The sequence below is a fragment of the Myxococcus guangdongensis genome, assembly GCF_024198255.1.
In the GTDB taxonomy this organism is placed as follows: domain Bacteria; phylum Myxococcota; class Myxococcia; order Myxococcales; family Myxococcaceae; genus Myxococcus; species Myxococcus guangdongensis.
Window position 1 is genome coordinate 114,980 of the sequence record NZ_JAJVKW010000003.1, and the last position, 226,274, is coordinate 341,253.

Here is a 226,274-nt window from a genome sequence, read left to right on the forward strand (position 1 = left end):
TGTCCAGGAAGGCCCCCGCCTGCGTGGCCGGCATGCCCCAGTCGAGGGCCGTGTCCTTCGTGAGCCCGGGTGACAGCACATTCACCCGGAGCCCCCGGGGCGCCAGCTCCACCGCGAGCGAGCGCCCCATGGCGTTGATGCCCCCACACAGCCCCGCCCCGCCCGCGTAGTTCGCCAGCGCCGCGTGCCCGGCGATGCCCGAACACAACAGGATGGCGCCGCCCTCGCGCATCTTCGGCACCGCGTGACGCACCGCGGAGAGCTGCCCGAAGAAGCGGTCCTTGAACAGCGCCTCCCAGGCGCTCATCGGCACCGTCTCCACCGGACCGAACACCGCGCTGCCCGCGCACGTCACCAGCAGGTCCACCCGAGGCACCGAGTCCATCAGCCGCACCACCTGGGCCTCGTCTCCCACGTCCGTCACCACGCCGCGCGCGCCATGGCCAATCCGGCCCACCGCCTCGTCCAGGCGCCCCTGACGCCGGCTGGCGATGACGACCTCGGCGCCCTCGCTCGCGAAGCGCTCGGCGATGGCCAGCCCGATGCCCGTGGCACCACCCGTGATGACCGCGATTCGTCCATCCAATGCACCCATGGTCCGCCTCCTCGTGTCTGGGGTTCCAACCGCTGACGGCATACGGCGCGACGGCGCGAGGCTGGCGCTCACAATCCCATGCGCCACCTGGCGTCCACGTGTGTCCTGGAGTCGAACTAGACAGTCCAGACAGCCGTGGGGCAAGGTCGAGTTCCCCTCCGAGGGTGGGCCCACCCTCCTTGCGCCGGAGTACACACCATGCGTCGCTTTGTCGTGTTGGTTTCGCTGCTGGGGCTGTCCGCGTGCGGTGGGGCTGTCGAAGCACAGCCGCCCGAGTCCCCCGCACAGGCGGAGCAGGGCCTCTGCTCGGGGGATGCCTGGGCATGCTTCTGTGCGCAGTACACGGACGTGTACACCTGCAATGACGCCGTGTCGTCCAATGGCTGGCGTTGTTATTGGGAGCCGTCCACGGCCATCGCCAAGACGCGGTGTCTGCCGACCTACGAGTGAGCGGACGTCAGGGGTTGTCCCTGAGGGGCGGCCCGGCGCGAGGCAGGTGGACGATGAAGGTGGTGCCCTCGCCCGGGTGGCTCTCCAGGAAGATGCGCCCCCCGTGGGCCTCCACGAGCTGGCGGGTGATGAACAACCCCAATCCCAGCCCGCCATAGTGACGGCTGGACACCGCGCGCTCGAAGCGGTCGAAGACGCGCGCGGCGTCCTCGGGGGCGATGCCGATGCCCCTGTCCCGCACCTCCACGCGCGCCAGCTCCACGTCGCCCAGCACGCGCACGTCCACCGGCGCGCCGTGCCCGTACTTGAGCGCGTTGGACATCAGGTTGGTGAGGACCTGCTCCAACCGCAGCCGGTCCCACCGGCCCGTCATCGGCTCGGGCGCGTCCACCTCCAGCCGCACGCCCGCGGACTGGGCCTCCATCTCGAAGCGGCGCGCGAGCTCCCGCACCAGCTCCCCCAGCTCCACGTCTTCCAGTTGCAGCTCCATCCGCCCGCTCGACAGGCGCGCCACGTCCAGCAGGCTGTCCACCAGCTTGGTGAGCCGGGTGGTCTGCCGCTCGCACGTCTCCACCCCGCGCTCCAGCCGCTCCGTGTCCAGCGGCCCCGGCTGCCTCAGCTGACGGAAGAGCAGCTGCAGCTGGAGCTTGAGCGAGGTGATGGGCGTGCGCAGCTCATGCGCGGCCACGCTGAGGAACTCGTCGCGCACGCGCACCGCGGCCTGGGCTTCATCGGCCAGACGGCGGTGCTCGGCGCTGGCCTGCTCCGCGTGCGCCCGCGCGTTCACCTGTGAGCGGGTGACGAGAAAGAGCAGCAGCGACATCAGCAGGCCGCCGCCCGCCACGGTGGTGGGGTGGCTGGAGCGCGTGCCCGTCATGAAGGCCTCGCGGGTGTTGAACACCAGCGTCCACGGCACCCCGGCCACCTGCACGGTGAGCCGCTGTTGCAGTCCGCCCGCGTCGGGCGCGCCGGGCAGCGAGCTGTAGAGCCTGGCCGGCTCGCTCACGGTGGCGCCGTCGTAGAGGGTCAGGTCGATGGTGGACTGGAAGCCCGGGAAGCGCAGGCCCTCCACGAAGTCCTTCATGCGGAAGGCGCCGAAGACGAAGCCCTCGAGCCGCTCGCCGCGGGCCTGGGGCGTGGTGGGCTCCACCATCCCCGCGTAGAGCGGGACGTAGATGACGAAGCCCTCCTGTCCCGCCTGGCCCGCGGGCTCGGAGACCAGCTGCACCTTGCCCGTGGCCGTGGGCAGGCCGCTTCGCATCGCGCGCTCCAGCGCCACCCTGCGCGCGGGCTCGGACAGGACGTCGAACCCGAGCACCCGGATGTTGTTTACGTCGAACGGCTCCACCAGGTCGACGACGGCGTGATGGGCGCGGGCTTGCTCGGGCCACACCCGGTACGCGGAGAAGCCCTCCGCGCGCATCCGGGCCTCATGCCGTGGCAGCTCGTCCTGGCGCAGCCACCGCGCCAGGCCGATGGCCTGGATGCCGGGGTAGCGCTGGCGCACCTCCAGGCTCTCCGTGTACGCGCGGAACTCGCGCCGCTCCACCGCCTCGCTGCCGGTGAAGACGCCGCGCGTGCCCAGGAGCATGGCCTGGTAGACATCCAGACGCTGCTGGAGGGCCACGGAGCCATCCTGGGTGGCGTCCTCGAAGAGCTGCTCCCGGCGCAGGTCCACCCCTCGCTGGATGTACGTCGTCGCCCCCGCCGTGATGAGCAGGCCCATCAGCAGGGCGAGGAGGGCGGCCGCGTTGCGGCGCACGTGGGAGGCGAGGGAGGTCGACACGAGTGTCCTCCAGGAGAAACGCCCGGGCCCGAAACACAATCCCCGTCCAGCCGTCCGCGTGAGCGACACTGCAACGGCTGCTCGCTCGGGGCATTCTAGGAGCCATGGTGCGTCACGTCATCGTCGTGGGAGCAGGACCGGGCGGGCTGTCCGCCGCCATCAACCTGGCCGGGCAGGGCTTTCGCGTCACCGTGGTGGAGAAGGACCCGGTGCCCGGAGGCCGGATGAAGGGGCTCACGCTTGGAGACCAAGGTGAGTACACGGTCGACACGGGACCCTCCATCCTCCAGCTCCCTGGGGTGCTGGAGCGAATCTTCGAGCGCTCCGGACGTCGGCTGTCGGACTACGTGAAGCTCATCCCGCTGGACGTCAACACGCGGCTGCACTTCTGGGATGGCTCCCAGCTGGACACCTGCCGGGACGCCGCTCGGATGGAGGCGGAGGTGGCGCGCTTCGGTCCCCAGACGGTGGAGGGCCTGAGGCGCTGGCTCGCCGAGGGGAAGGAGAAGTACGCCATCGCGTACGAGAAGTTCATCTGCACGCACGCGGGCAGCCTCGCGTACTACGCGCCCTGGCGGCTGGCCTCCACGCTGCGCTTCAAGCCCTGGCAGACGCTCTACAAGCACCTGGACTCGTTCTTCCACGACGACCGGCTGACGTACGCGCTGGCGTACCCGTCGAAGTACCTGGGCCTGCACCCGACGACGTGCTCGTCGGTGTTCAGCGTGATTCCCTTCATCGAGCTGGCGTTCGGCGTGTGGCACGTGGACGGGGGCTTCCGGGAGCTGGCGCGCGGGATGATGCGGTGCGCGCAGGACCTGGGGGCCACGTTCCGGATGGGCGCGCCCGTCAAGCGCGTGCGCGTGGAGGCGGGGCGCGTGGCGGGCGTGGAGCTGGAGGGCGGCGAGGTGCTGGAGGCGGACGCGGTGGTGCTGAACGCGGATTTGCCCTACGCGGCGACGAAGCTGTTGTCGGCCGAGGCGCGCGAGGGCTCGCGGCTGACGGACGCGGCGCTGGAGAAGGCGAAGTATTCGTGCAGCACGTTCATGGCGTACTACGGCTTGGACAAGCGCTACGACGCGCTGCCGCACCACCTCATCTATCTCTCGGAGTCGGCGCGGCGCACGGACCGCGACGCGCTGGAGGACCGGGAGCTGGACGTGGATGACCCGCCCTTCTACGTGTGCAACGCGTCGGTGACGGACCCGAAGGGCGCGCCGGAGGGGCACTCGACGCTCTATGTGTTGGTGCCCACGCCGAACACGGCGCGGCCGGTGGATTGGGCGAAGACGGAGGCGACGCTGCGCGAGCGAATCCCCGCGATGCTGGAGAAGGTGGGGCTGAAGGGCGTGCGTGAGCACATCCGCGCGGAGCGCTACTTCACGGCGGAGACGTGGCGGGACGAGTTCAACGTGTTCCGGGGCGCGGTCTTCAATCTCTCGCACACGTGGATGCAGTTGGGGCCGCTGCGGCCGAGGGTGAAGAGCCCGGACGTGGAGGGGCTGTACTGGGTGGGCGGAGGCACGCACCCGGGCAGCGGACTGCTCACCATCATGGAGAGCGCGAACATCGCGGCGGACTACCTGACGCGCGAGGCGGGCAAGGGGCCGCTGCCGGGCTGGCCGTACGTGCCCCCGCTGGAGGATGAGGCCCAGGCCGTGCCCCAGGCGCGCGCGGGCTGACGCGGTGGGGTTGGGGCCGGAGGCTGCGCACACGCGAGGCGGGCCTCGGTGTCGCCGATGTCGCGTGGATGCGCGCGTCGCGCTCGAAGCACCGAGGCCCACCTGTCGAACACGAGGCACGGCCGTAGGCCCGTTGCCGATGGGCACTGCGATGCGTCACTCCGATGCCGCGCGGGTTGTGCCTCCTCCCCAGCCATGCAGGCCGAGCGGCCCCGCTCGCAACGAAGCCTCACGGATGCGAAGCTGTCACCCATGCCGTTCTTCATCCCATTCGCGGTGGGAGGCCTGGTGCTGACGGCGCTGGGGCTCGGTGCGAAGAAGATCTGGGACCAGGGCCGCCTCGTCGAGTCCCCCGCGCTCGCCCAGGCCCGTGAGCGACACGCCGCCGCGCTCGGCGCGCTCAAGTCCGCCCGGCTGCGCGTGCGCGCGGGCCTCACCGCCTACGGCGAGCGTCAGGCCCGGGCCCGCGCGGAGGTCGTCGAGCCCCTGCGCGGGCTGCTCGCGCGGCTGGAGCGCTGGGAGCACGCGAAGCGGGAGGACGTGCTCCCGCCCGAGGCCATCGCGGCCCTCGCGGCGCTGCCCTCCGAGCCCGTCTCCCGCGCCGCGCGCCGCGCGTGGCCCCTGTTGGGCGCGGGTGCACCCATGGCACCCGGTTGGGAGCCCGTGCTCTCGTGGATGGAGCGAGGCTGGCTGCAGGAGGACGCGGCCCCGGTGGTGCTCGATGGTGTCTGCCTGTTCGAGGCCGCGGCGCCGTGGGCCACGAGCACCCCCGAGGACACCGACGAGGCCCGCGTGCGCCAGCTGGACACCTGCGCCGCGACGCTCCGCCAGGCCACGGACTTCCTCGACGCCCTGCTCGCGCGGCTCACCACCCTGGAGGCCCGCGTGGGCGCGCTCCAGTCGAGGGCCGAGGTCCAGCTGGCGTACCTGGACGCGGCGAGCTTCGAGCAGGACGGCCCCGAGCCCCGTGAGCGGCTGGGCCGCCTGGGCCTGCTCGTGGGTCGGCTGGTGGTGCTGCTGCGCGCCCCGGTGCTGGGACCCGACGGGCGACTCGAACCCGAGCCGCCCGTGTCTCCCGAGGAAGCCGCGCTCGCTCAGACGTAGCGCTGCGCCAGCTGTGACACCTGTCCCGTGGCGTGGGTGACGGCGACGGCCGCCTGCTGCGTGGTGTCCAGGTGGCGCAGCGTGTCCGTGGTCAGCTCATCCAGCTCGCGCACGGCGGCGAACAGCTGGTCCACACCCTGGTGCTGCTGGGCCACGGCCTCGGCGATCTGCCGCACCGCGGACGCGGACTCGCGCGACAGCGTGGCCAGCTCGCGCAGCCGCTCGCCGCTGGTGCGCAGGGGCGCCAGCGCCGTCTCCACGCCCGCCGCGCTCCGGTCCGTCATCTCCGTGGCCTGGGTGGCCGCCGAGGCCATCGTCTCCAACAGCCCGCGCACCTGGTTCGTCGCCTGGACGGACTGGTCCGCCAGCTCGCGCATCTGCCGCGCCACCACGCCGAAGCCCTTGCCGTGCTCACCCGCGCGCGTGGCCTCGATGGCCGCGTTGATGGCCAGCATGTGCGACTGGTCCGCCAGCGCCTTCACCACCTCCGACACGCGGCCGACCTCCCGCGCGCGCTGCTCCAGGTCCTGCATCTGCCCGTGCAGCCCGTCGGCGATGTCGCGGATGGAGGCGAGGCCCTTCTCGGTGCCCTGCAGCGACTCCTCGCCCAGCCGGCCCACCGCGGCGGCGCGCTCGGCCACCTGGAGGATGCTGGTGGCGCGCGAGGCCGCCACGTGTGACGCCTGCTGAATCTCCTGCGCCGTGGCGCGCGCCTGGTGCAGCGCCGCCGCCTGTCGCGACAGCGTCTGGTTCTGCTGGTTGCTCGCCTCCGACAGCCGCGTGCCCGCCTGCGCCAGGTCCCCCGCCGACGTGCGCAGCGAGCGCGGCAGCTCCTGCAGCCGCTGGTAGAGCTGCCACGTGGTCGCGGCCAGGTCGCCCAGCTCGTCCGTGGACACCCACCGCGGCGGCGCCGCGCGGCCCTCCACCAGCGCCTCCAGCGACGCGCCCACCGCGCGCGAGCCCTTCGCCAGTCGCCGCGCCGCCCACGCCGCGGTGAGGATGGAGCCCAGCGCCGCGTAGCCACCGAACATGATGACCGGCAGCACCAGGTCCCGCTGCAGCGGCGCCACCGTGGCGCGCACCTGCTCCACCGACGCGGCCTGCCCCTTCGACTCGATGCTCTTCGCCAGCGCCCCCAGCTCCCGCTCGATGCGCAGGTTCAGCGTGACGACGCTCGTCAGACACGTCACGAGCAGCGCGGACACGACGGTGGCGGGCAGCAGCCACAATTGCCGGGGCGCGAACCCCTCTCCCGCGGGCCGAGCGCTGGGCGCCTTGCGGTAGGCCTCCAGCACCGTGGGCATCAGCACCTGCTCATAGAGCATGTACAAAAGCGGGCTGCTGAACAGCCCCGCGCTCATCGACACCGCCACGCCCACCGGCACCACCGACATCGGCCGGTCCAACAGGAACGCCACGCCTCCGTTGAACAGCACCCCGCCGATGAACCACGACACCATCGACTCGCCGAACGCCAGCTGCGACGGGATGCGGATCAACCGCTCCACCCGCAGGCGCCCCTCGGTCGCCATGGCCCGCTTCAACAGCCACGGAATCACAACCACCGGCTGCACCACCGCGCACAGCCCCAGCACCAGCGGCGTGATGACTCCCAGGAGGATGCGCGTCGCCTTCGGCCCCTCCAGTGACAGCAATTGCATGTCCACGTACAGGGCCGGGCAGAAGGCCACCGTCGTGATGAGGGACCGCAACAGGTACATCCGCCGGAACAGCGCGCCAGGGGTCGGAAGCGGAGGAGTGGACATCGGGAAGCAGTGACTCCGGGGTGGCAGTGACCTCAGCGTGCGGGGAGGCGCGCCTTGCGTCAATGTCCCGTTTCAGCAGGGGGGAAGGATTCCAACCAGAGAGCGTCTTGGGCTCCCCCATTCCACTGGCCCCAAGGCACCTCCGCAAGTCCGGGAATGCGCTTCCCTCGCCTGAATGTTTGGGTATTTTCCTTGAATTGCGGGGCTGCTTCTGGAAGGGGCCGACCCTCGCCACCCGAGCAGGCGGGCGGCCTGGCCCTCCTGCATGACTCCAGGGCCATGCCCACACTCACTCCACAACGGCTCTCAAGAGCTCACAGCCACAGGAGAGTGACATGGGTGAGTTGATCGACAAGGCCAAGGGCAAGATCAAGGAGACCGTGGGCGCGGCCACCGGCGACCGTTCGCTGGAGGCCGAGGGCAAGGTCGACACGGCCAAGGGCCACGCGAAGGAGAAGCTCGAGGACGCCAAGCGCGCCGTTCGGGACGCGGTGGACGACAACAAGCCGCGCCGCGACGAGCCCTGATTCCCGCGGATACAGGCACCAGCACACGGCCGGGTCGCGGGGCGCACTCCTCGCGGCCCGTCGCCGTGGCTAGCGCTTCACCTCGGGCGGACACGCCACCTCGAGGAACGTCGTGGTCTTCCCGCTGAGCATCACCCACAAGCAGCGCAGCACACAGCCCGCGCCGAACTCTCGGTAGATGAGACCCAGATTGGTGACCACCTCTCTTCCGGTGATGACGCCGCGCATTGGTCCTCCCCCTTCTTCAGCTTCCCGTCCGTCCCGCCACCACCCACCGCGCTGTCGTCGGAGCCCTTCTGCAAAGCGCTGGCCGCTCCCCTCGCGGCCCGCTGGAGACGCTCTGTTGCTCCGCGAACGTGCCAAGCGCGCCAATCTCCGTGCAGGAATGCCCGCGCGAAACTCCCGTGTGGAATACGGACGTGGCGCGTCTGGAGTTTTTTCAGGGGGACACCCCACGGTGTGATGAGGCCGTCCGCCCCCACTCCGCCCGGCCCCGCGGGACAGGAGTCGTGCTCCACCCTCACCCAAGGCCGAGCCGTGTGGCGCTGGCCGTCACGCGCGAAGCCGAGCCGTGTGGCGCTGGCCGTCACGCGCGAAGCCGAGCCGTGTGGCGCTGGCCGTCACGCGCGAGGTCGAGTCGTGGTGATGTCCGTCACGCGCCAGGTCGAGCCCGTGTGGCGCTGGCCCTGACGCGCGAGACCGAGTCGTGGCGCTGTCCGTCACCCGTGAGGCCGAGCCCGTGTGGCGCTGTCCGTCACGCACGAGGCCGAGCCGTGTGGCGCTGTCCGTCACGCGTGGTGCGCCACGGCTCGGGCCGCCGGACGCGGCATTCGTGAGTCAGGGCGCGCGAGGACGGGAGGGCTTCCTCGCACGCTCGTGCACGCGGCGTCCCCGGGGCGAGGGTGGCATCCCGGCGCCGTGGTCTGAATCTTCCAGGTGAGGGCCTCACGGGGCCTGGCCGCGAGGAGCGGCGGACCGGCGGGCAATGGCTCGCACAGGTCCGTGTCGGACGCATGGGATGGCGTGTCACGTCCCCACGGCGTCGGGCGCTGAAGCAGCAAGGCCATTGAAAGGAGGGTCTCGTGATGAGGCAGCATGTGCTGACCCGTTTGGATATTCCGTTGCTGCAGCCGGGGACCTTCCGGGGCCCCAGGGGGCTGACGCGCCTGGTGGTGGCGACGGACTTCTCGCTGCGCTCCGAGCTGGCCCTGGCCCGGGCGCTGCGACTGCCGTTGGGTCAGGGCGCCACCTTCACGCTGCTGCACGCGGGGCCGGTGGTGGAGGGCTCGCCCGGAGGCGCGGTGCTCGGCGGCAGCTGTCTGCGCAAGGCCGTGCACGCGGCGTGTCGCAGGCTGCGCCACCGGCCGGACGTGACGGTGCGCGAGGAGCTGCGCCAGGGCGACACGCTGGACGCGGTGGCGACGGTGGCGCGCGAGCAGGGCGCCCAGCTGGTGGTGCTGGGCGGCGAGCGGGTGTTGACGCCGGGACGGTCGCTGGGGGAGGGCTCGGTGGTGCGGCGCACGCTGCGTCGGCTGGACACGTCGATGCTGGCGGTGCTGCCCCACCCGGCCAGGCCCTACGAAAACCCCCTGGTCGCGGTGGACTTCACGCGTGAGTCCCGGCGGGCGCTGGAGCTGACGATGCGGCTGTGTCCCCTGACGCCGGTGTCGGTGCTGCACGTGGTGGACACGCGCGAGGAGGAGGCGGCGCTGCGGGCCGGGGGCGCGCCGCCGGAGCGCCTGTTGATGCTCCTCCACGAGCGTGAGGTCGCCGCGCGCCTGGAGCTCGCCCGCTTCCTGGCGCCCTATCGGGAGACGGGGTGTGAGCTGGAGGCCCGGCTGCGCTCCGGGGAGCCGGGCGAGGCGCTCCTGGCGCACGCGACCGAGCTGGGCTCGGACCTGCTGGTGGTGGCGGGCACGAAGGTGGGCGAGGGGGAGGTGTCGTTGGCGGAGCGGGTGCTGGCGCAATCCTCGTGCGACGTGCTGGTGTCCCGGCACGAGCAGCCCGTGATGGGGTGAGGCGCGGCTCTTTCGAGCGGATGTCGGGTGAGCACGTTATGAACGGGGGGCGTGTCTGCCCGTCCACTCGAGTCCACCCTCCCCGCGAAGAGCTCCCTCAAGGAGCGGCTGAAGAGCGCCGGAAGCCTGTTCCGTCAGCTCCCCGGGACGTTCCGCATCTTCTGGCAGGCCAGCCCCCAGGGCGCCATCGTGCTCGGGGTGTTGACGCTGGTGGCGGCGGTGTTGCCGGCGGCCATCGCCTGGGTGGGCAAGCTGATTGTGGACGCGGTGGTGGCGGCGGCGCAGGGCTCCGCCGATGAGCACTCGCGCGTCTACGGATTGGTGGGGCTGGAGTTCGCGTTGATGCTGGGCTCCGGGGTGGTGGAGCGCGGGCTGACGCTGACGCGGGAGCTGTTGCGCGCGAACCTGGGCAACCTGCTCAACGAGCGCATCCTCCGGAAGGCGCTGGAGCTGGAGCTGCGGCACTTCGAGGACTCGGAGACATACGACAAGATGCAGAACGCCCGGCGCGAGGCGAGCAGTCGCCCGCTGTCGCTGGTGATGCAGGCGTTCTCCATCGTCCGCAACGCGATAACGCTCTCCACGTTCGCGGCGCTGCTGATTGCGCTGTCGCCGTGGAGCGTGGTGGTGCTGGTGGCGGCGTCGATTCCGGCGTTCATCGCGGAGGCGCGGCTGGCGATGGCGGGCTTCCGGCTGTACTCGTGGCGCGCGCCGGAGGGGCGCAAGCTCAACTACCTGGAGTGGATCCTCACGCGGGACAGCCACGTGAAGGAGGTGAAGCTCTTCGGGTTGGGGGATTTGGTGTTGGGGCGCTACCGGGACCTGTTCCGCAAGTTCTTCGCGGAGGACCGGGCGCTGGCCTTCAGGCGGATGGGGTGGGGGTTGGGGTTGGGGTTGTTGTCGCTGGCGGCGTTCTACGGCTGCTACCTGTTCGTCGCGGGGCGCGCGGCGGACGGGGCCATCAGCGTGGGTGACATGGTGTTGTACCTGGGGGTGTTCCGTCAGGGGCAGGCGGCGTTCCAGGGCATCCTGACGAGCGTGGGCTCCATGTACGAGGACGCGCTCTTCATGAGCAACCTCTTCATGTACCTGGAGATACCGACGGGCAGCGAGGTGGCGCGGGTGTCGCCGCCGGAGTCACCGCCTCGGGGACGCACCAACGACATCGAGCTGCGCGACGTGTCCTTCCGCTATCCGGGGAAGGACGCGTGGGCGTTGAGGCACGTGTCGTTGACGTTGCGGCCGGGGGAGAAGCTGGCGTTGGTGGGGGAGAACGGGGCGGGGAAGAGCACGTTGGTGAAGCTGATGCTCCGGCTGTACGAGCCGACGGAGGGGGCGATTCTGTACGGGGGCGTGGACATCCGGGACATGGACGTGGGGGATTTGCGCTCGCGCTTCGGGGCGGTGTTCCAGGACTTCGTGCGCTACCAGTTCAACGTGGCGGAGAACATCGGGTTGGGGCACGTGCCGGCGCTGGAGGACCGGGGGCGCATCGTGAAGGCGGCGGAACTGGGTGGGGCCAGCGGGGTCATCGAGGCGTTGCCGGGCCAGTACGACACGATGTTGGGTGGGTGGTTCGAGAAGGGGCAGGAGCTGTCGGCGGGGCAGTGGCAGAAGCTGGCGGTGGCGCGGGCGTTCATGCGGGACGACGCGGAGGTGCTGATTCTGGACGAGCCGACGGCGAGCATCGACGCGGAGGCGGAGCACGCGTTGTTCGAGCGGTTCCAGGCGTTGGCGGCGGACCGCATCGCCATCGTGATTTCGCACCGGTTCTCCACGGTGCGGATGGCGGACCAGATTGCGGTGCTGCACAACGGCGGCGTGGACGAGCTGGGCAGCCACGACGAGCTGATGGCGAAGGACGGGCGATACGCGCACCTGTTCCGCCTGCAGGCGCGAGGCTACCAGGACTGAGATACGGGGGCTGCGGCGCGAGGGCTGCTCGCGATTCCCGCGCAACCGCTCCAGCTCCGCGAGCGCCTCGGCGAGCCGTCGCTCGAGGTCCTCGCGACGCTGGGTTTCTTCTGCGAGGAGGCGAGACTCCTCTTCACGAAGCTGTGTTGCCTCTTCGCGCCGAAGCGTTTCCTCGTGCAGGCGCTTTCCCTCGGCAAGTCGCCTGTACTTCAGCTCGAGGAGGGTGGCCTTTGAGGGAAGGCTGTCGACGATTCGCGCCTGCTCCTCGGGCGTCAGTTGGTCCCAGACCTCCTGCGATGGAGCACGTGGGTCATTCGGGTCGACGTGGTAGGGGGGCCATGGCGCTATTCGGAGAGTAGACCAGGGGGCAAGGGCCAAGGGCCGTCGGGGCGCTTCGTCGACTGCGTGGAGGACGGGCTTTACGCACCTTCCCCCACGAACGTGTCGTCTAGCGACCGGGCCTTCCCCGTGAATCGCGGCGCATCATCAACTGGCCCAGTGCGTAGAGCACCACGCACGAGACGAAGGGCAGGGCGACCGCTCCGCCCACGAAGCCGCTGAGTCCCCGCATGACGCCGCCGAGGACTCCGTCGACGCCCCACCAGGGTTCGGCGCGGACGCCCAGGATGGCGCCCGTGAGGCCGCCCAGGGCTCCGGTGGCGAGCAGGAAGGGCTCCAGAACCGTCATGGCGGAGGGCCTTCAGGTGGCCTGGTGCTCGCGCGCGAAGAACGCGCGGAGTTCCTGGACGGTCCTGCCGGAATGGGGATGCAGGGCGCCGAGCACCTCGGTGGCGAACGTCGTGGGCGCGGCGCCGGAGGCGGTGATGATGTTCCCGTCCCTCACCGCCTGGGGCACGTCGCGGTAGTGGGCGACGCCCTGGTAGCCCGGGGCATGCTTCTGGAGGAACTCCAGGTCGTTGCTCGTGTGCGCGCGCCCGTCGAGCAGTCCCGCGCGAGCCAGCGCCAGCGTCGCGCCGCAGATGCCCGCGACCACCCGCCCCACCTCCGCCGAGTGTCGCAGCAGGGACGTGAGGTCCGGACTCTCCGGCGTCATCCAGGTGCCCGAGCCAATCAGCACCAGCGCGTCCATCTTGTCCGGGGACAGGTCCTCCACCGCGCCATCCACTTGCACCGTCAGTCCCCCGATGGACGGCACGGGGCGTCCTCCCGGAGACCACCAGGAGACCTCGTCACGGAAGTCCTCGCGCGCGCTCGCGGCCAGCAGCCCCGGCTCCCAGTCCGCGAAAGGGGGAATCACCACGAACGCGATATGTGCCAACAGCGTGCTCCCGGGTTGGAAGGAGCACGCGAGATTAGGCAAAGCGGACGCGAAGCTGAAGCCTCCCGCCACGGAAAGCCCGTGGCGGGACACGGTGCTGGTCTTGATAGACGATGACGGAAGCCAGCGGATGCGCTTGGGGCCTCTGGATGCGGCACAGGTGTGACAGGCCAACGGCGTGCAATCAGCCCGTCCCGAGAGGCCTCGTCCGTCAGCGCGGCCTGGCCTGACTACTCACCCGAGGTCGACGTGGCGTCCTCGTCGTCCGTCAGCCCCTTGGAGCGGGAGCTGGGGATGATGCGCTCGGAATACTGGTCCAGATAGAGGGGCGCGAGCACCGCGCGCCAGCGGGCGTGGTTCCCCTCCCAGAGCTCGTCGGTGATGGTGAAGACCCCCGTGGCGCCTTCGTAACGATTGAGGTCCATCCCCATGCCGGGCCGGTACGCCTTGGCGCCCAATCGCACGAACACCCGCATGTTCCGCAGGGTGTTCTTGTAGACGAGCAGCCCCGGCACGGCGTTGGGCGGGTCCGCCGCCAGGCGCAGTCCGGCGTCATACGTGCGCTCGACGATGTTCCCCATCACCGTCACGCCCTTCGCCTTGACGATGCGGATGCCCTGGCCGTTGTTGCGGTTCGCATAGTCATAGATGTCGTGGACCTGGTTGCCTTCGATTTGAACGTTCACAGGCATGTCGACGACGTTGTTGCCGCCGATGGAGATGCCTCGGCCCGCGTTCCAGATTTCGTTGTAGAGGATTTGCACGTTCGTCGCGTCCTCGTGCACCAGCACGCCCTCCGCGGCCGAGGTGTTCGCCTGCCAGGGGTACTTCGCGACGTTGGGGAAGTTGTAGATCTTGTTCTCGTGCAGCAGCAGGTCGTCGCACGCCTTGACGTCGACCCCGTTCTCCCCCGTGTCGTGCAAGCGGTTGCGCTCGACGAGGATGATGGCCGGGCGGCCGCCATTGGGCTGACACTGCACCGCGTCCCCGGAGACGTCGTGGATGTCGTTCTCCACGATGAACACGTTCCGCGTCACGCCGCGAATCGCCACGCCGTGTGAGTCCGTGCCCTGCTTGGAGAAGTCGTAGATTTCATTGTTGTCGATGAGGACGAAGTCCGCGTAGCTGGTGACGACGCCGCCACCCGCGCGGCCGCCGTGCAGCTTGGAGTCGAGGACCTGGGAGCACTTGGTGGTGGTCTCGAAGAGCACGGCGAACGAGGGACGCTCGCGCACGTCCACCTCGAAGAACTGGACGACCCAGTAGGGCTGACTCACCTGGACCAGGCTGCCCACGTTGGTGGCGGTGGGGAGGATGCGCGGGCGGCCTGTCTGCTCACCGCGAAGGACGATGGGCGCGGTGGCGGTGCCGGCACGCGCTCCCTTCGGCGCGGTGATGGCGACCTGCTCGTCGTAGTCGCCCTGGCGCACCAGGATGATGTTGCCCGGGCGGGCCGCCTTCACCGCGGCCATGATGGTGCTGTAGGGATTCAAGTCCGAGCCGAGCGGCTTGGACGGGTCCCTCGGGCCACTCTTCGACACGTAGAGCGTGGGGCCCTGCGCGGCCGACGCGGCCGGACAGTTGTCGTAGAAGAGGTCCTCCGTGAAGGCCGGAGACTGGCTCGCGGTCCGGGTCTCCAATTCGTCCACCGGCGCGGCTGCTTCCGGCGCCTCCATGTGTCCCTCTCCGCAGGCCATGGCTCCCGCCCACAGCGACAGCAGACAAGCGATATGCGTGAGCCTTTGCCCCAGTCGATGCTTCGTCATTTCGGACTGCCCCCTCTGATTGGACCGCCAACCGCAAGGCTCCATGTTTGTAACGGGCCCGCGTCGCATCAACCACGCTGCCCCGGAGGGTGGGAACCTCACGCGCTCCACCTTCGCTGGCACGGGCCCACGTCGTGGATGACGTGGACCCGAGTCCGGGTGAAGCACGGCGAGACGTCAGGCCGTCCCGTTGTCGGTGGAGGCGTTCGGGAGGTGGCGGCGCCTCGTACGGCGAGACGGTGCGTCAGGTCGAGACGCGGCCACGTTGGAGCACGGGGATACGGTCTGGGTACTCCCGTGACTCGATCTGGGCAATCGCGTCGAGCGCCTCTTCGCTGACGTACCACCAGCCGGGATTCACCCGCTCATCCTCCTGGGCCACCTTGCGCAGCGCGGGGAGGGCGGGGCGGTAGCGGAAGGCGCCGAGCGCGAAGCAGGCCCAGAAGCGCAGCTCCGCGGCGGGATGTTCCAGGAGGCCGACGAGGATGCCCAGCACGCGCTCACGCAGCGCCGGCACCATCTCGCGCTGGGAGCCCAGGGCCTCGATGGCCTGGCCTCGCACGTCCATGCTCTCGGAGGTGTCCTCGACGGACTGGAGCAGCGCGTCGATGATGGAGGGCTTGCCATCGCCGAGGCTGCACAACAGCCACGCGGAGACCTCGCGCGCCCGGACGTCGGCGGCGGTGCGCAGCAGTCGGGCCACGTGTTCGGCCGCGGCGGCGTCGCCGACCTTCATCAACGTCATGGAGGCCTCCCAGCGTGCATCGGCGTCCCCTGTCTCGAGTCGTCCGAGCAGCTCCGCCAGCTCCGCGGAGGGAGGCGGGAGCGGGTGGGCCTGGGGCGCGTGACGAGGCTTCTTGGGCGTCTTCTTCTTCATGGCGCCACCCTATGCGATTCCCCTGGGGGGCACCGCGAAAGGGTGGGACGCGTCACGCGGTGGGCAGGTGCTCGCGGATGACGCCCAGCCAGTAGGCCTTCCCGTAGTACTGGCTCATCTTCCCGATGAGCTTCCCGTCGCGGAACAGGAGGAACGTGGGGATGCCGTAGAGCCCGAAGCGGTGGGCCAGGGACTCGTGCTGATAGGCGTTCACCTTCACCACGCGCATCCGCGCGCCGTCCAGCTCCGAGAGGAGCTCGGGCTCGGCGGCCGCGTAGATTTCACAGTTCGGGCAGCCGTCGCCCCAGAAGTCCACGACGACGAGCTCGCCCTGGGGGTGCATGACGAGCTGGTCGAAGTTCTCCGCCGTTCCCTCATAGCTGACCGGATGTGCCATGCCCCATGGGTAACGGTCCGCCCGTCGGCCTTCAAGCCGGGTGGGGCCCCAAGGGGCTGGCCTCCCGGGGGAGGGCGGGCGTCCCAGGGGTGGATCAGCGGGAGCACCGGTGAGGCGAGGGTTCCGGGCTGCTGGAGGGGCCTGCTTGCGAGGGAGTGGAAGGAGGCAGCCCGGGTTGGCGGTTGTCGTGATAGGTCCCGGGTTGGGCTCGCCGGGCGTCGTCTGGGGGGCTGGAGCATTCGTGTGCGGGGCGTCAAAAGCTTCAGGTGCGCACTGCGCTGAGGGGCACAGCCGCCGTAAGGTGGCGGCATCGGACGTGTCGTGGAGGGGTCATGCACGAGTGGTTGGAGGCACTGCGGAAGTCAGCGAAGGCCGCGTCATCGGGTGTGTCCGCGGATGATGTCCGGAGGGCGGAGACGGAGTGTGGCGTCCCCTTTCCCGAGGACCTCGGCCAGCTGTACCTGACCTTCGACGGAGGCGAGCTCCACGGCGAGGTGAGCCTCTTCCCGCTGCATGGGCCCGAGGGCTCCGTGAGCGTGTTGGAGAAGACGCGGCTGAAGTTGGTGGGGCTGCCGGCCGCGGGCGTGTGGCGCATCGGGACGAAGGGGGCGCACCGGCACCTGTTCTCCGCGCGCAAGTCGGCGATGGTGGAGCAGGGGGACGGGGGCGGGCCGCTGCCGGGCTGGGTGGACGCGCTGGGCGACGAGGATTGGCTCTACGGCACGTGGGACAGCGAGAAGCGGGAGATGCGGCTGTACCGCTCGCTCAAGGACATGCTCGACGTGCTGGTGCCTCCCGCGGAGGTCGAGAGCTTCGGTGAGCGCACGTTCGCGCGGGCGATGAATGCGGTGTTGCAGGAGGCGCTCTCGGGCATGTCGGGTGAGGAGGACTCCGAGGAGGAGGAGTCCACCGAGGTCGAGGAGGAGGAAGAGGACACGGGAGCGCAGCGCGAGCTCGCGTACGAGTACGACGACGATATGTCGCGGGGGCGCAGGGGTGGGGGAGACGAGTCGGGGGGCTTCGGCCGTTTCGGGGCGAAGTCCGGAGGTGGGAAGAAGCCGGTGTCGCGGGAGGGCAAATCCTCGGTGACTCAGGTCGAGTTGTTCGTGCGGCCGACGATGCAGGAGGCGCTGCGCAAGGAGTTGGGGCCTGAGACGGCCAAGAAGACCGCCGCGAAGTCCAAGGCCAGCAAGTCCGTGGCGACGATTGCCGAGACGGTGAAGGACGCGGTCTCGAAGCCCGTGGCGCAGGTCGCCGAGGCGGTGAAGGAGGCGGTCTCGAAGCCGGTGGCGAAGGCCGCCAAGGCGGCGAAGGCCGCTGTCACGAAGCCTGTCGAGGCCGTGAAGGCGGCGGTCACGAAGCCGGTGGAGAAGGCCGCGGAGGCCGTGAAGGATGCGGTCTCGATGCCGGTCGAGAGGACTGCCAAGGCGACGAAGACCGCTGCCTCGAAGCTCGTCGACACCGCCGCCGCTGCTGCGACGAAGACCGTTGCGAAGGCCGTGGAGGTGACGCAGCCCAAGGCGAAGCCCGCGGCCCAGCCCGTGACGGAGATGTCCGCCGCGAAGTCCGCGACGGCGAAGTCCGCGACCAAGCAGCCCGTAGTGAAGACGCCTGCGACAGCAAAGTCCGCTGCACCGAAGCCTGCGGTGAAGGCCGCGACGCCTGCGACTGCGAAGTCTGCCGGGACAAAGCCTGCGACGGCGAAGTCCGCGAAGCCTGCGACTACGAAGTCTGCCGGGACAAAGCCTGCGACGGCGAAGTCCGCGAAGCCTGCGACTACGAAGTCTGCCGCGACAAAGCCTGCGACGGCGAAGGCCGCGACGAAGAAGTCCGTTACGAAGAGTCCTGCGACGACAGCGAAGTCCACCACGAAGCAGGCTGCTGTGAAGAAGTCCGCCACGAAGCCCGTGGCCAAGAAGTCCGCGGGGAAGAGCGCGAGCAAGAAGGTCGCGGCCCCGAAGCCCGCGAAGAAGTCCGCCGGGGCGAAGCCCATGAAGAAGTCCGCCGCGAAGAAGTCTTCGGGAGCGAAGCCCGCGGCCGCGAAGAAGTCAGCCGGGAAGAAGTCGGCATCCTCGAAGGCTCCCGCCAAGAAGTCCCCGGCGAAGAGCGCCCTCAAGACGCCGAAGTCGAAGCGCTGACCCTGCTCGCATCAACGCGGTCCCATCCCTCGAGATGGGACCGCGTCTGAGCACGGACGCATCCGTGCATCCATTGTCGGGACCGCGTCTGGGCATGGACCCATCCGCACCTCCATCGGCCGGGACGCGTCTGAGCACGGACGCATCCGTGCATCGATTGTCGATACCGCGCCTCGCGCAGCAGGCGCGCACCCGACCTCGAGAAGCGGGCGCTGCCGTGCCGAGACCGCGCACGTGCGCCCCTCTTCTGCTGCAGGCCCCTGCGCGTCGGAGCCACGCCCCGCGCGGGAGCGAACCTAGCCCTCCGGAAGCTGGTCCCTGCGCGCCGGGCGCAGTCGCTCCTCGGGCTGCGCCGTCAGCTCCACTTCCTCCGTCTCCTCGTCACCGCGCCGGAACTCGTGAATCTGGTCCGGCAGGATGTCGCGGAAGTCAGGCTCCTCCTCCAGCGGTGGCGTCGCCGCCAGGTCCTGGTCGGAGATGTTGATCTCCTCCTCACCGGTGTCCTGGTTCACATGACGCAGCGAGGTGGATTCGCCCACGTCCTCCGAGCCGAGCTTCTTGAATCGCATGGTGTCTCCTCGCGAAAGCGGGGTGGGCCGGCCGCCGTGTCTCAACAATGAGAACCCACGCGCCCCACCGCAATTCGCGCCGGCCGGCCGCCTGCCGGGCTCGTCCGCCTAGCCCTTGGGGACCGCCGCGCGGCCCGAGGGGTAGACGGGCTCCACCTCCAGCAACACCATCCCCAGCGCCAGCACCCGCGACAGCGTCTCGCGCACCGTGTAGCGCCAGGGCGTCGAGCGCCCCTCGTCCGCCGGGACTCCCCACGCGTCGATGCCCACCGAGTTCGCGATGAACAGCGCCCGGGGCAGGTGGAAGCGCTGCGTGACGAGCAGCGCCTGCTTCGCGCCGAACACGCCCCGCGCCCTCAGGCAGCTGTCGTACGTGGACAGCCCCGCCTCGTCCCCCAGCACCAGCTCCGCCGGCATCCCGCGCTCCAGCAGGTACCGACGCATGGCCCGCGTCTCGTGGTGGAACGGCTTCACCTCGTCCCCACTCACCAGCACCGAGCCCACCTTGCCCTCGCGCCACAGCGCCATCGCCATGTCCAACCGCTGGGCGAGCACCGGAGAGGGCACCGCCCCCGGCGCCAGCCCCGCGCCGAACACCAGCGCCACGGGCGCGTCGGGCGCGTCCGCCAGGCTCACGATGCGCTCCTCGTAGCTCACCCGCACCCAGTGCGAGAGGACGAGCAGGCCCACCGCGCCCACGAGCAGGAGGAAGAGGGCCCTGCGCGCCCAGACACCGCTCGCTCGGGTTGGCTTCATGGACCCAGGGGTGACACCGCACCCGGCGCCATTGTGTTACGGCCCGCCGCCCTCGAAAAGCCCCGTGTGGGCCCGGCGCGTCACGCGGGCGCGTCCGCCTGGGCACCAGCCTGCCCCGGCAACAACCGCCGGAGCGTCTCCAGCAACCGCCGGGGGTCCACCGGCTTCGACAGGATGGCGGAAACCCCCTGGCTGGCCGCGTAAGCCGCCCGGTCCCGGGGGCTCATCTCCGCCGTCTCCGCCGACAGGATGACCACCGGCACCTTCGCCAGCGACGCGTCGCTCCTGCGGGCCGTCAGCACCCGGTGCCCGTCCATCACCGGCAGCCCCATGTCCAACAGGATGAGCGAGGGCCGGGGTGTCCCCGCGAGGCGCGCCAGCGCCTCCCTCCCGTGGTCCGCCACGAGCACCCGGTACCCCTGGAGCTCCAGATACCCCTGGAGCGCCTCACGGATGTCCAGGTCGTCCTCGACGATGAGCAGCGGTCCGGTGTCGGCAGGCCCCATGAGAGGAAGGTAGGGCCTGGGGCCACACCCGCGAGCCCTCGGGGGCACAGGTCGCCCGGTCGCCCCTCGGGGGAGGCCCCTGGGAGGCCCTGGCTCCCGTGTCGGGAAAGCCCCGGGAGGACTGCCGTTGACCGGCTCCCGCCCCGCTTATATAGGGGGCCCCGCCGTCAGACTGCCCTGCTCCCACCCCGGCGCACCCGGCAGAACGACCCACAGGAGTTTCCCGTCCCATGGCGTCCCTTCGCGACATCCGCAAGCGCATCCGCTCGGTGAAGAACACGCGGCAGATCACCAAGGCCATGAAGATGGTCTCCGCCGCGAAGCTGCGCAAGGCGCAGGACGCCATCCTCGCCGCGCGCCCGTACGCGTCGATGCTGGACCAGATCATCTCCGACCTGGCCGCGCGCTCCGGGGACAACGACCTCAGCCACCCGCTGCTGGCCTCCCGGCCCGTCAAGCGCGTGGAGCTGCTGACGCTGACGTCGGACCGCGGCCTCGCCGGCGGCTTCAACTCCAACGTCACCCGCCGCGCCAACCGGTTCCTCTACGAGAACTCGGGCCTGGAGCGCATCCAGGTCTCCACGGTGGGCCGCAAGGGCAACGACTTCTTCCGCAACCGCAACCAGACCATCCGCAAGGACTTCGGTGGCCTGTACCAGCGGCTGAACTACCGCGCCGCCGCGGACGTGGCCGAGGAGCTGGTCGCCAGCTTCCTCAACGGCGAAGTGGACGCGGTGCACATCGTCTACAACGAGTTCATCAGCGCCATTAACCAGAAGGTCGTCGTCACCCAGCTCCTGCCCCTGCAGACGCTCGGCGCCGGCGCCGCGCCCTCCGAGGGCGCCGCGGCCATGGTGGACTTCAAGTACGAGCCGGACCGTCAGGCCGTCCTGGACCGCCTGGTGCCCCAGGCCGTCAACATCAAGCTCTACCGCGCCCTCCTGGAGAGCGTGGCCAGCGAGCACGGCGCCCGCATGAGCGCCATGGAGAACGCCACCTCCAACGCCTCCGACATGATTTCCAGCCTGACGCTCACCTACAACCGCACCCGTCAGGCGGTCATCACCAAGGAGCTCATGGAGATCGTCTCCGGCGCCGAGGCGCTCAAGTAGTCCCGAGCGCCACCTCGTCGCACCCCGGGCCCGCCCCCACTTTTGGGAGCGGGCCCTTCGCGTTTAAGGGCCTCCTCGGGCCCGTCCAGGGCCCACGAGAGGGGTACCTGCGTGAAGCGACTGTGGGTGGTGCTGGGAGCGGTGTTGCTGGGCGGCTGTGGCTTCGACACGGTGGCCAGCGGCTACGGGGGCATCGGCTTCGACTCGTTCGGCAGCGGCACCCAGCGCGAGCCTTACGGAGAAGGCCTGCACGTGATGCGGCCGGGCAAGTCGCTCATCACCTACGACCTGCGCGTCCAGGAGATGAAGGACGAGCTCAACGTGCTGTCCAACAACGGCCTGGACCTGAAGGTGGACTCCAGCGTGCGCTACCGGGTGGACCCGCTGAAGCTGTTCGAACTGCACACGCAGACGGGCCCCCGCTACGCGGAAATCCTCATCGCCCCCATCGTCCGCTCGGAGGCGCGCAAGGTGTTCGGCCGGTACGCGCCGGAGGAAATCTATTCGACCAAGCGCGAGCAGATCGAAAAGGAGATCTACGACGAGGTGACCCGGGCCCTCACGGGCAAGCACGTCGTCGTGGAGGCCATCCTGGTGCGCGATGTCTCCCTGCCCGCGTCCATCCGCGAGGCCATCGCCGACAAGCTGGCCGAGGAGCAGCGCAGCCAGAAGATGCGCTTCACCCTGGACAAGGAGCGCCAGGAGGCCGAGCGCCGGCAGATCGAAGCCGAGGGCATCGCCAAGTACCAGACCATCGTCCGCCAGGGCCTCACCGAGGAGTACCTGCGCTTCAAGGGGATTGAAGCCACCGAGAAGCTGGCCCAGAGCCCCAACGCCAAGGTCGTCGTGGTGGGCGGCGGCTCGAGGGGCAACCTGCCGCTGGTCTACCAGGTGGACGGGAAATAGCCCGGTTGGCGTCCGGGGTGTGGATCCGCTAAGCGGGACTTACCGGTCAGGACCCCGGGAGGCTTGATTCTGCGGGAGGCCCCCGGTAAAGGGGCACCGCCCTCATATCCGGGCGGAATTTTGATGACGGGCACGGCGCCGGTCGCCCCCCGCACGAGGCAGACGACACCCATGAGCGCTCAAGTTCCTACGGCAGGCAAAATCATCCAGGTTCTCGGCCCCGTGGTCGACGTCGAGTTCCCGCCCGGCGGCCTCCCGGAAGTCTACGTCGCCCTGAAGGTGACGAACGCGAACCTCAGCAACGAGGCGGACAACCTGGTCCTCGAGGTCGCCCAGCACCTCGGTGAGAACACCGTCCGCACCATCGCCATGGATTCCACCGAGGGTCTGGCCCGCGGCACCCCCGTGAAGAACACGGGCGCCCCCATCCAGGTGCCGGTCGGCAAGGCCACCCTGGGCCGCATCCTGAACGTCACCGGCGAGCCGGTGGACGAGATGGGCCCCGTGAAGTCCCAGGAGTACTGGCCCATCCACCGCGCGCCCCCTCCGTTCACGGAGCAGGACGTGCGCGTGCAGATGTTCGAGACCGGCATCAAGGTCATCGACCTGCTCGCCCCCTACACCCGCGGCGGCAAGATTGGCCTGTTCGGCGGCGCCGGCGTCGGCAAGACGGTGCTCCTGCAGGAGCTCATCCGCAACGTGGCCATCGAGCGCGGCGGCTTCTCCGTGTTCGCCGGCGTCGGTGAACGCACCCGCGAGGGCAACGACCTGTACCACGAGATGCAGGACACGGGCGTCATCAAGACGGACAACCTGGAGTCCAGCCAGGCCGTCCTCGTGTACGGCCAGATGAACGAGCCGCCTGGTGCCCGCGCCCGCGTCGCGCTCTCCGCGCTGACCATGGCCGAGTACTTCCGCGACGTGGAGGGCCGTGACGTGCTCCTCTTCGTGGACAACATCTTCCGCTTCACCCAGGCCGGCTCGGAAGTGTCCGCCCTCCTGGGCCGCATCCCCAGCGCCGTGGGTTACCAGCCCACCCTCGCCACGGAGATGGGCGGCCTGCAGGAGCGCATCACCTCCACCACCAAGGGCTCCATCACGTCCGTGCAGGCCATCTACGTGCCCGCCGACGACCTCACGGACCCGGCCCCCGCCACCGCGTTCGCCCACCTGGACGCGACCACGGTGCTCAACCGCTCCATCGCCGAGCTCGCCATCTTCCCCGCCGTGGACCCGCTCGACTCCACCAGCCGCATCCTGGACCCGGGCATCATCGGCCAGGAGCACTACGCGGTGGCCCGCAAGGTCCAGGGCATCCTGCAGCGTTACAAGGAGCTCCAGGACATCATCGCCATCCTCGGCATGGACGAGCTCTCCGAGGACGACAAGCTGGTCGTGGCGCGCGCCCGGAAGATCCAGAAGTTCCTGTCGCAGCCCTTCTTCGTGGCCCAGGTCTTCACCGGCAAGGAAGGCCGCTACGTGAAGCTCCAGGACACCATCCAGGGCTTCAAGGAGATCGCCGAGGGCAAGCACGACGACATCCCGGAGGGCGCCTTCTACATGGCGGGCACCATCAGCGAGGTCGCCGAGAACGCCCGGAAGATGGTGGCGTAGACTCGCTGTCCCACCCTCCACCGAGGTGACCATGCGTCACGCGGCGCTCGCCCTGTTCCTCTGTGTCCTGTCGCTCCCCGCCATGGCGGAGGAGCGCAAGGGACGCGCCCGGGTGAGCGCCAACGGGCTGTACAGCGTGCGCATGGTGGACGGGGGGCCGGGCAAGTGCCGGCTGGAGGTGACGAAGGAGAGCGGCCCCGTCTGGCAGCTGGACCAGTGCCTGGGGACGGTGGACGACTTCTACTTCGTCTCCAACGACGGCGAGCGGGTCTGGGTGTTGTGGCCCCTGGTGGAGAAGGGGAAGGCGAAGCCGGCCCCGAAGACGAAGAAGAAGGGCAAGAAGCCCAAGGGGCCGCCGGACTGGGCCACGGAGGTGCTGGTGGCGGGGCAGTATGGCCGCGACGGACAGCGCATCCTGGAGCGGCGCCTGACGGACCTGGTCCCCGCGAAGCAGCTCTCCGAGGTGCGGCACATGACGCACCACCTGAAGTGGCTGGAGGGCACGCTCGGCATCCCCGGCAAGGGGCCTCGGCTGACGGACGCCGGGGTGGTCGAGTTCGAGCCGGTGGGCGGGACCACCCGGCAGCTCAATTTCTGAAGTGGGTAGTGCGAGGAGCCTCATGGCCAAGCTGACTGTGGAGATTGTCACCCCCGAGAAGCGCATCCTGTCGGTGCAGGCCGACGAGGCCATCGTGCCCGGAGGCAAGGGCCTGTTTGGCGTGCGGCCGGGGCACACCCCCTTCCTGTCGCTGATGGAGCCGGGCGCGCTGACGCTGGTGGATGGCGGCAAGCGTGACGCGTACTTCGTCGCGGGCGGCTTCGTGGAGGTCGCCAACGACAAGGTGCTCGTGCTGGCCGACGCCGCGGAGCACGTGTCCGGCATCGACGTGGAGGGCGCGCGCAAGCGCCTGGGCGAGGCGCAGGACCGCCTGAAGGGCCTGTCCTCCGAGGACGCCCGCTACGAGCTGGAGCAGGCCACGGTGCGCCGTGAGGCGGCCCGTATCGGCGCCGCGGGCGCTCGCGCCTGAGTCGCTGTCCTGGCCGCTTCAGGGCCAGGACAACCCCAGCTCCCGGTCGAATCCCCGCCGGCCCTCGACGGTGAGCCGCACTCCGCGGCCCTCGGGCCGGCGCGCAATCCAGCGCCGCGCGAACAGCTGCTCCGCCAGCGCGGCGCCCAGCGCTCCGCCGATGTGAGCGCGTCGCTCGCTCCAATCCAGACAGCGTCGCGCGAAGGCGCGCCTGCCCTGTGACAGCGCGTCCACGTCCACGCCCCACTTCGTGATGAAGCGCGCGCCCTCGGGTGTCAGCGCGTAGCTGTCGTCGCCGGTCTCCAGGAGGCCGCGTCGCTCCAGCCCGTCCGCCAGCGCGACGCCGAGCGTGCCCGCCAGGTGGTCGTAGCAGGTCCGCGCGAAGCGCAGCGGCTCGGGGACTCGCACGGTGCTCTGCCGCGTGGGGACGAGCAGGCTGAGCGCCTCGAGTGCTCGGGCGACGTCGGGGCTGGCGAGTCGGTAGTAGCGGTGGCGGCCCTGGACCTCGACGCGGACGAGGCCGCCTTCGAGCAGCTTCGCCAGGTGGCCGCTCGCTGTCTGGGGAGAGACGCGGGCCTCGCGCGCGAGCTCTCCGGCGGTGCGCGCGGGACCTTCGAGCAGGCGCGACAACATGCCCGCGCGGGCCGGGTCTCCGATGAGCGAGGCGGTGAGGGCGAGGTCGAGCGGGTGGGGCATGGCGGGAGTCTGTGCTGTGCGGTCGCGAGGACGCTTCGGTGCGCGCCGAAGTATCGCAGTCGGCGCATGCATGGAGAAGCGAAGGCGAGGTTGCTCGTTCGGCGGGTCCCCTGCTCATGAGGAGGAGCGCCGCCTCGGGGCGAGGGTGGCTTGTTGCGAGGAATCGCCGAGCGCACGAACACGATGTGCCGGCTCGATGACGCCGAAGAGGTGTGCCTCGCGACGTGGCGAGCACAGCGGCTCAGCGGGCAGTTCCTCACGCGCCCAGGGGCGCGCCGCATTGCCTCGCGGTGGAGGGGAAGGGCGCAATCAAGAGGCATCGATGCGGATGGAGCCACGAGCGTGAAGGCGTTGCCAGTGGGGCGCCGATGCGGGTGTGAACCTTCGCGAGGGTGAGGGCTGCACTCCGCGTGGTGGCGCATGTGCCTCGGACCGAGACGTTGCTCACGGTTCGGCGCGCACCGAAGCATCGGCATGTCTGTGCGCACTACTCACGCGGTCATGACCGACACGCCTCGACACCGTGTGATTACGCCCCGAGTCCTCTACTTCGGCACGCCCGTGGCCCTCTTGAGCACGCTCAATGAGGACGGCTCGCCGAACCTGACGCCGCTGTCCTCCGCATGGGCCCTCGACGACAGGCTGGTGCTCGGCCTGGGGTTGATGGGCCAGGGCCTGGAGAACCTGCGGCGCACGCGTGAGGCGGTGGTGAACCTGCCCTCGGCCTCGCTGTGGCCCCAGGTGGAGAAGCTCGCGCCCACCACGGGCCGCTTCCCCGTGCCCGACCCCAAGCGCGCGATGGGCTACCAACACGAGCCTCGCAAGTTCGAGCGCGCGGGCCTCACGCCGCTGCCCTCGGACACCGTCTCACCCCCGCGCGTGGCCCAGTGCCCGCTGCAGCTGGAGGCCGTCTTGTTGGCAGCACACATGGCAACCCCGACGCCGGAGGTCCCCTCCGACTTCGTCATCGCGGAGCTGCGCGTCACCCGCGTGCACGCGCACGAGCACGTCACCGTGCCCGACACCCACCACATCGATGTCACCCAGTGGCAACCGCTGCTCTATGTCTTCCGTCACTACGTCGGCACCGGGCCCGGCCTCGGGCGCAATTTCCGCGCGGAGACGTGACGCTCGCGCAAACGTTGCGCCGGGGCGCCGGCGGATTCACGCGATTCGCTTGTCTTGTCTTTCCGAATTGACGTCGGGCTCGAATCGATGCATTTGAAATGCATCTTTAAGCCCGAGCCGGGCGGAAGGAGCGGACACGGATGAGCACGGCGGCGCAGGAGAAGAGCGTTTACGAGCAGATTGGCGGAGAGCCCGCGATGGCGGCGGCGGTGGACGTGTTCTACCGGAAGGTGCTGGCGGACGACCGCATCAGCCACTTCTTCGAGGACGTGGACATGGAGCGCCAGTCGGCCAAGCAGAAGGCCTTCCTGACGATGGTGACGGGCGGTCCGTCGAACTACTCGGGCAAGGACATGCGCGCGGGCCACGCGCACCTGGTGAAGCGCGGGCTGAACGACGTGCACTTCGACGCGGTGGTGGACCACCTGAGCGCGACGCTCCGGGAGCTGGGCGTGCCCGAGCCGCTCATCGCACGGGTGATGGACATCGCGGGCGGTGCTCGCGCCGACGTGCTCAACCGCTGATGGGAACCAGAGGCTCGCCATGGCCACGGTGAAGCACGCGTCGCGGTGGTACCCGCTGGAGCCCGAGGAGAGCGTGCTGGACGGGCTCCTGCGACAGGGCGTCGCCGTGCCCCATGCGTGCCGGGCCGGCGCCTGTCAGTCCTGCCTCATGCGCGCGACGTCAGGCGACGTCCCGGAGGCCGCGCGCGTGAGCCTGAAGGACACGCTGCGCGCGCAGGGCTACTTCCTCGCGTGCATGTGCCGCCCCTCGGCGGACGCCGTGTTGGAGGTCTCCGGCGCGGACGCGCTGCGAGTCCCCGCGCGCATCGCTTCATTGGACCTCTTGTCCCCTAGCGTCCTGCGCGTGCGGCTGTCCACCGACGCGCCGCTGGACTACCGGGCGGGCCAGTACGTGTCGCTGCTGCGGGCGGATGGCCTGGCCCGCAGCTACTCGCTGGCGAGCCTCCCTCGCGAAGGCCTGCTGGAATTGCACGTGCGGCTGGTGGCGGGCGGTGAGATGAGCGGGTGGCTCGCCCGCGAGGCCCGCGTGGGTGACGCCGTGTCCGTGCAGGGGCCCGCGGGCAGTTGCTTCTACGTCGAGGGCCGCCCCGAGCAGTCGCTGATTCTCGCCGGCGCGGGGACGGGGCTCGCGCCGCTGTACGGCATCGCGCGCGACGCGCTGGAGGCGGGGCACCAGGGCCCCCTCTGGCTCTTCCACGGCGCGCGCACGCCCGAGGGCCTCTACCTGACGCGGGAGCTGCGCGAGCTGGCCGAGCAATACGCGGGTTTCCACTATCGACCGAGCGTGCTGACGGGCGGTTCCCGGGACGTGTCCGAGGGCGCGCTCGACGCCGTCATCCGCGCCGAGTGCCCCAAGCCCGTGGGCTTCCGCGCGTGGCTCTGCGGCGACGCCGATTTGGTGTTATCCCTGCGCAAGAAGCTCTTCCTCTCCGGGCTCTCGCTCAAGGACCTCCACGCGGACGTCTTCCTGCCGAGCACGCCCAGGGTGGAGGCCGTCGGAGCCCGCTGACCGTGCACCTCACCCTCCACGCCGACTACTCGCTGCGCGTCCTGCTCTACCTGGCCGCCCGTCCCGGAAGACTCGCCTCCACGCAGGAACTGGCGGACGCGTACGGCATCTCCAAGCACCACCTGGTGCGCGTGGTGCAGACGCTCGCGGGCGAGGGCTTCGTGGACGTCAAGGCGGGGCGCTCGGGCGGCGTGGCGTTGGCGAAGGCGACGAAGGACATCAGCGTGGGCCGCGTGCTGCGAGCGGCCGAGCCGGACTTCGAACTGGTGGAGTGCTTCAACCGCGAGCGCAACACCTGCCCCATCGCCCCCGCCTGCGGCCTCAAGGGCGTGCTCGCGGAGGCACGTGAGGCCTTCCTCGCGGTGCTGGACCGGTACACACTGGCGGACCTGGTGGGCCGCTCCCGCGGGGACCTGGCCGACCTGTTCCTCCCGGTGATGGCGCCATGACCTCCGCTCCCCTCGAGTTGTTCCACCGCATCGCCGACCCGCCCTCCGCCGTGGCGCGCCGCTACATCGTCGACCACGCGCTGGAGGACCGCGTCATCTTCCGCAACCTCGTGTACGCCGAGGCGGAGCTGGACTGGACGCTGCACGGCGGCCACGCCACGCCCGCGCTCTGGGACGGCAAGCACCTGCACCAGGGCGCCGAGGCCGTGGTGGCCCGGCTCCAGGCCGTCGTCAACCTGGGCCGCGACGACGCGTGACGCGTGACGGCGCGTGTGCCGACTTGCGCGCGCCGCTGCCACCTCCCCACTCCTCGTGCGCCATGCGCTCCGTGCGAGTCCACGCTCTCAAGCTTCGGGAGTTGGACACGTGTACAGGTGTGCCTGGGGGCAGGGGTGCTCGGACTTGCCGCGCGCGTGCTGGTTGCGGTAGTCAGCCCACCCCGCGCACGCGTCGGCGGATCGGCTCGAACCAGGAAGGGTGGACGGTGATGATGGCGTGCGGCCTGGAGTCTGGCGGCGGAATCGCTCGTGTGGCGAACGCGAGTGGGCTCCTCCCTCGCGAGTCAAGCCCCCACGCACGCCAATCCACCACGAGCTTCGCGCGTTTCGCGCGCTTCTCGCTGTCCGTCCAGCCCTGAGCCTCGGTTAATCTCCTCGACTCCATGCCGCTGACTCCCTCCGAGCGCCAGGACAGGTTCCATGCGGCGTTCGTGGGGCTCGCCATCGGAGATGCGCTCGGCTTCCCGCTGCGCGGCATCCCGCCCGCGAGCCTCGCGCGGCTGCCCGGGCTGGCGGAGGACTTCGCGCCCAGGCCTCGCGGCAAGTTCGCCAAGGGCCAGTTCAGCGACGACACGCAGCTCTTGCTCGCCGCCGCGGAGAGCGTCATCCGCGAGGGCCGCGTCGACGGCCGCAGCTCGGCGGCGCACCTGGCGTGGCTGTGGCAGGAGGGCATCATCCTCCAGCCGCCGCGCAGCCTGGCCGAGTCGCTCCAGCGGCTCTCCAGCGGCGTGCCGTGGATGAGCGCGGGCGCGCCCCTGGGCACGCTGTGCCCGTCGGTGCTCAGCCGCGCGCTGGTGGTGGGGCTCTTCGAGAGCGGCCAGCGCGCGAAGCTGCCGCATGACGCCGGCGTGCTCACCGTCATCACCCACAAGGACCCCGTCTGTGCCGCCGCCGCCGCCGCCTTCGCGCAGGCCGCCGCGCTGGGCATGGAGGAGGAGCCGCTGACGCCCGCCGCCTTCTGCGAGCAGCTGTCGCTGGCGGCGGCCGTGCACGACAAGGGCCTGGCGGAGGAGGTGCGGCACCTGCCTCGTCTGCTCACGTGGGACACCGCGCGCGCCCTGTCGCAGCTGCGCAAGGTGGGCGTGCCCCCCAGCGAGCTCAAGGGCGTGGACGGGCTGCCCGCGCACGTGGTGCCGGTGTTGCTGACGGCGCTGTACGCCGCGCTGCGGGTGCCCCACGACTTCCGCGAGGCGGTGGCGCTGGTGCTGCGCTGCGGCGGCGAGGCGGACGTGGCGGCGGCGCTGACGGGCGCGCTGGTGGGCGCCCACCTGGGCACGCGCGCCATCCCCGCGCGCCTGCGCAAGGCGGTGCTGTACGTGGACAACCTGGTGGACACCGCGGACCGACTGTTCCGTGCCCATCAGGTGCGCGAGACGCTGGCCACGGCGCTGGCCCACCAGCGTCGGCGCTGAGGGCTCCTCCCAAGGCGGGCGGGCAGGCGGGCTTCGCTTCACACTTCCAGACGGGCTTCTTTCGCTCGTTCGCCCTGCCCACCTTGTCCGGAGGAGTGGGGTCAGGTGCGGCCGGGCAGACGAGCGAGCACCCGGGAGTCCCCCTCCGCGAGCGCGGGAGAAGGACGTCGTGGACCTCGAATCCGAACGCCTGGAGCGCAGCCAGCTGGAGTCCCTCTCCACGGCCGAGCTCATCCGGCACGCTCTGGCGGAGACGCGCCTGCTGGTGCGCGCCGAGGTGCTGCACGCCAAGAAGGAGCTGCGCGACGAGCTGAAGGCCGCGCGCACCGCGGGCATCTTGATAGGCGCGGGCGCCGTGCTGGCGCTCACGTCGCTGGCGGTGCTCTTCGTGGCGCTGGGACTGGCGCTGCCCCTGGGCGCCGCGCTGGGCGTGCTGCTGGTGGGCGTGGTGCTGCTCGCCGTCGCTGGCGGGATGCTCTTCATGGGCACCAAGCGCCTGCCGAAGAAGCCGCTGGCGCACACCCAGGAGCGCTTGAAGCTCGACTACCAGCTCACGCGGGAGACGCTGCAATGAAGGACAACGGCCCAGGCGGCAGCGAGCTGGCGGAGCGTCAGCAGCACGTCGACCATCGCATCACCCGTGGGATGGATGACCGCAAGCAGGTGGAGCAGACGGCGGACCGCATCCGCGACGAGCTCCTGCTGACGCTCGAGGAGTTGGACCGGCGCCGGGGGCGGATGCTCGACGTGCGCTACCAGGTGCAGCAGCACTCCGGCGCGCTGGTGGCCGCGGGCGCCGTCGCCATGGTGCTGGTGGGCTCGGGCGTGGGCCTGGCCATCTACCGCGCGCGCCGCCGCGATGAGATTCTGCGCAAGAAGCGCCGCAAGGCCCTCCAACGCGCCTGGGAGAACCCGGACCAGGTCGCCTCCAGCGCGAAGGAGCGCCCCATCGGCGCGGAGCTGGGGCGCAAGCTGGTCCTCATCTTCGCCACCGCGCTGGCCACCGCCGTCGCCAAGAACTCCGTGCAGACGCTCGTGCCCGCCCGCCAGGTCCCGAGCCCCGCTTCGCTGCCTGAGTAGAATCTCTAAATGCGCCAGAAATGCGTATAACGCATTCTGATGCACATGACGGACCTGCTCTATGCGCGGGCGCAGATGGGGCTGTCGCTCGGGTTCCACATCGTCTTCGCGGCGGCGGGCGTGGCGTTGCCCGTGCTCATGGTGTTGAGCGACTGGAAGGCGCGGCGCACCGGTGACGCGGACTACGTGAAGCTGAGCCAGAAGCTGGCGAAGGGGACGGCCATCCTCTTCGCGGTGGGCGCGGTGAGCGGGACGATGTTGTCCTTCGAATTGGGCCTGTTGTGGCCGGAGTTCATGGGCCGCTACGGCGAGGTGATTGGGCTGCCCTTCAGTCTGGAGGGCGTGGCCTTCTTCACCGAGGCCATCTTCCTGGGCATCTACCTGTACGGCCGCGAGCGGGTGTCGCCGAACCTCCACCTGTTCTCCGGCGTCATGGTGGCGCTGAGCGGCGCGGCGAGCGCGTTCTTCGTCACGCTGGTCAACGTCTTCATGAACGACCCGTCGGGCTTCGTGGCGACAGCCGAGGGGCCGACGAACATCGAGCCGCTGGTGGCGATGTTCAGCCCGGGCTGGCCGTATCAGACGGCGCACGTGCTGCTGTCCTGCTATCAGGCGAGCGCGTTCGCCATGGCGGGCATCCACGCCTTCGTGCTGCTGCGACACCCAGGCGCGGCGTTCCACCGCAAGGCGCTGTCGGTGGCGCTGCCGCTCGCGTGTGTCACCGCGCTGCTCCAGCCGCTCGTGGGCGACGTGTCCGCGAAGCACGTGGCGAAGGCGCAGCCGGTGAAGCTCGCGGCGATGGAGGGGCACTTCGAGACGGCGCGCGGCGCGCCGCTGCGCCTGGGCGGCGTGGAGGTCCCCAAGGCCCTGTCCATCCTGGCCTTTGGAGACCCGGACGCGGAGGTGAAGGGGCTCAACGAGTTCCCGCGCGACACGTGGCCGCCGGTGGCCAAGGTGCACGTGGCCTTCCAGGTGATGGTGGGCACCGGCTCGCTGATGGCGTTGCTCGCGCTGGTGACGCTCGTCTACCGGTGGAGGAAGAAGGCGTGGCCGTCGGGTCGGAAGATGATGCGCGCGTGGCTCGTGTCGGGGCCGCTGGGGTGGGTGGCGCTGGAGGCGGGGTGGCTCGTCACCGAGTGGGGACGGCAGCCGTGGATTGTCCGAGGGGTGATGCGCACCGCGGAGGCGGTGACCCCCGTGCCGCATCTGGCGGCGCCGTTCTGGACCTTCACCGCCGTGTACCTGTTCCTCGGCGCGGTGGTGGTGTCGCTGCTCTTGAGCCAGGTGGCGGGCACGCTGCCGGGACGCGAGGAGAAGCACGTCGAGGGAGGCGAGGCCCATGCCCACTGACATCCTCCTCGGCTTCCTGCTCGCGGGGACCTTCGTCCTCTACGCGCTCTTCGGGGGCGCGGACTTCGGCGGAGGCGTCTGGGACCTGCTGGCCTTCGGGCCGCGCAAGGCGGAGCAGCGCGCGTTGATCGCCCGGGCGATGGGCCCGGTGTGGGAGGTGAACCACGTCTGGCTCATCGTCGGCCTGGTGCTGCTGTTCGCGGGCTTCCCGCGTGCCTTCGCCGCGCTGAGCGTGGCGCTGCATGTCCCGCTCACCTTGCTCCTGCTCGGCATCGTGTTCCGGGGCGCGGCGTTCACCTTCCGCACCTATGACACGCGAGGGGACGCGGCCCAGCGCCGGTGGGGCCTCGTCTTCAGCGCGGCGAGCGTCGTGGCGCCGCTGCTGCTGGGCATGTGCGTGGGCGCGGTGGTGAGCGGGTCCATCCGCGTGGAGGGGCGCGTGGTGGTGAGCGGCTTCTTCGCCTCGTGGCTGTCGCCCTTCGCGTGGGCGGTGGGGGTGCTCGCCCTGTCCCTCTTCGCCTTCCTGGCGGCGGTGTACCTGACGCACGAGTCCTCCACGCCAGGGCTTCGCGAGGACTTCCGTGCGCGCGCGCTCGGCGCGGGGGTGGCCGTCTTCGTGGCGGCGGCGCTCGTGCTGGTGCTGGCGCGCGAGGGTGCGCCTCGGGTGTGGGACGGGCTGTCGCGCTCGCCCTTCGCGCTGGCGCTGCACGCGGCCACGGGCGTGTCGGCGGTGACGGCCTTCGCGCTGTTGTGGACGCGGCGCTTCGCGTGGGCGCGGCTGGCGGCGGCGCTCCAGGCGGGGCTCATCGTCCTGGGCTGGGCCGCGTCCCAGTACCCCTACCTGGTGGTCCCGGACATCACCCTGCGGGCCGCGGCGGCGAGCCCCGGCACCTTGAAGCTGCTGCTCATCGCCATCGGCGCGGGGGCGCTCATCGTCATCCCCTCCGTCGTCCTCCTCTTCCGCGTCTTCCGCCCCCGACCGCAGGGCATGTCCGCGCCGCACCTCCCAGGGTGAGACAGAAAAATCCCGTCTCGCTGGAGCGCCGAGTGGGAGGTCGGCGCCGGGTGTCTGTCTTTGCTCGGCGTGAATGACGCCCCGCATCCTTTTCCAGGCCGCTCGAATCTTTGGCTCCCGAGGTGAAACATCTCGTGAGGGCGGATGTGGTTTTTGTGTTTTCTCACGCAAGGAGTTGCAACCGCGGCGTTGATGAATGCATGACAGAAAGAAGCACCGCTTCTTCCTGACGTGGAGGTCGCCGATATGGGTGTCGTTCGACGCGCGCTCGTGCTGCTGTGCTTCGTTGCCCTCCTGCTCCCGGGGATGTCTCACGCGAGTGAGTCGTTCGTGAATTGGGAGACCCCCCATGTGCACCCGCTGGATTTGACTCCTGACGGTAGATTGCTGTTGGCGGTGAACACGGCGGACAACCGGCTGCTGGTGTTCGACACCACGTCGCGCAAGGGATTGGAGCTGGTGGCGTCCATCCCCGTGGGGTTGGACCCGGTGTCCGTGCGGGCCAGGAGCAACACCGAGGCCTGGGTGGTGAACCACGTCTCGGACAGCATCAGCATCGTCGACCTGCGCCGCGCCACCGTGACGGCCACCGTGCACACCGATGACGAGCCCGCCGACGTCGTCTTCGCCGGCCGCCCCGAGCGCGCCTTCATCACCTGCTCCCAGGTGAACCGCGTGCTGGTGGTGGACCCGCGCCGTCCCGACGCGACGCCCCACCGCCTCACCCTGAAGGGCGAGGATCCGCGCGCCCTCGCGGTGAGCCCCGATGGCCGCTCCGTGTATGCCGCCATCTTCGAGTCCGGCAACGGCACCACCATCCTCGGCGGCGGCTCGCTGATTCCGGACGCGTACCCGCCCAACGCGGTGAGCGACTCGCGAGGTCCCTACGGCGGCCTGAACCCGCCGCCCAACGCGGGCGACACGTTCTTCCCCGCGCGAAACCCCGCCAACCCTCCGCCTCCGCCCGTGGGCCTCATCGTGCGCAAGAACGCGCGCGGCCAGTGGTTCGACGACAACCGGGGTGACTGGACCGACCTGGTGAGCGGCGTGAATGCCTCCGCGTCCGGTCGGCTCAAGGGCTGGGACTTGCCGGACCGCGACCTGGCCATCATCGACACGGCGTCGCTCGACGTCACCTACGCCACGCGGCTGATGAACCTGAACATGGCGCTGGCGGTGCACCCGTCCGGCACCGTCACCGTGGTGGGCACGGACGCGCGCAACGAGGTGCGCTTCGAGCCCAACGCCAACGGCCGCTTCCTGCGCGTGCTGATGGCCACGGTGGACCCGCGCCGGCCGTCCTCCTCCACGGTGAAGGACCTCAATCCCCACCTCGACTACGCCACCCCCACGGTGCCGCAGTCGGTGCGCAACCTCTCCCTCGGTGACCCTCGCGGCGTGGTGTGGAACGCGCGCGGCACGCGGGCCTTCGTGACGGGGCTGGGCTCCAACAACGTGGTGGCGGTGGGGCCGGGGGGCGCGCGGCTGGGGCAGGTGGATGTTGGCGAGGGGCCCACGGGCATCGTCCTCGACGCGGGTCGTGAGCGGCTCTACGTGCTCAACCACTTCGGCGCGAGCATCTCCGTGCTGAACGCGGACCGGCTCGAGGAGCTGTCGCGCGTCGCCTTCTTCGACCCGTCTCCACAGGCCATCAAGGCGGGCCGCAAGCACCTCTACGACACGCACAAGACGTCGGGCCTGGGGCACGTGTCCTGCGCGTCGTGCCACGTGGACGGGCGCATGGACCGGCTCGCGTGGGATTTGGGTGACCCGAGCGGGACGGTGAAGGCGCTGGACGGACAGAACCTGGGCATGGGCCTGCCGCTGCCGCCCTTCGAGGCGTGGCACCCGATGAAGGGTCCCATGACGACGCAGACGCTCCAGGACATCATCGGCAAGGAGCCGCTGCACTGGCGTGGAGACCGCGCGAGCCTGGAGGAGTTCAACCCCGCCTTCGAGGGCCTGCAGGGCGACGACACCCAGCTCACCCCGCGCGAGATGAGCGAGCTGCGCTCCTTCCTCGCCACGCTCACCTTCCCGCCCAACCCGTTCCGCAACCTGGACAACTCGCTGCCCAAGGACCTGCCGCTGCCGGGCCACTACACGACGGGCCGCTTCGCGCCCGTGGGCAAGCCGCTGCCCAACGGAGACGCGACGCGGGGGCTCGCGCTGTTCCGTCCGCCGCGCCTGCTGGCCCAGGGCCTCTTCGCGTGCAACACCTGCCACACCTTCCCGTCCGGGCTCGCGGTGAACGCGCAGTGGAACGGCGCCATGTGGATGCCGCTGCCGAAGGGGGCGATGGGCGAGTCCCACCACGCGCTCGTGTCCACCGACGGCAGCACCAACGTCACGCTCAAGGTGCCGCAGCTGCGCAACCTCTATGAGAAGGTCGGCATGGAGCTGACGCAGAAGGAGAGCCTCGCCGGCTTCGCCTTCATCCACGACGGCAGCGTGGACTCGCTGTCGCGCTTCATCACCGAGCCGACCTTCAACCCGGAGAGCGACCAGGAGGTGGCGGACCTCACCGCGCTCCTGTTGTCCTTCGCGGGCTCGGAGCTGCCGCGCGGCTCGGCCACGGACATGTTCCTGCCGCCGGGGCCCGACTCCAAGGACTCGCACGCGGCGGTGGGGCAGCAGGTGACGCTCTCTTCGGCGACGCCCGCCCAGTTCGTGCGCGTGCTCCAGTTCATGTCCCTGGCCGAGCAGGGCAAGGTGGGGCTGGTGGCCAAGGGCGTGCGTCAGGGTGAGTCGCGCGGCTTCACCTACGTGGGCAACGGCGTCTTCCAGTCGGACCGCTCCTCCGAGAAGGTGGGCGCGTATCTGCTGCTGGCGGGAATCCGCCCCGGCGCGGAGCTGACCTACACCGTGGTGCCCGCGGGCTCCGAGCGGCGCATCGGCGTGGACCAGGACGAGGACGGGATGCTGGACCGGGATGAGCTGGACCGGGGGCGCAGGCCGGACCGGCCCTACGACGGACGGCACCTCGTGGAGACCGAGGGGGCGGGTCAGGTTGGCCCGGTTGCGACCGCGGATTTGTAACCCGTATCGTCGCGCGCGGGGGGCTGCGAGTCAGCCCATGTGCTCCTTGGAGGCGTGTGCATGAAGCTGAAAGTCGCGTACTGGGTCGTCACCGGGCTGGTGTCTCTGTCGGCCTCGGTCTCCGCCTTCCTGTACCTCTCCGAGGCGCCCGCGATGGTGCTGGCCTTCGAGCACCTGGGCTACCCGGCCTACTTCCGCACCATGCTCGGCATCGGCAAGCTGCTGGGCGTGGTGGCGCTGTGGGCGCCTCTGCCGCGCACGTTGCGTGAGTGGGCCTACGCCGGCTTCGCCATCGACTTCGTGGCGGCGGTGGTGTCTCACACGGCCATGGGAGACCCGGTGGCTCAGTCCGCCGCGCCCGTCCTCATGTTCGTGCTGCTCATCGCCTCGCACCAGCTCTGGCACCGCGTGTCGTCGGGTGCCAGCGCGGAGTCGGTGTCCCAGGCGCGCGTGGCCGGGGCCTGAGGTCGCTCAGGGTGTCTGGGGCCAGGCGACGCGGGGCTGCTCGTCGCCCTTGGCCACCAGCACGCTGACGTCGTCCGCGAGGTCCTCCGAGTCGAGGGCCTCCAGCACGGTGTACACGCCGGCCTTCTCGTCCATCACCAGGCAGTACACGCGCAGCTGTCCGTCGCGCAGCTCGCCGCCCTCCACCTCGCCGTTGCCCGTCCACCCGAGCGCGTCGGTGAGCAGCTCCTCCACGGCGACGCGCTTCTCCACGTCGTGGCCGGTGCCCTTGCCCTCGATGGGGTACTGGACGATGAGCGTGGACAGACTGTCGGGCTCCACCTCGTCGTAGCCCTCCTCGATGAGCGGGCCGGCCACGTCGGCGATGGCGAACTCGGGGTCCTCTTCCGGAGGGAGCGGCGCTTCCTTCTGCTCGCCCACCTCGCCGACGAAGCCCCAGTGCGTGGTGAGCACGCCCTCATGGACCCACGCCTCCCAGTAACGGAGGCGGTCGCCTTCCTTCTTGTAAAGCTTCAGCAATGTAAGACCCCAGGGGAGGGCCCTGCATAGCATGACGCTGGGGGTCCGCCGCGTTCAGAAGGCGCGGCCCTGTCCACCGTCCACCGGAAGCGTGGCGCCCGTCACCCAGCGGGCGCGCTCCGAGCAGAGGAAGACGACCACGTCCGCCACCTCCTCGGGGGTGCCGAAGCGGCCCCAGGGCAGCTCGTTGCGCACCATCCGTGCGACCTTCTCCGGGTCCGCCTTCTGGCGTTTGTCCCAGCTGCCCCCGGGGAAGAGGATGGAGCCGGGGGCCACGCCGTTGACGCGGATGTGGTGGCGCGCCAGGTCCACGGCCATCTCCTTCGTGAGCGCCGTCAGGCCCGCCTTGGCCGTGGTGTAGGGGGCGCTGGTGGCGTACTCGCGGCCGTAGATGGAGTTGATGTGGATGATGCAGCCGCCGCTGTTGGCGCGCATCACGTCCACCGCGGCCTGGCTGCACCACACCGCGGACAGGAGGTTGACGTGGAGCACGGTGGACCACTGCTCGGCGGTGGCCATGTCGAACGCGCCCGCGCCGCCGCTGCCGCCCACGTTGTTGACCAGGATGTCCAGCGAACCGAACGCCTGCACCGCCGCGTCCACCGCCGCCTTCGCGCCCTCCTTCGTGGCCACGTCCGCGACGACGGTGGTGATGCTCGCGCCCGAGGAGCGCAGCTCCTTCGCGGTGGCCTCCAGGGCCTCCGCGCCGCGAGCGCTCAGGCACACCCGAGCGCCCTCCTTGGCGAGCGTCGCCGCGATGGCTCGACCGATTCCCCGGCTGCTCCCCGTCACGAGGGCCGCCTTGCCTTTGAGCTCCAGGTTCATGGGCCCGCGTTCTACTTCAGGGCACATGGGGTGGATGGGACGGAGTGTGGGGGATGCACGACATTCGACGGCCTTGTCCGGTTACCGGGGGTTCACCGGCCGGGTCGTGAGGGCCTGGATGGCGAGCCACTCCACGGCCTCCTCCCAGAGAGAGGCGCGGGAGCCTTCGCGGAAGAAGCCGAAGTGGCCGATGGGGTGGCCGGCCTGCTTGGGCGTCACCCGACGGTGGTCGACGAGCGCGTCCGCGTAGAAGCCCAACAGGTGCTCCACGGCGGCCTTCGAGGCGATGGGGTCGTCGGAGAAGCTGTAGGCCCGCACGGGCAGGTAGAGCGACGCGTAGGACTCGCGGCGAGGCTCGCCACCCTCGCTGAGGAGGTACTGGGGGTCCAGGCACCAGCGGGCCCACTGACGGGCCACGCCCGCGGGCAGGTCCTCCACGGTGCCGGCCCAGCCGGGCAGCATGCCGAAGGCGCGGGTGAGGGTGGGCGTCAGCACGCGCCAGTTGAGGGCCATGCGCAGCCGCTGGGGGAACAGCTTGTAGTAGCCGGAGCCGGCGGCGACGGTGAGCAGCGCGGAGACCTCGCGCGCGTTCTCGGCGAGGCCGAGGAGCTGGCCGCCCACGCTGTGGCCGACGAGCAGGAGTCGGCGGCCGGGGAAGCGCTCACGCACGGCGGCGATGGCGCCCGCGAGGTCCTGGCGTCCCCAGTCCTCCAGGGTGGCCTCGAAGCCCTCGAGCTTCTCGGGGCGGGAGCCGCCGATGCCGCGGTAGTCGAAGGTGATGGTGGGGAAGCCGCGTCGGGCGAGGAAGGCGGCGAAGCGCGCGTAGTACCGCTGGCGTGCCCCGGTCGCGCTGCTGATGAGGACCACGGCGCCCACCTCCGCGCCCTCGTGGGGGAAGAGGGTGGCGGACAGCGGGTAGCCGTCCAGGGCCTGGAGGCGGAAGGGGACGCCGGCGCTCGGGTGGGTGTCCGCCACCGTCAGTCGCTCCTCCTGGGGGAGGGGGCGCACTGTGGGGCCCGCGTCCTGTTCCAGCACCGGCGCATGAGCCATGGACATGGTGTTCTCCTGTGTTTCACGCGGCGCCTGCCTGGGCGTCCGCTGCTGCGTCCTCGGTCGAGATAGCGCTGGAAGTGCTGCGGGAATGCAGGGCTTTACTGCACCATTGCAGGCATGGATATGCGATGGGACGACCTGCGCTACCTGCTCTCGGTCGCGCGCCAGGGCTCGCTGGCGGGCGCGGCGCGGGAGCTGCGCGTCGATGCGACCACGGTGGGGCGCAGGCTGACGGCGCTGGAGAAGGCGTTGGGGACGCGGCTGGTGTTGCGGGGTTCGCGCACGCTGGGGCTGACCGAGGACGCCGAGGCGGTGGTGGCGCGCGCGAGGGAGATGGAGGACTCGCTGCGCTCGCTGCACGACGCCGTGTCGGCCGAGGCGAGGGTGGAGGGGACGGTGCGCATCGCGGCGACGGAGCACCTGGCGCAGGCGTTGTTCGCCGCGCACCTGGGCGTGTTGCACGCGCGTCATCCGGGGTTGAACGTGGAGTTGTTGGTGGGGACGGAGTTGGTGGACCTCCAGCGAGGGGACGCGGACATGGCGCTGCGGCTGGTGCCGCCGCGAGGGGATGCGCTGGTGGTGCGCAAGGTGGGGGAGATTGCGTTCGCGATGTACGCGTCGCGAGGTTACTTGCGGCGACACGGCGCGCCTCGGCCTGGGGACTTCAAGGGGCACACGGTGCTCGTGTACCGGACGGGGCTGACCTCCGGCGAGGAGTCCGAGGAACTCAAGCGGGTGACGGCGGGAGGGCGTCGGTTGTTGCAGAGCAACAGCACGTCGGCGTTGCGAGAGGCCGCGGCGGCGGGGCTGGGCGTGGCGCTGTTGCCGTGTCTCACGGGTGGGCGCGATGTGCGGCTGACGCGCGTGGGCGCGGAGGTGTTGGCCAAGCGGCCCCTGTGGCTGACGTTCCACAAGGACCTGCAGCGAAGCCTGCGCGTGCGAGCGACGGCGGAGTGGGTGGCGGAGGTGTGTCGGCGCGAGAAGGCGGGTCTGTCCGGTGCGGAGTCTCGCGGGCGCTGAGAGGCGAGGTCAGGAGCGTGGCTCGCGAGAACGCGCGGCCCAGTCCCGGGGTGTCGTGGTGCGGAATCGGGCCGGAGGTGCGCCGACTTCCCTTCGGAACGTGTTGATGAAGTTCGACAAGTCGCCGAAGCCCACGTCGAACGCGATGTCCGTCACGGGACGCGAGGTGTCTCGAAGCAGTGCGAGTGCTCGCCGCACGCGCGTCTGCGTGAGGAACCGGTGCGGCGTCACCCCCGTCTCCCGCTTGAAGACGCGCAGGAAATGGAACGGGCTCAGTCCCGCGACGCCCGCCAGTTCGTCCAGCCGCAGCTCGCGCTCGGACTCACGCTCGATGAGGTGGAGCGCCGCGTAGACGCTGTCCCGCGTGGCCCGATTGTCCTGGGGCTTCGGCTGCTTCGTCGCGCGTCCGAGTGCCATGCCGATGTTGGCGGCGAGCGCGAGCCCCAGTTCCTCCAGCGCCAATGGCGAATCGCCCGCGGCGAACTGTCGCTCGGCGAGATGCCTGAGCGCCTCGACTCGGGGCACGGGAGGGAGCACCGCGCGCGCGAAGTACCGGCGAGGTGAGCCTCGGGGCGGACTGCCCACCAGCTCCTCGAGCGCGGCCTCGTCGAAGCGGAAGATGATGCAGCGGTCTCCTCCCGCGTGCTCGTGCGAGATTTCATACGGCTGCCCCGGGTTGGCGAGCATCGCGAAGCCCGTGGTGAGCAGCTGCGGGCCGCCGTCGCTGCGGAAGCCGAACACACCCGAGCGCACCATCGAGATGGAGGTGTGGGTGAATTGCTCCGGTTCGACGGGTGCTCCCTTCGCCAGTGGGCAGTCATACGTGAAGACGCGCACCAGCCCCGCGTGGGCCACTTCCCGCCGAGGCGCGGGCGACGGTGCTGGACGTGACGCCGAGCGGCTCATGGGGCGACCGAGCCTAGGTCAAAGCCCCGAAGCCCGGGAGTGGCGCGCTCTCTGTTCGTCCCAGCCCGGCCCCCTGCGCAATTTTCGCCAAGTGGCGCCGATGGAGGGCTGGCTACAAGCCCGCGTCGCAAGACGGGTCGCCCCCGTCCACCCACACCCCATTGGGAAGACCTTGTTCATGAGCTCGATGCGTCGCAGGGAGTTTCTCGCCATCACCACGGGCGCGCTGGCCTCCACCGCGCTCTCCGGCTGTATGTCCCGCTCCACGGTGCCCGCGCACGGGAACGCCGGCCCACTGGACGCGGCGGCGTTTCGTGCCTCACGGCGCTACCTCGACAGTCGCTTCGGCAGAATCGCGTACGTCGAACGAGGAACGGGCGAGGCCGCGCTGTTCCTCCACGGCTTCCCCCTCAACAGCTTCCAGTGGCGCGGCGCCATCGAGCGACTGTCTGCCTACCGTCGCTGCGTCGCCCCTGACTTCATGGGCCTCGGCTACACCGAGGTCGCCGAGGGGCAGAGCTACGCGCCCGCTGCTCAGGTGGAAATGCTCATCGAGTTGATGGACCGCCTGGGAATCGAATCCGCGGACGTCATCGCGAACGACAGCGGCGGCGCCATCGCGCAGTTGCTCGTCACCCGGCATCCGGAGCGGGTGCGGACGTTGCTGCTGACCAACTGCGATGTGGAGAGCGAGTGTCCTCCTCCCGCCGTCGTCCCCGTCATCGAAATGGCGCGCAAGGGTGAGTACGTCGACGCGTGGCTCGCGCCGTGGCTCGCGGACAAGGCGCTGGCGCGCTCGGACCAGGGCATCGGGGGCATGTGCTACTCGAATCCCTCGCAGCCCACGGACGAGGCGATCGAGTACTACTTCGCGCCGCTCGTGAGCACGCCCCGGGGCAAGGCACAGGCGCACGCGTACACACTCGGATTGGAGGCCAACGCGCTCGCGGGCATCGGCCCCGCGCTCCAGAAGTGCAAGGTTCCCACGCGCATCCTCTGGGGAACGGCCGACACCCTCTTCTCGGAATCGAGCGCCGACTACCTCGACCAGACCTTCGGCGCCTCGAAGGGCGTGCGCCGCATCCCTGGGGCGAAGCTCTTCTTCCCCGAGGAGTACCCGGACCTCATCGCCGAGGAGGCCCGGCGACTGTGGGGCGTCGGCTGACGTGTCGGAGCGAGCCTGTCTAGACCGCGAGGAGCTGCGAGACCTTCAGCAGCAGGGAGGGGATGAGGTCAGGCCAGAAGCATGCCGCGAGATAGCTCCCCGCGGCGCCCAGGTAGCTGATGCGCTGCGAGGTCGCGTTGTCCTCGGTGCGCTGAACGGCGCTGAGTCCAGCGGGGAGCGCTGCTCCGAAGCCGACGAAGTACCACAGCAGCCACCACGCGTCAGGGCGAGTCGCCAGGGATTCCTTGACGGCTCCCGCGAGAATCAGCCCCTGGACCGAGCAGAGGAGGAACACCACGCTGGTGATGACGACATTCTCAGCCTGGATGGAAGCATCGGAGCTGGCGGAGTCCCCGTCATGCCTGCGTGCGGCCTTCTGTGAACGCGCCGAGGCTGCCAGCGCGAAGGCGACGAAGACCAGCCCTACCGCATAGGAGTAGAGCGCGTCGAACAGGTAGGCCTTGATGGTGAACCAGAGAAACGACATCGGTCTCCCGCTGGGGTTTCGTGAGGAGACGTCGGAGTCTCTTTGCTCATCACTCGAGGACCACTGCTTCGTGGGGCGGGCCCGGTGCTCGAGGACACCGGGCTCACTCCACCGCGAGGCTCACTTCACGTGGAAGCGGGCCTCCGCGGGGCTCGCGCCGCCCGAGCGCTGCACGCCACGCCCGGGGTTCGCGGCCAGGTGCTGAAGCACCTTGAACACCGTCTCCACCTCATCCGGCTGACCGATGTCCGCGGCGAGCTGCTCCGCCGAGCGCGCTTCCGCCTTGGCCTCCTTCAGCCGCGCCGTGAGCTTCTTCTGGATGTCCAGGACGCTGGTCGCGGCCTTCTTGCCCGCCTCGACGCCCGGCTGGTGGTACGCGTTGATGTGCACCAGGCTCGCGTACAGGCCCACCGCGCGCTCGTAGAGCGCAATCAGCGCCCCCACCGTGCGCGCGCTCACATCCGGCACCGTCAGGGTGATGGACTCGCGGCCCTTCTCGTACAGCGCGCGGCGCGTGCCCAGGAAGAAGCCCAACAGGTAGTCTCCGCTGGTGATGCCGCCCTCCACCTCCATCGACTCACCGTCACGGTCCTTCAGGACCTCGATGAACGTGGCGAAGAAGTTCGGTACACCCTCGCGCAGCTGTTGCACGTACGCATGCTGGTCGGTGGAGCCCTTGTTCCCGTAGACGGCGATGCCCTGGTTCACCACCTTGCCGTCCAGGTCCTTCTCCTTGCCCAGCGACTCCATCACCAGCTGCTGGAGGTAGCGCGACATCAGGAGCAGGCGGTCCTTGTACGGCAGGATGACCATGTCCTTCACGCCGCGCCCGTCGCCCGCGTGGAACCACATCAGCGCGAGCAGCGCCGCCGGGTTCTTCACCGCGTCACGCTGCCGCGTCGCCACGTCCATCTCCCGCGCGCCCGCGAGCATCCCGTCGATGTCCAACCCCTGCAGCCGCGCTGGCAACAGGCCCACCGCCGACATCACCGACGTGCGCCCGCCAACCCAGTCCCACATCGGGAACATGCGCAGCCAGCCCTGCTTCTTCGCGTGCTGGTCCAGCTCACTGCCCGCGCCCGTGACGGCCACCGCGTGCTTGCTGAAGTCGAGCCCCTGCGCCTGATAGCCACGCTCGGCCTCCAGCATGCCGTTGCGCGTCTCCTTGGTGCCGCCCGACTTGCTGATGACCACCGTCAGCGTCTCGGCGAGCTTGCTCCCCAACTGCGCCAGCACCCGGTCCATCCCATCCGGGTCCGTGTTGTCGAAGAACGACACCTGCATCTTGTCGTCCCGCGACGTCAGCGCGTCCGCCACCAGCTGCGGCCCGAGCGCCGAGCCGCCGATGCCCACCAGGAGCAGGTGCGTGAAGCGCGCCGCCTTCTGGGGCTTGAGCTTCCCCTCGTGCACGTCCCGGGAGAACGCGTGCACCGCGGCCACCGTGTCGGTGATGTCCTTCGACAGCGCGGGCTCCGGGGCCAGCTCCGGCGCGCGCAGCCAGTAGTGCCCCACGCGGCGGTTCTCGTCCGGGTTCGCGATGGCGCCCTTCTCCAGCGCCTCCATCTGGCTGAAGGCCTCCTCCAGCCGAGGCCGCATCCGCTCCAGGAAGTCCGCCGCGAACCCCATGCGCGAGACGTCGAGGGAGAACCCCAGCGACGGGACGACGCTCAGATAACGCTGGTACCGCTCCCACAGCTCACGCTCGGTCATGGCTCCTCCTGGGGGTGCTCGCGAGAAGAAAAGTGCAGGGTGGCTTAGCGCCTCCGAGCGGCCGTGGGAAGCCGAATGGGCCCTGGCCTCAGGCCGAAGGACTCACTGTCTCCGGTTCCGAACGCGGCGGACCCTGGCGTGGCGTGGAGGCGTCCTCGGGCTTCCATGCGGGGTTGCGGAAGACGTAGCTCAGCCGCTGCCTCATTGAGCCGCGCTTCGCCGCGTCCTTCGCGATGGAGGCGAATTCGTGGAACGCGATGCGCACCGGGTTGAAGGTCTTCAGGTTCTTGGTGAGGCCGTAGACGGGCTTCTCGCCCTCCGGCTCGAAGGTGCCGAACAGCCGGTCCCAGATGATGAGGATGCCCGCGTAGTTCTTGTCCAGGTAGCGCGGATTCGCCGCATGGTGCACGCGGTGGTGTGACGGCGTGTTGAGCACCCACTCGAGCGGACGCGGCAGCCGGCCGATGGCCTCCGTGTGAATCCAGTACTGGTACAGCAGGCTCACCGACTGCTGGACGACAATCATCACCGGCGAGAAGCCCAAGAGCGCCAGCGGCGCCCAGAACACCCAGCTCGTCGGAGGCGTCCACGTCTGCCGCAGCGCCGTCGTCAGGTTGTAGTGCTGGCTGGAGTGGTGCACCACGTGCGACGCCCAGAAGAAGCGGCTCTCGTGGTGGACGCGGTGGAACCAGTAGTAGCAGAGGTCGTCCGCGAAGAAGAGGAGCACCCACGCGAGCACGCCCGTGCCCATGCGCAGCGGCGTCAGCTGGTACAGCGCCAGGTAGCCCGCGATGGCCACGCCCTTCCACGCCACGTTGATGAACACGTTGCCCAGCCCCATGGAGAGGCTGGCGAGGGAGTCCTTCCACGTGTGCCCCACCAGGGCGGCGTTCTCCGCGTGCAGCTTCTTCACCCAGAAGAACTCGGCGACCACCGTCAGGATGAACACGGGGATGGCGGGTGCGATGAGGTCGGGGATGTGCGTGGCGTCCATGGGACACCTCCTTCAATGAAGCTCAGGACCTGGGGCGTGGGCGCGCTCGTTGCGGTGTCGGAGGAGAGAAGGCGCTGCGCATGAAGCGGGTGAGGGCATCCAGCATGCCGCGGTGGGCCGGGTCGTCCGGACGGGCACTGCCCCCGACGGCCGCGCCCTGCACGGCGTCCAGCGCCAGCTCCACCACGGAGTGGAACTCGGGCGAGGCGGACGCCACCTCGGGGAACAGCTCGCGCGCCACCCGGTGCATGTTCTCGCGGTGGGGACCGTCCACGGCCGCCAGCGCCACGCGCAGCTCCACGTCCGTGCGCGCCGCGACGTACAGCTCGATGGCCGCCTGCAGCTCCGGCCGCTGGTACGCCGCCCACAACATGTCCACCGCGGAGGCGATGCGGTCCTTGCCCGTGGGCCTCGCGCCCACTCCGGCCAGATAGTCCTGGATGAGCCTCGGGAAGAGGTGCTCCACCGCCGCGGCGAGCAGCTCCTCCTTCGTGTCGAAGTGCGTGAAGAGGGCGCCCTGGGAGACGCCCGCTCGCTTCGCCACCTCCACCGTCGTCAGCCGGGCGTGACCCAGCTCCACCAACGTCTCGATGGTGGCGTCCAGCAGCTTGCGCCGCGTGGTCTCGCGTCGCTCCTGCTGCGTGCGCCGCACGGGGGGCGCCGCCTTGCGGTTCGGGGTGGGAGTCTTGGGGGCCATCTTCACGCGAAGCATAACGCCGGACTTAGTGAGTGACCAGTCACTAAGTTCGTGGATCCAGGGGCGAGCGCGTGCGAGAGGGTGATCCACGCGGCCACTCCCGCCGAGACGGTGAGACATGCGCCGACCCCGGTGACGCGCGAAGCCCGCTCAGCCTTTTTCGCGGCGGGACTGCGGGCGGGCGAGCAGACAGGTGCACGTCCGCCATGGTGCGTTTCGCGCTCGGGTGAAGACAGCCAGGGCCCAGCGGCCGGGCAGGCGAGCCCGAGAGGCCCTGGTGATAGTCCTCGCGGGTTCGAGATAATTCGTCTGGGAAATACCCCAGGCACTTGTCTTCGTTGTCCGCCGGCCCGATATGAACCTTTCCTCCGCTCTCCTCGTCGGCTCCCTCCTGGCGTCCGCGCCAGCGGCTTCCAACTCGATGACCTCTCCGGCGGAAGGCCTGCCGGAAGTGGGCGTCCCGTTTGCCTGTGGCCGCATCCACACGGTGAGCCAGGGACACGACACGGGCAGCCACCAACACAACGACACGTTCGCCTGGGACTTCCGCATGCCGGACGGCACGCCCATCGTCGCGGCGAGTGACGGTGTGGTGCGGCTGGCCCGCGGTGACAGCACGAAGGGTGGCTGCGACGAGAAGTTCGCGCCCTACGCCAACTACGTCGTCATCTCCCACGGTGATGGGCTGGAGACGCAGTACCTCCACTTCAGCGCGGTGGTGGTGAAGCCCGGCGAGCGCGTGAAGGAGGGGCAGCTCATCGGCTTCTCCGGCTCCACCGGCTGGGCGTGCGGCGCGCACCTGCACTTCAAGGTGGCGCGCGAGGTGGGCAAGGGTTGGAACAACCCGTCCGTGCCCGCGCGCATCGCTGGCTATGGGGACCCGGTGCGCGACGTGCGCGTCGCCGCGCCCCTGTGCCGCGAGTCCGGTCGCGACACGCTGATGGCCACGACGGACGGCACGCACACGCCGGGACAGCCCGTGGTGTCCATGTCACCGGAGCGCGAGGATTCGCCGCGCGGCCTCCCGCCCGGGGCGAAGGCCATCATCGACGGCCTCTCCCAGCCGCCGGCCCAGGGTGGCCAGGGTCTCGACGAAGCGCGCCCGCCCGCCCGAGCCCGCACGGCGAGCGGCCCCAGCGAGACTCGCTGAGGCCAGCAGCGCGCCCGCTCCGGCGAGCAGCGCGAAGAGGGCTCCCGCGTTGACGAAGTAGTCCAACGGCAACAGGGGGCCCTCCACGTAGGCCCGCACCACGCGGTAGCCCACGTGTCCGAGCAGCACCAGCAACGGCAGGTTGATGAGCGGCAGCACCAGCCACCGCGCGGTGCGCCACCATCCCGCCACCGCTTCCCCGACGCCCGTGGTGACGGTGTAGCGCCACGCGGAGGCCCGCGCCGCGCGCACCTCGTCCAAGAGCACGTCGAGCTCCGGCACGCCGAGCACCGAGGGCTCCAGTCCTCCGGCCCGCGCGATGCTGCGCGCCTCCGCCAGCGCGGTCCGTGCCGCGGACTCCACGCCGAAGTCGTCCTCGAAGGGCTCCACCACGGCGCTCTCCGCGGCGCGCGCGCGTGTGTGGCCTCGCACCGCGTCCACCACCGTGGAGGCCGCCGCCACCGCGAGCCCCGCGGGGAGGCTCGCGCGTCCGACCAGCGCCGCCGCGCCCAGTCCACTCGCGCCCCACAGGGACAGTCGGAGGCCCCACGCCGCGGGTCCCCAGAAGCGTCCACCGGCCTGTCGTCGCACCTCCGCGGCCAGGTGTCCGTGCGCGAGCCTGAGGCGCGAATCGAAGTCCTCGCGCAGGCCTTCGGAGGCCTTCTCCATCCCGGAGCCCAGGGCCGCGCGCGTGCGCCCGAGCAGGGCTTCCGTCTCCTCGAGCGCGGCCTTCACGCGCGAGGACACCTCCTCCAGGGCGCCCATCGCGTTGCCTCGTCGCACCCGCGCGGCGATGGCCTGGGTGGCGAGCCCCCGGAGGTGGAAGAGCAGGGGGCCGAACTCGCCGGACACATCGCGGCCGTCCTTCGCTGCCTGCGCGCTGATGGCGAACACGGGGACGTCCTGGGGCGGCAGTCCGTATTGCTCCGAGGCGACGCGGCGCACCTGGGTCTTGAGCGTCTCGCGCGACTCGGGGGACAGCTCGTCGGCGAAGTTGAGGATGAACACGAGCGCGCGGCGGCGGGCGAACTCGGTGAGGAACTGCACCTGCGAGGCCTCCGCGACGCTGCCCCGGTGCATCACGACCAGTGCCACGTCCGCGCGCTCCAGCGCCGCGCGCGCCACGTCGCGATGCGTGGTGGCCACGCTGTTGAGGTCGGGCGTGTCGATGAACACCTGTCCGCCCCAGAGCGCCTGGGGCCCGGGCAGGTAGCGCGTGACGCGGGCACCGGACTGGGCCAGCGAGTCCGCCGCGGCGCCCTCGGGAGCGAACACGGTGGCGACGGTGCTGGTGGGACGGTCCACGCCTTCGCGAGAGAGGGGCTGGCCCGCGAGCGCGTTGAGGAGGGTGGACTTGCCGGCGCCGGTGGCCCCCACGAGCGCCACGGCGAGGGGCGCGTCCCGGTTCGCCACGCCGCGTGCGTAGTCATCCACGAGCCGCTCCAATCGCGCCGCGTGCGGCTGGAGGGCTGGCAGTTCCAGGGCGGTCCGCAAGAGGGACCGCAGGGCTTCGGGTTCGGGCAGGCTCGTCTCGTCCACGGGGAGTGACAGCCTGTCCTGCTCGTGTCCGGGGGGCCAGCGCGAATGTCGTCGGACGTGCGCCAGCGTTCAGTGCGCGCCGGTGGGCTTGTGCGTGGCGGTGCCGGAGCGGGGCGCTCTCAGGTAGAAACAGGAGGCATGGAACTCTTCCTCATGTCGCCGCCGGGACGTGGCTGGGCATTGCGAGGACGCAACAACTTCCGCAGTCGCGAGGCGCCGCAGGTGGACGCGCACAAGGCCCGACGTGAGTGGCTGGCCCTCGCGAGAGCCATCGAGGCACGGGGCGGCACGGTGGTGGTGCTGACCTCGCCTTCGGAGCTGCTCACGGGCATGCCCTACGCGGCGGAGTGTGGACAGGTGGTGGCGCGCGAGGGACAGGCTCCCTGGTTCGTGTTGCCCCGGATGATGAGCGAGCACCGACGCGCGGAGCGCGAGCACTGGGCGGCGCTGGCGGGGCGCATGGGTTTCGAGGTGATCGACCCGCGCGCGGGCATCTGGGAGGCGCACGGAGACGTGGCGCACTTCGACGGCGCCACGCTCCTGTTCTGGGGCGGGCGCACGACGCTCGAGGGGCTGGAGGCCGCGTCGCGCTGGTTCCCTGGCGAGGTGGTGCGCGTGCAGGTCCGAGAGCCCGCGTTCCACGGCAACATGGCGCTGTTGCCGCTGCCCGCGGTGGACCGGATGCTGGTGTGCCCGGAGGTCATCGCACCGGAATCCTTCGCGAGGCTGCGTGAGCGCTTCGGGGATGCGCGGTTACTGGTGGTGACGGAGGACGAGATTCGCCGCTACGCCACGAACGGACTGCCGCTGGGGGAGGAACTGCTCGCGCCCTCGGTGGTGCCCCAGCCGGTGCGTGCTCGGCTGGAGGCGCTGGGGATGCGGGTGGTGCCGCTCGACATGGGCGAGCTCTGCGAGAAGGGCGGTGGCTCCTCGCGCTGTCTCGTGTCGCGAGCCGTGGTGGAAGATGGCGTGGTGAGCATTCCGGACGAGGCCCGCTTGGCGGCCGTGGCGAGGGATATCGAAGCCGATGCGTGACACCGGGGCATTGACGCGACAGGCGGAGGCCTTCTTCTCCGCGCATCCAGGTGTGTCGCTCCTGGCGCTGGGCGCGGGCGAGCACGCCGAGTCGATGGACCTGTCTCCGTTGGGATTGCCGGCGACGTACCTGCCCGCGGAGCGAAACCTGTCGCTGGCGGCGCAGTACCTCGCGCTGAACCAGTTCGCGTTCGGCGGCATCGGCGTGCCGCGCTGGGTGCTGTCGGATTTGTACCTGATGCCGGGAGCGATTGGGTTGCTGCGCTGTCCGGCGAGGATGTTGAAGCCGGAGGTGCGCGCGCACCTGGGGTTGGAGGACGAGGACCCGGCCATCGGCGCGGCGTACTACGCGGCGCCCTCGGTGACGCCGGGGCTGTTCATCGGCGTGTCGCTGTTGAGCTTCCTGCCGGGGACGGGCGCGGCCGCGTGGGTGAAGACGCTGACGTTGAGCATGTTGCGCGCGAAGCGCCTGCGCGGCGTGGCCCAGTGGGACAACCCGAGCGTCCGTGTCCACTCACGCCTGGGGCCCTTGCGGCTGGTGGGGCGGGTCCCCGGAGGACACGAGTATGGGGAGCGGACGTTCGTCTACGAGACGGACCTGTCCGACGGCACACGCGTGGCGGAGGCGATGGAGCGTCGACTGTCATTGCCGTCCACGCGCCGAGTCGCCGTCACGGACCTGGGGGCGCTGAGAGCATTGCTCGACCGCGCCGAGGCGGGCGAGCAGCTCTACCTGGTGCCGCCGGGGGTCCACGACGGCCATGTGCTCGTGCGCGAAGGCGCGCCCTGAGTTTCTCCGCTGTGCTCACGGCGAGGGCGCGGCGGGGGCGTCCATGTCCTCCTGGAGGGCTCGGCGTAGCGCGCTCGCGCCGTCCTTCAGGATGGGCTCGCCGTGGGCGAAGCAGAGGATGTCCACGGCGAGGTGGTCGAGGATGCGCTGGACGCTCTGCCGCGTGCGCAGGGGTTCATCCTGATACTCGCTGGGGACGAACTCGGGCGTGCCCTGGCTGTCGTGGGTCAGCAGGTCCGAGATGAAGGCGACGCCGCGAGGATGCTTCTGCATCCACAGCGTGAACATGGCCACGGCGGGTCCAGGCGTGTGGAAGGGGAGCAGTCCGCCCGGCAGCGTGTCGCCGGCCACGTAGATGAAGTCGGGCTTGTCCTCCAGTCCGTACGCGTTCTCCGGGGCCCACACCGGCGCGCCGAACACCTTGCGGAAGCGCCACGCCGAGCGCTGGTGGTTCCCCGAGGTCAGGATGATGGCGGTGACGTCGCCGAGCGCGCGCAGCTTCGCCTCGTCGATGGGCAGCGGGTCGATGAGGATGACGGAGCCATCCTCGTCCACCACGGCGTAGGCATCGCTGCGGGTGCCGCCGATGCGGTTGTCGGTCACGGTCCAGTGGTGGATGCCCGGCACCAGTTGGGCCAGTCGCTTCGCCTTCCCCTTCGGCTCACTCATGCGGAGAAGCTAGGCACCCCCCGGCGATGTCCAGGGGGCACTGGCTCTTCCCGCTCGCCCGCCCGGCACCCCGGCCCTGGAGCGGCCAACGTCCGAGTCGCGCAGACGGGCCTCCCGCCCTGGGCGCGCCCATGCTTCGTTCATGGTGGGTTCACACACGCTCGACCAGCAGCCCTCGCTGCTCTTGTACGACGCGGACTGTGGCTTCTGCCGCCGTTGGGTGGCGCGGTGGAAGCAGCGCAGCGACGGGAGCGTCCGTTTCGTACCCGGGCGGAGCTGGCTGCTCCTGCTGCTCGGCATTCCCCGACGGAACATGCGTCGCGCCACGCAGTTGGTGGAGCCCTCGGGACGGGTGACGCAGGGGGCGGAGGCGGTCTTCCGCGCGCTCGCCCGGTCGCCGCGCTGGCTGACACGCGGCATGGCGAAGCTGGGGTTGCTGCCCGGCATGCTGGGCATGTCACAGGTCGTCTATGGCGTCATCGCGCGCAACCGCCGCGCGGCTTCGCGGGTGGACCGCTGGCTCTTCGGGAGCACGGTGGTTCCCCGTGATGACCGCTGGGTGCGCTGGCTCTTCCTGCGGCTGACGGGAGGCGTGTTCCTCATCGCGTTCACCTCGCTGCGGCCGCAGGTGCTGGGACTGTTCGGGGCGCGCGGCATCCGTCCCGTGAAGGACCTCGTCGGGTCGGCGCTGCGCGAGCAACCGGCGCTCGAGCGCTGGAGACAGCTCCCCACCGTGTTCTGGTTCGACGCCTCCGACGCCGCGCTGGTGCGGGGCTGTCGAGCGGGGCAGCTGCTCTCGCTCGCCGTCATCTTCGACGTCGCGCCTCGTAGCGCGCTGGCGCTGTTGTGGGGCCTGTATCTCTCGTATGCGGCGGTGGGGCGTGAGTTCCTCTCGTTCCAGTGGGATGTCCTGCTGTTGGAGATGGGCCTGTTGTCCGCGCTCACCGCGCCCCCGGGTGTGAGGCCGGGGTTGGGGCGCGCATCGCCCACGTCGCTGGAGGTGTTCCTCTTCCGGCTGCTCGTGTTCCGGCTCTACTTCGGCTCGGGGCTGAGCAAGTGGCAGTCCGGAGACAGGACCTGGCGCGAGCTGACCGCATGTCGGCACTACTACGAGACCGCGCCCCTGCCCACACGCGGCGGATGGTACGCGCACCATCTGCCCATGAGCCTGCAGCGTGCGTCGACGGCGGCGGTGCTCGCGATGGAAGTGGCGCTGCCGCCGCTCGTGTTCGCGCCGCGTCGTCCGAGGCAGCTGGCCCTCGGTGCGTTCTCCGCGCTCCAGCTCGCCATCATGGCCACGGGCAACTACGGCTTCTTCAACGTGCAATCGCTGGTGCTCGGCCTGTGGCTCCTGGACGACGCGAGCTTGAGGCGGATGGTCCCCTCCCTGCGGGAGCCTCCGCTTCCCTCGCGGAGCAGGGAGGGCTGGAGCAAGGTACTGGCCGGCCCGTTGTTGGTGCTCGGCGCGGCGGACATCCTCCTGCGGTTCGAGCGAAGCGCGCGTCTCCCGGAGCGGGTCCAGCGTTCACTGTCGTGGCTGCGCGGGTGCGCGCGTCCGCTGCGCGCGGTGAATCGCTATGGCCTCTTCAGCGTGATGACGGTGGAGCGGCCCGAAATCGTCGTCGAGGGCTCTCGCGACGGAGCGCACTGGGAGCCCTATGGCTTCCGCTACAAGGTCGACGATGTCACCCAGCCGCCCGCGCAGGTGGCGCCGCATCAGCCCCGGCTCGACTGGCAGATGTGGTTCGCCGCGCTGGGCTCTCCGCCGAGCTGGTTCGTCATGTTCCTGGCGCGACTGCTGGAGGGTTCGCCCGAGGTGCTGTCCCTGCTCGCGCGAAATCCCTTCCCGGATGCGCCTCCCCGCCAGGTGCGCGCGGTGCTGTACGACTACCGGATGACGGACCTGGAGGAGCGTCGACGCACGGGCGCGTGGTGGATGCGTGAGCGGCGGGGCCTGTACGTCCAACCGTTGGCCCTCGCGCCGGGAGGCCCCGCGCCGGGTGGTGTCCCTCGCCTGCGCTGGTTGGCGCCCGATACGGCTTAGCGGCGCTGGTGGTGCGGCTGTTCACCTCGGTGGCGGGCTCCTATCCGGTGGGGACGCGGGTGCGCCTCTCGGGCGGGCAGCTCGGCGTGGTGATGGACGTCCCCTCGGACGCGGCCCAGGCGACCAGGCTCCGGGTGAAGGTCATCCAGGGCGCGGGACGCATGAAGGCGGACTCCGTGGTCGACCTCGCGGAGCCCGGCCTGCGGCCGAACATCGTCGCGTCCCTGGACTCCACCGAGACGTCCCGCGCTTCCTCTTCGCCTGAGGGCCACGGAGCCGCTGGGGGCGGGAGGATACCGCCTGTCTGGACGGGTGCTCCCGCCTCGGACTCGATGCACGTGGTTCCCACGAAGGACGGCGAGCGTGGTTAAGATGGGCTCTGCTCCCACCTCGTTACCGTTGTCGACGCCGCCGTGAAGACGCCGCGCATTCCTTTTCGTTCCGTCCTCCTCGTCGTGGTCCTCGGGCTCCTGAGCGCCTGCGGTCCGACGCCCGAGTCACTGACCTTCCAGCCGCTGGAGTCCCAGTTCCTGCGCACGCCCGGGCAGAGCGTGAAGCTGGACTACGTCGTCATCGACACGGAGGGCGAACGCATGCGCGAACCGAAGCTGCGTTGGACCAGCTCCGCGCCGGACGTGGCCCTGGTCCAGGACGGCGTGATGACGGTGCGCAAGTCCGGCAAGACGGTCATCGGCGTGACGGGCGGCAAGGTGCGCGAGGCCCTCACCCTGGACCTGGTCATCCTCAACTCGCTGGACGTGCGCGCTCCAGGCGCGGACTTCCTGGAGGTGGGGCGCACCATCAAGCTGCGCGTGGTGGCTCGCAACGAGCAGGGCGCCTCGCTCCAGAACGCCACGCCGGAGTTCCGCTCGTCGGACGAGTCGGTGGCGAGGGTGGAGGACGGGCAGGTGGTGGCGGTGAAGCCCGGCTCGGCCACGGTGAGCGCGAGCCTGGGACATCTGGCGCGCCACATCGCGGTGCAGGTGGTGCCCGCGGACTTCGCGAGGCTCGGGCTGAACCTGACGCATCATCAGTTCCAGCGGCGGGGGCAGTCGGTGTTGCTGCTCGCGCGGGCCTTCAACCGCAACGGCGTGGTGCTCGACAGCGTGCCGCTGGAGTGGTTCACCTCGGATGCGTCCGTGGTGTCGGTGTCCCGGGATGGCCGCGTGACGGCCGTGGGCTCGGGGCGCGCCGTCGTCTCCGTGGTCGCCGGTCGCCGTCGCTCCGCCGCGGAGTTCGTCGTCCCCTGACGCGAGGGGCGTGAAGCCCAGGCGCGGGCACGGGGAGCGAAATCCCACGTGCCCGCGAGCGGTGACGGCTCGGGCCTACCGCTTCGGCGCGGGAGGCTTGGTGCCCTGCTGCCGCTGCCGGGGGCGCTTGCCCTTCTTGTCCAGGTCCTCCGGGCAGGGAGGACGGGGACCGTCGCTCGGCGGCTGGATGGTGAACTCGACGCGGCGGTTGAGCGCCATGCCCTCCTCGGTCGCGTTGTCGGACAGCGGGCGGCTGCGCCCGAAGCCCTGCGAGCACACGCGCTCGGCCGCCACGCCCGTCTCCACGAGGAAGCGCATGACGCTGGCTGCGCGACGACGCGACAGGTCCAGGTTGTACGCGTCGCTCGCGCGAGCGTCCGTGTGACCTTCCACCAGCACGCGGTCCATCTCCGGGTTCTCGTTCATCACCCGGGCGACCTCCTCGAGGATGGGGAACGACTCCGAGAGGATGACGTCCTGGTCCGTGGCGAAGTTCACCTGCTCGAGGATGACAATCTTGTTCTTCTCCCGGCGGGCCAGGGGGCACCCGTAGCGGCCGCGGCCACCGGCGGGCTCGTCGGGGCACTGGTCGAGCCGGTCCACGACGCCGTCGCTGTCGCGGTCCGTGTCCGGGCAGCCGGCGTTCTCCACCGGTCCGGGCACGTCCGGGCACTTGTCTCCCGCCCCAATCACGGAGTCCCCATCCGGGTCGACCGGCGGCGGGGGCGGAGGAGGTGGCTCGGGCGGCTCCTTGAAGCGCTCCAACGCCTCCCACTCGCGCGTCTTCGCCGGAATCCAGATGATGGACGTGAAGAAGCTCAGCGTCGGCGAGGCCAGCGAGCACCCGCAGCCCGCGCCACCGCCGAAGGTGAACGTCACGCCGGTGGAGCTGTACCAGCGCAGACCGATGAGCAACTCCGCGGGAATCTGTCGCTCCGCGCCGGGCGCCTTCTTCAGCCCCACCGCGCCGTTCACCGCGCCGAGCGCCGTGATTCCGCTGCCGCGCAGGATGGGGACCTCGGCGCCCAGGCCGAAGGGCGCCATGTCACCGAGCGCCACGCCGTCGAAGACGCGGTCCGGCCGTTTCCAGAAGCCGCCGTTGAGCGCCAGGAGGATGCCGTTGCCGAAGCGGTAGTCGAGCACGAGGCCCGGTGCCCACGTCATCTCGCCATCACCCGCGAACGCGTCCTGTGCGCCCGTGGGGAAGCTCACGTTGAGCGTCATCGCGGCGCCCCAGCCCTTGCCCTCGGCGGGGCGGCGCATTCCGGGGATGGCCACCTTGCCGGTGAGGCGCAGGTCGCCGAGCACGAAGCTCTCCACGCTGCCCTCGGTGCCGATGACCTCCAGGTTCTGTCCGCCCTGCGCGAGGATGAGCGGCAGGTCCACGCCGAACTCGGCCCAGTCGAACAGGCCCACCATGGCCATGACGTCCAGCTGGAGCCGGTTGCCGACGAGGCTGATCTTCTCGAGGTCTCCGCCCTCGGGGACGAGCGTGAGGGGGTTGAGCGAGTAGCTCAAGTAGGGCCCCGCGGCCACGGACAGGTGCGACAGCGGACGGGATTGGGTGACGACGACCAAGTCCTGGGGCGCGGCGGACGGGCGGAACAACTGCACGTCGAAGCGGGCGTCCGGCTGGGCGGAGGCGATGCTGGCCCCTCCCAACGCCAGGAGGAGGAGCGGCAGATGGAAGGGTTTCATCGGACGCGGCGGTGGGAGCGCAGGAGCAGGAGACCCGCGGCGAGCAGGAAGAGGATGGTGGCGCTGCCGGCCGGCGTGGCGTCTTCGGTGGTACCGCAGCAGAAGGCGCCGCCCTGAGGGTCGGTGCCGGGCTTGCGACGGCCCCGCTCGCACTGCTGTGTCTTGGCGGAGCAGTGCTGGACTCCGAGGCAGTCGTTGCTGTCCTCGCAGGACTCGGAGCAGGTCTTGTTCGCGGTGTCGCACGTCCCGCCGCAGGGGCAGTGGGCGTCGGCGAAGCACTCCACGCAGGAGGCGCCGTCGCAGACGAGGCCCGCGTCGCATGTCACCGCGCAGGCGCCGGCGTTCTCGCAGGTGCGCGTGGTGGGGTTGCACTGGCCGCTGCCGCAGTCGTCGTTGTTGCGACAGCCCACGCAGGCGCTGTTCTGGACCGAGCCGTCGGAGAGGCAGAAGGGCGCGTCCACGTCGCAGGCCTCGCAGCGTGAGCCGCAGTGTCGGTCGGTCGTGCAGGAACTGCATTCACCGCTGAGGCAGAACTGGCCGTCACCGCACTCGAGGTCGGTGCGGCACTGGACGCAGACCTGGCCGTCGAGACAGAAGGGGCGCTCGCCGGGGCACTTGGCGCACGAGGGACCGCAGGCCTCGGCGGTGTTGCAGTCGGGGATGGAGGTGACGCAGGTGCCGTTGAGCGGATCGCACTTCTGACCCTCGGCGCACTGGTCATCGGTGGTGCATTCTACACACGAGGGCGAGGCGCCGGGCGTCAGGGCCGCGCACTGGGTGCCATTGGGGCAGCAGTTGCAGGAGTTGCCCGCGCAGGCGTCATTGGTGGCGCAGGGGCCGCACTGGTGATTGTTGCAGACCTCTCCGCGAGGGCATTGCGAGTCATTGTTGCACTCGCGGCACTCGTGGAGGTCGGTCGCGCAGACCTGACCGTTGGGGCAGTGGGCGTCCTCGGTGCAGGGGACGCAGGTGGCGGTGGGCTCGTCGCAGACGGTGCTCCCCGGGCAGTCGCCGTCATCATTGCAGCCTGAGCACTGGTTGGTCGCGGGGTCACAGCGGCCGGTGTCCGGGCAGTCCTCGTCGTCGTTACAACCGCGGCACGTGTTGTCGGTCAGGTCACAGCGGCCGTTCGGGCACTGTGAGTCCTCAGTGCAGGCCACGCACTGGGTGACGCCGTTGAGGTTGGCGCAGTAGGGGGAAGAGGGGCCGCAGCGGGTGCAGGACGCGCCGCAGAAGAGCGCGGAGTCACAGGGGGCGCAGAGCGCTGCGCTGTTGCAGTAGTAGGAGGAACCGCAGGTGCTGTTGCCCTGGGAGTTCGCGTCCGCGCGGTTGCACTGCTCACAGCGATTGGGGGAACCGGCGTACGCGGGGAGGCCGTTCTCCGTCTGGAAGAACTGTGTCGGCTTGAGCAGTTGGAAGCCATTGTCTTCTAGGCTGACGATCGGCGGCTGATTCGCGGCCCGTTCGAAGTCGGTAAACGCTCCCTGATGCATCGACAGCTCAAGCGCCGCGTGTTCGCTGACCTGGGCGTAGATGATCTCCACGGCATAGAGACCCGCCACGGTGAAGGTCACGGAGTTCGTGGTCCTCCACGTTGGGAGGCCGAGCTGTGGAGGGCGATTGATGACTGTATAAGATCGCGCTCGGTCGTAGATGACGAAGCTGACGGCGTCATCCGCGTAGAATCCAAGGTGAAGCGGCTGCCCGACGGAATCCTCTCGGATGTTCAGATAGCCGCGGAAACGCGACACGAAGGGCGTGAACGCATCGCCATCGTTGACGACATTGAAACTGCATCCGCCCGTGGAGCATCCGGCGGAGGGGACAGCGCTCACGAAGTCGCCGAAGCTCAGTGTTCGACCGTCGTTGAGATTGTTCGATAGGTCGAAATCCGTCCGCAGCACGGTCGATACGCGGTTCTGCCTGCTGGTCGGCTCCTCGAAGAACCCGTTGATGACGTCGATGTACGTGCCCCGACTCTGGGGGAACTCATTGACGGCCCTCGTCCACACATTGGACGCGACACACAGGCCCTGTCCGTTCTCGTTCAGTGCGGGGACGATGGGCGGCCCGGAGACGACGACGTCGGGTAGCTTCTGGCCCCAGGCAGGGGAAGCCAGGAGGCACACCGATAGGACGGCGAGCGCGAGCCGCTCGATATTGAACAAGAGGGATTTCAAGGCTGCGCCAGCATGCTGGAACCCTCTGACAAACTCAAATCCCCGGACACACGGGCCCTCAGGCGGAGATGTGACGTGACAGGTCAGGTGTTCCCGAGCTGACCTGAACCCCAACTCCGGCGTGGATGTGTCAGATAACCGGAAGAGTTGGAAATCCCGCGTCCCGGCGTGTGCGCCCGAATCCTACGCGGGACGGACGTCCCCGCTGCGTCCCGGAAATGTCACGCCCGCCGGCAGGCCACATCCCCATCTTGCGAGCGGATGAACGCGGCGGTCAGCTCGGTGCCCACGGCCGCGCCCAGGACCTCATAGGTGCGTCGCCGCGCGCCGCCGACCACGGAGGGCTCGTGCGCGAGCGACTCCGGGTGTCGCACGAAGATGTTGTACCCCACGATGCAACCATCGGCGCGCAGTACCGTGATTCCATCCGTGGCCATCATCCCGCGCAACAGCTGTCCCGTGGCACGCACCGCCGTCGCCGCCGAGAACGTCGCGTCCCCGTGGTAGCGGTCCAGCAGCGCCACCACGTCCAGCGGCCGAGGCAGCACGATGCCATCCACGAACAGCGTGGAGCCCGCGCGCTCGCGAGGCAGCACCGCCACCAGCGTCCCGTGTGACGTCTGCATCACCTCGAACAGCACCCGGCGGAAGAACCCCCGCGCGCGCTCACGGCTGGCGCTCGCCACGCCCTGGGTGATGGCGTCCGCCAGCTCGTCGAGAATCACCGGAGGCGACGCCGACTCCACGCGCGCACCGGACAAATACACGTGCCGACACAGCCCACCGCCAGCGCGCAGCTCCAGCATGTTGTCCGCCAGCTGGAGCACGCCCACGACACCCGCCTGCGCCTCCTCGACCCGGCGCAGCCGCTCCAGCGGTGACTCCGCGAGCGGGAACGGGTCCGTGCGGAAGACGCCGTACGCGAACCCCTCCGGCACCCGCAGCAGGTACAGCGCCCACCACCGCCCCTGCCCCAGCTGCGCGCACTGCTTCAGCGCCCGCTGGATGGTGGCGCGCGTGCGAGGCCCGATGCCGATGGCGATGGGGTCATGCCCGCCCAGCAGCGTGAGCATCCTCGCCAGGTCATCCCCCACGAAGGCCATGGGGAACAGCGGGGCGCCCTCCTCGCGGTAGCGCGAGAGCGTGACGATGAGCTCCCCGATGGAGTCCGCTGTCTGCGCGCACGTCATCCCGGCTTCGTCCAGGAACGTGCCGACGGCGTCGGTCAGCAGGTGGCGGAAGGAGAGGACCGGAGGTGGGGAGCCCGGTGCGTCGGGGTCCGAGCCATTCATGACGGGCTCAGCATGACGCATTGTCGTCGCACACGCACGGGCGGAATATCGCCCGTCCTGCCCGTCCGTCCCGCCCCTTCCTCAGCGTCTCGGTTTCTCCCAGACGAAGAGGGCGACGGCTCGTCCTCACGCCAGCTCGGCCCGGGTCGCCTCAAGGCGCGTCGCGGTGTGGTTCCACTCCTCCGCGAGCCCGTCGAGGTGCCCGAGCACCCCCGAGAAGAATCGCGCCTCCAGCGCCCGGGCCAGCGTGGCGCCGTGCGCGTCCGCCCACTTGCGGGTGACGCGGGCACGCACCTGCGCGCCCAGCAGATCCACGAAGCGCTCCATCAACGGCGTGGACAACAGCGTCCCCGCCCACACCACCGCGTCATGGCCGAAGCCCCCGGTGGCCACCGTCACCACCGCGGCCGCGCCCGAGGGCACCGAGTACACCAGCGTCGTCATCGCCTGGAGCAGCTCCTCGCGCATGCCCCCTTGCAGCTCGGCCGCCACCAGGTCGCGACAGTACGCGTACAGCGTGGCGCGGTCCGCCGCGTGCGCATGCAGGGACTCGAAGCCCAGCGGCTCCTCCAGCTTCGCCAGCGTCACCGGCCCGAAGGACTCCGCCAGCATCGCGCGAGTCGCCGGGTCCCCTCGCCACGCGGCGACCTCCGGCGCGAAGGCGTCCACCAGCCGCCGCACCCCATCCGTCAGCGTCGCGTCCACCGAGCGCGTGGGCGTCTCGGTCCCCTCCGGCTCCGGCCCCGTGAAGGACTGCCGCACCTTGCGGCTCACGTACGTCAGCGCCGTGGCCAGCCCCCGGAACGGCAGCCGCACCCACTTGTGGAACTGACTGCGCGCATCCAGCTCGTCGCGGAACGCATCGATGAGCACGTCCGCGGGCACCGCCTTCAGGGCCGCCGCGGCGCCCACGCCCTCGAGCTCATGACGCAGCCGTTGCCTCAACCGCTCCGGCTCGCTCGCCGCGCGCCCCGCCGCGAGCGCCACCGCGCCCATCTCCGCGCGAGCATCCGCGAGCGAGGCCTCCAACGCCCGGGCCTTCAACTCCCGCGCGTGCTCGGCCTCCCCCAACAGAGAGCTCAGCGCGGGCTTCCCATCCAGCGGCACCGTCGCCAGGGGACGCAAGCCCGCCTCGACCTCCGGCTGGTGCGGCGCCAGGTAGCGCGCGAGCGGCGGGTGACCGACGTCGGCGGCCAGCTTGTCCAGGTGTCCGCGCGCCACCTCCTCGCGAGAGGCCTCGTTGTAGACGAGCAGGTATGGCCGCCCATGGCCCACCGCCGCGCGCAGGAAGTCCACCAGCGCCGCGTTCTGGTACGTCTGCCGGCTCACCACGAACACGAGCACGTCCACCGTGACGAGCAGCGCCTCGGCGCGCTCGCGATTCTCGCGGTACACACTGTCGAAGTCCGGCGTGTCCATGACGAGCAGCCCGCGCGGAACGGCCTCGGCCAGCACCAGGTACAGCCTGCCGGAGGGCCCCGGCTGGTCCACGGGCGCCGACTCGCCCGACGCGACGGGCACCGTGTCGTAGCGGCGCGTGAGGAAGTCCTTCAGCGCGCCCGTCCAGGTCTCCGGGTGGGCCGCCGCCAGACACTGCTTCGTCAGGCCTCCCTCGGGGCGCGCGGGCGACAGCGACGCGCCCACCAGCGCGTTGAACAGCGTGGACTTGCCGACATTGTTGGGGCCGGCGATGGCCACCAGCAGCAGGGGTGCGTCCGCCGAGCCGAGGCGGGGCAGCAAATCCCGACGCAGCCGCTCCGCCAGCCGGCGGGCCAGGTCCGCGTCGGAGGGGTCCGGGAACCGCTCGGCGGAGGGGAGGGCGTCCAGGGCGGACGCGAGCGCGTCACGCAGGGTGTAGGGGTCTCGCATCATCGGAGGAGGTCCGCGCACACCAGAGCATGTGCACGAGCAGGTGCCCAGTTGCTTGCGTGGTGGATGTCAGTTTCGCAGCAGCAGCGAGCGGCGCCATCCCGGGTGTAGGGTTCGCGCCATGCGCACCCTTGTCGCCAGCCTGCTGCTATGGGGGCTCGTCGGCTGCACCGCCGCGAACACGAACACGCCCGTGTCCACGGAAGCGGCGCACGCCGGAGCCCCCCTGCCGTTCATCGAGGATGACTACGCCCGAGCACTCGCGGAAGCGAAGGCGAAGGGGATTCCTCTCTTCGTCGATGTCTGGGCGCCGTGGTGTCACACCTGTCGCTCCATGAAGGCGTACGTCCTGTCGGACAAGTCGCTGGCGAGTCACGCCGACCGCTTCGTCTGGCTGGAGGTGAACACCGACCTGACCCAGAACGCGGCGTTCCAGGAGAAGTTCCCCGTCGAGTTCTGGCCCACGCTGTACGTCATCGACCCGCGCGCGGAGAAGCCGCTCCTGCGCTTCGCGGGCAGCGCCACGGTGTCGCAGTTGGTGAAGCTCTTCGAGGACGGCGAGCGCGCCTACAAGGGCGGCGTCACCGGCGCGGAGGCGCTGCTGGCGCGCGGTGACGCGCTCTATGGCGAGGGCCGTTCGACGGAGGCCGCCGAGGCCCTGACGGAGGCCCTGGCCGAGGCGCCCGCCGACTGGTCCCGCCGCGGCCGCGCGGTGGAGTCACTCCTGACGGCGCTGTACGGCGCGATGCAGGTGGAGCAGTGCGCGAAGAAGGCGGTGGAGTTGCTGCCGGGCACGCCCCGCTCGCTCTCGTATGCCAACGCCGCGATGTTCGGAATGCTGTGCGCGGGGTCCATGCCCGAGGACGCCGCCGGGGTGAAGGAGCTGCGGAGCACGCTGGAGGCCGCGGTGGTGGACGCCATGGGCGCTCCCGTCATCGAGATGTCCGGCGATGACCGCTCGGGCCTCTACGAGGTGCGCTACATGGCGCGCGAGGTGGCCAAGGACGAGGCCGGCAAGAAGGCCCTCGCGCTGGAGTGGATTGCCTTCCTGGAGGCCGAGGCCGCCCGGGCGCCCAACCCGGAAGCCCGCTCCGTCTTCGACTCGCACCGCATGGCGGCGGCCATGAAGCTGGGCACGCCCGAGCGCGCCATCCCCGCGCTGGAGCAGAGCGAGAAGGACCTGCCCAAGGACTACAATCCGCCCGCGCGGCTGGCCACGCTGTACCGCACGGTGGGGCGGCTGGATGACGCGCTCGCCGCGAGCGACCGCGCGTTGGCGCGGGTGCAGGGCTCCCGCAAGCTCAGCGTGATTTCCGGTCGGGTCGACATCCTCATCGCGCGCAAGGACAACGCCGGCGCGGTGAAGACGCTGGAGGACGCCATCACCTTCGCCAAGACGCTGCCCGCCGCGCAGACGTCGCCGCGCATGGTGAGGAACCTGGAGAAGAAGCTCGCCGGTCTCCAGGCCGAGGCCCAGCCCGCGCCCAAGTAGCCCGCGAGAGGTTCAGCGCGCCGTCGTCCGAGCGGCGGCGCGCGTGTCCAGGTCGAACAGCTCGTAGGCCTCGATGGGGCAGTGGCTCATGCCCCCGTCGACGAAGACCATCGCCGCCTGGGTGTCTCGCAAGCCGGGCGGCGCGCCGTGGGCGCAGTCCACCCGAGCCCCATCCGTCACCAGGTGGCGCACCACGCCGTCGCGCGGCGCCAGGTCCGTGACGCCCATCAACTCCAGCACCCGCTTGTCGCGCGTGTGGCCCACCACCTGGGTGAGCCCCGTGGGCAGTCGCCTCGGGTCGAAGCGTCGGCGCGGCGTCTGTCGGGTGCGCTCGGCGTCGTCGGGCTTCAGGCTGGGGCGCTGATAGAAGATGCCCGTGCCCTCGCCTCGCGCGGCGTCGCCCGGCTGGTGCAGGTGGGGCACCTCCAGCGGTCCATCCTTCCACCGCGCCACCGCGTCATCCACCGCGCCGTTGAGCGCGCGCGCCACCGCGTCCGCGTCCGCGCGTCGCTCGGGGGCGAGCCCCACGAGGTCCAGGTCCTCTCGCGTGACGCCCGCGTGGAGCACGACGAGGCCGGGGCCCGCGGCGTGGGCGGTCCGGAAGCGCCGCGTGCGCAGGAGGAACTCCACCCACGTGCGCTGCGGCTCGCGGAAGTTGCCGAAGTCGCGCGCCACCAGCTCCGCGGTGGGCACCTGGGGCCAGCGCGCGAGGAAGGCCTTCTCGCCGGCCTCGTCCGTGTGGCCCTTCTGGTAGACGCGGTCCGCCTCCGCCTGCGCGAGGGTGAAGCTCGCCGCGTCGAAGCCCGCGAGCTCGCCCACGCGGCCCAGGTCATGATTGCCGAGCAGCAGCGTCACCTGGTCCGCCGGGTGCGCGCAGAGCCACGCCACCAGGGCCAGCGCGCTGTCCGCGGCGCGCTGACGCTCCTCGGGCGGACCCCAGTCGAAGTGGTCTCCCACCGAGACCAGCTGGACCTCGGGCAGAAGCCACCCCTCCGTGCTCAGCAGGCCGTGGTGGTCGAGGATGCCCAGCACCTTGTCGAAGTCCGCCTGCGGGTCCCCCATCACGAGGCGACGACGCCGGGGGACGCCATCGGGCGGGGCGGAGAAGGGGCCCGAGTCCAGCGCATGTCGAGCGCGTGCGCGGGCGGCCTGGAGGCGGAGGGCTGCGGAGTCGTTCACTCCGCCCATTGTAGACGCGGGGCCCTCGCGGGCGCGCGCGTCATCAGGACGTCTGGAAGAAGCGCGCGATGAGGGCCGAGCGGCTCTCCACGTGGGCCTTGGCGAGCAGGTGCGTGACGTGGACCTCGACGGTGCGCTCGGCGCAGCCCAGCCGACCGGCGATGGACTTGTTCGTCTCGCCCTGGACGATGTGCGTGAGCACCTCCGACTCGCGAGCGGTGAGCGACCAGCGCGCGGCCAGGGCCTGCACCCGCGCTGCGGCGCTCGAGGCCGTGCCCGTGTCGATGGCCAGGTAGTGCGGAGGCAGCCCCGGCGTGCGCAGCGGCGTGAGCGTCAGCGGGCCCGAACACGGCACCCCCTGTGCGCCCCGGCGCAGCTGCTCCATCAGCTCCGGCTCTCCCCGGTCCAGCCACACGCGGCCCGCGCTGTTGGCGTGCACCACGCGGCCGCTGCGGCTGACCACCCAGGCGGCGCGCCCGAGCGCCTCCATCGCCACCTCCAGCGCGGTGGACATCAACCCCGACTCGCGCAGCCGCGTCTCCATCGTCAGCCGCCGCTGCAGGGCCGGCGTCAGCGCCTGGAGCACGCGCTGCTCGCGCTCGGTGAAGGGCTCCTCGCGCATCAATCCCATCCAGCCCAGCAGCGCGGGGCCCTCGCACACCAGCGTGCGCAGGAAGGCCATGCGCTCCATTCCGAGCTGTCGATACACCGCGCCGGAGCGCACGTTGACGCGGTCTCTCTGCGCCTCCAGCTCCGCCTCGCTCAATCCCAGACGCCGCCCCACTTCATAGGCGGGCAGGTCATGCAAGGGCATCTGCCGCGCCTCGGACTCCTGGAGCGAGCGGAAGTGCAGCGCCCGGTTGCGCTGTGCGGGCGCCGGGCGGGCCGGGTCGTACCAACCCCAAAGACTCTCCCGGTCCGACAGGAAGGTCTCCAGCGCGTCGAAGACCGCCTCCGTCGGCTGCGGGAAACCCGAGCTGTGGGAGTAGCTGACATGGTAGCGGTCAGGTCCCACATCCACGCCGTAGGCCACCGCGCGCTCCGCCTTGAGCGTGTCGCGCAATGCCTCCAGGACCATGGGCAGGGACTCAGACCCCGGCTCTGCTTCGACGAGCAGGGCTTCCAGGTCCGCCAGGATACGCTGTTCCTCGGAATTCAAACGAATCAAGGTATCCTGAGTATACGATGCCAATGAGTGGCTCCCACTATCCCACCCAAGCGTGGAAGTTGTGAGCTGTTGAGCATTGAGCGGCGACATGCCCTGGAGTCTGAGATGTCCGGGTGGAACCCGACATCAGGGGTTCCCCGCATGGTATTCCTATTGCGCTCGAAGAGACAATGAGGGGCAGGCCCACCGGGGGGGAGGGCCTTTCGCGGTAGGTTTCATGTGAGCGCGCGCCGGGGTCGAAAGTCGATGCCCGGCGCGTTGCCCTTGAACCCCGCACCTCCCACCGCGTAGCGCCCGACGCACTTCCTGGGACACCTGCTTCGCGCCTGGGGCCTGTCCTGGCCCCCAAGGCCGCGAAACATCATGTGCTCCAGGCTCGGCACGTCACTGGCTAACTGATTCATGGAAATGAATTCCTTCCGTGAGATTGCACGGTGTCTCGTCATGCATTCACGGCGAACGAATGCTCATTCATGAGGTGTCTGGAATGACGACCAAGGGCTCGGTGGGTGCGTTGGGAATGGTGGTGTTGTTGGCGGTGATGGGGTGCAGGACTCCCGGGGCGATGGGAAGTGGCGGGATGAGCGCGTCGGACGGCTCGTCGGACGGTTCGGGTTCCGGCTCGGGCTCGGGGGACTCGTCGAACGGGTCTGGTGACTCGTCGAATGGTTCGGGGGATTCGTCGAATGAGTCGGGGGACTCGAGCGGGAAGACCACGCACAGCTCGGAGGAGGGAGGCTCCAGCGAGTCGCGCTCCAGTGACCGCAGCGAGACGGGGACGAGCGAGTCGGAGAGTGGTGGGGAGGGCAAGGCGTCGCGCTCGGAGACGAGCAACAGCGACAACAAGGATGGGCGCGTGGTGTCGGCGACGACGGTGGCGGCCACGGTGATTGGGCTGGGCGTGGTCATCTGGCGCGTCGTGGCGGCGGCCGAGCGGCGCAAGGGGCCTCCTCCCGAGGAGGTGGGGCGCGCCGCGCAGGTGTACTTGCGGTCGAGGACGCACCAACTGCGCGAGGACCTGGCGCTGGGCGCGGGTCCGACGGTGGAGGACCTGGCCGCGGCGGCGAGCATCCGGCGGGAGAACCTGCCGACGTTCGGCAAGCTGTTGCGAGCGAACCGGCGTGAGCTGTTGGCGATGGCGGACACGCGGATGCTCACGCCCGAGCGCGCGCTGGCGTGGCTGGCGAGGGTGGGGGAGCTGGCGCGAACGGACCCGAGGCTCGATGAGGACCGACGCGCGTTCCTCGCCGTTCATGGTGAGGAGGTGACCGCGGAGGTGGTGCGGTGAGCCGCCACGCGGTGTGGCTCGTGGTGCTCCTCGCGTTGCCCGCGTGGGCCCGCGCGGACGAGACGGTGAACGAGGGTACCGCGACGCGAGTCGCCGCACGGAAGAGTGAGCGCGCTCCCGAGGGAGCGAGTGTGCCGGCGAGCGAACTCGCCACCTCGGGAGAGGGCCCTGCGGCGAGCGAGGTTGCCTCGGCGCCAGGTGTTTCCCTGGACGAGGACTCACTGGCGGCCCGTGTCCACGCTTTGTCCCGTGCGGGGCTGGTGCTGCGAGACGCCGCGGCACGAGACGCGCTCCTCGTGCGGGAGGTGGAGGCGGGACTCCAGTCACTGCCGCCCGCGATGCGTCGTTTCCCGGGCGGCCCGCTGGAGCTGATGCTCCACGCCGAGCCCGCGCCACTGGGCCTGGGAGACGGAACGGAAGCACGGCCTGACTGGTCCGATGGGCACGCACGCTTCCATCTCTACCGGTACGCACCGTCCCAGGACCGCCGTGCCACGCTGCGCCTGTCCCGACTGACGGATGAGGAATCGGAGCGACTGTGGCGCCGTCGCGCGGTGGTGCACGCGGTGACGCAGCGCTGGGAAGATGTCTTCGCATGGAGTCGCGAGACACGGTGGCGCCGCCTGTCCGGCTGGATGAAGCCCTTCGAGCGTCCCCTGGTCTGGAAGGAGCAGGCGCGTCTGCACTATGCGGGCGCCTTCAGTCGCGAGCGGGGTCAGCACAGCGCGGCCCTGGACCTGGTGACATTCGCCGAGGAGCTGTTCGTCCCCGTGGAGTCCCTGCGTCAGGACGCGCTGTCGGTGGACGAACAGGTGCGCTGCCAGGAGTTCTCCAAGACGCGCGCGCTGACGGAGTTGCTCGAGTCCTCGGGCCTGGGCGCATGGCCCGTGCGAGCACCCTGTCCCGCCTTCGATGCCTGGGCCGAGCGCGACCTGCTCTCCCACCTCGAGGTGCTCATGGTCGCCGCCACCGGGCGACAGCCCGAGTCCCTCTTCGGACACCTGCTCCTGCGTCCGGTGTGGCGCGAGGGCGCCCAGGTACGGGGCCCCTCCTTCGAGCGCGTGGTGCAGCTCGTGGCCCTCACCGGCATGGAGCCCAGGGGCTTGAGCTACGTGGTGAAGGGGATGACGGGGAGCTACGACACCGTCTTCCTCACCGGCACGCTGGGAGACCTGGCGCACGAGTCACTGGAGCTCGAGCAGCGCACCATCCGTCGCTTCCGCCTTCGCCTGACCCACGGCGAGGAGACACGGATGCTCGAGCGCATCTGGGAGCTCGAGCGGCGCGGGTACATGGGCTACTACTTCTTCACCGACAACTGCGCGAGCGCGCTGCTCTTCCTGCTCAACGGCGTCCTCGAGAATGAGCGTCAGGTGCGCCCGCCCGGACTCATGTGGGTCCTGCCCTCGGCCACGCTGGACGCGCTCGCGAAGCTGGAGGTCCTGGGCAAGGAAGGCCCCGCGGGCCCACTCCTGGAGCTCATTCCGGATGCCTTCGAGTCCACGGGAGAGCGCGCCGCGAGAGCGGACAAGACGCGCCGCGAGGCCCTGGAGTCGCTCTCAGGACACGTGGACGCGCGCCCCCTGTCGCGCCTCCTCTCGCTCCACGCGCAGGTGCAATCCCGAGAGCCCGAGGTCCGAGGTGAAGCCTACGCCGCGTTGCCGCAAGTCGTGACCGCGGTGCTCGACACCGCGACACCCTCCGCGCGCGCCACCGTACGCCAGACGCTCCACGCCTATGTCGCGCACGCGGTGCGAGTCGAGCGCGCGGCGGTGGACCGCATGGACGGTGAGCGGCTGCGAATCGAACGTCAGCGACTGCTGGCCCTGAAGACGCCCGTGGCCGGCTCGGCCGAGGCGGGGATTCGCGAGCGCCAGAGGGTCTTCGAGCGAGAGGACGCGCTCCAGCGCAAGCTCGCGGTGCTGGACCGCACGGCGCTGCTGCAACAGGCCCTGGCCACCGCGCCGCGTCGTCCGCCGACGCCCGAGGAGCTGAAAATCCTCGTCCGCGCCGAGCGCACCGAGGCTGCCTTCATCCGCGCCACCGACGCACAGGGCGCGCTCAACGAGGGGGTGTTCGCGGACGTGGACGCGGTCGCCTTCCTCGGCGAGGACCGTCGGCGCAAGGTGGCGGACGAGACGCGCTGGGCGGCCTCGGCGCCGCGCGAGTCGGGCGCGGCTCGCACGGTGGTGAGCGTGGGCGTGGGCTTCCCCGACACGGGCGCCGTGCGTCCCCTGGTCAGCGTGCGCACCGCGGGCCTCGCGGAGGCGCTGGGCGACGCGCGCCAGCACGGCTTCCAGGCGAGCAGCGAGCTGCGGGTCCTCGACGGCGAGCTGTCCCTGGAGCCGCGCTGGGGACCGCCGCGCGTGGTGTCCACGGACATGACGCTGGTGGGCTATCGCACGCTGCAACGAGAGCCGCTCGCGCTGCGTCGCTCCGCGTGGGACTCGCTGGGCTGGGGCGCGGAGGCGCGCGTCGCCTCGGACACGACGCGCGCGGAGCCCTACCGCGCCACCGTGCAGGCCGAGGCGCTGGTGGTCATCGACGAGGCGGCGCGCTTCTCGCGCTTCACGGCGGTGGGCGTGGGCGGGCTCGCGAGGATGCACTGGAGTCAGACATCCCTCGCGCCCGCGGCGGGGCCTCGCTTCTCATTGACCCATCGCACGGGGCTGCCGGGCTCCGGCGCCAACGCGGTGCGCCTGGAAGCCGCCTACGCGCCCACCTGGCGCCTGGGCGACGCGCGCCTCACGCACGAGGCGGGCGCGTGGCTCCAGGTCGAATGGTGGCTGGGGCGCGCGGGGCCCTTCGGCGTGCTGCTCACTCCTCGCGCACAGGCCCGGTGGGAGGGCTCACTCGCTCCACCGTCACGTCGGGATTCACCCGCACCGTCGACGTGGTGGTCCGGTACGTCGGACCGTCGGCTGCTAGTCGGGGTGGAGTTGCGCTGAGGTCCTCGGTGAACAGGGGCCGGCTGGCCGCGCCCGTCACGGCGCCGATGAGCGTGCCGATGACATAGAGCGCCGTCCAACCCGCGAAGCCGAGGCCGGAGAAGAAGCGCAGCGAGTTGTTCCCAGCCATGAACGAGAGCCCCGTGAGCAGGGCGGGCACGGCGATGGAGCTGACCACCCCCGCGGCCAGGGCGCGCTTCAGGGTGCGTGCATGGAACCCGCCGAACGCTCCGCCGATGAGCCCGTTGAAGAATGGCACGAAGAAGACGGAGAAGCTGGTGATGACCATCGTCAGCACGCTCACGTCGAAGCGGTTGTGCTTGAGCTGGATGCCCTCGGGCTTCATCCCGATGCCCGGCGGCAGCTCCTCGTAGCGGAACTCCCGGCGGACGTCCTTCGCGTAGGGCGGAGGCGAGGTGTCCTTGTCGGTGCGGATCATCTCCATGGGGTACGAGCCTTTCGCGGCGGGCGCGATGCACCCGACTCCCGTTCAGGTGGGGCTGGCGGCGGGCATCGGGAAGGGCCGCTGACTCCACCGGAGGGCGGGCCGGCTGGGCGGCCCCAGGTTCCTTCCGGGTGACAAACCCGGGAAAACCGCTTCCGTGTCCCGAGGGGCGGACGTGGTGGGGCTTGGCGGCCCGCCGTCTGCGGCTATGCTGCCGCGCCCGGTAGTCCCCTCACGTCCGTACGGAATTCCCATGAGCCTTCGTCGAGCCCTGCTGACCGTCGTCCTGTCCTCCACCGCCCTCCTGTCCGCCTGTGCCCTGCGCCCGACCTACCGGGAGCTGGTGGCGCCGAACGCCGCCGAAGTCACCGCGGGCCAGACGGTGGCGCTGCGCGTGGTGGACAGCGCTGGCAAGCCCGTGCAGGGCGCCAAGGTGCGCGCGGGTGAGCGCCGCACGCGCATGAACCTGGTCAGCGACGCGGACGGCCTGGTGACGCTGGAGACGAACGCCGACCTGCTGAAGGAGAACCCGCTGGTGGAGGTGGTGCTCCCCAAGGGTGTGTCGCAGTACCGCCTGCAGCTCGTGCCCTCGGGCCAGTCCCCCTCGGAGCTCGCGCCCCAGGCCCCCGCCGCCCCGGAGCAGGTGCCCGGCACCGAGGCCCCGGAGGCCCAGCCGACGACGCCCGCCTCGCCGGAGACCGAGTCCCAGGCTCCCGCCGCGCCCGCGACCCCCGGCACCTGAGCCGGGAGTCCTGAGCACCCTTCGCGCGAGGCTCAGCCGAGCTTCGCGCGCAGGAAGTCCACCGTCCGCGTCCAGGCCCGCTGCGCGTTGTCCGGCGAGTAGACCTCCGGTCGGGTGTCATTGAAGAAGGCGTGGTTCGCGTCGTAGCGGTGGAGCTCCGCCGGCACGTTCGCCTTCTTCAGCTTGGCCTCCAGCGCATCGACACGCTCCGGCGTGCACCAGTCATCCTTCGTCGCGAAGTGCCCGAGGATGGGCGCGCGGATGCGGGTGACGTCGACGGTGTCCGGCGGAATCCCGTAGAACGGCACCACGGCGTCGAGCCCCGCGTCGTTCGCGCCCGCCAGCAGCGTCAGCGCGCCGCCCATGCAGAAGCCCAGGACGGCGACCTTGGTGCCGGCGCCTCCACGTTGGCGAAGCGCGTCCGTGGCGTCCTTCAGGGCCTGACTGGCCTTGCCCCAGTCCATCTGGGAGAGGAGCTTGTCGGCCTCCTGCGCGTCCTTCGTCGTGCGGCCGCCGTACAGGTCCGTGGCGAAGACGGTGAAGCCCTCCTTCGCGAGCCGGTCGGCGATGCCTCGGATGTGCTCGTTGAGCCCCCACCACTCGTGGACGAGGACCACCGCGCCCTTCGCTCGAGTGGCTTCACTCAGATAGCCCGCCAGTTCCTGGCCCTGCTTGCCGGTCAGCCTTGCCTGCCCTGCCATGCGTGCACCCCTTGAGTGATGGACGAAGCGGCGTAGCTTAGTCTCACGGGCGCGGGGTGCCTGGGTCCGAAGTGGACTGTGTCGGAGGTTGGAATGTCGAAGGCGTTCACGAAGGAGGACTCGGGCGGGGACGAGGTGCTGGTGCCGCCGCGGCCGAAGTCCTCCTCGGGCGACAAGCGCTACATCACTCCGGAGGGTTACCGCGCCCTGCAGGAGGAGTTGGCGGCCACGCAGGGGCCGGACTCCGGGGCCGAGGGGCTGACGCCGCTGGAGGCGGGAGCCCGGCGCCAGGAGCGTGAGCGTCGCGCGCGTCACCTCGTCGCCACATTGGAGGAGGTGCGCGTGGTGGAGCCGGAGGCGGCGCAGGAAGGCCGTGTCTTCTTCGGCGCGTGGGTGGAGTTGGAGGACGAGGACGGCGAGCGGGCGCGCTATCGCATCGTCGGCTTGGACGAGGCGGACGTGAAGTCGGGCCGGCTCAGCGTGGAGTCTCCGCTGGCGAGGGCGCTGCTCGGCAAGGAGGTGGGGGAGGCCGTGTTGGTGGAGCGGCCTCGCGGCGCGGTGGAGTACACCGTGGTGTCCGTGGAGTACGCGTCACACTGAGGCGCGACGTCAGCGCTTCGTCGCGATGACGGTGGCCAGGGGCGTGAAGGGCTCGGGGAGGATGCCGTCGCGGACCTCGACGCTGAAGCCCTGGGCCTCCAGCAGCGCGCGGGCGCGAGGCACCAGGAACGTCAGGTAGTACATGACGAAGGGTGGCTTCCACAGGGCGTTGCGCACGCGCATGGCGGCGTTGAAGCTTCGAGCCACCCAGTACCCGGGGCGCAGCTTCGAGGGCGGGTGTCCGGTGACGAAGAGGAACCGCCCACCGGGGCGCAGGGCCTGGTGGATGCGCTGAATCAGGCGCGGCTCGTCCGCTTCGAGGATGTGGCCGAACGCACCGAAGCTGGTGGCCACGTCGAACGCGGCGTCGAAGGTCATCTCCAGCGCGTCACCCCGGACGAACTCGAACGCGGCGGTGCCCGGTGCGCCGGAGAGCCTGCGGTCCGCTTCCTCGAGCATGCCCTGGCTCACGTCGATGCCGGCGACGCGCTCGCGGGCCAGTGGGCGCAGGTGGCGCATGGCGGCGCCGGTTCCGCAGCACACGTCCAGCGCGGTGCCGACGGAGCCCGCGGGGCCCAGGGCTTCGATGGCGGCGCGGAGCACGGGGTCCGGGGTGCGGAAGGGCGTGTAGTCGAACTTGGGGGCGAGCAGGTCGTAGCCTTGCTCGACGGAGGAGAAGGCCTGCTCGGCCAGTTCGAGGAGGGTGGGCCCCTGACGATGGAACATGGTGCCCGAGGATGTAGCGCACCCGGGACCCTGTGAGGACGGGTTCTCGGCGGAGATGTGCACCATGAACGCTCGGGGTAGGCTGGGCGCATGCGCCGTGTCGCCGTCGTCGCCTTCCTGGCGCTCCTCTTCGTCGACTGTCGGGATGAGCGATTGGTGCCGTCGCTCCCACCGGGCTTCCACGTCGATACGTACGCGCAGCGCTCGGCGTCGGCGGTGGATGTGTTGTGGGTGGTGGATGATTCGGCCTCCATGGCGCCTCGCCAGGAGTCGCTCGCGCGCAACTTCCAGGCGTTCATCTCGCTCTTCCGCGAAGGGCGCATCGACTACCGGATGGGCGTGGCGACGACGGACACCTTCGCGCGCCCCGGGGAGTTGGTGGGAACGCCGCGGGTTCTTCGTCCGGATACGCCAGGGCTGGAGCAGGCCTTCGCGGACAGCGTGCGCGTGGGGACGGGAGGCAGCGCGTACGAGGCGGGCCTGGAGGCCGCGAGTCAGGTGCTGGCTCGTCTGGCGCGCGAGAATGCGCCGGTGCTGGAGGCGCGAGCGTCCTGTGTGTCGAGCTGCGCCACGGACACGTGTCGCGAGGCGTGTCGGGCGACGCATGCGGTGGAGTTCCTGCGTCCGGAGGCGTGGCTGTATCTGGCGTTCGTGACGGACGAGGACGACCGCTCGCCGCACGACGTGCGCATGTACTGGCGTGAGTTCTCGCGGGCGAAGGGGTTGGGCAATGACGGGACGGTAATGGCCTCGGCCATCATCGGCGACGTGCCCGCGAATGGTTGTGGCGCGGAGCCGGGGGCTCGGTACGCGGAGCTCGTGTCCCTGATGGGCGGAGAGCTGGGGAGCATCTGCGACGAGGACTTCGCCGAGACGCTGCGCACCCTGGCGACGAGCGCGGTGGGGCTGAGGCGCTCGTTCGCGCTCGCGAAGAGACCTCGGGAGGGCTCGTTGAGGGTCCGTGTCCGCCAGCCCTGTGGGACGCAGGAGGACTCACGGAGGGCTTGTGTGTCGGTGGACCGCGCGGCTTGCGAGGGGCAACCGGCGGAGGCGCTTGAGGCGGTCTGCATCCCAGAGGCGGGAGGCGAGCACGGCTGGGTGTATCAGTCCGAGAGAGAAACGGTGTTCTTCGCGGGGGACTCGGTGCCGGGGCTGGGGTCGCGGGTGGAACTCGAGTACGTGGAGGACGGGTCGTGAGGAGTGGGTGGCTCGTGTGCTGGCTGCTGGTGGCGGCCTGTGGGCGGGATGCACCGCCGTCCTCGGTGGGGCCACGTTGGGTGGCGCCCGCGTCCACACTCGATTTCGGCGCCGTGCCCGCGCTGAACGAACGCACGGTGTCCCTGCCGTTGGTGAACGTGGGGCGGGCGTCGCTGCGAGTGGTGCGCGCGGCGGTGAAGGAGGAGGGCGCTCCGTTCCGAATCGTCTCCGTTCCCGAGGAGGTACCCGCGCAGGCCGAGACACCGCTGGTGTTGGCCTTCGTGCCGCCGCGCGAGTCGAGCTACACGGCGACGCTGGTGCTGCGCACGGACGACCCCGTTCAACCCGACGTCGAGGTGTCGTTGCGAGGAGAGGGGCGTACCGCGGCGGTGCTGGAGTTGGAGCCCGCGTTGCTCGACTTCGGTCGGGTCGCCGAGGGAAGCATCGTGGTGCGTCCGGTGAAGCTTCGCTCGCGAGGGAGCGCGCCGCTGGTGCTGGAGTCACTGACAATCGAGTCATCTGGAGGCCCTCTGGCGGGCTCCGAGACGACGTTGGCGGCAGCGCATCCCGCATGGATGTCATCGACACCCGAGTCCCCGGCGGTCCATTTCCTAGGCTCCGAAGTCGTGCCCTTCGCGCAGACGTCATTGACGTCCTCGTCCTCTGTGTTCCAGCTCGTGGGCGCTGCGCGGGTGCCAGCAGTGCTGGACCTCGCGAGTGATGTCGAGGTGTCGGTGCGGTACGCGGTGCCGCCCGGTGTCACTGCTGAGGACGTGAGTGGCGCGCTGGTGCTGCGGACAACGGACCCGGACCAACGCGAGGCGCGAGTGACCCTTCGGGGCAGCGTGAATCGCGCGCCGGTGCCCGTGGTGAGCGCGCCAGGCGAGAGCGTACCGGGAGGCGAGGTGGTGCTGGATGGCACGTCCTCGATGGACCCGGATGGAGACGGTCCGCTCACGTATGCCTGGGAGTGGCTCTCGCTACCCGTGGGCGCACGTGGTGCTCAACTGTTGTCCCCGTTGGAGTCCACGACCGTGCTGCGCTTGGACCCCGTGGTGTCGGGCGAATACGAGGTGGCGCTCACGGTGACGGATGCGGCGGGAGCGCGCAGCTTGCGACCCTCGCGTGCACGAGTCGTGGCGGTGCCCGCTCAGCAACTGTGGGTGGACGTGACGTGGAACAACGCCGAGACGGACCTGGACCTGCACGTGCTGCGGAACGTGGACGCGGTGCTGGGGTCCGCCGATGACTGCCACTACGCGAACCCGCGTCCCGACTGGGGTGTCCCCGGGCTCGCGGAGGACCCGGAGTTGCTGAGGGACCGGCTGACGGGCTTCGGTCCGGAGGTCTTCGGTTACGAGCGCCCGGTGTCGGGCACGTATCGGGTCGCGGTGGTGCTCTCGCGCGAGAACGGCGCCGTGGACCCGCGAAGTGACGCCACGGTGCGGGTGTACGACCGGGGCGTGCTGAAGGGCGAGTTCCGTCGCACCCTGTCGCGGCAAAGCGAGGTGTGGACGGTGGCGGACGTGCAGTGGCCCTCGGGTGTCGTCACGGAGGCGCCGTGAGGACGTGGGGGTGGCTGCTGGGGGTGTGCTGGCTCTTCGCCTGTTCCTCCACGGAGAAGGTGCCACCCGGGCCCGATGTGGCCCCCGACCCGAAGAGCTGCGCCCGACGCGAGGACTGTGACGGAGGGCAGATCTGCACGCTCGCGGCGGTCTGTGGCGTCTGCGAATCGAGCGGTCAGTGTCGGCTCCGTGAGCGCTGTGATGCCGGAACGCGAACCTGTGTCGCACGCGAGGGATGGGGCGAGGCGTGCGCAGCGCACGCGGACTGTGGATTGGGACAGTGGTGCCGCCAGGGGCTGTGTCGAGCGAGGACGGACGTGGTGCTGTGCCCGATGGGCACACGGGAGGAGTGTCCGACAGGAGCGCGGTGCAACACGGGCACGCTCGTGTGCGAGGAGGACCTCGGGTGCATCGACGACGGAGACTGCGGCGTCGAGGAGCGCTGCAATCCGGGCCTGCATGCCTGTGTGCCACGCTGCACCCCGGCCACCGCTTCGGAGGTCTGTGCGGAAGGTGAGCACTGCGCGGACGAGCGCTGTGTGCGATGCGAGGAGGATTCGGACTGCGGGGTGGGCTTCACCTGTGACGAAGCGGGCCGTTGCACAGTGACGCCGAGGTGCTACGCGGACCGCGATTGCACGGTGCCTCACGTGTGTCATCTGGCGAGTGGACAGTGCCTGCCGAGCTTGCCGCCCTGCTCCTCGGATGACGATTGTGAGTCAGACCGGCGCTGTGACCTCGGAAACAGGACCTGCATTCCGAGGAGCTGTCAGCCGGACGCGCTGGAGCCCAATGACTCCGTGGCCACGGCGCATCCCGTGAGCGCGAGCCGCCATGTGCGACTCACCCTGTGCTCGGGTGACGTGGACCACTACTCGCTCACGTTGGAGCGAGGAGACCAGCTCGGCGTGAATGTGGAGGCGGAGGTGTTCGCGGAGCCGGTGTTCGCCTCGTCCCTCCAGGATGAGCGGGGCAGGGTGCTCGCGACGGGGCGCTTCCGGTTGTCGCATGTCGCCGCGGAGCGAGGCGTGTACACGGTGCGCATCGCCTCACGTGACACGGTGCCGCGAGCCTACGACGTGGGCTTCTTCCTCTCGCGGGGAACACCTTGCGACGATGATGGCCACGAGCCGAATGACACGGTCGAGACAGCCACGGTGGTGCCGGAGGGCCTGAGTCTGGACGGGATGCTCTGTCCCGGGGACGCGGACCACATGCGGTTCTCGGTGCCGCCTTCGCGTGGCGTCAGGGTGTCACTGTCGGGTTACGCGGCGGACCGTGGACTGTTGCGCCTGTGCGTCCTGAATGGGGGCACCGGGTGGGGGTGCTCACTCGCGACCACGGGAGCCAAGGTGGAGTTGCCCGCGTCGATGGTGCAGGGCCAGTCGCTCACGGCCAGGGTCACCGGTGATGATGCGCGCACGACGAACGGCTACACGCTCCAGGTGGAGTGGCTCCCATGAGGACCACGTCATCGTTGGCGTTCAGCCTCATCGCCACGATGCTCATCGCATGTGGTGGCACCTCGCGCCCACCTGGGACTCCGCCGGACGCAGGACTGGATGACGGCGGTGTTCCTGATGCGGGAGCGCGAGACGCGGGGACACGGGTCGATGCGGGCGCACCCGTCGCGCCGGTGATTCAGTCCGTGCTGCCCACGCGAGGCGAGCGGGGTGGTGGGACCTGGGTGACGCTGAAGGGTCGAGGCTTCGTGGAGGGCGTGGCCCGCGGTGCACCCGAAGCAGCGGCGCTCACGACGCTTCGAGTCGGCCCGAACCTCGTCCGCGACTTCCAGCTCATCGACGACTCCACCCTCGATCTGCGCACACCTCCCGGAGCAGTGGGGCCGGTGGACCTCACGCTCGATAACCCGAACGGCACGGCACGCTGTGAGTCCTGCTTCACCTACGTCGAGACCTTCGATGTTCGAGCGCTCTCGGGGGACACGGGGGCACTCTCCGGAGGAGAGACCGTGTCGCTGCTCGGCGAAGGTTTCCCCGAAGGGCCAGGGCTCCAGGTCCTCTTCGATGGCACGGCGAGCCCCTCGGTCACGCGTGTCTCCTCGTCGGAGCTTCGTGTCCTCGTCCCCAGGGGGCGCGTGGCTGGCTCCGTCGACGTGCGAGTCCAGGGCCACGGTGTCGGTGACGTGCTCCGACGCGCGTATCGCTATGTCGAGGACACGCGCGTCACCCAGGTCTCGCCGCTCACGGGTCCAAGAACCGGAGGCACCGTCACCGTCATCACGGGCCAGGGTTTCGAGGGAGCGACTCGAGTCCTCCTCGGAGACACACCCGCCACCGCTCTCCAGGTGGAGTCTTCCACGCGACTCGTGGTGACCACGCCACCCGCCCCGTCCATCGGAGTCGCGCCCATCCGCATCGTCACGCCAAGAGGCACCTGGACCGTGCGCCAGGGCTTCGCCTACGTCGACGACTCCCCGCTCGCCCTGCACGGAGTCTTCCCGCGAGTAGGCGCCCAGCACGACGGCACCGTGACGCTGATGGGGACCTCGCTCGATGCACCCGACCTGTCCGTGACCTTCGATGCAACCCCTGCACAGGTCGTCACGGCCACCGCGACCACCGTCACGGTCCGGGTCCCTCCACGAGGGACGCTCCCTCGCACGGTCTCCGTGAGGGTCCAGTCCGGCGCCACGAGCGCGAGCCTCCCCCAGGGCTACACCTTCCGTCTCGCGCTCGACCCGCTGACGCCGAACCACGGGAGCGCGACAGGCGGAACCCAGGTTCGACTCACGGGAAGCGCACTGCCTCCAGATGTCGTGGTGCGAGTCGGCGCACTGCCGTCGCCACAAGTCACGGAGTCGAGTGAGACGGAGCTGCGCTTCCTCACACCGCCAGGAGGCGCGGGGACACACTCCCTCCACGTCTCCTCCGCGAGCGACCCCGAGAACGAAGCCCTGCTTCCAGCGGCCTTCACCTACGAAGCCGCGCTCACCCTGTCCCAGCTCGAACCCTCCAGTGGAGCCGTCGCCGGAGGCGCCCGAGTCACGGTGCGAGGCGTGGGCTTCGTCGATGGAGCGTCCGTCACGTTCGGAGGAGAACCCGCCACCGAGGTGCTCATCCACGACGCGCACACGCTCACCTGTCGCATCCCTGCCTCGCGAATCCAGGGACCCGTGGAGGTCGCCGTCGTCCATGGCACCCAGCGCTCCGCGCTCCCCGAGTCCTTCCACTACTTCGACCCACGAGGCCCCGGAGGGCTCTCCGGCGAGGCCCTGATGGGCACTTTGAACGTCACCGTGCTCGACACGTCGTCGGGGAGCTACGGCCAACCCGTCTCGGGAGCCACGGTGCTGCTGGGCCCGGACCTCACGCCCGTCCTCCAAGGAGGCACGGATGCGCGAGGACAGCTCACGCTCTCGGACTCAGGCATCGCGGGCGCGCAGGTCGTCACGGTCTTCAAGCCAGGCCACGACATGGTGACGGTGGCGGGCATCCGCTCGGAGAACCTGACGGTGTACCTGCGCCGTCTCGACAGCGAGGGCAACCCCGGCAATCCACCCGTGCCCGCGACCGCGCGCATCTCCGGCCGCGTGCGAGGTTTCAAGCCACCTCGACCTCTCGGACCGAACGAGGTGCTCGAGGCGCGCGTCTTCGTGGCCCAACCCAGCCCCGCGTCAGGACCACCCTTCGCGGGGACAGGCGACCGCCGCGCGGAGACCTGGCGAGTCCGTGAGGACGGAGGTCCATTCCTCGTCCTGGCCCAGCCTGGACTGCGCGCCGTGTACGCGGTGCTGGGGGTTCTCAGGGACGGAGTGGACTTCGAGCCCTATCTGCTCGGTATCCGCCGAGGCGTCGCGGTCTCCGGAGCGCGGGCGGCGGAGAACCAGGACGTCGTCTTCGACATGCACCTGGATGTCACGGTGCCCCTCAACGTGGACGGCCCACTCGTCATCGCGGGAGAAGAGGCACGACATCAGGTCTACGCATGGCTGGACCTGGGAGCCGAGGGCGTCGTGCCCCATCCCCACAACTGGGGCACGGGCACGCGCCTCTACACGAGCATCGAGGGACCCGGACCGCGCCTCACTTATCCACAACTTCCCCACGTGGACGGCGCGAACCTGCTCTTCCTCGACCTGCTGCGAGGCTCCACCGCCTATCCCCAGGGCCTGCTGTACCACCGTCAACCCGGAGCCTTGGGCGGCGGTGTGACACTCGCGCCGATGTTGCCGCTGCCTGTCTTCACCCAGCCTGGGACTCGCTTCGAGGGCACCGTGGCTTGGACGCCCACGCCCTCCACCTCCACCTCCACGCCCGAGGTGCAGTTGCTCACGCTGCTCGCGCCCGGAACGGAGGGTGGCATCCGTTGGACGGTCGTGCTCCCGGGAGGGCAGACGCAGGTGACGCTCCCCGGTCCCGCGCTCGACGCACTCCGAGCGGAGCTGCCCGAAGGTGCGCGACTGCGCGCCGACCTCTCCCTCGCGCGAGTCCCTCGCTTCGAGTATTCGCAGTGGACCTATGACGCGTTGTCCACGGCGACCTGGACGGCGTATGTCCTCGGGCGCTCGGAGGTCTTCGACCCGTGATGCGCCGTTGGACGTGGCTCGCCGTGCCCCTGCTGCTCCTCCTCGCCGCGTGTCCGAGTGACTCCTCCGTGGACGCGGAGGGCTGTCGGGTGGACGCGGACTGTGGCTCGCCCGCGGAGGCCTACCGATGCGACGCGGAGACTGCGACCTGTCGATGCCGCACGGCGGGAGCCTGCGCGCCCACGGAGTGGTGCAACCCCGCGGGCTTCTGCCAGGACCGCGCTGGTTGCGAGTCGAACGCGGACTGTGGCGATGACTCCCTCTTCTGCGACACGAGCACCGGCACCTGTCTGACACGAGGACGCTGCGCCACGGACGTGCACTGCCCGCTGTGCGAAGTCTGCGACGTGTCGCGGACCACCTGTGTCCCGGGCTGCCGCTCCGCGGGAGACTGTCCCGGCACCGCCTGTCGCTGCCAGGACGCGCCATGCCTCTGTGACGCCACCACGCCCGAGGGCCGCGCGGCCTGTGCGCTCGGGGTCTGCGACGCGAGCTTCTGCGCGGACGCGAGCGACTGTGCCTTCGGCGAGCGCTGTGGTGCCTCGACGTGCTTCAGCGACTTCGACCCCGTGCGCCGCCCCTACTGCGCGAGCTGCACGTACGGCGGCGGGCTCCAGGTCTGCGGACGTGGCGCCAACTTCTGTCTGCGTGAGACCGCGAGCCCCGGCACCGCCTTCTGCGGCGCGGATTGCTCGGAGGGACAAGGCTGCCCCCACGGCTACCAGTGCGCGGACGTGGTGGTCGTCGCCAGTCGCGCGCGCTGCCGCTCGGATGCGGAGTGCGCGCCCTCGCCGTCGCTGCCGTGCCGCGAGGACTCGCACTGCGGACGCGGCGGCCACTGCGTGAATGCACAGGGCCAGGAAGAGGGCGCCTGCGCCGGGCGGTGCTCCATCGCGGAGGGCGACGTGGAGGGCTTCTGCTCCTGTCAGCAGGACACCGACTGCGTGCAGGACGCGTGCAGCCAGGGCACGTGCACGGTGAGCCGTCGTGCGTGTGGAAGCGACGTCGACTGTCGCCCCATCCGCTGCGTGGACCACCAGGGCGCGGGGGGCTGCCTCGTGGGCCGCAACTGCGCACCCGAAGAGGGCCTCACCTGCGCCGAGGTCGCCCCGCGCTGACCCCTCCGAGGAGTCCATGTCCTACATCGGCCCCCAGTGTCCGAAGGGGGCGGAACTCCTGGTGTTTGAATGTTCCTGGGGGTGCCCCGTCAGAAGTTGCAACACGACGGAGGATGGACGACATGGCTTTCAAGACTGCTCTCGCGACCCTGGCTCTCGGCACCCTGTTCCTTGGTTCCTCGACGGCCCTCGCGGCCGACAGCAGCATGCGTGACTGGGCCACGCAGCAGGCCCGCCGCAACGATGACCGGGGCCGCCATGACGACCGCGACCACCGCGATGACCGGGGTCCCCGTCCCGACCGCTACGAGGCTCACGTCCACAACGGCTACTGCAACCACGCTCCGGCGCCGCGTCCGCCGCCGCGCTCCCAGGGCCGCTACGAGATGCAGACGGTGAGCCGCTGGGTCGAGGGTCGCTACGACAAGGTGTGGGTGCCGGAAGTCTGCCAGGAGCGCGGCAACCGCCGTCACCGCGTCACCCGCTGCACCGGTGGCTACTACGAGAACCAGTGGGTGCCCGGCCGTTACGTGCAGACCACGGAGTGGGTGTGGGTGTCCTACGACCGTGGCAATGACTGGCGCTCCAACCGCGTGCACCCGGCCAGCTACGTCCGGTAGCACTGGCTGAAAGACCTCCAAGGGGGAGAGGGGCGGTGCCGGGATACGGGGGTATCCGGCATCGCCCTTCGACTTTTCAGCGGGGCCTGTTAGTCAGTGCGCCGCATGGGGACGGCCTTCATCACCGGAGCAGGAATCCGCATCGGTCAGGCGGTGGCGAGGGCGCTGGCCCACGCCGGATATGACGTCGCGCTGCACGCGAACCGCTCGCTGGAGGCGCTGAGCTCGCTGGCGGACGAGCTGCGCGCCCTGGGGCGCCGGGTCACCGTGCACGCCGCCGACCTCAGCCGCCCCGAGGCGGTGGATGCCCTGGGCGCGAGCGTGCGCGAGGCCTGGCCCGCGCTGGATGTCGTCGTCCACAACGCGGGCCTCTACGAGCGTGTGCCCTTCGAGGACATCTCGCGCGAGCAGTACCGCACCATGCTCGGCGTCAACCTGGACGCGCCCTTCTTCCTCACGCAGTCGCTGTTGCCCTCGCTGCTCGCGGGGAAGGACCCGGTGGTGGTCCACATCTGCGACATCGCGGGCGAGCGACCGGAGAGCCACTTCGCGCACTACTCGGTGAGCAAGGCGGGCCTTGTGATGTTGACGCGCGCGCTGGCGGTGGAGCTGGCCCCGCGCGTGCGGGTCAACGCGGTGTCACCCGGCGTGGCCGCCTTCCCGGAGAGCTTCGACGCCGCCGCGCGAGAGCAGATTCTTCGCCGCATCCCCATGGGGCGCGAGGGCAGCGTGGAGGACGTGGCGCGCGCCGTCGTCTTCCTCGCGAAGGACGCCCCCTACATCACCGGGCAGGTCATCGCCGTCGACGGTGGCAGGAGCGTGAAACTGTGAGCCCTGAGCTGGCCTTCCATCCTCCCGTGGTGCGCGACAGCCAGGGGCACTCGCTGGATGTCATCGAGCTGCGAGGCCTCACGGTGGACTGCATCGTGGGCGTGTACAACCGCGAGCGCGTGCTGGCGCAGCCGCTGCGGTTGGACGTGGCCCTGTTCCTGGACACGCGCAACGCCGCCACGGGCGGACGGCTCGCGCACACCGTCAACTACGGGCGACTGGCGGGCGAGCTGCGCTTCCTGTTGGAGGCGTGTCGCTTCGAGCTGCTGGAGTCGGCCGTCGAGGCGGTGAGCCGCTACCTGCTCGTGCCGCCCACCGAGGACGTGCCGCGGGCGCAGGTGCAGGCGGCCACGGTGCGCGTCATCAAGCCCCTGGCGCTCGGTGGGCTCGCGCTGCCGTCGCTCCAGGTGCACCGCACGGCGGCGCAGATGAGCTACGCCTCCGAGGAGCGCTCCTTCGGCCGCCTGGACGTCATCCACGAGGGTGCGGGCTACGGCGTGCACCGGCTTCGCGTGAAGCCCGGTGGCAGCCTGCCGGCGAGCGCGGATGCGACGGTGGAGGCGAGTGACCTGGTGCTGGGGCCGGGGCTCCTGATGCAGGGCCAGCCCGTGGCGCGGGGGATGGCGTTCCATGATGCCCAGGCCGTGGCGCGCCGTTACGACAACCCCTCGGCGCAGGAGCAGACGGTGTTGCGGGTGTATCGGCCCCGCGTCATGACGTCCGAGGCGCCTTGGGCCGTGGCGCACGCGGCGCTCGGCGGGACTTCCTATTACCCTCTCGACGAGCCCGCGGCGCCGGGCCTGGCCGCCGACACGCTGCCCTGAGGACGAAGCGACACCATGCAGCTCGACAGACGGATGCAGCTCTTCGTGGTGCTGGCGGCGGTGTTCGTCACGGCGCTGGTGGTGGGAGACCTCATCGCCGTGAAGCTGTTCGAGGTGCACCTGGGCAGCGTGGTGGCGGTGATGTCCATCGGCATCGTGCCCTTCCCGGTGACGTTCCTGCTGACGGACATCCTCAACGAGTTCTACGGCAAGAAGACCGCGCGCTTCGTCACCTGGGTGGGCTTCTTCATGGCCATCTTCGCCTTCGCGGTGATTGCCATCGCGGTGCAGGTGCCCATCGCGCCGCTGACGCGCGCGCCGGACTACAGGGGCACGGTGGAGGGCGCGTTCAACAACGTCTTCGACAGCTCGCAGCGCATCCTCGTCGCGTCGATGGCGGCCTATCTGGTGGCCCAGTTCAGCGACATCGCCCTGTTCAACCTGCTCAAGCGCGTCAGCCGGAATCGACTCCTGTGGCTGCGCGCCACGGGCTCCACGCTGGTGTCGCAGCTCATCGACACCGTGGTGATGCAGTTCGTCGCGTGGACGGGCGTGCTGCCCACGAAGGTCATCGTGGGCATCGTCCTCTCGTCCTACGTCGTGAAGGTGCTCGTGGCGGTGGGTCTGACGCCGTTCATCTACCTGGGCCACTCGCTGGTGGAGCGCAAGCTGGGCATCAAGCCCGTGATGCTGGGCGCGGACGGTGAGCCGGTGCCCGAGTCTGGCGCGGACCTCGGTGTCCCCGCCGCGTCGCGCGCCGCCTGAGGCGTGGACCTCACGGCACCAGGCGCTGGAGGAAGGTGTCGGTGTCGTCGGCGGTGAAGGGCTCCTGTCCGCCGAAGGCCCGGGTGCCGGAGAACGTACCCGCGCTCGCGAGGTCGCCTCCTGGCAGGAAGGTCATGTCCCGCAGCTGGAGTCCCGGCGCGCAGGGCTCGGTGACATAGGGGGCTCGCCACGACAGCGTGCCCCGGGCGCCCAGTCGCACCAGCTCCGAACCGCAGCCATGACGGAAGAGCACCGCGGTGCCGCCATTCACATCCGACGTGAGCCTCGCGCCGCTGGCCTCTCCCGACGCCGTGCTCGTCAGCGCGTGTCCCCACAGGGGGCGTCCGGCCGCGTCCGCCGCGAGGATGAACGCGGCGCGCGGACAGCCCTGTGCATCACAGGTGGGCGAGAGCACGGAGCCACCCCAGTGCAGGGTGCCCGCGAAGTCGCCCGTGAAGCGCAGCCCCCCATCCGCGGCGAAGGCGACATGCGTGAAGTTCGGCGCGTCGGGGCCCACCTCCAGCTCCCAGTACACCTCGCCGACGGGAGACAGCCGGGCGATGAAGCCGATGCTCTCGAAGGGGGCCAGGGGCCGCTGGCCCACGAGCACCGCGCCGCCATCCGGGTCCAGCGCCACGGCGGACGCAGAGGACATCGCGGGGAGCTCCTGGGACCACCGGGCGGTGCCTCGCGCGTCGTAGCGCGTCACCAGCCTGCCGTGCGCCACCACCACTTCACCCTCGATGTCCGGCGTCAGCGCCTTGAGCGTGCCCGTCGAGCGGGCCCACTGCGGCGTACCGTCCGCGGCCAGCTTCGCCACGAAGTGGCTGTCGGCGATGAGCGTCTCGCCCAGGCGGAGCCGTCCCTCCACCTTGCCGGCGATGAAGAGCTCCGCCGTGGAGGCGATGCCCAACAGCTGCGCGTGCGCGATGGCCGGGCCTCCCTCGGTGGAGGGCTCGGGAGCGAAGGTCCGCGTCCAGCGCACCTGTCCCGCGCCATCGTGATGCGACAGCACGAGCGACGTGCCGTTCGCCTCCACCGACGTGGGACCGGAGGTGCCCGTGGCTCGCGACGTGCCGAGGAGCACCAGGCCGCCGAGCCCATCCGAGGCCAGGGCCACGACCTCCTGCTGTCCGGGGAGCCGCGAGTGGACGGTCCACCGCGCGTCACCGGGCTCGAGCTTCGGAGGCTCGGGAGGCTGCGGAGGTGGCTCCTCCTCGCGCGGTGGAGGCTCGATGGGGGCGTCGCTCCCACCACAGCCGAGCAGCGTCCACACGCTCAGCATCAGCCCCGCCGCGCTTGCCCGCCACCGTCCCATGTTCATTCCCCGTGAATCCGCTCGTCCTCCGGCCGGTGGCCAAGCTGGGGTCCGATGCTCCCGGAGGCAAGGTGGGCGTTGGGCACTGAACGAAATCGGACCTCAGCCGCCCGCACGCGCGAGCGGCGTGAGGATGTCCCGCCAGTGCGAATAGAGGGAGAAGTGGCCTCCACCGGGGAGGAAGTGGGACACGGCGGTGGGGATGCGCGAGGCGAGATAGCGCCCCATCTGCGGCGGGACGATGCTGTCTCCGTCCCAGTACCAGAGGTCCACGTCGCGGCGAATCTCCTCGAGCGGGAAGTCCCACGGCGACGCGAGGATGTGGGCCTCTCGGCGGATGCCCGCGACACCCCTGCGCGTGGCCTCGCGACGCCAGCCCTGCACCTGCGCGGCGATGAGCGGGTCGGACAGCACGCGACGGTCGTCCGGGGAGGCATGCGCCATCACCGCGGCGAGAGCTCGGTCAGGGTTGGCTCGCACCTGTCGGTCATGCATCGCGAGCAGGGGGTGGAGCACCCACTCGGGCCAGGCCGCCATGGCGTAGGCGTTGCGGTAGTCGCGATTGACGCCCTCCATGCCACCGGGCCGCTTGAGCGGCGAGGCGCCGGAGACGATGGCCGCGCGGAGGATGCGGTCGTCCAGATGCCACGTGGAGACCGCGGCGTAGGGGCCGCCCGCGGACACGCCGAAGAGGGAGAAGCGCCCGATGCCCAGCGCGTTGGCGAGCTGCTCCAGGTCGCTCGGGAAGTCGAGCAGCGTGCGGCCCGGTTGATAGTCGGACAGGCCGTAGCCGGGGCGGTCCGGCGTGATGAGGCGCACGCCGAGCCCGTGGGTGATGCGGTCATCCGGGTGGCGCATGTAGCGCGAGCCCGGGTTTCCATGGATGAAGAAGACGGGGACACCGTCCAGGTCTCCCGACTCCACGTAGGCGAGCCGTCGCCCGTCCTTCAGCCGGACAGAGCCCTCGCGCACTTGCACGCCGGAGGTCATGTTCGTGAACGCGGTGCTCATGACTCCATCGCTTTCGAGCGAGCGCCAATCCATTCGGCGATGGAGGGCCACACGTGGGTGGAGCCCTTGCTGGACGCGGACAGGCCGATGTGGCCGACGGGGTAGCGCCGCGTCTCCGCGTCCTTCGTGCCCACCAGCTTCACCAGGGGCTCGCTCATGGCGGGGAAGGCGATGGTGTCCTGCTCGGCGATGACGTTGAGCACGGAGGCCTGGATGCGTCCCAGGTCGATGTTCTCTCCGCCGACCTTCATGCGCCCCTGGTGGAAGAGGTTCTGCTGGTAGCAGTCCTTGATGTACTGGCGATACACCTCGCCGGGGAAGGGCACGGGGTCGGCGCCCCAGCGCTCCATCGCGAGGAACGTGGTGACGAAGTCCGGGTCGTCGATGCGACGGCACACCTCCAGCCAGCGGGTGACTCGCTGCACGGGCGCCACCATCAGGAAGCCGCTCTCCAGCACGGGCGTGGGCACGTTGCCGTAGGCGTCCACCAGTGAGTCCACGTCGAAGTGGTTGGCGGAGGTCCACAGCGTGTAGACGCCGCCCTTGCTGAAGTCCACGGGCGTGGCCTGCGCCACCAGGTTGCGGATGCCCTCGGGATACAGTGACGTGTAGGCGAGCGCGAGCGTGCCGCCCATGCAGTAGCCGTAGAGCGTCAAATCCCGGCTCTTGCTGACCCGGAGCGTCCAGCGCACGGCGGTCTGGATGAGTCCGCCGAGCAGGTCGGACCAGGTGAGGCGCTCCTCTTCCTGACCGGGCACGCCCCAGTCGATGGCGTAGACGTCGAAGCCCTCGTTCGTGAGGTGCTCGATGAGGCTGCGGCCTGGGAGGAAGTCGAGGATGTACCAGCGGTTGATGAGCGAATAGACGAAGAGGATGGGCGTGCGGTGGCGCCGGCGGGGCGCGGCATAGCGGAGCAGCCGCATGCTGCCGCGCGTGTACACGACGGTGTGAGGCGTGGCGCTGACGGGCGGCTCACGGACGCCGGACGCGCGCTCGATGAAGGGCTTGAGGTACGGGTACGGATTGAAGGGGCGGGCCTTGAGGGCGTGGGCGACGGCGCGGGTGAGCTGGAACTGGCTCGTGACGAAGGAGCGCAGGCGCTGAGGCGAGGAGGCGGTCATGGCGCGTCACCGGGCTTCTTCGTGGTGTCGTGCTCGGAGGCTGAAGCCTCCTGCTTGTGGAGCAGGTCCACGACGACCTCCAGCTGGGAGCCGAGGGCCTCGACCTGGTCGTTCACGCGGCGGAGCTGGTCGCGGAGGTTCTCGACCTCGGACGTGGTGGGCAGGCGCAGGGTGCGCAGCGCGCCCTCCACGAAGCCGTTGCGGCGGATGCGGGCGTTGAGGCCCTGGCGCATCACGGTGCCGCTGGCGCGCAGATAGGTGGGGCTCTCTGCGACGCGAGAGAGGGCGCGGGTGAGGCCCTGTTCGGCGCGAGTGAACACCTTGCCCGTGCGCGTCTCCGGATGGGTGAGGTGGCCCAGGAGCTTCAGGCTCCGGGCGAGGAGTCCCCGGGGAGGAGGCGGACGTTCCGAGTCGCTCATGGCCTTGAGGCTAGCCCAAGGGTGCGCGGGAGCGCAGGGGTCAGCGCTCGAAAAGTGAACCGAGATTCATGTTTTGAGCGGCGAAGGGCTCGGCCCGGATGCTCACGGCGCCGGTGTGTGTGGCGCAGGGCGTCCAACGCCCGGCCTCCAGCCGGTAGACCTCCAGTTGCTGCTGGCGTGGGTCCAACAGCCACAGGTGCTTCACGCCCGCTCGCGCATACAGGTTCATCTTCGCGCCCCGGTCTCGGGATGCCGTGGAAGGGGAGAGGACCTCACACAGCCAATCGGGAGGGGTCGTCATCCCCACGACCATGGGAAGCTCGGGCATGCGCTCGCGTCGCCACGCGGCCAGGTCCGGCACGAGCACGTTCGGACCCAGATGCAGCTCGGGCTTGGGAAGCAAGACCCATCCTCCGGGGCCTCGCCGAGCGAAGCCGTCGTCGAAAGAGCCCAACTCAACGACCAGACGGAAGACCACGACTCCGTAGACGGGTGGGAGGCTCGGACTGACATGCAGCTCGCCGTCGATGATCTCTCCCACAACATGTTCGGGGAGAGCCTCAAGTGCCTTGTAGAGGCTCTTGTCGATGAGCGACTCGTTCATCCGTTCAGCATGCATCATACCTCTGACATCCTCAAAACATCGGAGGACTCATGAGGTATGAGACCCGGAGAGCACGAAAACTCCGGGCCGACATCCGTCCGCTCAGCTCTGGCGCTTCACCGCGAGCGGCCCGAAGGCCTGCGCCACGGGCATCAGCGACATGACGTTGATGTTCACGTGGGCGGGCCGCGTCGCCACCCAGTGCACCGTGTCCGCGATGTCCTCGGGCGTCAGCGGCTGCGTGTTGGCGTACACCGACGCGGCGCGGGTGTCGTCACCGCGGAAGCGGACGTTGGAGAACTCCGTGCCGCCCACGAGCCCGGGCTCGATGTCCGTCACGCGCACCGCCGTGCCCAGCAGGTCCGCGCGCAGGTTCAGGCTGAACTGCTGCACGAACGCCTTGGTGGCCCCGTAGATGTTGCCACCTGGATACGGATAGTCCGCGGCCACCGAGCCCATGTTCACGATGTGCCCCCGGTTGCGCGCCACCATCCCGGGCAGCACCGCGTGCGTGCAGTACATGAGCCCCTTCACGTTCGTGTCGACCATCACCTCCCAGTCCTCGAGCTTCGCCGACTGCGCGGGCTCCAACCCCAACGCCAGGCCCGCGTTGTTCACCAACACGTCCACCTCGGCGAACTCGGCGGGCAACCCGTCGACCACCCGCTTCACCGCCTCCCGGTCCGTCACGTCGAGCGTCACCGGCAACAGCCGCTCCCCCAGCTCCGCGCGCACCTTCTCCAGCAACTCCGTGCGGCGTCCGGTGGCGATGACCCGCGCGCCCTCCTGGATGAAGCGTCGCGCGATGGCCAGGCCGAACCCGGCCGTGGCTCCCGTAACCAGCACGTTCATGACGTCTCCTTCGGATGCGTTGCCCGCGCGCTAGATGGCACGGCCCACCGACTCGCGCACGGGGAAAGGCCCGCCCTTCCTCCACTCCACAGCGCGTCAGGGCCGGCTTCACGACGCGCCCCCGCTCGCACGCTCCCGCCCGGAGCGGGCTTCTCCCAGAGTGAAGTCTGCGTTCCCGTCTCGGGAATGAATCCGCCTTCATCTGCATACCTCGCGGAAAAGTGAGCTGAATCCGAAGCCCCCCGTGCATCAGCAGGGCTTCTTCGTGCTCCACGCAACCGCCTGGAATCGCGTTTCTCGCCTTCTTCCCCTCCGGCCCGGCGAGCTTGGCTTGCCGTTGCAGCGGGGAATGAACAGGACGCGCGCCCCGATTGGCGGCCGTCCCCGCGAGCGCCCCACACGCCGCGACCCACACAAGGAGTCCGACCGGATGCGCCAACGCTTACCGCTGATGACGGCTTGCTGCTCCGTGGCCCTGCTTGCCCTCCTCGCCTGCAACGGCAAGAGCGAGCTGACGCAGAACACGGGCTCGAGGCCGTCTCCGGACGGCACACCCTCGACGGGCACCGGGAACCCACCCGCGCCCACCACTCCCACGACGCCGACGAACCCCACCCCCGAACCCTCCTCGCCCGACCCCGAGGAGCCCTCCGAACCCACCCCCACACCCCAAGAGCCCACGCCGGAGCCGCAGCCGCAGCCGCCCCCCGAGCCGCCGAAGCCCAGCTACACGCGCATCCTCTGGGTGGCGCCCTCCGGCAGCGACAGCGCGTCCGGTACCGAGACCGCGCCCCTGCGCACCGTGACGCGCGCCCTGACGCTCATCGCGCCGGGCGAGGCCATCTATCTGAAGACAGGCAACTACGCCGAGCGCCTCAAGCTGGAGGAGCGAGGAGGCTCGGAGGCGAAGCCGCTCACCGTGAAGGCGGCGCCGGGCCACGCGCCCGTGGTGAAGCCCAGCGGTGAATCCGCGCTGGTGGACGTGCGCGGCGCGTACTGGACCGTGGAGGGCCTCACGCTGGACGCGGCGGGCAGCTCCACCTTCGCCGTGCTGTGGCGGGGCACCGCCGCGCACCACGGCGTGCTGCGCGACTGCGTGGCGAAGAACGGCACCGCGGGCGCGGGGCTCAACGTGTCGGAGAAGGCCCACGACATCCTCATCGAGGGCAACACCATCTCGAACTTCAACCGTGGCAGCAGCGACAGCCACGGCGTCATCGTCCAGACGACGTCCAAGAACGTGGTGGTGCGCGGCAATGACATCCACCACAACTCCGGCGACGCCGTGCAGTGCATCGGCCCCGAGGGCGGCGCCACCGTGTCCGGCACCCCGTTCGACAATCTGCTCGTGGAGGACAACGAGCTGCACGAGAACCGGGAGAACGGCGTGGACGTGAAGACGTGCACCCGCGTCACCCTGCGCAACAACATCATCTGGGGCCACAAGTCCACGTCGTCCTCGCGCGGCGAGGGCATCGTCATCCACCTGTCCGCGTCCGACGTGACGGTGGAGGACAACGTGCTCTACGGCAACGGCCGAGGCATCAACATCGGCGGCAACCGGGTGAACGGTCCGCCCGCGCGCATCGTCATCCGCCGCAACCTCATCCGCGACGGCCTGGGCGGCAACGAGGACGGCGGCGGCATCCGCGTGGACACCACCCATGACGTCAAGGTGCAGCACAACACGGTGTGGAACATGCCCGGGCCGTGCATCACCTTCGGCCACGGCGACACCGGGCCGAGCGCCAGCCTGGACGTGCGCAACAACGTGTTCGCGGGCTGCGCGGTGAATGTGCGCGCGGGCTCGGGGCGCTCGGGCGCGGTGGTGGACGGCAACCTCTACTTCCGCGCGTCGGGGGCGGCCGTGTTCAACGTGGATGGCTCGGACACGGGGCTTTCGGACTGGCGCTCGCGCACGGGTCTGGACAAGCGCTCGTTGGAGAAGACCCCGGCCTTCGTCAACATCGACACCGGGGACTTCCGTCTGGGAGCGAACTCAGCGGGCCGCAACGCGGGTCTGGGGTTGGGATTGACCTTCTGTGGCGCGGCCCCCGACCTGGGGGCATTCGAGTCGGACTGCCCCTGAGGCATCGGGGCGTGTAGAGTGGGGACCCTCCCCCCTACCGCCCCGACCCTCCACGTGCCGTCTCCGTTGGAATTCGCTCTAGGCATCACGCTGGTGCCCCCGGCCTCGCCCGCGCGGGAGCTCCTGGCCGCGTCCGCCGCGCGCGCCGGCCTGCGCGTGGTGGACGGCATGGAGGGCGCCGCCCTGGTGCTGGTGGACCTCACCGCGCTGGGCGGTGGCCCGGACCTCCAGGCCCTGCTCGACTCACCGCGCGCCTCGCACGTCACCCTGGTGGCGCTGGTGGAGCCCACCGAGCGGGGCTTCGCCGCCGCCGAGCCGCTGCGCCCCGCGGACGTGCTCACGGTGCCGGTGGCCGCGCACGAGCTCATCTTCCGCCTCCAGCGCGCCGCCGGACGGCACCTGGAGCGCGAGTCCCAGGAGCGGGGTCAGGAAGATTTGTCGCTCCTGTTGGAGCTGACGGCGGACTACGCCGAGACGTCGGACGTGGAGGCGCTCCTGCACGGCGTCACCCGGCGTCTGGCGGAGAAGCTGGACATCGCGCGTGCCACGCTGGTGATGCTCGGCCGCAACGCGGACGAGGGCGTCATCGTCGCGGCGAGCGATGACCCGACGCTCAAGGACTTGCGCATCGAGCTGTCGCGCTACCCGGAGATTCGCGAGGTGGTGCGCACCGGTCGCCCGGTGGTGATGGAAGAGGCGCCCACGCATCCGCTCCTGGGAGACGTGGAGCGGCGCGCGGTGGCGGCCCGAGGCATCCACGCCATCGCCGCGCTGCCCCTGCCCATCCGAGGCGAGGTGCGGGGCGTGCTGCTGTTGCGCGCGGCGGGACGGCGGCGCACCTTCACGCCTCGCGAAATCGACTTCCTCACCACGGTGGCTCACGCCACGGCGGTGGCGCTGCGAAACGCGTCGGTGTTGCAGCTGGTGCGTGGGCAGACGGAGGCGGAGAAGACGGCGCGTCTGGCGGCCGAGGAGCAGGCGGCGTCCTTCAAGCCCTACCAGCTCTTCTTCGCGCACGTCAGCGAGGGCGTGGCCATCCTCGACGACAAGGCGAGCGTGCTGTCGCTCAACCCCTCCGGCGCGGCGATGCTGGACTATCCGGCGCCCGAGGCGCGGGGGCGACACCTGCACCAGGTGACGCAGCCGGTGGACGACGGCGTGCTGATGGAGCTGGTGACAGCGGCGTCGCGCGGCGAGGCGCGCTCGGGCGTGGACGTGGAGGTGTGCACGGCCACGGGGCGCAAGCTGACGCTGTCGATGTCGGCGGCGCCGCTGCGCGACGAGGACGCGGCCACCATCCTGTCGTTCCGCGACGTCACCGACGCGCGGCGGCTGGAGGACGAGCTGCGTCAGACCAAGGACTTCCTGGAGCGGCTCATCGACTCGTCGGTGGACGCCATCATCGCCGCGGACCTGAAGGGGCGCATCATCCTCTTCAACAAGGGCGCGGAGGCGCTGTGCGGCTACACCGCGCAGGAGGCGATGGCGAACCTCACCGTGGAGCAGCTCTATCCACCCGGCGTGGCGCGGCGAATCATGTCCACGCTCAGGGGGGCGGAGCACGGCGGCAAGGGCCGCATGTCGCTGACGCGCGAGGACCTGGTGCACCGCACCGGTGAGCGGGTGCCGGTGAACATGACGGCGTCCATCGTGTACGAGGGCGGACGCGAGGCGTTCAGCGTCGGCATCTTCACGGACATGCGCGACCGGATGAAGCTGGAGCGCAAGCTGTCGGACGCGGAGACGCGGCTGGAGGAGAGCGAGAAGAGCGCCGTCATCGTCGCGCTCGCCGGCACCGCGGCGCACGAGCTGAACCAGCCGCTGACCTCGGTCATGGGGTACGCGGAGCTGCTCAAGCGCAAGCTGAAGGAAGAAGACTTCGCCTGGAAGCCGGTGGACATCATCTACCGCGAGGCGGAGCGCATGGCGGAGATCGTCCGGAAGATTGGGAAGATCACCCGCTACGAGACCAAGGCCTACATGGGGGAGCAGCAGATTCTCGACCTGGACAAGGCGACCTCCCATGAAGACTGAGACCCGCGCCATGCGCATCCCCAGCGGCCCAGGGCCCGAGTCCTTCCAGGCGTTCTTCGAGGCGCTCGACGCGCCCGCGGCGCTGTGTGACCCCACGCTGCGGCTGCTGGCGGTCAACGAGGCCTTCCACCGCTTCTGCGCGGACCACCACGTCACGGTGGAGGACGTCGCGCACACGCTGTCGACGGTGGGCGTGCCGGTGGACCACTCGAGCTGCGACGTGGAGCTGCCGTTCGCCGGGAAGCCGGGCGCGGTGGTGACGTTGTCGCGGCGGGGTGACGTGGTCGCCGTGCGGGCGAGGATCGACCCGGAGCTGGCGCGCAACCGGCTGGTGGTGGCGGAGCGGGCGCTGCTCGAGCAGGCGCGCACGGAGGGCGTGCTGCTGGACCTGGGCCGCAGCGTGGCGGAGGTGGGGGGCGAGGAGGAGCTGGTCGCCGCGGTGGCGCGTGGGGTGAAGGAGCTGTTCCCCAGCCGCTCGTTCTGCATCCGAATCACCGACTCGCGCACGGGCGGGCTGACGTCGCTCTACGCGGAGGGCCGGCTGAAGGAGGGCGCGCACGAGCCGCTGGTGTTGTTGCAGCGCGCGGTGGAGAAGCTGAACCTGGGGCGCGCGGCGCTGCCACCGGGGCGGGTGACGGTGCTGGGCGAGGTGCCGCTGCTCTTCGTCGGGAGCACGCATGGCGTGAGCGCGCCGCTGGTGGCGAGCGGGCAGCTCTTCGGCGCCATCAACATGGAGTACCCGGAGGGCTTGGACGCGGACGTGCAGCACGACGAGCGCGTGTTGTTGCAGCTGGCCAGCCAGGTGGCGGTGGCGGTGAAGAACGCGAAGCTCATCGACGAGCTGACGTTCGTCCGCAAGTACCTGGAGGACCTGCTGGAGAAGGCGAACGCGCTCATCCTGGTCGCCAACCGGGACAAGCAGGTGGTGGTGTTCAACCAGGCGTTGAGCGCGCTCACGGGCTTCCGGAAGGAAGACGTGCTGGGCAAGGACATCTTCTGGTTGGTGCCGGAGAGCGAGCACCTGCGGCTGTCCCAGGTCATCGCGGCGGCGATTCGCGGCGAGTCGGTGAACAGCTTCGAGACGCGGCTGTTGTCGCGTGAGGGCCACGAGGTGCGGGTGTCCTTCGCCACGTCGTCGATGCTGGCGCACCATGGCGAGGTGGAGGGAGTCATCGCCATCGGCCAGGACATCACGGTGGTGAAGGAGCTGGAGAAGCGCATCATCCACGCGGAGAAGCTCGCGTCGATTGGCCAGCTCGCGGCCAGCGTGGTGCATGAAATCAACAACCCGATGACGGCGGTGGCCACGTACGCGGATGCGCTGTTGCAGCGCTCGCGGACGACGCCGGGGGCGAACCCGGCGGACCAGGAGAAGCTGCGCAAGATTCTGGAGAGCAGCCATCGCATCCTGCGCTTCACGCGGGATTTGGTGAGCTATGCGCGGCCGGCGCAGGACCGGCCGGAGCGGGTGCAGCTCAACGCCGTGGTGGACATGGCGGTGGGCTTCTGTGAGCACGTGGTGGCGCAGGCGCGGGTGAGCGTGCACCGGGAGTACTCGGAGCTGCCGCCCTTGTCGGCGGTGCGGGCGAACCTGGTGCAGGTGTTCGTCAACCTCATCACCAACGCGTGTCACGCGATGCCGCCGGGCGGCTCCGTGGTGCTGTCGACGCGGCGCGAGGGGCAGGAGGCGGTGGTGTCGGTGCGCGACACGGGCACGGGCATCGACCCCAAGCACCTGCAGCGCATCTTCGAGCCCTTCTTCACGACGAAGCCGGAAGGGAAGGGCACGGGCCTGGGGTTGTCCATCTGCCAGGGCATCGTGGAGAACCACGGTGGCCGGCTCACGGTGGAGAGCACCGTGGGCGCCGGCACGACGTTCTCCGTGAGACTGCCGCTGCCCGTGGAGTGACAGCGGTGGCCTCGCCTCAGTCCCAGCCGCGCAGCTCCACGCGGACCTTGCGCACCAGCAGCTCCCACTCCTGACGCTTCATCGTCGTCAGGATGCGGCCGCCGATGAGCGTGAGGCCCGCGAGCGTCATCACCAGGAAGCCGATGCGGTGGTCCCTCAGGCCCGCGTCGAGCAGGTTCGCCACCACGTCCAGCGTCAGGAACAGCGTGCCCAACGCCAGGTACGCGCGAATCTGCAGCGCCATGCCCACCGCCACGCCCAACAGGCACACGCCGCCGAAGACGAGCGCATACATCCCGTCCGGCGACTGGCCCACGCTCATCGCCAGCTTTGACGCGGCCGGCACGTACAAGAGCAGCCCCCCCAGGATGCGCACCGTGTTGCGCGCCGCGTGCGGCAGGCTCTCCGTGAAGAGCTGCCCCAGCATCAGCAGCAACAGGCCCAGCGGCGCCAGATAGATCTCCAGCCCCTCCAGCCCGAACGCCAACGCCGCGATGAGCAGCGCCAGGTTGCACGCCGCCGCCGCGAAGGCACCGAACATCCGGCTGCGCTCCACCGCCCCCAGCGCCGCGTACAGAAGGCCCGAGCCTCCCGCGAGCAGCGCCGCCTCCCGCGTCGCCTCACCCGGCAGCACCAGCGCCATGCCGAGGGGCAGCACCGCCGCGAACCTGCGCGTCGCCGCCTCCACCGGCTTCACCCCCGCGCGCCGCGCCATCACCGTCACGCCCACCAACACGAAGCCCAGCGCCAGCGCGAAGAGCGCGTCGTGTTCGGCCCGAAGCCCGGAGGCGTACAGCGCCCGCACCATCGCGTACACGCCCACCACCGCGAGCTGCACGAAGTACACGTGCCGCCCCGTGTGCTCCACCCAGGCGCAGTGCAGCGCCACCAGCACCGACAGCCCGATGGCGGCGATGGCCAACCTCAACGCCTCGTCCGACGGCTGTCCCACCACGGCGAAGAGCGCGAGCATCAGCCCGCTCGTCACCAGCCACGCGTCACGCCCCCACGTCATCCCGCCCGCGATGTCCGGCCGTCGCGCCCGCGTCCACCGCTGCGCCGCCTGCATCGCCGCCACCGCTCCCGAGGCCGCGAGCGCCAGCGCCGCGCCGTGCACCGAGAACAGGTCGCCGTAACCCAGCCAGGGACCGGAGAAGCTCGCGCGAAGGGTGAAGAACGTCATCGCCGACGCCACCACCGTGGCTCCCGCCATCCCCGTCGCCACCGCCGCGACGAGTGACGCGAACGCGCCCTTCCAGCGAAGCGCCGCCACCATCACCGCCGCCGAGGACACCGCCAGCGTCACCGCGAAGGCCGGCGACACCATCCACGAGCCGCCCAGGCCGGTGAACACCTCGACGAGCAGGTTGAGCGCGGCATTCGTCGGCGACGTGTCGCCGTTCACCGCCAGCGCGTACAGCCCACCGGCCACCAGGTAGACCATCATGGCCTGCTGGATACGGACACGCGCCGGACCCTCGGGCAACCCACGCCGCGCCACCACCCACGGCCCCACCGTCACCACCAGCAGCCCCACCAGCGCCAGCAACGGACCCGGCCACGCCTCGAGGATGGGCACTCGATGCGCCGCCGCGTGCACCAGCAGCAGGATGCTCACGCCGAGGACGCTGCGTCCCCGCGCGCGCGCGCCACCGACGAACAGCACCACACCCGTGGCGCACACCAGCCCCGCCGCCATCAGCCCGGGCTGGAAGAGCGCCGCCAGACTGACGAGCACCACCGTGGTGACCGCGCGGCGGTGCAGCAGGTGCCGGAAGGCCTCGGGCAGCCCTCGAATCGAGGCCGCGGCATAGACGAGCCCCACGGCCGCGACGCCCACGAACGCGCGCTGCCACAGCAGGAACAACGTGTCCCCAGGCGCCAGCCACGCGCCTTCCTGGAGCCAGTGGTAACCCTCCGCGCCCGCGCGCACCCACTGTCCATCCGGTGGCGCCAGCGACACGAGCGACGGCCCCAGCAGCGCCTGTCGTGCCGCCCAGAGCGCCGCGCCCGGAATCCCCAGGTACAACCCCACGTTCGCCAGCGGCACCGCGCGGAACGAGCGCGCGAGCAACAACATCAGCGTCGCCGCGCCCAGCACCATCAGCGGCGGAATGATACCCAGCGCGCGAGACGGGTCCGGCAGGCCGACGAGCACCGCGCCCTTGAGCAGCACGAACACGAGCGCCAGGACGCCCACGTGTGGCACCAGGTGGTAGTGCGGCCCGTGAGACGGCTTCTCCAGCCGCGCCGCCACCCACGGTCCGAAGCGCCGCGTCGCCAGCGCCACACCCCACAGCGCGACTCCCACGAGCGGATGGCGCATCGCCACGATGTCCGGAGGCAACGGACGACCCGCGCGGTTGAGGATGGCCGTCAGCGCGATGAAGCCGCCCATCGCCGCCAGCGCCACCACCGTGCCGCGCAGCTGCCAGTCCACGAACCCACGCGACACGAAGGCCAGCAGCGCGACCGCGACGAGCATCCCTCCCGCGAGCAGGCACAGCGCGCGCTCCGCGTCGGAGGGCATCGTCAGCCAGTGCGACAACGTGAGGGTCGCGATGATGACCTGGGCCAGCGCCACCGTGGCGAAGCCATCCGTGAAGAGCGACAGCCCGCGCGCTCCCAGCGGGAGCGGGGCGAGGTCGAATACCTTCCGTCCCCAGAACCCTCGCGGAGACGGAGTCCCGTCGGTCACCACGGGCACGCGAGGCCGCAGCGCCGCGAACAGGGCGAAGCCGAGCGCCACGGACGCGGCGAGGAGCGCCGCCCGCGCCGACTCGAAGTCCCACGTGGTCCCCATGACCTGGGACACGACGAGCGAGACACCCAGCGCCGCCAGGAGGGTGACCAGCCGGGACTCATCCTGACGGGCTCGCAGCAGGAGCCACCCGGACGCCCACGCGGTGGGCAGCGCGAGCCACGCCCCACCGGGCAGTCCGGAGAGCAGCTCGGGAACCACCGGTGCGGCACCCACGGCCAGCACCACGCCCGCCGAAGCCAACACCAGCGAGAGGTCATCCAACGGCAACAGCAAATCCCTGGGCGCCTGCGGCCGCATCCACGCGAGCTGCGCGCGGCCCGCGACACCGTACAGCGTGGCCAGGAGCGCGAAGACAGCCAGTCGGCTCCATTCGCCTGTCAGCCCCGCTGTTCCATCGACGAAGGCCAACGCGCCGAAGACCGCGGCGATGCCTCCCAGATAGTGCAGCGCGCGCCAGCGCCAGCCGCCCGTGACATGCGCGGTCAACGCGATGCACAGCCCCGTCAGGACACGCGGCCATGGCGTGCTCTCGCCCTCGAAGCGCGCCACGAGCGGCATCGCCGCCACCGAGGCGACGAGGCTCCACGTCAGCATCCGGACGCTCAGCATCGCCGCCGCGAACCCGCGTGAGGCGAACAGCAACCCGGACGCGGCCACGGCGCCGCCGAACACCCACCAGCCCGCGTCCGTGGGCATCACGACGCGAGCCACCAACACACCCGCCAGCAGTGTGGCCATGACCGCCGGATGGACCAGGGCCCGACGTCGCGACTCGAGCAGGAAGAAGACTCCGGCGGCCACCACGGGCGCGAGCGCGGACGCGGCGGCGACCTGGAGGTCATCTCCGGCGCCCAGCGTGAACGCACCCAGTGCGCCCGCGAGCGCTCCGGCGGACAGCACCGCGTGCGCCACCGTCTCGACCACGGCGCTCAATCGGGGATGGGTCCCCCGCGCGAACTCCGTGGTCGCGGCCAGCGCGAGCACCGTGGCGAGCCCTTGCGTCCAGAGCGTCATGCCCGCGAACAGCGCGCCGCCCGGCTCCATCGCGTCGAAGCCCGAGGGGGCGCTCGCCACGGCGAACACGGCCAACCAGAGCGCGCCATAGAGCGCGGCGGTGGCGGACACCAACACCGTGCTCGCGTCCTTCGCGGCCCGCCCTCGCCACAGCGTGGCACCCAGGGCCACCACGCCCACCGATGCGCAGAGCACACGTGCCCACGGCGCATCGTCGAGCCCCATCAACGGCAGACCCGCGAGCAGCGACGGGAGCAGGGCCAGCGCGAGCGCCGACGTGGAGGTTCCGTACAGCAACCTGCCCGCGGAGCGCAGCGGCACCCATCCGATGGCCGCGACACCCAGCGCCACGGGAATCCCCACCATCGTCGACAGACCGACCAGCGACGACAGCGCGATGAAGGCCACGGGCAACAGCGCGAGCCCGATGCCCGACAGCACCCGGCCCACGGGCATCGAGCGGCGGGACAGGAACACGCCCAGCGCGATGAAGCCCGCGTGGTAGCCCCACAGCGCGCCCGTCACGAGGAGCTGCCGGGGCACGCCTCCCAACGCCTGCCAGGCCTCGCGCACGCCCATGAGCGAGCCGCCCAGCACCAGCACCGCGCCGAGGAACCACCAGATGAAATCATTGAGCCGGGCGGAGCTCGCGGGCTCCGCATCCAGCGCGACCATGGCCTCCAGCCCGCCGCCCAGCGCTCCCGAGGCATCCCGCGCGAAGAGCGACTGTCCCGAGCCCAGCGCGGAGCCCAGGTCGTCCTCGCTCGCGTCGCGGTCCTGGTGCTTCTGCCGAGCGGCCTGCTCACGCTCCTCTTTCGCCGCGGTGTCCAACGAGCGCGCGAGCGCTCCGGCCCAACCCCACGTCCAACCCTCCGAGCCTCGCACCGACGCGGCGACGCCGTCCGCCCAGGCCTCCACGCGCGCGGCGGAGTCCAGCGGCGGCGCGATGGGCTCGACGGGGATGACCTCGGGCGCGGTGACGACCGGGGTCTCGATGATGACCGGGGTCAGCGTTCCTTCGAGCCGCAGCGCCGTCGACTCATCGATGAGCGCGCCGTCGCGCCAGGACACGATGTGTCGCGACAGCGTCGCCTTGACGAGGGCCTCGAAGTGCGGCTCGGTGACGGGCACGAGGGTGTTGCCACATTCCTGGCATGGCTCCCCCGATGCCCCGTCGCGAAGTCGCGCGCAGACTGGGCAGATCATCCACCCAGCATAGCCGCACTTGCACCCACCTCGCCTTGCCTGCCCGGCGGGTCATGAAACATCCAGCCTGAGTCGCGAAGTGCTCTCACGCTTTCCCCAGCTCCAGGGGGCGTGCGAGCGGCCTCGTGGGCGCGGTGTTTCTCAGTCCCTCATGTAATGGCAGGTGTAGCCGCCTGGGTTCTTCACCAGGTAGTCCTGGTGGTAGCCCTCGGCGGGAGTGAACTCGCCGGCGCGGACGATTTGCGTGACGACGGGGCGCTTCCACTTCCCGGAGGCATCGACGCGGGCCTTCACGGCCTCGGCCACCTGCCACTGCCGGTCGGAGAGCACGAAGAGGGCGGAGCGATACTGCGTGCCCACGTCATTGCCCTGACGATTGAGCGTCGTCGGGTCGTGCATGCGGAAGAACCACTGCTCCAGCAGCGTCTCGTAGCTGAGCACCTTGGGGTCGAACACCACGCGCACCGACTCGGCGTGGCCCGTCTTGCCCGTGCTCACGTCTTGATACGTGGGCCGCTCCAGCGAGCCGCCCGTGTAGCCGACGTCTGTCTGGAGCACGCCCGGAATCTTGCGCAGCAGGTCCTCCATGCCCCAGAAGCAGCCGCCCGCGAGCAGCGCCGTCTCGGTGACACCGGACGCGGCCAGCGCCTTGCCCACGTCGACCTTCGGCGCCGCGGCGCTCGTGGGCTTGCGACCGAACAGCGTGAGCCACTCGCCGTACCCCTGCTTCTCCAGGTCATTCACCGACACGAAGCGCAGCGCCGCGGAGTTGATGCAGTAGCGCTGCCCCGAGGGCCGCGGGCCATCATCGAACAGGTGTCCCAGGTGCGAGTCGCCAGCCTTCGAGCGGACCTCGACGCGGACCATGCCCAGGCCCTCGTCTCGCTTCTCCACGACGCGGGCGGTGTCCACAGGCTTCGTGAAGCTGGGCCAGCCCGTGCCCGAGTCGAACTTGTCGCGCGAGGAGAACAGCGGCTCGCCGGTGACGACGTCGACGTAGAGCCCCTCCTCGTGGTGGTTCCAGTACGCATTGCGGAACGGCGGCTCGGTCGCCGCCTCCTGTGTCACCTGATACGCGACAGGGGAGAGCGTGCGACGCAGCTCCGCGTCCGAGGGCTTCTCGTAGTGACGGGGGTCCTTCGCCACCGCGAGCGTCCCCGGTTCGAGCGCGCCACCTCCCGAGGCCGCGCCGCTCGCCTGGGTGCACGCCGCGAACACCGCGAACGCCATGCATAACCACAGGCTTCGCGAAGCGCTCGCTGAAGCGCGACGAGGAGCTCGCGAGGTGACGACGAGGGTGGACGACATGGCGCAGACCTCTTCTGGTGACGCCGCGACGCGCGGGGGTTCTGTTCTCCTTACGCACGGGGCCCGAAGTCGGTTTCAGCCGTGGCGACACATGTGTCGAGGGCGCCCCGGACAGCTGGCGGACGACCGAGCCCGCCGCGCCACGCATGCCCGCGAGACGCGTGGTGCAAGGGGCGCGTTGTTTCACTCAAGGGATGGGCCTGCGGCGCGGAGCTTCCTGTCTCGCGCGATACCGCGGTCGTCCCGAGCCCGTCGTGCCACGCTCCCCGAAACGCGCGTCGCCATCGATGCAGGCTGGCCCGAGGCGCGAACCTGCGCGGCGCATGTGAGCGCTGTCGCGAGACCCGCGCCAGCACCCGGAACACCGAGGAGGCTCAGCCCTGCTGGGGCTTGTCCTCGTCATCCAGCTCGCGGCTGAACTCCTCGCTCGTGAGCAGGCCCTTGCGCGCCATGATGCGCATCAGCGCCCAGAACTTCCGCTCCAGCTCCTCGACGCGGTCCGGGTCCTCGCGCGCCTGGCCGAACAGGTAGTCCAGGTCATCGAGCACGCCGCCGCTCGACGCGGGCTTGGGCTTCGCCGCCGACTGCTCGCGCTTCTGCTTGCGCTGCTCCTCGCGCGTGCGGATCAACTCCGCCAACGACGTGCGCTGGGTCGTCTCACCCGGCGGCAGCTCCTCGCCGACGATGACCTCCTCGTCATCCTCCTCGGGCGTGGCCGGCGCGGGCTTCGCGGGCGCCGCCGGACGTGGACGCGCCGTGGGCGCGGGCCGGGCAGGGGCCGCCGCCGCGCCGCTCGCGGTCGCCACCGGCACCTTGTGGTAGTAGCGCAGGATGGCGCCACGCACGGCCGACAGCGCCGCCACGCGCACGCTCACCTTCAGTCCCGTGGTGAACTCAATCTCCTCCACCGCGGGCACGTTGAGTGGATCACTCATCGCGACGACGAGCTGACGGCGCCCGCCCACGCTCTCCAACGCGATGGGGAACAGGTCGTGCTGCTCGCAGAACCGCGCGCGCAGCATGTGCACCGCCGCCCACTCGGGCGTCACCGCCGCCAGGTCCACCTGCGGCATCCCCAGGGCCTGGCTCAGCGCCCCCGCGAGCGTCGCCTCGGTGATCGCCCCCTGCGCGATGAGTGTCGCTCCCAACCGCTGGCCCGATTTCCGGTGGGCCGAAAGCCCCGCCTCGAGCTGCGCGACGCTGATCGCCCGCTGCTCCAGGAGCAGCTCGCCAATGCGCTTCCTCGCCATGCCGCCGGCATTAGCACGCGCCCCCCGGGGTCGAAAGCGCCCGCAGACACAACCGCTCGTTCTTGGGAAGCCCCCGGAATTGGCCCGCATTGCTGCCTGGAGTCCATGCTGGCAAGGGGTACTCCAGCGCAAAATTCCTGTGAGATTTCAGCACTTAACGGCGGGCCCCCTGCCTTGACACCCCAGACAGCCATTCCTAAAGTCGGCACCACCGTTTTCAACATCCATTCCTGCCGCCCAATCACTGGGGCGCACGCCCGGGGGGGCGACAGGTTCTGGAAGGTCCGGGAGCGCCGGGCCGAGCCGCCGTGGAGGCAAGACGCGATGAACCTGGGGTTTTTGACGAATCTGGCCGTGCTCGCCAACGCGGGGGGCCCCGAGCGGGGCTTCTTCGAAGAGATTGCCAAGCGCTGGGAGGCCGGTCAGTGGGGTATGTACCCCATCGCCGCGTGCCTCGTGGTGGCGCTGTCGATCATGGTCGAGCGAACCATCGTGCTGTTCGGCAAGGCCTCCATCAACAAGGAAGCCTTCCTGCGCGGCCTCAAGAAGCACATCTACGCGGGTGACCTGGACAAGGCCATCAACTACGTGGCGGGTCAGAAGTCCACGCCGCTGACCAGCGTCATCAAGGCCGGTCTGATGAACGTCCCCAAGGGCCAGGACGAAGTGCAGGCGGCGCTCGACGAGGCCACCCTGCGCGAGACGCCCCGCCTGGAGGCGCGCTCCGGCTACCTCGCGATGCTCGGCAACGCGGCCATGCTCGCCGGTCTGCTCGGCACCGTGTCGGGTCTCATCTCCTGCTTCGAGGCCGTGGCCAACGTGAACCCGGCCGACAAGGCGACCATTCTCGCCAACGGTATCTCCGAAGCCATGAACTGCACGGGCTTCGGGCTGGTGACGGCCATCCCGTGCCTCATCGCCTTCTCCGTGCTGATGGGTCGCACCCAGTCGCTGGTCAACGACATCAACGAGACCAGCGTCTCCGTGCTCAACCTCATCGTGGCGAACAAGGACAAGTTCAAGAACCTGAACGTCCCCGCCGCTCGGGACCACCACGACGACTGAGTCGGGCGCCCCGCTCGGGGAACCCGCGACCCGGGCGCGCTGTCCTGTCCCCATGAGTGGGGACACACGGCGCGCCCCTTTCAGTCTCTTGCCGCGCCTCACCGCGCGGGGCCTTAGGAGGAGAACGCCATGGCCGGCGGAATGGACACAGGTCAAGGTGGTAAAGGCGGCAAGAAGCCGCTCGATACCGCCATCAACCTGACCGCTTTCATCGATCTGATGGCAGTGACCATCAGCTTCCTCATCATGACGGCCGTCTGGACCCAGATTGGTCGTCTCCAGGTGTCCCAGGCGGGAGGTCCCTCCACGGAGGAGGAGCCGCCCCCGACGGAGACCAAGACGGTTCAGTTGACGCTGCTCATCACCCCGACGGAGCTTCGGCTGTCGGCGGACCAGAGCACGTTCGACCCCATCCCCCTCACCAAGGACGGCAAGGGGAAGACGGACCTGTCCAAGCTGGTGGCGCGCTTCAAGGAGTTGAAGGCGCAGCTGCCGGACCAGACGGCCATCACCCTTCAGCCCGAGGACAAGGTCCGCTACGAGGACCTGGTCCGTATCATCGACGAGTGCATCGGCTCTGGGTTGCCCCAGGTGTCGGTGTCCGCGGCGATGGGCTAGCCGAGCACGGAGCCACACCCAGTCATGGCCATCAAGGTTCCAGGCAAGCGGTACGGCAAGCGCCTCCAGCACTCCAAGGTGTTCGGACACGGCGCGCACGGCAAGCGCAGCGGCTACGCCGACCTGCTCATCACGCCGCTGGTCGACATGTTCGTCATCATCGTGCTCTTCCTCATCGCGAACTTCTCCGCGACGGGCGAGGTGCTGATGATGACCAAGGACATCCAGCTGCCCGAGGCGGTGAACGTCGCGGAGGTGGAGATGCACCCCGTCGTCATGGTCTCCGGCGACCAGGTCAGCGTCTCCGGCACCATCGTCGGACGCGTGGAGGACTTCTCCAAGGACGAGTACCTCAACATCCCCGCGCTGGAGGAGAAGCTGCGGGACATGAAGAAGCAGTTCGAGGACCTGCACGCGATGGCGAACGACGACGCCAACACGTTCAAGGGCGACATCAACATCCAGGCGCACAAGGATGTGGAGTACGCCATCATCAAGCGGGTGATGTTCAGCTGCGCCACGGCGGGCTACAACAACATCAACTTCGCGGTGATGACGGTGGCGCCCTCGGACGGGAGCGCCACCGCGGCGGCCACGCACTAGCGACGCGCATCCTCGAGCTGTCGGCTCGAACGCCCTGGCCCACCGTGGCCGGGGCGTTTTCGTTTTGTCTGGAGACCTCATCCCATGCAGCTTCGTGCCGTCTTCTTCGACCTCGATGGGACCCTGGTGGACTCGCTGGGCGACATCGCCGACGCGATGAACCATGCGCTCGCGCACCATGGATTGCCCACACATCCGGAGGCCGACTACCGCCGCTTCGTCGGTGAGGGAGTCAGGGAGCTGGCGCGCCGGGCGGTGCCCTCGGGTCGTGAGGACCTGGTGGAGCCGGTGCTGGAGACCTATCGGGCGTACTACGACGAGCACCTCTTCGACCGGACCGCGGCGTACCCGGGCATCCTCGCGATGTTGAAGGCGCTCTGCGCGGATGGCGCGGTGATGGGCGTGCTCAGCAACAAGTCGGACAGCTACGTGAAGCGGCTGGTGGAGCGGCTCCTGCCGGGGATTGCCTTCGCCCGGGTGTATGGCGAGCGGCCCGGCATCCCGCGCAAGCCGGACCCGTCGGCGGTGCTGGGCATGGCGGCGGAGCTGGGTGTCGAGGCGGGGGTGTGCGGCTTCGTGGGAGACACGGCGGTGGACATGCTGACGGCGCGCGCGGCGGGGATGTACGGCGTGGGCGTCACGTGGGGCTTCCGGGACGTGGCGGAGCTGCACGCGAATGGAGCGCGCGCGGTGGCGACCACGGCGGAGGAGCTGCTCGCGGCGCTTCGCGCGGCGCGGGGGTGAAGTCACTCCGGTGAGATGGACCGGGCCTTCCTCGCGGCGCCCGGTGATTGTCCGTAGCGACGTCGGAAGGCATTGCCCAGGTGGCCCTGGTTGGCGAAGCCCGCCTCCAGCGCCACGTCCGCGAGCGGCAGCCGTGTGTCCAGCAGGAGGGCGAGCGCGTGTCGCAGCCGCACCTCCTGGAGGTGTTGGTGGATGCCCGTCCCCGTCACCTTGCGGAAGACGCGGCAGGCGTGGAACGCGGAGACACCCGCGCTCGCGGCCAGCGCCTCGACGGAGACTCGCGCGTCGAAGTGGAGCGCGGCCTCGTGTGCGATGGCGTGCGCGATGTCCCGTTCGCGCGGGCTCACGGTGAGGGGGCCTCGCTCGCCAGGCGTGAGGATGAGCCCCAGGGTTTCCTCCACCTGGACGCGCTCCACGGGTTCTCCGCGCGCCACGTGGGCCAGCATCTCCTGGATGCGGACGTAGGCCTCCGTGCTGACGACGAGCGTCGATGCCTCCGAGTGCGACGCGTGACGCAGCCATGCTCCTCGCACGGACAGACAGGCGTCACCGCCGCCATGCGGATGGCGGATTTCACAGGGCCGCTGGGGACCGAGTCTCAGTCCGACACCTGGGGACACCACGGCCCGGGTCCGTGAGTCGCGGTACTGGAAGCGCCCGTGCAGCGCGAGGACGAGCCGCTCGCTGTCCACGCCTTCCTCCCGGGGCCTGGGGCCGTCGTGCCCGTCGCAGGTGACGCGGGCGAGCTGGAGGTCCGGCGCGCTGTAGAGGAGCGAGGCGTGCATGCGCGGCATGTCCTGAACATGGCGCGTCGCCCGAGGCGCGGGCAAGCGGTCCGGCCTCCGTGTGCTCACGAACAGTGGGAGCAAGGATGTGTAAGACGGCGCCGCCGCGGTTCCCTAGGGTGACCTCACTTCCACGAGCTACCCCATGAACGACCTGGACCTTCTCTCGAAGTCCTCGCGCCGCTGCGTCCGTGCCTGGCAATGGACGCGCGAAGACGAGCCCTGTGGCGAATACGCCGAGCTGCACGAACTGCATGACGGCTGGGCGCTGGCGGGCTCGGTGGTGCTCACGCGGGAGGGGACACCCTTCCTCGCGGAGTACTTCGTGGAGAGTGACACGCGGTGGCGCACGCGTCGGGTCCACGTCGCGCTGCGCGGGGCGGGTGTCTCGCGGAGGCTCGAGCTCCGCGTGGACGCTGGGCTGCGCTGGTGGCGAGGGGACGAGGAGGTGGTCCAGTTCGCGGGCTGCACGGACGTGGACCTGGCCTTCTCCCCGTCGACGAACACGCTGCCCATCCGCCGGCTGTCGCTGGAGGTGGGGCAGGGCAGCGACGTGGTGGCGGCGTGGGTGCGGATGCCGGACCTGTCGCTGGAGAAGCTGCCGCAGCGCTACACGCGCCTGTCCTCCACGCGCTATCGCTACGAGAGTGGTGGTGGCCGCTTCACCTCGGAAGTGGAGACGGATGAACTCGGGCTGGTGACGCGCTATCCGCCCGCGTGGGTGCGCGTGAGCTCCGCTTCGCGCTGAGCGCCCTGTTCCAACAACGCAATGCCATTCACAGGGGCGCCGGGTGACTTCGGCTCCTCACGGGAGACGTGCATCATGTCGCAGCCCGAATCATCGCTCTCGCAGCGGGCCGTGGAGCTTCTGCGCGCGGAAGGCCCCTTGCCCGCGCTGGCCGATTCACTCGCCCTGTTCGGACGCTTCATCGGCGCCTGGGACGTGGACGTCGCGTTCTTCGACGCCACCGGGAGACAGACCTACCGCCAGCCCGGCGAGTGGTCCTTCTCGTGGGTCCTGGACGGACGGGTCATCCAGGACGTGCTCATCTATCCGAACCCCGAGGGGCTCGGTGCCTCCGTGGGAGCGCGGCGCATCGGCACGTCGCTGCGTCAATTCATCCCGGAGCAGGGGACGTGGCGGGTCGTGTGGATGGGCGCCACCGCGGGGTATCTCGTCTCCCTCGTCGGTCGTCCCGTCGGGGATGAAATCCACATCGAGGGGAAGGACATGGACGGCAAGCCGCTGCGCTGGATGTTCACCGCCGTCACCGACGACTCGTTCCTCTGGCGCGGCTTCATGTCGGAGGATGGCGGCTCCTCCTATCGGCTCACGCAGGAGATGCACGCGCGTCGCAGAGTCCACTGCACCTGAGTCCCATGCGGACGTCGGTGGGCGGACGCCGTCCGCGGAGGTGGGGTACCCGCGGGCGGTGGTTCCGCGCTGGACTCGTTCAGGAAGGAGCGCCCGCTCGAGTGGCGCTCCCTTGCTGGAGGTCCCGCACATGAATGCCTTCTCCTTGCTTCGACTCTTCGTCTGTCTCGCCGCGCTGGTCGCGCCCGCCACGGTCCTGGCGCAGTCGCCACTCCTGTCGTGCACGGGGACGGCGGTCCGCACATACAATCCTGGCCTCACGTTGGTGACCCGGCCCACGGACATCCTCTCGGTGGGGAGCATCGAGTGCCTCCCAGGCGCGCCTGTCTCCTCGGGCTCCTACTCGTTCTTCGCCACGGGACTGCCCTCGAGTTGTCTGCTCGATGAGCCTGTCGGTACCGGCTCGCTGAAAATCGACTGGAACACGGGGGAGTCGAGTGTCATCAGCTTCACCCGAATCCTCACTCGGACTGGGGGGCAGACGGTGCTCGTCTTCGTCGGCTCGATTGCGTCGGGGCCCTTCGCGGGGAACCTCGCGACGGAGGTGGTCGTCGACCCTGCGCTCGACGTGGTGAGCTGCCTGCTCGGCCCTGGCATCACCGAGGTGCGGGGCGTGACGACCTTCGCCATCACCCAGTTCTGAGCTCGCGGCCTCGTTCACGAGGGGTGGCTTTCGCGGCCCCTCCCTGGCCTTTACGATGGGGCCGTGAGGTGCGTCGCTTGATGGGTCGGAGCCGTGGGAACGGGGTGAGGATGGGAGCGAGGCCGCCGTGCACGGGCTTTCGTGTCCGGGGGCGCGTGACGTGAGCCCGACGACGAAGTCCCAGGCCGCGGATGCGCCGCGCACGGTGGACGACGAGGGCGAGCAGCACGCAACGCCCGTCGACCTCGCGGTGGTCCCGGCGAATGCCCCGGTCGTCGTGCACGCGTCCCGCGGCGATGGCCTGACAGCAGGGACTCCCGAGGGGCCGCGTCGAAGCGTGGCGACCGTGGCCCGCTCGAACCTCTGGCCCGTGCTCCGCTTGACGTTCTCGCTCCTGGGCTCGGGGCTGTGGGGCGCGCTCAAGGGCTTCTTCATCTTCGGATGCGCCGGGCTCGCGCTGGCGCTCGCGTTCGTGCTGGCGCCCCTCTGGCTCGGAAGCACACGAGGGCCTCCCTGGCTGGACATGCTGAGCCTGTTGCTCATGCCGCTGTCGCTCGCGGTGACGGGCGGCTACGCGATGATGCTCCACGGTGGCGCCTCCCGGCTCGGCGAGGAGGCGGAGAAGCGCGGCTGGCTCGGCTACCTCTACGCGGTCATCAAGCCCGCCGCGCAGCAGCTCGCGGGCCGCTTGCGCAACAAGGGCTCGCTGAGCCGCAAGGAGCTGCTCCGAGCCGTCAAGGAGTCGGTGGCGGAGCGCGCGGGCGGGCCCTCGTCGCCGTCCACCGCCGCCTCGCGACTGGGGGGGCTGGAGCGCTTCTTCATGGAGCAGTCCTACCGGGTGCTGGGCGCCATCGCCGTGCGCGCGGTGGTCGCGTCGCCGGACGGCGCCACCGCGGTGCGGGAGCTGGAGTCGCTGGCCATCGAGCGATTGCAGGTCGCGCTCGTGGAGCGGCTGGAGGACCTGTTCCTCGTGCAGCAGATTCTGGCGCTTGGCGTGGGTCTGCTCGTCGCCGCGATTCCGCTGTTCATCCTGCTGATGCTGTCCTGATGAAAAGAAACGCGGGGCGGCCATCCCCCACGACCGACCCGCGCGAGCCCGCATCTCACGCCGCTAGACGACGGTGACGCGGTACTTCTCCTTGTCCTCCGCGCGGTTGTGGGCCGTGGCCGCGGAGATGATGTGGCACACCCAGCCGAGACATCCGCCGGTGCCAATCCAGAAGCCGGGGGTGATGATGAGCCAGAAGACACCGCGCAGGATGTCCCCGTTGTAGATCTGCCCGACACCTGGGATGAGGAAGGACAGCAGGGCTGCGATTCCGGGACGCGACATCGTCTTGGTACCTCCTTGCTCTTCCCTACGCACACAGGCCGGAGCCATTGCATCCGGCGGGGTGCCCCACCTATCGGCTCCTGGACGCTTGCCTGCCCTGCTCGACGAGGGGAAGGTGCAATACCGGTCCCGGCCCGCTACCATGGACCCACTTTGTGAACCCGTCGGGTCGGCGGACGGGCTTTCCGGGGGGATGGTCATCATCGGGCTGATTCGAGCCAGCGCGCGCGCGCTTCGCGGGCGGCATCTCGTCGAGATGCTGGTCCTGGCCGGCGTGTATCTCGCCGTCGCTCGGCTGGGCCTCTCCCTGGCCACCGTGGGTGGAAATGTCAGCCCCGTGTGGCCCCCCACGGGTGTCGCGCTGGCCGCACTGGTGCTGCGCGGACCCGTGCTGTGGCCCGGAGTCTTCCTGGGCGCCTGTCTGGCGACCCTGTCGACGGGAGTGTCCCTTCCGGTGGTGCTGGGCGTGTCCACGGGCAACACGCTGGCGATGGTGCTCGGCGCGCTCCTGACGCGGCGGCTGCGCATGGACGCGGGCCTGTCACGCATCCGTGATGTGGTCGTCCTGTGCGTGGGCGCGGGCGCGGTGTGCACGGGCGTCAGCTCGTTCGTCGGGCCGCTGTGCCTGTACTGGGGCGGCGCGCTGCCGTGGGAGCAGATGGGCCACGCCGTCTGGGTGTGGTGGGTGGGGGACATGATGGGCGTGCTCGTGGTGGCGCCGCCGTTGCTCCTGCTCAGCCGCCCCGCATGGCCCGCCCGCCTGGGTGAGGCGCTGGCGCTGGCCGGACTCACGGCGGTGCTGGGCGTGGGCATCTTCCTCTTCCGCAACTCGGAGCCGGGGCTCGCGCACGCGGCCAGCTTCCTGTTGTTCCCCATCTCCGCGCTGGCGGCGCTGCGCTTCGGACCGCGCGGCGCGGCGTTGGCGACGCTGGCCATCTCCTCGGTGGCCATCGTCGGCACGGTGCGCGGACAGGGCCCGTTCTCCTCGGGCAACGTGGCGCAGGACCTGCTGGTGCTCCAGCTCTTCATCGTCATCAACGCGGTGACGGGCCAGCTGCTGGCGGCGGCGAGCGAGGAGCGGCGGCGCGCGGTGGAGCGGCTCCAGTTGCTCGCCACCACGGTGCGCGGCGTGCACGAGGGCGTCTTCATCGCGGAGGTGGTGGGCCCCAGCAAGCTGCGCACCGTCTTCGCCAACGAGGCGCTGAGCATGCTGCTGGGCCAGCCCCCCGAGGAGCTGGTGGGCCAGGACCCGTGCCTGCTCTACGGCGACCAGGACCCGAGGCTGTCGCAGCGCGTGCACGCGGCGCTCCAGGCGGGCGAGTCCCTCTGTGTCGAGGTGACGGTGCCGCGCAAGGACGGCCGCATCGTCTCCACGGAGGTGCTGCTGTCGCCGGTGCGCGCGACGGGCGGGGATGTGTCCCACTTCGTGGCCACCCACCGCGACATCACCGCGACGAAGGAGCTGCAGGCGCGGCTGGTGGCGGCCGAGCGCGTGGCCGCGGTGGGGACGCTCGCGGCGGGCGTGGGGCACGAAATCAACAACCCGCTGGCCTACCTGGTGCTGAACCTGGAGTCCGCCTCGCGCGCGCTGACGGAGAACGGGATGATGGCGATGCGGGACGTGCAGGCCAGCGTGCGCGGCGCGCTGGAGGGCGCCGAGCGCATCCGCCTCATCGTCCGCGACCTCCAGGTGTTCAGCCGTCAGGGGGACCAGGAGCGCTCGCTGGTGGACCTCAACGCGCTGGTGCCTCCGGCGGTGCGCATCATCAGCCATGCGCTGCGCCACCGCGCGCGGCTGGTGGAGGAGTTCGGTCCGGTGCCCAAGGTGCTGGGCAGCGAGGCGCGGCTGGGACAGGTGCTGCTCAACCTGCTGGTCAACGCGATGCAGGCGGTGCCCGAGGGCAACCCGAGCCTCCACGAGGTGCGCGTGCGGACCAGCACGGACGTGACGGGCCGGGCCCGCGTGGACGTGGTGGACACGGGCGTGGGCATCGCCCCGCAGGTGATGTCGCGCATCTTCGAGCCCTTCTTCACCACCAAGGCCTCGGGAGAGGGGACCGGGCTGGGGCTCGCCATCTGTCAGCAGATCGTCCGCACGCACGGAGGTGACCTGGAGGTGCGCAGCGAGGAGGGCAAGGGCAGCGTCTTCACCATGTACCTGCCAGCGGCGCCGGTGCAGGTGGAGGTGCCGCCGCGCCCGGTGTCCCGCGGCAAGCCGCCCATGCCCTCGACGGGACGGCGGGGTCGGGTGCTGGTGGTGGACGACGAGCCCCGGCTGGCGCAGTCCATGCGGCTGCTGCTGGAGCCCTACCACGACGTCGTCACCGCGACGCGAGGTCAGGATGCGCTCGCGTTGGTGGCGGCGGGCAACCGCTTCGACGTCATCCTGTGCGACCTGCAGATGCCGGAGGTGGACGGCGCGGCGCTCTTCCGACGCCTGGAGGTGATGGCGCCGGAGTTGATCGAGCGCGTGGTGTTCATCTCCGGTGGGGCGTACACCTCGGAGACGCGCAGCTTCATCGAGACGGTGCAGAACCTGGTGCTGGAGAAGCCCGTCCGGCCCGAGGTGTTGATGGCGTCGGTGGACGCCGCGCTGGACGCGCTCGACGCACGGGAGGCCGAGCACGCCCCCGTGGTGGCCCGCGCGGGCGGCGTGCGTCACTGAGGACGACGCCACCCGGCGGTGCGTGTCACGGCTGACGGGTGCTGATGCGCTGCTGGAAGAGCCAGGTCCAGAGCGCCGGGTCCGCGAAGGCGTTCTGCCACACGGTGTTGGAGTGCCCCACGCCCGGGTAGGTGGTGATGGCGTGCATGGCGCTGGTGGTGCCTCCGCACTGCGTCTCCAGCTTCGTCTTGAGTGCGGTGGACTGGGCCGCGGAGCCCATGGAGTCCGAACCGCCATGGAAGGGCCAGATGGGCAACGTGCGCAGATTGCAGAGGTTGGTCGTGTTGGCCGTGACGGGAGAATTGGTGACGGCGAGGGGGACGAAGGCCGAGACGCGGTCCATGTAGCTGGCGAGACCGGTGGACTCGTAGAGGACGTTGGCGCCGCCGCTGAAGCCCGCGAAGTAGACGCGGTCCGCGTCGACCAGCAGGTCGCGCTTCAGGTCGTTGAGCAGGGTCATCAGGTGGTTGACGTTGAAGTAGGCGGGGCCTCCCGGTCCGGGGCCGTTGATCCAGTAGTGCATGGACACGGCGATGGCTCCGAAGCCCGCGCGGTAGGTGGCGTCGCGCAGGTTCCAGGCGAGCCCTTCCGCGTTGGTGTTCACCGCCAGGTGGTCATCGGTCAGCATCACGCCGCCGGTGCCCGGGAGCGAGAAGACGATGGGCCAGCGAGCGTTGCGGTCCGTGTTGTATCCGGCGGGGAGGAACAGCGCGTAGGAGTAGCGGGCGTCCTGCACTGCAATCTGCTCACCGGCCGTGCACGTCAGCGGACCCGTGGACGGGGTGGTGGCATGGCCCATCACTCGCAGCTCACGCACATGGGCATTGCCGCCCGCGCCGAGCCAGAGCAGGCGGACCTTGGAGGCCACCACGGGCGTGGTGAAGGTCACCGTCTTCTGTGTCCCCGTCGTGGGATTGTTGCGGACGGAGCCGCCTGGGATGGGCTTCCAGCAGCCGCCATCCCACGCCAGGAGGTCGAAGTTGACGAGGGCCTCGGGCGAGTCGACGTAGAAGGACGAGTGCACCTCCGCGCTGTGAATGAGGAAGGTGCCCTGGAGGTCCACGTCGAGGTACGTGCCCCGCTTGCCCGAGTAGCCCGACTTCCAGAAGGTCGACAGGTTGTCGTCGGTGGCGCGAGCGGGGACGTTCGCTCCGTCGGTGGACAGCGCGGTGGCGGGCTTGTTCTTCGCCACGTTCGTCAGCGTGGTGGTGGGGTTGCTCACCGTCACCGTGACATCGTCGGAGTGCGTCGCGCCGTCGTCATCCGTCACGGTGAGGCGGAAGACCAGTGTGCCGGCCGTGAGCCCGCTGACGGACAGTGACGGCGTGTTGGCGCCACTCAGCGAGGCGGTGGGGCCGCTCACCTGGGTCCACGCATAGGACGCGATGCTGCCATCCGAGTCCGTGGCGGAGCCCGTCAGCGTGATGCCCGCGTTGGGCAGCACCACCGTGCGGTCCGCGCCCGCGTTGGCCACGGGCGGCTGGTTGGGCGGCGTGTTGGCGACTGTCACCGTGACGTCGTCGGAGTGCGTCGCGCCGTCGTCATCCGTCACGGTGAGGCGGAAGACGAGCGTGCCGGCGGAGAGGTTGCTCACGGTGAGCGTCGAGGTGGCCTCGCCCGTCAGGGTGGCCGTCGGGCCGCTGACCTGTGTCCAGGCGTAGGACGCGATGGTCCCGTCCGAGTCCGTCGCCGTGCCGGTGAGCACGAGGCTCGAGGTGGGCAGCACCACCGTGCGGTCCACGCCCGCGTTGGCCACGGGAGGCTGGTTCACCGGAGCGCTGGTCACCGTCACGGTGACGTCGTCCGAGTGCGTGTCGCCATCATCATCCGCCACGGTGAGGCGGAAGACGAAGGTGCCCGCCGTGAGCCCGCTGAGCGAGAGCGTGGCGGTGTTCGCCCCGGAGAGCGTGACCGCGGGGCCGCTGAGCTTCGTCCATGAGTACAGGGCGATGGTGCCGTCCACATCCGTGGCGGAGCCCGTGAGCGTGAGGCTCGACTTGGGTAGCACCACGCTCTGGTCCGCGCCGGCATTGGCCACGGGCGGCTGGTTGGCACCGGGCGTGGCGGGTGCACCGAACACCCAGAGCTCCTTCACGCGGCAGTTCGAGCCCGCCGGCTCGTTGCACAGGAAGCGGACCTTCTGGCCCCGCACCACCTGCGTGAAGGTCCGGGACACGACGACGCCCGTGGCCGGGTTGCCCGTCACCGTGGAGCCAGGGATGGGCTGCCAGCTCGTCCCGTCGTGGTACTGGAGCGCGAAGCTCGAGATGGCCCTGTCGTTCTGGTAGCCCGTGTAGACCTCCATCCGGTGGAGGTCGAACGTCCCCTGCAGGTCCACGTCGAGATACCGCTGCGAGGTGAAGTACTCCCCCGTGCACCAGCGCGAGTCATCCGAGGTGATGTTCCCGTCCACCGCGTACTGCGGGAGGAAGATGTAGGGGTCGGTCTGGTATTGCGACGCCGTGGCCGGCTTGTTCAACGTGACGTTGACCAGCGTCTCCAGCGACGCGGACCGCGAGGACTCCTCGGTGGGCGCCTCCGGCGCCGGGTCGCAACCGCTCAGCACCAGGGCGCCGATACAGCTCCCCAGCAGGATGAAGGACTTGTTCAAGATGGAATCTCCGGACAAAACAGCAAAACAAGTTCTAGTCCAGGAGTGCACTCCGAGTACACGGGGAGGCGGGATGCTGAAGTTTCAGTGATACAGAAACATGTGGATGTCGCTGGTCAGGGCCCGGCTCAGGCGACGCGGATGAGGACCTTGCCGGTGGTCCTCCGAGCGGCCAGGGCCTGGTGCGCCTCGGCGACGGCCTGGAGCGGGAAGCCCTGCTCGAAGATGGGCTGGAGCAGGCCGCGCTCCACCAGGGTGAGGGCCTCGCGGAGCGCCGCCTGACGCTGCTCGAACGGGAGGGTGAAGGTGGCGAAGCCGACGAGGGACTGATTCTGGGCCAGCACGCCCATCATCTGCTCCCGGCTCCACGCGGTGTCGAACAGGCTCTCCGCGCCGAAGAGCACCAACCTCCCCCGGAAGGCGAGGGCCTGCAGACTCGAGGCGGGGACAGCTCCACCTCCCGCGACGAAGACGATGTCCGCGCCCCTGCCCGCCGTGGCCTCGCGTACCTGCGTGGGCCAGTCGTCGCGAGAGGTGTCCACGGCGGCGTCCGCGCCCAGGCGGAGCACGAGGGCGCGCTTGGCTTCACGGCTCGTGCCGCCGATGACCTTCGAGGCGCCCATCCGCTTCGCGAGCTGCACGAGCAGGCTGCCCACGCCTCCCGCGGCGGACGGGATGTAGATGGATTCGCCCTCACGCAGCTTCGCGCCCTCGCGCAGCCCGAGCAGCGCCGTGGGGGCCTGGGCCGGAAGACAGACGGCCTGCTCGAAGGACACGCCCTCCGGGAGGGGGAGCACCATCGAGGCGGGCGCCACGGCCTGCTCCGCGAAGGCCCCCTGGTTCGGCAGGAGCGCGACGACGCGGGTGCCCGGCTCGAGCCCCCGGACGTCGGAGCCCACGGCGTCCACGATGCCCGCGGCCTCCAGTCCCGGGGTGAAGGGGAGGGGCGGTGTGCCGGGGATGCGTCCCTCCCGTTGTCCCAGGTCCGTGAAGTTGAGCCCCGAGACGTGGACGCGGATGCGCACCTCGTCCTGGCCGGGGGTTGGCGTGGGGACCTCGTCGAGACGCAGCCCCTCGGGGCCGCCGAAGGCATGCAGGCGGATGGCTTTCATGCGATGGACCTATAGTCCTGGGTGAAAGGACGAACATGCGCCAGAAGTCCGTTTCTCTCGTCCAACCGTCCGGCGGAGCGCCGGGGCTCGATGTGCTGGGGGACGTGCTCCAGGGCGTGAAGCTGCGCAGCCGGGTGAACGCGCGCTACGAGCTGACCGCGCCGTGGGGCATGCGAATCGGCGGCTCACCGTTCCCGCTGTTCTACGCGGTGATGCGCGGCGGCTGTCTGTTGTCCACCGACGCGCGGGAGCTGTCGCTGGCGAGCGGTGACTTCGTGTTCATCCCCGCCGACGTGAAGTTCACGCTGAAGGACCGCCGCTCCACGCGCGCGCTGCCCATCGAGGACGTCTACGCGACACGAAAGCCCCTGCGCTGTGGCGGCCTGCTCCAGTACGGCGGCGGAGGCGAGGCGGTGACGTTGATGGTCGGCTCGTTCCTCTTCGAGGGCGAGACGCTCAGCCCGTTGGTGAGGCACCTGCCCTCGCTGCTCCACGTCCGCGCGGACGACCCCAGGTCTCCGAGGTGGCTGGAGTCGACGCTGCGCTTCGTGGCCTCCGAAATCGAGGCCCAGCAGCCCGGACACGAGGTGGTCGTCAGCCGGCTCGCGGACGTGCTCTTCGTGCAGGCGCTGCGCGCGCACCTGTCGTCGTCGTCGCGAGAGAAGGGCTGGCTGCGAGCCCTGGTGGACCCGCGCATCGGCGCGGTGCTCCAGCAGGTGCACGAGAAGCCCGAGGCGCCGTGGACGCTGGAGGGCCTGGCGAAGCGGGCCGGCATGTCCCGCTCCGTGTTCGCCGAGCGCTTCAAGTCGCTCGTGGGCGAAGCGCCCCTGGCGTACGTGGGCCAGTGGCGCATGCACCGGGCGATGACGCTGCTGAAGGACCGGGACGTGTCCCTGGCCGAGGTCGCTCGCGCCGTGGGCTACGAGACGGAGAGCTCCTTCGGCAAGGCCTTCCGAAAGTGGGTGGGCGTCACGCCCGGCGTGTACCGACGGACCGGCCTCGGCGAAGCGACGTCCGAGGCCCGGTGACGAGGCGCCGGCCTACGGCTTCAGCCCCGCGTAGACGGCGTCACGCACGGCGCCGGGGAACGCGCCCGACATGCCCTCGAACGCGGTGTTGGTCAGCGTCACCACGGTGACGCCGCTGCGCGGGTCCACGAACCAGGTGTGTCCGTACGCGCCGCCCCACTGCCACGTGCCCTGTGCCTGCTCACCCTGCGCCTGCTCCGCGTCCGTCAGCACCGCGGAGATGAGCCCCCAGCCCCAGCCCGGTCCCTGCGTCTGTGACTCCGGCCCCACCTGCACCGCGCCGAGCGTGTCCACGGTGGTCTTCTTCAGCACCGGCGCGCCGCCCTTGCGCAGCGCCTCCAGGAACTTCACGTAGTCCGCCGCCGTCCCCACCATGCCCGCGCCGCCCGAGGCGTACGCCTCCGCGCTCAGCGCCCGTCCCGGTGAGAAGCGGACCTGTCCACCCCAGAGGGGCACGTCCTGCGTCTTGCCCATGCGCGTCGGTGTGGGCTTCCCATCCGCGTACGCCGCCACCAGTCGCGATGCATCGCTCGCTCGGAAGGACGTGTCCTTCAAGCCCAGGGGCTTCGTGACGAGCTTCGCCACGGCCTCGGGAAGCGGCGCCCCCGCGGCGCGCGAGACCACCGCGCCGAGCACATCCGTGGACAGCGAGTAGCTCCAGCGCTGCCCTGGCTCGAACCACAGCGGCACCGCCGCGAGCCTGCGCAGGTTCTCCTCCAACGTGAGCCCCGGCACCTCGTCCAGCCCGTCGGAGACGCCCGCCTTCCCATAGGCGGCCTCGCTCTGCGGCTGGAAGCCGTACGCCAGTCCGGAGGTGTGCGTCAGCAGGTGCTTCACCGTGATGACAGGCTCGCGGCCGTCCGAGAGCTTCGGCCGGAAGTCCGGCAGCCACTTCGTGACAGGGTCCTCCAGCGACAGCTTGCCCTGGTCCACCAGCGCCAACGCCGCCACCGAGACGAGCGGCTTCGTCATCGACGCCAGCCGGAACACACCGTCCTCACGCATGGGCTTCTTCGCCTCGCGGTCGGCGAAGCCCGCGGCGCGGCGGTAGAGGACCGCTCCATCGCGCACCACGGTGACCACCGTGCCGACGATGCGCTGCTCGGCCAGGGCCTGGTCGATGACCGCATCCAGGTTGCGGGCCACGGCGGATGCTCCGGCGGTCTTCGAGGCCGCGGTGGACGGAGGCGGGGCCGCGGGGGCGGCGGAGGACACACCGAGACTGGCAGCCACCAGCAGGCTGGCGATGGCAGGATTCATGGGTCGGGACTCCTTTTTATGTAGCGGGTGTTATTTAAATAGGACCCACCCTCCACGATTTCAATAGTGAGCGTTATGAAAAAGGACCCGACCCCCCAGCCCCGTCCCCGAGGTCGGCCCCGGGAGTTCGACGAGACGAAGGCCCTGGACCGGGCGCTGGAGGTGTTCTGGCGGCTGGGCTACGAGGGTGCGTCCGTCGCACAGCTCACCCAGGCCATGGGGCTCACCGCGCCCAGCCTCTATGCCGCGTTCGGCTCCAAGGAGGGGCTGTACCGGCGGGTGCTGGAGCGCTACCAGCAGGGCCCGGGCGCGTACACCTGGGACGTGTTCGCCCGGGAGCCCACCGTGAGGGCCGCCATCGAGCGACTGCTGCGCGAGACGGCCCATCACTTCACGCGCCGCAAGCAGCCTCCCGGCTGCATGATTTCCACGGCGCTGCTGCGCTGCGCGGAGGAGCACCAGCCGGTGGCGGACTTCGTCGCGAGCCTGCGCACGCGCGCGGTGGGCGTGTTCCGTGAGCACATCCAGCGCGCCATCGCCCAGGGGGAGCTGCCCGCGGGCACGGACGCGGAGGCCATGGCCCGCTACCACGGCGCCATCATCCAGGGCATGTCCGTGCAGGCCCAGGACGGCGCGAGCGAGGCGGAGTTGCTCGGGCTGGTGGAGGTGGCGATGAAGGCCTGGAGCCCTCCGGCCAGCCGGCCTCGCGCGCGCTGACCCCAGGGAACACCGCCCGCCCGGGCCGGAAAGTCCCTGCGAATCCAACCGGTTGCGCCGCTCCAGCCCCCTCCGTCCCCGCGCCACGCGGGTTTGCGGTGCGACGGACGTCCGGGAGGCTTATCAACACGGGTAAGGATGCCCGACATGACCGCCCAAGACCGCGTCGAGAGCGCCGCCGCCCGCGCGCTGAAGGTGTTTCCGCTGCCGTCGGCGGTGCTCTTCCCCCACACCCTCATCCCCCTGCACATCTTCGAGCCGCGCTACCGGGACATGGTGCGTGACGCGCTCGCGGGGGACCGCGTGGTGGCGCTGGCCCAGCTGGAGACGGGCTGGGAGGGCAACTACGAGGGGCGTCCCCCCATGCAGCCCATCATGTGCGCGGGCGTCATCGCCTGGGACGAGCAGGTGGAGGAGGGCCGCTACAACATCCTCCTGCAGGGCGTCAGCCGCATCCGGATGATTTCCGAGCTCTCCGGCGACAAGTCCTACCGCGAGGTGCGCGCGCAGGTGCTCGCGGACCACCCCTATCAAGGACCCGAGGAGGAGCGGCTGCGCCAGGCCGTCTTCGAGCTGGCCGGGCGCGTGCCTCCCACCTTCGCGGAGAGCCTGCTGCCGGTGGCGGCGCGCGCGGGCGGAGGCATGCTCGCGGACGTGGTGGCCTCGGCCATCATCCCGGAGGCCGAGCGGCGCCAGCAGCTGCTCGTCGAGCTGGACGTGAAGCGCAGGCTGGAGGCGGTGCTCGCGGACGTGGGCGAGCTCATCGCCCGGCTCCAGCCCTTACGCCCCTCTGGCCCACTGAACTGAAGCGCCCCGGGGCCCTCGTCGCGGGGCTTGCCTTGCGCGTCGCTCCAGGCATTGCTGGGCCCCTCGTCGGGAACGAAAGGGGAGTGGGGAACCATGCGGCTCGTGAAAGTCGGCATCGCCAGCGTCAACACCGTCGTCGGAGCCTTCGTCCGCAACACGGACCGGGCGCTGACCCTGGCGAAGCGGATGGCCGAGGACGGCGTCACCGTGGGCGTCTTCCAGGAGCAGCTCATCGCCGGCTACCCCGCCGAGGACATGGTGCAGTGGCAGGGCTTCATCGACCGGCAGTGGCCGGAGCTGGAGCGCTTCGCGAACCAGACGGCGTCGCTGCCCACGGTGTTCCTGGTGGGCGTGGGCGTGGCGCTGCAGGGCCAGCGGCTCAACTGCGCCGCGGTGGTGGCGGGAGGGCGCGTGCTGGGCCTGGTGCCCAAGGAGAAGCTGCCCACCTACAGCGTCTTCTATGAAGCGCGCACGTTCGGCCGCGGCCAGCCGGGCATGGCGGAGGTGTACCGGGGCGTGCCCCTGGGCGACTACCTGTTCCAGTTCGACTTCGGCCTCATCGCGCCGGAGGTCTGCGAGGACATCTGGAGCGCGGACGGCCCCATGCGCCGGCGCACGTACTCCGGCGCGGAGCTGGTCATCAACCTGTCCGCGTCCCCGTTCCGGCTGGGCTTCGTGGAGACGCGCCGCGAGCTCATCGCCACGCGCGCCGCCGACCACCAGTGCACCATCGCCTACTGCAACGCGGTGGGCAGCAACGACGGCCTCATCTTCGACGGCGGCGGCTTCCTCAACCAGAACGGCCGCCACGTCATGGAGACGCCCCGCTTCCAGGAGGGCTACGCAGCGGCCGTCGTGGACCTGGACCGCACCCTGCGCCTGAGGGGCGAGGCCACCACCTGGCGCGTGGACCGCGAGACGTGGCTGTCCTCGGGCGGCGGGCGCGTGCCGGTGCTCGACTGCACCCAGGCGGTGGCCACCCGGCGCGAGGCGCTCACGTACCCGGTGCCGCCGCAGCGCAGCTTCTTCCTGCCCGGCCCCGACAAGCGCCGCCCCGCGCGCGAGGCGCTGTGCGAGGACATCCTGGACGCGCTCGCGCTGGGCGTGGGCGACTACTTCGAGAAGACGCGCGCCTTCAAGGTGCTGGGCATCGCGCTGTCGGGCGGACGCGACTCGCTGCTCACGCTGCTCATCGCCCACCGCTACGCGAAGCGCGCGCGGCCGGACAACCCCGGCTCGCTCATCCAGGCGTTCTACATGCCCAGCCGCTTCTCCAGCGACTCCACGCGCGAGGCGGCGGAGACGATCGCGCGCGAGCTGGGCGTGGCCTTCCAGGTCGTCTCCATCGACGAGGCCTTCGAGCGCGAGCGCGCCGTGGCGGAGACGATGCTGGGCGGCGCCCCCGTCACCGCCATCACCGAGCAGAACATCCAGGCCCGCCTGCGCGCCCAGCGCATGTGGAACTGGAGCAACTCCTGCGGCGGCCTGTTCCTGCAGACGGGCAACATGAGCGAGAAGTCCGTGGGCTACACCACCATCGGCGGAGACCTGATGGGCGCGCTCGCCGTCATCTCCAACGTGCCCAAGACGGTGGTGATGTACCTGTTGGACTACCTCCAGGAGACCACGGGCCACGAGGGCATCCGCAAGGTGCTCGCCAAGCCCGCGGGGCCAGAGCTGGCGCACAATCAGGTGGGCGAGGAGGAGCTGATGCCCTTCCCCATCCTGGACGCGTGCTTCTACCTGTTCGCCGCGGAGAAGCTCACGCCCGCGGAGATGCTCCAGGCGCTCACGGCCATGTTCCCGGAGGTGGACGCGGCACGGCTGTCGGGCCACGTGGACAAGTTCGTGCGGCTCTTCAACCAGTCCATCTACAAGTGGGTCCAGTCCCCGCTGTCGCTGCACATCGGCAACCTGGACTTGGACCGCGAGCGCGCGCTGCAGCTCCCCGTCGTCACCGGCTCCGAGTGGCTGCGCGCGAAGTGAGGCACTGAACGCGCAACCGTGTTGCCCGTGCCCCACGTCTGGCCGCTTGCTGGGCGTGGGGGCGCGCTGGGGTGATCTCCACCTTTGTGCTCCTTGCCGGATGTCCTCCCGGAAACAACCTTCATGTCAGCCACTCGACGACGGAGGGTTGGATGAAAGCGAAGATTCTGGCAGGCGCCATCGGGGCGCTCATGTACGGCACCTCGGCCTTGGCTTCGGATGGCGATTGCCCGCCGCCCCAGGCGAGCACGGAGCGCCAGGGGCAAGGCGTGTTGTTGGCCCAGTCGCAGGACACCTCTTCGGGCAACTCGGACGTGCTCCAGGAGGAGGACATCATCATCGACACCGAGCCGGTGCCCGACTCCATGGGCACGGACGACAGCGCGGGCATCGGTGGCAGCGGAACGAGCGGACAGGATGACTCCTCGAGCGGGAGCAGCCAGGCCGTGCCGCCCGCACAGGGCGAGCTGCGCATGAACATGCCGCTGCGGTGTGAGCCCGTGGACTCGCAGCAGCAGGGCACGGGTGGCAGCGGCTTCGACAGCCAGCAGCAGGGCATCCAGAGCGTCCCAGCTCCGGCGGCCCCTCCTCCCGCGGCCCCCCCGCCGGCCGCGCCACAGCCTCGTCCCGAGGCGGGGGCTCCGGTGGACTCGAAGTCGGAGTCCTATCCGGCGCCACAGCAGGACGCCTTCGGTGGGAGCGGCATCGCGGCGCCTCCTCCGGCGGACTACCGGCCCTCGGCCGAGGCGGCCGAGCCGATTGAGCCGCTCGAGGTGAAGAAGAAGGACAAGAACGACATGAAAGGGCTGAGCCTGCTGCTCAACGGCGGTGTGGAGGGTTACACCGGCGCGCTGGCTCCGCAGCTCAACCCCGGCCCCACCGCGGGCGTGACGGCGGCCATCCGGCCCTCGAGGGTGTTCGGCATCGAGCTGGGCTACACCGGCGCGCTCAACAACATCGACTCGAAGCGCGGCGAGGTGGACACGGACGGTCCGGACCTGATTCGCAACGGCGGTCAGGCGGTGGCGACGCTCGGCCTGTTCCCCACCGCGTGGCAGCCGTACGTGCTGGGTGGCATCGGCATCAGCGACTACAACTTCCGAGGCGGCCAGTCGCTGGGCTACAAGGACGACACCGTGGGCAACGTGCCGGCGGGCGTGGGTCTGCGAGGCCACGTGGGCCACTTCACCGTGGACGCGCGCGCCAACTACAACTTCCTCTTCGACAAGGACTTCGCTCCGGGCATCGACTCCGGCGGCGGTGACTTCGACGGGGGCGGCAGCTACCAGGGCACCGTCAGCGTGGGCGGCACCTTCTGAGTGGCGGTCCTGACGCCTTCACACAGGGAGTAGTCAGTGGCGCGGTGCCCGGTAGCCAACGGGCCCGCGCCGCTGTGTTTTCAGGTGCGGCGCGCCGGGCACCCACGGGTTAAGGTGAAACCTTCCACTGCAACAGGAGAGGGAATGAGCCTGAAGGTCGAAGATTCGAAGGTGGGCACCGGAGCGGAGGCCACCGCCGGCAAGTCGGTCACCGTGCACTACGTGGGGACGCTGACGGACGGCAAGAAGTTCGACAGCAGCCGGGACCGGGGCCAGGGCTTCACGTTCCGTCTCGGTGCGGGTCAGGTCATCCAGGGTTGGGACCAGGGCGTGGCGGGCATGAAGGTGGGCGGCGTGCGCAAGCTCACCATCCCCCCGGAGCTCGGCTACGGCGCGCGCGGCGCGGGCGGCGTCATCCCGCCCAACGCCACCCTGGTGTTCGAGGTGGAGCTGTTGGACGTCCGCTGAAGTCATGCCCCGCTGACGGCGGGGAGAAACGAGGGCCGTCATGGCGACGGTGGAAATCACCAAGGACAACTTCAAGGAAACCGTCGGCAAGGACGGCATCGTCATCCTGGACTGGTGGGCGTCGTGGTGCGGCCCGTGCCGCCTCTTCGCGCCCACCTTCGAGACTTCGTCCGGCAAGCACCCGGACATCGTCTTCGGGAAGATAGATACCGAGGCGCAGCCGGAGCTCTCCGGGGCTTTTGAGATCCGCTCCATTCCCACGCTCATGGTGTTCCGTGACGGCATCCTCCTGTTCGAGCAGGCGGGGGCGCTGCCGGCCGCCGCGCTGGAGGACCTGGTCCGTCAGGTGCGGGACCTGGACATGGCGCAGGTGAAGAAGGAAATCGAGGAGCGCCGGGGCAAGGAAGCGCCCAAGGTCTGAGCGGCCAGCCTTCGCGCGAGCGGATGGAGGTTCGTCCGCTCGCGTGAGGTGGGGCGGCTCACCAGTGGATGAGCAGGGAGAAGTCCTTGTAGGGCGGCTCGCCCGACTCCAGCTCGACGCGGAAGCGGCGCTCGGGGTTGGTCTGCAAGAGGCCGCTGCGCACCAGGCCGCTGCACCATGCGGGGCCGAAGAACTCGTCCTTGAAGCTCAGGCGCGCGGTGGTGTCGGAGACGCGCTCGTACTCGCGCTCGCCGAAGGTGCTGGTGGCGCCCGCCAGGCCCGAGCCCACGGACAGGCCGCGGTGCGGGTCCTCGCCGGTGATGGCCATGACCATCTCGCCCACGGGGGCGGAGAAGACGTGGGAGGCGGCGGTGAAGGACAGCTGCTCCACGGCGGCCGCGTAGTCCTCGCCCAGCTTCTGGCCCACGGACAGGGCGCCCTCGTGCAGCAGCGCCAGGTAGTCGCTGGCGGCCCGGTGCGTGGGCGCGCCGCGCGCGGGGACGGCGGGGATGACGGGGGCTCCGGCGGCGATGGCGAGTGACTGGCCCATCCTCCTGGCGATGCTCTCCCTGAGGCAGTGGACGAACAGGTCGAGCACCAGGTGTTCGGGACGGCAGAGAGCCATGCGGGCTTGCAGGTGCGCAGGAGAGTCCATGTCACTTTCCTAGCGGCGCCCGGTGGGACAAGTCCAGGGGGGCTGGGTCGTCCGCGGGTCGCTCCGTCATTTGGCGACCGTGCAAACCCCTCCGCCGTTGAGGTGGGCCTGGTCGACGATGCTCTGGGTGACGAACTCCTGCAGCGTGCGCACATCGTGGGCGCCGGGCAGATACACCACGGGTTGACCCGCCGCGTCGCGCAGCTCGCCTCCGTCCCGACCTCGCAGGTCGGTGAGCAGCTGGGAGGCGAGTCCCTCCGGGGTGATGAAGTGGTCCTGCGTGGCCGTCGCGGCGATGGCGTCGAAGCGCAGCTGCACGCCCCGGTGGGTTCCGAGCCGGTCGTAGAACATGTGCTCCGCGTGGATGGTGACCTCCACGTCCGCGCGTGAGCCCTCGGGGACGATGATGCCCTGGGTACCATCCACCCCGTTGATGCAGTCCACCATGCGCGCGTCGACGGGGAAGCCCATCCGGAAGTTGAACACACCCACACCGGACTTCACCGCGCGGCCCTCCACCCAGTAGCTGAAGCCGCGCTCGCGCATCATCCGGAGGTCCTCGGCGGAGACCTGTCCGTCCGCCAGCTCGGTGCCGTCGTGGGGAGGGCTGACCCGGAAGCCCACGTTCCAGCGGCCCGCGGGCAGGCCCGTGAGCTCGGTGAGCGGGATGTCTCCCTTCTGCACGTCCACCAGCACGTGGCGTGGGCTGTCGCGCACCTCGCCGGACGCGGAGGTGAGGCGCACCTCGCCCAGGGACACCAGATACTTGGTGAACTGCACGGACCAGCTGTCCTGGAAGAGGGTGTCCGGCAGGCCGCGCTGGGTGCCGTCCCCGCCGCTCATCGTCACGCGCACGTCTCCGGTGGCCACGTTGTCGCACCCCGGGAGCGCCAGGGTGGCGAGCACGCAGAACAGGAGCCCGCTCAGGTTCGTTTTCATGTTTCCGAGGTGTATATGTAACCAAGTTGCAATTCAAGCGGGGCCCGTTGTATCTGCGGGGGGCGACGTTCGCGGTGGCGGGTGCCGCCGAACCCAGGAGTGAGGGCCTCGCCGTGTGGATTGCGATGCTGGTGATGTGCGCGATGGGGGCGCTGGAGGAGGTGCCCATCACACCGCCGGTTCCGGTGGAGGCGGCGGCGCCATCGATGCCCGTGGATGCGCCGGTGTTGGAGCGGCCGGCGACGGTGGTGTTGCGGTTGACCATCGACGAGGCGGGCGAGGTGTCGCGCGCGGAGGTGCAGTCGTCCGCGGGGCCGGTGTTCGACCGGGCGGCGATGGAGGCGGCGGTGCGCTGGCGCTTCCAGCCGGCGCGGCGGGGCGAGGCGCCGCTCGAGGTGCGGGTGGATGTGCCGGTGCACTTCGTCCCGGAGTCAGCGGGCGGTGTGAGCACGCACCATCATGGCGAGGCGATGGCCGCCACGGCGGTGCCGGCGCGAGGCGGTGAGTCGACGGGCGACTGGTCCACGGCGGTTGCTTCGGCGACTGGCCCGAGCGATGGGCCGGAGTCCCGCTCGTCGCGGGGAGCTTCGGCGCGAAGCGCGGCGACTGACGCTGAATCGCCCAGTGATGCGCCCGGCTCCGGGGCGGAGTCACGTTCGTCGCGGGGGGCTTCGTCTCAAGGCGTGGCGGCTGGCCGAGCGTCGCCAGGCGAGGAGACGGGCCTCGCGTCATCGACGCAGGCTGGCTCTGCTTCGACCCCGGGTGACGCGGAGGGTTCGACTTCGTCCGTGGAGCAGGGCGCCACGAAGGAGTCGAAGTCCTCCGAGCGGGTCCTCTCCACCACCGTCCGCGATGTCGCCGCGGCGCCGCCGCCGGTCGCGGTGGGCGACTTCCACATCGAGGTGGGGCAGCTCGCGGACGTGCCGCGCAACTCGGCCTCGGACCTGATGCTGCTCGCGCCCGGCGTGATGCTCGCGAACCACGGTGGTGAGGGACACGCGGAGACGGTGTTCATCCGGGGCTTCGACGCCGGCGAGGGCAAGGACGTGGAGATGCGCCTCAACGGCGTGCCCCTCAACGAGGTCTCCCACTCGCACGGCCACGGCTACGCGGACACGTACTTCATCATCCCGGAGTTGGTGCACGCGCTGCGCGTCACCGAGGGACCTTACGACGCCTCTCAAGGCGACTTCGGCGTGGCGGGCACGGTGGAGTACCAGCTCGGGCTGGCGCGCCGGGGGCTCACCACGTCGGTCAGCTACGGCAGCTTCGCCTCGCGTCGGCTCGCGCTGGTGTGGGGCCCTCCGGAGTCCAGTGAGGCCACCTTCGTGGGGCTGCTGCTGCGACAGGGTAACGGCTTCGGACCCAACCGCACGTACGCCAACGCGAGCGCCATGGCGCAGGTGGAGCTGCTGCTCGGTGATGACACCCGGCTGCGGTTGCTCGGGACGAGCTACGGCGCGCGCTTCTCCTCGGCGGGCGTGGTGCGCGAGACGGACGTGGTGGACTCGCGGTTGCCCTGTGCGCCGGACGCGGACTCGCAGTTCTTCTGCTTCTACGACGAGAACCAGGGCGGCGCGAGCCAGCGCCACATCGTCTCCGCCGAGCTCCAGTCGCGACTGAAGCGCGGTGGGCGGCTGGTGCAGCAGGGGTACGTGGTGCTTCGCCAGACGCGCATCCGCGACAACTTCACCGGCTTCGTCCAGGACACTCCGCCCGTCGGTCAGTCCCAGCGTGGCGACACGGCGGAGGGGTTCTACCGGGGCAATACCCTGGGCCTGCGTGGTCGATACATCCCGGGTCTCACGCTGCTGGGTGAAGCGCGTCCGTTGGAGCTGGGCTACGTGGCCCGTTACGACGACGTGCGCACGCGCTCGCGGCGACTGCGGGACAGCGGCGGCGCGCCCTACGCCACGCTCTACGACAACCAGGTGCGCACCACGAACCTGGGGGGCTACGCGTCCCTGCGCGTCTCGCCCCGTCCCTGGCTCACGCTGCGGGCGGGCCTGCGACTGGACACGTTCCTGTTCGGCGTGGAGGACTTGAACCGTCCCGCGGTGGACCGGGACGGGCCTCGGCTCACGGACGAGTCCGTGGATGCCTATGGCTTCTTCGCCAGCCCCCGGGCCAGCGCGGAGGTGAAGCTGTCCCCCCGGCTCACGTGGATGACGAGCGCGGGGCTCGGCGCGCGCTCCAGTGACGCGGCCGCGCTGTCGGATGCGGAGCTGGCGCCGTATGCGCGGGTGGCCTCGGGAGAGACGGGGCTCGGCTGGCGACTGGAGGGCGAGGGGAGCCCGTACACACTGGAGGCACGTGGCGCTGTCTTCGCGACCCGCGTGTCGCAGGACTTCGTCTTCGACGAGCGCCTGGGCCGCAACCAGCCCATCGGCGCGTCGCAGCGCCTGGGCGCCTTCGCCACGGGGCGCTTCGTGTGGAGCGAGTGGATGGACGTCCAGGCCTCCATCGCCTGGGCGCGCGCCACGCTGCCCGCGCCCGGTGCGTCCGCGTGGAAGCTGTGGGATGGCGCGGTGATGCCGTACATCCCGTCGCTGCTGGGTCGACTGGATGCGTCGGTGCGTGGCGATGTCACGCTCGCGGGTGAGCGTGTGGGGTGGAACGTGGCGCTGGGGCACAGCGCGGTGGGGCCTCGGCCGCTCCCGCTCGACCGCTACAGCGAACCCGTCTTCCTGTTCGATGTGGCCACGCGCGCGCGCTGGAGCTGGGTGGAGTTCGGCGTGTCCGTGGAGAACGCGCTCGACACGCGCTGGCGTGAGACGGAGCTCAATTACGTCTCCAACTTCCGAGGGGCGGATGCGCCCGCTTCGCTGCTCGCGACGCGGCACTTCACCGCGGGGCCCCCGCGCACCTTCCGGGGGACTCTCACGCTGTATCTGGACTTCGAGGAGGACTCTCCATGAACTCGCCCGTGTTTCCTCGCGGCATGTCCCGCCGTGCCTTCACGCTGGGCCTGGGCGCGGCCCTCGCGACAGGAGGCTCCGCCTGCGGACTGTCCGGCACGGGTGGTCGCGGCATCGTGTTCCACATGGGCCTGCGCACTGCGCTCGCGCCCGAGTCCACGCAGGTTGGTGAGTTCACCACGGACACGGGCTGGGGCGTGCGGCTCACCTCGGCGCGGATGGTGCTCGGACCCATCTACCTCTTCGAGAACGCATCCCCCCTCCAGCAACAGGCGCGCGGGGTTCTTCGCTCGCTGATGGACATCCTCGTCCCCACGGCCCACGCGCACGACGGAGACTTCTTCTCCGGAGGCACCGTGCTGGGCGAGTGGGACCGCGAGGTGGTGTTCGACCTGCTCAGCAGTGGTGAGGCGCGAGTGCTCGGGCGTTCTCCTGGTATCGCGGGTCGTGCGCGCTCGTTCTCCCTGCTGCTCCAGCCGCCCTCACGCGCGCTGGGCGAGGAGGGCGCCGCGCTGCAGGGCCACTCCGTGCTGATGGAGGGCACCGCCTTCCGGGGCGAGCAGCGCATCCCCTTCCGTGTCGCGCTCGACTTCCCTCCACCCGTGGAACTCCAGCGCGTGGACTTCGTGCCCATCGAAGCGGACCTGGACGATGACGGCCTCTTCGTCGTGGAGGTCCGCCCCCATCAGTGGTTCCAGGGGGCGCACTTCGACCGGCTCCCGCCCTCCACCGATGGGCTCGCGGTGGACATCACGCCCGAGACGCAGGTGCACCGCGCGTTGTCCGTCAACGTGCGGCGCTTCACCGCCTTCTCGGGCGCGTGGGAGCCGGGCTTCACCTCATGAGGTGCTCGCGCCACCGGGCACGGGCGAGGCGCTCCGGCTGGTCGCGCGCGAGATGCTCAGCCACACGAGCGTCACGGCGAGCCAGCCCACGGTGAGCGCCCGCCACGACAGGGGCGTGTTCGCCTGGACGAGCCACAGCGTCACGGCGCCACCCATGGCGAACACCCGCGCCATCTCCAGCGGCAGGCCCCAGCGCTTGGACTCCATCATCCCGCCCCACGCGGTGGCCATGCCCCAGAAGAAGACGCTCAGCATCAACTTCTGCCAGCCCACGAGCGGCGAGGCGTGGTGGCTGACCAGCAGCATGAAGGGCATCGACGCAATCATCTGGAAGACGAGGTAGCCGCGGATGTTCGGCAGCTCGGTGGACTGGAACTTCACCTCCACGCCCGTCTGGTTCCACTTCGTCTCCACGCGGGCCGGCAGGTCCGAGGGACGCCAGCCGGTGGGCATGACCCAGAGGCGGAGACGGTCCCACCAGCTGCGCGTCTTCACCGCGTCGCTGCAGAGCTTCGCCCAGAACTGGAAGTTGATGACGGTGGGGTCCCACGTGTTGGGCGGCGTGGTGACGCCGTAGGAGCACTCCTCCGTCTCCTCCTGGTACGTGCCGAACATCTTGTCCCAGATGATGAGGAAGCCCGCGTAGTTCTTGTCGATGTAGAGGTCATTGCGCGCGTGGTGCACGCGGTGGTGCGAGGGCGTGTTGAGCCAGGATTCAATCCACCGGGGCATCTTGGGGATGACGCGGGTGTGGGGGATGAACTGGAGCACCAGGTGGAAGGCCACCATGGCGAGCACGGCCTGCGGCGAGAAGCCGACGATGACGAGCGGCCAGTAGAACAGGAACGAGAACAGCCGCTGGGTGACGCTGGCGCGCAGGGCCACCGCGTAGTTGAGCTCCTCGGTGGAGTGGTGCGGCGAGTGCGCGGCCCAGCCGATGTTGGTGCGGTGTCCGAAGCGGTGGAACCAGTAGAAGAGGAAGTCGACGCCCAGGAAGAGTCCGACGAGCGCCCACGGCGACGCGCTGTCGATGCGCCAGAGGGACAGCTCACCCAGCAGGGTGAACAAGGGCAGCACCATCAGCGCCACGGCCACGTTGACGCACTGGTTGAGGACGGCGGTGCCCACGCTCGCGATGGAGTCCTGGAAGCTGTAGTAGCCGTTGCGCTTCGCCACGCAATAGATGAACTCGCCCAGCGCCAGCGCGATGACGAAGGGCGTGGCGATGGCGTAGACGTTGATGGACATGCCCTCGGGTGTACGGCGCCCGGCTCGCTGGGCGCCTTAACCTGGGTTAACCTCGTCCCACCTACCCGTGAGATTCCCGACGCTCTACGAGCAGCTCGCCCCGCTCGGCCCCATTCCCCCGAGTGAATGGGAGCGCGCCGAGTCGTTCGCGAGGGAGCAGGCGGTGGAGCGCAAGGCCCACTTCCTGCGTCCCGGAGACGCGGCGGACCGCTTCGCCGTGGTGCTCCAGGGCGTGTTCCGGCTGGTGCGCGTCTCCGCCCGAGGCGGCGAGTCGGTGAAGGCGTTCCGCGCCGAGGGTGAACTGCTGGGGGCCTACGCGGAGATGCTCCAGCGTCAGCCCTCGATGACGTCCATCGAGGCGCTGGAGCCCGCACGGGTGCTGGTGTTCCGCACCCAGGACTTCCAGGCGCTGGAGGAGGGCCACACGTGCTGGGTGCGCGTGGCGCGCCGCGTCGCCGAGCGGCACTTCCTCTTGAAGGAGCGCCGCGAGCAGGAGTTCCTGGAGCTGTCCGCGGAGGAGCGGCTGGACACCTTCTGGGCGGAGCACCCGCACCTGCGCGGGCGCGTGCCGCAGCGCGACGTGGCGGCCTACCTGGGCATCACCGAGGTGGCCCTGAGCCGCATCATGTCGAGACGGCGCAAGCGCGCCGAGTGAAGCCCGCACCGTCCGTTCACGATGGGGCTCGCGCGGCGCGCTCGAGACTTCGCGGCGCGCTTCAGTACCGCTCGAAGACGAAGGTGAACTTCTCCAGCGGAGTCGGGCCGTAGGTGAGGCGCAGGAAGCGGTCTCCGGCGGGCGCGGTGAACTTCAGCGTGTGGGTGATGGCGGGCAGGCAGACCTGCGGCGCGGGCGTCACGGTGGAGGGAATCACCACCTCGGCGTCCGTCACGTCGTGCACGACGATGGGCACGTCCTGGTTCAGGTAGAGGATGACCGGCCGGTCGCGCTCGTCCGAGACGACCTCCGAGTAGCCGAGGAACGCGCCGCCGTTCGCCGGGAGCGTCAGCTCGTAGAACTCGTGGGGCGCGTCCGTCGCGGGATACATGGCCGTGGGGGATGCACCGGCCGTGACGGCGACGGGGGCCTCCAGCAGCGCATGACCACAGGCGTGCTCGGTGACGCCGTCCCGCTTGCCCGTGGTGAAGTCGAGCCGTCCATCCCCGAGGCTCGCGTGCGCCGTGTCCAACGCATGGCCCGCCTCGTTGCGCAGCTGCGTGAGGTCCACCGAGTAGCGGCTCTCCTCCTCGAGCGGCGGCAGGTCTGACTCTGGCCGGGGAATCGAGACGGTGAGCGTCAGCGCGTCCTCGGACCAGGTGCCCGTCAGCAGGCGCGGAGCGTTGGCGGGCGTGCTCTCATCCCGCAGCGTCACCCGGCCCTCCGCGACGTCCATCTTCTCGTTGAACGTGACGGCGACCAGACGCCGCAGCGACGTGTTCGTGCCGACCTTGTACGTCTGCACGGGCAGCACCCCCGTGGCGCCCTCCGTCGGATTCGAGGACACGACGTGGGGCCGCGCGACGTCCGCACCCACCTGGAACGAGAAGCTGTAGGCCGTCGCCTGGCGGTTGCCCGCGAGGTCCTCGAACCGCTCCACCGTGACGTCCACCTTCGCCCCGGCGCGCAGGGGCTGCGTGGGATGCGCGATGAGCGTGCGCCCCTGGTCCTCCCAGTGCCCCGTCTCCAGCGAGAGGGAGACGTCGCCGTCCGCGGCGCGCACCGTGCCCGAGCCCTGTCGGACGGGCTCGCTGAAGCGCACCGTGAGCGCGCTGCCCGGGGCGATATCCACGGCGTCGGCCGTGGGCGTGGTGCCCGTCACCGTGGGCGGCGTGGTGTCTCCCGCGTCGGGGCCCGCGTCCGTCGTCGTTCCTCCATCGGGAGGCGCGGGCGTGGGGTCGTCGTTGTCGCAGCCCGTCAGGGCCAGCAGGGTGCAGGTGGCCAGCAGCGTGGCCGCGTTGGAGAAGCGCATCGGGTGTGACCTCGCGAGGGTGAGTCAAGGACGAGGGCGGAGCACCCCTGGATGTCTGGGATGCCCCGCCGGCAGTCACGCGGACTGCTTGCTACGGGTCAGCGACTGTCAGCAGTTGAAGATGGCGGGGTTGGTGTCGTCGCAGTCGAAGCGCGTCTTCGAGTAGCCGCCGTTCACCTCACAGGCGAAGCGGTAGACGGGCGTGTTCACGCCGTAGCCGTCGCCGTCCTGGTCCCGGTAGTAGCGGTCGCGGTTGTTGTAGAGGTACTCGGGGACGATGCCCACCTGGTTGCCCGACGCGGTGGCCGAGACGACGATGTACTGGGTTCCCGGCGTGAGGTCGTAGACCTGCGCCTTGATGAGCGAGCAGCCCGTCTCCGCGACGGACTCGTTGATGAGCGGGGCCACCGTCGCGCTGGTGGCGGCGTTCACCACCGTGAGGGCCACGTTCTTGTTCACATAGAACGCGACGGACTCCACGGTGCCGCTCCCGGACACGTTGGTCGGGGTGAACGTCACCGAGCCCTCGGCGCCAGCCGGCAGGGTGAGCGTGTAGTGCTTGTGCTGCGTGCTGATGTCCGGCGCGGTGGACACGCGCGTGGCGCTGGCCGTCACGCCCACGTTGTCACCGCTGTTGTTCGCGTGCGTGCACGCGTGCGTCGTCATCATCGTGTCGTCCACCGACACGCAGCCGGCCTCCAGCGGCTGCTCCGCCTGGCCGGTCGACTCCTGCTCCACGTCCTCCGTCGGTCCGCAGGCCGCGAGCGACAGGCCGAGCAATGCACCGCAGAGGGTCTGCTTCAGCATCTTCATGTGGGATTTCCTTTCAAGGCCGGGCGCGACGCGCGGGCACCGAAGCGGCGTCCTGCAACACGCCACGGCGCCGATATTCATGTCTTAATAGTAACTCAGTTGCAATAACGACGCGCACGATTTCCAGGAGTCGCTGCGTGCGGCGTTACTGGAGGTGCTCGATGACCATGCCGAGCTCGGCGAGCGAGGTGGGGCCGAGCGTGAGCGTGTATTGGACGCGGTCGGTCAGCTCGTAGCCGACCATGTGTTTCAGGCCCGGACAGAAGTCGCCGGTGGCCTGGGTGCCCGCGGGGGTCACGGTCTTCTGGACGGCGGTCTCCACGAGGGTGACGGGGACGTCGGGGGTGCCCAGGTAGACGACGAAGTTGCCGGAGGCGAAGGCCTTGTAGCTGAACGTGCCGGTGTACTGGCCATCCACCTCGCGCAGCTTCACGGTGTAGTACGTGTGGAAGTCGTCCACGCGAGGGTCGCGGGTGGTGGAGGCGGTGACGGTGACGAAGGGGCCGCTGGAGACGTGCCAGCAGGCGTGCTCCCCGTTGTCGCCGAAGTCGAAGCCGTCGCTGGGGACGTAGTCGGGGTCCACGACGCAGGCGAGGCCATTCTGCGCGGCCAGGTAGCCCTTGTGGCAGTGACACCAGTCACCGTCGGGCTCGCGGTGGATGTGGCCATTCGGCTCGCACGGGTCTCCCGAGGGCTCGGGTTTGGGTTCGGGCGGAGGGTCGTCGCCACCGCAGGCGGAGGTCGCCAGGGCGAGCGTGGCCAGGAGGGCACGGAGTTTCCAACGCATGGGGGAGCGCTCCACGAGGGCTCGAGAGGTGGATGTCATTGAGAGGCGGGCCGGGAAGAAGGTCTTGGACGACGCTGCACGGAGTGCAAGTGCCCGGAACGATTCCAGGCACTCGCGGGTGAGGGGTTACTCCTCGTGGTGGTGACCGGCCTCCTCGACGATGAGCGAGAAGGCTGCGTTGCGGCGCAGCACGGAGCGGAACTCCAGGTAGTACTCGGTGTCGGCCTCGAGGTCCGCGATGATGGTGGTCTTCAGCGCGCCGCAGACCTCGGCGGGGACGTTGTAGCGGCACTCACGCGCCACCTCGGCGCCGGTGGCCGCCTCGTAGATGCGCAGGCCCCGGTGACGCGACAGCAGGAAGGCGAACTCACCCGACTCGTCCGGGAGGAACGAGACGCGGCCGGCCCAGCCCCAGGAGTTCGTGCTCCGCGGTAGGCTGATGTTGAACGTGGTGTGGGGCGCGCTGACGTCCACCAGCACGGGGGCGCCGAGGGCCGCGGCGGTGACGGGCTCGAAGGGGCCCATCTCCGCGTGGATGCACGCGTGCTCGATGACCTCGTCGAGCTCCTCCGGCTCATCGCAGGAGGGCAGGGCGCCGAAGAGCAGCGCGGACTCGCTGGTGGACAGCTCCTCGGACTGGACGGCCGCTTCGTCGGCGGTGGAGCCGCAACCGGTGAGCAGCATCGCGACGCCGGCGGCGAGCAGGGACTTGTGCAGCAGGGACTGGGGCTTCATCGGGGGACTTCTCCTTGTTGTGGGTACGGCGGGTGTGTCGACTGCGAAGGGCGGTGGCTCAGGGCGTGTCCGGACGCAGCACGACCCAGGTGGCCAGGACCTGGCCCGAGGCGAGGTGCTCGGCGGGGAGCTGCAGGTGCGCGGCGTTGCCCGGCAGGCGCAGCTCGGGCGTGAGGCGGAAGGCCGCGTCGTGTGTGGCCGCGTCCGGGAAGGTGACGCGCGTGACGCAGCCCGCGGCGAAGCAGCGCGGTGGCTCGGCCTCGACGGGCTGGATGCTCGTCGTCATCCGCTGTCGCCACGCGTCCAGCGCCTCGCGGGCCCCGGCGGTCCAGGGCTCCTGACTCACGCCCGTGGACTCGAGTGACGCGAGCACGGCGCTGCGGCGTGCGTTGGGTTCGGCGGGCGCGCCGCGCAGGGCCTGGACGAGCAGCTTGCGTGACTCGGAGAGGGGACGGCGTGCGCGGACGGAGGGGGCGGCCTGCGTCTGCTCGAGGCTGGGTGCCTCGAACTCCAGCGGCTCGGGCTCGTCGGGGAGTGGAGGCTGGGGTGGGGCGGAGGGCGGAGGCTGGGTGTGCGTGAGTGCCGGCGGCCTGGGCGCAACCGCCGCGCGCTCGACACGGCGCGTGGGCTCGACGTGGAAGTCCTGGGGTTCGACGGGAGTGGAGAGGTCGGGATGCCGCAACAGCGCTGACGCGACGCACGCGAGCGCGAGCCCCACCACTCCCACGCTCCAGATGAGTCGCTTCATCGCTCCGCTCCCGCTCGAGGACCGTGTCGGCGGCCGACGGTGGTGTCAGCCGGTCAGTCCCCGCGAACCCCGCAAATATGCAACTGAGATCTAAAAGTAATCAAGTTGCATTTACTGGCCGTGGCCCCGGCATGTCCCGAGGGGTGGGCGAGCCGGGACCCGGTGCGAGTGCGAGAGGGGAGGCGCTGCGAACTCCAGGCGGGATGGGGCGCGAGCCCGCGGCGCGGACTCGGGTACTCGCCTCACGCGCAGGTCGCGCCCGCGCTGCTCACGCGAATGGTCGGTGACTTGTTCCAGCCAGAGAGGTCACCGTCGGACACTCAAGGAGGGACGTCACTTCGGGATGCGCGGCCATCGCGCACGCCGTGGCGCCCATGCTCGTGAGCAGAGGGCTGGCATCCATCGGGGAGCGCAGTCGAGGCGCGGAGCCGCTGGGAGCGCTCACCCGTCACACCATCGCCGAGAGACACTCAGGTCGACGGGCGTCAGGGCGCCAGGTCATCACCGGGCACCGCGCCTGGTGACCGCGAGACGCCGGACCCAGGATGGCCGGCGCCCCACGAACGTCGAGACCGCATCAAGCCGCGTTGGCGGTGACGCCTACGTCCTCGACGGCGGCGAGTCGAGGTCGATGCGCCTGGGCCCGGTGGTTGGCCTCGGCCTCCTCGGCGGCCTGCTCCTCGGCGCGGTTCCAGCAACCGAGCGCCTCCACCCAGCCCTCGAGCAAATCCATCAGCGCGCTGCGCTGCTCGCCGCCCAGCGGCATCAACAGGCGCGCCATGCGCTCCTGCACCACCGAGTCCGCGTTCTCCGCCAGCGCCCGTCCCTGCTCGGTGAGCCGCACGCGCACGCGGCGACGGTCATGCCGCACCGAGCGCTCGCGCTGCACGAGCTTCGCGTCCTCCAGCCGGTCCAACAGCCGGCTCAGTCGGGGCAGGGCGATGCCACCCAGGCGGTCGGCGAGCACGTTGACGGGCAGCAGGCTCTCCGCCTTCAGCCACCAGATGGCCTGGACTTCCATGGGGTCCAGCTCATGGTGGGGCAGGGCACCCAGGGGGCTGGCGAGCGCGCCACAACGCGCCACATCGATGACCAGGTTGCGTAACCGCGCCACCTGGACACGCACTTCCGCCGAAAGCTCGGTCATCTTCGTGCCTCCGCCTCGCGGACACCGTCTCCCCCATCCGGCCCTCGGGAGTCCGTCGGTCGTCCGCCATGAATGGAGGGCTTTCGCCCCCTGCTTGGGGACGTGAACGTGGCGGCGAAGGAGGCATATCGGACCCGTTGGAATATTTCCGGATCCGCGGGGAATCACTCACCCCGTCTGGTGGGGGCGCTGGGCCGCCTTGGCCTTGGCGTGGGCCTTGTCGAAGCCCTCATAGAAGCGCACGGCCTGCTCGCCCACGCGTTGGATGTGCTGGTTGTTGAAGTACGCGGTGATGGGGGCGGCCACGAGCGGCATGGCCCGTCCCAGCGTGTGCATCCCGCCCTTCTCCAGCACCATCGCGGCCAGCTTCCCCATCACCTTGGGGCTGGAGCGGTGCACCGGGCCCAGGCCGTTGGCGTAGCCGAACAGGTCCAGCATCTCCCCCCGGGCGCGCTCGCTCTTGAGGTTCACCTTGTAGAGCGTGGCCACGTCGGTGAGCAGGATGATCTGCAGATAGGACATGAACAGCAGGTCCGCGGGCAGCGCCACCAGGCCGAAGACGCCGCTGACGCCGCCCACCATGCTGGCCAGGTTCTTCTTGTCGTCCACCAGACGTTGGGCCAGCTCCCGGGTGTCCGCGCGGGGGTAGCGCTTCTCCAGCTCCGCCACCCGCACGCGGGCCCGCTTCGTCTCCTGCAGGACGATGTCCGACAGCCGCGCCGAGCCGAGCTTCTTGAGCTCCGCGGGCGTCAGCTTCTTCATGAAGGCCAGCCGCTCGGCCACGCTGTCGTAGAAGGCCATGAGGTGCGTCTCCCGCCTCGGGTTGTCCCGGGTCCTCTAATAACCCCGCTCGGAGAGGTAGAGGTCCACCAGCGCGCCTTCCTCGTACCAGGCGTGGCGCATCTCCGCGTTGAACCAGCGCGAGTCCGGCTTCGCCCCGCGCACCTCCAGCTTCACCTGGTTGGGCGACGTGTCGATGACGGCCGCGCGCGCCTTGCAGGCGTAGCCGGGCTCCTCGCCGTAGCCGCCCTCCAGGCAGACCTCGTCACCCACCGACAGGCGCCGCGTGTACTCGGTGGCCAGGTAGAGCGCCTCGTCACAGTGGGCGCGCACCGAGGACTTCCCGTGGCCCACGCAGCGCGTCTGCAATGGCGCCTTGATGACGGGAATGGCCCCGTAGAGAGGGTCTTCATCGTTGGGGTTGGGCCGGAACGAGCCCACCCCGGAACATCCGGAGAGTCCCAGCGCGAACACGCTGACTCCCGCCCACAGCCGCCTCATCGTGATGGTGCCTCCGGGGCCATGAGCCCCCCTCTAAAAGGTGGGGCGAGCATGGCAAAAGGCGCGCGGAGGCGAAAGCCGACGACGGGAGGACGTCTGCCCTCAGGCAATCCGGCGAGCGGGCCCTGGAATCTCTTCCGTCTGTCCGGGGACGATTCGGTTGGCCGCGTCGACGAAGACGACCTTGGGCTTCCAGTCCCGGGCCTCGGCGTCCTCCACCTCGGCGAAGGTCGCGATGATGACCAGGTCGCCGGGCTTGTTGAGGTGCGCGGCGGCGCCGTTGATGCAGATGACGCCGCTGCCGGGCTCACCCTCGAGGGCGTACGTCTCCAGGCGCGTGCCCTGGGTGACGTTCCAGATGGCGACCTTCTCGTTGGCGATGATGTCCGCCGCGCGGAGCAGGTTCAGGTCGATGGTGACCGAGCCTTCGTAGTCGAGGTCGGCCTGGGTCACCGTCGCGCGGTGGATCTTGGACTTGAAGAGGATGCGGCGCATGGCGTGTGTCCCACGAAAGGCGCCCAACCGTAACGGCTGGGACGCCCTGGGACAACCTTCAGGTGCGCTCCTGCCCGCCCGGCGCCCGGACGGGCGTCATTTCACGATGTTGACCAGCTGGCTCAGGTTCAGCGGCACGGACTGCGAGTCCGAGGTCAGCTTGCCGTCCAGGCTCAGCTTGGCGTTGCCCCCCGAGCGCAGGGCCACCGCGGCGGAGGCGGCCCGGGCGAAGTTGATGGTGAGCGGCAGCGTCACCTGCTTCGTCCCGCTGCCGTCGAGCATGCCCAGGTTTCCGGTGGACAGCGTACCCACATCCGCGCCGGCGACCTTGAGCGCGCCGGTGATTCCGGCGACGGGCAGGGGGAAGCTGTTGCGGTTGGTGATGGCCAGGGGGAACTCGACGGTGGCGCTGGTCAACCCGATGTTGGTGATGCGGGGAGGCTGGAAGGAGACCTGGGGAATCTTGGGGACGTCGAACGCGCCCTCCTTCTGGAGGGGGAAGGACAGGACACCGATGGGCGTCTGCACGCCGACGCTGCCCTGGGCCTTGTAGGCGGCGCGGTCCTTGTTGAGGAAGGTCTCCACCACGGGGACGATGTCCGCGAAGCGCACGTTGGCGGGGAAGACCAGCTCGCTTCTGCCATTGGCCTTGAGGTTCAGGCCCTTCTTGGGCTTGCCGGCGACCACCTGCTTGCCCTCGACGAAGAACGAGTAGTCCACCGAGGCCAGCTCCAGACCGAAGCCGTTGGGGTTGTTGACCTCGTAGACCAGGTCGACGGTGGCGTCGGAGAGCGACGCGCTGGACAGCCGCGCCGTCTTGAAGGTGAGGGTGGGCTTCTTGAAGGCCTTCTTCAGCGCGCTCTGCAGGCCAGCGCAGCCGGCGAGCGTGGTGAAGCAGAGGGCGAACAGGACGAGGGCGAAGCGTTTCATCGTGGGCATGGGCGTATCACCAGACGGCCGCGACCGCGTGGGATTCACGCTCGGGCGGTGTCGACGCAATCACTTGCGGGGGTGGGTGTACTAGGAGGCGGCAGGTGTTAAAGGTCGGTGCGCCCGCACCCTACAGGGAGACACACTTGGCCGGGGCCCACACCCACATCCGCTCCATCCTCCGCCGCCTGGCCTGGGTCCTCGGGCTCGTGGCGCTGTCGGCCTGCTCGCGGGGGGGGTCGTCCCCCCAGGCGCGCACCTTGAAGCTCGAGCCCTGCCAGTTGGAGGGGCTGGCGCCCCAGGCGCAGTGCGGCACGCTGGAGGTCTTCGAGAACCGCGAGACGAAGACGGGCCGCAAGCTGTCCCTGCGCGTGGCGGTGGTGCCCGCGCTGGCGGCGCAGCCCCAGCCCGACCCCCTGGTGTTCCTGGCGGGAGGGCCCGGGCAGGCGGCCACCCGATTGGGCGCCGTGCTGCGCGCGGTGGAGCCCATCCGCCGCCAGCGCGACATCGTGCTGGTGGACATGCGCGGCACGGGGGACTCGAACCCGCTGGACTGCGACTTCCTCCCGAAGGACGCCGGGCTGTCCGACTACTTCAGCGAAGACGACGACCTGGCGCCGCGCCTGCGCGCGTGCCGGGAGCGCTGGGACGCGGACGTGCGGCAGTACACCACGCCCATCGCCATGGCGGACCTGGACGAGGTGCGCGCGGCGCTGGGCTACGAGAAGCTCAACCTCTGGGGCGGCTCCTACGGCACGCGCGCGGCGCTGGTGTACATACGCCAGTATCCGGAGCGGGTGCGCACCGCCATCCTGGACGGCGTGGCGCCCATGAGCCTGTACCTGCCGCTGTACATGCCTCGCGACGCGCAGCGCTCGTTGGATCTGCTGCTGGCCCACTGCGAGAAGGACGCGGTCTGCGAGAAGAACTTCCCCCGGCTGCGCGCGCGCACGGAGGCCCTGCTGGAGAAGCTGACCCAGGAGCCGGTGCGGGTGCGGGTGCCCCATCCGCGCACGGGCGTGCCGGAGGACATCGTGCTGACACGCCAGGCCTTCGTCGGGGCGCTGTTCGGGCTGCTCTACAGCGCGGAGGACTCGTCGATGGTGCCGCTGATGCTGGACCGGGTGACGCAGGGCGACTGGGCGCCGTTCGTGGCGCTGAACGTGGGGCGCGGCGAGCGGATGGAGAAGGTGATGAGCCGGGGGCTGCAGATGGCCGTCATCTGCGCGGAGGACGTCCCGTTCGTCGACAAGGCCGCGGTGGAGCGCGAGGCGAAGGGGACGTGGTTCGGCGCGGGGATGGGCCTGGAGATGATGAAGGTGTGCGAGGACTGGCCGAAGGCGACGGTGCCCGCGGGCTTCCGCGAGGCGGTGGTGTCGGACGTGCCCACGCTGCTGCTCTCCGGAGAGCTGGACCCGGTGACGCCTCCTGCGTGGGCGGAGGAGGCGAAGCGCACGCTGAAGAACAGCCTGCACGTGCAGGTCCCGGGCGTGGGGCACAACACGCTGGGCGTCGACTGTGTGCGCAAGCTGATGGTGGACCTGGTGGCGGACGGTCGGGTGGACACGCTCAAGCCTTCGTGCGGCGCGGGACTCGCCAGGCCGCCTTTCTTCACGTCCTTCGCCGGACCGGTACCCTGAGGACGCGACGCGGATGATTCGAGCGACGAATCTGCACAAGCGGTTTGGCGCCGTGACGGCGGTGGAGGATGTGTCCTTCACCGCCGAGGACGGGATGATCACGGGCCTGCTCGGCCCCAACGGCGCGGGGAAGACGACGACGCTGCGGATGCTCTACACGCTGGTGCGCCCGGACAAGGGCACCGCGGTGGTGGACGACGTGGACGTGGTGGCGCGTCCCCAGGATGCGCGTCGGGGACTGGGCGTGCTGCCGGACACGCGGGGCCTGTACCCACGGCTCACCGCGCGCGAGCACGCGCGCTACTTCGGGGAGCTGCACGGGCTGTCGGGCGCGGCGCTCGACAAGCGCGTGGACGAGCTGGTGGACCTGCTGGACATGAAGGACATCGTGGACCGGCGCGTGGAGGGCTTCAGCCAGGGCGAGCGGGTGAAGGTGGCGCTGGCGCGGGCGCTGGTGCACGGGCCTCGCAACGTGCTGCTGGACGAGCCCACCAACGGCCTGGATGTGATGAGCACGCGCGCGGTGCGCACGCTCTTGCGCCGCCTGCGGGACGAAGGTCGGTGCATCGTCTTCTCCAGCCACGTCATGCAGGAGGTCGCCGCGCTGTGCGAGCGCGTCGTCGTGGTGGCGCATGGCCGGGTGGTGGCGGAGGGGACGCCGGAGGCGCTGCGGCAGGCCACCGGGAAGGACAGCCTGGAAGAGGCCTTCGTGGCGACCATCGGCAGTGAGCAGGGGTTGATGCAATGAGGCGGCTGGTGGGCAGTGTCCTGCGCAAGGAGCTGACGGACCACGTCCGGGACCGACGCACGCTGAGCTCCTCGCTCCTGTGGGCGGTGTTCGGTCCGCTGGTGTTCCTGGCGACCTTCCAGCTCATGTCCAACATGATGCGGGACAAGCCGCTGGAGCTGCCCGTGGTGGGCCGCCAGCACGCGCCCAGCCTGATGGCGTTCCTGGAGCGCCAGGGCGTGACGCTGAAGGATGCGCCCCCGGACTACGAGGCGAGCGTTCGCACGGGAGTGCTGGACGTGGTGCTGGTGGTGCCGGAGGACTACGGCCGGGACTTCTCCACCGGGCGCACCGCGGACGTGAACCTCGTCATGGACAGCTCCCGCACGGCGGCCCGCAAGTCGGTGCAGCGCGCGCGGATGATGGTGGAAATCTACTCCCGGCAGCTCGGAGACCAGCGATTGTACGCGCGCGGCATCGCGCCGGAGCTGTCGATGCCGGTGGACGTGGAGGAGTTGGATTTGTCCACGCCCGAGCGCACCGCGGCCACGCTGTTCAACATGCTGCCGCTGTTCCTGGTGATGGCCACCTTCACGGGCGGCCTGCAGGTGGCGAGCGACACCATGGCGGGTGAGCGCGAGCGTGGCTCGCTGGAGCCGCTGTTGCTCAACCCGGCCCCGCGCGGGGCGCTGGTGGCGGGCAAGTGGCTGGCGACGGTGACGATGGCGGCGAGCACGGTGCTGGTGTCGCTCTTGGGCTTCGTGCTGGTGGTGCGCGCGGTGCCGTTGGAGGAGCTGGGGCTCAAGGCGCGCATGGACCTGCCCATCATCCTGGGGATGGTGCTGGCGGTGTTGCCGCTGACGCTGGCGGCCTCGGCGGTGCAGCTGTGGGTGTCCACCTATGCGCGCTCGTTCAAGGAGTCGCAGACGTACCTCAGCTTGCTGACGGTGGTGCCGACGCTGCCGGGCATGTTGCTGGCGATGTCGCCGGTGCAGACGCAGACGTGGATGTTCGCGGTGCCGGTGGCGGGGCAGCAGATGCTCGCGGCCGAGGTGATGCGGGGCGAGGCGCTGGGGCCGCTGCCCTTCCTGCTCGCCGCGGCGTCCAGTGTGCTGCTGGCGCTGGTGGCCCTGCGTGTCACCACGGGGCTGTTGTCGAAGGAGAAGATCGTCTTCGGTCGGGCCTGAGCGGGGGCCCGGGCAGTGTCGTCGAGGTGTCGGTTGGTGCCAGGGCCTTCCGACGCGAGGTGACTTCGGCGGGAGGTTGGCTTCCAATGGGGTGTGATGACACCCGAGAGAGAAGCCCTCCTGCCCCTCGCCCCGGCCTCCGTGGCCACCGCCCAGGGCGAGCCCCGATTCGGCACGTACCAGGGTGAGCTGCCCGAGGTGGACCTGCCCAGGTTGCTGGGCCGCTGGGCGCCCGGGCGCACCTCGCGGCTGCTCAAGCGCAAGCGGTGGCACTACACCTTCACGGCGACGCCGGAGGTGGCCGCGCTCTTCGCGGTGGTGGACCTGGGTTATTCGGCGAGCGCGTTCGCGGTGGCGTTGGATTTGCGCGAGCGCAAGCCGCTGTGTGACGTGAGCTTCCTGGGGGCACCCGGGCCCATGGTGTCGCTGGGGGACAAGCCCGGCGCGGGGCTGGCCGCGTCGTTCCGCACGTTGGGTGGGAAGCTGGCCATCCGCCGGGGCGAGGAGGACGAGCGCTACCAGGTGGAGGTGGACGTCAGCCGCGTGCGCACGGGCAGCCTCAACACGTTCCAGTGGAATGGGGAGATGTTGGTGGCGGGGGGGCCTCCCGCGCTGACGGTGATTGCGCCGGTGCAGGGGGATGGGCTCGTCAACGTCACGATGAAGCGCAACGGGCTGTTGTCCTTCGGCAGCCTGGAGGCCGGCGGGAAGCGCTTCCGGCTGGATGGGGGCGTGGGCGGCATCGACTACACGCAGGGGTATCTGGCGCGGCACACGGCGTGGCGCTGGGCGTTCGCGGCCGGGAGGCTGGCGGATGGGACGCCGGTGGGGCTGAACCTCGTGGAGGGCTTCAACGAGACGGCGACCGAGGCGAACGAGAACGCCTTCTGGCTGGGGGACAAGTTGTATCCGCTGGCGCGCGCGCGGTTCGAGTACGACACGAAGGACCTGCTCGGGCCGTGGCGGATGACGACGGTGGATGGCGCGGTGGACCTGCGCTTCACGCCGTTCTACGTGCACCGCGAGGAGCGCAACCTGCGCCTCATCATCAGCCACTTCGCCCAGCCGGTGGGTTTCTTCGACGGCACGGTGACGGTGGGGGGGCGGACGCACCAGCTCTCGCACGTCCCCGGCGTCAGCGAGGACCAGGACATGCTCTGGTGAGGATGGGGGGTGTGCGTCCGGGCTCGCATCGTGCGTGGAGCCCGGGGCCGGAGGCGCTAGGCTGGGAGGCCCACGCCGTCGGTCTGGAGTGAGCCCATGTCGTCGTGTCCGCACTGCGGTCTGCCGCTTTCCGATGCGCGCGTCGTCGCGTGCCCGTCCTGTGGCCAGAGCGTGGGCGCGTCCGCGCGTGGAACCGAGTTGCCCGACGACGCCTCGGAGTCCGCGTTCCGAGCCGCCGAGGCTGCGGGCCGCGCGGTGCGCACGGTGCTCGAGGACCCTCGGTTGCGTGAGCGGCTTCCTGGAGGCTCGTTGCCGTTGCTCGGCTCGGGGCTCGTCGCCGCGGCGGTGCTGTTGCCGGGTCTGCCCTTCATCAGCGGGACGATTGGCATCCCGTGGTCGGTGGTGATGCTGGGGGGGAGCCTCCTGCTCGGGGCTCGGGAGTGGAGCGCGGCGGGGCGGCCTGTTCCTCCGCTCCTGGAGCAGCTCGCGCGGATGGCCACGTCCGCCACGTTCCTGCTGCTCTTCACCTCGCTGGTCATCACCTTCGCGTTCCTCTCGCTCGGCTTTGGAGTGGTGCCGCTGGTGTGGGTCGCGGCCGCGGTGGTGCTCGGGTACGTGCAGTGGCGCGTGTTCCAGGCGTCGGCTGCCGCGATGCCCGAGCTTCGGCCCGCGCCGGGGGCCGCGCGGTTGAAGCTGTGGGTGCTCAGCGGCGCGGCCGTGTGCGCGGTGTCGCTGCTGCTCACGTGGGGCTCGGGGATGCGGACGTGGACGTCGCTGGGGGGCTACGGCTACGACAACAACCTCGTGTACGAGGTGGACAGCACCGGCCGCTCCACGGGGCATACGTACACGGAGAATCGCTACGGCTGGCAGCCGGGCATCACCAACACGTTCACCTCGTTCGCGAAGTCGGGCCGTGCCCGGCCGGGAGCGCCGCTCGTCGTCATGGCGTTGATGTCACTCGCCATGCTGGCCGCCGTGCCCCGGCTCCGCGACGCCATCCCGTCCCAGACGCCTTTCATCCTGGCGGGTGCCGTCACCCTGTGGGGCCTGCTGGGCCTGTCCATGCGACTGGGGCCGCTGGTCTTCCTGGCGGGTGCGCTGGCCATCGACTTCGCCCTGTATCAGGCCCACCGCGAGGCGAACGCGCGGGAGGAGACTCCACCCGGGGGAGATGACTCATCGAGCTCCGGCTCGACGAGCGTCTGAGACACGGGCTCGCTGTCATGGCGAGCCCATGTGCCTCACTTGCCCGCGCGGCGTGACTCGACGATGGCTCGGAACGAGCGGCTCCGCAGCTCCTCCAGCGTGAGCCCCGTGGCGAGCACTTCTTCCTGACTGAGCGCGCCACAGCTCGAGCCGCGCAGGAAGAAGTTGAGCAGGCCCTGGCCCGTCGCCGCGTCGTCGAACACGTCGCCCACCAGCGTCGCCTGCGCCGCCTTCTCCATGAAGGCCTTGAGCCGCCGCGTGGCCGCGTCCAGTCCTTCGAGGAAGAACGCATACACGGCCGCGTAGCGCACCGGGAGCTGGGCCGGATGCAAGTCCCACCCCTGATACCACCCGCGCTCCAGCGAGTGCCGGATGTGGCGATACGACAACTGCCACACCCGCTGCACCGCCTCCGAGTTCTCCCTCAGCTGCGTGGGCAAGAGCGCCGTGTCCCCCTGCTTGCGATGCGGCGGCACCGGCATGACGTTCGTCGCGCCGTCCGCCATCTGGATGCCCGTGCCCGACAGCGACACCTGCACCAAATCCCTCAGGAAGTCACAGGCCGGGTGCAGCATGCTCTGCACATGCGCGCTGACGCTGAGCGCCGCCGTGTAGTCATACAACCCCAGGTGCACGCTGGAGCACCGCCCCGCCCCCGCGGCCACCAGCGCCGACAGGTGCAGCTTCCCCTCCTGGTCGAACAGGGCCTGAGGCGTCTCCACCATCAACTCCAGCCCCAGCGCTCCCTTCTCCAGGCCGTGCTCCGTCTCCAGCACCTCCAGGATGCGCGCGAGCGCGGCCACCTGCTCGGGCAGGGCCACCTTGGGCAGCGTGACGACGAACGACGGCGGCAGCTTCCCACCGCTCTGCTCCAACAACGTCGTGACGAACAAGTCCAACGTGCGCGATGCCCGCTCGAACAGCTCCTCGGTGAAGGACTTCACCCGGATGCCGATGAACGGCGGCAACGTCCCCTGCTCCAGCCCCCGCGCCAGCTCCTTCGCCGCGGAGACGGCGTGACCATCCTCCTCCGCGTCGGAGCGGTGGCCGTAGCCGTCCTCGAAGTCGATGCGATAGTCCTCCACCGGCTCGCGCTGGAGCTTGTCCACCACGCGCTCGTACACGCGCTGGGCGAACCTCCCTCGCTGGGGCAGGCCCAGCCCGTGCGCCAGCTCGGCCGCGTCCGGCGCATAGTCCTTCAACGCACCCAGGGCCAAATCGCCCAGCTTCCGCGCTGCCTCCGCGCGGAACAGGTGCGCGCCGCCGTACACGACGTGCACCGGCTGGCGACGGGGGGAGTCCCCCGGATACGTGCGTGAGAACCCGGCGTTGGCTCGCCGGAGGGACTCACGCACGCTGGAGAGGCTGTTGGGTGTCAGGGTGGTCTTCATCGAGTGCCTCTCGAATGGCTGCTCTCGCTACGGCTGACGCTTGAGCCAGGCGCTGACCTCCGGACCGCAGCGCTCCCGCAGCTCCACGTCCTGCGACAGCCGCTCCAACGTCTGCGCCGTGGCCTGCTGCGCGTCGTTCACCGGCTGCTCCTTGAGCAGCGCCCGCACCGCGTCCAGGTGCTCGCGCGTGCGCAACATGCCGAGCGCCTCCACGATGCGCCGCACCAGCATCGGCGCGCCACCCGTGCGGGCGACCACGTCCTTCCACTGCTTGCGCATCTGCGCCCACCACGGCTCGCGACCCGTGCGGTTGGCGAGCAGGCCCGTGGCGAAGCTCGCCACATCCTGCGTCTTCACCGTGTCCGAGAAGAACAACGCGCGCGCACGCTCGGCCAGCGCGGGCTCCTCGAACGCAGTCAGCGCCATCAGGTAGCGGCGCTGCGTGGCCGGGTCCGGCTCACCGGGCATCCGCTGCAGGAAGATGTCGAACAGCTCCGCGTCCCCCGAGCGCGCCGCCATGGACACCGCCGCGTCGAGCAGGTTGGGCTCCAGCGCGTCACGCTCGCCCTTCAGCATCCGCGTCACCCTCTGCCGCGCCTCCTCGAGCACCTTCGGCTCACGCGCCAGGCCACCCACCGCGCGCACCAGCGCCGCGCGCCGCAGCTTCACCCGGTCCGTCTCCCCGGCCAGCGCCTGCCACCCGAGCTTCTCCAGACCCGGACCGAGCAGCCGCGCCACCCACGCGCGCACCCGCGCCTGGTCCTCGTCATCCACCAGCCGGCTCTCCACGTACGCCAGCCGCCCCACCAGCTCGTCCAGGACCGAGTCGTCCTCCTCGTTCCCGAAGAGCGCGGCCAAATCCAGCAGCTCCCCCACCGAGGCCCGCCCCGAGCGCACCAGCCCCCACTGGTCCGCCAGCAGGGAGATGCGCTCCGACGGCGCCAGCGCGTGCAGGTTCGCCGACAGGCCCGCGAGCGTCGCCTTGTCGTAGGCCACCCGGTAGAAGCCCGTGGAGCCCGCGTTGGCGCACAGCCACTTCACCGCGCCCGAGCCCGCCTCCAGCTTCACCGTGGCCTGCTTGTCGCGCAGCAGCACCCGCTGCTCCTTCACGCCGCTGGCGTCCTCGTAGCGCAGCACCATGGGCACCGGCCACTTCTCCGCGCTCTGCACGCCGGGCTCCGAGTAGAAGCGCTCCTGCGACAGCGTCACCTCGCGGCCCTCCACGCGCGCCGTCACCAGGGGGAAGCCGCTCTGGCCCACCCACGCCGTGGCCAGCTCCTCCACCGGCTGCTTCGCCGCCTCACCCAGCGCGTTCCACAGGTCCTCCTTCACCGCGTTGGCGCGCGCGTGCCGGCGCATGTACAGCCGGATGCCGTCGCGGAAGGGGCCCTCGCCGAGGAACCCTTCAATCATGCGCAGCACCGCGCCGCCCTTCTCGTACGTAATCGCGTCGAAGCTCTCGCCGGCCTCACCCGCGTTGTTCACCTCGCCGTGGATGGGGTGCGTGGACTTGAGCGCGTCCAGGAACAGCGCGCTGGTGCGGTGCGAGTCGAAGTCCAGCCACATCCGCCACTCGGGGCGCCACTGGTCGACAATCTTGAAGGCAATCCACGTGGCGAACGCCTCGTTGAGCCACAGGTCGTCCCACCACACCATGGTGACCCAGTTGCCGAACCACTGGTGCGCCAGCTCGTGCGTCACGACCTCCGCCACGCGCTTCTGCACCGACAGGGGCGCGGTGGCCGGGTCGAGCAGCAGCGCCACCTCGCGGTAGGTAATCAGGCCGGCGTTCTCCATCGCGCCCGCCTCGAAGTCCGGGATGCCCACCTGGTCCACCTTGGTGAAGGCATACGGCAAGTCGAAGTACTCCTGCAGGCGCGGCAGCACCGCGAGCGCCACGTCCTGGCCGAAGCGCGTCAGGTGCTTCTTCTCCTCCAGCGCCCAGGTGCGCACGGGCACCGTGCCCACGTGCTCCACGGGCGTGCCCACCAGCGGGCCCACCACGAGCGCGATGAGGTAGCTGCTGAGCACCTCCGTCTCCTGGAACGTCACCTTCGTCAGCGCGCCGTCCTTCTCCTCCTTCACCACCGGGCCGTTGCCCAGCACCGCGAGGCCCTGGGGCACGCGCACGCTCAGCGACCACTTCGCCTTGAAGGCCGGCTCGTCGAACGAGGGGAAGACGCGGCGGGCGTCCGCGGCCTCGAACTGCGTGGCCGCCACCTTGCCCGCCGAGTACAGGCCGCGCAGGCCGTCCGTGAAGGGGCCCGTCCAGGCGACGTCCAGCTGCGCCTCACCCTGGGGCAGCGGCGCGTCGAACGTCAGCAGCACCGTCTCGCTCACGGCGTTGACCTGGAGGGAGGAGGGCTTGTGCGACGCGCCACCCTTCGCGCGGAACGTCACGTCCCCCAGCTTCAGGGAGATGGCGTGGAGGATGATTTCGCGCGTGGGCTCCGCCAGCGTCACGTCCACGGTCTGCTGACCGGAGAAGGTCTTCGCCTCCAGGTCCAGGGTCAGCGTGGCCGCGTAGCGCTGGGGGCGAACGGTGAGGGGAAGGCGGAAGTTCTTGTCTTCGGTCGGATGCGCCATAGGGAGGCGGAATCTAGCCTCGCTCAGGGCGCGCGTTCCCACTTCTGTCACGCCGGTGCAAGAAACCTGTCGTCGGACGGGTGGGGTGTCGTCCGCCTCACCCTTCCTTTTCCGGGCCTATGGCCGAGCCTTCTTCGGGCCTCGCGCGGCGGGCTTGGGTACCAGCTGGTGGAAGAGGCTGGATTCGCGCTCGAAGAAGCCCTCGGTGTGGAAGGAGTGGGGCAGCTCCAGCAGCTGGAAGTCCAGGTGGTGACACAGCTCGTGCAGCAGCGTGCGCAGGTACGTGCGGAAGGCCACGACGCGCGCCTGCTTCGCGGTGCGCATCCAGACCTGGAGGCGGGGGAGACGGCCGGCCTCCCAGGTGTACAGGCCGTGCAGCTCGCCCTCCTCGGAGGACGGGCGGACCTCCAGCACCTGGACCCGGATGGTGGCCACGTCCAACCGCTCGCACAAGGCATCCGTGAGGGCCCGGCTCGCGCGCTCCAGCGGGGCCCGGGCTCCGCTGGCCAGGGCCTCACGCACGGCGTCGACGCGGGGGGACAGCGCCCCGGGGGCCCTCACCCGGAGGGACTTCACCCCGTCGCTCATGCGGTAGATGCGCTGCTGCTCGGGGTCGAGGTTCTCGTAGTAGGCGAAGGGCACGGGACGGCCGCGCACTCTAGGCGAGCGCCGCGCGGCGTGATGCGTCGAGGCGCCAGGAGGGCGACCTGGCGGGGCAGGTTGGGAAAGGGATTGCTCACGGGTGGGGCGCGCGCGGGATGGGAGGTGTTCGCGAGCCGACGTCGGAGGCGGCAGGGGGCAGGGCACGTCCATTGCTGTGGCGTGCGGGGATGCATCGTGGCGCGTGGTTGGGGGCGTTGGTGGGGTTGTGGCTGTGGGGTGGAACGGCCGAGGCCGCGAGGCGGAGTCCTCCGAAGCGGGCCGCGCCAGTGGCCCTGTCGGACCGGGCCGTGTGGCGCGCGAAGGGTTGGGTGGGGCTGGGCTCGCTGAAGACGGTGAGCAGCGCGGTCAACGATGACTGTTCGGGCCTGACGCAGCTGGCCTACCGCCGCCCCGGGCTCAGCCTGATGCCGTCGCTCACCCTGCCTGGGGAGAACGGCGTGAAGGCCATCTACCGGAAGGCGGGCTCGCTGGGCGCGCTTCGCCAGACGCCGAAGCCGGGGGACCTGGTGTTCTTCCGCGAGACGCTGGACCGCAACCGGGATGGCCGCCGCAACGACGGGCTCACGCACATCGGCATCGTCGAGAAGGTGGGACAGGACGGCACCGTCACGTTCGTCCACCGCGCCGGCGGCGGGGTGAAGCGCGGTCGCTTCAATCAGGCGCGCCCGGAGGTGCACAAGGACGAGAAGGGGCGCGTCGTGAATGACTGGCTGCGCCGCCGTGAGAAGCGCCAGCGGGCCTACCTGGCGGGCGAGCTGGTGGCGGGCTTCGCCTCCGTGGACGACAGCTGGCAGGCGCCCGTCACCGCGTCGAGGACGCAGCGCTGAGCGTGGGGAGGTGACGTCCGGGGCGCGAGGCGCTATGCACGGCGCCGATGTCGACCACGGATGGACGACCGGAAGGCTCGCCGGAGGGCACCGAGGCCACGGCGGTGGTGCCTTCGGTGGCGGCTGTGCCCTCGCAGCCTCCGGTGCCTCGTCGGCGGGGGATGGGGCGATTCAAGTGGGTGCTCGGGGCCGTGGTGCTGCTCCTCGGCTTCGGCGTGTATGAGTACGTCACGCTCCCCAAGGCCGCGTCGCTCGAAAAGGAGAACCCGAAGTCGACCGCGTTGATGGACCAGCGCGCCGAGGAGGCTCGGGCCGAGGGGAAGAAGGTCCGTCGGCGACAGCATTGGGTTCCGCTCGCGTCGGTGCCGAAGCACGCGGTGGACTCGGTGCTCATCTCCGAGGACGCGAGCTTCTATCTGCACGAGGGTGTGGATACGACGGAGATGCGCAAGGCGCTGGAGGAGGCCTGGGCGAAGGGGCAACTGGGGCGAGGCGCTTCGACCATCACCCAGCAGCTCGCGAAGAACCTCTGGCTGTCCACGGACCGCAGCCTGTTCCGCAAGGCGAAGGAGCTGGTGCTCGCCCGGCGGCTGGAGGACGCGCTCTCCAAGAAGCGCATCCTCACGCTGTACCTCAACGTCGTCGAGTGGGGGAACGGCGTCTACGGCATCGACGCCGGTGCGCGGGAGCACTTCGGCGTGTCCGCGTCGCAGGTCTCCGTGGCCCAGGGCGCCATCCTCGCCGCGATGCTGCCCGCGCCTCGCAAGCGCGCTCCGTCCTCCGGCTCGCGCGCGCTGTGGCGGCGTGCGCATTGGATTGTCGACCGGATGGAGTCCGTGGGGCGCATCTCCGAGGCGCAGGCCACCGACGCGCGTGGGGACATCGACCGGTTGCTGGGGCGCACGCCCGCCGGGAAGAGCGACGACGAAGGCTCCGACGACGACGCGTGACCTGCGCGGCGGCTCGCGAAGCACGTGGAGCTTGCTTCCACGAGCCTCCAAGGTGGCTCGTGGCGTCAGCAAGCCGGTGCGTGGCTCCTCGCGTGCGCTCGCTCAGGGTGTGAGCTGGAGGAACAGCAGGTCTCCCTCGCCCCGTGAGGTGTATGACGCGTCACCGGGTGACAGGGCATTGCTGAAGGGAACGCAGAGCCGGGCCTGGCCACCGTACGTGACTTGAAGGGCCACGCTGTCCGGCGCGGTGCTCCCCAGCTCCCGGGCGTCGAGGTGTTTCCCCGTGCTGTCGTAGCGCGCGACGAAGTGGAGCACTTCGCCCCGTGAGAGCGCCGTGCTCCCGAGCGCGCCGCTTCCGAGGTCCAGCTTCGCGTCCCGTGTCCACCCGGCGACGACGAGCTCGCCCTTCGAGCTCCGGCCCAGTGAGTGGCCTCGCGCGGCTTTCGAGGTGCCCATGACGCGCGCCCAGCCATCCGCCGCCGTCTCGTGCAGCGTGCCCAGCAAGACATCCTCGCTCGCCTCGACCGCCTTCCCGTCGAAGGAGAACCGACCGCTGACGTCGCCGACGAAGGCCACGTCGCCGCGCGGCATGGGCGTGAGCGCGCGGATGCTGCCCTTCGCCCCGTTGAACGCCCGGAACCACTGCGGCGTACCGTTCGCGGAGAGCTTGCCGAGGAACGGCGTCTCGCCGCCCGTCGCGTTCAGCAGCCACGAGTCCGTGTGCCCGCCCACGTAGATGAAGCCCGCTCCATCCGTGGCGAGTGCCTCCGCGTTCGAGCCCTCGTCCCCACCGGGAAACGCGAGCGACCAGTCATGGGCCCCACTCGCGTGGAACTTCGCGAGGAAGAGCGCGGGCACCGAGTCATCCCGCGTCCGATTGCCCGGGTCCGCGTAGAGCCGTCCACGCCCCAGGCCCATCTCGCCCGTGAAGTGGCCCGTGATGATGACACTCCCCCGCGAGTCGAGCGTCACCGCCTGCGCCCTCGCGAGCCCCGAGCGCGTGTCGGAGATCTCCGCGCGGAAGCCTCGGGACCACAACGGAGTTCCTTCCGCGGACAGCTTGAGCAGGAAGATGCCGGACGCCACCGAGTGCTCCTCGATGTACGTCAGCGCGCCCGTCCCCAGGTCCGGGTCGCCCTGATACGCGCCCACCACCCAGACCTCACCCGAGGTCGCCACCGCGAGCCCCGTCGCCTCCACGCGCTCGCCCACCGCGAAGGCCCGCGACCACTGGTGCGCGCCATCCGCGCCGTAGCGCGCGACCACGAGTCCCCGTTCGCCCTCGAAGACTTCGCCGCCGAAGTCACCGCTCCCCTTGAACGCGCCCGCGACGAGGAAGTCGAGCCCATCCTCCGCGCTCGCCATCGCGGTGACGCGCTCGTCTCCCGCTCCGCCCCGATGCCAGCTCCAATCCGGCGTCGGGGCTCGCGGTGTCGCCGTCGGCTCCCGGGTCTCCACCACGAGGCGCGGCCGCATCGCCGGGTCCACATCCTCACGTGAGGCGAAGTCCGCGCCGTCGATGTCCGTGGAGAAGAGCCCGAAGTCCTGCGTGCCGTTCTCCGTCACCGCCGCCGTCACATCCATCTCCACCCAGCGGCCGGCGCGCACCTCCTTCGCATCGGACAACACGGGGCCCAACGCCGCGGGCTGCCGGTCGAACGTGACGCTGTCCTCCTTCCAGTCGGACTCCACCCGCCGGACGACAGGACCGTTGCCCGAGCCGTTCGTCACGAACAGCCGCAACACCGCGCGCTTCACCGGGTCCTTCAACCCCGACACCTCGAAGCGCAGGAAGGAGCGGTACTCGACAGGGGAGTCGTCCACGTAGAGCTGCGACGCGGCGCCGAAGTTCTTGTCGGGCCTGGCGGAGTCGACGTGCGCATCCGCGACGGCGACGAAGCTGCCGCCTCCGGTCGCGAAGTCGCCCTGCTGTTCGAGGGGCGCCACCGCCTCGGGTGACGTGAGGCCGCCACAGTGCGGCAGCAACGCCAGGACCGCCATCGCCCCCGCCTCCCGCCATCCCCGCTTCCAGCTTCCGTGCATCGTCCCCCCCACGCCACGTGCTCGCCAGGAGGCCGGCTGTGCATCGCGGGTGCCGCGCGCGGATGGGCTCGCGACGTGTGGAGCCCGACCCTCGCCTCATCCCGATGGACGAGGCGAGGGGCAAGGCGCTTCCTCCGAGGAAGAAGTCGGAGGCCCGGCGTGGGGCGCTACAGTCCGCCCGCTTCCAGCGCGCCACCCAGCCCCGGGAAGGGCTTGGTCAGCACCGCCTGGAACACGATGTCCTCGAGGAGAATCTCCACGGGGAACCGAGGCGTTCCCAGCCCGCTGCGCACCACGGTGTTGCTGACGATGAACCAGACGCGCCGCCTGCCCACCGCGTCCTTCAGCGCGGGATGGTCCAGTCGGATGGGCGTGCGGGTCTCCGGGTTGAAGTCGCGCGTGGGGAGGATTTCCGCCGCCTGCGCGTAGTACGCGGGCCGGTTCAGGTCCGAGTACACGAGGGGCTCGTCCGGCGTGGCCTGCCCGGTGAAGGACAGCCGGATGGACGTGCGCAGCGTCAGCGAGGGGGATGGGTTGACGATGGTGAACGTGGCGGAGACCTCCTCCACGACCAGGTCCAGGTCCTCGGTGTTCACCGACTCCTCGGGCAGGTCCAACGCCACCTCGGCGTAGACGGGCTGGAGCACGGAGGTGACGGGCACCCTCACGTCGAAGGGCTCGGTCTCGATGTCGATGCGCGCCGAGCAGCCGGACAGCATCAGGACACAACAGGCGAAGAGCGCGCGCATCATCGGAAGGACCAGGAGACATCGAGGACGGGAAGGACGGGGAGCGTCTCGCCGGGGACGGCCGGGTCGCTCAGGTCGACGTACGTGGCGCCGAGTCCCAGGCCGAAGTTCTCACCGCCATAGCGGACCCCCGCGGCGGCGCGCAGCTTCGCGCCACCCTTCACCCGCACGCCGGCCTCCGCCACCACGGACCAGTTCCCCACGAAGTTGAGCGCCGCGCCGCCGGTGAAGGACAGGTAGTCGGTGGTGTAGCGCGCGTAGCGGGCCTCGCCCTGCACCAGCAGCCGGCCGAGCGCCAGGCCATAGACGGCGTAGAACGAAGGCCCCTGCAGCTCGGGCTCGAAGCGCTTCAGGCCCGTCGTCCGGGACTCGACGATGCCCGAGTAGACGGAGGCGCCGACGAAGTGCGTGTAGCGCGCGCCCAGGACGACTCGGTGCGGGCCGGCCGCCAGCGCCCAGCGCAGGCCCAGGTTGGGCGCGAGCAGCAGGTCCGCGTAGACGGAGGTGTCCAGCGCGAGCCCCGCGAACAACGGCAACGCGGAGCGCTGCAGCCCGAGCACGGGTGCGTCGATGACCTCCGCCGCGTCAGAGCCCATCAACCGCGCGGTGTTGGTGCGCACGCCCACGGAGGGCTCCGCGGAGGCGGGCAGGGGAGACAGCCATGAGACGAGGAGACTGCACAGGGCGGCGGTTCCGGTGCCAATGACTCGCACGCGAGAACGTCTGGAGTGTTTCAAATGGGGTGCTCCTGGAGTGGGCGACGCGGGTCCGGCGTGCGCCTCACATGAGTCATCTTCGCACTTGAGCCATCATCTCGCCATCCAGCCTGGCTGGCCGCATCATGCACAGGGGATAGGGCGGGGGAGGGGCTGTGCTGACACCAGATGCCCGATGGCCATCACCGATGCTCCGGTATGGCATTCTCTTCCACGGGACGCTCGTCGGGGACATTGCATGCGACTTCGCTGGGCAGTGCCGCTGCTCCTGCTGATGTGCATCACAGGCTGTGCGACGACTCGCATCGTGCGGCTCGAAACCGGACAGGACTCTTTTGTTGTCACACCAGGCGAGGAGCCAGGCGCGGAGCTGGCGTCCGTCGAACTGGACGACGAGGAGTTCGAAGCGGCTCTCACGGTGCTTGCGCGGGACGTTCACCCGCGGCGCAACCCCATGCGGCAAGCGAGAGACCTCTTTGGCGTTCCGCCCCGCGGCGGCGTGTATGGCTATGAGAGCCACCCGCCTCGGTTGACACCCCAGTCTCGAGAAGATGTGGACGGCCTTCACCTGCTGGAGGCCTACGCGGACGAGGAGCTGACGCGTGCTTATGGCCAGTGGTGCGAGCGAAAGGACCGGCCTGGCGACTGCCTGCGCTTGTTGGACGAAGGCCCTCTGCTGGCCAGCGACGGCAAATTCACCTGGGCCTTCGCCATCGCGATGGATTCGGTATGGGAGCAGACCGCTGACGCCTTGAAGGGCATGACGGACGAAGTCGCGCTCATGTCCACCATCGCCGCCGCCGCGACGATGTACCTCATGCTCTGGGCCCTGCCGGAGCCGCTCTCGAAGGGGGTGGCGGCGACCTTGACGGCTCTCGCCATCGCCTATCTGGGGGTGGATACGGTCTGGCGCTTGCTCGACGGCTGGCTGACGTTGGTGCGCGAAGTGGAGCGGGCGACGACCTACGCTCAGCTCAGTGCGGCGAGTGAGGCGTATGGGGAAGTGCTCGGAGAGAACGCGGCGCGCGTGTTCGTGATGCTGGCGACCGCCGCGGTGGGCAGCGCCGCGGGCCTGGCTTCCAAGGCCGTGGGGCTGCCGGGTTCCGCCCAGGCGGCTCTCGCCGTGGAGTCTCAGGCGGGCATTCGCTATGTCGCTGTCGGAGGCGTGCGGACCGTCGCCGTGACGACGGAGGGCTTCACCCTGGCGCTCGCTCCCACTGCCATGGCCATGGCGAACCAGGGCACGGGTGGGGGTGAGCGGCACCACATCGCCACCAACAAGAACGATGTCTCATCCACGAGAGGCGGACCCTGGTCGCCGCGATTCAGGAAGCTGTTCGCGAGGGCCGGCATGGAGCTCAAGGACGCTGAGAACATCGTCAGGGTCTCAGGTCACAAGGGGCCTCACCCCAAGAAGTACCATGATGCGGTCTTCTTGCGGCTCCAGGATGCGTTGGGGACATGTCGGACGGTGGCTGCTTGTCGCACGGCCCTCACGAGGGAGCTGCGCAATCTCGCCACGGAAGCCCAGACTCCAGGAACGGTCATCAACAGGCTCGTGACTCAGGGTAAGTAGGCCCCTCGAGCAATCCACCATGGCGAACCCATCGCGATACTTCAGGCTCATGGAGAACGTCCAGGCAGGGAACTGGTACCTGGGCGACCCGCTGACGAGGCAGGGACACGAGCTGGAGGACTTCAGGGAATTCTCGTCGGGACGACCCACGCAGTTCTCCGAGCGTTTGACGGTTCCCATCGACGAGCCCGGGAGGCGATTGGATTTCAGCACCGCGGGGGCCGGAGCGACCCCCGTCGTGCACGTCCGGGTGGCCACCCTCTTCGCGGAAATGGCCCCGAACGACGTGCAGTTGATCCCTGTGGGCATCAAGGGCTGCCCCGATGAATACCTCATTCTCGTCGCGACGCGCCTCGTCCGGTGTATCGACGATGAGGCCTCTGAAGAGGTGCTGTATTGGAAGCCGGAGGATGAGCGTCCGGAGAAGCTCGGCATGTATCGAAGCGTCTTCGGGATGCGGATCGACCCCGCCCAAGTGGGTGACGTCAGGGTGTTCCGTCCCTGGGGATGGTCTGGAGTGCTCATCGTCTCCCAGGACATCAAGGCGGCGCTGGAGCGCGCGAACGTCACGGGGGCTGAGTTCGAGGAGGTCTAGTCCGGTGGGCGTGCTGTCGCCGGTGGGCTACCCTCGCGAGGAATGAGGAGCATCGAAGTCGTGGACGTCGAGCAGGAGCACGCAGGGGAGCAGCGGGAGCGCGCGCTGGGGCTGCTGCGCCGGTTCGGCTGGAACGCCACGTCCTTCCAGGTGCTGATGCCGGGCTTCCGCTACTGGTTCGACCCGGCGGGTGACGCCTTCGTCGCGTACGTGGACACGGGCGGCGCGTGGGTGGCGGCCGGGGCGCCCATCGCCTCGGAGGCGTCGCTGGCGCGCGCGGCGGAGGGCTTTCGTGAAGCCGCACGGCGCGAAGGTCGGCGCGTCTGCTTCTTCGCCACCGAGCCGCGCTTCACCGAAGCCGTCCCCATGGAGTCGCTCTCCATCGGCGAGCAGCCGGTGTGGGAGCCCTCTCGCTGGGACGCGGTGGTGCGCGGCAGCAAGAGCCTGCGTGAGCAACTGCGTCGCGCGCGCTCGCACGGCGTGGTGGTGCGCGAGCTGCCCGCGGAGGCGCTGGAGGACGCGGAGCACCCCGCGCGGCAGGCGCTGGAGCGGCTCAAGAAGCGATGGCTCGCGTCTCGGCGCATGGCGCCCATGGGCTTCCTGGTGCAGCTGCGCCCGGATGCCTTCGCGCGCGAGCGGCGCGCCTTCGTCGCCGAGGCGAAGGGCGAGCTCATGGGCTTCCTGCTCGTGTCCCCCGTCTACGCGCGCGACGGCTGGTTCCTCCAGGACCTGGTGCGCGACCCCGAGTCCCCCAACGGCACCGCGGAGGCCCTGGTCGACGCGGCCATGCGCACCGCCGCCGCCGAGGACCGCCGCTACGTGACGCTGGGCCTCGCGCCCCTCTCCGGCCCTGTGCGTCCATGGCTGCGGCTGGCGCGCGCCTGTGGCCGGCCCCTGTTCGACTTCGAGGGCCTGCGCACCTTCAAGGCGAAGTTCCGTCCCGACTCCTGGGTGCCGCTCCACCTCTCCTATCCAGAGCCGCGCGGCGGCGTGCTCGCCGTGTACGACGCGCTGCGAGCCTTCGCTCGCGGCAGCCTGGTGCGCTTCGGGGTGGCCACGTTGCTCAGGCGCCCCCGGCTGCTGGTGCACGGGCTCGCGGTGCTGCTCGTGCCCTGGACGGCGATGCTCGCGCTGCCCGCCACCACGCGGTGGTTCCCGTCGTTGCGCGTGCAGTGGAGCTGGGTGCTGTTCGACGTGGCGCTGGCCGCGGGCCTCTTCTCGCTGGTGCGGCGCTGGCGCGACGGGCTGGCCACGGCGCTGGTGTGCCTCACCGCCGCGGACGCGTGCCTCACCTTCGTCCAGGCCGCCGTCTACAACGCGCCCCGCGCCCGCGGCCCCGTCGACTGGCTCGTCATCACCGCGGCCGTGCTCGCGCCCGCCACCGCCTCCGGCCTGCTCGTCCGCGCGCGGGACTTCCGCCTGCCCGCGCGCTGACGCACCGCGCTCATTTCCGTGGCGGACATCACGCCCTCGCGGGTTTCCACAGGTCGACACTCCCCCGAAAGTCACCTGGACCCGAAGGCGAGAAGAATGGTGTTTTCCGGAAAGAGCTGTTCCGGCGTCGGGTGCCGCGACTTTCTCGCGGCGTCGTCCGTCGCCGGTTGGGAGGGGTGACCATGCGAACGCCGTGGGGCGTTGCCCTGTCGCTCGCCGTGTTGCTGTGGGTCCACGAGAGCCACGCCGCGCCCGAAGCCCAGCGCTCGGCTCCGCCACCCTCGCCGTTGCCGCCCGGGGTGTCGGCCGTGCTGTGGAAGCTGTCGGTGCCGGAGAGCGCGGCGCCCACGCCCGAGCGGGTGGCGTTGGGAGAGAAGCTCTACAACGAGAAGCGGCTGTCATTGGATGACAGCGTGTCGTGCGCCACGTGCCACGACCCGGCCAAGGGCTTCACGGACCACCTGCCAGTGTCGGCGGGCGTGAAGGGCCAGTTCGGCATGCGCAACAGCCCGACGGTGCTCAACGCGCTCTTCAACGCCTCGCAGTTCTGGGACGGGCGCGCGGCGTCGCTGGAGGACCAGGCGAAGCTGCCCATCCTCAACCCGGTGGAGATGGCCATGCCCTCCCCCGAGGCGGTGGTGGCCAAGCTCAAGGGCATCCCCGAGTACGTCACCGCCTTCCAGCAGGTCTTCAAGCGCGACATCACCTACGACGACCTGGCCGCGGCCATCGCCGCCTTCGAGCGCACGCAGTTCTCCGGCAGCGCCCGCTTCGACCGCTTCATCCACGGCGAGACGAAGGCGCTCAACGAGTCGGAGCGCCGAGGCTGGGCGCTGTTCAACGGCAAGGCGCGCTGCAACTCGTGCCACGCGGGCAACGCCGTGTCGCCGCTGTTCAGCGACCAGAAGTTCCACAACATCGGCGTCTCCGCCCACAAGCAGGACTTCCCGCAGCTGGCCCGAGAGGGCCTGAAAATCGTCCGCCTGGGAGACGAGAAGCAGATCGACGAGTTGGCGCTCCAGACGCGCTTCTCCGAGCTGGGCCGCTTCCTGGTGACGAAGCAGGAGAACGACGTGGGGGCCTTCAAGACGCCCACGCTGCGCAACGTGGGCATCACCGGCCCGTACATGCACGACGGCACGCTCGCGACGATGTGGGACGTCATCGACCACTACAACAAGGGCGGCGTGGCCAACCCGTTCCTGGACGGGGGGATGCAGCGACTGGGGCTGACGGAGCCCGAAATCGACGACCTGGTGGCCTTCCTCTTCACGCTCACCGACGAGCGCTTCACCCGACTCAACGGCCAGGAGCTGGCGAAGCAGCGGGCGCGCAAGAACAAGCGCCCGGAGCGCGACACCGCGGTGGCGATGGGGAAGAAGGGGAACCTGGGAGACCTGGCGCCCAATCCGGACCTGGCGGTGAAGAATCCGGCGGACATCGGCGCGTATGGCACCGAGACGCTGCCCAAACCCGCTTCGACGAAGCAGCCCTGAGGAGGCGCCGCCCATGGGGAACAAGTTCCGCAGCATCGAGACGAAGCACCACGAGGAGCGCGACGCCTTCTTCGAGGACCTGAAGCGGTTGGACCGCCGGGCCTTCCTGCGCGTCGCGGGCATGTCCGCCGGCATCGTCGCCGGCATGGGCCTGAGGACGCCTCAGAGCTTCCAGCTGGTCAACGTGGCCGAGGCGCAGGGCACCAAGCCGCGCTTCTCCTTCGCGTACATCTCCGACACGCACCTGTACGAGCAGAAGCTCAATGACCGCTTCGTGCGCTCCATCCTGAAGGCGGTGGACGACGTCAACGGGTTGGACCCGCAGCCGGACTTCGTCCTCTTCGGCGGGGACCTCGCCCAGCTGGGCGCCCCGGAGGAGCTGAAGCTGGGCGCGCAGATCCTCAAGAGCGTCAAGGCGCCCGTGAGGATGATGGTGGGCGAGCACGACTGGTTCCTCGACATGGGGGACATGTGGAAGGACCTGTTCGGCGCCCCGAACTATTCGTTCGACCACAAGGGCGTGCACTTCGTGGTGCTCAACTCCATCCTGGAGAAGGACTTCTGGACGGAGCGAAAGCTCACGCCCAAGGAGCGGATGCAGATTGTCGCGGGCCTGGACAACGGCATCCAGTCCCGCTTCGAGGTGGGCGAGCCGCAGCGCGCCTGGATGAAGCAGGACCTGGCGAAGGTGGACAAGAAGACGCCCGTCATCGTCTTCAGCCACTCGCCGCTCTACAAGTACTACCGCCCCTGGAACTTCTGGACGGACGACGCGGACGAGGTCCAGGCGCTGCTCAAGCCGTTCGACAAGGTCACCGTCATCCACGGGCACACGCACCAGCTGTTGTCGAACCGCATCAACAACATCCAGTTCCACGGGATGCTGTCCACCGCGTGGCCGTGGCCGTACGCGCCCGAGGGCCTGCCGCAGCTCACGGTGCAGATGAACCGGCCGGACCCGTTCAGCCAGTTCGACGGGTGCGGAGACGGACGGATGGACGTGCTGGAGTCGGGTCTGGTGGACAAGCTGTACAACCTCTGGGAGCGCAACCCCATCACCGTCCGGGCCAGCTACCTGGGCTCGGGTGGGAAGCAGGACGCGCCGCCCCGGACGAAGCTTCCGAGCTACTGAGCGCGAGGCGACACGATGAACTTCCGGATGAAGCTGTGGGTGGGAACCGGAGCGCTGCTGTCCTTCGCGGGAGGCGTGGCGCTGGCCACCGGTCCCGCCGAGCGCCCCAAGGCGGCCTCGCTGAAGACCGAGCCGCTGCCGCGTCACCAGGTGCCGGTGTCGAAGGACGGCAACCTGGTCGTGGGCATGTGCGACGGCCAGACGTCCCTGGAGGTCAAGGGCGTCAAGGAGGGCGAGTCGCTCACGCGCGAGCAGGCCCAGCGCGTGTCCGACGAGCTGATGGCCGCGTGGCACCAGAAGAACCCGGACGCGACGTGGGACCCGCCGCCCGCGACGCGCGTGGTGGCGCAGGCCCAGAAGCCGCCGCAGAAGCAGCCTCAGCCCAACCCGCCCATGGGCACCAACCAGCCCTCCACGGGCATCGGGGTGCGAGAGGGCGGCGTGACGGCGGAGAGCGGCGGCCGCGAGGTGCGCAAGGAGGCCGGCGCGAACATCCAGGACGGTCACTCCTACGGCGCCTTCACGCCTCGCGATGAAGCGGTGTGGGCCGCGTCCACGCAGCAGTTCGTGGAGGAGGGGCACCGCGTGTTCCACGACGCGGCGGCGGTGGGCGGCACCATCGCGGTCTCCTGTGACATGTGTCACCCGGATGCATCCAACACGCATCCGGAGACGTATCCGAAGTACCAGGTGCAGCTGGGCCGCGTGGCGCTGCTGCGGGACATGATCAACTGGTGCATCGAGAACCCGGTGCGCGGCAAGCCGCTCGCGGACGGAGACCCTCGGATGCGCGCGATGGAGGCGTACATCTACGCGCAGCGCAAGGGCGTGAAGCTGGAGTACGGGAAGAAGTAGCCCGCGCCGGCCCGTGCCTCGGTGGAGCGGGGCACGGGTGCACAGTCGAGGCGCCACTCCACCGGAACAGTCCACGGTCGGTTGGAGGTCCGACGAGCCCGGGGCTCACGCGAGGGTTGACGGCGGTGTCCGGAAGGACCATGTCTCGCCGGCACGACGCATGAGCTTCTCGCCCCCCACCAACGCTCCCTCCGAAACCGTCAACGCCTTGCGAGACAGGGGCTACGCCGTGCTGGACCGCGCGGGCCTGTCCGAGCTGGTGGGCATCCCCGCCGCCGCGCTGGATGCGTGGAGGCCCACGTGGGACGCGCTGCCGGCGGATGGCTATCTGCGGGACGGTGGCCGGTATCGCACGCGGCGCCACTCGTGCTTCGTCGTGGAGGGGGACACCGTCACCCAGGTGCCCCACCGCGCGCACTGGCAGCCCGTCGAGTACAACGCCCTGCACGGCGGCCTGGAGCGCTGGTTCGAGCCGATGACGTCCACCGTCGTCGAGCGCCCCGAGTGGCCTCGGCTGCTCAGCCGGCTGGCGGCCTGTGGCTCGGCGCTCAAGGGCGCGCAGCCCTGGTACGTGGAGGCGCACCAGTTCCGCATCGACACCACGGATGGCATCGGCCGACCGACACCCGAGGGCGCGCACCGCGACGGCGTGGACTTCGTCGTGGTGCTGCTGGTGGGGCGTGACGGCATCAAGGGCGGCGAGACGCGCGTGTTCGAGGCCGCCGGCCCCAATGGCATCCGCTTCACGCTGACGGAGCCCTGGTCGGCGCTGCTGCTCGACGACGAGCGTGTCATCCACGAGAGCACGCCCATCCAGCCGTTGGAGGCCGCGGGACACCGCGACACCCTGGTGCTCACCTTCCGCGCGAAGGGCTTCCAGGGTCCGTGAGCCACGGTCAGGACTTCGGGGCGATGGTGACCTTCACGCCCGAGGTCCAGACCTTGTGCTCGTCCCCGTAGTACAGGTAGGCGCGGCTCGCCGCGCCGGTGTACGTGCCGGGCACCGCGGCGATGAGGGACAGCGGGATGTCGTGGTGCTTCCTGGGCTCCATGCCTCGCCAGTACAGGACGACGTCGCGACCCCGCACCTCGTAGGCGTCCACGAGCTTGCGCTTCACCAGCTCCTTGAGCTGGTCATGGCGCACCTCCAGGCCTCCCGGCACCCCGAAGATGGCCACCGCGGTGGACAGGTGCTGGTCCGTGCGGTTGGTCACCATCACCCGCGCCTCCGTGGGCTCGCCCTCGGTCAGCTCCTTCTTCGCGAGCGCCACCTCGAGCGACACCAGCGTGTCCTTCGAGCTGTCCGGCACCAGCGAGTGGTAGGAGACCTCGACGGTGTACGGAATCTCCGCGGGGCCCTCCAGGCGCAGCTCCACGCGGTGTGCGCCGGAGCCGAGCAGGGGCCCCGCGTCCGGCAGGTGGAGCACCTCACGCGTGGCCGAGGTGAAGCGCACGGGCTCGCCCACCGGACGTCCGTCCACGTAGAGCCGCACCTGTCCCGAGGGGAGCGAGGCCGCGTGGGCCAGGTCGTAGGCGTTGATGGCGCGCAGCGTGAGCACCGTGCTCTGGGTGGACCCGTAGCGTCCACCCTTGTTGACCTCCGCGAAGTACCTCAGCACGCTCGTCACGTTTTCGAGGTGTGCCTTGGGCTCGCGCAGCCACGCCAGCGCGGCGATGGCCGTCGTCTCGATGTCGAGGGATGCGCCCCAGCCGCCGACGATGGACTGGGTGCCGCCCGTCACCTTGCCGGAGGGCTCCTGCAGCTTCGCCAGTCGCGCCATCAGCGCGCGGGCCGACGCGCCGTCCCCCGCGAGCGAGAGCACGTTGGCCGCGAGCGCCACCTCGTAGCTGTTGCTGCTGGCCGAGGCCGCCGCCTTCACCGAGGCAATCTCGCGCGCCAGCTCCTTCGCCTGCGCGGCGCGTGAGGTCCCCGCGCTCTCCAGCAGGGCCCAGGCGATGTAGGCGTTGGCGGTCTCCGCGTTCTCGGTCCAGGCGTGGGACGCGCGGTGGCCGCGCGCGAAGTTGCCCTTGCCGTCGCGCTGGTTCATCAGCCACGCGCGCGTGCGCTCCACCAGCCGCGCATCCACGGACATCACCTGCTTCATGTCCGTGAAGTGGAGCAGGCCGTAGGCCGTCAGCGCCTCGTGGCCGGGGGCTGCACCGAACCACTCGAAGCCGTGTGACTTCGTCTCGAAGCTCACCAGCCGCTTGTAGCCGCGCTCCAGCATCTCCCGCGCGGAGCTCATCAGCGCTGGGTGGATGCCCGGGTGCGTCTGGAAGTAGAGCTGCGCCATCGTCATCGGATACGTGGTCGAGCTCGTCTGCTCGAAGCAGCCGCTCGGCTCGCGGATGAGCTGGGCCAGGCTCTCCGTCATGTTGGCGAGGGGGCTGGGATACACGGCGATGCTGGCGCGGATGCTGCCGGGCGCCAGTCGCTCGGGCAGGGTGATGACGTGGCTGGCGGGCTTGTTCGCCGACAGCAGGCCTCCGTGCGAGACCGTCCCGGGAAAGCCCAGGGGTTGGATGGCCAGCGTGCGGGTGACGGTGTCCGAGTAGTCGCCTGCGCGCGCCACCAGCTTCACGTCCACGGGCTTCGACTGTTGTGAGCCGATTGTCAGCGACAGGAGCTGTCGCCCGCGTGCCCCGGCCGCGAGGTCCACCGCGCGGGCCATCGCGAGCGTCACGTCGCCCTGGGCCTCCGCCTGGACGCTGGCGTTCTTCAGCGCGGACTGCGTCCCGTTCACCAGCGAGACGGGCAGCCGCACCACGTCTCCGGAGGTGACCTCGAGCGGCAGCTTGGGCTCCGCGTAGAAGGGGCGCACCGACTCCAGCTCGAGCTCCGCGGCGCCGAGCGCGCCGTCCAGACCCACGGCTCCCGCAACGGCGCGGAACGTCGTCACCGCGTCGCTCAGCGCGAAGTAGACCTTCGCCTCGCCGGTAGCCGCGTCGGTGCGGACGGCCGGGCTCCAGTAGAGCGTCTCCGAGAAGTCCACGCGGTCGTCGGGTTTGCGGCCTGGTCGCAAGGCGTGCGAGTACTCGCGAACCCAGTGATAGGTGGGGAGCTCGTGGCCCGAGACGGGGTATTCGTCCTCCGCGTCGCTCTTCGAGGACTTCCCTTCCACGACCGAAGGGCTCACCGGGGCGGGCGGCGGGGCTTCGACGGGCGGGCGTCCTTGCTCGACCGGGGCGGCGAGGGGAACCGCGAGGGCCGGGTCCACGGGAGTGAAGCGGTCCTGCTGCTCCCTGGCCTCGTCGCGCCGGGCCAGGAGGTCAGCGGGGATGTTCCTGGGCCGCTCGCCCACGCGGAGCTGGATGAAGCGCCAGCCCACCTCCGGGTCACGCTGCATGACGCCCAGCGGGTCGGAGAAGCCGAAGCGGCGCCAGCCCTGGGTGCCCAGGAGCAGGTCCACCGCCAGCGTGCTCTTCGGGTTCTTCCGGTCGAGGTAGAGCTGCGCGTCCGCGAGCTCGCGCACCTCGGGCTCCAGCAGGACCATCACCGGGAGGCGGGGCGCCTGCTCGCGCTTCTCCACGAGCTGGAGCACGGAGTCGTCGGTGACGCTGAGCATCACCAGCGCGGTGACGGGCTGGCCATCCCGCGTGGTGCGCGCGGTCAGCTCCACCACGTCGCCGGGCACCGGACGTGTCTGGTGCACCGTCAGCTCCACCTGGACTTCCTTCGCGGGCTGACGGAACACCAGCCGCTCCGCGAGGGGACGTCCGTCCTCCGCCCAGGCCGTGGCGACGAGCACTCCGTCGGCCGCGCCCGCGTCCAGCGTCACGTTGGTGCCCGTCACGCGCTGCTCGGAGACCCGCAGGTCGCGCTGGCTCAGCGTCACCTTCACGCGGCCCGTGCCCGCGCTGGCCACGGTGAGCTTCACGTCCTTGCCCGCGGCAGTCACGTCCTCGCTCGCGCGCAGGACCACGCCCGTCTTCTTCACCTCCGGCAGCGGGAAGGTCTTCCGGATGCCTGAGGGCGCGTCGATGCGCAGCGCATAGCGCGCGCCCGCGCGAGGCGTCAGCTCGAAGCGGCCCCGGCCCTCGTGCTCGGAGCGCACGGTGGCGACGTCCTTGCCGGTCGACACGTCCACCACCGCGCCCGTCAGGTCCGCGGGCTTGCGCGCGGGCGTGCGCGCCTCGAAGTACACGCGCGACGTCAGGCCCGCCACCAGGTCGCCGCTCTCCGGGAAGAACGCCAGGTCCAGCGTCTGGAGGAGGATGGGAATCGTCTTCGCCGCGGTCTCCACCACGCCGCCGTCCTCGACGGTGAAGGACAGCGTGCCCTCGCCGCGCTCCATGCGCGCGGGCAACGCGAAGCGCACCAGGCAGTGGCCCTGGTCATCCACGGTGCAGGGGACCTGCGCGGCGCTGACGCCGTCCACCAGCGCGGCGGCGGTGACGCGGGCGCCCTTCGGGACACCGCCCTCGGCGCGCTTCACCTCGAGCGTCGCGGTGATGGTGTCGCCCGGGCCGTAGCCGTCACGGGCGAACTGGATGTGTGACTTGAGCCGGGGAGCGCGGTAGGCGCGCACGTCGAACTTCCGCTCGGCGACGGGCGTGTCGAAGCCGGCGCTGCTCAACCGCGCCGTGTACTCGCCACCCGGTTGCTCGTGGGGGATGTCCCAGCCGATGCCCCAGGCCGAGTCGGCGCTGTAGTGGTACTGCTGGTAGACGACCTCGCCCCGGGGGCCTCGAATCTCCAGTTGGGAGCGCACCTGGCCCTGGTAGGGCTTGTGACTCAGGCTCTGCAGGAACAGCCCTCCGATGAAGACCTTCTCCCCCGGCCGATACAGGGGCTTGTCCGTGGTGATGTACGTGGAGGGACGGTCGCTGTCCGGGGCTGGGCTGGAGGGCTGCTGGGTGCCCGAGGCGTCCCCCGGTGACGGCAGCAACAGCGTGGCGAACAGCCCCAGGACGAGGAGTGCCCCGAGCGAGAGGGGGACAGGGAAGATCATGTCGGCTCAGAACGGCTGACCACGAGGGAAGTTCTGGAGAAAGGGTGCCCCGTCTCCCGAGCGGGGACGATACCGAGGGGGCGCCGCGCGACGCCATGCGGGGCCTTGGGGACACCCCCGTGACGAGGCGCGTCCGGAATCGTCGGAACGACGTCCTTGTCCCCCGTGGACACCCGCCCGAGACTCGGCCTGCGGTGGTCGCGGCTCGCACGCTTTCGTGAGAGGGGGAGCGGCCAGCGGCCCGGGCATGTCCCGGCACAGGAGCAGGTGATGTTGGACACCCTCTGGCAGGACCTCCGTTACGGCGCGCGTGTGCTCGTCCGCAGCCCTGCTTTCACCCTCGCCATCTTGTTGACGCTGGCGCTGGGCATCGGCGCGAACACCGCCATCTTCAGCCTCATCCACGGCGTGCTGCTGCGGCCGTTGCCCTATGCGGACGGCGCGCGGCTGGTGCACCTGGAGCAGCCGGTGACCCGGGCGGGCGTCGAGAACACGGGCTTCTCGCCGGTGGAGCTGGCGGACTACCGGGCGCAGCTCACGCGCATCCAGGGGCTGGTGGAGTATCACTCGATGCCCTTCAGCATCGTGGGGCATGGCGAGCCGCGACGGGTGCAGACGGCGGTGGTGTCCGCGGGCTTCTTCGACACCCTGGGCGTGCGTCCGTTCCTGGGCCGCACGTTCCTCCCCGAGGAGGAGGCGCCCGGCGCCGCCCCCGTGCTCATCCTGAGCCATGCGTATTGGAAGAACGTGCTGGGCGGAGACCCGGCCATGGTGGGGAAGACCTTCACCATGAACGGGCGCACGCACACGGTCGTCGGCGTGTTGCCTCCCGTGCCGCAGTACCCGGCGGAGAACGACGTGTACATGCCCATCTCCGCGTGTCCGTTCCGCTCGGGGGCGGACTGGGCACACGGGCGTGCCAGCCGTGGGCTCACCGTCCTCGGACGACTGGCGCCGGGGGTGTCGCTCGCGGAGGCGCGTGTCGAGCTGGCCACGGTGGCGACGCGGCTGCATGAGACGCATCCCGAGGCCTATCCCGCCGCGGAGGGGTTCTCCTCCACGGCGTCGAGCCTCCAGGACCGGCTGGTGGCGCGTGCGCGGCCCACGCTGTTGTTGTTGCTGGGCACCGCGCTCTTCCTGCTGCTCGTCGTCTGCGCGAACGTGGCGAACCTCACGCTGGCGCGGCTGGCGCGACGTGAGCAGGAGCTGGCGGTCCGCGCGGCGCTGGGCGCGGGACAGGGGCGGATTGCGAGGCAGTTGCTGACCGAGCACCTGTTGCTGTCGTTCGTGGGCGGGCTGCTCGGGCTCATGGTGGCGGCGGCGGGGATGGAGCTGCTGGTGGCGTTCGTCGCGCGCTACACGTCGCGCGCGGTGGAGGTGGAGGTCGGCCTGCCGATGCTGCTCATCAATCTCTGCCTGTCGCTGGGCACGGGGCTGGTGCTCTCGTTGCTGCCCGCGATGCCGACGCGCACGGTGCTCGGCTCGGCGGTCACCGGTGGCGCGGGGACGTCACGGGTGAGCCCGCGTCTGCGTGGGTTCTTCATCGTCTCGCAGGTGGCGCTCTCGTGCATCCTGTTGGTGGGCGCGGGGTTGATGTTGCGCAGCATGGCGCGGCTGCATCGCGTGGACCCGGGGTTCGACGCGGACAACGTGCTCACCGCGCGCGTGGACCTCGGGTGGGACCGTTATCGCGAGGACGACAAGGTCCGCGCCTTCGTCGAGGAGCTGTTGCCCCGGTTGGAGGCGATGCCGGGAGTGACCTCCGTCGGGCTCGCCAATGCGCTGCCGCTCAGTGAGAACAGGCCCTGGACGACCACGTTGCAGGTGGACGGGCAGGAGCTCGTCCCGGGGCAGGTGCGTCCCCAGGCGGACCTGCGCAGCGCGACGGGCGGCTACTTCCGGGCGCTCGGGGTGCCGTTGCTGAAGGGGCGGCTGTTCGAGCCCGGGGACCGTCCCGGGACGGAGCCGGTGGTGGTGGTGAACCAGGCGTTCGTGCGCGCGCATCTCGGCGGTGGGGAGGGCGTGGGGCGGCGCATCTCGTTCGATGGCGGGAGCCACTGGGTCACGGTGGTGGGCGTGGTGGGCGATGTGCGGGAGCGCGGGCTCGGGGATGAGCCGCCGCGCGAGGTGTATCTCCCGTTCTCGCTGCAGCCGTTGAGGGATTTGAGGTTGCTCGTCCGCACGCAGGGGCCGCCGATGGTGCTCGCGGAGCGCGTGCGTGCGCTCGTGCATGAGCTGGACGCGGTGCAGCCCGTGACGGACGTGCACCCGCTGTCGAACGTGCGCAACGAGTCGCTCGCCGCGCCGCGCTTGATGACGATGCTCCTGGGCTTCTTCGCGGTGCTGGCGCTGGTGCTGACGTGCACGGGCCTGTCCGGCGTGGTGGCGTTCTCGGTCAGCCAGCGGGTGCGGGAGATGGGCATCCGTCTGGCGCTCGGCGCCACGCCCGCGGGTGTGCTCGCGCTGGTGTTGCGGCAGGGCATGCACCTGGTGCTGGTGGGGCTCGCGGTGGGGACGGCGGGGGCGCTCGGCCTGTCCTCGTTGATGGAGGGGCTGCTGTTCGGCGTGGAGCCCACGGACCCGGTGACGCTGCTGGGCGTGCTGGTGTTGCTGGGGGGCACGGGAGTGGTCGCCTGCCTGCTGCCCGCGCTGCAGGCCTCGCGTGTGGACCCGGCCATCTCGTTGCGCGGGGCGTGACGGTTCCTGCTCCTCGCGTGGCAGGGCCATGCGAGGGGCGTGAAATCCCTCGCCGTGAGGTCGGCACGGCGAGCCCCTGCTCGCGTCGTGGGGCTCGACGGCTGGGAGGTGTGACCTCCCTCGTTGCGATGCCTCGCGAAGCGCCCGTGCTCCCGAGGCGGGGCTAACATGCCCCGGCGTGAGGTGCGGATGACGGCGACACGGAAGCGGGTGGGCATTCTCGGCTACGAGGGCGTGGAGAGCCTGGACCTCGTCGGGCCGCTGGAGGCCTTCGCGAAGGTCCAGTCGGACGGACACCGCAGCTACGAGGTGCTGGTGGTGGGGCTGCACCCGGGAGAGTTCCGCTCCGAGTCGGGCGTCGTCTTCAAGCCGCACCTCGTGCTGGAGGACGCGAGCGGATTGGACACGCTCGTCATCCCCGGCGGCGCGGGCCTGCGGACCCCGGAGACCCACGCGCGGGTGACGCGCTGGCTCCGCGCGCATGGGCCCAAGCTCCGTCGCGTCGTCTCCGTCTGCACGGGCATCTATGCGCTCGCGGCGTCGGGGCTGCTCGATGGGCGACGCGCCACCACGCATTGGCAGTTCGCGAGGGACGTGGCCGAGCGCTTCCCGAAGGTCCGCATCGAGGCGGACGCGCTGTTCATCAAGGACGGCTCCTTCTACACGTCCGCGGGAATCACCGCCGGCATCGACCTGGCGCTCGCGCTCATCGAGGAGGACCACGGCCCACGCTCGGCGCTCACCGTCGCGCGGGAGCTGGTGATGTATCTCAAGCGCCCCGGAGGTCAGGCCCAGTACTCCGAGCCGCTGCGCTTCCAGGAGGAGAGCGGCGGACGCTTCGGTGACCTGCCGAGCTGGATGCTGGTCAACCTCGCGAAGGACCTCTCCGTCGAGGCACTGGCTCAACGCGTCTCCCTCAGCCCGCGACACTTCGCGCGTCAGTTCCGCTCCGTCTTCGGCCAGACGCCGGCCGCGTACGTGGAGCAGCTCCGACTGGAGGAGGCGCGGAGCCGGCTGGTGGAGGGCCACGGCGGCATCGAGCAGGTGGCGCTCGCCGTCGGTTTCCAGAGCGCCGACGTCTTCCGCAGGGCCTTCGAGCGTCGCTTCGGCGTGGCCCCGAGTCTGTATCGCGAGGGTTTCCGCGCCCACGCGTCGGGGCCCAGGGGCGCACCACGGCCTGGCGGCTCCAGGCGCATGGGGACTCGGGCACGGGCCGCGCGCTGAGGCCGCCGGGTCGGGACTCGGCGTGTCGCCAGCGGGGCACGCCGGGCGGGTGGCGAGGACCCGGGGCTTCAAGGGAAGCTGCCCGCCGTGTGGGAGGGAGAGGGGCCGTGGCCTGGAATGGGAGCGGCCGAGCCGTGTTGGAGGCCCGCCGCATCCCCACCAGGAGACGAGGACCATGGGCAGGTTGTTTGTCGCGCCGCTGCTGACCGGGCTGTTGACTGCTTCGCCGGCGATGGCCGAGGAGGACCCCTTCCTGTGGCTGGAGGAGGTGCAGGGACAGCGCGCGCTGGAGTGGGTGCGCGCGCAGAACGCGAAGACGGAAGCCGTGCTGGAGAAGGACCCGCGCTTCGAGCCCTTCCAGGCCGAGGCGCTGCGCATCTTCACCGCCACGGACCGCATCCCCGCTCCCTCGTTCCGCGCGGGCGGCGTGGACACCTTCTGGCAGGACGCGACGAACCCTCGCGGCCAGTGGCGTCACACCACCACGGAGGGCTACGCGAGCCCCACCATCCCCTGGCAGACGGTGCTGGACGTGGACGTGCTGGCGAAGACGGAGGGCGCCAACTGGATCTGGAAGGGCAAGGAGTGCCTGCCCCCCGCGGACCAGCGCTGCATCGTGCGGCTGTCCAATGGCGGCAAGGACGCGGTGGAGGCGCGCGAGTTCGACGCGAGCACGAAGCAGTTCGTCGACAACGGCTTCAAGCTCGCCGAGGGCAAGCAGTCCGTGGACTGGCTGGACACGGACACGCTGCTCGTGGGGCGCGACTGGGGCGGTGACACGCTCACCGAGTCCGGTTACCCGTTCGTGCTCAAGCGCTGGAAGCGCGGCACGCCGGTGGAGCAGGCGACGGAGGTGTTCCGCGGCGAGCGCACGGACGTGTCCGCGTCGCCCATCATCCTTCGCGACGAGGAGGGCGCGCTCCAGGCGGTGTTCGTCAACCGCGGGGTGACGTTCTACGAGTCGGAGCTGTACCTCCTGGGCGACGCGGCGCCCGTGCGGCTGCCGTTCCCCCGGAAGGTGTCATTCCAGGCCTTCCTCCAGGGACAGGTGGTCTTCACCATCGAGGAGGACTGGGGCGGCTTCAAGCAGGGCGCGCTCCTGGCCTATCCGCTGGCTGCGCTGAAGGCGGACCCTGCGAAGGCGAAGCCCACGCTGGTCCTCCAGCCCGGTCCCCGGCAGGGCATCGAGCGCGTCGCGGCCACGCGCAACCTGCTGCTCGTCAACGTGTACGAGGACGTGAAGGGCGCGCTGGACGTCTACACGCCGGGCAAGAAGCGCTGGACGCGCAAGCGGCTGGCGATGCCGAAGAATGCGTCGGTGGAGATTGTCGACACGTCCTCCGCGCATGACCAGGTGTTCGCGGGCGCGGAGGGCTTCCTGGAGCCGGGGTCGCTGTGGCTCGGCGACGCGGCGGCGGGGAAGGTGAAGCGCATCAAGTCACTGCCCGCGCGCTTCGATGCGTCCAAGCACCGCGTGGAGCAGTTCTGGGTGAAGTCGAAGGACGGGACGAAGGTGCCGTACTTCCTGGTGCGTCCGGTGAAGGCGAAGGTGGCCGGTGCCACGCCGACGGTGGTGTACGGCTACGGCGGCTTCCAGGTGTCCAAGCCGCCCGTCTACCTGCCGGAGATGGGCAAGCTGTGGCTGGAGCGGGGCGGCGCGTATGTCGTCGCCAACATCCGGGGTGGCGGTGAGTTCGGTCCGAGCTGGCACCAGGCCGCCCTGCGCGAGAAGCGTCAGCGCGCGTTCGATGACTTCGCCGCGGTCCTGGAGGACCTGGCGCGCCGCAAGGTGACGTCGCCGGAGCACATCGGCATCTACGGGCGCTCGAATGGTGGCGTGCTCACCAGCGTGGTGATGACGCAGCGGCCGGAGCTGCTCAACGCGGCGGTCATCGAGAGCCCGCTCATCGACATGATGCGCTACCCGAAGCTGCCCGCGGGCGCGTCCTGGGTGGGCGAGTTCGGTGACCCGGCGGTGCCCGAGGACGCGGCGTTCATCTCGAAGTACTCCGCCTACCAGAACCTCAAGCCGGGGGTGCGCTACCCCAAGCCGTACATCACCACGAACACGAAGGACGACCGCGTGCACCCGGGACACGCGCGCAAGTTCGCCGCGAAGCTGGAGTCGATGGGGCTGCCGTATCTCTATTACGAGAACACGGACGGCGGGCACAGCAACGACTCCGACCCGATGCTCAATGCGCGTCGGTGGGCGCTGCACTACGTGTACCTGTCGCAGCAGCTGATGGACGCGACGGCGCCCTAGCTGACGCTCTCCGCGCTGTAGCGGGCGATCAGGCCCGTGCGCACGGCGTGGCGGAAGACGCGGGTGAAGAAGAAGGCGGCCAGCAGGATGTAGAGGATGGCGAGGCCGCCTCCCAGCGCCACCGTGGACCAGGACACCGAGCCACCGGCGACGATGGCTCGCATGCCCTCGAACACGTACGAGGGCGGCAGCATCCGGCTGATGCCCTGCATCCACGAGGGCAAGGTGGACAGCGGGTAGAAGACGCCGACGAACGGGGACAGGAGCGCGGGGATGGGCCAGATGAACCACTCCGCGGACGGCCCCAGCCGCAGCACCACCGCCGTGCCGATGATGCCCAGCGCGATGCCGAAGAGGAACAGCACGAGCAGGAACGGCACCAGCATGGCGCCATAGACGAGCATCGACAGGCCGAACACCGTGCCCGCGACGACGAGCATGACGACCAGGCCCACCGAGCTGGTCGCGATGCTGGAGAGCACCAGCCCCAGCACGTACTCGCTGATGGACATGGGGGTGGCGAAGACGTTGAGGAAGTTGCGCGACCAGACGTCCTCGAAGAAGGCCATCGTCACGCCCTGCATGACGCGGGTGAGGAAGTCCCACAGGAGCACCGCGCCCAGCAGCGCGGGCACCAGGTCCATGCCGGGCTCGTGGGTGATGGTGCCCAGGTAGCGGGTGATGAACCCCCACAGGACGATGTCGATGGCCACCCACGCGAAGAGGGGGAAGACGCGCGAGGGGCTGCCCTTGAGCAGGTAGAACTGGCGCAGGACGACGGCGGCGGCGCGGGACAGTCGCATGGCTTCAGTGATTCCCCAGCGCGAGCGGCTCGCGGGCGACGGTGATGAACAGCTCCTCGAGCGAGGCCTTGCCGTGCTCCTTCGGCAGCTCGCGCGGGTCTCCCTGGAGCAGCACCTTGCCGCGCGACATGAAGAGGACGCGGTGACAGACCTCCTCGACCTCGTACATGTTGTGGGACGTCCACAGCACGCCGCCGGTGCCCTGGGCGGCGAAGTCGCGGATGCGGGCGCGGATGTCCTTCGCGGTGGCCGGGTCGAGCGACGCGGTGGGCTCGTCGAGCAGGAGCAGCTGCGGCTGGTTGAGCATGGCCTTGGCGAGCGCCACGCGGGTCTGCTCGCCGGAGGAGAGCACGCCGCTCTTGGTGTCGCGGAAGCGCACGAGGTCGAACTCGTTGAGCAGGGTCTCGATGCGCTCGGAGATGTGCTTCACGCCGTAGATGAGGCCGAAGTAGCGCAGGTTCTGGACGACGGTGAGGTTGCCGGGCAGGGGCGCGTAGACGGCGGCGAAGTTGGTGCGCTCCAGGGCCTGGGAGCGGTGCTTCGCCAGGTCCACGCCCTGGATGTGGATGGAGCCGGAGGTGGGCTCGAGCACGCCGAGCACCATGTTGATGGTGGTGGTTTTACCGGCGCCGTTGGGGCCGAGCAGCCCGACGATTTCGTTGCGGCCCACCTCGAAGGAGATGCCGTCCACGGCGACGGTGCCCGCGTAGGTCTTGCACAGCTCGCGCACGGCGAGCACGGAGGGGGTGCTGGGAGGAGAGGCGGGCATCAGGCGTGAATCTTTTCGTTCCGGGCGAGCATGTCGACGTACTCGGCAATCTTGCGGGCGCGGGTCTCCGCCTTCTTGACGTTCTGGATGCGGAACAGGATGGCGTAGCGGTTGACGGAGTTGAGTGTCGCGAAGAACGCCTGCGCGCGCGGGTTGGCGGCGAGCGCCTGGGCGAGGTCCTCCGGCACGGTGGCTGTGCGCGCGGAGTCGTAGGCGGCGTCCCAGCGGCCGTTCTTCTTCGCGTTCTCGACTTCGGCCAGCCCCGTGGGGCGCATCTTCCCGGCGTCGATGAGGGCGAGCACCTTCTCGCGGTTGATTTTCGACCAGATGCTGCGCGGGCCTCGCGGCGTGAAGCGCAGGAGGTAGGCCGTCTCGTCGAAGCGGCCCTTCTGGCCGTCGATCCAACCCCATATCAGGGCGACTTCGAGCGCCTCCTGGTAGGTGACGGAGGTGGGGCTGTGGCCCTTCTTCGTGAACTTGAGCCACGCGCCGCGCGTGGTGTGGTGCTTCTCCATCCACCGGTCGAAGGCGGCGGGGGACTCGAAGAAGACGATGGGCAGGCCGTCCGCGGGCGCGGTGGCGGACGGCGTCTTCGTCGCGGCGGGCGCGGACTTGGATGGCATGGGCGGGCTTCGCGTGGCGCTGGCGGTGGGCTTCGCGGCCGGGGACTTGTGGGTCGCGGCGCTGGCGAGCGTCTTCCGGGCGTCGGACTTGCGCGGCGCGGAGCCCGTGGCGGGCTTCGCGGCCGAGGACTTGCCCCTCACCGGGCTGGCCGGGGTCTTCAGGGGGGAGGACTTGCTGCGCCTGGTGCCGCGAGGAGGCGTCTCTGAGGCCACGGACTTCGCGTCGAGGGCGTTCCGGGTGGCCTTCACGGGCGTGGTGGTCTTCTCGCGCTTCGACGCGGGGCGGGCGGACTGCTTCGTCGAGGAGCGAGGCTCGCGGGCAGGGCTCATGGGGCCCGGCTTGTAGCACGGGGATGCAGGCGCGGGTCCGCGCGGTGCTACGGCTTCAGCCGGAAGTCGTCCGTCGCGGCTTCGCGGAGTGTGTGGGGGATGAAGTCCGGTCCCACCACGGTGCGCAGCCACGCGTCCTTCATCTGTCGCGCGCAGCGGTTGGGGGGCATGCGACCGACGGCCGTGCCCAGGCCCGGGGTGAGGAGGGTGCGGATGGGCGTCTTCGCCGTCTTGTTGTGCGCGAGCACACAGCGCAGGGCGGCGCGCATGGCGAGGTAGGCGTTCACCGTCTCGCTGACATCCACGGGCACGCGCATGGTGGGCGCGCTGATGCACCAGGGAATCTCCTCGCGGCCGGTGGGGACGAGCACCGCGCTGCCCACGGGCAGCTCGCCGCCCCAGTCCTGCTCGAGCAACTCGCGCAGGCGGTCCTGGACCTGCTGGCCGAGCTGGTACGTGTACACGGCGTCGATGCCGCCATCCATGAACCCGAAGCTGTTGGCGGGGCTGATGATGGCGTCGGCGCGGAGGTCGATGGGGTCGCTGGGGGACACCTGTCCCTCTCGCTCGGAGAAGATGTCTCCTCGGGAGATGGTGACGCCTTCGATGCCCGCGAACTCCTGACGCCAGGCCTCCACCAGGGAGTGGCTGATGTCACGCAGGTGCAATTGGAGGGGAGGCGCCATGTCGGGGTTATACATCCTGGTCAGGTCCGGCGTAGGTTCTCGGGCCTATGCGCACTCTGTATGGGTTGCGGTACTCGGGTTGGACGGAGAAGGCCCTCTGGGCGTTGGACCACCACGGTGTCGACTACCGCTACCGCGAGCACACGCCGCTCACGGGTGAGCTGGTGTTGCGCTGGCGCACGCCGAAGGGCACGCGTCCCACGGTGCCGTTGCTGGTGGAGCCGGAGGGCGCGACGACGGGCTCGTTCTCGATTGCGCGCAGGGCGGAGGCCCAGGGGCGCGGGGCGCCGCTGTTTCCCGCGAGCGCGTTGGAGACCATCGAGCGCTGGGAGGCGGTGAGCGACGCGGTGCTGGGCATCGCGCGGGCGAACGTGTTGCGTCGGATGCTCGAGAATCCGCGGGCGCAGCGGGAGAGCCTGCCCGCGTACATCCCCGGGTTCCTCCGCGGTGTGTCCGCGCCGGTCGCTCGGATGGGAGTTCGGTTCATCTCGCGCAAGCACCACGCGGTGGCGGACCCGGAGCGTGTCCTGCAGGAGAAGGCCATCCCCGCGCTGGAGCGGCTTCGCGCGGAGCTGAAGGGGCGTCCCTACTTGATGGAGCGCTTCACGTACGCGGACATCACGGCGGGCTTGATGCTCCAGTTCGTGCGGCCCGTGGATGACGCGTGGTTGCCGGTGGGACCGGGGACGCGTGAGGTGTGGCATCACGAGTCGTTGGCCGCGGCGTTCCCGGACCTGCTCGCGTGGCGGGACTCGCTGTACGCGAAGCACCGCCGCCCCGCGTTGTTGGGGGACGGCGGCGTGGTGGCTCGCGCGAGCTGAGGCGGGCTACTTCGTCTTGGCGGGAGGCGGCGCGGGCGGAGCGCCTTGGGGGGCGGCCATGCGCTGACGAATCATCTCCTGGATCTGCTCGGGTGACTTGCCCTTGAAGTCCTCGGGCTTGAAGGAGCCCATGACGGAGTCGTTGGGGCCGGGGGCGTCGAGCTCCTCGTAGTCGGCGGGGATGACGAAGAGGGAGGCGGGCTGTTCGCCGACCTTGATGTTGGTGACGTCGATTTCAGCCTGGAGCTTGCCCTTGGTGTCGAACGTCTGGCTGCGCACGTAGGCGACCTCGGGGAGGTCGGTGGGGCGCCAGACTTTCTGACGCTCGACGGCGCCTTCGGCACCGGGAGGGACCCCTTCGTAGATGACGGTGGGGTGGCCGTTGACCTTCTGGGTGCCGACCTTCTTGAAGCCCTGCTCCTTGAAGCACGCGTCGAAGTCCTGGTTCTTCCCGGAACAGGCGCCGGGAATCTTCACGGACATGTCGTCGAGGTTGCGCGTGGTGGCGGCCTTGCGGTCGTGGAAGAGGGTGGAGCCGGTGCGCTTCTCCCAGTTGAAGAGGATGGACATGCCGCCGGGGACCTCGACGGGGGACAGGTCCATGCGGAGCATGCCGGTGCGGCCGTACATCTTGCCCTTGGTCTCGGGGGCGGCCTTCTGGCCGGGGGCGGGAGCGCTCTTCACGCGCAGGTCACCGACCCAGTCCGCGAGCGCGGGCGCGGACACGAGCAGCGTGGCGGCGAGGACTTTCGACAACGTGTGACGAACCGTGGATGTGCTCATGGGCGCACCACAATCCAGGGCCTGTGTGGGTGTCAAACATGCTCGTGCTCCCTTGCTGGCCCGGGCGCGAGGCCGTGTCAGGGCCGCGCGGCATGGTTCGGGCTCCTGACACGGAGGGCCCATGTCGCCACGTTGGTGCGTCGCGCTGCTCATGCTGTTGACGGGAGTGGGGTGCTCCTCGGCCCGGGTCGTTCGCCTCGACACTGGCAGCGAGATCTTCACCCTGACCCCACGTGAGGAAGAGGGCGCGGAGCTGGCTGATGCCCGACTCGAGGATGGCGAGTTCGAGGACGCGATGAAGTCCCTGGCGCGGGATGTCGTTCCCTCGAACAACCCGATGCGTCAGGCCCGTGAGCTGTTCGAGCTCCCCTCCCGCAGTGGCCTGTACCTCTACGAACACCGGACGCACCGTCTCTCGGCCCGAGACGTGTCCCTGGGTGAGGGGCCTCACCTGCTGGAGACCTATGCGGACGAGGAGATGACCCAGGCCTATGGCCGATGGTGTCGGAACCAGGGCACGCCGGGCGACTGTCTGAGTCTGCTGGAGGAAGGCCCGCTGCTCGGCAGTGATGGCAAGTACGTGCTGGCGATGGCCATCGCCATGGGCTCGGTCTGGGAGGAATCCGCCGAGGCGCTGGAGGACATGACCGACCCTCGGCAGGTCCTCTCGATGGTGATGGCCTCGGTGACGATGTACATGCTCCTGTGGACCTTGCCCGAGCCCGTGTCGAAGGGACTGGCGACGCTGCTGACGGCAACGGCCATCGCCTATCTGGGCGTCGACACGGTGTTGGGCATCATCGGTGGATGGTGCGTGCTCGTCAGGGATGTGGACCGCGCGACCACCTTCGAGCAGCTCGACGATGCGGGCTCCGCGTTTGGTGCGGTGCTGGGTGAGAACGCGGCACGCGTCTTCGTGATGTTGGCCACCGCCGCTATCGGCAACACGGCGGGGCTGGCTGCGAAGTCAGCGCAGCTGCCGGGCTCCGCACAGGCGGCGCTGGCGGTCGAGTCGCAGGCGGGTTTTCAATTCGCGGCGATGGGTGCGGTGCGCTCGGTCGCGGTGTCGAGCGAGGGACTCACCATCGCGCTTGCACCCAATGCGCTGGCGATGGCTGGCCAGAGGGATGGGGCGAGCAGGCCGCATCGTCATCACATCGCTACAGACAAGAACAGCATCTCTGCTGTCCAGGGTGGACCTTGGACCCCTCAGTTCAGGAGACTCTTCCGGAAGGCGGGAATGAAGCTGAAGGACCCGGAGAACATCGTGGAAGTGCGAGGCCACAAAGGCCCTCACCCACGGTCGTACCACGAAGCCGTTTATGAGCGACTCAACGGCGCGACGAGGACTTGTCGCACCGTGGAGGCTTGTCGCAAGGCGCTGACCACCGAGCTCCAGGCCCTGTCCGTGGAAGTCAGGACGAAGGGGACGAGACTCAACGAACTGGTGACGCGAGGAAAGTGAGGTAGAGGGCCAGATATGCCCAAGCGCTACTTCAAGCTCGCGCAAGTGATGGAGTCCGGGAACTGGGACCTGGGAGATCCGCTGGATGCGCATGGCGTGGAACTGGATGACCCGTATGTCTTCCGTTCCGGGCGAGCGCTTCCACACCCAGGGCGTTTGAGCATTCCCATCGATGAACCGGGGCGACGCCTGGAGTTCAGCACTGCGGGGCTTGGCATGGCGCCAGTCGTCCATGTCCGTGTCGCCACGCTCTTCATGGAGCTGGCACCTGACGCGGTGCAGGTCTTCCCCGTCGAAATCCAGGGGATGCCCGACCAGTACCTCATCCTGGTGGCCACGAAGCTCCTGCGCTGCATTGACGACGAGGCCTCCGACGAGGTCCTGTACTGGAAGCCGGAAGACGGTCAGCCCGAACGGGTGGGGGAGTACAGGTCCGTCATCGGCATGCGCATCGACACCTCGAAGGTCGGCGACGCCAAGGTGTTCCGCACCTGGGGCTGGGACCTGGGCCTCATCGTCTCCGAGGACCTCAAGCTCGCCCTGGAGCGCGCCCGCGTCACCGGCGTGAGATTCACCGAGGTCTGACCCCGGAAACACGAACGGCGCCGGCCTCCAGGAGGCACGGCGCCGCGGTGCTCACGACACAGGGCCGAAGCTCAGCCCGGCTGGCAGACCTGACGGAGGATGTCGAGCGACTCCAGCGCCTTGCCCGCGCCAATCACGACGGCGGACAGCGGGTCCTCGGCCAGGAACACCGGCAGGCCCGTCTCCTCACGCAACAGCGTGTCCAGGTTCTTCAGCAGCGCCCCACCACCGGCCAGCACGATGCCCCTGTCGGCGATGTCACCGGCGAGCTCCGGCGGCGTGCGCTCCAGCGTCAGCTTCACCGCCTCGACGATGCCGTTCACCGGCTCGGCGAGCGCGTCACGCACCTCGTCGCTCGACACCGTCAGCGTGCGCGGCACACCGGCCACCAGGTCGCGACCCTTGATCTCCATGGTCATGACCTCGTCCGTCGGATACGCCGTGCCGATGCCCATCTTGATGAGCTCCGCCGTGCGCTCACCGATGAGCAGGTTGTACTTGCGCTTCACGTACTGGATGATCGCCTCGTCCAGCTTGTCGCCGCCGATGCGCACGCTCTTGGCGAACACGATGCCGGCCAGGCTGATGACCGCGACGTCGGACGTGCCACCGCCGATGTCCACAATCATGTTGCCGCTGGGCTCCGTCACCGGAAGGCCCGCGCCGATGGCCGCCGCCATGGGCTGCTCAATCAGGTAGACCTCGCGCGCCCCCGCGTTCGCCGCCGCCTCGCGCACCGCGCGGCGCTCCACCTCGGTGATGCCGGAGGGGATGCCGATGATGATGCGCGGGTTCACCAGCGTCTTGCGGTTGTGCGCGCTCTGGATGAAGTAGCGCAGCATCGCCGCCGTGATTTCGAAGTCGGCGATGACGCCGTCCTTCATCGGCCGGATGGCGACGATGTTGCCCGGCGTGCGGCCCAACATCTCCTTGGCTTCCTTGCCCACCGCGAGGACCTTCTTGCCCCCGCGCGCGTCGTGCTGGACGGCCACCACCGAGGGCTCGTTGGACACGATGCCCTGACCGCGGATGTAGATGAGCGTGTTCGCCGTCCCGAGGTCGATGGCGAGGTCGCGCGAAAAGAGGGTGTGAAGCCAGTCGAACATACGAGGGCGGAAACTTTCGGAGAGTCGGCGGAATTTCCCGCTGGCGCGTGGGGGAATGCAGCCGTGAAGGTACTACGCGACGCGGCACGGAGGAAGAAAAGCCGGAAGCCCTTTCACAACCGCCTGGGGAGCAGTCGACCAGCGGACTCGGCGGGGGGAAGGGCCATCCCCCCAGTCCCCAGGCCTCAGGGGGAGACTTCCACCACCTGGGCCTGCTCGAAGCGCGTGGCCACCACACCGGCCTGCTCCGCCTCGCCCTCGGGAAGGCACCCGGCGGGCACCACCCCGGCCTCCTCGGCCTCCCGGTACTCGGGCGTGTGCCGCAGGGCCTCGCTGGTGACGTGGAGCAGCCCGTCACGGACCGGCTCGAACAGCAGCGCGGTGAGGTACCAGGCGGGCGCGTAGTCCAGGCGGATGAACCCGTGCACGCTCCAGCGGTGCGGCGCGTAGTCCCAGGGGCAGCGGCCCAGCAGCTTCTTCAGCAACCACCCCGTGGCGTACTCCGCCCCGAAGATGAGGGCCGTGTAGGCCAGCGCCCTCACGGGCCGGGGCAGGGGCTTGAGCCGCGCGGAGACCTCCTCCAGCGCCAGCGCCGTGCCCCCGTAGATGGGGTGCATCCACAGATAGGTCTGCGCCGTGGCGCTCCTGTCCCGGCGCAGGGCCGCGTTCGCCCCCGTGAAGAGGACCTCCAGCACCCAACCCGTGCACCCGTAGAGCAGGAATCGTGAAAGCACATCCTCAACCTAGGGATGCTCCCACCCGGCGGCACGCCCACGCACGCGCCGCACCGACGCCTGCCGTCGCTGTGCACGGGTGGACGTTGTCCTCGTCCACGCGCGCCTTCGCGCTGCGTCCCGGTCGGCTCAGCCGTGGAGAGGAGGACATGGGCCTACAACCCGGTGACGCACCCGCCTGGAACGGGGTGTCGTCCCCTCGCGTCAGGGCGCGTGGAGATCCACGGCCGCGCCGCCGCGAATCTCGCGGGAACTCCGGGCCCGAGGTCGTTACCCGTGGAGCCCCAAGCCCGCCCCAGGCCACGCCGCCCGAGCCTCGGACCCCAGCCCCCGCGTCACCCCTCAACCCCATGAAGGCGCCACCTCCCCAGCCACGCACGCGCGTCCGGTCCGCCCCGAGCGGAGGCCCCCGGGATGGGAGTCCCGCGGCCCCCGGGACGAGGGCGCAAATCATGCGTCGAGCGGCGAGCGAGCAGGGCGCTCCACGCGCTCGCCACCTCGTCCGCGCGCCGGGGCCCAGCGGACTGGCGGGCTGGGGGCAACCCGCGCTTTACGGGGCCATGTCCGGCGTAGTACCTGAACGAGCGATGCGCTCCCCCGGCACGACATCGCGAATGCCCGGTTCCGGGAGTGAGCTGCTCCGGACCGGACTGCTGGCCCTGGGCGTGGTCCTGGTCCTGGCGACCGTCCTGCGCGCCGGGGACGCCGAGTGCCCCACCCGGGGCGCCACCCCCGAGCGCGGCTTCTACGCCGACTCTGGCGCGACGTCGGTGCGCCAGGGCGCCAGGTCCTCCAAGAAGTCCTCGCGGCGCTGGGGCGCGCAGTTCCACATCACGGATTTGGGCGGCTGGGACTTGGCCCTCCATGTGGGCGGGGGGCCCGCCTTCGCGGCGGCGTCCTCCGTGCGGACCCGCACCGCGCTCGAGCCCGACCTGTTGGCCCTGTACCGCTGGGGCCGCGAGCGTCACCACGCCTTCACGCGAGTCACCTTGCGCGAACGTCGCGCCCCGGCGGCGCCCACGTCGAGCGGGGAAATCGCGGACCGTCCCTCCATCGCCAGTCGCACGCTGCGCGGACCGCCCGAGTTCGGCTGACCCGTGCGCGACGCGGGCCCTTCCCGGGCCGGGGTCGCGCGTGGAGCCCCGCGGTGGTCCGGGCGAAAAAGCCCGGCGTGACGTCGTCTTTTCCTTTCATCCCCGAGGGATGGCCCTTGTCTTCCGAGTCCTCGGAAATCATGGGGCGCGTCCCGTCCGAGTCTTCCAGATTGAGGTGACCTGATGCACGGAGCCCACGAGGTCCTCCAGGCCATTGCCATTGTCCTGTGCGTCGCCGCGGTGACGACGGTGGTCTTCCAGAAGCTGCGCCAGCCCGTGGTGCTCGGCTACATCCTCGCGGGCCTCGTGGTGGGCCCCTACCTGCCGATTCCGCTCGTCGCCAATCAGGAGGTGGTGACGACGCTGTCGGAGCTGGGCGTCATCCTGCTGATGTTCTCGCTCGGGCTGGAGTTCAGCCTGCGCAAGCTGTTCTCCGTGGGGTTCACCGCCGGAATCACCGCCGTCATCCAATGCAGCATCATGGTGTGGCTGGGCTTCATGGTGGGGCGCGCCTTCGGCTGGACGACGCTGGAGAGCATCTTCACGGGCGCCATCATCGCGGTGTCCAGCACCACCATCATCGCCAAGGTGTTCGACGAGCAGGGCATCCGCGGGAAGCTGCGGGAGCTGGTGGTGGGGGTGCTCATCGTCGAGGACCTCATCGCGGTGCTGTTGATGGCCACGCTGACGGCCATCTCCACCGGCGCGGGCCTGTCCGTGAAGGACCTGACGCTGACCACGGGCAAGCTGGTGGCGTTCCTGGTGGGCCTGGTGGCGGTGGGCCTGTTCATCATCCCCCGGGCGATGCGCGCGGTCATCAAGCTGAACCGGCCGGAGACGACGCTCGTGGCCAGCGTGGGCATCTGCTTCGCGGTGGCGCTGCTGGCGCAGTCGTTCGGCTACTCGGTGGCGCTCGGCGCGTTCCTGGCGGGCTCGCTGGTGGCGGAGTCGGGTGAGGAGAAGCTGGTCGAGCACCTGGTGCAGCCGGTGCGCGACATGTTCGCCGCCATCTTCTTCGTGTCGGTGGGCATGCTCATCAGCCCCGCGCTCATCATGGAGCACTGGGCGGCCATCATCGTGCTCACCGTGGTGGTCATCGTGGGCAAGCTGATCAGCGTGGCGCTGGGCGCGTTCCTGACGGGCAACAGCACGCGCACCTCGGTGCAGGCGGGCCTGAGCCTGGCGCAGATTGGCGAGTTCTCCTTCATCATCGCCGCGCTGGGCCTGTCCCTGAAGGCGACCGGCTCGTTCATCTATCCAGTGGCGGTGGCGGTGTCGGCCATCACCACGCTCACCACGCCCTTGCTCATCAAGGCGTCCGGGCCCGTCGCATCGTGGGTGGACCGCAAGCTGCCCAAGCCCCTGCAGACCTTCGTCACGCTGTACGGCACGTGGGTGGAGCGGCTGCGGCAGGCGCCGCGTCGGGAGACGCTGGGCGCGGGCGTGCGGCGCCTCATCCGGCTGTTGGTGCTGGACGCGGTGCTGCTGGTCATCCTGGTCATCGGCACGTCGCTGATGGCGGACCGCATGGCCCACTTCGTCGAGGTGCAGACGGGCGTGGACGAGGACCTGTCGAAGAACCTCATCCTCGGCGGCGCGGTGCTGCTGGGGGTGCCGTTCATCGTGGGCGTCATCGGCATGGCGCGGCGGCTGGGGACCATCCTGGCGGAGGCGGCGCTGCCGGCGCGCCAGGACGGGAAGCTGGACCTGGCCGCGGCGCCTCGGCGGGTGCTGCTCGTCACGCTGCAGGTGGGCATCGTGCTGCTGGTGGCCATCCCCGTGGTGGTGGTGACGCAGCCGTTCTTGAAGGGCGCGGCGGGCCCCCTGGTGTTGTTGGTGCTGGTGGGCGCGCTGGGCGTCGCGTTCTGGCGCGGGGCCACCAACCTGCATGGCCACGTGCGCGCCGGCGCGCAGGTGCTGGTGGCGGCGCTGGCGGCGCAGTCGCACTCGAAGGAGCCGGGCGCGGACGAGCACGCGCTGGACCACGTGCAGGGGCTGCTGCCGGGCCTGGGCGCGCCGGCCTCCGTGCGGTTGGAGGAGTCGAGCCCCGGGGCGGGCAAGACGCTGGCCCAGGTGAACCTGCGCGGGCTCACGGGCGCGACGGTGCTGGCCATCCAGCGCGGCGAGCAGAGCCTGTCGGTGCCCACCGCGCAGGAGGTGCTGCAGGTGGGCGACGTGCTCGCGTTGACGGGGACGAGCGAGGCGGTGGACGCGGCGAAGGCGCTGCTGCTGGGCGCGCCTCCCTCGGTGCCGCCGCCCGAGCCCTCTCCTCCGGAGGAGACACGCGCCCACGGGTAGCCTGCCCGCCTGGGGGGCGGCGGTGAGCCTCACCGCCCCCGTGTGCGGCGCTCCGGTGTGTCCCGCGTCCGCATGCTCCCTTGCCTCACGGTCCACGGGAGGGGCGTTGTGCCTGGGCGTCCTGCTCTCCGAGCAAAGGCCCGACACCCCTCGCCATGTCCCTGCCCTTCGTGCGCCTCGTTTTCACATTGAGAGGTCCACAGTGGCGGGGAACAAGACCATGAAAGATTTCCGAAGAGGGTGGTTGATTGGCGCGCTGGTGCCGGCGATGGCGCTGGGCTGGGCCTGTGAGTCCCGGCAGTCCTCCGATGCACGCAATGACCAGGGCACGGGGGGCTCGGGCAACACGACGGAGATGACGGGGGGCTCGCAGGAGGCGGTCCCCGGCGGGTCCACGCGGGACAGCAGCGGTGCGGGCTCGGGCTACAACGGCACCGGCGGCAGCGGCAGCAGCTCCGATATCCAGGGCTCGGGCACCCGCCCTGGCAGCACCGGCTCGGACCTCAACGGCGCGGGCTCCGGCGGCAGTGGCGCGAGCGGGACGGACACCACGGGCACGTCGGGGACGAGCAGCACGAACGACCCGGCCACCAGCGGCACCAGCCCGGGCGGCACCGGTGGCACGGGCGCGAGCGGCACCAGCACGGGCAACCCGAACACGCAGGGCGGCACCGGCGGCTCGGGCGCGGGGCTCGACAACACCGGCACCGGCGGCACCACGGGCACCAACGCGGGACCCTCGGGTGCGAGTGACAGCGGCACCCAACGCTAGTCGTGAAGGGAGCCTGTGTCCGGGCGGACCTCGTGTGCGCGAGGCCCGCGCCGGACGACCCGGGAGGTCCGCTTCCGTCCCGACGCGCGCCTAACGCTTCAGCGCGTACTTGCCGATGACGTAGAGGGCGCGCACGCCGTCCTTCCATCCAATCTTCTTGCCCTCCTCGTACGTGCGCCCGTGGTAGCTGATGGGCACCTCGTAGATGCGCCAGTTGCCGCGGGCCACCTTGGCGGTGATTTCCGGCTCGAAGCCGAAGCGGTTCTCCTCCACCTCGACGGAGCGCAGGACCTCGGCGCGGAAGGCCTTGTAGCAGGTCTCCATGTCGGTGAGGTTCAGCCCGCTCGTCATGTTGGAGAGCATGGTCAGCAGGTTGTTGAGCACCGTGTGCCAGAAGTACAGCACCCGGCGGGGCGTCCCGGTGAAGCGGCTGCCGAAGACCACGTCGGCCTCACCGTCCAGGATGGGCTGAATCACCCGCGGGATGTCGCGCGGGTCGTACTCCAGGTCCGCGTCCTGCACGAGGATGATGTCCCCGGTGGCCTCCGCGAAGCCTCGCCGCAGCGCGGCGCCCTTGCCCTGGTTCTGCTCCTGGAACAGCACCCGGACCTCGTTGCGGTTCTTCGGCGTGCCCCCCAACAGGCCCACACCCTGCTCGGCGAGCTGCTGCAGCAACTCCCGGCTTCCGTCCCGGGAACAATCGTCCACGAGGACAATCTCCTTGGGGAAGTCGACCGCGATGCAGCGGCGCAGCAGCTCCGCCAGGGTGGGAATCTCGTTGTAGACGGGGATGACCAGGGAGACGAGCATGGCGCCCCGGCTCTATCGCATTTCGACCCGGGGGGCGACTGTCCAGCACCCGGCGCGTGTACTCGCGTCTCATGCCCTTTCCCCGCGTCCCGGTGTGAGATGGGGGGTGGCAAGAGTCACCTGTTTTGCATGGAATACTTCCTCCGGGGGAGCAGCCGTGGGGGCCCCCGCCATGCGTGACAGTGGAAGGGAACGCCATGAACGACCAGCTCGGACACGCGGTGCGCGGCGCGGTTTCCCTGGAGCGGTTCTCCCAGCTCACAGAGGGTCTGCGAGACTTCTTCTACGGTGCCTGGAACATGCCGCACGGGCACTGCTACCTGTGGAAACAGGACCTGGTGGCGATGCATGTCGTGTCGGACACACTCATCGGCGCGGCGTACTTCTTCATCTCGCTGACGTTGTACGCGCTGGTGCGGCGGGCGCGGCTGCCCTTCGGCGGGATGATTCTGTCGTTCGGGGTCTTCATCGGCGCGTGTGGGCTGACGCACCTGATGGAGGTGTGGAACGTCTGGTACTCGGCCTACTACCTGGGGGGCGGCATCAAGGTGGTGACGGCGGTGGCCTCGGTGGCCACGGGCATGTACCTGGTGCCGCTGCGCGGGCGGGTGGTGGAGGTGACGGAGGCGGCGCGGCTGTCCGAGGAGCGCCGGGTGCAGTTGGAGAAGAGCTCGCGGGAGCTGGAGACGCTGTACGCGAAGCTGAAGGCCTCCGAGGCGCAGCGCACCGGCTTCTTCGCCAATGTCAGCCATGAGCTGCGCACGCCGCTGACGCTCATCCTGGGGCCGGTGGACCGGCTGCTCCAGCAGGGCACGCTGCCGGACGCGGCGCACAGGGATTTGGAGGTGGTGCGCCGCAACGCGCGCGTGCTCCTGCGGCACGTCAACGCGCTGCTCGACGTGGCCAAGCTGGACGCGGGGCAGATGCGGCTGTCGTACGAGGAGGTGGACCTGGCGCGGCTGGTGCGGCTGGGCGCGGAGAACTTCGAGGGGCTGGTGGCCGAGCGGCGGCTGGACTTCGCGCTGGAGCTGCCCGCGATGCTGCCGGCGCAGGTGGACCCGGAGAAGGTGGAGCGGGTGGTGCTCAACCTCCTGTCCAACGCGGCCAAGTTCACGCCCGACGGTGGGCACATCCGCGTGGCGGTGAGCGCGGAGTCGGGCCGGGGGCGGCTGGTGGTGGAGGACAGCGGGCCCGGCGTGCCCGCCGAGCAGCGCGAGAGCATCTTCGAGCGCTTCCGTCAGGGCGACGCGGCCACCACGCGCGACACCGGGGGCACGGGCCTGGGGCTGGCCATCGCCCGGGACTTCGTGGCGCTGCACGAGGGGCGCATCTGGGTGGAGGAGCGCCCGGGTGGCGGCGCGCGCTTCGTGGTGGAGCTGCCGCTCCTGGCGCCCACGGGCGTGAAGCTCGCGGCGCGCGCGGAGGCGCAGGCGCACGAGCAGAGCGTCGAGGCGGCGCACGCGGAGCTGGACGTGCTCCAGCCGCCCGAGCGCGAGGTGGCGGTGAGCACGCGCGCGGATGACTCGAGCCGGCCGCGCGTGCTGGTGGTGGAGGACACCCAGGAGATGCGCCGCTACGTGGTGGACACGCTGGCGAGGGACTTCCAGGTGGCCACCGCCGAGGACGGCGTGGAGGGGTTGGCGAAGGCGGAGCGGATGATGCCGGACGTCATCGTCAGCGACTTGATGATGCCGCGCATGGGCGGGGACCAGCTGGTGCGCGCGGTGCGCACGCGTCCGGGGCTGGAGTCCACGCCCATCCTGCTGCTCACCGCGCGCGCGGATGACGCGTTGAGGGTGGACCTGCTGCGCGGCGGCGCACAGGACTACGTGGTGAAGCCCTTCGTGTCCGAGGAGCTGGTGGCGCGGGTGACGAACCTGGCCGTGATGAAGCGCACGCGCGAGGTGCTGCAGGGGTTGCTCGCCGCGCGCTCGGTGGACCTGGAGGCGATGGCGCGCGAGCTGGGCATGCGCAAGCGGCAGCTGGAGGTGGCGCTGGAGACCACCGAGCGCGCCAGCGCGTCGCGCAGCACGCTGTTGCAGCTGGTGTCGCACGAGCTGCGCACGCCGCTGTCGGTGCTGCAGCTCACCCAGCACGCGCTGCAGCGGGAGCTGGGGGGGCTGCCGCCCCGGGCGCTGGACATGTTCGACCGGATGCACCGCTCCACGCTGCGCCTGCGCGACATGGTGGAGATGGTGCTCCAGTACAACCAGTTGGAGGAGGGCCGGCTGGTGGTGCGGCGCGAGACGGTGGACCTGGGCGAGGTGGTGGACGAGGTGGTGGAGGAGGCGCGGCTGGAGGCGCGCCGCAAGGGGCTGGCGCTCGAGTGGGACCGGCCGCAGGGGCGGGCGGTGGCGCGCACGGACCCGCGCATCGTGCAGATGGTGCTGCTCAACCTGGTGTCCAACGCGGTGAAGTACACCGAGCAGGGTGGGGTGTTGGTGGCGGTGGAGGAGCGGCCCCAGGGCTGGTGCCTGCGGGTGCGCGACACCGGGCCGGGCATCCCCCGCGCCGAGCAGGGCCACATCTTCGAGCCCTTCTCGCACCTGGAGCCCCTGGAGCATAAGTCCAAGCCGGGCGTGGGGCTGGGGCTGACGCTGGTGCGGGAGATGGTGTCGGTGCTGGGCGGCGTCGTCTCGGTGGCGTCCGAGCCGGGCGTCGGCAGCGAGTTCACCGTCGAGCTGCCGTCCTGAGCGCCTCCATCAATGCGTCCAGGTCCGCGTCGGTGGTGAGCGGGTTGATGAGGGTGACGCGCAGGAACACGCCCTGGGGCAGCTTGGTCTGCACCAGGTAGAAGTCTCCGCGGGTCACCAGCCGCTCGCGCAGGCGGACCTGCAGCGCGTCCCATGCGTCGGGCGGGACGTGCTCGGGGGTGTGGCGGAAGCAGAGGATGTTGCAGTCGGGTGGGACGGGGACGTGGAAGTCGCCGGCCTGGGACAGCCGCTCGGCGAAGCGGCGGGTGAGGGCGTAGGACTCCGTCACCGCGTCGGCGAACAGGCGGGTGCCCAGCACGCTCAGGCAGGCGTACAGCTTGAGCGCCATCATCTCCTTGGTGCACTCCATCGTCCGCAGGGCCACGTCGCTCCACGGGCGCTCGGTGTCGCCGAAGAGGTAGCTGGCCTCCTGGGCGAAGGACTCGAAGGAGCGCGCGCCGTCGCGGAAGAGCACCGCCGTCACCAGCGCGGGCATGAGCAGGCCCTTGTGCGCGTCCCAGACGACGGAGTCCGCGCGGGCGATTCCGCGCACCTGGTGCCGATGGGCGGCGCTGAGCGCGGCGGAGGCGCCGTGCGCCGCGTCCACGTGGAACCAGAGGCCGTGCTGCTGGCAGAAGTCCGCCACGGGCTCCAGCGGGTCGAACGCGCCGGTGGCGGTGGAGCCCGCGCTGGCGACCACGGCGATGACCTTGCGTCCCGCGCGGGTGGCGGACTCCAGCGCGGGGCCGAGAGCGTCCGGGCGCAGGCGGAAGCGCTCGTCCACGGCGACGGGGATGGCGCCGCCCTGGCCCCAGCCCATGACGCGGATGGCACGCGACAGGCTGTAGTGGGCGGAGGCGGGCACGAGCACCGCGAGCGGGGGCCCGGCGTGGGCGCCCTCGTTCCATGCGTCGTAGCCGGCCTTCGCCTGACGGGCGGCGAGCAGGGCGGTGAGGTTGCCCAGGGAGCCGCCCGAGGTGAGCACGCCGTCCGAGGTCTCCGGCAGGCCCAGGCGCGCGGCCATCCAGCGCAGGACGTTGCGCTCCATGGCGGTGGAGACGGGGCCCATCTCGTACACGGCCATGCCGTTGTTGAGCAGCGAGGAGACGGCGTCGCACAGCGCGGCCAGCGGCACGGGGGCCGTCACCTGGTGGCCCACGTAGCGCGGGTGGTGCAGGTGGTTGGAGCCGGAGAGCACGCGCGCCACCAGCTCCGCGAAGTCGCCCGTGGGCTCCTCGGGGAAGGCGGCGGGGAAGCGGTCCACGCTCACCGCGGGCGCGGCCCATGGCAACACGGGCAGGTCCTGGCCGTGCGTGGCCTGGCCCAGGTAGTCCGCCAGCGTATCGACCAGCCGCTGGCCCTCGCGGCGGAAGGACTCGACGTCATAGGCGGCGGCGATGCGCTCACGAAAGTCCGTCATGGCGGAGGACAACCTAGCGCCTGGACCGGCGCGCGTCCTGTTCCCGGCGCGGTGGCGAAACCCTCGCCTCGACGCCCTCGCCTCGGCGCGCGCTCTCCGCGGAGCCCTCTCCAGGGCTTGCTCTCTCCAGGGCGCGAGGCAGGCACCTTCGCCACGCCCCCCTTTCCATGGCGTGCTCTCGCCCCGGGTGCTCTTCATGGCGCGAGAGGCAGGTGCCTTCGCCATGGCGCGAGGCAGGCACCTTCGCCACGCCCCTCTCGCCACGGCGCGAGGCGCGTGTCCTCGCTACGGGCCCCTCGTCGCGGCGCGCCCTCCGCTGGCCCGGGGAGCAACCTGGCTGGCTCGCGGGCCGCGAACGCACTATCTCTCAGGGACGCGGGCCCGAAGCCTCGCCCGCGCGAGGAGACACACCATGGCCGACAAGAAGGTCACGATTACGTACTGCAACTCCTGAGGCTACAAGCCCAGGGCCGCCCGTGCGGCGGTCGCGTTGAAGGACGAGTTGGATGTGGAGGCGGAGCTGAAGCCCGGGCCGTCGGGGAGCTACGAGGTCGCCGTCGACGGCAAGGTGGTCATCCGGAAGGCGTCGCTCGCCTTCCCCACGGACCAGGAGGTGGTGGACGCGGTGGCGCGCGTCCTCGACGCCTGAGCCGTAAGGGGCCGCCTCCGGAAGAGCGGTGGCGGCCCCGCATCCTGCGGGCCCTTCAGCGCTTGATGAACGTCATGGGCGGGCGGTCGTTCTTGCCCTTGCCCGCGGCCTTGAGCGCCGCCGGGTCCAGCCCGGACAGGTGGAGCGCCGTCGCGTAGACGTGGCCCGCGTCGGACACGAAGCTCGTGGGGTTCTTCGTCCGCCCCGGCACCAGCAGGCCCGTGTCCGCGTCGTACGCGGGGTCCAGCGTGCCGTTGGGCATCATCGGGATGCCGTCCAGTGACGAGCTGCCCACGCGGCCGTACTGCGTGTTGCCGCGCACGGTCCCACCCAGGAAGGCCACGCTGTTGACGCGCCAGTGCTGGCAGCAGTCCTGGAGCATGATCTCCTCGTACTTCTGCGCGTCCGTCACGCCCGCCTTGGTGAGGATGCCCTCCACGTCGCCCTGAATCGTGCGGCCCATCTCCGAGGCGAGGACGATGGTGGTGAAGTCGTAGTAGCTCTTGCCCGTGGTGCCGTAGGGCGTGGCCTTGAGCTTCGCCACCAGCGTCTTCAGCGGGTTCCAGAGGTTCTTGCGCATCATGTCGCGCTGCTCCGTCTGGCCCTTGTTGCTCATGATGGAGCGGCGGTCGCGGTGCGTGTCGAACTGGCGCAGGCCGCGGTTCTCGATGAAGAAGCCGATGGAGAGCCCCTTCGTCATCATCTCGTACGTCATCAACGCCTGCACGTTGGTGTTGGGCGTCTCCTTCGTGCGCGCGGGATTGCCGTTGATGGACGACGAGTCGGTGGCCTCGTCCGCCGCGGTGATTCCGAACTCGGCGCGCAGCGTGGTGTTGGTGAACAGTGTGCGCGGGTCCAGGTTGATGCTGCCGCCGGCCGTCAGCGCGCGATGGATTTGCAGCGCGGAGTTGAAGGCGCGCACCGACTCGCTGTTCTTCTCCGCCAGGAAGCTCGACTGCAGGTTGTCGGTGAACTGGCGGATGCGCGCGTCGCGCTGACCCTGCGCCACGTTGCCCAGCGACGCCAGCCGCTCGCGCATCGCCGCGGGCGTCTTGCCGTAGAGCGTGTGCGCGTGCACCGGGCCCAGCTTCTCGTAGTAGCCCGTGCCCTCGGGATAGGACGGGATGGACAGCTCACCGTCGGACAGCCACCGGTGCCACGAGACGTGGGGCAACAGGAAGCCCGTCCCGTACGCCTCGCAGAACGCCTGCATCACCGTGCGCTCGTCCGCGCCCCGCTTGCCGGACAGCGACGCGCTGTACTTGCCGTAGTGGTACTCCCACCGTCCACCCGAGTGGAAGGTGTTGCCGTTGTGGCTGGACACCACCGCCAGCTCCGGGAACAGGTCCAGGCCGTCCTGCGCCAGGTAGCCGTACTGGATGTTGCCCTGCGTCCTGGGCGGGTCCGACGGCGTGGCGCCGTAGCCCTTGGGGCGGTAGCGGTGGTTCGTCCACGACGGCGTGGGCCGCAGCTCGCCCGCGGGGATGACGCGGATGGAGTCGTTGGGCGTGTGGACGGGGTTGAACATCGAATACCCGTCCCAGCCTCCCTCCTGGAACCAGTAGATGAGGAAGCGGGGGTTGTCGGCCTCGGCGGCGGCGGCCTCGGCGAAGCCCAGCTCCTTCTTCGTCCCGGGCACTCCGAAGGCGCGGAAGAAGCGGAGCCAGTCCAGGGTGCTGATGGCGGCGCCCGCGGCGGCGCCCGCGAGGAATCGGCGGCGGTTCATGGCGGCGGTCCTTTGGGCGGGTTACTGGCGCAGGTACTCAGGAGAGGTGGCGAGCGTCTTGAGCACGGCCTTGAGGTTGCCGTCGTGCTCGTGGCTGACGTCCCACAGGCGCTTGTAGATGACGCGCTCGTCCTGCTCGTGGCGCATCTCGCGGCCGAACAGGAGGGCGAACTGGGCGTTGAGCGTGCGGCGCACGAAGGCTTCCTTCTTCACCGCCTGCGTGGCGAAGGCCTCCATGCCCTGGCCCTTGAAGGCATACGTGGCGGCCAGGTTGCGGTCCGTGTCGTCCAGCGCGACGCCCTGCTCGTCCTGGGTGCGGTAGTTGCCCTCGTCATCCCAGCGCAGGCGCTGGTGCGCCAGGGGGGTGAGCGTCTGGTGGCAGGAGTAGCAGATGCTGCTGGGGTCCACGGTGGAGGACGCGGTGGCCGCGCCCCGCATGTCGAAGACCTCGGCGGGGACCTCGTACATCGTGCCCATGAAGTCCGTCATTACCCGCGCCGCGTAGTTGTAGTGCGGCAGGCCCGGCTTGTTCTTGATGAAGCCCTTCATCGTCAGCACGCCCGTCTTGCCGTGCTGCGTGGGGCGCGTCACCTGCTGGAAGCTTCCGTCCACCGAGTAGTCGCCGGTGAGCAGCTCCTCGAAGGGCCGCTCCTGCTCCACCAGGAAGGTCCACAGCCGCGCGGGCTCGTCCGTGTCGGGCGTGCCCTCGCTCTCGGTGCGCACGCGCATGCGCTTGAAGTAGTTCGTCCGGAAGTCCGCCGAGGCCAGGTAGCCGTCCACCAGGGCCTCCCACGACGTCTGTCCCCCCTCCAGCGCGGTGAAGTCCTGCGCGGACGGCGGCTTGCCGAGCAGGTCCATGGCCAGCTTCACCAGCAGCAGCCGCTCGCGCTCCTTGCCCGTGAAGCGCTCGTACGAGGGCGGCAGCGTGAAGAGGAAGTCGGGCGCGCGCATCAGCCCCTCGCACAGGCCGCTCCAGGCCTTGTTCGCGTTGGCCTCGATGTCCAACAGGTCCGTCACCAGCGCGTAGCCGTTGGCGCGCTCCTCGGGGGTGGAGGCGCGGTACAGCATCCGTCGGTAGAGCGTGTCCACCTTGGCCTTCGCCGCGTCCGCGCGCTGGGTGCCGGTGGCGGCCTCCGTGGGGCCGTACACCACGAGCGCGTCCACGTGCAGGTTGCGGTCGCAGACGCCCGTCTCGCCGTAGTCGTTGGTGAAGCCCACCGTGAGGATGTGGTCCCCGCCGGCGACGGCCTGCGTGTGCACGAAGTCCGCGTAGGCCGTGTTGTTGGAGACGCTCCACTCCTTCACCAGCACGCCGTCCACCTTGAGCTGCATGTTCGGCAGGTCCGGGCCGCACAGGTCTCCCTTGGCCTTCACCGTGAAGCGGTAGGTGGCGGACGCGGGGAAGACGTAGGGCTGCAGCGTGGTGAGGGTGCCGGTGGTGTAGAGGTTCCAACCGGTGCTGCCGGACTTGCCGCCGGTGCTCGCGAGAATCTGCGTGCCCGCGGGGACCGTCATGCCGTCGCGCACGGCGGCCTCCATCTCGTACGTCTTCGTGGAGGGCGCGGGGATGTCCGTCAGCGGCTGGGCCAGGTCCAGGCCCGTGAAGGGGCCCGTCTTGTTGGTGGCGGCCGTGAGGCACACGTCGCGCGACAACTCATCCAGGCCCAGGAAGAAGTCGGCGGTGGCGACGCGCGCCTCGACGAAGTGGTCCTTGTAGTCCACGCCGCCCAGCAGGCCCACGTTCTGCGCGAAGCGGTCCTGTCCGCCGCGCACCCAGTCGTCGTTGAAGACGGCCTTCACCTTGCCCTTGAGCTGCTCGAAGCCCAGGAAGGGATTGTCATACGTGGCCACGGCCGGGCCCCGGTAGGGCTCCAGGAGCGCCTGGGGGAACTCCTCGTCCGGACGCGACGAGGGCTGGCGCGTCTCCACCGCCTTGAGCTGGCAGGTGAGCGCGGCCACCGCGGCGATTTCGCGCGCGTTCCACGCAGGCTCGCCGCGCGGCATGCGCGCGCTCTCGTCCGTCGTCACCAGGCGCGACAGCATGGAGCCCGACGCGGGCGTGAGGTAGCCGGCGGCGCGGATGGCGTAGAAGTTCTCCACGCCGTTGAGGCCCACCTTGAAGAGCCGCCCGCTCGTCGTCGCGTGGCAGGAGATGCAGCCGGACACCTCGCGCACCAGGGCCGGGTGCACCTCGCGCTCGAAGTCGGAGGCGATGCTCGCGAGCGTCACGCCCGCCGGCACCCGGTCCAGGTCACAGTCGAGCGTGCCGTCCTGCTGCACGGGCGGCGGTTGGGGGTTGGGGTTGCCGGGGCCCGGCAGACCTTGCATGTCGAGCGTCGCCTCTCCGAGGCATCCGGCGACGAACGACGCGAGCACTGCCACGGCGAGGCTCCACGGGCGCGAGGGGGTAGCGCTCATGTGGCCCTCCAGGGGGTGAGGGGTGACCCGATGCTGGCACGACCAGGGGGCGATTGACCAGTCGTGAACATTGCTCAACGCGACAAAACAGGAAGTTATCGGACTCCTTGGGGTTCAAGTTGCCTCAAGCAGGCGAGGAAGCGGGCGCGCGAGGGGTGCTCCTCTGTGGGCAAGAGGAGGTGCACCTTGGGGGCAGGAGGTGGAACGCATGGCCTGGCCCGAGACGGCGTCGCCCTACGAGCGGCGCTCCATCATCCGAGGGATGCGCGTGCGCGATGAGGGCGGCGCGCTGCTGGGATACGTGGCGATGTTGAGCGACACGCACCTCTACCTGCGCCGCTGGCCCTTCAGCCGCAAATGGGGTGAGGTGCCCATGGCCCGGGTGAGACATGTTTCACGGGGCGCGGTGGAGCTGGAGGGGCGCGGGCTCACGGAGGTGGCGCCTCACTCACCGCACGGGGAGATCACCACGCAGACGCTCCCCCTGGTGGAGCCCGGCGGCGTGCCCGAGGCGGACGCGGCCCCGGCCGAAGCCGAGGCGTCCCCCACCTGACGGGTCTGCGGTTGGTGCGGCGCGGCGCGCTGAAGTGTGCTTCAAGGAGGCGCCATGTTGCCCATCGAAGAACTGTCCCAGAAGGTCTCGGCCGCGTTCGCGGACCGGACGAAGCTCAAGGATGCGGACTTCGTGTCCGCCGTGCGCGAGACGGTGGCGCGGCTGGACGCAGGCGAGCTGCGCGTGGCGGAGAAGGGCCCGGACGGCTGGAAGGTCCACGCCTGGGTCAAGGAGGCCATCCTCCTGTTCTTCGCCGTGTCGGAGATGAAGGTGATGGAGGTGGGGCCCTTCGAGTTCCACGACAAGGTCCCCTTGAAGAAGAACCTGGACAAGGCGGGCGTGCGGGTGGTGCCGCCGGGCACGATTCGCTACGGGGCCTTCGTGGAGAAGGGCGCGGTGGTGATGCCCGGCTACGTGAACATCGGCGCGCGCGTGGGCGCGGGCACCATGGTGGACACGTGGGCCACGGTGGGCAGCTGCGCGCAGGTGGGCAGTGACGTGCACCTGTCGGGTGGCGTGGGGCTGGGCGGGGTGCTCGAGCCGCCCACCGCGTCCCCCGTCATCATCGAGGACCGCGCCTTCCTGGGCAGCCGCTGCATCGTGGTGGAGGGGGTAGTGGTGGAGGAGGAGGCGGTGTTGGGCGCCAACGTGGTGCTCACCGCGTCCACGCAGATCATCGACGTCACCGGCCCCGAGGAGCGCGTCTACAAGGGCCGCGTCCCCGCGCGCAGCGTGGTGATTCCGGGCATGCGCGAGAAGCAGTTCCCCGCGGGCAAGTACATGGTCCCGTGCGCGCTCATCATCGGCCAGCGGACACAGTCCACGGACAAGAAGACGAGCCTCAACTCGGCCCTCCGCGACTTCGCGGTGGCCGTGTAGCCCCAGGGAAATCCACCAGGGCGGCGGCTTCCGTAGTGCTCGTGTGACGGGACGGGATGGGACGTGATGACGGAGCACCTCGACGACATCCTGGCCGAGTGGGCACTGGGGACGCTGGACTCCTCCTCGCGGGAGGCGTTGGCGCGGCACCTGGCGGCGTGCGAGCGCTGCCGGGTCGAGGCCGACCGCCTGGCCTCGGTGCGTGAGGGCCTGCTGGCGCTGGAGTCGCCGGTGGAGCCTCCGGCCGGGGTGCTGGCCGCGTTGATGGCGCGGATGGAGGGGCCGCGCCGGCTGGAGCGCTTTGTGGAGAAGCTGGCGGCCTTCTTCGACGTGACGCGGGAGCGGGCGAGTGCGCTGCTCGAGTCGCTGGAGGACGCGTCGCTGTGGATGCCGGGGCCGGTGGAGGGCTCGGAGCTGTTCCCGGTGGAGACGGGCCCCGCGCGCGAGGGGATGATGGCGGCGGTGCTGAAGTTGAACCCGGGCGTGCGCTACCCGCGTCACCTGCACCTGGGTCGCGAGTGGAACCTGGTGCTGGAGGGGGGCTTGCGCGAGGACGGCGGGCGCGAGGTGTGGCCCGGTGAGACGCTCGACAAGCTCGAGGGCAGCGCGCATGGCTTCACCGCGCTGCAGGGCCCCGCGTGTCTTTGCGCGTCGCTCCTGGAAGGCGCGACGGAGTTCGAGGAAGAACTCGCACCGCCTGGCTGAATTCAGTTAGGCTTTGAGGCATCTGGCGCCCCTACTTCGTCCATGAATCCCCGTTGGCTTGCCAGCGGGGATGGGGCGCCGACTTTTTCTCCGGTCGGAGGGGACATGCCTCGGGTGCTGCGTGACGTCGTGGACTCACTGACGCACGAGGGGGCCGCCGCCTTCGACTTGTCGAAGACAGACCCGCTGCTGCACCTGACCTTCACCCAGGGCGCGGCGCTGCTGGAGGAGACCTTCTACCGGACGCAGGTGGAGGAGATCCGCTCCTACGCGGCGGCGCTGCTGGCGGCGGAGCGACACGAGCGCGGCTTCGGCTGGAAGTTCGGCGCGTACATGAGAGACCCCGTGAAGGGGAAGGGCAACCGCATCCAGGGGAGCGTGGCGCCGGCCATCCTCGCGGCGGCGGACCCGGAGGGGCCCTTCACGGAGGAGTACACGTTCCGGTGTCTCCAACACCGCGCGGATGACGTGGCGCTGTTCCTGACCCACTTCGAGAACCTGGGGCTGGGCGAGGTGCCGCTCGCGGCGCGCAAGGGCATGGCTCGGGCGCTCGCGCGGATGGATGTGTATCAGCTGCTCAAGTACGCGCGTCGGCAGTTCCCGTTGGCGCGGCGGCGGAAGAACGGTCAGCGCGCGAGCCTGCGGCTGGTGGACGCGATGGGCGTGGCGAAGGCGCACCTGGATGAGCGCACGCTGAAGCTCTATGGGTACCTGCATGCGCCCACGCGGGAGCGCGGGCCGTTGGCGGCGGGGCTCGAGCTGCTGGAGGCGCGGCGCGCGTTCTTCGGTGGTGACGCGAGCGTGGAGCACTTCGTGAACGGGCGCCTGACGACGGAGCAGGCGTTGTCCTTCATGGGGTCGACGGAGGAGACGTGGCGGCGCGTGCTGGACGTGCCGGGGCTGCTGCCGGACCTGGCCTTCAAGGGCTACCTGCGAGCCATGTACCTGGCGGGCATCCCCGTGGAGACGCTCCTGACGGAGGCCCGGCGGAGGCGCTTCGCGGGCCTGTGGCCGCATCAGGTGTATATGGGCTGGCTGGCGGCGGTGAATGGCAGCAACCGCATGGACTTCAGCGGCGATGAATGGGTCTTCCGGGCGGACCCCGTGCCCGCGCTCGCGCCCGTGTTCGAGGCCATCCTGGAGCGGGTGTGCGAGGGGTTGCTGCCGCAGGGGTTGAGCCTGGGGCTCGCGGACATCTCCGGCTCCATGTTCGGCGCGGCGCTGGGCGGCGCGAAGAGCAGCGCGAAGGTCGGAGACGTGGCGGTGGTGCTGTCGGCGGTGATGGCGCGCGAGCTGGGGTACGCGGCGACGTTCTCCGACGATGTCTTCCTCGAGCAGCGTCGGCCCAAGCAGGGCGTGTTCGACCTGGCGATGCGGCTGCGGGAGGGGAAGGGCTGGGGCGGCACGCAGGTGGCGAACTCGGTGGTGAACCTGGTCGCCCAGTTGCTGGAGGCGCCGGCCCGACCGAGGCCTCGCACGCTCTATTTCTTCTCCGACATGCAGTTCCATCCGCCGGAGGTGCAGACGCTGTCGCCGGCGAGGGTGGCGTGGCTGCGCGAGCATGGCATCGCGTTCGACGCGAGCGTGCCGCCGCTCCAGGCCGCGCTCCAGGCGTGGCACCGCGCGCTGGGGCCGGTGGACGTGGTGCTGTGGAACCTGGCGGCCTATGACGCCTCGCCGCTGCCGTCGCGCGTGCCCAACGTGCTGATGCTGTCGGGCTTCGACGCGAACTCCTTCCGTCACGTGTCCGCGTGGCAGGCGGCGGGCAGTCCGGCGGCGCCCGAGAAGCCGGCCCTCGCGGTGACGGACTCCGACACCGGGAAGAACCCCGGCGTGGAGCTCGACTTCATCCGGACGTTCTGACGCGGGAGGCGTGCTCCCGCGCCATCGCCACGGGGCTACTGCTCGCGGAAGACGGGCAGGCCCTTGCTGATGCGGTCGAAGAGCGCGCCCTTGTCGATGCGGGCCGGCTCGCCATCCTCTTCGTCCCTCTCCCCGGCTGGCTCGAGCACCTCGTCGACGAAGAGGGCCTTCAGCTGCTCTCCCACGCCGTCGCCGTAGCCCTGCGCGTAGGTGTCGATGTCGAAGTGGTGCTGCGCGTCGACGCGGGCATCGAAGGCGTGGTCATCCTCGATGACGACGCGGGCGCGGATGGTGTTCGCCGCGAGGATGTGGTCGTTGTAGTAGCCGAGCACCACGTCGCGCGCCTCGATGTCCTTGCTGACGCTGAACTCGCCGCTCGAGTAGAGCCCGTGGCACTTCAGCTGGCCCAGGATGTTCACCAGCGAGTCGTTGCCCGAGTCCCACACCACGCCGTGCACGATGACGTCCCCCGTCACCGCGAACGGCCGGTCGATGTTCAGGTCTCCGTCCACCTCCAGGTCACCGTGGTGGAAGAAGGCTCTCCGGATGTTCAGCGAGTCCTTGATGTGGATCTTCCTGGGGGGCGCGGTGAGCGTGTCCCGCAGCGTCTCCAGCTTGCCGAGGGCCTCGGCGGGGTCGCCGTAGCCGTGCAGCCCCGTGATGGCCTCCTGCGCGGAGGCGATGGCGTGCTTGAAGGAGAGCTTCTGCTTCTTCTCCGTCAGGGCTCCGCGGAACGCCACCTCGTCGATGGGGTAGGGGGCGAAGACGTCATCGCTCAGGGAGATGGCGACGCTGGCCTTGCCGCCCGCGGCCTCGAGCGCCTGGATGACGGCGTTGAACCCGGCCGTCCGCTTGTTGTGCGCGACCCAGACCTCCTCCTTGGTGCGCAGGGCGATGCCCAGCGGCGTGCGGCCCCGGCCGTCGATGGCGTTCGCCTCGGCGCCGCGCTCGAGCATCAACTGGATGACGTCGGGGTCTCCGGAGACGATGGCGCTGTGGAGCGGCGTCTCGCCCTTCTCGTTGCGCGCGTCGAGGCGGCCCCCCGCGTCGAGCACCTCCCGGAAGAGCTTCGCGGTTGTCCATCGGAACGCGCCGCTGTTCCCGTCCGTCACGTCCGAGGCCACCTTCCCACCGGCGGTCTTCAGCAGGGCGATGATCTCCATGGCCAGCGCCTCGTTCTCCGGCGTCGTCTCCGAGGGGAGGGCCCTGATGAGCGGCGTCTGCTGGTGGTTGTCCCGCGCATTCACATCCGCGCCCGCCTCGATGAGCGCGCGCACCACCTGGACATCCGGGAGCGGGTCCGACTTCAGGTACTGCCCCTGGACGGCGAGATGCAGCGGGCCCTGGCCATTGACGTCCCGCGCGTTCAGGTCCGCGCCGTCGGCGATCAGCTTCTTCACCGCGTCCAGGGTCAGCTCCTTCTTCCATCGGCGCTTGTCCCCGCAGAGGGAGAGCAGGGCCTGGGTCGCTTCGCTGTTCGACGACATTTCATCCTCGGAGGATTGGGGGCGAGGGCAGCTTCGGTGAACGTGCGATCAGTGTCACGCCCTGCCTTCGAGTGAGACGTGGGAATCACCGGGCGTCAATCCGGATGGGCTGGAGTCCAGGGGAGACCGGTTCGTTGTCGAAGAGTGGGGAGGCCAGCGAAGGGGGAGGGGGTGGGGTTATGGTAGTGACCGAATGTCCTCTCAAGACCTCGCCATGAGGCTCGCCCGCACGACGCTCGAGCTGTGCCGCATCTCCAGTCCCATCACGCAGGAAGGCCCCATCGCGGATTTCGTCGAGCGCTGGGCGCTCCAGCACTTCCCCCCTGGGGAGGTCTTCCGCGTGGGGCACACGTTGTTGCTCGGTCGACTGGAGGACCCTCGTCCCACGGTGGCGCTCATCGGCCACCTGGACACGGTGCCCGCGCACCCGAGCGACCAGGGACGTGAGCCTCGCATCGAGGGTGAGCGTGTCTTCGGCCTGGGTGCGTCGGACATGAAGGGTGGGCTGGCGGTGATGATGGCGCTGGCGGAGGACCTCCGTCGCGACACGCTGCCCGTCAACCTGGCCTTCCTCTTCTACGAGCGTGAGGAGGGCGCCTATGCGGAGAGCGGCCTCATCCCGCTGTTCGCGGCGCGCCCGGACCTGGCGAAGGTGAAGTTCGGCATCGCGATGGAGCCCACGGACAGCGAGGTGCAGGTGGGCTGCGTCGGCTCCATGCAGGTGACGGTGCGCTTCGGCGGACGCAGCGCGCACTCGGCGCGGCCGTGGCAGGGGGAGAACGCCATCCACAAGGCGGGCCCGTTCCTCACGGAGCTGTTGGCGCGGCAGCGGGTGGAGGTGGACGTGCAGGGCTTCCGCTTCTACGAGGTCATCAACGCCACGCTCGCCAAGGGGGGCCGCGCGCGCAACGTCATCCCCGAGTCGTTCGAGCTGAACCTCAACTACCGCTTCGCGCCGGGCAAGAGCATCGAGCAGGCGAAGGCGGATGTGCACGCGCTCGTCGCGGGGAGGGCGGAGGTCATCATCACGGATGCCTCGCCCAGCGGGCCCGTGGTGGCGGGCAATCCGCTGTTCCAGAAGCTGCTGGCCATCACCGGGCTGCCCGCCGCGTCGAAGCAGGCGTGGACGGACGTGGCTCGCTTTGGTGAGTGGGGCGTGGACGCCATCAACTACGGGCCCGGTGAGACGGCGCAGGCGCATCAGGCCAACGAGAGCGCGCCCATTGCTCCGCTCGCGGTGGCGTACGAGAAGCTGGCCGCGTTCCTCAAGGGTTGAGGGGTGGGCTTCGGCAAGGGACGCGTGGGCGGACTAGAGTCCACGCCGTCCACCATGTCGACGAGCCCTCCCGTGCCGTGGAGTCCCGTGTCCCCCGCCGAGGCCTCGTCCACCGGGGCTCGGTGGGGACTGTCGTCCCGGTGGTTCTGGCCCGTGGTGATTGGGGCCGGATACACGGTGCTCGCGCTGCTCTATGGGGCGCAGCTCTTCGTGTACCGCGCCTCGCACGGGGAGCCGCCGCGCCTGGGCGAGGCCCTGCTGACGGGCGCGTGTGTCTGGTACACCTGGGCGGCGCTCACGCCGTTCGTGCTGGCGGTGGCGCGTCGCATTCGCTCGATGGGCCGGCCGTGGTTCGTGCAGTTGTTGCTGCACTTGGTGCCCGGGGTGGGCTTCGCGGTGCTGGCGCTGGGGCTGTTCGCGGTGCTGCGCGAGTGGCTGGTGGTGGAGGTCAGCGGCGGTGCGTCCGCGGCGTGGACGTACTTCCTGTTCATCGCGTCGAAGACGACGGACTTCGACCTGCTCATCTACTTCTCCCTGGTGGGCATGGAGGCCGCGGTGGCGTCCGCCCGGCGGATGCGCGAGGAGGCGGTGCGCGCGTCCCAGCTGGAGGCGCAGCTCGCTCAGGCCCAACTGCAGCTCTTGCGCAGCCAGCTGCAGCCCCACTTCCTGTTCAATACGTTGCACGCCATCTCCGCCCTGATGCACCGGGACGTGGAGTCCGCGGACCGGATGGTGGGGCAGTTGAGCGAGCTGCTCCGCTCGAGCCTGGAGCGCGATGGGCGACACGAGGTCCCGCTCTCCGAGGAGCTGGAGCTGCTGTCTCCCTATCTAGACATCGAGCGCACGCGCTTCTCGGACCGGCTCCAGGTGGACGTCGACGTGGCGGAGGACGCGAGGGACGCGCTGGTGCCGTCGTTGTTGCTCCAGCCGCTGGTGGAGAACGCCATCCGCCATGGCATCGCGCCGCGCAGGGGACCTGGGAGGGTCTGGGTCCGGGTCCAGCGTGAGGGCGCGCGGTTGGCGTTGGAGGTGGAGGACGACGGGGTGGGGCCGCCGGTGGGGCGGACGGAGCTGGAGGAGGGAATCGGGCTGGGTGCCACGCGGGCGCGACTGCAGCGACTACACGGTGCCGAGCAATCGCTGACGTGGAAGGCGCGTGCGCCGAGCGGGTTCCTGCTCTCGCTCTCGCTGCCCTATCGGAGGACGCGGGCATGACGGTGCGCACGCTCATCGTCGATGACGAGCCGCTGGCGCGCGAGCGGCTGCGGACGTTGCTGGCATCGGAGACGGACCTGCATCCGGTGGTGGAGTGTGGGGACGGACAGGAGGCGCTGGAGGTGCTGGCGCGCGAGCGGCCGGCGCTGGTGTTCCTGGATGTGGAGATGCCGGAGCGGGACGGGTTCGGCGTGCTGGCGGAGATGGGGCAGACACCTCCTCCCGTGGTCGTCTTCGTCACCGCATGGCCGCAGCACGCCCTGCGCGCGTTCGATGCCGCCGCGGTGGACTACCTGCTCAAGCCGTTCACGGTGGAGCGCTTCCGGCGCACGTTGACGCGGGTTCGGGAGCGACTGACGGCGCCTCCAGGCGATTTGCGGCAGCAGCTCCAGCGGATGTTCCAGGAGCTGAAGCCGGAGCCCACGGAGCGGCTCGTGGTGAAGTCGGCGACCCGGACGCTGCTCGTGTCGGTGGAGGACCTGGACTGGGTGGAGTCCGCGGGGAACTACGTCACGCTGCATGTCGGCACGGAGACACATCTGCTGCGCGAGACGATGGCGGAGCTGGAGGGACGGCTGCCGGCGCGACGGTTCGCGCGGGTGCACCGCTCGGCGCTCGTGAACGTGGACCGGATTGTCTCCCTGTCCCCCACGCTGTCCGGGGACCACAGGCTGGTGCTGAAGGATGGACAGGAGCTGACGCTGAGCCGCACATATCGGACCCGACTGGAGCAGGTGCTCGGCCATCCGCTGTGAGCCGCGTCAGTCCTCTTCGAGCAGGGCGAGGGCGAGGGGCTTCGTCGTCCGGTTCAGGTTGATGGGCGACACCGCGCGGATGCGCTCCACCGACTCGCGGTCCCCGAGCAGCGCGAGCCCCAGGGAGGCCAGCCCATATTCGTGACAGGAGTTCGTCCTGGCGAAGAACGACTCGTCGAACACCCGCCTCAGCGTCGCAATCGCCCCTGTGTCCCCCGCGAGCGCCTGACGCGCGGCCGCCGCGAGCTTCCCGTAGCCCATGGCGTCGTCTCCGCCCCACCGCGTGGGCGACTCCCAGTGGACCACCTGCTCCAACAAGAGCGCCCGCGCGCGCTCCACGAGCTTCTGCCGTTCCTCGGCCGTCATGATGTCGGAGAGGGTAACCCCCTCCGAGGTGCCCCTGACAGCGGGACACTCATCCTTCGCCATCCGCGTCTCGTCCCTCCCCTCCGCGTCTCATCCCATCGCCGCCCCACGGTGACGCGCGCTCCTTAGCCTCGTCCGCGCGATGGGGGGCACGACGCCTCTCCAGGAGGACTCGGACATGCGGCAGGTCATCTGTGTGGGATTGGCATCACTCATCACCGCTTGCGCGACCGGCCGGTCCGCCCAGGCCGCCAACGCTGGCACCGCCGCGGAGCAGGGGCGCCCCTTCAGCGAGGCCGCCGTCACCGTGATGCAGGCCTACGACCTGGAGAGCCGCTTCGATGACGCCGTGTCGCTCGGCCAGTTCGCCAGTGCGCGCGCTCGGACCCTGAAGGACCCGGGGGGCGAAGCCCGCATCCTCGCCGAGCAGGGCCGCGTCATGTCCCGCATGCTCCGTCACCGGCCCGGGATGGACACCACCCAGGTGCTCGACGTGCTGCGCCGCGCCCGCCACCTCGCCGACGCCTCCGGGGATGCCCGCGCCCGCGTCGCCGCGCTCGATGCCGAGGGCATGTTCCACTACTTCATCGTGCTCCTCACCGGCCAGGGCGAGTGGGCCCCCGTCGTCTCCCTCTTCGAGCAGGCCCGAGACCTCGCCGCGTCCGCCGGTGACACGCGAGGTCACCTCGACGCCCTGTTCCACCTGGGCCTCACCCAACAGTTCCAGGGACAGACCGAGGCCGCGAGGTCGACCTACGCGCAGGGCCTGTCCCTCGCCCGCGCCTCGAACGATGTCCTGATGGAGTCCTACAACCTTCGCCACCTCGCCTCCCTCGACGAAGACCGGGGCGAGCTCGACTCCGCCATCACCCGGTATGAACAGTCCCTGCGGCTGCGTGAGCAGGTCGGCTTCGCCACCGGCCAGATGTTCGCCCTGGTCGCGCTGGCCAACGTGCGCTCGCGCAAGGACCCGAAGGACGCCCAGGCCCTGGTGCTCTCCGAGAAGGCCCTCGCCCTGGCGCGCGAGGTGAAGGACCCCGCCGGCCAGCGCGAGGCCCACACCTCCCTCGGCCGGCTCCACCTGCGTCGGGGGGACGTCCCCGCCGCGCTGCCCCATCTGGAGCAGGCCCTCACCAACGCGGAGTCCCACGAGGACTGGTGGTCCGCGGTCGATGCGTTGCTGGAGCTGGGCCGGGCCCACGCGCTGCTCGGGGAGAAGGCGCGCGTCGAGGAGCGACTGCGGCGCGCGCGCACCGTGGCTTCCTCACGAGGACTGAAGGAAGCGCTCGAGCAGGTGGAGAAGGCGGAGCGCGAACTCGGCTACGCACCCTGATGCGCGAAGCTCGACGCGCCATTCGTCCGCTGTCGTTCATCTTCGCGAGGGGGAGGGCTCTCATCGCGCGCGCACAGGCGTACGCTGCGTTTCGTATCGCCAGTTGTTCTCGTTCACCGGAGGAGATGGAATGACTCACGAGACCGTCAATTCGCAGATCACCGACAGCCTGGCCCCCTCGGAGATGGCCACGGCTCCCTCGACGCCCTCGACGCGCAAGTCGTCCACGCGGCGCCGTGGCGCCACGAAGAAGGCGTCGGGTCGCACCGGTGCTCGCGCGAAGAAGACCACCTCGCGCCGCAAGGCCGCGGCGAAGCGCACGACCACGCGCGGGAAGACCGCGCGCAAGAAGACCCCGGCCCGGAGCAAGCGGGGCGGTGCTCGCAAGACGACCGCGCGTCGGACCGGAACGGCGGGCCGCACCGCTCGCAAGAGCCCGGCCCGTGGCCGCACCACCGCGCGCAAGGGCGCCGCTCGCAAGGGCGCGGCCCGGAAGACCTCGCGTCGCACCCCGCGTCGCTAGGCGCCATGTCCCCACGCGCTGGTGAGCCGTCCGCCTCGGGATGCAGGTGCCTTCCGAGCGGCGGCTGACCGGACTTCCCGGCGCGAAGGCCCCTCGCCCCACACGCCGCTGACGTGCCCCGTTCGAGGCCCGGTGGGCTCAGCCGCCCCGGCGCCACGCACCCATCCCGCGATGCTGGACCCGACCCGAGGCCTGGCGCCTCTCGTCGCGGCGTGCGCCGGAAGTGTCCGTGCCATCCGAAGGCCGAGGGCCCCGAGTCGCGCTCGAGGCCCTCGCAGGCGCCTACTGCTTCATGCGCAGCAGGAACAAATCACTGCGCGCCGGCGCGCGCCGCCCGGTGCCGAAGTCCGAGTTGCGGTCCGTGTGACCGAACAGCAGGACATCACCGTCCGGGAGCATGCCCACGAAGCGGATGTCCTCCACGCCGTACAGCTCGCCTCTGGGTTGAGGCGGGTCGGAGATGTACAGCTTCAGCCCGAGCGACGCGCCATCCGAGGCGTAGCGCAGCGCCACCGGCTGCGCCGAGCCCAGTCCATCCGGCCCCGCCGCGCCATCCACGATGAGCGAGTACGTGAAGCCGCCCACCACGACCTCGCCCGAGGGCTTCACCCCGAGCGCCCCGGCCTGGAGCCCATCGCCCAGGTTGCGGCTCCAGCGCGCCTTGCCCATCGCATCCGCGGACACGAGGAACGGGCTCGCCCGGTACGCGTGTCCCTGGAGCTTCGCCGTCCCCCAGGACACCGTGCCCAGGAAGGACCCGAGCGCCACCACCGAGCCCTGCTCATCCACCCCCACGTCGCTCACCGTGCCCTTCGCCTGCGCGAGCGGCCGCGCCCAGGCCTGGGCCCCCGTCGGCAGATACGCCGCGACGAAGGGGCTGCCCTCGGCGGCGCCCTCTGAGCTCTGCGTCCCGAAGCGGACCGCGCCCACGTAGCGCCCGCCCACCACCAGGTGCCCGTCCGGGCCCAGCGCCATCGTGGTGATGAGGATGCGCGCCCCCTGACCCTCCGTCCGTCCGACGCTCAGCGCGTGCTCGGGCTTTCCCTCCACCGAGTACGTCACCACCACCGCGCCGGAGCCGACCACGCCCTCGCCAAAGTCGGTGGAGCCGGAGGTGTTGAACGCGACCATCGGCCGCCCCTGTACGTCGAGCAGCAGGTCCGCCACCGTCGCATCCCCCCCGGGGACTCGCGCCGTCCAGAGGAGGTTGCCCGCCGGGTCCAACCGCGCCACGAACGCGCCGTCGCCCAGCTCCTGGGGCTCGAAGTCCACCAGCCCCCGCGCATCCACGGCCACGAAGAGTCCACCCTCCGGGGCCGGCGCGACGCGTGCATTCACCTCCGCGAGCAGGGACTCCGGCGTCTCCGCCACGCGCACCGGATAGGCGCGTGTCCACCGCACCTCGCCCGTCTGCGTGCGTCGGGTGAGCACCAGCCGCACGGTGTTGTCCGTGGGCTGACGCTCCTGGAGGTCGTCCCACTCGTATTGCGCCGCCGTGAGGATGTCGCCGTTGGCGTCCACCGCGGCGCCCAGCGCCAGGTCATCCTGCGCGGTGCCCTCGCGCGCCATCCACAGCGTGCTCCCCGTCGTCGCCGGTGGCGGCGGAGGTGGAGGCTCCATGGGAGGAGGCCCCGCGTCGGGCGTCCCCGCGTCTCCTTCAGGAGGTGGCGTGCCCGCGTCCTCCTCGGGCGCGGGGAGCTCCTGCGCGGGTTCGGGGCAGCCCCCTCGACGTGGTTCGCTCACACAATCGGATGGGTCCTCCGTGTCCGCGTCATCACAGCCTGTCAGCCATCCCGCCCAACCCAGCGCTGTCGCGCACGCGACAGTCCGCAACCACCGCCGCCCTGGATGCATGAAGCCCCCTCCGCACTCGGAGGGTCTCCATGCTGGTAGGTGCCAGCAATACCGTGTGCGATGTCTGCTCGGTCGCCCGCTCCGACGCGCGCGTCGCGCTTCCCTCGAGGAGCGGACGCGTGGCCCCTGCGCGAACGCTCCGTCGCCACGGAGGGCGGCGCGTTACCCACGTGCGGGCACGCGCCTTCCCTCAGCGCCAGAAGCCGATGGACAGGCCGACGTTGGTGTAGCGGCTCGCCAGGTCGAAGGAGGCGTTGATGGACCAGTCCTCCCAGTAGCGCAGGATGAACACCTCGAAGCCGCCGGTGAGGTGCGGACGCGGCGGGCGACCATCGAAGGGCGAGGGCTCCGCGTACACCCCCGCGCGCAGGCGAATCATCCCCGGCACGGTGTCGTGCTCCACGCCCAGCCGGGGCGCGAACTCGGAGGTGTGGCCCACGAGCTGCTCCTGCGCCGTGGACGCGAAGGTGCGCAGCGGCACCGCGTTGTCCACGCCGGACAAGAGGTCCACCTGCGCGCTGATGAGCCACCGTCCCGCGGGCGCGTCCCGGGGCTCCTCCTCCGGCACCGGCAGCGCGTCCCCGTCCACGAGCAGCTGCCGCCGCGCCGCGGGGGACAGGCGGTTGTAGCGCTCCGAGCCTTCGCCCAGCCGCCAGCTCGCGCCCAGGGACAGCACCGCGGGCGACACCACCGCGCTGAACAGCGTGCGGTCCGCCAGCACCGGCGCCTGGCCGTCCTTGCGGCGCCAGTCCGCCACCACCTCCGGCCGCACGGTGACGCCCAGTCGCCAGGCGCGCCCATGGGGGCGGTACAGCATGTCCACGGCGACGCCGGTGTCGCCGTAGCGCCAGTCCTCTCCGCCGGAGGCCAGCCGGAAGGTCGCCTGCGCCGCGTAGATGCCCAGCGCGAGGATGAAGTCGTCCTGGCCGAAGGACACCGCGCCCGCCAGCACCGACTGCGTCATGGACACGCGGATGCGCTCGCTGTCCGTCGCGCACGCCACCGTCGCGCAGTAGGTGACGGCGCTGTTGCGCAGCGCGAAGCCGATGCCGAAGCGCTTGTATTGCAGCAGCAGGCCGCCCAACAGCTGCCGCCGGTCCTGGGACTCATCCGCGCGGCCGTCGTTGTCCACGTCGCGCGCGCGTCCACTGGTGAACGGCAGGTCCAGCCAGGACAGGGTGACGCCCAAATCCCAGTCCTTCTCCAGCGCGGGGCCCCGGTGGGCCAGCGCCGCCAGGTTGCTGGGGAAGCCCGCCGCGCCCTCGGCGATGCCCACGTAGGCGCCGCCGAGCGCGACGACGCGCGCCGAGCCCAACAGCGAGCCGGGGTTGAAGTACAGCCGCTCCGGCCGCGGCTCCGTGGGCGGCTCGTCCTGCGCGAGCGCGGCGGTGGACAGCACCACCACCGCGCACCCGACGAGCGCGCGCAGCCCCGCGAGCGCCCTGGAGGTCATCACGACGAAGACACTCACCGCGGGGGTGCTCACTTCTGGGGCACCACCTCGGCGAAGAGCCGGTCCGCCTCATGGGCCAGGTCGGTGTCCTTGGCCGTCAGCCCGTTGGAGTCGTGCGTGACGAGCGCCAGCGTCACCTTGCGCCAGCGGATGTCGATGTCCGGGTGGTGGTCCGCCTTCTCGGCGGCGTGCGCCACGCGCTCCACGAAGGCGATGCCCGCGAGGAAGGACGGGGCTTCGTAGGTGCGGCGAATCATCCCGCCTTCGTGCTTCCACTCGGGATGCTGGGCGAGGAAGGACTGGAGGGCCTCGGGCGCGAGCAGGGGGGCTTTCTGGGGCATGGTGCCCTCCTTCATATCCGCTTGGCCGCCCGAGGAAAGCACCCCGTCAGGGGGAGGACGTCCACGGATGGACGCGCACCCCCGGCACGCCGCTGTTGCTCACCGTCCAGGTGAAATGGTCCGAGATGCGCGTAATGTGGCTCGCGCGTCCGGGGCCGGGTAGCAACACGAGCACGAGCGCGGTTCGCTCGGCGTTCCACCTTGGCGTGGCGATGGGGCCGACTCCGCCCGAGGACTCGAGCAACGGATGGGAGGGCCCGGGCCGCAGCTCCTGCACGAAGCTGACGATGCTGCCATCCAAGGAGAGCGAGCCCGCCTCCTGGAGGCCGTGCGTGGTGCTCACTTCATAACGGTGCAGCACGGGGATGAAGCCGGTCGAGGTCTGCACGGTGTCGAGGGTCCACACCACGCCCTCGCCATGGCCCACGGGCACTCCGTCGAGGACCTCACAGCCTCGCGTGGTGCTGGCGAGATAGAAGCCCCGGACGTCCAGTTGGAAGGGGCAGGCCCTCGCGCGCGGGGTGAAGGTGGCGGGGTCCTGCGTGGAGCTCACCAGCCACACGGTGTCTGCGCCACGCAGCAGGATGGCGCGGGTGTTGTCGGTGCCGAAGGTGAAATGCGCCTCAGCCAGGGAGGTCCATCGGGTGTTGGAGAAGGCGAGCACCCCTTCCCCCTCGCGGAAGATGAAGCGGTGCAGCGTCGTCGCGTCCGCCACCAGGTACTCGTCCTCGGTGGCGAGCCGCGAGTGGGGCGTGCGGTCCGTATCGTACGAGCCGGGCGGGAGGGGCGCGGTCCCCGTGAGGACGAGGGGGCCGGTGCCCGTGTCGACGTAGCGGCGCACCTCCGTGTCCGTCATCGACCACACCACGTCTGCTGCCACGGCGGTGGCGGGCTGCGTGTCACGGCCCACGAGCTGGGGCAGGTCTCCCGGCTCGCGCAGGGCCATGTTGTCGCACAGCCAGGTGCCGCTGTGCGTGCGGTCCACGAAGAGACAGGAGGCGCGCGCGGTGAGGCTGGCCACCGGGGCGCGCGAGCGCTCGTCCCGGGCCACGTGGACGTCGAACTGACGCAGGCTGCCCACGGGCGCGAAGGCGACGATGACGTGATGTCGGCCCGTGGACCGCGGGGTGAAGCGCACGGTGGCGAACCAGGTGCCCGTCTTCAGCTCCGCCGTGGCGGGCACGGGCAGGTTGTCGGGGCCGTGGACCTCCACGGTGACGGACTCGGGCGTGTGGGCGTCCTTTGGCGTGTCGCAGACCTGGGGGCTGATGGCGGGGACGCGCACGCTCGCCGCCTCCCCCTCCGCGATGATGAGCGTGGGGGGCTCCGCCGCGCCGGTGAGGAAACACTCCTCGGGGGGCAGGACGCCCGGGCACCCCGTGAAGAAGGCCAGGGCGAGCAGGAGGAGCCCCCGCGACTTCATGCGCGCTCCACCGCGCGCTTCCACTTGGCGAGGTGGCGCTCGCGCTCGGGCGGCTTCATCTTCGGCTTGAAGGTCTTGTCCGCCTTCCACGCGCGCTTGATGGCCTCCGGGCTGTCCCACACGCCCGCGCCCAGGCCGCCGAGGAAGGCCGCGCCCAGGCTGGTGGTCTCCAGGTTCTTCGGGCGCACCACGGGGACGCCGAGCAGGTCCGCCTGGTACTGCATGAGCAGGTTGTTGGCCGCGGCGCCGCCGTCCGCCTTGAAGACGGGGATGGTGCGTCCGCTGTCGCGGCGCATGGCCTCGGCCAGGTCGTGAATCTGCAGGGCGATGCCCTCGAGCACCGCGCGCGCCATGTGGGCCACGGTGGTGGAGCGGTCCATGCCGGCGAACAGGCCGCGCGCCTCGGGGCGCCAGTGCGGCGCGCCCAGGCCGGCGAGCGCGGGGACGAAGACGACGTCGCCGGAGTCCTTCACGCTGGCGGCGAGCGCCTCGATGTCCGGGGCGCGCTTGATGGCCTTGAGGCCGTCGCGCATCCACTGCACCGCGGCGCCGGCGATGAAGCTGGAGCCCTCCAGCGCGTACGTGGTGGAGCCGGTGCCGCTCAGGCGCCACGCCACGGTGGTGAGCAGACCCGCCGACGAGCGCACCGGCTCCGTGCCGGTGTTCATCAGGAGGAACGCGCCGGTGCCGTAGGTGCACTTGGATTCGCCGGGCTCGAAGCAGGCCTGGCCGAAGAGGGCGGCCTGTTGGTCTCCGGCCATGCCCGCCACGGGCACGCCGTCCGGCAGGCTGCGCATGCCGCGCGTGGTGCCGTAGACCTCGGCCGAGCCGCGAATCTGCGGCAGGCACGCGCCGGGCACGTTGAGCAAGGAGCGCATCTCATCGCTCCACTGCAGGGTGCGCAGGTCCATCAGCAGGGTGCGGCTGGCGTTGGACACGTCGGTGACGTGGGTGGTGCCGCCGGTGAGCTTGTAGACGAGCCACGTGTCGATGGTGCCGAAGCACACGTCGCCGCGCTCGGCCTTGGCGCGCGCGCCCTTCACGTGCTCGAAGAGCCAGGTGAGCTTGGTGCCGGAGAAGTACGGGTCCACCACCAGGCCCGTCGTCTCGCGCACGCGGGGCTCCACGCCCCGCTCCTTGATTTGGCGGCACAGGTCCGCGGTGCGCCGGTCCTGCCAGACGATGGCGCGGTGCAGGGGCTTGCCGGTGTCGCGAGTCCACAGGCCCGTCGTCTCGCGCTGGTTGGTGATGCCCACCGCGGAGATGTCCCGGCCGGTGAGCCCCGCGCTCTTGATCGCCCGGGCGATGCACCACTCGCTGGTGGCCCAGATTTCATCCAGGTCGTGCTCCACCCAGGACGGCTTGGGGAAGTGCTGGGTGAACTCCTTGTAGGACTTGCCCACCACCTTGAGCTTCGAGTCGAGGATGGAGACGTGGGTGCCAGTGGTGCCCTGGTCCAGGGCCAGCACGTACTTCGTCTTCGGCATGAGGTGGGTCCTCCCGGGGATGTGGGGGGAACCTACTCCACGTCCCCGGTCGGTGTGGATGGCATTGGCGTGGGGGTGTGTTGGCGCCCGCACGACTCGGGGGCCCGTGGGGGTCTTCGGCCTCGTGGCGGATGGGAGCAAATCGATGGCCGATGCGCGCAAGCAGGCCAACGGCCGCTGGCGCATCTTCCGCATCGTTCGCCGGGCCCTCGGGAGGGTCCGGCCTTTCGGCACGAGGTGGATGACGATGCGTGGGTTCGAGATGAGGTCGGTGGTGTGGATGTTGAGTGCGCTGTTGGGGATGGGCTGCGCGGGGACGAAGGCGGGCCTGGGGGACGCGCGGCTCGAGCGCTACACGAGTGACGCGAGCGGGTTCGACACGCACTCGTTCTTCTATGACACGGGCGCGGAGGTGGTGGTGTTCGACGCGCAGTTCACGGAAGGGGAGGCGACCCAGGTGCTCGAGCACATCCGCGCGCGCACCGCGCATCCCATCCGCTACGTGGTCATCACGCATCCGAACCCGGACAAGTTCAACGGCGCGGCGGTGTTCCAGCGCGTGGGGGCGAAGGTGGTGGCGAGCAAGGCCACCGCGGAGGCGATTCCCGCGGTGCACGCGTACAAAAAGTTCTATTGGGTGAACGTGGCGAAGGCCTTCACCGAGGAGACCTATCCCGCCGAGGCCACGGTGGACGTCACCTTCACGGGGACGTACTCGCTGCCGCTCGAAGGGGGCGCGAAGGTGGAGCTGACGGAGCTGAAGCACTCGGGTGTGACGGTGACGCAGACGGTGGCGTACGTGCCGGGGAGCGAGGCGCTCATCGTGGGGGATTTGGTGCACCACGGCGCGCATGCGTGGCTGGAGGGCGGGGTGCGCGAGGGCAAGGTGGTGCCGGACGTGGCGTCATGGAAGGCGGCGCTGGGGGAGTTGTCCGCGTGGCCGCGCGCCACGGTGCATGGTGGGCGGGGGGACAGCGCGCCGGTGATGGATGTGATTGAAGCGCAGCGGCGCTACCTGGATGGAATGGTGACGCTGGTGGAGGGGTACGCGGCGGAGCTGGGGGCGCGCAAGCCGGAGCTGTGCGGTGAGCAGGCGTCGACGCACTACGGGCAGCTGGAGAAGCGCGCGGTGGCGGCGTTCCCGGAGCTGAAGCTGCCGTACCTGGTGGGCTACGGCGTGTATGGTCTGGTCAACCGCGTCGCTTGCGGCGGGTAGGGGAGGGGAGCGGGGTGGTGCCCTTGGCGATGCGCTGACGGAAGTCGCGGGGGCGCTCGCGGGTGAAGGCGGTGAAGGCGTGGGTGAAGGCGGCGAGGCTCTCGAAGCCCACGGCGTAGGCCGTCTGCGTGACACGGGCGCCGTCCTCCGCGAGCAGCTCCATGGCGCGCAGCATTCGGGCGTCATGGAGGAAGCGGCGCCAGGAGGTGCGAGCCTCGTCCGTGAAGCGGCGGGCGAGGGTACGTTGGGACAGGCCCGCGGCCTTCGCCGCGCCCGCGAGGGTGACGGGGCCTGCGAGGTGGGCCAGGGTGTAGGCCATGGCGCGCTCGAGCTCGGGCGTGCGGGCGCGAGGCAGCCGCCAGTCGCGAGGCTCCGCGCTCCATTCGGACAGCAGGTGCGCGAGGGTGGAGAAGAAGCTCTCGGCGATGGGGTCGCGAGGTGAGCGCTCGGGGCCCCATCGGGTGGAGTGGAGGAGCATCTCGCGCGCCAGGGGTGGCAGGACGAAGACGCGGCAGTCACCCGGGGGCGCGGAGGGGACGCGCGAGGGCTTCAGGTAGACGGTGCAGAGGGTGGCGGGCTGGGTGGTGCGGACGCGGTGACGGGTGCCGGCGGCGAGCCAGGCGGCGCGTTGGGGAGGCAGGAGCCACTGGGCCTCGGCGACCTCGAGGTGGAGGGCGCCGCTGGCGGCGTAGAGGAGCTGGTGGCGACGGTGGGTGTGCCACGGAGAGGTGGAGGGAGACAGGGCGTCGGTGAGGCAGAAGGCGGACGCGGGCGCCGAGTCCACGTCGACCAGGGGTCTGGGCACGGCTCCTCCGTGCTCGGGCGCGCGGCGTCACGAGCGGGCCCGAGCATACGGTGGACGGTGTATCAGGCGGGCTTCGAGTTGGAGTGGTCGGTGGTCTTGCTGACCAGGTAGCCGCCGTGGCTGATGGCGAGCAGGGCGATGAAGCTCTGAGAGAGCGCGGGCAGGCTCATCGGCGGACTCGTGGGCTTATTAGAGGAGGGCGAGGGTGAGTAGCCAGAGAGGCCGACCAGGGTCCACGTGCTGGCATGGAGGCGCGACAGACTCATGCGGGTGTTGGCTGAGGCGTTGCTCAACCTAAATCTCTAAACTAGCGAATGGGAATCGACACGATGGTCGCAGTCAACGCCAAATCGATGTTGGCCACTTCAGACGCAGTAGCGGGAGAAACCACGATGTTGAATGTCGACCACCATCCGGGCTGAAGTTCTATGAAGACAGTCTCGGTCTTCGTTCGCCGAGATGCGGTCCATGTTTCGTACGCCTTCGCGTAGTCTTCGGACTCCGTGACTTCTGGAGCAGCGGTCGACCATGTCACGGTGATAGTGGGGTTTTTATATGTTATGCTTTGTGTGTTGGCGACTTGGAATGTCAAGCGCTGCCCGTTTGCGTACGGAGCGACCTTGTCGAGCCTGACGAGGAATGTGCCAGTCTTCGACTGGACAAGTTGATATCCAGCAGAGCCAGGAGTGAAGGATGCGGTTTTCGCACTCTCGGCGGCACTCGCTGCGAAACGCATCTCGGCCTGCATTTGCGTGTGGGCTGCCTCAAGCATATCGATGCGGCTTCGCAGCAGATCCAAATCTTTCTTCGCCTGTATCTCCTCTGGAGTGGGGCCTTTTTTAGCGGTATGCGATGCCCAGGCTGATTTGGCCCCCAGGAAGGCGAAGTAGCCAATCCCCAGAACCACAGCCAGCACGGTGATGCAGCCGATGGTGTCGGAGATTGGGGTAGATTTTCCAGTATGGGTGTTGTCCATGGGCGCACGCGATATCGGTCTCAAGCCTCCTGCACCCTGAACGGGCAGGTCAACAGTCAGGCCGGGCAGTGGACAAATGCCCTACCTTGACACGTTGCCCTTAGGCTTTGGATGCGAGTGTTTGTCAGCTCAGCCTGGTTGGGCTGCCTGTACCGCCGCGTGTGTCATGGAAGCCGAGCCCGCAGCATCAGCCAGTCCTGCAGTTCGGGGTGCCGTCGTGTGAGGTCTGGCTCGGCGATTCGAGACAGGATGTTGAGTGCGTTCTTGATGTCCCGAAGCAGGAGCAGCTTCTCTCGGGGGAGCGCCTGGAGGTCTGGCGAGGCCAGCAGGGTTTGTGCGTCTTGTGGGGACAAGGTGGCCACGCGCTGGAACCACTCCCTGACGATTTCAGGGTCCAGGATGGTGTCCCCTTGGCGCGAACCCAGGTCCTCGATGAGGCGTGCGCGCAGGTTCATGGCGGAGAGCCAGAACGAGTGCGCGGCGCGTGCCCGGGCACGGTGGGCGAGTGCTTCGTATGTCCGCAGTGCAATCCGAGCCCACGGGAGACTCCGCTCCTCGCCGGCCCGTGTCGCCATCGTGAAAGCGAAGACCTCCCAGTTGAAGGCCTCTTGGTCGACGGGCTCGCCAATCGTCACACCTTCGAGCCACGCCGCGACCTCCTGAGTCGGCTTGGCCAGAACGGCGTCGAAGAGGTCGCGAGGGTGACTCATGGCTCTCACCATCAAGGGAAGATGATTCCGGCCTCGGCGAAGGCCTGCTTTCCAAGCTCCAGGGCCCGGGCGCTCCGAGCCGAGGATGCACCATACAGAAAGTGCCCGCTGTGGGGCGTAATCTCGATGCCCATGCGAGTAGAGCCGTGCACCGCGATGTCTGCCTCCCCTGCGGCCAGGACAGGTCGGCCCTCACTGGCGACGGCATGTGAGATCTCAGTTCTTCGCCAGGTGTGTGGGACGATTCGCAGTGTTCCTTCCTGCGTGACCACCCACTTGATTCGTCCCTCGTTCACATAGCGGAGGAACTCGAGGCTCGTGACGCTCGTGGGGTGGACGCCAAGTCGCTGCGCAAGCTCCAACTCGGCGGCGAGGAGCTGGGGTTTCTGATTCTGCAGGAGGTCGGTCGAAGTGGACTCGCTTGCTCGGGGCCCGCCCCGACTCTCCGGGCCGCGCGCCACCATGGCGACGGCGTGAGGCGCCAGCCCGACCGTCATGACTCCCTCGGCAAGGGAGATGGACCGAACACCCCCAGCGAATGTGGCGGAAAGCTGGATACCCGCGTTCGTCTCCGCCGCGAGGGTTGCACGCGCGAAGCCAGGCAACATGGGCCCTTTCGACGCCATGTTCGCCGCGCCACCGCCCAAGGCCATCGTCAGCGCCATGATGATGACGCGAGCCCCGTTGCTTCCCATGACCTTGCCGAAGCGGTGTCCCGAGTCCTCGAGTTCCTCGAATGACATCGCCTGCTCCGACTCCATGGACAATCGTCGCCATCCATCCACGAGGTCGAAGAACGATTCCAGACCCAGGTACGCGACGAAGTAGGTGGTCAGTGCGAGCGCCACGAGCTTCGTGACAGGTTCGGGCATGACGACCAACAGCATGTAGGCCGCGAGTGCGGAAGTCAGCATCGCCTTGAGGGCCAGTGGATGTACGACCTCCTTCACGGAGTGCTGGACTCCCTCCCAGACACCGTCCCAGGCAAAGCTGAGTGCCAGGTCCCGACGGGCTTGTTTGTCCAAGAGGTTCAAACCTCCGCCGAGAAGCGTCAGGCACTCGTCGGGACTGCCCTGTTGGGAGCACCAGCTCTGATAGTCGCGGTGGGTTCGCTCAGAACCCGACGCACCGTTCTCCCAAGAGGCCCATCGGATGCGAGGGCGTTTCACTTCATCCGAGGCAACGGAGAAGCGCATCTCCAGAATCAACCCGAGTAGAGCCTTCTCGAAAGACTGTTCATCGATGGCGATGGGAGTGACGCTCCTCGGTGGAGCGTAGACAATGGGTTCGCCTTCTCCTGTATCCAGCCGTACCACCCTTGGCGTTGCGCACCCGATGACAAGGTGCCCCACGAGCAGCAGCGCTCCCCACCTTGGCGACATTCAGGCCTCCAGGTCCGAGTGCTCGTCTGCAGGAGCACTCGACTGGGCCTAGCACGCAGGTCCGACAGGTCCGCGCGTGTCTGTCGTAATGCACAACCTCAGTTGCCGCCGCGAGTCTCTGGCGTCCCACGGGCCCGGGTCTCCGGTCGCTGCGTGGTGGCGTGTGTGTCCGCATAGCCCGTCAGCTCCACGTAGCCGCGTCCCCGCACGGCCAGGCCCGCCCGGGTGCCATCCAAATCCACCGTGCCCTCCCAGTAGCGCACGCTCACCGGCAACTCCTGGTCCGCGAGCTTCGGCGTCACCGTCAGCTCCAGACCGAGCTTCGCCACCCGCAGTCTCCACCGCGACGGATACTCCCCACCGCGCGGGCTCTTCCACGTGCCCAGCACCGACAGCGCCACATCGTCCCGGGTCAGATGCACCGACGCGCTGTCCGCCGCACCCACCGGAGGCACCCACGTCCCCGAGCTGAACGGGTCCACCGAGCCGTCTTTCTTCCTCAACTGGTAGTACATCAGCTCGCTGCCGTCGGAGAGCTGCAGCGAGAACCAATCCCAGCCCACCTGGTCCGGACCCAGCGCGCTGGTGCTCCACTCGCGGTCCATCCAGCTCTCCCCCGTCACCGCGTACGTCTGCCCCTCCACCTTCACCGTGCCCCGCGAGGGCATCCGCGTCATCGAGTAGTAGTACGACGCGTTCCCCGGCTCCGCGCTCTTCTGGCTCAACCCCCGCTCACCCTCGAGCACCGGCGGCTTGCCCGGCTCCAACAACAACTCCAACGTCACGTCCTCACCCTGCGCGCGCAGCCGCACCGGCCACATCGACTCGCCCGCGCTCGTGGCCTCCCAGCTCTCCAACCACACCTTGAACGGCCGCGCGCTCGAACCCGCCAATCCCAGCGCGGCCCGGCTGTAGCGCTCCGCGACGTGGAACCGCCCCGCCGCCACGTCCGTCACCGTGAAGTGCCCCAGGTACACCTGCCGCGCTCCCCACGCGGAGTCACGCTGCGACTCCGTCGGCGACAACGCATTGCGGAACAGCGTGAACTGATACCCGAACGCCCGTCCGTCCGCTGTCTCCAGATTCCCCGTCCAGTACCACCACTCCGTGCGGAACTCCGGATGTGGACCGTGGTCCTCGGGGAAGTGGAACTCACGCGGCTCGAAGGCCCGCGCATAACCCTCCATCCCACCGTCGCTCCCGCCGAGCGCCGACGCCACCGTCAACGTCCCGCCCCGCGCCAGGGGCGGCAGCTCCGTCTCGCGCGTCACGAAGTACGCCGCCACCGCCAGCGCCACCAGAACCACCGCTGTCCCGATGACGAGCCCTCGGCCGTTGCTCATGGCGTCACTCCTCCCTCAACGCGAGCGCGGGATTGGCTCTCGCCATCCTCCACGCCGGGTACAGCCCCGCCAGCGCCGAGGCCACCAGCGCCAACAACATCGCCTGACCCAACGTCTCCGACGTCACCGCGAGCCGCAGCGTCCAACCAAAGGAACGCTGGTTGATGACGTGCACCAGGATGTACGCCAGCCCCACGCCCAGCGGCATGGAGAACAACCCCGCCAGCAACCCCAACAGCCCCGTCTGGAGCGACACCAGTCCCCACAGTTGTCCCGGCGTCAGCCCCATCGCGCGCAGCACCGCGAACTCGCGCGAGCGCTCCAGTTGCAGCGACATCAACGCACTGAGCACACCCACGAACGCAACGCCGATGGCCAACAGTCGCAGCACCTGCGTAATCGTGAACGTCCGGTCGAACACCTCCATCGACGCCTGTCGCAGCGAGCGATTGGGCCGCACCAACAGCGCCTGCTCATCCCCCGCGCGCGCTCGCACCACGTTCACCAGCGCGTCCACGTCCTGCCCTGGCGCCGCGTACAGCGCGACGCCGCTGACGCCCCGGTCGTCGAACCAGCGGTCATACGTGGCGCGAGGCATCAACATCGTCCCCACGTCGGAGCCGTAGTCGAAGTACACGCCGGCCACCTTGAAGTCATGCGGCCCACGGTCCGTGGAGAGCCGCACCGTGTCGCCCACCTTCACGCGCCGATGGAACGCGAAGGGCTCGGACACGACGAGCGAGTCCGTCGACGCATCCAGCTCGCGCCACACCGCGGCCTCGTCGCCACCCTCCTTGAATCGATAGGGCCGCGCCGGGGATTGGCTGAAGTCGACGGCGATCAGGTCCGTGGGAATCTCATCCGCACGCACCAGCGCCACGCGCAACGTGCTGCTGCCCGCGATGCCCGGTGTCGCGCGCAGCTTCTCGGCGAGCCCCGGCACCATCGTGGCGCCACCCCGCCTTGCCACCAGCGACGGCGGCGAGATGAACACATCCGCCTGGAGCGATGTCTCCAGCCACGACAGCACCGTGCCCCGGAAGCTGGACACCATCAGCCCCACGCCCACCGTCGTCGCCACCGCCACCATCAGCGCCGCCAGCGCCACCGCCGTGCGGCTCAAGCTGGTCCTCACGCCGCGCGCGGCCATGCGCCCGAGCAGTCCGAATGAAAGTCCCAGCGGTAGCGCCGCGTACAACGACAGCCGCTCCGTCACCCACGGCACCAACAGCGCCGCGCCAAGCAGCACGGCGAACAGGCCCACATACGCGGGGAACAGCGCCGGCGTGGACCAGCTCAAGAGCCCCACGCCCACCGCCAGCACCGCGATTCCAAGCAACGCGAGCCGAGGCGCACGAGTCCTCGACACATCCTCCAGCGTCGAGCGCCGCAGCGTCGTCGCCGGAGCCGAGCGCGCGGCCTCCCACGCCGGCACCAGCGCCGCGAGCACCGTCGCGCCGAGCCCCAACGCCATCCCCTTGGCCAGCGTGAAGGGCTCCAGCGCCAGCCCGCGCACGCTCACCACGAAGTAGAGGTCATTGATGGTCTGGGTGATGAGCCCCACCAACCCACGGCCCAACAGGATGCCGAGCAACAGCCCCGCCACGGTGCCCACGATGCCGAGCACCAGCGCCTCACCGAGCACCAACGCGAACAGCTCGTTCCGCGTGATTCCCACCGCGCGCAGCCGTCCCAGGAGCCCACGTCGCTGCACCACGGAGAACGTCATCGTGTTGTAGATGAGGAACATCCCCACCACGAGCGCCAGCAGCGACAGCGCGGTGAGGTTGGTGCGGAACGCCCGCGTCATCTGTTCCACGGTGTTCGCCCGCGCTGATGAGCGGACTACCTCCACGCCCTCGGGCAGCGTCGCGCGCAGCGCCTGCGCCTGTTCCTCCGTCAGCCGCAGGTCCACGCGCGTCAGCCGGCCCATGCGCCCCAGCACCTCCTGCGCCGTGGACACGTCCGTCAGCACCAGTGCCTCCAATGCTCGCGCGGTGTCCTCGTCGGCGGGGGCGAGCAGCGCGGCGATACGCAGCGAGACCTCACGTCCCTCCACGCGCACCGGCAGCCGCTCTCCGGCCCGGACACCCAATGCCCGCGCGGCGCGCTCGCTCAGGAGCACGGCGCCGGGCTCGGTGAGCAGCGCGCTCACGTCACCGACGGCTTCGCCTCCCGCATACGCGCGGAAGGGAGACTCCATGAACGGGTCCACGCCCAGCACCGTGAGCGTGCGCTTGTCACCTACGGCGGCCTGCACGTAGCCCTCGACGACAGGCGCCGCCACGGGCGCGTCGGGCCGCAGCCGCAGGTCCCGATACACGTCCTCCGAAAGACCCGACGTTCCGCCCACGAGCTGATGCGTGGCACGCCCGGCCACCGCGTCCGTGGAACGTTCGAAGGCGCGGAGCGCGCTGCCGCTCGCCAGGTCGATGGACACCACCACCGCCACGCCCAGCGCGATGCCCAGGAGCGACAGCGCCGTCAGCCACGGATGCCGTCCCAGGTGACGCAGGCTGGAGCGCACGAGCAGGTTCCTCACGGGCGCCTCCCAGTCCGGGCTTCACGCTCGCCGCGGCTTCCATCCTCGATGCCCGGACCGCTTGCCCACTCTCGGGCGCCCGTGCGTGCGACGCACCGTCTTTGGATGCGCCGATTCACGGGCGCTCCCTTCGCGGTGCCTCTCGCTCCATCCACCTCGATGCCCAGTCGCCCCGCCCACGCCGTGGCGCCCCTGTGTGCGACGCGCTGTTCCGAACCGCACCGGTTCACGGGCGCTCCCTTCGCGGCGCCTCGCGCTCCGCCAATCTCCCGCCCACCATCTCCAGCACCCGGTCCGCGCGAGCCACCAGTCCCGGCTCGTGTGTGACGACGAGCGCGCACGCCTGTCCCCGCCGCGTGAGCCCCTCCAGCAAATCCAGCACCTGCCGGCCCGTGGCCTCGTCCAGGTTCCCCGTGGGCTCATCCGCCAACAGCAACGGCGGCGCATGTGCCAGCGCCCGAGCCACCGCCACGCGCTGCTGCTCGCCTCCAGACAGCCGGTCCGGAAAGCTGCCCGCGCGATTCCCCAGCCCCACCTGCTCCAACAGCTCGCGCGCCCGCGCCCCCGCCTTCGCCGCGTCGCTCCCGTTGAGCTCCACCGGCAGCCGCACGTTCTCCTCCACCGTCAACGTGGGCAGCAGGTTGAAGGCCTGGAAGATGAACCCCACGCGCTCACGGCGCAGCAACGTCCGCTCGCGCTCGCTCAGCGCGCCCAGGTTCCTGCCGTCGACGTGCACCTCGCCGCGCGTGGGCAGGTCGATGCCGCTGATGAGGTTGAGCAGCGTGGACTTGCCCGAGCCACTGCGGCCCAGCAGCACCACGAACTCACCGCGCCAGAGCGACAGGCTCACCCCGGAGAGCACCTCGCGCGCGGTGTCGCCTTCGACATAGGACTTGGTGACGTCTCTCAGCTCGACGACCGGCGGAGTGTCGGACATGGGTGGGCCCTTGATACACGGGCGCCCGGCTTTTCGCCGCGCCCCACGCCCGCGTCATGCGCCCGCGGGTTGTGGCTCCCATTCCCCGAAGTCACGCCACTGCCCCAGGAAGTCCGCCACCTCCCTCGCGAACAGCCGCCCGTCCGTGTCCCGCGGAATCACATGGAAGCCGCGCCGCAGCGACACCACGCGCACACACGGCGACGCGGTGAGCCGCCGCGCCAGCCACCGTCCCCCCTCCGGGTCCACCACGTGGTCCTGCTCGGACACCGCCACCAACACCGGACAGCGCACCTGGTCCACCCGCCGCGCCGCCTCGTCCTGCAGCGTCACCAAGTCCCTCAGCCGCGCCACCGGGAACGCCGACAGCACGGGCGCCTCGGCCAGCGCCGCCGGGTCCGAGATGTCCGTGCCCGTCTTCTCCACCCACGGCCGCGCCCACTCCAGCAGCGGCGTGCGCGACAACTGTCGGATGAGCATCATCCGCGGCCCCCGGAAGCGAATCGCCGGCGCCGCGAGCGCCAACGCCCGCACCGCCTCCGGCCGCTCCGCCGCCAGCCCCAGCGCCAACAACGCCCCCATGGACAGCCCCGCCACGGAGACGCTGGAGTGCCCCCGCAAATCGTCCAGCGCCTCCAGCGCCGCCTCCCGCCAGTCCCGCCAGGTGACGCTCAAGAGCGCCTGGGGCGTCGTGCCATGCCCCGGCAGGAGGGGGGCCACCACCCGCATGCCGCGGGCCGCCAGCGCCTCGCCCAGGGGCCTCACATCCCAGGGACTGCCGGTGAAGCCGTGCAGCAAGAGACACGCCTCCGGGCCTTGCCCCAGGTCGAAGGGCCCCGTCTTCGCCGCATCCATGGGGAGCGAGGTGTCCATCATGAAGACACGCTGGTCACGCGAGGGCCCAGGCGCTATGCCACATGCCTCATGGCGGACACTCCGAAGCCCCCGGACATGCAGTTGCAGATTCAAATCGACGAGGACGTCGCCAATGGTCAGTACGCCAACATGGCCCTCGTGAACCACACGGACACGGAATTCACCCTGGACTTCATCTACGTCCAGCCGCAGCAGCTGCGGGCCAAGGTGCGCTCGCGCATCATCACCAGCCCCAAGCACATGAAGCGACTGATGCTGGCCATGCAGGACAACCTCAACCGCTACGAGGCGAAGTACGGCCCCATCGTCCTGCGCGAGGACGACGGGGGCATGCACTGACGCACGTGGCGCCCCGGCGCGCTCACTCCTCCGTGGGCTCGCTGGGGTCCTTGCCCAGCGCCAGGTAGTGCTGGGCCCGCGTCTGCAGGAACGCGGCGAAGCGCGGCTCCACCCGCTCG

At 70.1% G+C, this 226,274-nt stretch carries 196 protein-coding genes and 1 pseudogene (2 of these 197 running past the window's edge); 105 read left to right on the forward strand and 92 right to left on the reverse strand.

Annotated features, from left to right (window positions below):
• Positions 1–595, reverse strand: partial view of an SDR family NAD(P)-dependent oxidoreductase gene (locus LXT21_RS09845; protein WP_254037862.1) — the 5' portion only. 134 nt of this gene lie to the left of the window's left edge; the window shows 595 of its 729 coding nt (coding positions 1–595); it begins with the start codon at positions 593–595; the stop codon falls past the left edge of the window.
• Positions 596–793: 198 nt separating this feature from the next.
• Between LXT21_RS09845 and LXT21_RS09850 the strand changes: the two genes are divergently transcribed.
• Complete coding sequence (locus LXT21_RS09850) at positions 794–1,045, forward strand: hypothetical protein (protein WP_254037863.1); 252 nt, start codon at positions 794–796, stop codon at positions 1,043–1,045.
• A 7-nt stretch (positions 1,046–1,052) separates the two neighbouring features.
• On the opposite strand, the gene LXT21_RS09855 is transcribed toward LXT21_RS09850, so the two are convergent.
• Entirely contained in the window at positions 1,053–2,831 is a 1,779-nt protein-coding gene (locus tag LXT21_RS09855) for a CHASE domain-containing protein (protein WP_254037864.1), read from the reverse strand.
• 104 nt (positions 2,832–2,935) lie between these two features.
• Between LXT21_RS09855 and LXT21_RS09860 the strand changes: the two genes are divergently transcribed.
• The gene (locus LXT21_RS09860; RefSeq protein WP_254037865.1) at positions 2,936–4,513 is read left to right on the forward strand and encodes a phytoene desaturase family protein; all 1,578 of its coding nucleotides are present in this window, start codon (positions 2,936–2,938) and stop codon (positions 4,511–4,513) included.
• A 252-nt stretch (positions 4,514–4,765) separates the two neighbouring features.
• Entirely contained in the window at positions 4,766–5,617 is an 852-nt protein-coding gene (locus tag LXT21_RS09865) for a hypothetical protein (protein WP_254037866.1), read from the forward strand.
• Here the strand turns inward: LXT21_RS09865 and LXT21_RS09870 are convergent.
• Positions 5,608–7,383, reverse strand: a complete 1,776-nt coding sequence (locus LXT21_RS09870) for a methyl-accepting chemotaxis protein (protein WP_254037867.1) — start codon at positions 7,381–7,383, stop codon at positions 5,608–5,610. The two genes, LXT21_RS09865 and LXT21_RS09870, sit on opposite strands and share 10 nt — an antisense overlap.
• A gap of 335 nt (positions 7,384–7,718) precedes the next feature.
• On the opposite strand from LXT21_RS09870, the gene LXT21_RS09875 reads away from it, so the two are divergent.
• Positions 7,719–7,910, forward strand: coding sequence for a CsbD family protein (locus tag LXT21_RS09875; protein ID WP_163870931.1), 192 nt, complete (start codon positions 7,719–7,721; stop codon positions 7,908–7,910).
• Between the two features lie 69 nt (positions 7,911–7,979).
• Here the strand turns inward: LXT21_RS09875 and LXT21_RS09880 are convergent, their stop codons facing one another.
• Positions 7,980–8,138 (reverse strand): hypothetical protein, encoded by a 159-nt coding sequence (locus tag LXT21_RS09880; protein ID WP_015353070.1) that lies wholly within the window; start codon positions 8,136–8,138, stop codon positions 7,980–7,982.
• 857 nt (positions 8,139–8,995) lie between these two features.
• Between LXT21_RS09880 and LXT21_RS09885 the strand changes: the two genes are divergently transcribed.
• Together LXT21_RS09885 and LXT21_RS09890 are read left to right on the forward strand one after the other, a co-directional pair.
• Positions 8,996–9,928 (forward strand): universal stress protein, encoded by a 933-nt coding sequence (locus LXT21_RS09885; protein WP_254037868.1) that lies wholly within the window; start codon positions 8,996–8,998, stop codon positions 9,926–9,928.
• Positions 9,929–9,979: 51 nt separating this feature from the next.
• Complete coding sequence (locus tag LXT21_RS09890; protein ID WP_254037869.1) at positions 9,980–11,842, forward strand: ABC transporter ATP-binding protein; 1,863 nt, start codon at positions 9,980–9,982, stop codon at positions 11,840–11,842.
• 448 nt (positions 11,843–12,290) lie between these two features.
• Here LXT21_RS09890 and LXT21_RS09895 read toward each other — a convergent pair whose 3' ends face one another.
• From LXT21_RS09895 to LXT21_RS09915, 5 genes are all read right to left on the reverse strand, one after another.
• Positions 12,291–12,530, reverse strand: a complete 240-nt coding sequence (locus tag LXT21_RS09895; RefSeq protein ID WP_254037870.1) for a hypothetical protein — start codon at positions 12,528–12,530, stop codon at positions 12,291–12,293.
• A 12-nt stretch (positions 12,531–12,542) separates the two neighbouring features.
• Positions 12,543–13,121, reverse strand: coding sequence for a type 1 glutamine amidotransferase family protein (locus tag LXT21_RS09900; protein ID WP_254037871.1), 579 nt, complete (start codon positions 13,119–13,121; stop codon positions 12,543–12,545).
• Between the two features lie 230 nt (positions 13,122–13,351).
• Positions 13,352–14,887 carry a right-handed parallel beta-helix repeat-containing protein gene (locus LXT21_RS09905; protein WP_254037872.1) on the reverse strand — a complete coding sequence of 512 codons (1,536 nt, stop codon included), beginning with the start codon at positions 14,885–14,887 and terminating at the stop codon, positions 13,352–13,354.
• Between the two features lie 244 nt (positions 14,888–15,131).
• On the reverse strand, positions 15,132–15,764 hold the full coding sequence (locus LXT21_RS09910; protein ID WP_254037873.1) for a HEAT repeat domain-containing protein: 633 nt from the start codon (positions 15,762–15,764) through the stop codon (positions 15,132–15,134).
• A 52-nt stretch (positions 15,765–15,816) separates the two neighbouring features.
• On the reverse strand, positions 15,817–16,161 hold the full coding sequence (locus tag LXT21_RS09915; protein ID WP_254037874.1) for a thioredoxin family protein: 345 nt from the start codon (positions 16,159–16,161) through the stop codon (positions 15,817–15,819).
• Between the two features lie 332 nt (positions 16,162–16,493).
• Here LXT21_RS09915 and LXT21_RS09920 point away from each other — a divergent pair, with 332 nt between their 5' ends.
• Positions 16,494–18,299: an SMI1/KNR4 family protein gene (locus LXT21_RS09920; protein WP_254037875.1), complete on the forward strand. Its 1,806-nt coding sequence runs from the start codon at positions 16,494–16,496 to the stop codon at positions 18,297–18,299.
• A gap of 296 nt (positions 18,300–18,595) precedes the next feature.
• On the opposite strand, the gene LXT21_RS09925 is transcribed toward LXT21_RS09920, so the two are convergent.
• From LXT21_RS09925 to LXT21_RS09935, 3 genes are all read right to left on the reverse strand, one after another.
• The gene (locus LXT21_RS09925; RefSeq protein WP_254037876.1) at positions 18,596–18,868 is read right to left on the reverse strand and encodes a hypothetical protein; all 273 of its coding nucleotides are present in this window, start codon (positions 18,866–18,868) and stop codon (positions 18,596–18,598) included.
• 108 nt (positions 18,869–18,976) lie between these two features.
• Positions 18,977–19,624 carry a SanA/YdcF family protein gene (locus LXT21_RS09930; RefSeq protein ID WP_254037877.1) on the reverse strand — a complete coding sequence of 216 codons (648 nt, stop codon included), beginning with the start codon at positions 19,622–19,624 and terminating at the stop codon, positions 18,977–18,979.
• Between the two features lie 80 nt (positions 19,625–19,704).
• Positions 19,705–20,130, reverse strand: a complete 426-nt coding sequence (locus LXT21_RS09935; RefSeq protein WP_254037878.1) for a response regulator — start codon at positions 20,128–20,130, stop codon at positions 19,705–19,707.
• Between the two features lie 230 nt (positions 20,131–20,360).
• Here LXT21_RS09935 and atpG point away from each other — a divergent pair, with 230 nt between their 5' ends.
• The 5 genes from atpG to LXT21_RS09960 all read left to right on the forward strand — a co-directional run bounded on the left by atpG (position 20,361) and on the right by LXT21_RS09960 (position 24,790).
• Positions 20,361–21,242, forward strand: coding sequence for an ATP synthase F1 subunit gamma (atpG, locus tag LXT21_RS09940; RefSeq protein ID WP_254037879.1), 882 nt, complete (start codon positions 20,361–20,363; stop codon positions 21,240–21,242).
• A gap of 111 nt (positions 21,243–21,353) precedes the next feature.
• Positions 21,354–22,148 (forward strand): prohibitin family protein, encoded by a 795-nt coding sequence (locus LXT21_RS09945; protein ID WP_254037880.1) that lies wholly within the window; start codon positions 21,354–21,356, stop codon positions 22,146–22,148.
• 171 nt (positions 22,149–22,319) lie between these two features.
• Positions 22,320–23,762: a F0F1 ATP synthase subunit beta gene (gene atpD / locus LXT21_RS09950; protein ID WP_254037881.1), complete on the forward strand. Its 1,443-nt coding sequence runs from the start codon at positions 22,320–22,322 to the stop codon at positions 23,760–23,762.
• A 31-nt stretch (positions 23,763–23,793) separates the two neighbouring features.
• Entirely contained in the window at positions 23,794–24,360 is a 567-nt protein-coding gene (locus LXT21_RS09955; RefSeq protein WP_254037882.1) for a hypothetical protein, read from the forward strand.
• A 22-nt stretch (positions 24,361–24,382) separates the two neighbouring features.
• A complete protein-coding gene (locus LXT21_RS09960) occupies positions 24,383–24,790 on the forward strand; it encodes a F0F1 ATP synthase subunit epsilon (protein WP_141330323.1) in 408 nt (135 codons plus the stop codon).
• An 18-nt stretch (positions 24,791–24,808) separates the two neighbouring features.
• Here the strand turns inward: LXT21_RS09960 and LXT21_RS09965 are convergent, their stop codons facing one another.
• Positions 24,809–25,486 carry an ArsR/SmtB family transcription factor gene (locus tag LXT21_RS09965; protein WP_254037883.1) on the reverse strand — a complete coding sequence of 226 codons (678 nt, stop codon included), beginning with the start codon at positions 25,484–25,486 and terminating at the stop codon, positions 24,809–24,811.
• 525 nt (positions 25,487–26,011) lie between these two features.
• Between LXT21_RS09965 and LXT21_RS09970 the strand changes: the two genes are divergently transcribed.
• The 12 genes from LXT21_RS09970 (at position 26,012) to LXT21_RS10025 (ending at position 37,235) form a co-directional block, all read left to right on the forward strand.
• Entirely contained in the window at positions 26,012–26,614 is a 603-nt protein-coding gene (locus LXT21_RS09970) for a flavin reductase family protein (protein ID WP_254037884.1), read from the forward strand.
• A 140-nt stretch (positions 26,615–26,754) separates the two neighbouring features.
• Positions 26,755–27,138 carry a group I truncated hemoglobin gene (locus tag LXT21_RS09975; RefSeq protein WP_254037885.1) on the forward strand — a complete coding sequence of 128 codons (384 nt, stop codon included), beginning with the start codon at positions 26,755–26,757 and terminating at the stop codon, positions 27,136–27,138.
• Between the two features lie 19 nt (positions 27,139–27,157).
• Positions 27,158–28,147 carry a 2Fe-2S iron-sulfur cluster-binding protein gene (locus tag LXT21_RS09980; protein WP_254037886.1) on the forward strand — a complete coding sequence of 330 codons (990 nt, stop codon included), beginning with the start codon at positions 27,158–27,160 and terminating at the stop codon, positions 28,145–28,147.
• A gap of 2 nt (positions 28,148–28,149) precedes the next feature.
• Positions 28,150–28,596, forward strand: a complete 447-nt coding sequence (locus tag LXT21_RS09985) for an RrF2 family transcriptional regulator (protein WP_254037887.1) — start codon at positions 28,150–28,152, stop codon at positions 28,594–28,596.
• Positions 28,593–28,853 carry a hypothetical protein gene (locus LXT21_RS09990; RefSeq protein ID WP_254037888.1) on the forward strand — a complete coding sequence of 87 codons (261 nt, stop codon included), beginning with the start codon at positions 28,593–28,595 and terminating at the stop codon, positions 28,851–28,853. The genes LXT21_RS09985 and LXT21_RS09990 overlap by 4 nt, the downstream gene beginning before the upstream one ends.
• A gap of 404 nt (positions 28,854–29,257) precedes the next feature.
• Positions 29,258–30,286 carry an ADP-ribosylglycohydrolase family protein gene (locus LXT21_RS09995; protein ID WP_254037889.1) on the forward strand — a complete coding sequence of 343 codons (1,029 nt, stop codon included), beginning with the start codon at positions 29,258–29,260 and terminating at the stop codon, positions 30,284–30,286.
• 169 nt (positions 30,287–30,455) lie between these two features.
• The gene (locus LXT21_RS10000) at positions 30,456–30,860 is read left to right on the forward strand and encodes a phage holin family protein (protein WP_046716698.1); all 405 of its coding nucleotides are present in this window, start codon (positions 30,456–30,458) and stop codon (positions 30,858–30,860) included.
• Complete coding sequence (locus LXT21_RS10005; RefSeq protein ID WP_254037890.1) at positions 30,857–31,366, forward strand: hypothetical protein; 510 nt, start codon at positions 30,857–30,859, stop codon at positions 31,364–31,366. Before LXT21_RS10000 ends, LXT21_RS10005 begins: the two co-directional genes overlap by 4 nt.
• 39 nt (positions 31,367–31,405) lie before the next feature.
• A complete protein-coding gene (locus LXT21_RS10010) occupies positions 31,406–32,716 on the forward strand; it encodes a cytochrome ubiquinol oxidase subunit I (RefSeq protein WP_254037891.1) in 1,311 nt (436 codons plus the stop codon).
• Positions 32,706–33,731, forward strand: a complete 1,026-nt coding sequence (locus tag LXT21_RS10015) for a cytochrome d ubiquinol oxidase subunit II (protein ID WP_254037892.1) — start codon at positions 32,706–32,708, stop codon at positions 33,729–33,731. The genes LXT21_RS10010 and LXT21_RS10015 overlap by 11 nt, the downstream gene beginning before the upstream one ends.
• Positions 33,732–33,977: 246 nt before the next feature.
• Complete coding sequence (locus LXT21_RS10020) at positions 33,978–36,770, forward strand: YncE family protein (protein WP_254037893.1); 2,793 nt, start codon at positions 33,978–33,980, stop codon at positions 36,768–36,770.
• 60 nt (positions 36,771–36,830) lie between these two features.
• Positions 36,831–37,235 carry a DoxX family protein gene (locus tag LXT21_RS10025; protein ID WP_254037894.1) on the forward strand — a complete coding sequence of 135 codons (405 nt, stop codon included), beginning with the start codon at positions 36,831–36,833 and terminating at the stop codon, positions 37,233–37,235.
• A gap of 6 nt (positions 37,236–37,241) precedes the next feature.
• Here the strand turns inward: LXT21_RS10025 and LXT21_RS10030 are convergent, their stop codons facing one another.
• From LXT21_RS10030 to LXT21_RS10040, 3 genes are all read right to left on the reverse strand, one after another.
• Positions 37,242–37,754 (reverse strand): hypothetical protein, encoded by a 513-nt coding sequence (locus LXT21_RS10030; protein ID WP_254037895.1) that lies wholly within the window; start codon positions 37,752–37,754, stop codon positions 37,242–37,244.
• 54 nt (positions 37,755–37,808) lie between these two features.
• Positions 37,809–38,579, reverse strand: a complete 771-nt coding sequence (locus tag LXT21_RS10035) for an SDR family NAD(P)-dependent oxidoreductase (protein WP_254037896.1) — start codon at positions 38,577–38,579, stop codon at positions 37,809–37,811.
• 81 nt (positions 38,580–38,660) lie between these two features.
• A complete protein-coding gene (locus tag LXT21_RS10040) occupies positions 38,661–39,635 on the reverse strand; it encodes an alpha/beta hydrolase family protein (RefSeq protein WP_254037897.1) in 975 nt (324 codons plus the stop codon).
• A gap of 114 nt (positions 39,636–39,749) precedes the next feature.
• On the opposite strand from LXT21_RS10040, the gene LXT21_RS10045 reads away from it, so the two are divergent.
• On the forward strand, positions 39,750–40,652 hold the full coding sequence (locus LXT21_RS10045; protein ID WP_254037898.1) for a LysR family transcriptional regulator: 903 nt from the start codon (positions 39,750–39,752) through the stop codon (positions 40,650–40,652).
• Positions 40,653–40,661: 9 nt separating this feature from the next.
• Here LXT21_RS10045 and LXT21_RS10050 read toward each other — a convergent pair whose 3' ends face one another.
• Positions 40,662–41,558 carry a helix-turn-helix transcriptional regulator gene (locus LXT21_RS10050; protein ID WP_254037899.1) on the reverse strand — a complete coding sequence of 299 codons (897 nt, stop codon included), beginning with the start codon at positions 41,556–41,558 and terminating at the stop codon, positions 40,662–40,664.
• A gap of 178 nt (positions 41,559–41,736) precedes the next feature.
• Between LXT21_RS10050 and LXT21_RS10055 the strand changes: the two genes are divergently transcribed.
• Positions 41,737–42,723 carry an alpha/beta fold hydrolase gene (locus LXT21_RS10055; protein WP_254037900.1) on the forward strand — a complete coding sequence of 329 codons (987 nt, stop codon included), beginning with the start codon at positions 41,737–41,739 and terminating at the stop codon, positions 42,721–42,723.
• Positions 42,724–42,742: 19 nt separating this feature from the next.
• On the opposite strand, the gene LXT21_RS10060 is transcribed toward LXT21_RS10055, so the two are convergent.
• From LXT21_RS10060 to LXT21_RS10075, 4 genes are all read right to left on the reverse strand, one after another.
• Complete coding sequence (locus LXT21_RS10060) at positions 42,743–43,210, reverse strand: hypothetical protein (RefSeq protein WP_254037901.1); 468 nt, start codon at positions 43,208–43,210, stop codon at positions 42,743–42,745.
• A 120-nt stretch (positions 43,211–43,330) separates the two neighbouring features.
• Complete coding sequence (locus LXT21_RS10065; RefSeq protein ID WP_254037902.1) at positions 43,331–44,920, reverse strand: glucose-6-phosphate isomerase; 1,590 nt, start codon at positions 44,918–44,920, stop codon at positions 43,331–43,333.
• An 88-nt stretch (positions 44,921–45,008) separates the two neighbouring features.
• Positions 45,009–45,914, reverse strand: a complete 906-nt coding sequence (locus tag LXT21_RS10070; RefSeq protein ID WP_254037903.1) for a sterol desaturase family protein — start codon at positions 45,912–45,914, stop codon at positions 45,009–45,011.
• 22 nt (positions 45,915–45,936) lie between these two features.
• Positions 45,937–46,611, reverse strand: coding sequence for a TetR/AcrR family transcriptional regulator (locus tag LXT21_RS10075; RefSeq protein ID WP_254037904.1), 675 nt, complete (start codon positions 46,609–46,611; stop codon positions 45,937–45,939).
• 550 nt (positions 46,612–47,161) lie between these two features.
• Between LXT21_RS10075 and LXT21_RS10080 the strand changes: the two are divergent.
• A pseudogene (locus LXT21_RS10080) lies at positions 47,162–47,419 on the forward strand (M23 family metallopeptidase); the annotation flags it as partial.
• A 183-nt stretch (positions 47,420–47,602) separates the two neighbouring features.
• Here the strand turns inward: LXT21_RS10080 and LXT21_RS10085 are convergent.
• On the reverse strand, positions 47,603–49,300 hold the full coding sequence (locus LXT21_RS10085; RefSeq protein WP_254037905.1) for a GTPase: 1,698 nt from the start codon (positions 49,298–49,300) through the stop codon (positions 47,603–47,605).
• 138 nt (positions 49,301–49,438) lie between these two features.
• On the opposite strand from LXT21_RS10085, the gene LXT21_RS10090 reads away from it, so the two are divergent.
• Together LXT21_RS10090 and LXT21_RS10095 are read left to right on the forward strand one after the other, a co-directional pair.
• Positions 49,439–50,335: a dimethylarginine dimethylaminohydrolase family protein gene (locus LXT21_RS10090; protein ID WP_254037906.1), complete on the forward strand. Its 897-nt coding sequence runs from the start codon at positions 49,439–49,441 to the stop codon at positions 50,333–50,335.
• Positions 50,328–51,125 (forward strand): hypothetical protein, encoded by a 798-nt coding sequence (locus tag LXT21_RS10095; protein WP_254037907.1) that lies wholly within the window; start codon positions 50,328–50,330, stop codon positions 51,123–51,125. Before LXT21_RS10090 ends, LXT21_RS10095 begins: the two co-directional genes overlap by 8 nt.
• Positions 51,126–51,140: 15 nt before the next feature.
• Here LXT21_RS10095 and LXT21_RS10100 read toward each other — a convergent pair whose 3' ends face one another.
• Positions 51,141–51,794: an MBL fold metallo-hydrolase gene (locus tag LXT21_RS10100; protein WP_254037908.1), complete on the reverse strand. Its 654-nt coding sequence runs from the start codon at positions 51,792–51,794 to the stop codon at positions 51,141–51,143.
• Positions 51,795–51,936: 142 nt separating this feature from the next.
• Here LXT21_RS10100 and LXT21_RS10105 point away from each other — a divergent pair, with 142 nt between their 5' ends.
• From LXT21_RS10105 to LXT21_RS10115, 3 genes are read left to right on the forward strand one after another with little or no spacing between them, the layout of a single operon-like run.
• On the forward strand, positions 51,937–53,838 hold the full coding sequence (locus LXT21_RS10105) for a lipase maturation factor family protein (protein ID WP_254037909.1): 1,902 nt from the start codon (positions 51,937–51,939) through the stop codon (positions 53,836–53,838).
• Positions 53,839–53,846: 8 nt separating this feature from the next.
• Complete coding sequence (locus tag LXT21_RS10110) at positions 53,847–54,209, forward strand: hypothetical protein (RefSeq protein WP_254037910.1); 363 nt, start codon at positions 53,847–53,849, stop codon at positions 54,207–54,209.
• Positions 54,210–54,251: 42 nt separating this feature from the next.
• Positions 54,252–55,088: an Ig-like domain-containing protein gene (locus LXT21_RS10115; protein ID WP_254037911.1), complete on the forward strand. Its 837-nt coding sequence runs from the start codon at positions 54,252–54,254 to the stop codon at positions 55,086–55,088.
• Between the two features lie 75 nt (positions 55,089–55,163).
• On the opposite strand, the gene traB is transcribed toward LXT21_RS10115, so the two are convergent.
• The 4 genes from traB to LXT21_RS10135 all read right to left on the reverse strand — a co-directional run bounded on the left by traB (position 55,164) and on the right by LXT21_RS10135 (position 62,130).
• Positions 55,164–56,786: an outer membrane exchange protein TraB gene (traB, locus tag LXT21_RS10120; RefSeq protein ID WP_254037912.1), complete on the reverse strand. Its 1,623-nt coding sequence runs from the start codon at positions 56,784–56,786 to the stop codon at positions 55,164–55,166.
• Complete coding sequence (gene traA, locus LXT21_RS10125; RefSeq protein WP_254037913.1) at positions 56,783–58,966, reverse strand: outer membrane exchange protein TraA family protein; 2,184 nt, start codon at positions 58,964–58,966, stop codon at positions 56,783–56,785. The genes traB and traA overlap by 4 nt, the downstream gene beginning before the upstream one ends.
• Before the next feature lie 221 nt (positions 58,967–59,187).
• Positions 59,188–60,258, reverse strand: coding sequence for a hypothetical protein (locus LXT21_RS10130; protein ID WP_254037914.1), 1,071 nt, complete (start codon positions 60,256–60,258; stop codon positions 59,188–59,190).
• Positions 60,259–60,384: 126 nt separating this feature from the next.
• On the reverse strand, positions 60,385–62,130 hold the full coding sequence (locus LXT21_RS10135) for a GTPase (protein WP_254037915.1): 1,746 nt from the start codon (positions 62,128–62,130) through the stop codon (positions 60,385–60,387).
• Positions 62,131–62,248: 118 nt separating this feature from the next.
• Here LXT21_RS10135 and LXT21_RS10140 point away from each other — a divergent pair, with 118 nt between their 5' ends.
• Positions 62,249–63,619: a thioredoxin family protein gene (locus LXT21_RS10140; RefSeq protein WP_254037916.1), complete on the forward strand. Its 1,371-nt coding sequence runs from the start codon at positions 62,249–62,251 to the stop codon at positions 63,617–63,619.
• A 12-nt stretch (positions 63,620–63,631) separates the two neighbouring features.
• Here LXT21_RS10140 and LXT21_RS10145 read toward each other — a convergent pair whose 3' ends face one another.
• Both LXT21_RS10145 and LXT21_RS10150 read right to left on the reverse strand, forming a co-directional pair.
• Positions 63,632–64,807: a metallophosphoesterase gene (locus LXT21_RS10145; RefSeq protein ID WP_407666975.1), complete on the reverse strand. Its 1,176-nt coding sequence runs from the start codon at positions 64,805–64,807 to the stop codon at positions 63,632–63,634.
• 34 nt (positions 64,808–64,841) lie between these two features.
• A complete protein-coding gene (locus LXT21_RS10150; RefSeq protein WP_046716674.1) occupies positions 64,842–65,966 on the reverse strand; it encodes a response regulator transcription factor in 1,125 nt (374 codons plus the stop codon).
• A gap of 487 nt (positions 65,967–66,453) precedes the next feature.
• On the opposite strand from LXT21_RS10150, the gene LXT21_RS10155 reads away from it, so the two are divergent.
• The 3 genes from LXT21_RS10155 (at position 66,454) to LXT21_RS10165 (ending at position 71,389) form a co-directional block, all read left to right on the forward strand.
• A complete protein-coding gene (locus LXT21_RS10155) occupies positions 66,454–67,254 on the forward strand; it encodes a hypothetical protein (RefSeq protein ID WP_254037918.1) in 801 nt (266 codons plus the stop codon).
• Positions 67,251–70,202 (forward strand): lipoprotein N-acyltransferase Lnb domain-containing protein, encoded by a 2,952-nt coding sequence (locus LXT21_RS10160; RefSeq protein WP_254037919.1) that lies wholly within the window; start codon positions 67,251–67,253, stop codon positions 70,200–70,202. Before LXT21_RS10155 ends, LXT21_RS10160 begins: the two co-directional genes overlap by 4 nt.
• 698 nt (positions 70,203–70,900) lie before the next feature.
• Positions 70,901–71,389, forward strand: a complete 489-nt coding sequence (locus tag LXT21_RS10165) for a YajG family lipoprotein (RefSeq protein ID WP_254037920.1) — start codon at positions 70,901–70,903, stop codon at positions 71,387–71,389.
• Positions 71,390–71,421: 32 nt separating this feature from the next.
• Here LXT21_RS10165 and LXT21_RS10170 read toward each other — a convergent pair whose 3' ends face one another.
• On the reverse strand, positions 71,422–72,090 hold the full coding sequence (locus LXT21_RS10170) for a dienelactone hydrolase family protein (protein ID WP_254037921.1): 669 nt from the start codon (positions 72,088–72,090) through the stop codon (positions 71,422–71,424).
• Between the two features lie 93 nt (positions 72,091–72,183).
• Between LXT21_RS10170 and LXT21_RS10175 the strand changes: the two genes are divergently transcribed.
• Positions 72,184–72,690 carry a GreA/GreB family elongation factor gene (locus LXT21_RS10175; RefSeq protein WP_254037922.1) on the forward strand — a complete coding sequence of 169 codons (507 nt, stop codon included), beginning with the start codon at positions 72,184–72,186 and terminating at the stop codon, positions 72,688–72,690.
• 9 nt (positions 72,691–72,699) lie between these two features.
• Here the strand turns inward: LXT21_RS10175 and LXT21_RS10180 are convergent, their stop codons facing one another.
• Complete coding sequence (locus tag LXT21_RS10180; protein WP_254038526.1) at positions 72,700–73,416, reverse strand: class I SAM-dependent methyltransferase; 717 nt, start codon at positions 73,414–73,416, stop codon at positions 72,700–72,702.
• A gap of 90 nt (positions 73,417–73,506) precedes the next feature.
• Here LXT21_RS10180 and LXT21_RS10185 point away from each other — a divergent pair, with 90 nt between their 5' ends.
• The 9 genes from LXT21_RS10185 (at position 73,507) to LXT21_RS10225 (ending at position 84,885) form a co-directional block, all read left to right on the forward strand.
• The gene (locus tag LXT21_RS10185) at positions 73,507–74,613 is read left to right on the forward strand and encodes a vWA domain-containing protein (protein WP_254037923.1); all 1,107 of its coding nucleotides are present in this window, start codon (positions 73,507–73,509) and stop codon (positions 74,611–74,613) included.
• The gene (locus LXT21_RS10190; RefSeq protein WP_254037924.1) at positions 74,610–76,178 is read left to right on the forward strand and encodes a hypothetical protein; all 1,569 of its coding nucleotides are present in this window, start codon (positions 74,610–74,612) and stop codon (positions 76,176–76,178) included. The genes LXT21_RS10185 and LXT21_RS10190 overlap by 4 nt, the downstream gene beginning before the upstream one ends.
• 800 nt (positions 76,179–76,978) lie before the next feature.
• A complete protein-coding gene (locus LXT21_RS10195) occupies positions 76,979–77,641 on the forward strand; it encodes a hypothetical protein (RefSeq protein ID WP_254037925.1) in 663 nt (220 codons plus the stop codon).
• The gene (locus tag LXT21_RS10200) at positions 77,638–80,727 is read left to right on the forward strand and encodes an IPT/TIG domain-containing protein (RefSeq protein WP_254037926.1); all 3,090 of its coding nucleotides are present in this window, start codon (positions 77,638–77,640) and stop codon (positions 80,725–80,727) included. The genes LXT21_RS10195 and LXT21_RS10200 overlap by 4 nt, the downstream gene beginning before the upstream one ends.
• The gene (locus tag LXT21_RS10205) at positions 80,724–81,845 is read left to right on the forward strand and encodes a hypothetical protein (protein WP_254037927.1); all 1,122 of its coding nucleotides are present in this window, start codon (positions 80,724–80,726) and stop codon (positions 81,843–81,845) included. The genes LXT21_RS10200 and LXT21_RS10205 overlap by 4 nt, the downstream gene beginning before the upstream one ends.
• Before the next feature lie 122 nt (positions 81,846–81,967).
• Positions 81,968–82,465: a hypothetical protein gene (locus tag LXT21_RS10210; RefSeq protein WP_254037928.1), complete on the forward strand. Its 498-nt coding sequence runs from the start codon at positions 81,968–81,970 to the stop codon at positions 82,463–82,465.
• A gap of 105 nt (positions 82,466–82,570) precedes the next feature.
• Positions 82,571–83,296, forward strand: coding sequence for an SDR family NAD(P)-dependent oxidoreductase (locus LXT21_RS10215; RefSeq protein ID WP_254037929.1), 726 nt, complete (start codon positions 82,571–82,573; stop codon positions 83,294–83,296).
• Positions 83,293–84,120, forward strand: a complete 828-nt coding sequence (locus LXT21_RS10220) for a dihydroneopterin aldolase (RefSeq protein WP_254037930.1) — start codon at positions 83,293–83,295, stop codon at positions 84,118–84,120. Before LXT21_RS10215 ends, LXT21_RS10220 begins: the two co-directional genes overlap by 4 nt.
• Before the next feature lie 15 nt (positions 84,121–84,135).
• Complete coding sequence (locus tag LXT21_RS10225) at positions 84,136–84,885, forward strand: queuosine precursor transporter (protein ID WP_254037931.1); 750 nt, start codon at positions 84,136–84,138, stop codon at positions 84,883–84,885.
• A gap of 10 nt (positions 84,886–84,895) precedes the next feature.
• Here LXT21_RS10225 and LXT21_RS10230 read toward each other — a convergent pair whose 3' ends face one another.
• From LXT21_RS10230 to LXT21_RS10255, 6 genes are all read right to left on the reverse strand, one after another.
• The gene (locus tag LXT21_RS10230; protein WP_254037932.1) at positions 84,896–86,209 is read right to left on the reverse strand and encodes an outer membrane protein assembly factor BamB family protein; all 1,314 of its coding nucleotides are present in this window, start codon (positions 86,207–86,209) and stop codon (positions 84,896–84,898) included.
• Between the two features lie 96 nt (positions 86,210–86,305).
• Complete coding sequence (locus tag LXT21_RS10235; RefSeq protein WP_254037933.1) at positions 86,306–87,214, reverse strand: alpha/beta fold hydrolase; 909 nt, start codon at positions 87,212–87,214, stop codon at positions 86,306–86,308.
• Positions 87,211–88,335, reverse strand: a complete 1,125-nt coding sequence (locus LXT21_RS10240; RefSeq protein ID WP_046716656.1) for an alpha/beta fold hydrolase — start codon at positions 88,333–88,335, stop codon at positions 87,211–87,213. The genes LXT21_RS10235 and LXT21_RS10240 overlap by 4 nt, the downstream gene beginning before the upstream one ends.
• Positions 88,332–88,754, reverse strand: a complete 423-nt coding sequence (locus LXT21_RS10245) for a hypothetical protein (RefSeq protein ID WP_254037934.1) — start codon at positions 88,752–88,754, stop codon at positions 88,332–88,334. The genes LXT21_RS10240 and LXT21_RS10245 overlap by 4 nt, the downstream gene beginning before the upstream one ends.
• A 40-nt stretch (positions 88,755–88,794) precedes the next feature.
• Positions 88,795–89,376: a Uma2 family endonuclease gene (locus tag LXT21_RS10250; protein ID WP_254037935.1), complete on the reverse strand. Its 582-nt coding sequence runs from the start codon at positions 89,374–89,376 to the stop codon at positions 88,795–88,797.
• A gap of 84 nt (positions 89,377–89,460) precedes the next feature.
• Positions 89,461–90,210, reverse strand: a complete 750-nt coding sequence (locus LXT21_RS10255) for an SDR family oxidoreductase (protein WP_254037936.1) — start codon at positions 90,208–90,210, stop codon at positions 89,461–89,463.
• 430 nt (positions 90,211–90,640) lie between these two features.
• Between LXT21_RS10255 and LXT21_RS10260 the strand changes: the two genes are divergently transcribed.
• The 3 genes from LXT21_RS10260 to LXT21_RS10270 all read left to right on the forward strand — a co-directional run bounded on the left by LXT21_RS10260 (position 90,641) and on the right by LXT21_RS10270 (position 96,242).
• Positions 90,641–92,299 carry a right-handed parallel beta-helix repeat-containing protein gene (locus tag LXT21_RS10260; RefSeq protein ID WP_254037937.1) on the forward strand — a complete coding sequence of 553 codons (1,659 nt, stop codon included), beginning with the start codon at positions 90,641–90,643 and terminating at the stop codon, positions 92,297–92,299.
• A 168-nt stretch (positions 92,300–92,467) separates the two neighbouring features.
• Entirely contained in the window at positions 92,468–94,333 is a 1,866-nt protein-coding gene (locus LXT21_RS10265) for a PAS domain S-box protein (protein ID WP_256571522.1), read from the forward strand.
• Positions 94,334–94,343: 10 nt separating this feature from the next.
• Positions 94,344–96,242: an ATP-binding protein gene (locus LXT21_RS10270; RefSeq protein WP_254038527.1), complete on the forward strand. Its 1,899-nt coding sequence runs from the start codon at positions 94,344–94,346 to the stop codon at positions 96,240–96,242.
• A gap of 16 nt (positions 96,243–96,258) precedes the next feature.
• Here LXT21_RS10270 and LXT21_RS10275 read toward each other — a convergent pair whose 3' ends face one another.
• The 3 genes from LXT21_RS10275 to LXT21_RS10285 all read right to left on the reverse strand — a co-directional run bounded on the left by LXT21_RS10275 (position 96,259) and on the right by LXT21_RS10285 (position 103,784).
• The gene (locus tag LXT21_RS10275; RefSeq protein ID WP_254037939.1) at positions 96,259–101,151 is read right to left on the reverse strand and encodes a hypothetical protein; all 4,893 of its coding nucleotides are present in this window, start codon (positions 101,149–101,151) and stop codon (positions 96,259–96,261) included.
• A 216-nt stretch (positions 101,152–101,367) separates the two neighbouring features.
• Positions 101,368–102,456, reverse strand: coding sequence for a bifunctional methionine sulfoxide reductase B/A protein (locus LXT21_RS10280; protein ID WP_254037940.1), 1,089 nt, complete (start codon positions 102,454–102,456; stop codon positions 101,368–101,370).
• 452 nt (positions 102,457–102,908) lie between these two features.
• Positions 102,909–103,784 (reverse strand): GspE/PulE/PilB domain-containing protein, encoded by an 876-nt coding sequence (locus tag LXT21_RS10285; RefSeq protein WP_254037941.1) that lies wholly within the window; start codon positions 103,782–103,784, stop codon positions 102,909–102,911.
• A gap of 324 nt (positions 103,785–104,108) precedes the next feature.
• On the opposite strand from LXT21_RS10285, the gene LXT21_RS10290 reads away from it, so the two are divergent.
• The 4 genes from LXT21_RS10290 (at position 104,109) to LXT21_RS10305 (ending at position 106,814) form a co-directional block, all read left to right on the forward strand.
• Positions 104,109–104,849, forward strand: a complete 741-nt coding sequence (locus LXT21_RS10290; protein ID WP_046716649.1) for a MotA/TolQ/ExbB proton channel family protein — start codon at positions 104,109–104,111, stop codon at positions 104,847–104,849.
• A gap of 129 nt (positions 104,850–104,978) precedes the next feature.
• The gene (locus LXT21_RS10295) at positions 104,979–105,467 is read left to right on the forward strand and encodes an ExbD/TolR family protein (RefSeq protein ID WP_046716648.1); all 489 of its coding nucleotides are present in this window, start codon (positions 104,979–104,981) and stop codon (positions 105,465–105,467) included.
• Between the two features lie 24 nt (positions 105,468–105,491).
• A complete protein-coding gene (locus LXT21_RS10300) occupies positions 105,492–106,070 on the forward strand; it encodes an ExbD/TolR family protein (protein ID WP_254037942.1) in 579 nt (192 codons plus the stop codon).
• 84 nt (positions 106,071–106,154) lie between these two features.
• Positions 106,155–106,814, forward strand: a complete 660-nt coding sequence (locus tag LXT21_RS10305; RefSeq protein WP_254037943.1) for an HAD family hydrolase — start codon at positions 106,155–106,157, stop codon at positions 106,812–106,814.
• A gap of 2 nt (positions 106,815–106,816) precedes the next feature.
• Here the strand turns inward: LXT21_RS10305 and LXT21_RS10310 are convergent, their stop codons facing one another.
• On the reverse strand, positions 106,817–107,599 hold the full coding sequence (locus LXT21_RS10310) for a helix-turn-helix transcriptional regulator (RefSeq protein WP_254037944.1): 783 nt from the start codon (positions 107,597–107,599) through the stop codon (positions 106,817–106,819).
• 145 nt (positions 107,600–107,744) lie between these two features.
• On the opposite strand from LXT21_RS10310, the gene LXT21_RS10315 reads away from it, so the two are divergent.
• From LXT21_RS10315 to LXT21_RS10330, 4 genes are all read left to right on the forward strand, one after another.
• Positions 107,745–108,347 (forward strand): putative glycolipid-binding domain-containing protein, encoded by a 603-nt coding sequence (locus tag LXT21_RS10315; RefSeq protein ID WP_254037945.1) that lies wholly within the window; start codon positions 107,745–107,747, stop codon positions 108,345–108,347.
• Positions 108,348–108,422: 75 nt separating this feature from the next.
• On the forward strand, positions 108,423–108,974 hold the full coding sequence (locus tag LXT21_RS10320; RefSeq protein WP_254037946.1) for a hypothetical protein: 552 nt from the start codon (positions 108,423–108,425) through the stop codon (positions 108,972–108,974).
• A gap of 130 nt (positions 108,975–109,104) precedes the next feature.
• Positions 109,105–109,617: a hypothetical protein gene (locus LXT21_RS10325; RefSeq protein WP_254037947.1), complete on the forward strand. Its 513-nt coding sequence runs from the start codon at positions 109,105–109,107 to the stop codon at positions 109,615–109,617.
• Positions 109,618–109,777: 160 nt separating this feature from the next.
• Positions 109,778–110,665, forward strand: coding sequence for a hypothetical protein (locus LXT21_RS10330; RefSeq protein WP_254037948.1), 888 nt, complete (start codon positions 109,778–109,780; stop codon positions 110,663–110,665).
• Positions 110,666–110,728: 63 nt separating this feature from the next.
• Here LXT21_RS10330 and LXT21_RS10335 read toward each other — a convergent pair whose 3' ends face one another.
• Positions 110,729–110,950 (reverse strand): DUF5683 domain-containing protein, encoded by a 222-nt coding sequence (locus LXT21_RS10335; RefSeq protein WP_234068031.1) that lies wholly within the window; start codon positions 110,948–110,950, stop codon positions 110,729–110,731.
• Positions 110,951–111,143: 193 nt separating this feature from the next.
• On the opposite strand from LXT21_RS10335, the gene LXT21_RS10340 reads away from it, so the two are divergent.
• Positions 111,144–113,615 (forward strand): MASE1 domain-containing protein, encoded by a 2,472-nt coding sequence (locus LXT21_RS10340; RefSeq protein ID WP_254037949.1) that lies wholly within the window; start codon positions 111,144–111,146, stop codon positions 113,613–113,615.
• 25 nt (positions 113,616–113,640) lie between these two features.
• Here the strand turns inward: LXT21_RS10340 and LXT21_RS10345 are convergent, their stop codons facing one another.
• Both LXT21_RS10345 and LXT21_RS10350 read right to left on the reverse strand, forming a co-directional pair.
• Positions 113,641–116,226, reverse strand: coding sequence for a PKD domain-containing protein (locus LXT21_RS10345; RefSeq protein WP_254037950.1), 2,586 nt, complete (start codon positions 116,224–116,226; stop codon positions 113,641–113,643).
• 128 nt (positions 116,227–116,354) lie between these two features.
• The gene (locus LXT21_RS10350) at positions 116,355–117,338 is read right to left on the reverse strand and encodes a quinone oxidoreductase family protein (protein ID WP_254037951.1); all 984 of its coding nucleotides are present in this window, start codon (positions 117,336–117,338) and stop codon (positions 116,355–116,357) included.
• Positions 117,339–117,373: 35 nt separating this feature from the next.
• On the opposite strand from LXT21_RS10350, the gene LXT21_RS10355 reads away from it, so the two are divergent.
• Positions 117,374–118,366, forward strand: a complete 993-nt coding sequence (locus LXT21_RS10355; protein ID WP_254037952.1) for an AraC family transcriptional regulator — start codon at positions 117,374–117,376, stop codon at positions 118,364–118,366.
• Between the two features lie 12 nt (positions 118,367–118,378).
• Here the strand turns inward: LXT21_RS10355 and LXT21_RS10360 are convergent, their stop codons facing one another.
• A complete protein-coding gene (locus LXT21_RS10360) occupies positions 118,379–119,626 on the reverse strand; it encodes a serine hydrolase domain-containing protein (RefSeq protein ID WP_254037953.1) in 1,248 nt (415 codons plus the stop codon).
• Positions 119,627–119,701: 75 nt separating this feature from the next.
• On the opposite strand from LXT21_RS10360, the gene LXT21_RS10365 reads away from it, so the two are divergent.
• The 6 genes from LXT21_RS10365 (at position 119,702) to trxA (ending at position 125,344) form a co-directional block, all read left to right on the forward strand.
• Entirely contained in the window at positions 119,702–120,343 is a 642-nt protein-coding gene (locus tag LXT21_RS10365; RefSeq protein WP_254038528.1) for a TetR/AcrR family transcriptional regulator, read from the forward strand.
• 147 nt (positions 120,344–120,490) lie between these two features.
• Entirely contained in the window at positions 120,491–121,150 is a 660-nt protein-coding gene (locus LXT21_RS10370) for an LON peptidase substrate-binding domain-containing protein (protein WP_254037954.1), read from the forward strand.
• Between the two features lie 93 nt (positions 121,151–121,243).
• Positions 121,244–123,136, forward strand: coding sequence for an NAD(+) synthase (nadE, locus tag LXT21_RS10375; RefSeq protein ID WP_254037955.1), 1,893 nt, complete (start codon positions 121,244–121,246; stop codon positions 123,134–123,136).
• 152 nt (positions 123,137–123,288) lie between these two features.
• Positions 123,289–124,455 (forward strand): outer membrane protein, encoded by a 1,167-nt coding sequence (locus LXT21_RS10380; protein WP_254037956.1) that lies wholly within the window; start codon positions 123,289–123,291, stop codon positions 124,453–124,455.
• Between the two features lie 144 nt (positions 124,456–124,599).
• The gene (locus LXT21_RS10385; protein ID WP_254037957.1) at positions 124,600–124,923 is read left to right on the forward strand and encodes an FKBP-type peptidyl-prolyl cis-trans isomerase; all 324 of its coding nucleotides are present in this window, start codon (positions 124,600–124,602) and stop codon (positions 124,921–124,923) included.
• Positions 124,924–124,963: 40 nt separating this feature from the next.
• Positions 124,964–125,344: a thioredoxin gene (trxA, locus tag LXT21_RS10390; protein ID WP_254037958.1), complete on the forward strand. Its 381-nt coding sequence runs from the start codon at positions 124,964–124,966 to the stop codon at positions 125,342–125,344.
• A 58-nt stretch (positions 125,345–125,402) separates the two neighbouring features.
• Here the strand turns inward: trxA and LXT21_RS10395 are convergent, their stop codons facing one another.
• On the reverse strand, positions 125,403–125,999 hold the full coding sequence (locus tag LXT21_RS10395; RefSeq protein ID WP_254037959.1) for a DUF2378 family protein: 597 nt from the start codon (positions 125,997–125,999) through the stop codon (positions 125,403–125,405).
• 66 nt (positions 126,000–126,065) lie between these two features.
• Positions 126,066–126,938, reverse strand: a complete 873-nt coding sequence (locus LXT21_RS10400) for a hypothetical protein (RefSeq protein WP_254037960.1) — start codon at positions 126,936–126,938, stop codon at positions 126,066–126,068.
• Between the two features lie 206 nt (positions 126,939–127,144).
• On the opposite strand from LXT21_RS10400, the gene LXT21_RS10405 reads away from it, so the two are divergent.
• Positions 127,145–129,856 (forward strand): TonB family protein, encoded by a 2,712-nt coding sequence (locus LXT21_RS10405; RefSeq protein WP_407666986.1) that lies wholly within the window; start codon positions 127,145–127,147, stop codon positions 129,854–129,856.
• Positions 129,853–130,701, forward strand: a complete 849-nt coding sequence (locus LXT21_RS10410) for a hypothetical protein (RefSeq protein WP_254037961.1) — start codon at positions 129,853–129,855, stop codon at positions 130,699–130,701. The genes LXT21_RS10405 and LXT21_RS10410 overlap by 4 nt, the downstream gene beginning before the upstream one ends.
• Here LXT21_RS10410 and LXT21_RS10415 read toward each other — a convergent pair.
• Positions 130,696–131,949: a sterol desaturase family protein gene (locus LXT21_RS10415; protein ID WP_254037962.1), complete on the reverse strand. Its 1,254-nt coding sequence runs from the start codon at positions 131,947–131,949 to the stop codon at positions 130,696–130,698. The genes LXT21_RS10410 and LXT21_RS10415 overlap by 6 nt on opposite strands.
• A gap of 67 nt (positions 131,950–132,016) precedes the next feature.
• Here LXT21_RS10415 and LXT21_RS10420 point away from each other — a divergent pair, with 67 nt between their 5' ends.
• Positions 132,017–132,604 (forward strand): Crp/Fnr family transcriptional regulator, encoded by a 588-nt coding sequence (locus LXT21_RS10420; protein WP_254037963.1) that lies wholly within the window; start codon positions 132,017–132,019, stop codon positions 132,602–132,604.
• Positions 132,605–132,665: 61 nt separating this feature from the next.
• Here the strand turns inward: LXT21_RS10420 and LXT21_RS10425 are convergent, their stop codons facing one another.
• The 10 genes from LXT21_RS10425 to LXT21_RS10470 form a co-directional block, all read right to left on the reverse strand.
• Positions 132,666–133,916, reverse strand: a complete 1,251-nt coding sequence (locus LXT21_RS10425; RefSeq protein ID WP_254037964.1) for an Ig-like domain-containing protein — start codon at positions 133,914–133,916, stop codon at positions 132,666–132,668.
• Positions 133,917–134,024: 108 nt separating this feature from the next.
• Positions 134,025–134,729, reverse strand: coding sequence for a DUF859 domain-containing protein (locus LXT21_RS10430; RefSeq protein ID WP_254037965.1), 705 nt, complete (start codon positions 134,727–134,729; stop codon positions 134,025–134,027).
• Between the two features lie 145 nt (positions 134,730–134,874).
• The gene (locus LXT21_RS10435) at positions 134,875–135,516 is read right to left on the reverse strand and encodes a hypothetical protein (protein WP_254037966.1); all 642 of its coding nucleotides are present in this window, start codon (positions 135,514–135,516) and stop codon (positions 134,875–134,877) included.
• Between the two features lie 126 nt (positions 135,517–135,642).
• Complete coding sequence (locus tag LXT21_RS10440) at positions 135,643–136,251, reverse strand: hypothetical protein (RefSeq protein ID WP_254037967.1); 609 nt, start codon at positions 136,249–136,251, stop codon at positions 135,643–135,645.
• Positions 136,252–136,309: 58 nt separating this feature from the next.
• Entirely contained in the window at positions 136,310–136,999 is a 690-nt protein-coding gene (locus LXT21_RS10445) for a hypothetical protein (RefSeq protein ID WP_254037968.1), read from the reverse strand.
• Positions 137,000–137,576: 577 nt separating this feature from the next.
• Complete coding sequence (locus LXT21_RS10450; RefSeq protein ID WP_046716623.1) at positions 137,577–138,146, reverse strand: MarR family winged helix-turn-helix transcriptional regulator; 570 nt, start codon at positions 138,144–138,146, stop codon at positions 137,577–137,579.
• 168 nt (positions 138,147–138,314) lie between these two features.
• Positions 138,315–138,947, reverse strand: coding sequence for an EcsC family protein (locus LXT21_RS10455; protein WP_254037969.1), 633 nt, complete (start codon positions 138,945–138,947; stop codon positions 138,315–138,317).
• Between the two features lie 36 nt (positions 138,948–138,983).
• Entirely contained in the window at positions 138,984–139,427 is a 444-nt protein-coding gene (locus LXT21_RS10460; RefSeq protein WP_254037970.1) for a hypothetical protein, read from the reverse strand.
• A gap of 102 nt (positions 139,428–139,529) precedes the next feature.
• Entirely contained in the window at positions 139,530–139,922 is a 393-nt protein-coding gene (gene panD, locus LXT21_RS10465) for an aspartate 1-decarboxylase (protein WP_141329993.1), read from the reverse strand.
• A gap of 96 nt (positions 139,923–140,018) precedes the next feature.
• A complete protein-coding gene (locus LXT21_RS10470; RefSeq protein ID WP_254037971.1) occupies positions 140,019–140,861 on the reverse strand; it encodes an LEA type 2 family protein in 843 nt (280 codons plus the stop codon).
• Between the two features lie 137 nt (positions 140,862–140,998).
• Between LXT21_RS10470 and LXT21_RS10475 the strand changes: the two genes are divergently transcribed.
• The 5 genes from LXT21_RS10475 to LXT21_RS10495 all read left to right on the forward strand — a co-directional run bounded on the left by LXT21_RS10475 (position 140,999) and on the right by LXT21_RS10495 (position 146,779).
• A complete protein-coding gene (locus tag LXT21_RS10475; protein ID WP_254037972.1) occupies positions 140,999–142,492 on the forward strand; it encodes an alpha/beta hydrolase in 1,494 nt (497 codons plus the stop codon).
• Positions 142,493–142,505: 13 nt separating this feature from the next.
• On the forward strand, positions 142,506–143,240 hold the full coding sequence (locus LXT21_RS10480; protein WP_254037973.1) for an ABC transporter ATP-binding protein: 735 nt from the start codon (positions 142,506–142,508) through the stop codon (positions 143,238–143,240).
• On the forward strand, positions 143,237–144,406 hold the full coding sequence (locus LXT21_RS10485) for an ABC transporter permease (protein WP_254037974.1): 1,170 nt from the start codon (positions 143,237–143,239) through the stop codon (positions 144,404–144,406). The genes LXT21_RS10480 and LXT21_RS10485 overlap by 4 nt, the downstream gene beginning before the upstream one ends.
• Before the next feature lie 96 nt (positions 144,407–144,502).
• Complete coding sequence (locus LXT21_RS10490) at positions 144,503–145,570, forward strand: DUF2804 domain-containing protein (protein WP_254037975.1); 1,068 nt, start codon at positions 144,503–144,505, stop codon at positions 145,568–145,570.
• 96 nt (positions 145,571–145,666) lie between these two features.
• Positions 145,667–146,779, forward strand: coding sequence for a zinc ribbon domain-containing protein (locus LXT21_RS10495; RefSeq protein ID WP_254037976.1), 1,113 nt, complete (start codon positions 145,667–145,669; stop codon positions 146,777–146,779).
• Between the two features lie 35 nt (positions 146,780–146,814).
• Here LXT21_RS10495 and LXT21_RS10500 read toward each other — a convergent pair whose 3' ends face one another.
• From LXT21_RS10500 to LXT21_RS10510, 3 genes are all read right to left on the reverse strand, one after another.
• The gene (locus tag LXT21_RS10500; RefSeq protein ID WP_254037977.1) at positions 146,815–148,170 is read right to left on the reverse strand and encodes a DUF6986 family protein; all 1,356 of its coding nucleotides are present in this window, start codon (positions 148,168–148,170) and stop codon (positions 146,815–146,817) included.
• A 27-nt stretch (positions 148,171–148,197) separates the two neighbouring features.
• Positions 148,198–150,756 carry a M1 family metallopeptidase gene (locus LXT21_RS10505; protein ID WP_254037978.1) on the reverse strand — a complete coding sequence of 853 codons (2,559 nt, stop codon included), beginning with the start codon at positions 150,754–150,756 and terminating at the stop codon, positions 148,198–148,200.
• A gap of 117 nt (positions 150,757–150,873) precedes the next feature.
• Positions 150,874–151,398: a hypothetical protein gene (locus LXT21_RS10510; RefSeq protein WP_254037979.1), complete on the reverse strand. Its 525-nt coding sequence runs from the start codon at positions 151,396–151,398 to the stop codon at positions 150,874–150,876.
• Between the two features lie 188 nt (positions 151,399–151,586).
• On the opposite strand from LXT21_RS10510, the gene LXT21_RS10515 reads away from it, so the two are divergent.
• Positions 151,587–152,246, forward strand: a complete 660-nt coding sequence (locus LXT21_RS10515) for a CHAP domain-containing protein (RefSeq protein ID WP_254037980.1) — start codon at positions 151,587–151,589, stop codon at positions 152,244–152,246.
• A gap of 47 nt (positions 152,247–152,293) precedes the next feature.
• Positions 152,294–153,196: a monofunctional biosynthetic peptidoglycan transglycosylase gene (gene mtgA, locus LXT21_RS10520; RefSeq protein ID WP_407666977.1), complete on the forward strand. Its 903-nt coding sequence runs from the start codon at positions 152,294–152,296 to the stop codon at positions 153,194–153,196.
• A 102-nt stretch (positions 153,197–153,298) separates the two neighbouring features.
• Here the strand turns inward: mtgA and LXT21_RS10525 are convergent, their stop codons facing one another.
• The 3 genes from LXT21_RS10525 to LXT21_RS10535 form a co-directional block, all read right to left on the reverse strand.
• Positions 153,299–155,197 (reverse strand): CBM96 family carbohydrate-binding protein, encoded by a 1,899-nt coding sequence (locus LXT21_RS10525; RefSeq protein WP_254037981.1) that lies wholly within the window; start codon positions 155,195–155,197, stop codon positions 153,299–153,301.
• A 209-nt stretch (positions 155,198–155,406) separates the two neighbouring features.
• Positions 155,407–155,991 carry a hypothetical protein gene (locus LXT21_RS10530; protein ID WP_254037982.1) on the reverse strand — a complete coding sequence of 195 codons (585 nt, stop codon included), beginning with the start codon at positions 155,989–155,991 and terminating at the stop codon, positions 155,407–155,409.
• Entirely contained in the window at positions 155,988–156,701 is a 714-nt protein-coding gene (locus tag LXT21_RS10535; protein WP_254037983.1) for a hypothetical protein, read from the reverse strand. Before LXT21_RS10535 ends, LXT21_RS10530 begins: the two co-directional genes overlap by 4 nt.
• 241 nt (positions 156,702–156,942) lie before the next feature.
• On the opposite strand from LXT21_RS10535, the gene LXT21_RS10540 reads away from it, so the two are divergent.
• From LXT21_RS10540 to LXT21_RS10570, 7 genes are all read left to right on the forward strand, one after another.
• Positions 156,943–158,280 carry an AHH domain-containing protein gene (locus tag LXT21_RS10540; RefSeq protein ID WP_254037984.1) on the forward strand — a complete coding sequence of 446 codons (1,338 nt, stop codon included), beginning with the start codon at positions 156,943–156,945 and terminating at the stop codon, positions 158,278–158,280.
• Between the two features lie 19 nt (positions 158,281–158,299).
• Entirely contained in the window at positions 158,300–158,875 is a 576-nt protein-coding gene (locus LXT21_RS10545) for an imm11 family protein (protein WP_254037985.1), read from the forward strand.
• A 42-nt stretch (positions 158,876–158,917) separates the two neighbouring features.
• Positions 158,918–160,309 carry a DUF2156 domain-containing protein gene (locus tag LXT21_RS10550; RefSeq protein ID WP_254037986.1) on the forward strand — a complete coding sequence of 464 codons (1,392 nt, stop codon included), beginning with the start codon at positions 158,918–158,920 and terminating at the stop codon, positions 160,307–160,309.
• A 182-nt stretch (positions 160,310–160,491) separates the two neighbouring features.
• Positions 160,492–161,805 (forward strand): cytochrome-c peroxidase, encoded by a 1,314-nt coding sequence (locus tag LXT21_RS10555; RefSeq protein ID WP_254037987.1) that lies wholly within the window; start codon positions 160,492–160,494, stop codon positions 161,803–161,805.
• A gap of 13 nt (positions 161,806–161,818) precedes the next feature.
• Positions 161,819–162,937, forward strand: coding sequence for a metallophosphoesterase family protein (locus tag LXT21_RS10560; protein WP_254037988.1), 1,119 nt, complete (start codon positions 161,819–161,821; stop codon positions 162,935–162,937).
• Positions 162,938–162,952: 15 nt separating this feature from the next.
• Complete coding sequence (locus LXT21_RS10565; protein ID WP_254037989.1) at positions 162,953–163,792, forward strand: c-type cytochrome; 840 nt, start codon at positions 162,953–162,955, stop codon at positions 163,790–163,792.
• Positions 163,793–163,952: 160 nt separating this feature from the next.
• The gene (locus LXT21_RS10570; protein ID WP_254037990.1) at positions 163,953–164,681 is read left to right on the forward strand and encodes a 2OG-Fe dioxygenase family protein; all 729 of its coding nucleotides are present in this window, start codon (positions 163,953–163,955) and stop codon (positions 164,679–164,681) included.
• 7 nt (positions 164,682–164,688) lie between these two features.
• Here LXT21_RS10570 and LXT21_RS10575 read toward each other — a convergent pair whose 3' ends face one another.
• Positions 164,689–168,744, reverse strand: a complete 4,056-nt coding sequence (locus LXT21_RS10575) for an MG2 domain-containing protein (RefSeq protein ID WP_254037991.1) — start codon at positions 168,742–168,744, stop codon at positions 164,689–164,691.
• 270 nt (positions 168,745–169,014) lie between these two features.
• On the opposite strand from LXT21_RS10575, the gene LXT21_RS10580 reads away from it, so the two are divergent.
• The 3 genes from LXT21_RS10580 (at position 169,015) to LXT21_RS10590 (ending at position 174,931) form a co-directional block, all read left to right on the forward strand.
• Entirely contained in the window at positions 169,015–171,441 is a 2,427-nt protein-coding gene (locus LXT21_RS10580; protein WP_254037992.1) for an ABC transporter permease, read from the forward strand.
• A gap of 189 nt (positions 171,442–171,630) precedes the next feature.
• On the forward strand, positions 171,631–172,665 hold the full coding sequence (locus tag LXT21_RS10585; protein ID WP_254037993.1) for a GlxA family transcriptional regulator: 1,035 nt from the start codon (positions 171,631–171,633) through the stop codon (positions 172,663–172,665).
• A 175-nt stretch (positions 172,666–172,840) separates the two neighbouring features.
• Positions 172,841–174,931, forward strand: coding sequence for a prolyl oligopeptidase family serine peptidase (locus tag LXT21_RS10590; RefSeq protein ID WP_254037994.1), 2,091 nt, complete (start codon positions 172,841–172,843; stop codon positions 174,929–174,931).
• Here the strand turns inward: LXT21_RS10590 and LXT21_RS10595 are convergent.
• From LXT21_RS10595 to LXT21_RS10605, 3 genes are read right to left on the reverse strand one after another with little or no spacing between them, the layout of a single operon-like run.
• A complete protein-coding gene (locus LXT21_RS10595; protein ID WP_046716604.1) occupies positions 174,928–175,734 on the reverse strand; it encodes an ABC transporter permease in 807 nt (268 codons plus the stop codon). The two genes, LXT21_RS10590 and LXT21_RS10595, sit on opposite strands and share 4 nt — an antisense overlap.
• 4 nt (positions 175,735–175,738) lie before the next feature.
• Positions 175,739–176,503: an ABC transporter ATP-binding protein gene (locus tag LXT21_RS10600; protein ID WP_254037995.1), complete on the reverse strand. Its 765-nt coding sequence runs from the start codon at positions 176,501–176,503 to the stop codon at positions 175,739–175,741.
• Positions 176,503–177,126, reverse strand: coding sequence for a YdeI/OmpD-associated family protein (locus LXT21_RS10605; protein WP_254037996.1), 624 nt, complete (start codon positions 177,124–177,126; stop codon positions 176,503–176,505). Before LXT21_RS10605 ends, LXT21_RS10600 begins: the two co-directional genes overlap by 1 nt.
• Here LXT21_RS10605 and LXT21_RS10610 point away from each other — a divergent pair.
• Entirely contained in the window at positions 177,125–177,472 is a 348-nt protein-coding gene (locus LXT21_RS10610; RefSeq protein WP_254037997.1) for a hypothetical protein, read from the forward strand. The two genes, LXT21_RS10605 and LXT21_RS10610, sit on opposite strands and share 2 nt — an antisense overlap.
• 31 nt (positions 177,473–177,503) lie before the next feature.
• Here LXT21_RS10610 and LXT21_RS10615 read toward each other — a convergent pair whose 3' ends face one another.
• Positions 177,504–178,142: a macro domain-containing protein gene (locus LXT21_RS10615; RefSeq protein ID WP_254037998.1), complete on the reverse strand. Its 639-nt coding sequence runs from the start codon at positions 178,140–178,142 to the stop codon at positions 177,504–177,506.
• A gap of 47 nt (positions 178,143–178,189) precedes the next feature.
• Between LXT21_RS10615 and LXT21_RS10620 the strand changes: the two genes are divergently transcribed.
• Positions 178,190–178,963, forward strand: a complete 774-nt coding sequence (locus tag LXT21_RS10620) for a glutathione S-transferase family protein (RefSeq protein WP_254037999.1) — start codon at positions 178,190–178,192, stop codon at positions 178,961–178,963.
• A gap of 6 nt (positions 178,964–178,969) precedes the next feature.
• On the opposite strand, the gene LXT21_RS10625 is transcribed toward LXT21_RS10620, so the two are convergent.
• Complete coding sequence (locus tag LXT21_RS10625; protein ID WP_254038000.1) at positions 178,970–179,746, reverse strand: hypothetical protein; 777 nt, start codon at positions 179,744–179,746, stop codon at positions 178,970–178,972.
• A gap of 121 nt (positions 179,747–179,867) precedes the next feature.
• On the opposite strand from LXT21_RS10625, the gene LXT21_RS10630 reads away from it, so the two are divergent.
• Positions 179,868–181,211: an AHH domain-containing protein gene (locus LXT21_RS10630; RefSeq protein WP_254038001.1), complete on the forward strand. Its 1,344-nt coding sequence runs from the start codon at positions 179,868–179,870 to the stop codon at positions 181,209–181,211.
• 15 nt (positions 181,212–181,226) lie between these two features.
• Positions 181,227–181,796 (forward strand): imm11 family protein, encoded by a 570-nt coding sequence (locus tag LXT21_RS10635; protein ID WP_254038002.1) that lies wholly within the window; start codon positions 181,227–181,229, stop codon positions 181,794–181,796.
• Positions 181,797–181,867: 71 nt separating this feature from the next.
• Here LXT21_RS10635 and LXT21_RS10640 read toward each other — a convergent pair whose 3' ends face one another.
• Both LXT21_RS10640 and LXT21_RS10645 read right to left on the reverse strand, forming a co-directional pair.
• Positions 181,868–182,902 (reverse strand): rod shape-determining protein, encoded by a 1,035-nt coding sequence (locus LXT21_RS10640; protein WP_002638062.1) that lies wholly within the window; start codon positions 182,900–182,902, stop codon positions 181,868–181,870.
• Positions 182,903–183,087: 185 nt separating this feature from the next.
• Positions 183,088–183,636: a putative ABC transporter permease gene (locus tag LXT21_RS10645; protein WP_254038003.1), complete on the reverse strand. Its 549-nt coding sequence runs from the start codon at positions 183,634–183,636 to the stop codon at positions 183,088–183,090.
• 614 nt (positions 183,637–184,250) lie between these two features.
• On the opposite strand from LXT21_RS10645, the gene LXT21_RS10650 reads away from it, so the two are divergent.
• The 3 genes from LXT21_RS10650 (at position 184,251) to LXT21_RS10660 (ending at position 187,800) form a co-directional block, all read left to right on the forward strand.
• Entirely contained in the window at positions 184,251–184,730 is a 480-nt protein-coding gene (locus tag LXT21_RS10650; protein WP_254038004.1) for a hypothetical protein, read from the forward strand.
• A 183-nt stretch (positions 184,731–184,913) separates the two neighbouring features.
• Complete coding sequence (locus tag LXT21_RS10655) at positions 184,914–187,028, forward strand: cation:proton antiporter (RefSeq protein WP_254038005.1); 2,115 nt, start codon at positions 184,914–184,916, stop codon at positions 187,026–187,028.
• Positions 187,029–187,248: 220 nt separating this feature from the next.
• Entirely contained in the window at positions 187,249–187,800 is a 552-nt protein-coding gene (locus LXT21_RS10660) for a hypothetical protein (protein WP_254038006.1), read from the forward strand.
• Between the two features lie 90 nt (positions 187,801–187,890).
• On the opposite strand, the gene LXT21_RS10665 is transcribed toward LXT21_RS10660, so the two are convergent.
• The gene (locus LXT21_RS10665; RefSeq protein ID WP_254038007.1) at positions 187,891–188,610 is read right to left on the reverse strand and encodes a glycosyltransferase family 2 protein; all 720 of its coding nucleotides are present in this window, start codon (positions 188,608–188,610) and stop codon (positions 187,891–187,893) included.
• Between the two features lie 197 nt (positions 188,611–188,807).
• Between LXT21_RS10665 and LXT21_RS10670 the strand changes: the two genes are divergently transcribed.
• Positions 188,808–191,303 (forward strand): ATP-binding response regulator, encoded by a 2,496-nt coding sequence (locus tag LXT21_RS10670; protein ID WP_254038008.1) that lies wholly within the window; start codon positions 188,808–188,810, stop codon positions 191,301–191,303.
• Here the strand turns inward: LXT21_RS10670 and LXT21_RS10675 are convergent.
• The gene (locus LXT21_RS10675) at positions 191,281–192,723 is read right to left on the reverse strand and encodes a pyridoxal phosphate-dependent decarboxylase family protein (protein WP_254038009.1); all 1,443 of its coding nucleotides are present in this window, start codon (positions 192,721–192,723) and stop codon (positions 191,281–191,283) included. The two genes, LXT21_RS10670 and LXT21_RS10675, sit on opposite strands and share 23 nt — an antisense overlap.
• 412 nt (positions 192,724–193,135) lie before the next feature.
• On the opposite strand from LXT21_RS10675, the gene LXT21_RS10680 reads away from it, so the two are divergent.
• Complete coding sequence (locus LXT21_RS10680; RefSeq protein ID WP_228557089.1) at positions 193,136–193,372, forward strand: Rdx family protein; 237 nt, start codon at positions 193,136–193,138, stop codon at positions 193,370–193,372.
• Between the two features lie 55 nt (positions 193,373–193,427).
• Here LXT21_RS10680 and LXT21_RS10685 read toward each other — a convergent pair whose 3' ends face one another.
• Positions 193,428–195,098, reverse strand: a complete 1,671-nt coding sequence (locus LXT21_RS10685) for a DUF1501 domain-containing protein (protein ID WP_254038010.1) — start codon at positions 195,096–195,098, stop codon at positions 193,428–193,430.
• 21 nt (positions 195,099–195,119) lie between these two features.
• Positions 195,120–197,516, reverse strand: coding sequence for a carbohydrate-binding domain-containing protein (locus LXT21_RS10690; protein WP_254038011.1), 2,397 nt, complete (start codon positions 197,514–197,516; stop codon positions 195,120–195,122).
• 208 nt (positions 197,517–197,724) lie between these two features.
• Between LXT21_RS10690 and LXT21_RS10695 the strand changes: the two genes are divergently transcribed.
• The 4 genes from LXT21_RS10695 to LXT21_RS10710 all read left to right on the forward strand — a co-directional run bounded on the left by LXT21_RS10695 (position 197,725) and on the right by LXT21_RS10710 (position 201,516).
• Complete coding sequence (locus LXT21_RS10695; RefSeq protein ID WP_254038012.1) at positions 197,725–198,069, forward strand: hypothetical protein; 345 nt, start codon at positions 197,725–197,727, stop codon at positions 198,067–198,069.
• Positions 198,070–198,123: 54 nt separating this feature from the next.
• Positions 198,124–198,948 carry a 2,3,4,5-tetrahydropyridine-2,6-dicarboxylate N-succinyltransferase gene (locus LXT21_RS10700; RefSeq protein ID WP_254038013.1) on the forward strand — a complete coding sequence of 275 codons (825 nt, stop codon included), beginning with the start codon at positions 198,124–198,126 and terminating at the stop codon, positions 198,946–198,948.
• 66 nt (positions 198,949–199,014) lie between these two features.
• On the forward strand, positions 199,015–199,653 hold the full coding sequence (locus LXT21_RS10705; protein ID WP_254038014.1) for a zf-HC2 domain-containing protein: 639 nt from the start codon (positions 199,015–199,017) through the stop codon (positions 199,651–199,653).
• 105 nt (positions 199,654–199,758) lie between these two features.
• Positions 199,759–201,516, forward strand: a complete 1,758-nt coding sequence (locus tag LXT21_RS10710; RefSeq protein ID WP_254038015.1) for a hypothetical protein — start codon at positions 199,759–199,761, stop codon at positions 201,514–201,516.
• 35 nt (positions 201,517–201,551) lie between these two features.
• On the opposite strand, the gene LXT21_RS10715 is transcribed toward LXT21_RS10710, so the two are convergent.
• Positions 201,552–203,003 (reverse strand): ankyrin repeat domain-containing protein, encoded by a 1,452-nt coding sequence (locus LXT21_RS10715; RefSeq protein WP_254038016.1) that lies wholly within the window; start codon positions 203,001–203,003, stop codon positions 201,552–201,554.
• 193 nt (positions 203,004–203,196) lie between these two features.
• On the opposite strand from LXT21_RS10715, the gene dapE reads away from it, so the two are divergent.
• From dapE to LXT21_RS10730, 3 genes are read left to right on the forward strand one after another with little or no spacing between them, the layout of a single operon-like run.
• Positions 203,197–204,279 (forward strand): succinyl-diaminopimelate desuccinylase, encoded by a 1,083-nt coding sequence (gene dapE / locus LXT21_RS10720; RefSeq protein ID WP_254038017.1) that lies wholly within the window; start codon positions 203,197–203,199, stop codon positions 204,277–204,279.
• Between the two features lie 54 nt (positions 204,280–204,333).
• Positions 204,334–205,494, forward strand: a complete 1,161-nt coding sequence (locus LXT21_RS10725; protein ID WP_254038018.1) for a sensor histidine kinase — start codon at positions 204,334–204,336, stop codon at positions 205,492–205,494.
• On the forward strand, positions 205,491–206,249 hold the full coding sequence (locus LXT21_RS10730) for a LytR/AlgR family response regulator transcription factor (RefSeq protein ID WP_254038019.1): 759 nt from the start codon (positions 205,491–205,493) through the stop codon (positions 206,247–206,249). The genes LXT21_RS10725 and LXT21_RS10730 overlap by 4 nt, the downstream gene beginning before the upstream one ends.
• Positions 206,250–206,255: 6 nt before the next feature.
• On the opposite strand, the gene LXT21_RS10735 is transcribed toward LXT21_RS10730, so the two are convergent.
• Positions 206,256–206,615 carry a hypothetical protein gene (locus LXT21_RS10735; RefSeq protein WP_254038020.1) on the reverse strand — a complete coding sequence of 120 codons (360 nt, stop codon included), beginning with the start codon at positions 206,613–206,615 and terminating at the stop codon, positions 206,256–206,258.
• Positions 206,616–206,793: 178 nt separating this feature from the next.
• On the opposite strand from LXT21_RS10735, the gene LXT21_RS10740 reads away from it, so the two are divergent.
• Together LXT21_RS10740 and LXT21_RS10745 are read left to right on the forward strand one after the other, a co-directional pair.
• A complete protein-coding gene (locus LXT21_RS10740) occupies positions 206,794–207,948 on the forward strand; it encodes a tetratricopeptide repeat protein (RefSeq protein WP_254038021.1) in 1,155 nt (384 codons plus the stop codon).
• Between the two features lie 130 nt (positions 207,949–208,078).
• Complete coding sequence (locus LXT21_RS10745) at positions 208,079–208,471, forward strand: cell envelope biogenesis protein TolA (RefSeq protein WP_254038022.1); 393 nt, start codon at positions 208,079–208,081, stop codon at positions 208,469–208,471.
• Between the two features lie 282 nt (positions 208,472–208,753).
• On the opposite strand, the gene LXT21_RS10750 is transcribed toward LXT21_RS10745, so the two are convergent.
• From LXT21_RS10750 to glpK, 5 genes are all read right to left on the reverse strand, one after another.
• On the reverse strand, positions 208,754–210,214 hold the full coding sequence (locus tag LXT21_RS10750) for a hypothetical protein (RefSeq protein ID WP_254038023.1): 1,461 nt from the start codon (positions 210,212–210,214) through the stop codon (positions 208,754–208,756).
• A 301-nt stretch (positions 210,215–210,515) separates the two neighbouring features.
• Positions 210,516–211,778: a hypothetical protein gene (locus LXT21_RS10755; RefSeq protein ID WP_254038531.1), complete on the reverse strand. Its 1,263-nt coding sequence runs from the start codon at positions 211,776–211,778 to the stop codon at positions 210,516–210,518.
• A 29-nt stretch (positions 211,779–211,807) separates the two neighbouring features.
• Positions 211,808–212,119: a 4a-hydroxytetrahydrobiopterin dehydratase gene (locus tag LXT21_RS10760; protein WP_254038024.1), complete on the reverse strand. Its 312-nt coding sequence runs from the start codon at positions 212,117–212,119 to the stop codon at positions 211,808–211,810.
• 46 nt (positions 212,120–212,165) lie between these two features.
• Positions 212,166–213,542, reverse strand: a complete 1,377-nt coding sequence (locus LXT21_RS10765; protein ID WP_254038025.1) for a hypothetical protein — start codon at positions 213,540–213,542, stop codon at positions 212,166–212,168.
• Complete coding sequence (gene glpK, locus LXT21_RS10770) at positions 213,539–215,029, reverse strand: glycerol kinase GlpK (RefSeq protein WP_254038026.1); 1,491 nt, start codon at positions 215,027–215,029, stop codon at positions 213,539–213,541. The genes LXT21_RS10765 and glpK overlap by 4 nt, the downstream gene beginning before the upstream one ends.
• Before the next feature lie 145 nt (positions 215,030–215,174).
• Here glpK and LXT21_RS10775 point away from each other — a divergent pair, with 145 nt between their 5' ends.
• Positions 215,175–216,245 (forward strand): MBL fold metallo-hydrolase, encoded by a 1,071-nt coding sequence (locus tag LXT21_RS10775; RefSeq protein WP_254038027.1) that lies wholly within the window; start codon positions 215,175–215,177, stop codon positions 216,243–216,245.
• Here LXT21_RS10775 and LXT21_RS10780 read toward each other — a convergent pair.
• The 8 genes from LXT21_RS10780 to LXT21_RS10815 form a co-directional block, all read right to left on the reverse strand.
• Positions 216,220–217,050, reverse strand: coding sequence for an AraC family transcriptional regulator (locus LXT21_RS10780; protein WP_254038028.1), 831 nt, complete (start codon positions 217,048–217,050; stop codon positions 216,220–216,222). The genes LXT21_RS10775 and LXT21_RS10780 overlap by 26 nt on opposite strands.
• 307 nt (positions 217,051–217,357) lie before the next feature.
• Positions 217,358–218,026 (reverse strand): DUF3251 domain-containing protein, encoded by a 669-nt coding sequence (locus tag LXT21_RS10785; RefSeq protein WP_254038029.1) that lies wholly within the window; start codon positions 218,024–218,026, stop codon positions 217,358–217,360.
• Between the two features lie 164 nt (positions 218,027–218,190).
• A complete protein-coding gene (locus LXT21_RS10790) occupies positions 218,191–218,736 on the reverse strand; it encodes a hypothetical protein (RefSeq protein WP_254038030.1) in 546 nt (181 codons plus the stop codon).
• An 11-nt stretch (positions 218,737–218,747) separates the two neighbouring features.
• Positions 218,748–220,118 carry a SitA5 family polymorphic toxin gene (gene sitA5, locus LXT21_RS10795; protein ID WP_254038031.1) on the reverse strand — a complete coding sequence of 457 codons (1,371 nt, stop codon included), beginning with the start codon at positions 220,116–220,118 and terminating at the stop codon, positions 218,748–218,750.
• Positions 220,119–220,216: 98 nt separating this feature from the next.
• Entirely contained in the window at positions 220,217–221,461 is a 1,245-nt protein-coding gene (locus LXT21_RS10800) for a lipocalin-like domain-containing protein (RefSeq protein WP_254038032.1), read from the reverse strand.
• A gap of 4 nt (positions 221,462–221,465) precedes the next feature.
• A complete protein-coding gene (locus LXT21_RS10805) occupies positions 221,466–224,003 on the reverse strand; it encodes an FtsX-like permease family protein (protein WP_254038033.1) in 2,538 nt (845 codons plus the stop codon).
• Between the two features lie 226 nt (positions 224,004–224,229).
• A complete protein-coding gene (locus LXT21_RS10810) occupies positions 224,230–224,940 on the reverse strand; it encodes an ABC transporter ATP-binding protein (protein WP_254038034.1) in 711 nt (236 codons plus the stop codon).
• 54 nt (positions 224,941–224,994) lie between these two features.
• On the reverse strand, positions 224,995–225,795 hold the full coding sequence (locus tag LXT21_RS10815) for an alpha/beta hydrolase (protein WP_254038532.1): 801 nt from the start codon (positions 225,793–225,795) through the stop codon (positions 224,995–224,997).
• 69 nt (positions 225,796–225,864) lie between these two features.
• Between LXT21_RS10815 and LXT21_RS10820 the strand changes: the two genes are divergently transcribed.
• Positions 225,865–226,155 carry a DUF3467 domain-containing protein gene (locus LXT21_RS10820; protein ID WP_046716576.1) on the forward strand — a complete coding sequence of 97 codons (291 nt, stop codon included), beginning with the start codon at positions 225,865–225,867 and terminating at the stop codon, positions 226,153–226,155.
• 22 nt (positions 226,156–226,177) lie between these two features.
• On the opposite strand, the gene LXT21_RS10825 is transcribed toward LXT21_RS10820, so the two are convergent.
• Positions 226,178–226,274, reverse strand: partial view of a hypothetical protein gene (locus LXT21_RS10825; protein WP_254038035.1) — the 3' portion only. 491 nt of this gene lie beyond the right edge of the window; only the last 97 of its 588 coding nucleotides appear in the window; its start codon lies off the right edge, out of view — the gene reads right to left on this strand; the stop codon is at positions 226,178–226,180.

Excerpts from the sequence above, each read along its gene's own strand:
- LXT21_RS10045 (WP_254037898.1), top strand. The coding sequence starts at position 39,750 with ATGGATATGCGATGGGACGACCTGCGCTACCTGCTCTCGGTCGCGCGC.
- glpK (WP_254038026.1), bottom strand. The coding sequence starts at position 215,029 with ATGCCGAAGACGAAGTACGTGCTGGCCCTGGACCAGGGCACCACTGGC.
- LXT21_RS10365 (WP_254038528.1), top strand. The coding sequence starts at position 119,702 with ATGAAAAAGGACCCGACCCCCCAGCCCCGTCCCCGAGGTCGGCCCCGG.
- LXT21_RS10295 (WP_046716648.1), top strand. The coding sequence starts at position 104,979 with ATGGCCGGCGGAATGGACACAGGTCAAGGTGGTAAAGGCGGCAAGAAG.
- LXT21_RS10185 (WP_254037923.1), top strand. The coding sequence starts at position 73,507 with ATGCGCCGTGTCGCCGTCGTCGCCTTCCTGGCGCTCCTCTTCGTCGAC.
- LXT21_RS09975 (WP_254037885.1), top strand. The coding sequence starts at position 26,755 with ATGAGCACGGCGGCGCAGGAGAAGAGCGTTTACGAGCAGATTGGCGGA.
- LXT21_RS10745 (WP_254038022.1), top strand. The coding sequence starts at position 208,079 with ATGACTCACGAGACCGTCAATTCGCAGATCACCGACAGCCTGGCCCCC.
- LXT21_RS10615 (WP_254037998.1), bottom strand. The coding sequence starts at position 178,142 with ATGGCGCCTCCCCTCCAATTGCACCTGCGTGACATCAGCCACTCCCTG.
- LXT21_RS10705 (WP_254038014.1), top strand. The coding sequence starts at position 199,015 with ATGACGGAGCACCTCGACGACATCCTGGCCGAGTGGGCACTGGGGACG.
- LXT21_RS09860 (WP_254037865.1), top strand. The coding sequence starts at position 2,936 with ATGGTGCGTCACGTCATCGTCGTGGGAGCAGGACCGGGCGGGCTGTCC.
- LXT21_RS09990 (WP_254037888.1), top strand. The coding sequence starts at position 28,593 with ATGACCTCCGCTCCCCTCGAGTTGTTCCACCGCATCGCCGACCCGCCC.
- LXT21_RS10290 (WP_046716649.1), top strand. The coding sequence starts at position 104,109 with ATGAACCTGGGGTTTTTGACGAATCTGGCCGTGCTCGCCAACGCGGGG.
- LXT21_RS10565 (WP_254037989.1), top strand. The coding sequence starts at position 162,953 with ATGAACTTCCGGATGAAGCTGTGGGTGGGAACCGGAGCGCTGCTGTCC.
- LXT21_RS09910 (WP_254037873.1), bottom strand. The coding sequence starts at position 15,764 with ATGAAGAAGAAGACGCCCAAGAAGCCTCGTCACGCGCCCCAGGCCCAC.
- LXT21_RS09880 (WP_015353070.1), bottom strand. The coding sequence starts at position 8,138 with ATGCGCGGCGTCATCACCGGAAGAGAGGTGGTCACCAATCTGGGTCTC.
- LXT21_RS10760 (WP_254038024.1), bottom strand. The coding sequence starts at position 212,119 with ATGCCCCAGAAAGCCCCCCTGCTCGCGCCCGAGGCCCTCCAGTCCTTC.
- LXT21_RS10725 (WP_254038018.1), top strand. The coding sequence starts at position 204,334 with ATGTCGACGAGCCCTCCCGTGCCGTGGAGTCCCGTGTCCCCCGCCGAG.
- LXT21_RS10415 (WP_254037962.1), bottom strand. The coding sequence starts at position 131,949 with ATGTCCATCAACGTCTACGCCATCGCCACGCCCTTCGTCATCGCGCTG.
- LXT21_RS10305 (WP_254037943.1), top strand. The coding sequence starts at position 106,155 with ATGCAGCTTCGTGCCGTCTTCTTCGACCTCGATGGGACCCTGGTGGAC.
- LXT21_RS10310 (WP_254037944.1), bottom strand. The coding sequence starts at position 107,599 with ATGCACGCCTCGCTCCTCTACAGCGCGCCGGACCTCCAGCTCGCCCGC.
- LXT21_RS10635 (WP_254038002.1), top strand. The coding sequence starts at position 181,227 with ATGCCCAAGCGCTACTTCAAGCTCGCGCAAGTGATGGAGTCCGGGAAC.
- atpD (WP_254037881.1), top strand. The coding sequence starts at position 22,320 with ATGAGCGCTCAAGTTCCTACGGCAGGCAAAATCATCCAGGTTCTCGGC.
- LXT21_RS10055 (WP_254037900.1), top strand. The coding sequence starts at position 41,737 with ATGAGCTCGATGCGTCGCAGGGAGTTTCTCGCCATCACCACGGGCGCG.
- LXT21_RS10685 (WP_254038010.1), bottom strand. The coding sequence starts at position 195,098 with ATGAACCGCCGCCGATTCCTCGCGGGCGCCGCCGCGGGCGCCGCCATC.
- mtgA (WP_407666977.1), top strand. The coding sequence starts at position 152,294 with ATGTCGACCACGGATGGACGACCGGAAGGCTCGCCGGAGGGCACCGAG.
- LXT21_RS10285 (WP_254037941.1), bottom strand. The coding sequence starts at position 103,784 with ATGGCGAGGAAGCGCATTGGCGAGCTGCTCCTGGAGCAGCGGGCGATC.
- LXT21_RS10010 (WP_254037891.1), top strand. The coding sequence starts at position 31,406 with ATGCACATGACGGACCTGCTCTATGCGCGGGCGCAGATGGGGCTGTCG.
- LXT21_RS10460 (WP_254037970.1), bottom strand. The coding sequence starts at position 139,427 with ATGAGGCGGCTGTGGGCGGGAGTCAGCGTGTTCGCGCTGGGACTCTCC.
- LXT21_RS10060 (WP_254037901.1), bottom strand. The coding sequence starts at position 43,210 with ATGTCGTTTCTCTGGTTCACCATCAAGGCCTACCTGTTCGACGCGCTC.
- LXT21_RS10800 (WP_254038032.1), bottom strand. The coding sequence starts at position 221,461 with ATGAGCAACGGCCGAGGGCTCGTCATCGGGACAGCGGTGGTTCTGGTG.
- traB (WP_254037912.1), bottom strand. The coding sequence starts at position 56,786 with ATGAAACCCTTCCATCTGCCGCTCCTCCTCCTGGCGTTGGGAGGGGCC.
- LXT21_RS10225 (WP_254037931.1), top strand. The coding sequence starts at position 84,136 with ATGCAGCTCGACAGACGGATGCAGCTCTTCGTGGTGCTGGCGGCGGTG.
- LXT21_RS10075 (WP_254037904.1), bottom strand. The coding sequence starts at position 46,611 with ATGGCCCCCAAGACTCCCACCCCGAACCGCAAGGCGGCGCCCCCCGTG.
- LXT21_RS10335 (WP_234068031.1), bottom strand. The coding sequence starts at position 110,950 with ATGTCGCGTCCCGGAATCGCAGCCCTGCTGTCCTTCCTCATCCCAGGT.
- sitA5 (WP_254038031.1), bottom strand. The coding sequence starts at position 220,118 with ATGTCGCCAAGGTGGGGAGCGCTGCTGCTCGTGGGGCACCTTGTCATC.
- LXT21_RS10260 (WP_254037937.1), top strand. The coding sequence starts at position 90,641 with ATGCGCCAACGCTTACCGCTGATGACGGCTTGCTGCTCCGTGGCCCTG.
- LXT21_RS10575 (WP_254037991.1), bottom strand. The coding sequence starts at position 168,744 with ATGATCTTCCCTGTCCCCCTCTCGCTCGGGGCACTCCTCGTCCTGGGG.
- LXT21_RS10350 (WP_254037951.1), bottom strand. The coding sequence starts at position 117,338 with ATGAAAGCCATCCGCCTGCATGCCTTCGGCGGCCCCGAGGGGCTGCGT.
- LXT21_RS10320 (WP_254037946.1), top strand. The coding sequence starts at position 108,423 with ATGTCGCAGCCCGAATCATCGCTCTCGCAGCGGGCCGTGGAGCTTCTG.
- LXT21_RS10370 (WP_254037954.1), top strand. The coding sequence starts at position 120,491 with ATGACCGCCCAAGACCGCGTCGAGAGCGCCGCCGCCCGCGCGCTGAAG.
- LXT21_RS09905 (WP_254037872.1), bottom strand. The coding sequence starts at position 14,887 with ATGACGAAGCATCGACTGGGGCAAAGGCTCACGCATATCGCTTGTCTG.
- LXT21_RS10040 (WP_254037897.1), bottom strand. The coding sequence starts at position 39,635 with ATGTCCATGGCTCATGCGCCGGTGCTGGAACAGGACGCGGGCCCCACA.
- LXT21_RS10630 (WP_254038001.1), top strand. The coding sequence starts at position 179,868 with ATGTCGCCACGTTGGTGCGTCGCGCTGCTCATGCTGTTGACGGGAGTG.
- LXT21_RS10430 (WP_254037965.1), bottom strand. The coding sequence starts at position 134,729 with ATGAAGATGCTGAAGCAGACCCTCTGCGGTGCATTGCTCGGCCTGTCG.
- LXT21_RS10255 (WP_254037936.1), bottom strand. The coding sequence starts at position 90,210 with ATGAACGTGCTGGTTACGGGAGCCACGGCCGGGTTCGGCCTGGCCATC.
- LXT21_RS10315 (WP_254037945.1), top strand. The coding sequence starts at position 107,745 with ATGAACGACCTGGACCTTCTCTCGAAGTCCTCGCGCCGCTGCGTCCGT.
- LXT21_RS10505 (WP_254037978.1), bottom strand. The coding sequence starts at position 150,756 with ATGGCGCATCCGACCGAAGACAAGAACTTCCGCCTTCCCCTCACCGTT.
- LXT21_RS10480 (WP_254037973.1), top strand. The coding sequence starts at position 142,506 with ATGATTCGAGCGACGAATCTGCACAAGCGGTTTGGCGCCGTGACGGCG.
- LXT21_RS10325 (WP_254037947.1), top strand. The coding sequence starts at position 109,105 with ATGAATGCCTTCTCCTTGCTTCGACTCTTCGTCTGTCTCGCCGCGCTG.
- LXT21_RS10135 (WP_254037915.1), bottom strand. The coding sequence starts at position 62,130 with ATGATGCGAGACCCCTACACCCTGCGTGACGCGCTCGCGTCCGCCCTG.
- LXT21_RS10545 (WP_254037985.1), top strand. The coding sequence starts at position 158,300 with ATGGCGAACCCATCGCGATACTTCAGGCTCATGGAGAACGTCCAGGCA.
- LXT21_RS10180 (WP_254038526.1), bottom strand. The coding sequence starts at position 73,416 with ATGTTCCATCGTCAGGGGCCCACCCTCCTCGAACTGGCCGAGCAGGCC.
- LXT21_RS10690 (WP_254038011.1), bottom strand. The coding sequence starts at position 197,516 with ATGAGCGCTACCCCCTCGCGCCCGTGGAGCCTCGCCGTGGCAGTGCTC.
- trxA (WP_254037958.1), top strand. The coding sequence starts at position 124,964 with ATGGCGACGGTGGAAATCACCAAGGACAACTTCAAGGAAACCGTCGGC.
- LXT21_RS10640 (WP_002638062.1), bottom strand. The coding sequence starts at position 182,902 with ATGTTCGACTGGCTTCACACCCTCTTTTCGCGCGACCTCGCCATCGAC.
- LXT21_RS10815 (WP_254038532.1), bottom strand. The coding sequence starts at position 225,795 with ATGGATGCGGCGAAGACGGGGCCCTTCGACCTGGGGCAAGGCCCGGAG.
- LXT21_RS10530 (WP_254037982.1), bottom strand. The coding sequence starts at position 155,991 with ATGATGCGCGCGCTCTTCGCCTGTTGTGTCCTGATGCTGTCCGGCTGC.
- LXT21_RS10590 (WP_254037994.1), top strand. The coding sequence starts at position 172,841 with ATGGGCAGGTTGTTTGTCGCGCCGCTGCTGACCGGGCTGTTGACTGCT.
- LXT21_RS10735 (WP_254038020.1), bottom strand. The coding sequence starts at position 206,615 with ATGACGGCCGAGGAACGGCAGAAGCTCGTGGAGCGCGCGCGGGCGCTC.
- LXT21_RS10385 (WP_254037957.1), top strand. The coding sequence starts at position 124,600 with ATGAGCCTGAAGGTCGAAGATTCGAAGGTGGGCACCGGAGCGGAGGCC.
- LXT21_RS10360 (WP_254037953.1), bottom strand. The coding sequence starts at position 119,626 with ATGAATCCTGCCATCGCCAGCCTGCTGGTGGCTGCCAGTCTCGGTGTG.
- LXT21_RS10515 (WP_254037980.1), top strand. The coding sequence starts at position 151,587 with ATGCATCGTGGCGCGTGGTTGGGGGCGTTGGTGGGGTTGTGGCTGTGG.
- LXT21_RS09965 (WP_254037883.1), bottom strand. The coding sequence starts at position 25,486 with ATGCCCCACCCGCTCGACCTCGCCCTCACCGCCTCGCTCATCGGAGAC.
- LXT21_RS10485 (WP_254037974.1), top strand. The coding sequence starts at position 143,237 with ATGAGGCGGCTGGTGGGCAGTGTCCTGCGCAAGGAGCTGACGGACCAC.
- LXT21_RS10445 (WP_254037968.1), bottom strand. The coding sequence starts at position 136,999 with ATGAAGCGACTCATCTGGAGCGTGGGAGTGGTGGGGCTCGCGCTCGCG.
- LXT21_RS10405 (WP_407666986.1), top strand. The coding sequence starts at position 127,145 with ATGCCCGTGGATGCGCCGGTGTTGGAGCGGCCGGCGACGGTGGTGTTG.
- panD (WP_141329993.1), bottom strand. The coding sequence starts at position 139,922 with ATGCGCCGCATCCTCTTCAAGTCCAAGATCCACCGCGCGACGGTGACC.
- LXT21_RS10070 (WP_254037903.1), bottom strand. The coding sequence starts at position 45,914 with ATGGACGCCACGCACATCCCCGACCTCATCGCACCCGCCATCCCCGTG.
- LXT21_RS10145 (WP_407666975.1), bottom strand. The coding sequence starts at position 64,807 with ATGGGCGGAGTGAACGACTCCGCAGCCCTCCGCCTCCAGGCCGCCCGC.
- LXT21_RS10775 (WP_254038027.1), top strand. The coding sequence starts at position 215,175 with ATGGCCGATGCGCGCAAGCAGGCCAACGGCCGCTGGCGCATCTTCCGC.
- LXT21_RS10035 (WP_254037896.1), bottom strand. The coding sequence starts at position 38,579 with ATGAACCTGGAGCTCAAAGGCAAGGCGGCCCTCGTGACGGGGAGCAGC.
- LXT21_RS09930 (WP_254037877.1), bottom strand. The coding sequence starts at position 19,624 with ATGAAGCCAACCCGAGCGAGCGGTGTCTGGGCGCGCAGGGCCCTCTTC.
- LXT21_RS10810 (WP_254038034.1), bottom strand. The coding sequence starts at position 224,940 with ATGTCCGACACTCCGCCGGTCGTCGAGCTGAGAGACGTCACCAAGTCC.
- LXT21_RS09980 (WP_254037886.1), top strand. The coding sequence starts at position 27,158 with ATGGCCACGGTGAAGCACGCGTCGCGGTGGTACCCGCTGGAGCCCGAG.
- LXT21_RS10440 (WP_254037967.1), bottom strand. The coding sequence starts at position 136,251 with ATGAAGCCCCAGTCCCTGCTGCACAAGTCCCTGCTCGCCGCCGGCGTC.
- LXT21_RS10210 (WP_254037928.1), top strand. The coding sequence starts at position 81,968 with ATGGCTTTCAAGACTGCTCTCGCGACCCTGGCTCTCGGCACCCTGTTC.
- LXT21_RS10605 (WP_254037996.1), bottom strand. The coding sequence starts at position 177,126 with ATGCCATCCAAGTCCGCGCCCGCCGCGACGAAGACGCCGTCCGCCACC.
- LXT21_RS09885 (WP_254037868.1), top strand. The coding sequence starts at position 8,996 with ATGAGGCAGCATGTGCTGACCCGTTTGGATATTCCGTTGCTGCAGCCG.
- LXT21_RS10280 (WP_254037940.1), bottom strand. The coding sequence starts at position 102,456 with ATGGCGTTCGCGGTGTTCGCGGCGTGCACCCAGGCGAGCGGCGCGGCC.
- LXT21_RS10470 (WP_254037971.1), bottom strand. The coding sequence starts at position 140,861 with ATGCCCACGATGAAACGCTTCGCCCTCGTCCTGTTCGCCCTCTGCTTC.
- LXT21_RS10570 (WP_254037990.1), top strand. The coding sequence starts at position 163,953 with ATGAGCTTCTCGCCCCCCACCAACGCTCCCTCCGAAACCGTCAACGCC.
- LXT21_RS10395 (WP_254037959.1), bottom strand. The coding sequence starts at position 125,999 with ATGGACTCTCCTGCGCACCTGCAAGCCCGCATGGCTCTCTGCCGTCCC.
- LXT21_RS10730 (WP_254038019.1), top strand. The coding sequence starts at position 205,491 with ATGACGGTGCGCACGCTCATCGTCGATGACGAGCCGCTGGCGCGCGAG.
- LXT21_RS10155 (WP_254037918.1), top strand. The coding sequence starts at position 66,454 with ATGACGACCAAGGGCTCGGTGGGTGCGTTGGGAATGGTGGTGTTGTTG.
- LXT21_RS10620 (WP_254037999.1), top strand. The coding sequence starts at position 178,190 with ATGCGCACTCTGTATGGGTTGCGGTACTCGGGTTGGACGGAGAAGGCC.
- LXT21_RS10130 (WP_254037914.1), bottom strand. The coding sequence starts at position 60,258 with ATGAATGGCTCGGACCCCGACGCACCGGGCTCCCCACCTCCGGTCCTC.
- LXT21_RS10455 (WP_254037969.1), bottom strand. The coding sequence starts at position 138,947 with ATGGCCTTCTACGACAGCGTGGCCGAGCGGCTGGCCTTCATGAAGAAG.
- LXT21_RS10710 (WP_254038015.1), top strand. The coding sequence starts at position 199,759 with ATGCCTCGGGTGCTGCGTGACGTCGTGGACTCACTGACGCACGAGGGG.
- LXT21_RS10500 (WP_254037977.1), bottom strand. The coding sequence starts at position 148,170 with ATGAAGACCACCCTGACACCCAACAGCCTCTCCAGCGTGCGTGAGTCC.
- LXT21_RS10015 (WP_254037892.1), top strand. The coding sequence starts at position 32,706 with ATGCCCACTGACATCCTCCTCGGCTTCCTGCTCGCGGGGACCTTCGTC.
- LXT21_RS10065 (WP_254037902.1), bottom strand. The coding sequence starts at position 44,920 with ATGACCGAGCGTGAGCTGTGGGAGCGGTACCAGCGTTATCTGAGCGTC.
- LXT21_RS10200 (WP_254037926.1), top strand. The coding sequence starts at position 77,638 with ATGAGGACCACGTCATCGTTGGCGTTCAGCCTCATCGCCACGATGCTC.
- LXT21_RS10105 (WP_254037909.1), top strand. The coding sequence starts at position 51,937 with ATGGTGGGTTCACACACGCTCGACCAGCAGCCCTCGCTGCTCTTGTAC.
- LXT21_RS10695 (WP_254038012.1), top strand. The coding sequence starts at position 197,725 with ATGGCCTGGCCCGAGACGGCGTCGCCCTACGAGCGGCGCTCCATCATC.
- LXT21_RS10610 (WP_254037997.1), top strand. The coding sequence starts at position 177,125 with ATGGGCGGGCTTCGCGTGGCGCTGGCGGTGGGCTTCGCGGCCGGGGAC.
- LXT21_RS10270 (WP_254038527.1), top strand. The coding sequence starts at position 94,344 with ATGCGCATCCCCAGCGGCCCAGGGCCCGAGTCCTTCCAGGCGTTCTTC.
- LXT21_RS10165 (WP_254037920.1), top strand. The coding sequence starts at position 70,901 with ATGAGCCTTCGTCGAGCCCTGCTGACCGTCGTCCTGTCCTCCACCGCC.
- LXT21_RS10525 (WP_254037981.1), bottom strand. The coding sequence starts at position 155,197 with ATGGCGGTCCTGGCGTTGCTGCCGCACTGTGGCGGCCTCACGTCACCC.
- LXT21_RS10240 (WP_046716656.1), bottom strand. The coding sequence starts at position 88,335 with ATGACCGCCTCCTCGCCTCAGCGCCTGCGCTCCTTCGTCACGAGCCAG.
- LXT21_RS10700 (WP_254038013.1), top strand. The coding sequence starts at position 198,124 with ATGTTGCCCATCGAAGAACTGTCCCAGAAGGTCTCGGCCGCGTTCGCG.
- LXT21_RS09850 (WP_254037863.1), top strand. The coding sequence starts at position 794 with ATGCGTCGCTTTGTCGTGTTGGTTTCGCTGCTGGGGCTGTCCGCGTGC.
- LXT21_RS10410 (WP_254037961.1), top strand. The coding sequence starts at position 129,853 with ATGAACTCGCCCGTGTTTCCTCGCGGCATGTCCCGCCGTGCCTTCACG.
- LXT21_RS10495 (WP_254037976.1), top strand. The coding sequence starts at position 145,667 with ATGTCGTCGTGTCCGCACTGCGGTCTGCCGCTTTCCGATGCGCGCGTC.
- LXT21_RS10765 (WP_254038025.1), bottom strand. The coding sequence starts at position 213,542 with ATGAAGTCGCGGGGGCTCCTCCTGCTCGCCCTGGCCTTCTTCACGGGG.
- LXT21_RS10660 (WP_254038006.1), top strand. The coding sequence starts at position 187,249 with ATGAAAGATTTCCGAAGAGGGTGGTTGATTGGCGCGCTGGTGCCGGCG.
- LXT21_RS10560 (WP_254037988.1), top strand. The coding sequence starts at position 161,819 with ATGGGGAACAAGTTCCGCAGCATCGAGACGAAGCACCACGAGGAGCGC.
- LXT21_RS10655 (WP_254038005.1), top strand. The coding sequence starts at position 184,914 with ATGCACGGAGCCCACGAGGTCCTCCAGGCCATTGCCATTGTCCTGTGC.
- LXT21_RS10715 (WP_254038016.1), bottom strand. The coding sequence starts at position 203,003 with ATGTCGTCGAACAGCGAAGCGACCCAGGCCCTGCTCTCCCTCTGCGGG.
- LXT21_RS10050 (WP_254037899.1), bottom strand. The coding sequence starts at position 41,558 with ATGAGCCGCTCGGCGTCACGTCCAGCACCGTCGCCCGCGCCTCGGCGG.
- LXT21_RS10235 (WP_254037933.1), bottom strand. The coding sequence starts at position 87,214 with ATGAGCACCGCGTTCACGAACATGACCTCCGGCGTGCAAGTGCGCGAG.
- LXT21_RS10425 (WP_254037964.1), bottom strand. The coding sequence starts at position 133,916 with ATGCGCTTCTCCAACGCGGCCACGCTGCTGGCCACCTGCACCCTGCTG.
- nadE (WP_254037955.1), top strand. The coding sequence starts at position 121,244 with ATGCGGCTCGTGAAAGTCGGCATCGCCAGCGTCAACACCGTCGTCGGA.
- LXT21_RS09995 (WP_254037889.1), top strand. The coding sequence starts at position 29,258 with ATGCCGCTGACTCCCTCCGAGCGCCAGGACAGGTTCCATGCGGCGTTC.
- LXT21_RS09875 (WP_163870931.1), top strand. The coding sequence starts at position 7,719 with ATGGGTGAGTTGATCGACAAGGCCAAGGGCAAGATCAAGGAGACCGTG.
- LXT21_RS10670 (WP_254038008.1), top strand. The coding sequence starts at position 188,808 with ATGAACGACCAGCTCGGACACGCGGTGCGCGGCGCGGTTTCCCTGGAG.
- LXT21_RS10095 (WP_254037907.1), top strand. The coding sequence starts at position 50,328 with ATGCGTGACACCGGGGCATTGACGCGACAGGCGGAGGCCTTCTTCTCC.
- LXT21_RS10675 (WP_254038009.1), bottom strand. The coding sequence starts at position 192,723 with ATGACGGACTTTCGTGAGCGCATCGCCGCCGCCTATGACGTCGAGTCC.
- LXT21_RS10300 (WP_254037942.1), top strand. The coding sequence starts at position 105,492 with ATGGCCATCAAGGTTCCAGGCAAGCGGTACGGCAAGCGCCTCCAGCAC.
- LXT21_RS10230 (WP_254037932.1), bottom strand. The coding sequence starts at position 86,209 with ATGAACATGGGACGGTGGCGGGCAAGCGCGGCGGGGCTGATGCTGAGC.
- atpG (WP_254037879.1), top strand. The coding sequence starts at position 20,361 with ATGGCGTCCCTTCGCGACATCCGCAAGCGCATCCGCTCGGTGAAGAAC.
- LXT21_RS10170 (WP_254037921.1), bottom strand. The coding sequence starts at position 72,090 with ATGGCAGGGCAGGCAAGGCTGACCGGCAAGCAGGGCCAGGAACTGGCG.
- LXT21_RS10740 (WP_254038021.1), top strand. The coding sequence starts at position 206,794 with ATGCGGCAGGTCATCTGTGTGGGATTGGCATCACTCATCACCGCTTGC.
- LXT21_RS10100 (WP_254037908.1), bottom strand. The coding sequence starts at position 51,794 with ATGAGTGAGCCGAAGGGGAAGGCGAAGCGACTGGCCCAACTGGTGCCG.
- LXT21_RS10555 (WP_254037987.1), top strand. The coding sequence starts at position 160,492 with ATGCGAACGCCGTGGGGCGTTGCCCTGTCGCTCGCCGTGTTGCTGTGG.
- LXT21_RS10790 (WP_254038030.1), bottom strand. The coding sequence starts at position 218,736 with ATGAGTCACCCTCGCGACCTCTTCGACGCCGTTCTGGCCAAGCCGACT.
- LXT21_RS10265 (WP_256571522.1), top strand. The coding sequence starts at position 92,468 with ATGGAGGGCGCCGCCCTGGTGCTGGTGGACCTCACCGCGCTGGGCGGT.
- LXT21_RS09915 (WP_254037874.1), bottom strand. The coding sequence starts at position 16,161 with ATGGCACATCCGGTCAGCTATGAGGGAACGGCGGAGAACTTCGACCAG.
- LXT21_RS10585 (WP_254037993.1), top strand. The coding sequence starts at position 171,631 with ATGACGGCGACACGGAAGCGGGTGGGCATTCTCGGCTACGAGGGCGTG.
- LXT21_RS10340 (WP_254037949.1), top strand. The coding sequence starts at position 111,144 with ATGGTCATCATCGGGCTGATTCGAGCCAGCGCGCGCGCGCTTCGCGGG.
- LXT21_RS09895 (WP_254037870.1), bottom strand. The coding sequence starts at position 12,530 with ATGACGGTTCTGGAGCCCTTCCTGCTCGCCACCGGAGCCCTGGGCGGC.
- LXT21_RS10595 (WP_046716604.1), bottom strand. The coding sequence starts at position 175,734 with ATGCGACTGTCCCGCGCCGCCGCCGTCGTCCTGCGCCAGTTCTACCTG.
- LXT21_RS10785 (WP_254038029.1), bottom strand. The coding sequence starts at position 218,026 with ATGGACAACACCCATACTGGAAAATCTACCCCAATCTCCGACACCATC.
- LXT21_RS10650 (WP_254038004.1), top strand. The coding sequence starts at position 184,251 with ATGCCCGGTTCCGGGAGTGAGCTGCTCCGGACCGGACTGCTGGCCCTG.
- LXT21_RS10435 (WP_254037966.1), bottom strand. The coding sequence starts at position 135,516 with ATGCGTTGGAAACTCCGTGCCCTCCTGGCCACGCTCGCCCTGGCGACC.
- LXT21_RS09920 (WP_254037875.1), top strand. The coding sequence starts at position 16,494 with ATGCACGAGTGGTTGGAGGCACTGCGGAAGTCAGCGAAGGCCGCGTCA.
- LXT21_RS10020 (WP_254037893.1), top strand. The coding sequence starts at position 33,978 with ATGGGTGTCGTTCGACGCGCGCTCGTGCTGCTGTGCTTCGTTGCCCTC.
- LXT21_RS10625 (WP_254038000.1), bottom strand. The coding sequence starts at position 179,746 with ATGAGCACATCCACGGTTCGTCACACGTTGTCGAAAGTCCTCGCCGCC.
- LXT21_RS10090 (WP_254037906.1), top strand. The coding sequence starts at position 49,439 with ATGGAACTCTTCCTCATGTCGCCGCCGGGACGTGGCTGGGCATTGCGA.
- LXT21_RS10540 (WP_254037984.1), top strand. The coding sequence starts at position 156,943 with ATGCGACTTCGCTGGGCAGTGCCGCTGCTCCTGCTGATGTGCATCACA.
- LXT21_RS09925 (WP_254037876.1), bottom strand. The coding sequence starts at position 18,868 with ATGCGATTCAAGAAGCTCGGCTCGGAGGACGTGGGCGAATCCACCTCG.
- LXT21_RS09960 (WP_141330323.1), top strand. The coding sequence starts at position 24,383 with ATGGCCAAGCTGACTGTGGAGATTGTCACCCCCGAGAAGCGCATCCTG.
- LXT21_RS10665 (WP_254038007.1), bottom strand. The coding sequence starts at position 188,610 with ATGCTCGTCTCCCTGGTCATCCCCGTCTACAACGAGATTCCCACCCTG.
- LXT21_RS10755 (WP_254038531.1), bottom strand. The coding sequence starts at position 211,778 with ATGACCTCCAGGGCGCTCGCGGGGCTGCGCGCGCTCGTCGGGTGCGCG.
- LXT21_RS10025 (WP_254037894.1), top strand. The coding sequence starts at position 36,831 with ATGAAGCTGAAAGTCGCGTACTGGGTCGTCACCGGGCTGGTGTCTCTG.
- LXT21_RS10550 (WP_254037986.1), top strand. The coding sequence starts at position 158,918 with ATGAGGAGCATCGAAGTCGTGGACGTCGAGCAGGAGCACGCAGGGGAG.
- LXT21_RS09865 (WP_254037866.1), top strand. The coding sequence starts at position 4,766 with ATGCCGTTCTTCATCCCATTCGCGGTGGGAGGCCTGGTGCTGACGGCG.
- LXT21_RS10820 (WP_046716576.1), top strand. The coding sequence starts at position 225,865 with ATGGCGGACACTCCGAAGCCCCCGGACATGCAGTTGCAGATTCAAATC.
- LXT21_RS09955 (WP_254037882.1), top strand. The coding sequence starts at position 23,794 with ATGCGTCACGCGGCGCTCGCCCTGTTCCTCTGTGTCCTGTCGCTCCCC.
- LXT21_RS10490 (WP_254037975.1), top strand. The coding sequence starts at position 144,503 with ATGACACCCGAGAGAGAAGCCCTCCTGCCCCTCGCCCCGGCCTCCGTG.
- LXT21_RS10215 (WP_254037929.1), top strand. The coding sequence starts at position 82,571 with ATGGGGACGGCCTTCATCACCGGAGCAGGAATCCGCATCGGTCAGGCG.
- LXT21_RS09935 (WP_254037878.1), bottom strand. The coding sequence starts at position 20,130 with ATGGGGCCTGCCGACACCGGACCGCTGCTCATCGTCGAGGACGACCTG.
- LXT21_RS10380 (WP_254037956.1), top strand. The coding sequence starts at position 123,289 with ATGAAAGCGAAGATTCTGGCAGGCGCCATCGGGGCGCTCATGTACGGC.
- LXT21_RS10450 (WP_046716623.1), bottom strand. The coding sequence starts at position 138,146 with ATGACCGAGCTTTCGGCGGAAGTGCGTGTCCAGGTGGCGCGGTTACGC.
- LXT21_RS10175 (WP_254037922.1), top strand. The coding sequence starts at position 72,184 with ATGTCGAAGGCGTTCACGAAGGAGGACTCGGGCGGGGACGAGGTGCTG.
- LXT21_RS09870 (WP_254037867.1), bottom strand. The coding sequence starts at position 7,383 with ATGTCCACTCCTCCGCTTCCGACCCCTGGCGCGCTGTTCCGGCGGATG.
- dapE (WP_254038017.1), top strand. The coding sequence starts at position 203,197 with ATGTCCTCTCAAGACCTCGCCATGAGGCTCGCCCGCACGACGCTCGAG.
- LXT21_RS10140 (WP_254037916.1), top strand. The coding sequence starts at position 62,249 with ATGCGCACCCTTGTCGCCAGCCTGCTGCTATGGGGGCTCGTCGGCTGC.
- LXT21_RS10355 (WP_254037952.1), top strand. The coding sequence starts at position 117,374 with ATGCGCCAGAAGTCCGTTTCTCTCGTCCAACCGTCCGGCGGAGCGCCG.
- LXT21_RS10245 (WP_254037934.1), bottom strand. The coding sequence starts at position 88,754 with ATGAGCGACTCGGAACGTCCGCCTCCTCCCCGGGGACTCCTCGCCCGG.
- LXT21_RS10005 (WP_254037890.1), top strand. The coding sequence starts at position 30,857 with ATGAAGGACAACGGCCCAGGCGGCAGCGAGCTGGCGGAGCGTCAGCAG.
- LXT21_RS10250 (WP_254037935.1), bottom strand. The coding sequence starts at position 89,376 with ATGATGCATGCTGAACGGATGAACGAGTCGCTCATCGACAAGAGCCTC.
- LXT21_RS10600 (WP_254037995.1), bottom strand. The coding sequence starts at position 176,503 with ATGCCCGCCTCTCCTCCCAGCACCCCCTCCGTGCTCGCCGTGCGCGAG.
- LXT21_RS10580 (WP_254037992.1), top strand. The coding sequence starts at position 169,015 with ATGTTGGACACCCTCTGGCAGGACCTCCGTTACGGCGCGCGTGTGCTC.
- LXT21_RS10400 (WP_254037960.1), bottom strand. The coding sequence starts at position 126,938 with ATGAAAACGAACCTGAGCGGGCTCCTGTTCTGCGTGCTCGCCACCCTG.